General features: G+C 46.2%; 191 protein-coding genes, 5 pseudogenes, 1 CRISPR repeat array and 1 riboswitch (2 of these 198 only partly in view). Of the genes and pseudogenes, 147 read left to right on the forward strand and 49 right to left on the reverse strand.

The genetic code is table 11. The features are described 5' to 3' along the window. The 3 genes from KJS57_RS09380 to KJS57_RS09390 all read left to right on the forward strand — a co-directional run. On the forward strand, window positions 1-215 hold the end of the coding sequence (locus tag KJS57_RS09380; protein WP_213654564.1) for a zf-HC2 domain-containing protein. The gene continues 505 nt to the left of window position 1, outside the view; only the last 215 of its 720 coding nucleotides appear in the window; its start codon lies beyond the left edge, outside the window; the stop codon is at window positions 213-215. A 106-nt stretch (window positions 216-321) separates the two neighbouring features. Then, entirely contained in the window at window positions 322-993 is a 672-nt protein-coding gene (locus KJS57_RS09385) for a stalk domain-containing protein (RefSeq protein ID WP_213654565.1), read from the forward strand. Window positions 994-1250: 257 nt separating this feature from the next. After that, entirely contained in the window at window positions 1251-2399 is a 1149-nt protein-coding gene (locus KJS57_RS09390; protein ID WP_213654566.1) for an alpha/beta hydrolase, read from the forward strand. 133 nt (window positions 2400-2532) lie between these two features. Here the strand turns inward: KJS57_RS09390 and KJS57_RS09395 are convergent, their stop codons facing one another. From KJS57_RS09395 to KJS57_RS09405, 3 genes are read right to left on the reverse strand one after another with little or no spacing between them, the layout of a single operon-like run. Beyond that, window positions 2533-3546, reverse strand: a complete 1014-nt coding sequence (locus KJS57_RS09395) for a FecCD family ABC transporter permease (RefSeq protein ID WP_213654567.1) — start codon at window positions 3544-3546, stop codon at window positions 2533-2535. Further along, a complete protein-coding gene (locus tag KJS57_RS09400; RefSeq protein ID WP_213654568.1) occupies window positions 3543-4562 on the reverse strand; it encodes a FecCD family ABC transporter permease in 1020 nt (339 codons plus the stop codon). Before KJS57_RS09400 ends, KJS57_RS09395 begins: the two co-directional genes overlap by 4 nt. Window positions 4563-4570: 8 nt before the next feature. Continuing rightward, entirely contained in the window at window positions 4571-5521 is a 951-nt protein-coding gene (locus tag KJS57_RS09405; RefSeq protein ID WP_213654569.1) for an iron-hydroxamate ABC transporter substrate-binding protein, read from the reverse strand. A 186-nt stretch (window positions 5522-5707) separates the two neighbouring features. Here KJS57_RS09405 and KJS57_RS09410 point away from each other — a divergent pair, with 186 nt between their 5' ends. The 3 genes from KJS57_RS09410 to KJS57_RS26425 all read left to right on the forward strand — a co-directional run bounded on the left by KJS57_RS09410 (window position 5708) and on the right by KJS57_RS26425 (window position 8599). Continuing rightward, window positions 5708-6442 (forward strand): ABC transporter ATP-binding protein, encoded by a 735-nt coding sequence (locus KJS57_RS09410; RefSeq protein WP_213654570.1) that lies wholly within the window; start codon window positions 5708-5710, stop codon window positions 6440-6442. Further along, complete coding sequence (locus tag KJS57_RS09415) at window positions 6426-8051, forward strand: hypothetical protein (RefSeq protein WP_213654571.1); 1626 nt, start codon at window positions 6426-6428, stop codon at window positions 8049-8051. The genes KJS57_RS09410 and KJS57_RS09415 overlap by 17 nt, the downstream gene beginning before the upstream one ends. Window positions 8052-8365: 314 nt before the next feature. Beyond that, a complete protein-coding gene (locus KJS57_RS26425; RefSeq protein ID WP_280520372.1) occupies window positions 8366-8599 on the forward strand; it encodes a tyrosine-type recombinase/integrase in 234 nt (77 codons plus the stop codon). Window positions 8600-8709: 110 nt separating this feature from the next. Here KJS57_RS26425 and KJS57_RS09425 read toward each other — a convergent pair whose 3' ends face one another. The 3 genes from KJS57_RS09425 to KJS57_RS09435 form a co-directional block, all read right to left on the reverse strand. Next, on the reverse strand, window positions 8710-9291 hold the full coding sequence (locus KJS57_RS09425) for a DUF5677 domain-containing protein (RefSeq protein ID WP_213654573.1): 582 nt from the start codon (window positions 9289-9291) through the stop codon (window positions 8710-8712). 3 nt (window positions 9292-9294) lie between these two features. Further along, entirely contained in the window at window positions 9295-9534 is a 240-nt protein-coding gene (locus tag KJS57_RS09430) for a hypothetical protein (protein ID WP_213654574.1), read from the reverse strand. Between the two features lie 422 nt (window positions 9535-9956). Continuing rightward, window positions 9957-10808 (reverse strand): sulfurtransferase, encoded by an 852-nt coding sequence (locus KJS57_RS09435; protein ID WP_373316814.1) that lies wholly within the window; start codon window positions 10806-10808, stop codon window positions 9957-9959. Between the two features lie 239 nt (window positions 10809-11047). Between KJS57_RS09435 and KJS57_RS09440 the strand changes: the two genes are divergently transcribed. Next, window positions 11048-11971: a DMT family transporter gene (locus tag KJS57_RS09440; protein ID WP_213654576.1), complete on the forward strand. Its 924-nt coding sequence runs from the start codon at window positions 11048-11050 to the stop codon at window positions 11969-11971. A gap of 326 nt (window positions 11972-12297) precedes the next feature. Here the strand turns inward: KJS57_RS09440 and KJS57_RS09445 are convergent, their stop codons facing one another. Next, window positions 12298-12510, reverse strand: a complete 213-nt coding sequence (locus tag KJS57_RS09445; protein WP_211022963.1) for a hypothetical protein — start codon at window positions 12508-12510, stop codon at window positions 12298-12300. 238 nt (window positions 12511-12748) lie between these two features. Here KJS57_RS09445 and KJS57_RS09450 point away from each other — a divergent pair, with 238 nt between their 5' ends. Beyond that, entirely contained in the window at window positions 12749-13342 is a 594-nt protein-coding gene (locus KJS57_RS09450) for a hypothetical protein (RefSeq protein WP_244861466.1), read from the forward strand. Here KJS57_RS09450 and KJS57_RS09455 read toward each other — a convergent pair. Beyond that, window positions 13335-14321: a ketoacyl-ACP synthase III gene (locus KJS57_RS09455; RefSeq protein ID WP_213654748.1), complete on the reverse strand. Its 987-nt coding sequence runs from the start codon at window positions 14319-14321 to the stop codon at window positions 13335-13337. The genes KJS57_RS09450 and KJS57_RS09455 overlap by 8 nt on opposite strands. Window positions 14322-14666: 345 nt before the next feature. Here KJS57_RS09455 and KJS57_RS09460 point away from each other — a divergent pair, with 345 nt between their 5' ends. From KJS57_RS09460 to KJS57_RS09575, 24 genes are all read left to right on the forward strand, one after another. After that, complete coding sequence (locus KJS57_RS09460; RefSeq protein WP_213654577.1) at window positions 14667-16817, forward strand: DNA topoisomerase III; 2151 nt, start codon at window positions 14667-14669, stop codon at window positions 16815-16817. 70 nt (window positions 16818-16887) lie between these two features. After that, window positions 16888-17025 (forward strand): hypothetical protein, encoded by a 138-nt coding sequence (locus tag KJS57_RS09465; protein WP_211022959.1) that lies wholly within the window; start codon window positions 16888-16890, stop codon window positions 17023-17025. Between the two features lie 109 nt (window positions 17026-17134). Next, window positions 17135-17398, forward strand: a complete 264-nt coding sequence (locus tag KJS57_RS09470) for a DUF1294 domain-containing protein (RefSeq protein ID WP_211022958.1) — start codon at window positions 17135-17137, stop codon at window positions 17396-17398. Between the two features lie 91 nt (window positions 17399-17489). Continuing rightward, on the forward strand, window positions 17490-17924 hold the full coding sequence (locus KJS57_RS09475; protein WP_211022957.1) for a universal stress protein: 435 nt from the start codon (window positions 17490-17492) through the stop codon (window positions 17922-17924). 937 nt (window positions 17925-18861) lie between these two features. Next, window positions 18862-18963: riboswitch (purine riboswitch) on the forward strand. 305 nt (window positions 18964-19268) lie between these two features. Continuing rightward, window positions 19269-19775: a 5-(carboxyamino)imidazole ribonucleotide mutase gene (purE, locus tag KJS57_RS09480; protein ID WP_211022956.1), complete on the forward strand. Its 507-nt coding sequence runs from the start codon at window positions 19269-19271 to the stop codon at window positions 19773-19775. Next, window positions 19772-21061, forward strand: a complete 1290-nt coding sequence (purK, locus tag KJS57_RS09485; RefSeq protein WP_213654578.1) for a 5-(carboxyamino)imidazole ribonucleotide synthase — start codon at window positions 19772-19774, stop codon at window positions 21059-21061. The genes purE and purK overlap by 4 nt, the downstream gene beginning before the upstream one ends. Continuing rightward, window positions 21058-22359, forward strand: a complete 1302-nt coding sequence (purB, locus tag KJS57_RS09490; RefSeq protein WP_213654579.1) for an adenylosuccinate lyase — start codon at window positions 21058-21060, stop codon at window positions 22357-22359. Before purK ends, purB begins: the two co-directional genes overlap by 4 nt. A 206-nt stretch (window positions 22360-22565) precedes the next feature. Next, a complete protein-coding gene (locus KJS57_RS09495; protein ID WP_211022953.1) occupies window positions 22566-23480 on the forward strand; it encodes a phosphoribosylaminoimidazolesuccinocarboxamide synthase in 915 nt (304 codons plus the stop codon). An 80-nt stretch (window positions 23481-23560) separates the two neighbouring features. Beyond that, the gene (gene purS, locus KJS57_RS09500) at window positions 23561-23806 is read left to right on the forward strand and encodes a phosphoribosylformylglycinamidine synthase subunit PurS (protein ID WP_211022952.1); all 246 of its coding nucleotides are present in this window, start codon (window positions 23561-23563) and stop codon (window positions 23804-23806) included. Window positions 23807-23809: 3 nt separating this feature from the next. Continuing rightward, a complete protein-coding gene (gene purQ, locus KJS57_RS09505) occupies window positions 23810-24499 on the forward strand; it encodes a phosphoribosylformylglycinamidine synthase subunit PurQ (protein WP_211022951.1) in 690 nt (229 codons plus the stop codon). Further along, window positions 24477-26720 (forward strand): phosphoribosylformylglycinamidine synthase subunit PurL, encoded by a 2244-nt coding sequence (gene purL, locus KJS57_RS09510; protein WP_211022950.1) that lies wholly within the window; start codon window positions 24477-24479, stop codon window positions 26718-26720. The genes purQ and purL overlap by 23 nt, the downstream gene beginning before the upstream one ends. Beyond that, entirely contained in the window at window positions 26705-28183 is a 1479-nt protein-coding gene (gene purF, locus KJS57_RS09515; RefSeq protein WP_213654580.1) for an amidophosphoribosyltransferase, read from the forward strand. Before purL ends, purF begins: the two co-directional genes overlap by 16 nt. 422 nt (window positions 28184-28605) lie before the next feature. Then, window positions 28606-29649, forward strand: a complete 1044-nt coding sequence (gene purM, locus KJS57_RS09520; protein WP_213654581.1) for a phosphoribosylformylglycinamidine cyclo-ligase — start codon at window positions 28606-28608, stop codon at window positions 29647-29649. Further along, window positions 29649-30272: a phosphoribosylglycinamide formyltransferase gene (gene purN / locus KJS57_RS09525; protein WP_213654582.1), complete on the forward strand. Its 624-nt coding sequence runs from the start codon at window positions 29649-29651 to the stop codon at window positions 30270-30272. The genes purM and purN overlap by 1 nt, the downstream gene beginning before the upstream one ends. A gap of 231 nt (window positions 30273-30503) precedes the next feature. Further along, on the forward strand, window positions 30504-32051 hold the full coding sequence (gene purH, locus KJS57_RS09530) for a bifunctional phosphoribosylaminoimidazolecarboxamide formyltransferase/IMP cyclohydrolase (RefSeq protein WP_213654583.1): 1548 nt from the start codon (window positions 30504-30506) through the stop codon (window positions 32049-32051). 364 nt (window positions 32052-32415) lie between these two features. Continuing rightward, on the forward strand, window positions 32416-33687 hold the full coding sequence (purD, locus tag KJS57_RS09535; RefSeq protein WP_213654584.1) for a phosphoribosylamine--glycine ligase: 1272 nt from the start codon (window positions 32416-32418) through the stop codon (window positions 33685-33687). 306 nt (window positions 33688-33993) lie between these two features. Then, window positions 33994-34899, forward strand: coding sequence for an AraC family transcriptional regulator (locus KJS57_RS09540; protein WP_213654585.1), 906 nt, complete (start codon window positions 33994-33996; stop codon window positions 34897-34899). Window positions 34900-35001: 102 nt separating this feature from the next. After that, on the forward strand, window positions 35002-35229 hold the full coding sequence (locus KJS57_RS09545) for a hypothetical protein (protein WP_213654586.1): 228 nt from the start codon (window positions 35002-35004) through the stop codon (window positions 35227-35229). 157 nt (window positions 35230-35386) lie between these two features. Beyond that, complete coding sequence (gene ilvA, locus KJS57_RS09550) at window positions 35387-36649, forward strand: threonine ammonia-lyase IlvA (RefSeq protein WP_213654587.1); 1263 nt, start codon at window positions 35387-35389, stop codon at window positions 36647-36649. Window positions 36650-36897: 248 nt separating this feature from the next. After that, the gene (locus KJS57_RS09555; RefSeq protein ID WP_213654588.1) at window positions 36898-37866 is read left to right on the forward strand and encodes an ABC transporter ATP-binding protein; all 969 of its coding nucleotides are present in this window, start codon (window positions 36898-36900) and stop codon (window positions 37864-37866) included. Beyond that, entirely contained in the window at window positions 37859-38623 is a 765-nt protein-coding gene (locus tag KJS57_RS09560) for an ABC transporter permease (protein ID WP_213654589.1), read from the forward strand. The genes KJS57_RS09555 and KJS57_RS09560 overlap by 8 nt, the downstream gene beginning before the upstream one ends. Before the next feature lie 293 nt (window positions 38624-38916). After that, window positions 38917-39291, forward strand: coding sequence for a GntR family transcriptional regulator (locus tag KJS57_RS09565; protein WP_211022940.1), 375 nt, complete (start codon window positions 38917-38919; stop codon window positions 39289-39291). Window positions 39292-39319: 28 nt separating this feature from the next. After that, complete coding sequence (locus tag KJS57_RS09570; protein WP_213654590.1) at window positions 39320-40021, forward strand: ABC transporter ATP-binding protein; 702 nt, start codon at window positions 39320-39322, stop codon at window positions 40019-40021. Continuing rightward, the gene (locus KJS57_RS09575) at window positions 40018-40776 is read left to right on the forward strand and encodes a hypothetical protein (RefSeq protein ID WP_213654591.1); all 759 of its coding nucleotides are present in this window, start codon (window positions 40018-40020) and stop codon (window positions 40774-40776) included. The genes KJS57_RS09570 and KJS57_RS09575 overlap by 4 nt, the downstream gene beginning before the upstream one ends. A gap of 72 nt (window positions 40777-40848) precedes the next feature. Here the strand turns inward: KJS57_RS09575 and KJS57_RS09580 are convergent, their stop codons facing one another. Then, on the reverse strand, window positions 40849-41547 hold the full coding sequence (locus KJS57_RS09580; protein ID WP_211022938.1) for a DUF1129 family protein: 699 nt from the start codon (window positions 41545-41547) through the stop codon (window positions 40849-40851). Between the two features lie 259 nt (window positions 41548-41806). Here KJS57_RS09580 and KJS57_RS09585 point away from each other — a divergent pair, with 259 nt between their 5' ends. The 3 genes from KJS57_RS09585 to KJS57_RS09595 all read left to right on the forward strand — a co-directional run bounded on the left by KJS57_RS09585 (window position 41807) and on the right by KJS57_RS09595 (window position 43886). Then, complete coding sequence (locus KJS57_RS09585; protein ID WP_211022937.1) at window positions 41807-42022, forward strand: hypothetical protein; 216 nt, start codon at window positions 41807-41809, stop codon at window positions 42020-42022. A gap of 124 nt (window positions 42023-42146) precedes the next feature. Continuing rightward, window positions 42147-42974, forward strand: coding sequence for an alpha/beta hydrolase (locus KJS57_RS09590; protein WP_213654592.1), 828 nt, complete (start codon window positions 42147-42149; stop codon window positions 42972-42974). 120 nt (window positions 42975-43094) lie between these two features. Beyond that, complete coding sequence (locus KJS57_RS09595) at window positions 43095-43886, forward strand: dioxygenase family protein (protein ID WP_211022935.1); 792 nt, start codon at window positions 43095-43097, stop codon at window positions 43884-43886. A gap of 30 nt (window positions 43887-43916) precedes the next feature. Here KJS57_RS09595 and KJS57_RS09600 read toward each other — a convergent pair whose 3' ends face one another. Further along, window positions 43917-44426: a DoxX family membrane protein gene (locus KJS57_RS09600; RefSeq protein ID WP_211022934.1), complete on the reverse strand. Its 510-nt coding sequence runs from the start codon at window positions 44424-44426 to the stop codon at window positions 43917-43919. Between the two features lie 150 nt (window positions 44427-44576). Between KJS57_RS09600 and KJS57_RS09605 the strand changes: the two genes are divergently transcribed. From KJS57_RS09605 to corA, 4 genes are all read left to right on the forward strand, one after another. Further along, on the forward strand, window positions 44577-45656 hold the full coding sequence (locus KJS57_RS09605) for a DUF3048 domain-containing protein (protein ID WP_213654593.1): 1080 nt from the start codon (window positions 44577-44579) through the stop codon (window positions 45654-45656). A 197-nt stretch (window positions 45657-45853) separates the two neighbouring features. Beyond that, window positions 45854-46468: a DUF47 domain-containing protein gene (locus tag KJS57_RS09610; RefSeq protein ID WP_114498688.1), complete on the forward strand. Its 615-nt coding sequence runs from the start codon at window positions 45854-45856 to the stop codon at window positions 46466-46468. A gap of 94 nt (window positions 46469-46562) precedes the next feature. Continuing rightward, complete coding sequence (locus KJS57_RS09615) at window positions 46563-47552, forward strand: inorganic phosphate transporter (RefSeq protein ID WP_211022932.1); 990 nt, start codon at window positions 46563-46565, stop codon at window positions 47550-47552. A 91-nt stretch (window positions 47553-47643) separates the two neighbouring features. Beyond that, window positions 47644-48603, forward strand: a complete 960-nt coding sequence (gene corA / locus KJS57_RS09620; RefSeq protein WP_213654594.1) for a magnesium/cobalt transporter CorA — start codon at window positions 47644-47646, stop codon at window positions 48601-48603. Between the two features lie 19 nt (window positions 48604-48622). Here the strand turns inward: corA and KJS57_RS09625 are convergent, their stop codons facing one another. Further along, window positions 48623-49123: a hypothetical protein gene (locus tag KJS57_RS09625; RefSeq protein ID WP_213654595.1), complete on the reverse strand. Its 501-nt coding sequence runs from the start codon at window positions 49121-49123 to the stop codon at window positions 48623-48625. Between the two features lie 249 nt (window positions 49124-49372). Here KJS57_RS09625 and KJS57_RS09630 point away from each other — a divergent pair, with 249 nt between their 5' ends. The 20 genes from KJS57_RS09630 (at window position 49373) to KJS57_RS09725 (ending at window position 77347) form a co-directional block, all read left to right on the forward strand. Then, complete coding sequence (locus KJS57_RS09630) at window positions 49373-49663, forward strand: YerC/YecD family TrpR-related protein (protein WP_091230469.1); 291 nt, start codon at window positions 49373-49375, stop codon at window positions 49661-49663. 2 nt (window positions 49664-49665) lie between these two features. Then, the gene (locus KJS57_RS09635) at window positions 49666-50469 is read left to right on the forward strand and encodes a sirohydrochlorin chelatase (RefSeq protein WP_244861467.1); all 804 of its coding nucleotides are present in this window, start codon (window positions 49666-49668) and stop codon (window positions 50467-50469) included. A 53-nt stretch (window positions 50470-50522) separates the two neighbouring features. Further along, on the forward strand, window positions 50523-51404 hold the full coding sequence (locus KJS57_RS09640) for a diacylglycerol kinase (protein WP_211022929.1): 882 nt from the start codon (window positions 50523-50525) through the stop codon (window positions 51402-51404). 566 nt (window positions 51405-51970) lie between these two features. Further along, window positions 51971-53551, forward strand: coding sequence for a 23S rRNA (uracil(1939)-C(5))-methyltransferase RlmD (gene rlmD, locus KJS57_RS09645; RefSeq protein WP_213654596.1), 1581 nt, complete (start codon window positions 51971-51973; stop codon window positions 53549-53551). A 766-nt stretch (window positions 53552-54317) separates the two neighbouring features. Then, window positions 54318-55367, forward strand: coding sequence for a nucleoid-associated protein (locus KJS57_RS09650; RefSeq protein ID WP_213654597.1), 1050 nt, complete (start codon window positions 54318-54320; stop codon window positions 55365-55367). A gap of 5 nt (window positions 55368-55372) precedes the next feature. Next, window positions 55373-56839 (forward strand): hypothetical protein, encoded by a 1467-nt coding sequence (locus tag KJS57_RS09655; RefSeq protein WP_213654598.1) that lies wholly within the window; start codon window positions 55373-55375, stop codon window positions 56837-56839. Window positions 56840-57295: 456 nt separating this feature from the next. Next, entirely contained in the window at window positions 57296-58165 is an 870-nt protein-coding gene (locus tag KJS57_RS09660) for an HNH endonuclease (protein ID WP_213654599.1), read from the forward strand. A gap of 64 nt (window positions 58166-58229) precedes the next feature. After that, entirely contained in the window at window positions 58230-59852 is a 1623-nt protein-coding gene (locus KJS57_RS09665) for an AAA family ATPase (protein WP_213654600.1), read from the forward strand. Further along, window positions 59839-60675 carry an HNH endonuclease gene (locus KJS57_RS09670; RefSeq protein WP_213654601.1) on the forward strand — a complete coding sequence of 279 codons (837 nt, stop codon included), beginning with the start codon at window positions 59839-59841 and terminating at the stop codon, window positions 60673-60675. Before KJS57_RS09665 ends, KJS57_RS09670 begins: the two co-directional genes overlap by 14 nt. A gap of 992 nt (window positions 60676-61667) precedes the next feature. Further along, on the forward strand, window positions 61668-61856 hold the full coding sequence (locus KJS57_RS09675; RefSeq protein ID WP_213654602.1) for a hypothetical protein: 189 nt from the start codon (window positions 61668-61670) through the stop codon (window positions 61854-61856). Next, a complete protein-coding gene (locus KJS57_RS09680) occupies window positions 61853-62452 on the forward strand; it encodes a GIY-YIG nuclease family protein (RefSeq protein ID WP_213654603.1) in 600 nt (199 codons plus the stop codon). Before KJS57_RS09675 ends, KJS57_RS09680 begins: the two co-directional genes overlap by 4 nt. Window positions 62453-63180: 728 nt before the next feature. Further along, window positions 63181-64017, forward strand: a complete 837-nt coding sequence (locus tag KJS57_RS09685) for a DNA/RNA non-specific endonuclease (protein ID WP_213654750.1) — start codon at window positions 63181-63183, stop codon at window positions 64015-64017. Between the two features lie 802 nt (window positions 64018-64819). Then, the gene (locus KJS57_RS09690; RefSeq protein WP_213654604.1) at window positions 64820-65605 is read left to right on the forward strand and encodes a hypothetical protein; all 786 of its coding nucleotides are present in this window, start codon (window positions 64820-64822) and stop codon (window positions 65603-65605) included. Between the two features lie 412 nt (window positions 65606-66017). After that, window positions 66018-66611 (forward strand): hypothetical protein, encoded by a 594-nt coding sequence (locus tag KJS57_RS09695; RefSeq protein WP_213654605.1) that lies wholly within the window; start codon window positions 66018-66020, stop codon window positions 66609-66611. Window positions 66612-66636: 25 nt separating this feature from the next. After that, window positions 66637-67872, forward strand: a complete 1236-nt coding sequence (locus KJS57_RS09700) for a hypothetical protein (RefSeq protein ID WP_213654606.1) — start codon at window positions 66637-66639, stop codon at window positions 67870-67872. Between the two features lie 167 nt (window positions 67873-68039). Beyond that, window positions 68040-68999, forward strand: a complete 960-nt coding sequence (locus tag KJS57_RS26430; protein WP_244861468.1) for an HNH endonuclease — start codon at window positions 68040-68042, stop codon at window positions 68997-68999. An 836-nt stretch (window positions 69000-69835) separates the two neighbouring features. Next, on the forward strand, window positions 69836-72835 hold the full coding sequence (locus KJS57_RS09710; protein ID WP_213654607.1) for a UvrD-helicase domain-containing protein: 3000 nt from the start codon (window positions 69836-69838) through the stop codon (window positions 72833-72835). A 184-nt stretch (window positions 72836-73019) separates the two neighbouring features. Then, entirely contained in the window at window positions 73020-74198 is a 1179-nt protein-coding gene (locus KJS57_RS09715; protein WP_213654608.1) for a DNA cytosine methyltransferase, read from the forward strand. Between the two features lie 64 nt (window positions 74199-74262). After that, entirely contained in the window at window positions 74263-76035 is a 1773-nt protein-coding gene (locus tag KJS57_RS09720; RefSeq protein WP_213654609.1) for an McrB family protein, read from the forward strand. Between the two features lie 13 nt (window positions 76036-76048). Next, window positions 76049-77347 (forward strand): McrC family protein, encoded by a 1299-nt coding sequence (locus KJS57_RS09725; protein WP_213654610.1) that lies wholly within the window; start codon window positions 76049-76051, stop codon window positions 77345-77347. Between the two features lie 144 nt (window positions 77348-77491). Here KJS57_RS09725 and KJS57_RS09730 read toward each other — a convergent pair whose 3' ends face one another. The 6 genes from KJS57_RS09730 to KJS57_RS09755 form a co-directional block, all read right to left on the reverse strand. Further along, window positions 77492-78280 (reverse strand): hypothetical protein, encoded by a 789-nt coding sequence (locus KJS57_RS09730; protein ID WP_213654611.1) that lies wholly within the window; start codon window positions 78278-78280, stop codon window positions 77492-77494. 145 nt (window positions 78281-78425) lie between these two features. Further along, window positions 78426-78770, reverse strand: coding sequence for a hypothetical protein (locus KJS57_RS09735; protein WP_213654612.1), 345 nt, complete (start codon window positions 78768-78770; stop codon window positions 78426-78428). Window positions 78771-79104: 334 nt separating this feature from the next. Then, window positions 79105-79764 (reverse strand): hypothetical protein, encoded by a 660-nt coding sequence (locus tag KJS57_RS09740; RefSeq protein WP_213654613.1) that lies wholly within the window; start codon window positions 79762-79764, stop codon window positions 79105-79107. After that, window positions 79761-80162, reverse strand: a complete 402-nt coding sequence (locus tag KJS57_RS09745) for a hypothetical protein (RefSeq protein WP_213654614.1) — start codon at window positions 80160-80162, stop codon at window positions 79761-79763. Before KJS57_RS09745 ends, KJS57_RS09740 begins: the two co-directional genes overlap by 4 nt. Window positions 80163-80238: 76 nt before the next feature. Beyond that, window positions 80239-80946: an NAD-dependent deacylase gene (locus tag KJS57_RS09750; protein WP_213654615.1), complete on the reverse strand. Its 708-nt coding sequence runs from the start codon at window positions 80944-80946 to the stop codon at window positions 80239-80241. A 106-nt stretch (window positions 80947-81052) separates the two neighbouring features. Further along, window positions 81053-82048: a helix-turn-helix transcriptional regulator gene (locus tag KJS57_RS09755; protein ID WP_213654616.1), complete on the reverse strand. Its 996-nt coding sequence runs from the start codon at window positions 82046-82048 to the stop codon at window positions 81053-81055. A gap of 455 nt (window positions 82049-82503) precedes the next feature. Here KJS57_RS09755 and KJS57_RS26610 point away from each other — a divergent pair, with 455 nt between their 5' ends. The 11 genes from KJS57_RS26610 (at window position 82504) to KJS57_RS09805 (ending at window position 89796) form a co-directional block, all read left to right on the forward strand. Then, window positions 82504-82635 carry a hypothetical protein gene (locus KJS57_RS26610; RefSeq protein WP_280520373.1) on the forward strand — a complete coding sequence of 44 codons (132 nt, stop codon included), beginning with the start codon at window positions 82504-82506 and terminating at the stop codon, window positions 82633-82635. A gap of 283 nt (window positions 82636-82918) precedes the next feature. Continuing rightward, window positions 82919-83158 carry a hypothetical protein gene (locus KJS57_RS09760; protein ID WP_213654617.1) on the forward strand — a complete coding sequence of 80 codons (240 nt, stop codon included), beginning with the start codon at window positions 82919-82921 and terminating at the stop codon, window positions 83156-83158. A 58-nt stretch (window positions 83159-83216) separates the two neighbouring features. Then, window positions 83217-83900, forward strand: a complete 684-nt coding sequence (locus tag KJS57_RS09765) for a helix-turn-helix domain-containing protein (RefSeq protein WP_213654618.1) — start codon at window positions 83217-83219, stop codon at window positions 83898-83900. Between the two features lie 92 nt (window positions 83901-83992). Beyond that, the gene (locus KJS57_RS09770) at window positions 83993-84142 is read left to right on the forward strand and encodes a hypothetical protein (protein ID WP_213654619.1); all 150 of its coding nucleotides are present in this window, start codon (window positions 83993-83995) and stop codon (window positions 84140-84142) included. A gap of 46 nt (window positions 84143-84188) precedes the next feature. Next, window positions 84189-84890 (forward strand): metallophosphoesterase family protein, encoded by a 702-nt coding sequence (locus tag KJS57_RS09775; RefSeq protein ID WP_213654620.1) that lies wholly within the window; start codon window positions 84189-84191, stop codon window positions 84888-84890. A gap of 68 nt (window positions 84891-84958) precedes the next feature. After that, window positions 84959-85153 carry a hypothetical protein gene (locus tag KJS57_RS09780; RefSeq protein WP_213654621.1) on the forward strand — a complete coding sequence of 65 codons (195 nt, stop codon included), beginning with the start codon at window positions 84959-84961 and terminating at the stop codon, window positions 85151-85153. Window positions 85154-85266: 113 nt separating this feature from the next. Continuing rightward, complete coding sequence (locus KJS57_RS09785; RefSeq protein WP_213654622.1) at window positions 85267-85734, forward strand: hypothetical protein; 468 nt, start codon at window positions 85267-85269, stop codon at window positions 85732-85734. Between the two features lie 855 nt (window positions 85735-86589). Further along, complete coding sequence (locus KJS57_RS09790; protein WP_213654623.1) at window positions 86590-87528, forward strand: PD-(D/E)XK nuclease family protein; 939 nt, start codon at window positions 86590-86592, stop codon at window positions 87526-87528. Window positions 87529-87725: 197 nt separating this feature from the next. Beyond that, the gene (locus KJS57_RS09795) at window positions 87726-88208 is read left to right on the forward strand and encodes a helix-turn-helix domain-containing protein (protein ID WP_213654624.1); all 483 of its coding nucleotides are present in this window, start codon (window positions 87726-87728) and stop codon (window positions 88206-88208) included. Window positions 88209-88286: 78 nt separating this feature from the next. Beyond that, window positions 88287-89417, forward strand: coding sequence for a hypothetical protein (locus KJS57_RS09800; RefSeq protein ID WP_213654625.1), 1131 nt, complete (start codon window positions 88287-88289; stop codon window positions 89415-89417). Between the two features lie 112 nt (window positions 89418-89529). Next, window positions 89530-89796, forward strand: coding sequence for a TIGR04540 family protein (locus tag KJS57_RS09805; protein ID WP_213654626.1), 267 nt, complete (start codon window positions 89530-89532; stop codon window positions 89794-89796). A gap of 270 nt (window positions 89797-90066) precedes the next feature. Here the strand turns inward: KJS57_RS09805 and KJS57_RS09810 are convergent, their stop codons facing one another. Next, window positions 90067-90357, reverse strand: coding sequence for a BrxA family protein (locus tag KJS57_RS09810; protein WP_244861469.1), 291 nt, complete (start codon window positions 90355-90357; stop codon window positions 90067-90069). A 53-nt stretch (window positions 90358-90410) separates the two neighbouring features. Between KJS57_RS09810 and KJS57_RS09815 the strand changes: the two are divergent. Together KJS57_RS09815 and KJS57_RS09820 are read left to right on the forward strand one after the other, a co-directional pair. Then, window positions 90411-91007, forward strand: a pseudogene (locus tag KJS57_RS09815) (S16 family serine protease); the annotation flags it as partial. A gap of 26 nt (window positions 91008-91033) precedes the next feature. Continuing rightward, entirely contained in the window at window positions 91034-91291 is a 258-nt protein-coding gene (locus KJS57_RS09820) for a hypothetical protein (RefSeq protein WP_213654628.1), read from the forward strand. 117 nt (window positions 91292-91408) lie between these two features. Here the strand turns inward: KJS57_RS09820 and KJS57_RS09825 are convergent, their stop codons facing one another. Together KJS57_RS09825 and KJS57_RS09830 are read right to left on the reverse strand one after the other, a co-directional pair. Beyond that, window positions 91409-91693 carry a hypothetical protein gene (locus KJS57_RS09825; RefSeq protein ID WP_213654629.1) on the reverse strand — a complete coding sequence of 95 codons (285 nt, stop codon included), beginning with the start codon at window positions 91691-91693 and terminating at the stop codon, window positions 91409-91411. Then, on the reverse strand, window positions 91680-92669 hold the full coding sequence (locus KJS57_RS09830) for a ParM/StbA family protein (protein WP_213654630.1): 990 nt from the start codon (window positions 92667-92669) through the stop codon (window positions 91680-91682). Before KJS57_RS09830 ends, KJS57_RS09825 begins: the two co-directional genes overlap by 14 nt. Window positions 92670-93220: 551 nt before the next feature. Here KJS57_RS09830 and KJS57_RS09835 point away from each other — a divergent pair. From KJS57_RS09835 to KJS57_RS09885, 11 genes are all read left to right on the forward strand, one after another. Further along, window positions 93221-94960: a hypothetical protein gene (locus KJS57_RS09835; RefSeq protein ID WP_213654631.1), complete on the forward strand. Its 1740-nt coding sequence runs from the start codon at window positions 93221-93223 to the stop codon at window positions 94958-94960. 865 nt (window positions 94961-95825) lie between these two features. Further along, window positions 95826-96374, forward strand: coding sequence for a helix-turn-helix domain-containing protein (locus tag KJS57_RS09840; RefSeq protein ID WP_213654632.1), 549 nt, complete (start codon window positions 95826-95828; stop codon window positions 96372-96374). A 357-nt stretch (window positions 96375-96731) separates the two neighbouring features. Continuing rightward, window positions 96732-97289, forward strand: coding sequence for a hypothetical protein (locus KJS57_RS09845; RefSeq protein WP_213654633.1), 558 nt, complete (start codon window positions 96732-96734; stop codon window positions 97287-97289). 180 nt (window positions 97290-97469) lie between these two features. After that, entirely contained in the window at window positions 97470-97874 is a 405-nt protein-coding gene (locus tag KJS57_RS09850) for a four helix bundle protein (RefSeq protein ID WP_213654634.1), read from the forward strand. Between the two features lie 33 nt (window positions 97875-97907). Continuing rightward, window positions 97908-98309: a four helix bundle protein gene (locus tag KJS57_RS09855; RefSeq protein ID WP_213654635.1), complete on the forward strand. Its 402-nt coding sequence runs from the start codon at window positions 97908-97910 to the stop codon at window positions 98307-98309. Window positions 98310-98705: 396 nt separating this feature from the next. Next, window positions 98706-99590: a tyrosine-type recombinase/integrase gene (locus KJS57_RS09860; protein ID WP_213654636.1), complete on the forward strand. Its 885-nt coding sequence runs from the start codon at window positions 98706-98708 to the stop codon at window positions 99588-99590. Window positions 99591-99644: 54 nt separating this feature from the next. Next, entirely contained in the window at window positions 99645-100436 is a 792-nt protein-coding gene (locus KJS57_RS09865) for a TnsA endonuclease C-terminal domain-containing protein (protein ID WP_213654637.1), read from the forward strand. A gap of 16 nt (window positions 100437-100452) precedes the next feature. Continuing rightward, entirely contained in the window at window positions 100453-102594 is a 2142-nt protein-coding gene (locus KJS57_RS09870; protein ID WP_213654638.1) for a TnsB C-terminal domain-containing protein, read from the forward strand. Further along, window positions 102584-104071: an ATP-binding protein gene (locus KJS57_RS09875; protein ID WP_213654639.1), complete on the forward strand. Its 1488-nt coding sequence runs from the start codon at window positions 102584-102586 to the stop codon at window positions 104069-104071. The genes KJS57_RS09870 and KJS57_RS09875 overlap by 11 nt, the downstream gene beginning before the upstream one ends. Continuing rightward, window positions 104068-105591 (forward strand): TnsD family Tn7-like transposition protein, encoded by a 1524-nt coding sequence (locus tag KJS57_RS09880; protein WP_213654640.1) that lies wholly within the window; start codon window positions 104068-104070, stop codon window positions 105589-105591. Before KJS57_RS09875 ends, KJS57_RS09880 begins: the two co-directional genes overlap by 4 nt. 137 nt (window positions 105592-105728) lie before the next feature. Then, window positions 105729-106427 carry a hypothetical protein gene (locus KJS57_RS09885; protein WP_213654641.1) on the forward strand — a complete coding sequence of 233 codons (699 nt, stop codon included), beginning with the start codon at window positions 105729-105731 and terminating at the stop codon, window positions 106425-106427. A 497-nt stretch (window positions 106428-106924) separates the two neighbouring features. Here KJS57_RS09885 and KJS57_RS09890 read toward each other — a convergent pair whose 3' ends face one another. Next, complete coding sequence (locus KJS57_RS09890) at window positions 106925-107860, reverse strand: ketopantoate reductase family protein (RefSeq protein ID WP_213654642.1); 936 nt, start codon at window positions 107858-107860, stop codon at window positions 106925-106927. A gap of 148 nt (window positions 107861-108008) precedes the next feature. Here KJS57_RS09890 and KJS57_RS09895 point away from each other — a divergent pair, with 148 nt between their 5' ends. The 3 genes and pseudogenes from KJS57_RS09895 (at window position 108009) to KJS57_RS09905 (ending at window position 112263) form a co-directional block, all read left to right on the forward strand. Then, window positions 108009-108599, forward strand: a complete 591-nt coding sequence (locus tag KJS57_RS09895; RefSeq protein WP_213654643.1) for a TetR/AcrR family transcriptional regulator — start codon at window positions 108009-108011, stop codon at window positions 108597-108599. Between the two features lie 284 nt (window positions 108600-108883). Beyond that, complete coding sequence (locus tag KJS57_RS09900) at window positions 108884-110581, forward strand: hypothetical protein (protein WP_213654644.1); 1698 nt, start codon at window positions 108884-108886, stop codon at window positions 110579-110581. Window positions 110582-110714: 133 nt separating this feature from the next. Next, window positions 110715-112263: pseudogene (locus tag KJS57_RS09905) on the forward strand (IS3 family transposase). Window positions 112264-112694: 431 nt separating this feature from the next. On the opposite strand, the gene KJS57_RS26775 reads toward KJS57_RS09905, so the two are convergent. Further along, window positions 112695-112826, reverse strand: coding sequence for an AraC family transcriptional regulator (locus tag KJS57_RS26775; protein WP_373316815.1), 132 nt, complete (start codon window positions 112824-112826; stop codon window positions 112695-112697). A gap of 71 nt (window positions 112827-112897) precedes the next feature. Next, a pseudogene (locus tag KJS57_RS09910) lies at window positions 112898-113554 on the reverse strand (helix-turn-helix domain-containing protein); the annotation flags it as partial. A 185-nt stretch (window positions 113555-113739) separates the two neighbouring features. On the opposite strand from KJS57_RS09910, the gene KJS57_RS09915 reads away from it, so the two are divergent. From KJS57_RS09915 to KJS57_RS09930, 4 genes are all read left to right on the forward strand, one after another. Continuing rightward, the gene (locus KJS57_RS09915) at window positions 113740-115518 is read left to right on the forward strand and encodes a glycoside hydrolase family 5 protein (RefSeq protein ID WP_213654646.1); all 1779 of its coding nucleotides are present in this window, start codon (window positions 113740-113742) and stop codon (window positions 115516-115518) included. Window positions 115519-115736: 218 nt separating this feature from the next. After that, window positions 115737-116570 carry a nucleotidyltransferase domain-containing protein gene (locus KJS57_RS09920; protein WP_213654647.1) on the forward strand — a complete coding sequence of 278 codons (834 nt, stop codon included), beginning with the start codon at window positions 115737-115739 and terminating at the stop codon, window positions 116568-116570. Between the two features lie 243 nt (window positions 116571-116813). Continuing rightward, window positions 116814-117803 carry a tRNA dihydrouridine synthase gene (locus KJS57_RS09925; RefSeq protein WP_213654648.1) on the forward strand — a complete coding sequence of 330 codons (990 nt, stop codon included), beginning with the start codon at window positions 116814-116816 and terminating at the stop codon, window positions 117801-117803. Window positions 117804-117821: 18 nt separating this feature from the next. Further along, window positions 117822-118391, forward strand: a complete 570-nt coding sequence (locus KJS57_RS09930; RefSeq protein WP_213654649.1) for an SF0329 family protein — start codon at window positions 117822-117824, stop codon at window positions 118389-118391. 25 nt (window positions 118392-118416) lie between these two features. On the opposite strand, the gene KJS57_RS09935 is transcribed toward KJS57_RS09930, so the two are convergent. Further along, complete coding sequence (locus KJS57_RS09935; RefSeq protein WP_211022906.1) at window positions 118417-118575, reverse strand: hypothetical protein; 159 nt, start codon at window positions 118573-118575, stop codon at window positions 118417-118419. A 783-nt stretch (window positions 118576-119358) separates the two neighbouring features. On the opposite strand from KJS57_RS09935, the gene KJS57_RS09945 reads away from it, so the two are divergent. The 13 genes and pseudogenes from KJS57_RS09945 to KJS57_RS26830 form a co-directional block, all read left to right on the forward strand. After that, entirely contained in the window at window positions 119359-121077 is a 1719-nt protein-coding gene (locus tag KJS57_RS09945) for a VirD4-like conjugal transfer protein, CD1115 family (RefSeq protein ID WP_213654651.1), read from the forward strand. Window positions 121078-121138: 61 nt separating this feature from the next. After that, window positions 121139-121357 carry a hypothetical protein gene (locus KJS57_RS09950; protein ID WP_213654652.1) on the forward strand — a complete coding sequence of 73 codons (219 nt, stop codon included), beginning with the start codon at window positions 121139-121141 and terminating at the stop codon, window positions 121355-121357. A 78-nt stretch (window positions 121358-121435) separates the two neighbouring features. Further along, the gene (locus KJS57_RS09955; protein WP_213654653.1) at window positions 121436-122278 is read left to right on the forward strand and encodes a VirB6/TrbL-like conjugal transfer protein, CD1112 family; all 843 of its coding nucleotides are present in this window, start codon (window positions 121436-121438) and stop codon (window positions 122276-122278) included. Window positions 122279-122294: 16 nt separating this feature from the next. Next, entirely contained in the window at window positions 122295-122906 is a 612-nt protein-coding gene (locus KJS57_RS09960; protein WP_213654654.1) for a PrgI family protein, read from the forward strand. Continuing rightward, the gene (locus KJS57_RS09965; protein ID WP_244861470.1) at window positions 122851-125199 is read left to right on the forward strand and encodes a VirB4-like conjugal transfer ATPase, CD1110 family; all 2349 of its coding nucleotides are present in this window, start codon (window positions 122851-122853) and stop codon (window positions 125197-125199) included. Before KJS57_RS09960 ends, KJS57_RS09965 begins: the two co-directional genes overlap by 56 nt. 38 nt (window positions 125200-125237) lie before the next feature. After that, on the forward strand, window positions 125238-127715 hold the full coding sequence (locus KJS57_RS26615) for a C40 family peptidase (RefSeq protein ID WP_213654655.1): 2478 nt from the start codon (window positions 125238-125240) through the stop codon (window positions 127713-127715). A gap of 18 nt (window positions 127716-127733) precedes the next feature. Further along, window positions 127734-128543, forward strand: a complete 810-nt coding sequence (locus tag KJS57_RS09975) for a hypothetical protein (protein ID WP_213654656.1) — start codon at window positions 127734-127736, stop codon at window positions 128541-128543. Between the two features lie 57 nt (window positions 128544-128600). Next, on the forward strand, window positions 128601-129254 hold the full coding sequence (locus KJS57_RS09980) for a hypothetical protein (RefSeq protein ID WP_213654657.1): 654 nt from the start codon (window positions 128601-128603) through the stop codon (window positions 129252-129254). Next, window positions 129255-131090, forward strand: a complete 1836-nt coding sequence (locus KJS57_RS09985; RefSeq protein ID WP_213654658.1) for an Mbeg1-like protein — start codon at window positions 129255-129257, stop codon at window positions 131088-131090. It begins immediately after the preceding gene. Between the two features lie 118 nt (window positions 131091-131208). Next, complete coding sequence (locus KJS57_RS09990) at window positions 131209-132237, forward strand: hypothetical protein (protein ID WP_505870796.1); 1029 nt, start codon at window positions 131209-131211, stop codon at window positions 132235-132237. A gap of 27 nt (window positions 132238-132264) precedes the next feature. After that, window positions 132265-132798, forward strand: a complete 534-nt coding sequence (locus KJS57_RS09995) for a hypothetical protein (RefSeq protein ID WP_213654660.1) — start codon at window positions 132265-132267, stop codon at window positions 132796-132798. 14 nt (window positions 132799-132812) lie between these two features. Further along, window positions 132813-134048 carry a hypothetical protein gene (locus KJS57_RS10000; protein WP_213654661.1) on the forward strand — a complete coding sequence of 412 codons (1236 nt, stop codon included), beginning with the start codon at window positions 132813-132815 and terminating at the stop codon, window positions 134046-134048. Window positions 134049-134586: 538 nt separating this feature from the next. Next, window positions 134587-134673, forward strand: a pseudogene (locus KJS57_RS26830) (SF0329 family protein); the annotation flags it as partial. Window positions 134674-134698: 25 nt separating this feature from the next. Here KJS57_RS26830 and KJS57_RS10005 read toward each other — a convergent pair. Continuing rightward, window positions 134699-134857 carry a hypothetical protein gene (locus tag KJS57_RS10005; protein WP_213654662.1) on the reverse strand — a complete coding sequence of 53 codons (159 nt, stop codon included), beginning with the start codon at window positions 134855-134857 and terminating at the stop codon, window positions 134699-134701. Window positions 134858-134909: 52 nt separating this feature from the next. Continuing rightward, window positions 134910-136292 carry a VWA domain-containing protein gene (locus KJS57_RS10010; protein WP_213654663.1) on the reverse strand — a complete coding sequence of 461 codons (1383 nt, stop codon included), beginning with the start codon at window positions 136290-136292 and terminating at the stop codon, window positions 134910-134912. A 163-nt stretch (window positions 136293-136455) separates the two neighbouring features. On the opposite strand from KJS57_RS10010, the gene KJS57_RS10015 reads away from it, so the two are divergent. The 5 genes from KJS57_RS10015 (at window position 136456) to levB (ending at window position 144001) form a co-directional block, all read left to right on the forward strand. Then, window positions 136456-138240 (forward strand): cache domain-containing sensor histidine kinase, encoded by a 1785-nt coding sequence (locus KJS57_RS10015; protein ID WP_213654664.1) that lies wholly within the window; start codon window positions 136456-136458, stop codon window positions 138238-138240. A gap of 4 nt (window positions 138241-138244) precedes the next feature. Beyond that, window positions 138245-139444, forward strand: a complete 1200-nt coding sequence (locus KJS57_RS10020; RefSeq protein ID WP_213654665.1) for a response regulator transcription factor — start codon at window positions 138245-138247, stop codon at window positions 139442-139444. Between the two features lie 23 nt (window positions 139445-139467). Beyond that, window positions 139468-140751 carry an ABC transporter substrate-binding protein gene (locus KJS57_RS10025; RefSeq protein WP_213654666.1) on the forward strand — a complete coding sequence of 428 codons (1284 nt, stop codon included), beginning with the start codon at window positions 139468-139470 and terminating at the stop codon, window positions 140749-140751. A 132-nt stretch (window positions 140752-140883) separates the two neighbouring features. Continuing rightward, window positions 140884-142353, forward strand: a complete 1470-nt coding sequence (gene sacB / locus KJS57_RS10030; protein ID WP_213654667.1) for a levansucrase — start codon at window positions 140884-140886, stop codon at window positions 142351-142353. Window positions 142354-142477: 124 nt separating this feature from the next. Next, window positions 142478-144001 (forward strand): 2,6-beta-fructan 6-levanbiohydrolase, encoded by a 1524-nt coding sequence (levB, locus tag KJS57_RS10035; RefSeq protein ID WP_373316818.1) that lies wholly within the window; start codon window positions 142478-142480, stop codon window positions 143999-144001. 12 nt (window positions 144002-144013) lie between these two features. Here levB and KJS57_RS10040 read toward each other — a convergent pair whose 3' ends face one another. Together KJS57_RS10040 and KJS57_RS10045 are read right to left on the reverse strand one after the other, a co-directional pair. After that, window positions 144014-144367: a putative zinc-binding protein gene (locus KJS57_RS10040; protein WP_213654668.1), complete on the reverse strand. Its 354-nt coding sequence runs from the start codon at window positions 144365-144367 to the stop codon at window positions 144014-144016. A gap of 107 nt (window positions 144368-144474) precedes the next feature. Then, window positions 144475-145395: a DsbA family protein gene (locus tag KJS57_RS10045; RefSeq protein WP_244861471.1), complete on the reverse strand. Its 921-nt coding sequence runs from the start codon at window positions 145393-145395 to the stop codon at window positions 144475-144477. Between the two features lie 167 nt (window positions 145396-145562). Between KJS57_RS10045 and KJS57_RS10050 the strand changes: the two genes are divergently transcribed. Together KJS57_RS10050 and KJS57_RS10055 are read left to right on the forward strand one after the other, a co-directional pair. Continuing rightward, on the forward strand, window positions 145563-146120 hold the full coding sequence (locus tag KJS57_RS10050) for a TetR/AcrR family transcriptional regulator (RefSeq protein ID WP_213654669.1): 558 nt from the start codon (window positions 145563-145565) through the stop codon (window positions 146118-146120). Window positions 146121-146244: 124 nt separating this feature from the next. Further along, entirely contained in the window at window positions 146245-147261 is a 1017-nt protein-coding gene (locus tag KJS57_RS10055) for a carbohydrate-binding protein (protein ID WP_213654670.1), read from the forward strand. 1813 nt (window positions 147262-149074) lie between these two features. Here the strand turns inward: KJS57_RS10055 and KJS57_RS10060 are convergent. Beyond that, window positions 149075-150219, reverse strand: a protein-coding gene (locus tag KJS57_RS10060) for an IS3 family transposase (RefSeq protein ID WP_213654671.1) whose coding sequence is annotated in 2 segments (ribosomal slippage) — window positions 149075-149946 and window positions 149946-150219 — 1146 coding nt in all. Because the reading frame shifts where the segments join, the coding sequence is not laid out codon by codon here. Between the two features lie 114 nt (window positions 150220-150333). On the opposite strand from KJS57_RS10060, the gene KJS57_RS10065 reads away from it, so the two are divergent. The 3 genes from KJS57_RS10065 (at window position 150334) to KJS57_RS10075 (ending at window position 153089) form a co-directional block, all read left to right on the forward strand. Beyond that, window positions 150334-151044, forward strand: a complete 711-nt coding sequence (locus KJS57_RS10065) for a transglutaminase domain-containing protein (protein WP_213654672.1) — start codon at window positions 150334-150336, stop codon at window positions 151042-151044. A 268-nt stretch (window positions 151045-151312) separates the two neighbouring features. After that, window positions 151313-152395 (forward strand): nucleotidyltransferase domain-containing protein, encoded by a 1083-nt coding sequence (locus tag KJS57_RS10070; protein ID WP_213654673.1) that lies wholly within the window; start codon window positions 151313-151315, stop codon window positions 152393-152395. A 127-nt stretch (window positions 152396-152522) separates the two neighbouring features. Continuing rightward, window positions 152523-153089, forward strand: coding sequence for a GNAT family N-acetyltransferase (locus tag KJS57_RS10075; RefSeq protein WP_213654674.1), 567 nt, complete (start codon window positions 152523-152525; stop codon window positions 153087-153089). Between the two features lie 155 nt (window positions 153090-153244). On the opposite strand, the gene KJS57_RS10080 is transcribed toward KJS57_RS10075, so the two are convergent. From KJS57_RS10080 to KJS57_RS10090, 3 genes are all read right to left on the reverse strand, one after another. Beyond that, complete coding sequence (locus KJS57_RS10080) at window positions 153245-153844, reverse strand: group-specific protein (protein ID WP_213654675.1); 600 nt, start codon at window positions 153842-153844, stop codon at window positions 153245-153247. Between the two features lie 158 nt (window positions 153845-154002). Further along, window positions 154003-156450 carry an MMPL family transporter gene (locus tag KJS57_RS10085; protein WP_213654676.1) on the reverse strand — a complete coding sequence of 816 codons (2448 nt, stop codon included), beginning with the start codon at window positions 156448-156450 and terminating at the stop codon, window positions 154003-154005. A 25-nt stretch (window positions 156451-156475) separates the two neighbouring features. Further along, window positions 156476-157096, reverse strand: a complete 621-nt coding sequence (locus KJS57_RS10090) for a TetR/AcrR family transcriptional regulator (protein ID WP_244861472.1) — start codon at window positions 157094-157096, stop codon at window positions 156476-156478. 347 nt (window positions 157097-157443) lie between these two features. On the opposite strand from KJS57_RS10090, the gene KJS57_RS10095 reads away from it, so the two are divergent. From KJS57_RS10095 to KJS57_RS10120, 6 genes are all read left to right on the forward strand, one after another. Further along, window positions 157444-158349 (forward strand): putative RNA methyltransferase, encoded by a 906-nt coding sequence (locus KJS57_RS10095; RefSeq protein WP_244861473.1) that lies wholly within the window; start codon window positions 157444-157446, stop codon window positions 158347-158349. A 50-nt stretch (window positions 158350-158399) separates the two neighbouring features. Then, entirely contained in the window at window positions 158400-158978 is a 579-nt protein-coding gene (locus KJS57_RS10100; RefSeq protein WP_213654678.1) for a DUF4256 domain-containing protein, read from the forward strand. Window positions 158979-159072: 94 nt separating this feature from the next. Further along, complete coding sequence (locus KJS57_RS10105; RefSeq protein WP_213654679.1) at window positions 159073-160236, forward strand: DUF4317 domain-containing protein; 1164 nt, start codon at window positions 159073-159075, stop codon at window positions 160234-160236. Window positions 160237-160362: 126 nt separating this feature from the next. Next, window positions 160363-161016, forward strand: coding sequence for a copper amine oxidase N-terminal domain-containing protein (locus KJS57_RS10110; protein WP_213654680.1), 654 nt, complete (start codon window positions 160363-160365; stop codon window positions 161014-161016). A 192-nt stretch (window positions 161017-161208) separates the two neighbouring features. Beyond that, window positions 161209-161892 (forward strand): restriction endonuclease, encoded by a 684-nt coding sequence (locus KJS57_RS10115; protein ID WP_244861483.1) that lies wholly within the window; start codon window positions 161209-161211, stop codon window positions 161890-161892. 74 nt (window positions 161893-161966) lie between these two features. Next, the gene (locus tag KJS57_RS10120) at window positions 161967-162857 is read left to right on the forward strand and encodes a spermine/spermidine synthase domain-containing protein (protein WP_213654682.1); all 891 of its coding nucleotides are present in this window, start codon (window positions 161967-161969) and stop codon (window positions 162855-162857) included. 61 nt (window positions 162858-162918) lie between these two features. Here the strand turns inward: KJS57_RS10120 and KJS57_RS10125 are convergent, their stop codons facing one another. From KJS57_RS10125 to KJS57_RS10140, 4 genes are read right to left on the reverse strand one after another with little or no spacing between them, the layout of a single operon-like run. Then, on the reverse strand, window positions 162919-164049 hold the full coding sequence (locus KJS57_RS10125) for an SMI1/KNR4 family protein (RefSeq protein ID WP_213654683.1): 1131 nt from the start codon (window positions 164047-164049) through the stop codon (window positions 162919-162921). Further along, window positions 164046-164543 carry a DUF6985 domain-containing protein gene (locus KJS57_RS10130; RefSeq protein WP_213654684.1) on the reverse strand — a complete coding sequence of 166 codons (498 nt, stop codon included), beginning with the start codon at window positions 164541-164543 and terminating at the stop codon, window positions 164046-164048. The genes KJS57_RS10125 and KJS57_RS10130 overlap by 4 nt, the downstream gene beginning before the upstream one ends. Further along, entirely contained in the window at window positions 164540-165367 is an 828-nt protein-coding gene (locus tag KJS57_RS10135) for a WYL domain-containing protein (protein WP_213654685.1), read from the reverse strand. Before KJS57_RS10135 ends, KJS57_RS10130 begins: the two co-directional genes overlap by 4 nt. After that, on the reverse strand, window positions 165354-166664 hold the full coding sequence (locus KJS57_RS10140) for a helix-turn-helix transcriptional regulator (protein WP_211022882.1): 1311 nt from the start codon (window positions 166662-166664) through the stop codon (window positions 165354-165356). The genes KJS57_RS10135 and KJS57_RS10140 overlap by 14 nt, the downstream gene beginning before the upstream one ends. 582 nt (window positions 166665-167246) lie before the next feature. Here KJS57_RS10140 and KJS57_RS10145 point away from each other — a divergent pair. Genes KJS57_RS10145 through KJS57_RS10155 form a run of 3 tightly spaced genes read left to right on the forward strand, consistent with a single transcriptional unit; the run spans window position 167247 to window position 170424 of the window. Continuing rightward, window positions 167247-168362, forward strand: coding sequence for a slipin family protein (locus tag KJS57_RS10145; RefSeq protein ID WP_213654686.1), 1116 nt, complete (start codon window positions 167247-167249; stop codon window positions 168360-168362). Window positions 168363-168397: 35 nt separating this feature from the next. Continuing rightward, on the forward strand, window positions 168398-169198 hold the full coding sequence (locus KJS57_RS10150) for a nucleotidyltransferase domain-containing protein (RefSeq protein ID WP_213654687.1): 801 nt from the start codon (window positions 168398-168400) through the stop codon (window positions 169196-169198). Further along, window positions 169198-170424, forward strand: coding sequence for an RtcB family protein (locus KJS57_RS10155; RefSeq protein WP_213654688.1), 1227 nt, complete (start codon window positions 169198-169200; stop codon window positions 170422-170424). The genes KJS57_RS10150 and KJS57_RS10155 overlap by 1 nt, the downstream gene beginning before the upstream one ends. A 628-nt stretch (window positions 170425-171052) precedes the next feature. Here KJS57_RS10155 and KJS57_RS10160 read toward each other — a convergent pair. Then, complete coding sequence (locus tag KJS57_RS10160; protein WP_213654689.1) at window positions 171053-171796, reverse strand: glycoside hydrolase family 16 protein; 744 nt, start codon at window positions 171794-171796, stop codon at window positions 171053-171055. A 147-nt stretch (window positions 171797-171943) separates the two neighbouring features. Here KJS57_RS10160 and KJS57_RS10165 point away from each other — a divergent pair, with 147 nt between their 5' ends. The 7 genes from KJS57_RS10165 to KJS57_RS10195 all read left to right on the forward strand — a co-directional run bounded on the left by KJS57_RS10165 (window position 171944) and on the right by KJS57_RS10195 (window position 181770). Continuing rightward, entirely contained in the window at window positions 171944-172864 is a 921-nt protein-coding gene (locus tag KJS57_RS10165; RefSeq protein WP_211022877.1) for an ABC transporter permease, read from the forward strand. A gap of 18 nt (window positions 172865-172882) precedes the next feature. Continuing rightward, complete coding sequence (locus tag KJS57_RS10170; protein WP_244861474.1) at window positions 172883-173767, forward strand: carbohydrate ABC transporter permease; 885 nt, start codon at window positions 172883-172885, stop codon at window positions 173765-173767. Window positions 173768-173855: 88 nt separating this feature from the next. After that, on the forward strand, window positions 173856-175529 hold the full coding sequence (locus tag KJS57_RS10175) for an extracellular solute-binding protein (RefSeq protein WP_211022876.1): 1674 nt from the start codon (window positions 173856-173858) through the stop codon (window positions 175527-175529). 139 nt (window positions 175530-175668) lie between these two features. Next, window positions 175669-177507: a sensor histidine kinase gene (locus tag KJS57_RS10180; protein ID WP_213654690.1), complete on the forward strand. Its 1839-nt coding sequence runs from the start codon at window positions 175669-175671 to the stop codon at window positions 177505-177507. 3 nt (window positions 177508-177510) lie between these two features. Then, window positions 177511-179082 (forward strand): response regulator transcription factor, encoded by a 1572-nt coding sequence (locus KJS57_RS10185; RefSeq protein WP_213654691.1) that lies wholly within the window; start codon window positions 177511-177513, stop codon window positions 179080-179082. 159 nt (window positions 179083-179241) lie between these two features. After that, window positions 179242-179955 (forward strand): beta-glucanase, encoded by a 714-nt coding sequence (bglS, locus tag KJS57_RS10190; RefSeq protein ID WP_244861484.1) that lies wholly within the window; start codon window positions 179242-179244, stop codon window positions 179953-179955. 90 nt (window positions 179956-180045) lie between these two features. Next, a complete protein-coding gene (locus KJS57_RS10195; protein WP_213654693.1) occupies window positions 180046-181770 on the forward strand; it encodes an extracellular solute-binding protein in 1725 nt (574 codons plus the stop codon). A 91-nt stretch (window positions 181771-181861) separates the two neighbouring features. On the opposite strand, the gene KJS57_RS10200 is transcribed toward KJS57_RS10195, so the two are convergent. Continuing rightward, window positions 181862-183499, reverse strand: a complete 1638-nt coding sequence (locus KJS57_RS10200) for a response regulator (protein ID WP_213654694.1) — start codon at window positions 183497-183499, stop codon at window positions 181862-181864. An 11-nt stretch (window positions 183500-183510) separates the two neighbouring features. Then, the gene (locus KJS57_RS10205) at window positions 183511-185220 is read right to left on the reverse strand and encodes a cache domain-containing sensor histidine kinase (protein ID WP_213654695.1); all 1710 of its coding nucleotides are present in this window, start codon (window positions 185218-185220) and stop codon (window positions 183511-183513) included. Between the two features lie 260 nt (window positions 185221-185480). Here KJS57_RS10205 and KJS57_RS10210 point away from each other — a divergent pair, with 260 nt between their 5' ends. The 3 genes from KJS57_RS10210 to KJS57_RS10220 all read left to right on the forward strand — a co-directional run bounded on the left by KJS57_RS10210 (window position 185481) and on the right by KJS57_RS10220 (window position 191905). Further along, on the forward strand, window positions 185481-189869 hold the full coding sequence (locus KJS57_RS10210) for a carbohydrate binding domain-containing protein (protein WP_213654696.1): 4389 nt from the start codon (window positions 185481-185483) through the stop codon (window positions 189867-189869). A gap of 183 nt (window positions 189870-190052) precedes the next feature. Next, window positions 190053-191045 carry a GNAT family N-acetyltransferase gene (locus KJS57_RS10215; protein ID WP_213654697.1) on the forward strand — a complete coding sequence of 331 codons (993 nt, stop codon included), beginning with the start codon at window positions 190053-190055 and terminating at the stop codon, window positions 191043-191045. Between the two features lie 68 nt (window positions 191046-191113). After that, window positions 191114-191905, forward strand: coding sequence for a HEAT repeat domain-containing protein (locus tag KJS57_RS10220; RefSeq protein ID WP_213654698.1), 792 nt, complete (start codon window positions 191114-191116; stop codon window positions 191903-191905). 109 nt (window positions 191906-192014) lie between these two features. On the opposite strand, the gene KJS57_RS10225 is transcribed toward KJS57_RS10220, so the two are convergent. From KJS57_RS10225 to KJS57_RS10250, 6 genes are all read right to left on the reverse strand, one after another. Beyond that, window positions 192015-192485, reverse strand: coding sequence for a hypothetical protein (locus KJS57_RS10225; protein WP_213654699.1), 471 nt, complete (start codon window positions 192483-192485; stop codon window positions 192015-192017). Between the two features lie 111 nt (window positions 192486-192596). Continuing rightward, complete coding sequence (locus tag KJS57_RS10230) at window positions 192597-194075, reverse strand: glycoside hydrolase family 5 protein (protein WP_213654700.1); 1479 nt, start codon at window positions 194073-194075, stop codon at window positions 192597-192599. Between the two features lie 17 nt (window positions 194076-194092). Continuing rightward, entirely contained in the window at window positions 194093-194923 is an 831-nt protein-coding gene (locus KJS57_RS10235; RefSeq protein ID WP_211022864.1) for a MerR family transcriptional regulator, read from the reverse strand. Window position 194924: 1 nt separating this feature from the next. Continuing rightward, complete coding sequence (locus KJS57_RS10240; protein ID WP_244861475.1) at window positions 194925-196343, reverse strand: MFS transporter; 1419 nt, start codon at window positions 196341-196343, stop codon at window positions 194925-194927. A gap of 166 nt (window positions 196344-196509) precedes the next feature. Next, complete coding sequence (locus KJS57_RS10245) at window positions 196510-197367, reverse strand: DMT family transporter (RefSeq protein WP_247681865.1); 858 nt, start codon at window positions 197365-197367, stop codon at window positions 196510-196512. Window positions 197368-197397: 30 nt separating this feature from the next. Further along, window positions 197398-198351 (reverse strand): metallophosphoesterase family protein, encoded by a 954-nt coding sequence (locus tag KJS57_RS10250; protein WP_211022862.1) that lies wholly within the window; start codon window positions 198349-198351, stop codon window positions 197398-197400. Window positions 198352-198588: 237 nt separating this feature from the next. On the opposite strand from KJS57_RS10250, the gene KJS57_RS10255 reads away from it, so the two are divergent. The 12 genes and pseudogenes from KJS57_RS10255 to KJS57_RS10310 all read left to right on the forward strand — a co-directional run bounded on the left by KJS57_RS10255 (window position 198589) and on the right by KJS57_RS10310 (window position 216005). After that, complete coding sequence (locus tag KJS57_RS10255) at window positions 198589-199383, forward strand: DeoR/GlpR family DNA-binding transcription regulator (RefSeq protein ID WP_211022861.1); 795 nt, start codon at window positions 198589-198591, stop codon at window positions 199381-199383. After that, window positions 199380-200198 (forward strand): MBL fold metallo-hydrolase, encoded by an 819-nt coding sequence (locus tag KJS57_RS10260; RefSeq protein ID WP_211022860.1) that lies wholly within the window; start codon window positions 199380-199382, stop codon window positions 200196-200198. Before KJS57_RS10255 ends, KJS57_RS10260 begins: the two co-directional genes overlap by 4 nt. A 47-nt stretch (window positions 200199-200245) precedes the next feature. Further along, complete coding sequence (locus tag KJS57_RS10265) at window positions 200246-200446, forward strand: metallophosphoesterase family protein (RefSeq protein WP_211022859.1); 201 nt, start codon at window positions 200246-200248, stop codon at window positions 200444-200446. Window positions 200447-200541: 95 nt separating this feature from the next. Then, entirely contained in the window at window positions 200542-201633 is a 1092-nt protein-coding gene (locus tag KJS57_RS10270) for a type 2 periplasmic-binding domain-containing protein (protein ID WP_373316813.1), read from the forward strand. Between the two features lie 87 nt (window positions 201634-201720). Then, the gene (locus tag KJS57_RS10275) at window positions 201721-202611 is read left to right on the forward strand and encodes an ABC transporter permease (RefSeq protein WP_213654701.1); all 891 of its coding nucleotides are present in this window, start codon (window positions 201721-201723) and stop codon (window positions 202609-202611) included. Between the two features lie 12 nt (window positions 202612-202623). Beyond that, entirely contained in the window at window positions 202624-203514 is an 891-nt protein-coding gene (locus tag KJS57_RS10280; RefSeq protein ID WP_213654702.1) for a carbohydrate ABC transporter permease, read from the forward strand. Window positions 203515-203565: 51 nt separating this feature from the next. Beyond that, window positions 203566-204839: pseudogene (locus tag KJS57_RS10285) on the forward strand (Gfo/Idh/MocA family protein). Between the two features lie 41 nt (window positions 204840-204880). Continuing rightward, entirely contained in the window at window positions 204881-206638 is a 1758-nt protein-coding gene (locus KJS57_RS10290) for a glycoside hydrolase family 35 protein (protein ID WP_213654703.1), read from the forward strand. An 84-nt stretch (window positions 206639-206722) separates the two neighbouring features. Beyond that, complete coding sequence (locus KJS57_RS10295; protein WP_213654704.1) at window positions 206723-208618, forward strand: DUF2264 domain-containing protein; 1896 nt, start codon at window positions 206723-206725, stop codon at window positions 208616-208618. Then, complete coding sequence (locus KJS57_RS10300; protein ID WP_213654757.1) at window positions 208618-209742, forward strand: glycoside hydrolase family 88 protein; 1125 nt, start codon at window positions 208618-208620, stop codon at window positions 209740-209742. The genes KJS57_RS10295 and KJS57_RS10300 overlap by 1 nt, the downstream gene beginning before the upstream one ends. A gap of 150 nt (window positions 209743-209892) precedes the next feature. After that, window positions 209893-212505 (forward strand): family 16 glycosylhydrolase, encoded by a 2613-nt coding sequence (locus KJS57_RS10305; RefSeq protein WP_213654705.1) that lies wholly within the window; start codon window positions 209893-209895, stop codon window positions 212503-212505. Between the two features lie 200 nt (window positions 212506-212705). Continuing rightward, window positions 212706-216005 carry an endonuclease gene (locus KJS57_RS10310; RefSeq protein ID WP_213654706.1) on the forward strand — a complete coding sequence of 1100 codons (3300 nt, stop codon included), beginning with the start codon at window positions 212706-212708 and terminating at the stop codon, window positions 216003-216005. Window positions 216006-216145: 140 nt separating this feature from the next. On the opposite strand, the gene KJS57_RS10315 is transcribed toward KJS57_RS10310, so the two are convergent. Together KJS57_RS10315 and guaD are read right to left on the reverse strand one after the other, a co-directional pair. Beyond that, entirely contained in the window at window positions 216146-217516 is a 1371-nt protein-coding gene (locus KJS57_RS10315; protein WP_244861477.1) for a uracil-xanthine permease family protein, read from the reverse strand. A gap of 40 nt (window positions 217517-217556) precedes the next feature. After that, window positions 217557-218921 (reverse strand): guanine deaminase, encoded by a 1365-nt coding sequence (gene guaD, locus KJS57_RS10320; RefSeq protein WP_213654708.1) that lies wholly within the window; start codon window positions 218919-218921, stop codon window positions 217557-217559. Window positions 218922-219144: 223 nt separating this feature from the next. Here guaD and KJS57_RS10325 point away from each other — a divergent pair, with 223 nt between their 5' ends. Next, complete coding sequence (locus KJS57_RS10325) at window positions 219145-219717, forward strand: YdhK family protein (protein WP_213654709.1); 573 nt, start codon at window positions 219145-219147, stop codon at window positions 219715-219717. Between the two features lie 105 nt (window positions 219718-219822). Here KJS57_RS10325 and KJS57_RS10330 read toward each other — a convergent pair whose 3' ends face one another. Both KJS57_RS10330 and KJS57_RS10335 read right to left on the reverse strand, forming a co-directional pair. After that, window positions 219823-221598, reverse strand: coding sequence for an ABC transporter ATP-binding protein (locus KJS57_RS10330; RefSeq protein ID WP_213654710.1), 1776 nt, complete (start codon window positions 221596-221598; stop codon window positions 219823-219825). After that, window positions 221585-223360 carry an ABC transporter ATP-binding protein gene (locus tag KJS57_RS10335; RefSeq protein ID WP_213654711.1) on the reverse strand — a complete coding sequence of 592 codons (1776 nt, stop codon included), beginning with the start codon at window positions 223358-223360 and terminating at the stop codon, window positions 221585-221587. Before KJS57_RS10335 ends, KJS57_RS10330 begins: the two co-directional genes overlap by 14 nt. 279 nt (window positions 223361-223639) lie before the next feature. On the opposite strand from KJS57_RS10335, the gene KJS57_RS10340 reads away from it, so the two are divergent. Continuing rightward, entirely contained in the window at window positions 223640-224884 is a 1245-nt protein-coding gene (locus KJS57_RS10340) for a GGDEF domain-containing protein (protein WP_213654712.1), read from the forward strand. 578 nt (window positions 224885-225462) lie between these two features. Beyond that, window positions 225463-228472: direct repeats of the CRISPR family, unit length 32 nt; unit sequence GTCGCATCCCTCGCGGATGCGTGGATTGAAAT. Between the two features lie 440 nt (window positions 228473-228912). Further along, window positions 228913-230686: the 5' portion of a CRISPR-associated helicase Cas3' gene (gene cas3 / locus KJS57_RS10345; RefSeq protein ID WP_213654713.1), read on the forward strand. 662 nt of this gene lie beyond the right edge of the window; 1774 of the gene's 2436 nt are visible here — the first part of the coding sequence; it begins with the start codon at window positions 228913-228915; its stop codon lies beyond the right edge, outside the window.

The following is a 230686-nucleotide window of genomic DNA, read 5'->3' on the forward strand; positions in this document are numbered from 1 at the left end:
CCATCATCAAAACCAAGGCAAAGGTAAAAATTGCAGTAAGTTATTACAGTGCCATGAATGAAATGGACTATTTTTACAAGGAGAAATACGGTGAAGATAGAGAGATGGAGGCATTGTACTACGGCAAACCGGAGGACAGCATATTGGTTTGGAAAAAGGGGATGGAGGTTCCGGCTGCCAGCGATAAGGTGGAGGCTTGGTTTAACCCCCAGTAACCAAATTTAGGTATTTACTCATATTGCCCGGATAGAAAAAAATAGGTATAATCTCCCTGGATTATCTTGGATTTTAATTACTTAAATTTTGGGAGGTTATATTCAATTGAAAAATAAGGTTACTGCCGCACTGATTGCTTCAGCCATGCTGGGTTGTCTGGGGACGGGCGTTTATGCCGGTTCTAATTTGCAAGAGATTAAAGCTTACTTGAATCCCGGAATCAAGTTCAAGGTTGACGGACAGCCCGTGCAACTGACGAACAGCAGCGGGGCGGTAATTACTCCGATCGTTTATGACAATAATACATATTTACCTGTCCGCTCCATCTCCAATCTATTGGGTGTTACCGTGAATTTCGACGGAAAGAGCAACACGGTCGAGCTGGGTGAGCAAACTGAAGGAGTCTCCATCGCCAAAGGTTTCGATTCTTCCTATCATACCAAGGATCCGAAGGTGACGATTTATAACGGTAAAGATTACAAGGACGTCTTCTTCGATAATGGCAGCGGCACCCGCGGCAGTTCGTTCATGCTCTATCCGGAAGGGAAATACCAAAAGCTGTACATTCAAATCGCTGCCATTGGAGAAGATCTCAAGGAGTTTACAATTCAGGATAGCGATACCGATACTGTGTTGAAAAAACAGGACGTAAGAGTGGAAGACGGCCTGGTAACGATCGAGGCGGACATTTCGGGAGTTAAGGCATTGTATGTTCATGGCGATGCTAAAAGCGGAGGTTCCGTATTCATCCCGTTGACGACTTCTTACTATAAATAAAGCCGAGTTGAGGCCAAGGAGAAATAAGGGTTTAAAATATTTAAGAACCGTCAGGGGAATATCCCTGGCGGTTTTTTTAATCAAAGGCATAGGCACCGCACTTTAAAAATACTGGAATACTTTTCCTCCGCGCATACTTCCATTATAATTGTGTTATCAGTTACGGGGCGGGAAGCAGGTACATAGTGCGGAGACTATGAATTGTGAAGACTTGTAATTGGTGAAAACGTTTGCACAACTGAACGGAGGAAAAACAGATGGTCAAAAACTGGATTTATAAGTTAAGTTGCTTGGGACTTGCCGCATTATTCATGTTAGCGCTCACAGGTTGTAATGAAAAACAGGAGCCAACCGCGGTCCAGCCTTCGCCAACCCTGAAGGAAAATGCTGCTCCTGATGAGACCAAAGGTACAGTGAGCATAGAAAAGCTTGGGGAACGGAGAATCTTTGTTTACCTGCCGCCTGGTTATGAAACCAGTGAAGACCGTTATCCGGTAGTGTATATGAACGACGGGCGGAATGTGTTCAATACCGGCACCAGCTCTTTCAACAAAGAGTGGCTGGTTGACAAGAAGGTTGACGAGCTTGTTAGCGACGGCAATTTGGAGAAGGTGATTGTAATTGCAGTCGATGCAGGTGAAGGCTCAGACCGGGGGAATGAATATGTCCCCTTCCCTAATGATTCTATCCCTTCGGATGGAAAAGGGGCGGAGGAATTTACCCGCTTTTTTCTTGAAACCGTTATTCCTTTTGCGGATTCAACATACAGAACGATCCCGGACAGGGACCACCGTATGATTATGGGATCGTCATTTGGCGGAGTACAGGCGTTCTGGATGGGGTATCACCATCCCGAGACTTTTTCGATGATCGGTGCGATGTCTGTCTCCACATGGGTAGCTAACGGACAAGCGTATGAAGAATGGAGACAAGAAACCGGGAAGCCGGATGTGAAGATTTGGCTGGACATGGGCGCGGAGGAAGAAATGGCAATTGACCCTCTGGTGGATATACTTTTGTCGAAGGGATTTAAATATGGACAGGATATATTTTTTCTGATGGATCCTGCGGGTACGCATGACGAGATTTCCTGGTCCAAACGAGTACATAATCCGCTTATCATGTTCGCCGGAAAGACACCCGGTCAAGCCGTCAAGCTGGAGGTTAGCGACTATATGTCCATTTCATGGATGGGGGAATCGTTTCCCCGCCTCAATCCGGTAGCTACTATGGACAACGGGATGGAATATTCCGTATCCTCCCAAGCCTCATATAAGGTGCTGAATCCCGAGGCAGGCCAGGTGGATCCATCAGGAATGGTGACCTTTTTGAAAAAGGAAGACTTGTCTGTGGAAGTGACCTATCAAGGTATAACCCAGTTGTATGAGATAGAAAATGATCGCTAAATCTATTTTTTATTGTAACGGGAAAAAGTGAGGTAACCTGTCGACTAAGAAAAAGGCATCCTCCGGTTAATCGGAGAATGCCCTTCGCTAGCACCAGTTGCCCTTCTTTGGGCGGGAATCGGCGATTTCCGCCTTAACGCTCTTTCTTTAATAGCAGGTAAAGAAAATAAGGGGCACCGATAAAAGCAACCATGATCCCTGCTGCGATGCCGTTCGGCTCCGACAGATTGCGGCCAATCGTATCGGCAAGCAGGAGCAGCCAACCGCCGATCAGAATGGATACCGGCACAAACTGCTGATGTCTTGGACCTACCAGGGCTCTGGCGATATGCGGCGCCATTAGCCCGATAAACGAGATGCCTCCGGTAACCGAAACGGCCGAAGCCGCCAGAGCCACCGCAGACAACATCAGCAGAATCCGGTCCTTCTGAACCTTTACGCCAGCTCCGATCGCCGTGGGCTCATTCAAAGCGAGCAAATTCATGGCTCTGGACTTGAACAGTACATAAGGGACAAGAATAACCAACCAGGGAAGCAAGGCCAGAACAAACGGCCAATCCGTCCCCCAAACGTTACCGGCCAGCCATTTGGAGATAAAGTCTACCTTTGTCCGGTCTACCGAGGAGATGAGGAAGATCATAAGACCGGATAGAGCCAAAGAAAATCCTACGCCGGTAATGACCAGCAGGATCGGCTGAACGCCTTCCCCGCGTTTATAGGAGAACATATAGATCAGGATGGCGGTTACCAAGGCCCCGACAAACGCCACAAGTGGAATTACGTAAATAAAAGATTCAACATGGATCGGCGCAAACAGGAAAAAGACAGTGACGCCAACTCCGGCTCCCGCATTAATGCCAATGATCCCCGGATCGGCCAGATCATTGCGGGTAATGCCCTGCAGAATGGCCCCGGATAAAGCAAGCGCCATCCCCGACAGCAACGTAATCAGCATTCGCGGCAGACGGATCGAAAACAAGACGAAATGGTCTTCGAATGACCCGTGGCCGAATAGGGTAGGAAGTAACCTGTCATACGACACAGGAGACGAACCGATGCCAAGCCCGATCACGATCGTGGCGAGGCTAAGCAGAACGAGAAGGATGACGACAACGGGTTGTTTGCGAAGCAACTGAGCGGTTTTCATGACAATGATCGCACCCCTTTACGAACAATGAACAGGAAAAAGGGTAGACCCAGTATGCTTACAATCGCGGCGACCGACACTTCAAACGGCGCATTGATCATCCTGCTCAGCGTATCGGCAAACAGCATAAAGGTGCCGCCAACGACCGCGGAAAGCGGCAGAATCGTTCGATAATCAGTTCCGGCGAACACTCGTACAAGATGGGGGATCATCAGGCCGATAAATGCCAGATTGCCGACGAGGGCGACCGCGGCTCCCGCGAGTAGAGTAATCAGCACGTAAAGCACAATTTTGACTCGCGTAGTTTTTAGACCAAGCCCGACGGCCGTTCCTTCATTCAGGCTAAGGATCGTAAGCTGACGGGACAGCAGGATCGCGGCGATGAGGGAAAGCGCGATCACCGGGGCAATCGCTTCAATTTGTCCCCAGGTTGTGCCGATCAGTCCGCCGGACGTCCACATCGAAACGTTCTTGGAAATTTTGTATTTAAGACTGATGCCATCCGCTACTGCGGCTAGCAGGGCCGAAACCGCAGAACCGGCCAAAACCATACGCAGCGGGGACATATTCTGCCGCCGTAGGGCGGCGATTCCGAATACCAGCATGACGCCCACGGCTGCGCCGATAAAACAGGCCACCATCGTACCGAAATAACCGACAGCCGGCATAAACGCAAAGGTAGCGGCCAGCGCAGCATTTGCGCCGGACGTTAGGCCGAGCAGCCCGGGATCGGCGAGCGGGTTGCGGGTCAAACCTTGCATGATCGCACCGGCAACGGCCAGAGCGGAGCCGACCAGGATGCCGCCAACTTCCCGGGGAAGCCTCAGTTCCCGGATGACGGATATATCGTCACCTGTTGCGTTCGGGTTGCTAATGGCGCTCCAGATATCTGCGAGCGAGACACTTTTTGCGCCCAGCATGACCGCCAGGGCAAACATGACCATAAACATAATCAAGCTGATGAACAGCTTAAACGCAAAAGATTTTGCCGACTTTTGCGAAGGTTGATTCTGCATCACTATCATTATTTGGAGCCAAGCAGTGATTTCGTGATGAAATCGAGCTGATAATCAAGAGAATCTGCATCGTTGAAATAGAAGCCGGTGGCATCTACTTCGAAGACACGGCCATTCTTAACGGCCGGAATATTCTTATAGGTGTCTGTTTGCTGGAAGGAGGCATCGCTAGCCGGATCTTTACTGTAAATGACGTAATCGCCCATATAATCCGGGAGAACTTCCAGTGACAAATCGTAATAGCCCTCTTTCGCCGTCATTTCTTTTACTTTATCCGGCATTTTCAGACCCATCGCCTGATAGATGATTTCAGTACCGCGACCCCAAGCGTCGCCGAAGGTGTACAATGCCTTGGAATCCCCTTCGATAATGGAAATGGTGCTGTCGGCTCCGATTTTGGCTTTAATTTCTTCGCCTGCCTTCTGTGCGCGTTCTTTGAAGTCGGCAATCCAGTCAGCAGCTTTCTGTTCCTGATTCACCGCTTTGCCGATCTCCAGAACTTGGGTCAGATAATCCACATTGTTATATGTATAAGTGACCAATGGAGCAATCTGCTTCAATTTATCGGCATTTTTGATATCCGATCCAGCGATAATCAAATCAGGCTTCGCGTTTAAGATGCTTTCCACATTTTCTTCGGATACTTCGGGAACATCCTTGAGTCGATCCTGGAAATTAGGGTTATTCTTGGTCCAGGAATCTGCGCCGGCAAGAGGAACGCCAAGTGCCAGCAGGTTGCCTGCATAACCGGACAGGACGACAACACGCTGTGGATGGGCGGGAACCTCGATCGGACCGTTTTCGGATTGGTAAGTAATCGTATCGGAGCTACTGTTCGCAGAGTTCGTGCTTACATCTGAAGTAGAACTGTTTGCGCCGCTATTGGTGCTTGTATTGTTGCCGCAAGCGCTTAATGCAAAGACTGTAAGGACAAGCAAAGGTAACAATAATTTTTTCATTTCCGGTAATCTCCCTCTCAAATTTATATCTTTGATATTGATATTGATAATCATTATCATTGTTAAACTTTAAATTCTCCTGAATAATTTGTCAATCCCCAAAATCGGGCGGCGCACAGCGAGACCTTTCAAGGCCAAACTCGTATTAAACAATACCTGAAGCGAAAGAAGGGGGAGTTTTTACGCGTGGAATTAATTCTGGAGAACATCGTCAAAAATTATGGGGACAAAAAGGTGCTGCAAAACGCAGGCTTCACTTTTGAAAAGGGAAAAATCTATGGTCTGCTGGGCCGGAATGGGGCAGGGAAGACCACCCTTTTTAACAGCTTGAGCGGGGAAACCAAGCTGGACGGCGGTAAGGCATACATAAAGGAACATGATACGCTTCGAGAACTGCAAGAGGATGATATCGGATACGTATATTCGCTTCCTATATTGCCAGAGTTTCTCACAGGCTATGAATTCGTTAAGTTTTTCATGGACATCAACCGGAGTAAAATCCAGCCCGATCAACAGATCGATGACTACTTCGAAATCATGAAAATAACAACGGAAGACCGGCATCGCCTGATCAAAAACTACTCCCACGGGATGAAAAATAAAATTCAAATGCTGCTCTTTCTGATTACGAAGCCGCCAGTCATTTTGCTGGACGAACCGCTGACCTCGTTTGACGTCATTGTGGCTTTGGAAATGAAAATTTTGCTGCGTACGATGAAAAAGGACCATATTCTCATTTTCTCAACCCATATCCTGCAGCTGGCCTCGGATCTTTGCGACGAGCTGGTCATTTTAAACAAGGGCCAATTGTCTTCCGTTCCGAGAGAGCTGCTGGGCAGTCCCGAGTTTGAGCAGAGCGTGATCGATCTGTTGAAGGATGAGCCTGAAGGGGAGGGAAGAGCGGATGCTTCGAACGCTTAGTACGATCCTGAATCTGGAGGCATCCTCTTTTGCGAACCGGTTGATCTATTATGTTCAGAGGCTCCCGCTGATTGGCAAGCGGATTGGGGATAGGGCATACTCCAGTCGTAGCTTGAAAAGGGTGACGGCCGCTGCAGCTCTCCTGCTGGCAGTCTTGTGGGGATTCCTGACCAGTATGCTCTATATTGGTCTTGTCATTTATTTACCGGTTGTCACCTTGGGCAAAGATTTGCCTCAGGAGCAGCAGCTGAATATCTTTTGGCATATTTTTTCGATCATTTCTTTTATTGTGGCTGGAGTAACCAGTGCAAAGGTGCTTGAACCGAAGCGCGGCAAGTATATCGCGGTCAAGCTGATGAGGCTTCCGGCCAACCGGTATATGCGGTCGATATTAGGCTATAAGTACGTTACTTTTTTTGTCTATTTGCTCTCTGCAGCGCTGCTCTTTTCTTCGCTGCTCGGTGCGCCGCCATCCCAAGGCATATTGCTGACGGCTGCGGCCGTGATGTGGCGAATCTGCTGCGAATTCCTACATTTAAGGCTTTTTCAGCAAACAGGTCATGTCCTTGTTAAAAATAACGCGGTCGTCTGGATCGTCATCCTCGCCGGATACATCACCGCTTTTGCGCCACTGTTGCTGGATGGGTCTTCGTCTTGGGCGACATCGTTGATCGAGGCATTGCCGTTTTCGATAATTTGCATTGTCCTGGGGATGCTGGCGGGCGGGTATCTCTTGTTCCGGGCAGACTACAGAGATGCGGTTTACGCGGCGACGAAAAGGGATGATCCTTTGCTGGATCTGGGCCGGTTGATGTCAGAAGCCCAGAAGACGTCCGTCAAGGCGAAAGACAGTGATTACTCGGCAGAGATGCTTAACGATCATAGGAAGAAATTTGAGAATAAAGAAGGGTACGATTATATCAACGCCATCTTTTTCTCCAGGCACAAAAGCTTGATCCGGCAGCCGTTCTACAAACGTCTGGCTATTCTGGGTGCCGCCGGAGCAGCTATGATCCTGGTCGCATTTCTGAAGCCGGAGCAAGCTGCCGCCATATCAACCAGAATCGGGTCGCTGCTGCCGACTCTTATCCTCGTCATGGCTTTTCTGACCGTCGGGGAGCAGCTCTGTAAAGCCATGTTCTTTCACTGTGATCTGAAGCTGCTGAGGCAGAGCTTCTATCGCCAGGATGCCCCGAAGCATTTTCGGATCCGCTTTGTCAGAATACTGGGCATGAACCTGCTTCTCGCGGCGTTGCTCGCCTTGGTTTTGACGCTGGCCGCCATGGCTGCAGGAATCTCGGGGGAAGCTGGTCTGCATCCCGATTTTATACTGCTATGGGTGAGCTCATTAGCGCTGGCGGTGTTCTTCTCGGTTCACCATCTGTTCTTATACTATATCTTTCAGCCGTACACGACGGAGCTGAATGCCAAAAATCCGTTCTTCCATTTGTTCAGCGGCATTGTGTCGGGCATCTTTATTATTTTGATTAATGTCAAACCCGATCCGGTTGTTTTCTCCGTCAGTGCCGCGGCTGTATCACTGCTTTATGTTGCCGTTGTACTGGTCCTTATCCGCAAATATGCTCCGCAGACTTTCCGGGTGAAGTGATCAGGAAGACTGGACCTGAAGAGGCGAGATGAGGAGTCCGGTACATGTGAACCGTTCCAAAATGTCAAGAACCCGTGTCTGGCGCGGGTTCTTCTTTTTTATGCAAATACGATCCGTCCTTCACCGGCCAGCCTTGCGCACTTCCTCTACAATGATCTTTATCCCTTCATCGATCTGTTCAGGTTCTGTCTGGGAAATGCTGATCCGCAGGAACTTTTCCCGTTCCAAGTAATTTGATAAGCAGAACTCTTTACTGGGTAGGACTTGCGCAGGACAAACTTGCTGCTGGAGCCAAGTACAACGATTATGGGTTGGTGACGCAAACCAAGTTTGGTTGTCCAGTAAGTCCCTACTACTTTGAAACGCGTTGGCTAGACATGCTTCGCAAGTCCGAGCTTCCTAAGATCCGGTTTCATGACCTCGGTCATACACACGCCAGCCTGTTGCTACAGCAAAACGTGCATCCCAAGGTTGTATCCGAGCGTTTAGGACACTCAAGTGTTGGTATAACTTTAGATCGGTACAGTCATACGTACGGTGTAGATTAATAAGCCGCCAATGAAATGGATGGAATATTAATGTAAAGGACTTATATATTTTGCCAAATGAGGTGGGATATATTTTGGTCTCCACTTCATGGTTGTAGATTACATACCAGCTACTTCCTAAGAGCCTCCCCAAGTAGCACTTCCTTCTCAAGTCCTAAATAACGCGCTACGAAAAATGATGCGTCACCTAACAAGATAAAAAGACTTGCGAATGTTTCGATCTTCGACACACTTGTGACGTCTGCATTAGTCTCTAGAATCTCATCTAAGTTATTTATAATATTATTTGAATGCACATAGCCTGATAAATATGAATATACTGTGTAATTACTGATAGGATAATCAAAATTCCCCAATCCACCAATGTACTCTACTAATTCTCTAAAATTATTTGTTTTTTCAGAATATATAGAGTACCACTTATTCCTTTTAAGTCTACGAATAATGTCCTTATTATCCTCATTTTCATTAAAAAACTCGTAGTGATCTAGTATTTTTTCACAAAAGTGGTCAATCGCTTCCTGAGAATATAACATCTGAATATCCTCATCGCCATTATAATAACATGATACAATGCCCTGCATAGTAACATACTCATCATAAATATTCTTCAGGTAGTAAGCCTTTGATCTCTTTGCTAATAACTTTGAATCTTTTAGTATATAACTCAAATAATATTTATTTTCATACAATACTCAATAGACCACATTTAATGTAGAATTTGAAACATATTCAAAACTATTATACATCTCAAGTACTAATTTTCTCATATTCATATACATAGCCAGTATTACTATATCAGAGATCATATTATCATGTGATCCATCGAATCTTTTTTCTCTGAAGAGATCAATTAGCTCTTCTGAAGTATAAAGGACTTCAATATATCTTTGTAAATCTATGCTCACATCATCCGTATATAATATCTCGCTCATACATTTCCACTCCATTTCATATAATCTGATGCTACAATTATTACATAAAATCCCTAGCAAGATGTAGGGTAGAAGTATTACAACAGATTGATTGTTTGTTGAGTCGGTTTAAGGTTAACAAAATGCGTTGACCTCGACTTAGAACAGGCCGGAACCAGCAACCTCTCAAGAGGAGGGCTGACCGGCCTTCTTTGTGTGCGTACAGCGTCAAGGATGCTCATGCTCCGTGGTCAGGACGATGTATCGCACGCAAATGTCAGACGACCGACCAATCTGCGTCAGGTCCGGAGGCAGCATGAAAATGTTTTCAGAGGCCAAGTGTTGACTCTGTGTTGACTTCGACACCCACGAGCACAACGCAAAGAAGTACATCACCATACGGGCGATGTACTCCGATTCGCATACTATTATGTCTTACTTGGCTACTCTTCTTCTCCGCTTGCAATATGGTTGTCAGAGTAAGAAATCCAGTCGCTCCAGCTGCCCGCATAGAGCTTCGCCTGCGGGTAGCCCAGCCGGTGCAGCGCCAGCACGTTCGGGCAGGCGCTGACGCCGGAGCCGCAGTAGACGATGGCTTCACGGCCATCGTCGAGCGCCCGGATGACCGGGGCTAGCTGCTCGCGGAGCTGCGGCTCCGCCAGCCAGGCCCCCTGGTCATCCAGCACGCCCTTCCAGAACCGATTGATCGCGCCGGGAATATGCCCGGCCTTGGCGTCAATCGGTTCTTGTTCTCCCGCGTACCGCGAAGCGTCGCGGGAGTCCACCAGCAGGACGCCGGGATCGCCGAGCGCCCGGCGGATCTCGCCGACGTCCGCGAGCATGTCGCCGCGGACGTCCGGGACGAACGACGCCGGCACCACGGTGCGCGTCACGTCGGTCACGGGGAAGCCGCCGGCCTGCCAGGCGGCGAATCCTTCGTCCATGACGTATACGTCGTCATGGCCCAGCCAGCGCAGCAGCCACCATAGCCGCGCTGCATACAAGCCACCCTGGTCGTCGTAGGCCACGACCCGGGAGGCGCTGCTGATGCCCGCGCGTCCCAGGCGAGCGGCGAGCTCCAGCGGCTCCGGCAAAGGATGCCGCCCGCCGTGCGTTCCGACGGGTGCTGAGAGATCCTCTTCGATATCGAGGAATACGGCACCTGGAATATGAGAGACGGCATAAGCGGCCTTGCCCGATTCCGGGCTTCCGAGCACGAAGCGGCAGTCCACAATAACAAGGTCCGGCTCGTACATCCGGGCGAGCAGCCATTTTGGCGATACAATAGGATTGATGTTCATATATGAGTTCTCCTTTATTTTAAAGTCCCTGAGCAAGCGGGAAATTCCCGCGGATATCTTCAATGTAGCACACCGTAAGAGACGGTTCAAAGCAAAGGTTGATCGAGTTACTCCAGCAGATCATCGGCTTTCATATTTCCATTGAAGGAACCCGCAGCTATCGTCTATAATTAGGGACGGCTTAGCGGAATCTATCGACACTACTATTATTGAAGCAGGGGAGCAGCAGCATCATGAACATGAAATCCAAGTCATCCGTCTCATACGAGCTTCTATATATCATAGGCATTATTGCGATCTCGTTCTCTTCAATCTTCGTTCGCTGGTCAAACGCGGAAGTATCCATCGTCGCTATGTATCGTCTGTACCTGACGAACTTGCTGATGCTTCCATTAGCGTGGAAATACCGGGAGGAGATGTTAAGCTTGACCTCCAGACAATGGAGGGGATTGTTGTTATCCGGGGCGATGCTCGGGCTTCACTTCCTGCTGTGGATGAGTTCACTTCGTTTGACTACCGTGGCGAGCTCGACAGTCATTCTTACGCTGGAGCCCATTCTCGTAATGCTCGGTTCTTTCCTATTATTCGGCGTAAAAATCAACCGCCCCATGCTGGTCGGCATGGGGGTGGCTCTGGCCGGCTCAGTAGCGATTGGATCTGGCGACTTTAAATTGTCAGGCACGGCGCTGCAAGGCGACCTGCTGTCCCTGCTGGGAACGATTGCGGTTGCGGTGCATATGCTTGCCGGCAAGCAGCTCCTTAAAAATATGAGCGCCTTTGTCTACAATTTCTGGGTGTTCTTCATCGCCGCAACGATGCTTGCGGGTTATAACGCGGTTCGCGGATTCGCTTTTACCGGGTACGCTCCGAGGGAGTGGGGGATTTACCTGCTGCTTGCCATCGTCCCGACCTTGTTCGGGCATTATTTGTTCAATTGGCTGATGAAGTTCATCAGCGCTTCCGCCGTTTCGATGGCGGTTCTGGGCGAACCGGTATTTGCTTCGTTGCTGGCCTGGTTGCTACTTAAAGAAAGCTTGACCGGTGTGCAACTGATTGCGGGAGTCGCTATTTTGGGCGGGGTATGGATTTTTATCCGCTACGGAAAAGAAACCTCTGAGGCCGAGCCGGAACTAAGTTCGCTTAAAGAATCAGCATAGTACTATGCTCCCGCTACAAAATAGAGGACCTTTTGGGCGCTATTTTTGCAAATTTAGGCTTTGAGTGAGAAATAAGAGATTTCTTGGTCCTTATTTCTTCAAGTCTTGCTAAACTTCCGGCTTTTCGCATTGTTTTGGCAAAATAAGAGCCCGAAAGTCCCTTATTTTCAATGGACGGCTATTTTTTGTGAAAATAAGACCTCAAATGTCCGTTATTATTCGCATGGCGCGGGCAGGGGGAGGAAAGCAAGAGGCAAGTAAATTCCATACACAGAAAAAAGACGCCGCAAGGCGTCTTTTTATATGGAGCCGTTCAGGCTCCAATTCTATTTTCTCAGCTCAAAAAACTGGCTGTCCCGGCGGGGATGATACGTTAATTCGCTGACCCCGGTTTGCGTGATGATGGTATCGTCGGTAAACCGGATGATATGGGTGTTGTTGTCCACCATATGGTCATTACGGAAAACGCGGATGCGAAGCTGCCGGTCCATCGCTTCCTGGAAATCCTGTTCGGTCAAAAGTCGTCTTATCGTTGGCACGGCGTTCGAAATCTCCTCTTTTTCAGTAATTGCTCTATCACTTCTAGCGTTAAGCATATCAACGAATAAATCGGTTTGTCCAGTAACGGCGATCGGAGCGCACCGACCTTCTCAATAAAAACGAACGGACAAAAGCCCACCCGCTAATACGGGCGATTGCATACGATGCATTAGATTCATTATTAATGAAATGCGATTTGAATGGAAGTTCATGTCTTCCACGAGGAGAGGATCGTATATGTCGGAACGTAAAGGGAACAAAAGGAGAACCCTTCGCCGGGGGCGTGTGGGACAGCTTCCGACAGCGGGGCTTTTGCGGCGAATAGCGGCCGAGATGCTGCCTTTCTATAAGGTGGTGGGGAGGAGTCGCGGTTTTGCCTCGGCCTGGAGCCGGGCTGTCGTCAGGGCTGATTTGGATGGAATGCAGAAGCTGCTGGGCGCGGTAGCGCCAAGTCTCTCCCGCCGCGGTATGGGTACGAACGGGATCGGCTATTTTATTTCTTTTCCGGCGCCGGGATCCTATTATTCCTGCGGGATTACGATTCCGCCGGGGAAGGAGCAGTTTCATTTCAATGCGGGTATACACCGGCTGATGGCCCGGGCACTGATTCCCTTTTTTGGGACAATAGCTTGCGGGCCGCCATATGCCAGGGCGCTTGCCCGGGCGATCTCCAAAAATGACGGGCGGGCCGCCGCCCGCCTGGTGCGATGCAGAGTGAAGACGAACGCGTTGAAGTCGGTAAGGATCGAAGATGCGGGATTGGTACTGAGTTTCAAGTATCCTTCTAGCAAATATGTGTATTCGCTCTTGTTGTTCCGGGAATTTAATTGATTAGTCCCCAGCGGATTATCATTCCGCAATGAGTCAATCCGCTGCCGAATCCATAGAGCAGGACCCGGTCGCCGGGACTTAATTGATTGGCCCGAATTCCGGACTGCAGGGCGAGCGGGATCGAGGCGGACGATGTGTTGCCCATGTCTTGTACGCTCTGCAGCGTTTTGCCCAAAGGAATGCCTGATTTCTCGCAGATCGATTCAATCATCCTTAAATTTGCGCTGTGCGGCGCGAACCAGTCGATATCGTCCAAGGTGAGTCCGGCCTGCCCAAGCAGACGTTCGATACCCGAAGAAACGGTACGGACGGCCCATTTGAACACTTCGGGTCCGTTCTGAACGATCCGGCCATCGCCCGCAAGGGCATTGCCATCCATTTGGGTCGAGAGACCTGAACGGTATACATGAATGCCGCCGCTCCCTTGGGTTCCCATCAAGACCGACTCGAAACTCGGCTGGTCAGGGTCATATTCCACCAGGACGGCTCCGGCACCGTCCCCGAACAGGATACAGGTGCTGCGGTCGGTGTAGTCGGTAATTTTGGACATCGTTTCTCCGCCGAAGACCAGCACTTTTTTATGAAGGCCCGAGCTGATCATTCCGTTTGCCATATGAAGCCCATAGGTGAAGCCGGCACAGGTGGCGTTCAGGTCGACGGCTCCGGCATGTTCCATTCCGAAATGCTTTTGGATCCGGCAGGAAACTGTGGGGAAGGAGTAATCGGGAGTCGTCGTTGATACGATAATCAAATCGACATCATCCAGGCTAACCTTAAAAGTGTCGCGCAAATTTTCTGCGGCCCGGATACATAAATCCGAGGTGAACTCATCCTCAGCGGAAATATGCCGTTCTTTGATGCCGGTTCGCTGCACAATCCATGCGTCGCTCGTTTCGACGAGCTTTTCCAGATCCTCGTTGGTAAGAATTCGTTCGGGTACATACGTGCCGATTGCGGTAATCCGAGCTTTAGAAGACAAGGTCACGGCGAGTCACTCCTTTATTCTTAAATTTAGCATCAGGTACTAATACCAGGTATTGGTTTAGATTGTAACAGCAATTTGTTTAATTTCCAAGCGGCAAATGTGGAAACTTGCTCCATAAATTCTATTACACGTTACTGTAGTATTTGAAAGGAAATTCAGAGGATTAGGTTATTATTGCACCTCATTCCTGTTCTCTATGTGAAAATGGTGAAAAACATGCGAGGTCGGATCCTTACATAAGCGGGTTTCTGGACAAAGTCGACTGGACTGTCGGGAGCGGAGAGGCCGGGAGGATGATATAATGAGGGGAGGCAAGGAAAGGAGTGCAGGACTACATTTATGAAAACGTTGGTGTTGGCGGAAAAACCGTCCGTGGCAAGGGAAATTGCCCGGGTGATGGGAAGCCGCGATAAGCATAAGGGACATTTTGAGGGGCCGAAATATGTCGTGACCTGGGCGCTTGGACATTTGGTCGGTCTGGCCGAACCTGAGGATTACGACGGCAAGTTCGGAACCTGGTCGCTGGAGGATCTTCCGATTCTTCCGGGGAAAATGAAGCTGAAAGTACTGCGCGAGAGCAGTCATCAGTATAAAGCGGTGCAGCAGTTGATGCGCCGCCAGGACATCGGCGAGCTGATCGTGGCGACGGATGCCGCGCGGGAAGGCGAATTGCTTGCGAGATGGATCATGGATATGGCGAAATGGAACAAGCCGTTCAAGCGGCTGTGGATCTCTTCGCAGACCGACAAAGCTATCAAGGAAGGCTTTGCTTCCTTGAAGCCGGGCGGTCAATTTGACCGGCTGTATCATTCGGCGCGCTGCCGGGCCGAGGCCGACTGGATGATCGGCCTGAACGTGACGCGGGCGCTGACTTGCAAGTTCGGCGCTCCGCTGTCGGCCGGACGCGTTCAGACGCCTACGCTGGGCATGATCATGCAGCGCGAACGCGAGATTTTGTTGTTCCAGTCGGAGGAGTATCAGGTGCTTCGCGCCGATTTGGGCTCTTTCGAAGCCGTATGGCGCGGTAACGGCGGGGATTCGCGTATTTTTGACGCGGATAAAGCGGCTGGACTGCAGCGTAAGCTGGAGGGACGAAGCGGCAAGATCATCAAGCTGAACAAGAGCGAGAAGCAGGTGCCGCATCCGCAGGCTTACGACCTGACTGAGCTGCAGCGGGACGCAAACCGAATGCTGGGCTTTTCCGCGAAGCAGACATCGAATGTGCTCCAGCGCTTGTATGAGCAGCACAAGCTGGTCACCTATCCGCGTACGGACTCGCGTTATCTGACTTCCGATATGGTCGACACGCTGAAGGAGCGCTTGACCAGCGTTGCCATCGGGCCCTATGCATCGTTAGCGAGACCGTTGCTGCGGAAGCCGCTGCCGGTTAGCAAACGGGTGGTGGATGACAGCAAGGTTAGCGATCATCATGCCATTATTCCGACGGAGCAAACAGTAATATTGAATGCCTTAAATACAGAGGAACGCAAGCTGTATGATTTGATCGTACGGCGTTTTATCAGCCTGTTCTATCCGGCGGCCCGGTTCGACAGCGTTGCCGTCGTCCTGGAGGTCGATGGAGAGAAGCTGCACGCCAAAGGCGTTACCGTGAAGGACAGCGGCTGGAGAGCCGTTTATGACGGGCAGGCGTTCGATGAGTCGGACGACGATGAGAACGAGAACGGGGAAGACCGGGAAGATCGGGGCGTAGGCACGGGGGCTACGTTGCCAGAGCTGAAGGAAGGCGAGACCGTGACGGTCAAGCGCTGCCGGATCCAGAGCGGACGGACGCAACCGCCGAAGCGCTATACGGAGGCGGCATTGTTGACGCAGATGGAGAAGCACGGCCTTGGCACGCCGGCGACTCGGGCGGACATTATCGAGAAGCTGGTCAGCTCCGATACGATCGACCGCCAGGGTTCCAGCCTGCATCCTACGGGTAAGGGCAAGCAATTGATCGAGCTGGCCCCAGCCGATCTCCGGTCGCCGGAATTAACTGCGAAGTGGGAGTCCGAGCTGGAGCGCATCGCCCGCGGGCAAGGCAAGCCGGAGCCTTTTCTAGGCGGAATTCGGGAAATGGCGGAAGTCTTGGTACGCGGGGTCAAGAACAGCGAGGCTTCGTACAAACCCCATAACGTTTCGAACAGCCATTGTCCGGATTGCGGAACCCGGCTGCTGGAGAAGAAATCGAAACGCGGTCTGATGCTGATCTGTCCGAGTGAGGATTGCGGATACCGGCGTTCCGGAGAGAAAAGGCTCTCTAACCGCCGCTGCCCGCAGTGCCACAAGAAGATGGAGATGAAAGAAGGCAAGGCCGGGCTGTATGTTCAGTGCCTGCCTTGCGGCATCACGGAAACGGTGAATAAAGATTCCAAGCACGTGAACAAGCGGGAGCAGCAAAAGCTTGTGAAGCAGTACGCCAAGCAGGAAACACTCGGTTCCAATTTAGGCGAGCTGCTTAAAGCGGCTTTGGAGAAAAAAGGCGATTAACCCTCCGAGATATCTTTTTTTCGAATAAAAGGTAAATACGCTCGGGATGCTAAAGCCGGGAGGTGATCTTATGCCGCACAACAAAGCTGAGAAGACCCAGAACCGGCAGAACAAATCCAGTATCTTGGAGGAAAGCATTTCGCTAAAGCCCAAGAAGCAGGCGGAATACCCGCCAAGCCTGAACGAAATTCCGAAGCAGGAGTCCTGAGGGCATGCAGTGCTCCCCGCGAGGGGAGCTTTTTAATTGAAAGAGATAGGAGTATAATGGAGTCAGGAAGGCGAATGCCTGTAAGGCCGGGCGCGAGGAGGCGGAAGATATGCGGTTAGGGCTTTTGATCTGGTTTATTTTTATCAATTTCGTGGCCTATATCGTGATGTCCGACGACAAGCGGCGGGCCAGGCAGAGGAAAGAACGGATTCCCGAGAAGACACTGTTCTTGCTTGCCGCCATCGGCGGAGCGCTGGGTATACTGCTGGCGATGAACATGAAACGTCATAAGACGAAGCATGCCAGTTTCCGTATCGGGGTGCCGCTGCTCCTGCTGCTCAATGCCGTGCTTTACGGTTATTTTTTGACCTGACGGCCTTCCGTCATTGCAGCTTTATTCGTTTCATACTGAGTTTCGAACGTTTAATGGTGTACATACTTTTAGAGAAGAGGGGTGCGTTCCTATGTTATTTTCTAAAATTGTAGCCGCCTATGACGGTTCCAAAGCTTCCAACAAAGCGCTTGATAAGGCCATCGATCTGGTTAAGGTCACGCCTGGAGCGACGCTTGAGGTGCTGCATGTGTTCGATTTTCCGCGATTTTATGTGGCGGAGGGCTTTGCTCCTATTCCTGCTTCGGTAAACCAGGATTTTTACGAGTTGGCCGAGAAAACGGTTGAGGAAGCGAAGAACCGGCTCGAAGCGGCCGGCGTAACCGCCAAGGTCGAAATGCTCCAGGGAGCTCCTGCTGAAGGGATCCTCGATTATGTGAAAAAGCACGACAGCGACATCATCATCATCGGCAGCCGCGGTCTTGGCGGCATCCGTGAATTCGTGCTTGGCAGCGTCAGCCATAATGTCGTTCAGCATGCCCGGATTCCGGTGCTTGTTGTGAAATAAATAAGTGAGTTGAAAGGAACGCCGGTGATCGGTGTTCCTTTTTTTGTAGTATCCTCCGCCCGCCGCTAACGGACATGAGAGCCCTTAAACCTCATAAATTCGCTTGTTTTGGAAACTAACAGACACCAGAGCCCTTAAGTTGGTGGGATCATTCACTTTTTGAGCGAAAGGAGGCCAATAAGGTCATCTGTGTCCGTTATCGCGGCGAATATGGCATTTTTGGCGATTTAGCGGCTCGTATGTCCGTTAGAAATGTGAAGAGACTTGGCGTCGGAAATTTGGGCAGGGTACGTGAGCGGAGCAGAATAGGGGCTAATTCAACTTCAACCTTGGCAGCCAGTCCCGCTAACGGACAGGAGAGCCCTTAAACCCCGCAAATTCGCTGGTTCTGGAATTTAACGGACACCAGAGCCCTTAAGTTGGTGGAATCTGTAACTTTTTGAGCGAAAGGAGGCCAATAAGGTCATCTGTGTCCGTTAGCGTTGCGAATAGGTGGTTTTTTGTGATTTAGCGGCTCGTATGTCCGTTAGAAATGTGAAGAGACTTGGCGTCGGAAATTTGGGCAGGGTGCAGGAGTAAAAGTAGAGTAAGAGTGAAGTAAGCGTAGAATAAAAGCGGAATGAGAGTAAGTGTAGGAGTAGATACAGACGCAGGTGCAGGGGAGGTACGTACATAAGTAAGTGCAAGTAACGTTACCCCTGTGCACCAAGGTAAATCCAACCTCGACTATAGTAGGGGCTCCTCGTTCCCAAGCAGCCGCTCCCCTTAATCAAATACGTCGGCAAAAAAGACAAGCTACCAGGCACCAATAGTAGGCTATCGGTTATAACATTACGGAAAAGACGAACATTCGGTTTTGGCATTATTTTAATGTTCGTGTTTTAGTTGACATCCTTTGTTCGGGATTGGTACACTAGAGGTGAAGCGGGAAACCGCAAAATCAGTTGAATAATTATCTCGTATAAAGCCGGGGATAAGGCCCGGAAGTTTCTACCTGAAAACCGTAAATTTTCGGACTACGAGTGAATGCGTCAATGTTAAGTGCGTGTTCAGTGGGCGGAGCAGCTCGATTTGGAGCGGCAGCTTGTTGAACAACCTCTTTCGAATAGGCTGCTCCTTGGGACAATGTATTCAGCGATGGCCCAGACCGCGCATGGTCAGGCAATTGCAGATCAGGCGGCACATTCACACGGGTCCGGAGCTTTGAAAATACATGTTATTTTCATGGTATCCCGGACTTTTTTGTTGGGCCGGGGGCCTTCTGTAAGTTAATTAAAGGTTGTGTATATTCGGGCCGGGGAATCGTTTTGGTCCGCGATAAAACATAGAAAGTGGGTTATAGCGATGTCAGCACAGGTAGCAGTAATTATGGGCAGTAAATCGGATTGGGAAACGATGTCCCATGCATGCGTCGTTTTGGAGGAGTTGGGAATTCCTTACGAGAAGCAAGTGGTATCTGCTCACCGTACACCGGATCTCATGTTTGAATTCGCGGAGAATGCGGCCCGGCGCGGTTTGAAAGTTATTATTGCCGGCGCTGGGGGCGCGGCGCATTTACCAGGAATGGTTGCGGCAAAGACTCTACTGCCGGTCATCGGCGTTCCCGTTAAGTCGAAGGCGCTGAAGGGACTTGATTCGCTGCTCTCGATCGTACAGATGCCTGGCGGCATCCCGGTAGCGACCGTCGCGATCGGCAAAGCGGGAGCGACGAACGCCGGGCTGCTCGCGGCACAGATGCTTGGCGCGTTCGATCCGGAGCTGGCCGGGCGGCTGCAGGAACGCCGCGACCGGCAGCGCGACGCGGTGCTGGCAAGCAGCAGCGAGCTGGTGCTTGAAACGGAGAAGCAATGAGCGCGGCGGAACAGCGGGGGCAGGCGCTTGGCAGCAACGGCGGAGAGCCTAGCGCGCTGAAGGCGAAGCAAGCGGCGGTAATCGCGCCGGGCTCGACGATCGGCGTACTTGGCGGCGGCCAGCTTGGCCGGATGATGGCGCTGGCCGGAAGCAACCTCGGCTACCGCTTCGTCACGCTGGATCCGACGCCGGAGTCGCCGTGCGGACAGGTCGCCGGGCAAATCGTAGCCGGTTACGGCGACATAGAAGCGGCCCGGGAGCTCGCGGCGCGTGCCGACGTCATCACGTATGAGTTTGAGAACGTGGATGCGGGCGTAGCCGCGCTGCTGGAAGAGCAGTCATACGTGCCGCAAGGCAGCCGATTGCTCTACACGACGCAGCATCGGCTGCGCGAGAAGCGCGCGATTGAAGCGGCGGGCGCCAAAGTGGCGCCGTACGCGGAGATCGGCAGCGAGGAAGATTTGCGGGCGGCCGCAGCCCGGCTGGGGATACCGGCCGTTCTTAAAACGGCCACCGGCGGTTACGACGGCAAAGGACAATGGGTCATCCGCTCCGAAGGAGAGATTGGCCCGGCCTACGCCGAGTTGAGTCGTGCGGGGACGGAATTGGTGCTGGAGCAGTTCATTACTTTCGAGAAGGAACTGTCGGTCATTGCGGCGCGCAGCCCGCGCGGCGAAATTCGGACTTTCCCGGTGGCGGAGAACATTCATGTGGACAACATTCTGCATGCGTCCATCGTTCCGGCCCGGGCCGAGGAACGGATTCTGCGGGAAGCGGAACGGCTGGCCGCCCGGATCGCGGAGTCGATGGAAGCGGTCGGGCTGCTCGCGGTTGAGCTGTTCCTGACGGGGGACGGAGAACTTTACGTCAATGAATTGGCGCCGCGCCCACATAATTCGGGCCACTACACGATGGAAGCCTGCAATACTTCGCAGTTCGAGCAGCATGTGCGGGCGATATGCAACCTGCCGCTGGGCGATCCGTCGCTGCGGACACCGGTCGTTATGGTCAATGTCCTGGGCGAGCATCTGGATGCGGTGACGGAAGCCGTAACCACCGATTGCTGGTTGCCGGAATTGGGCGACTCGAACTCAGCTTTAACGCCCGGAGCGAGCGCCGCAAGTAATGCGACTGGATTTCACGTGGTTCCGAAAGTACACTTATATGGAAAGAACGGCTCGGCCCCCAAACGTAAAATGGGACATATCAACCTGCTTTGCGGGGATGTTCGGGACGGACTGGATTTTATACAGCAAACCAATATTTGGAGGAATCAAAACTCATGATCGAACGTTACAGCAGACCGGAAATGAGAGCGATCTGGACCGAGGAAAACAAGTTCAAAGCTTGGCTCGAAGTTGAAATTTGCGCATGCGAAGCTTGGGCGGAGCTCGGCGTTATTCCCAAAGAAGACGTAGCGTTGCTGCGTCAGAACGCGTCCTTCGATATCGACCGGATTTATGAAATCGAGCAGGAAACCCGCCATGACGTTATCGCGTTTACGCGGTCCGTTTCGGAAAGCCTGGGCGCGGAACGCAAATGGGTGCACTACGGGCTGACCTCGACCGATGTGGTCGATACGGCGCTCGGTTACTTGTTGAAGCAGGCGAATGAAATTCTGGAAAAAGACATCGTCAACTTTATCGAAATTTTACGTGAAAAAGCGCTGGCCTACAAAGATACGCCGATGATGGGGCGTACGCACGGGGTTCATGCGGAGCCGACAACGTTCGGGCTCAAAATGGCGCTGTGGCACGAAGAAATGAAGCGGAATCTGGAGCGTTTCCGCCGTGCGGCCGACAACGTGCAATTCGGCAAAATTTCGGGGGCCGTAGGTACTTATGCGAACATCGACCCGTTTGTGGAAGAATTCGTTTGCCGCAAGCTCGGCACAAGTCCGGCTCCGATCTCGACGCAAACGCTGCAGCGTGATCGTCATGCCGAATACATGGCAACTCTGGCGCTGATCGCCACGTCGCTCGACAAGTTCGCGACCGAGATCCGTGCGCTGCAAAAGAGTGAATTCCGTGAAGTGGAAGAAGCCTTCGCAAAAGGACAAAAGGGCTCGTCTGCGATGCCGCACAAGCGCAATCCGATCGGCTGCGAGAACATCTCCGGTCTCTCCCGGGTTATCCGCGGCCATATGATTTCGGCTTACGAGGATGTGCCGTTGTGGCATGAGCGCGACATCTCGCATTCATCCGTGGAACGGATCATTTTGCCGGATGCGACGATGCTGTTGAATTACATGCTGAACCGTTTCGGTAATATCGTGAAGAACCTGACCGTTTTCCCGGAAAATATGAAGCGCAATATGGGCCGTACATTCGGCGTTCCGTTCTCCGGACGCGTGTTGACGAAGCTGATCGACAAAGGCTTCAGCCGCGAACAGGCTTACGATACCGTCCAGCCTCGCGCCATGCAGGCATGGGAGACTCAGCGTCAATTCCGCGACATCGTGGAAGAAACGCCGGAAATCACATCTGTCTTGAGCAAAGAAGAAATCGACGACGCATTTAATCCGGCTTGGCATCTGAAGCATGTGGATACGATTTTCCGCAAGCTGGGCCTGATCGAACAATAAGTCATTTGAATTTGAATAGGGGGGCAGCCCTGCTGCTCCTCCATCAAATAACGGTAAAAAATACCGTTATTCAACAGAATATAGATATTTTTTACCGCTATTGCATAACCGGGAACCGAAAGAAGAGAAAGAGGATCCTGGACAAAAGAAGCGAGAATAGAGGCGGCTTTGTAACAAAGCAGCCCCAAAGAAGGAGGACGGCAATCATGTCAACGCCTACTACACCGGCACCGGCCATTTCCACGGCGGCGGAGCTTGTAAAGGCCCCGCTGCTGTACAAAGGCAAGGTCCGGGAGCTTTATGATTTGGGAGAGCATTACCTGATCGTGGTAACCGACCGAATTTCCGCTTTTGATTATGTACTGGATCCGGCCGTGCCCGATAAGGGCAATGTGCTGAACCGCTTGAGCGCTTACTGGTTTGAGCTGACACAAGATTTGATCGAGAATCATGTAATTCATACGGACGTGAACCTGCTTGGCGAAGTCATACCGGAGGAGAACCGTGAAGCGCTGCGGAACCGGGTTATGGTCACGCGCAAGGCGGAGCGGATCGATATCGAATGCGTCGTGCGGGGATACGTTACCGGCGGCGGCTGGCGGCAATATGAAGCCGGCGGCGAAATCAACGGCATCAAGCTGCCGGAAGGACTACGCAAGAACAGCAAGCTGGAGCAGCCAATTTTCACTCCAGCGGCCAAAAATGATGTCGGACACGACGAAGACATTTCATTCGAAGCAATGTCGGACCTGGTAGGCGCGGATCTGGCGGAACTGCTGCGCAGCCGGAGTCTGGAGCTGTATGGCTTCGCTCGCGATTATTGCGAGGAGCGCGGCATTATTTTGGCGGACTGCAAGCTGGAATTCGGTTTGATCGATGGGAAATTGATTCTGATCGACGAAATTTTCACGCCGGATGCTTCCCGTTTTTGGGACAAAGAAAACTATGGTCTGGATATCGAGATCGACAGCATGGACAAAGAACCGGTCCGGACCTATCTGGCCGGCTCGGATTGGGACAAGAACAGTCAACCGGATCCGCTGCCGCTTCAAGTGGTAGAGGAAACAACCCGACGCTATCGCCTTATTTACAGCAGATTGACTGGCCAAGAGCTGCAGTAATTAGTGATTTTTATGCAATTATAGATCATCCGCGGCAGCGCCGCTCAAATCAAACCAACAATAGGAGGAACACGAGGAATATGATGAAAGCTCGCGTTTATGTCACCATTAAGCAAAGCGTACTTGATCCGCAGGGGGTAGCCGTGCAAGGAGCCATGCATTCCATGGGCTTCAAGGAAGTGGAAAGCGTACGGATCGGCAAATATATGGAAATTGAGCTGGATTCCAGCGACCGTTTTGAGGCGGAAGCCCGTGTTAAGGCCATGTGCGAAAAGCTGCTCGCGAATACGGTGGTAGAAGATTACCGCTTTGAACTGGAGGACTAATTCATGAAATTCGCAGTACTCGTATTTCCCGGTTCCAACTGTGACATCGACTGCTACAAAGCGGTGGAAGATACGATCGGCGAGCCTGTAGATTACGTATGGCATACCGCTACGGATCTTTCCGCTTATGACTGTATTCTCGTGCCCGGCGGTTTCTCTTATGGGGATTATCTCCGCTGCGGAGCCATTTCCCGGTTTGCTCCGGTAATGGCGGAAGTAGCGAAGGCCGCAGAGCAAGGCAAATATATTCTCGGCATCTGCAACGGGTTCCAAATTTTGACCGAAGCGGGTTTACTGCCGGGGACACTGCTGCGCAACATGTCGCTGAAATTCCTCTGTCATGATACGGTGCTGCGCGTTGAGAACAACAGCAACCCGTTTACGACGCAATATGAGGTGGGCGAAGAGATCAAGATTCCGATCGCTCACGGGGAAGGCAACTATTATTGCGATGAAGCTACGCTGGCTGATTTGAAGGCGAATAACCAGATTATTTTCAGATATGTGAACAATCCGAACGGGTCGGTGGAGGATATCGCCGGCATCTCCAACAAAAACGGCAACGTGGTCGGGATGATGCCCCATCCGGAGCGTGCGGTAGACTCGCTGCTGGGGTCCGAAGACGGCAAAAAAATGTTTACTTCGATATTAAAGGCATGGAGGGATCGGCATGAGTCAGCAAGTGTCCGCTAAGGAACCGAACGCGGAGCAAATCGCGGAGCAGCAAATTTACAAACAGATGGGTGTATCGGACAGCGAGTATGAACTGATCTGCGGATTCCTCGGCCGCAAACCGAATTACACGGAAATCGGCGTGTTCAGCGTGATGTGGTCCGAGCATTGTGCTTACAAAAACTCCAAGCCGCTATTGCGCCGCTTCCCTACGGAGGGACCGCGCGTTCTGATGGGACCCGGCGAAGGCGCGGGGATCGTTGACATCGGCGACAATCAGGCGGTTGTATTTAAAATCGAAAGCCATAACCACCCTTCGGCCGTTGAGCCTTATCAAGGCGCGGCTACGGGCGTGGGCGGGATTATCCGTGATATTTTTTCTATGGGCGCAAGACCTGTGGCTCTGCTTAATTCTTTACGGTTCGGAAAATTGGAAAGCGACCGCGTCAAATATTTGTTCGAGCATGTGGTTTCCGGGATTGCCGGTTACGGCAACTGCATCGGCATTCCGACGGTAGGCGGCGAAGTGGTGTTCGATGACAGCTACGACGGCAATCCGCTGGTCAATGCGATGTGCGTCGGGCTGATCGATCACGACAAAATCCAACGCGGTGTAGCCAAAGGCGTCGGCAACCCGGTTTTCTACGTGGGGCCGCCTACGGGCCGCGATGGCATTCACGGCGCGACGTTCGCTTCGGAAGAGCTGACGGAAGAGTCGGAAGCAAAACGGACAGCAGTTCAGGTCGGCGATCCGTTCATGGAGAAGCTGGTCATGGAAGCTTGCCTGGAGCTGATCGATACGGGCATCGTGCTCGGCATTCAGGATATGGGCGCAGCGGGACTTACCTGCTCTAGCGCAGAGATGGCGAGCAAGGCGGGCAATGGCCTGGAGTTGTACCTCGACCAAGTGCCGCAGCGTGAGGAAGGCATGACGGCTTACGAAATGATGCTGTCGGAGTCACAAGAACGGATGTTGTTCGTCGTTGAGCCTAAGGATGAGGCGCAAGCGATGGAGATTTTTGAACGTTGGGGCGTAATTTGCTCCAAAGTCGGTAAAGTCACGGACGATGGCCGCTTGAAGCTGTTCCATCATGGCGAGGTTGTCGGCGATATGCCGGTAACGGCGCTGGTCGACGAATGTCCGATTTATGAAAAACCGTCCGCAGTTCCTGCTTACTATGAGCAAAATGCGGCAGTAGATACTTTGCGTTATGCAGAAGTCAGCGATTTGGGCGCTGCGCTGGATCAAGTGCTGGCGTCGCCATCCGTGTCGAGCAAGGCATGGGTATACAACCAGTATGACTACATGGTTCGCACCAGCACGGCCGTTCGTCCGGGATCGGATGCTGCGGTTGTAACGATTCGCGGAACCCGCAAAGGATTGGCGATGACGACGGATTGCAACGGACGTTTTGTTTATCTGGATCCTGAAGTCGGCGGCAAGATCGCGGTTAGCGAAGCTGCGCGCAACATTGTTTGCTCGGGTGCGGAGCCGCTTGCGATCACGGACAATCTGAACTTCGGAAGTCCTGAGAAGCCGGAAATTTTCTGGCAGATGGAGCGTGCGGTCGACGGGATGGCGGAAGCCTGCCGCGTGCTGGACGCGCCGGTTATCGGCGGTAATGTCAGCTTGTACAATGAAAATGCGAAAGGCGCGATCTATCCGACCCCGGTGGTGGGCATGGTCGGGCTGGTGCATGATACGGATCATATTACGACCCAGGGCTTCAAGGCTGAGGGTGATGTAGTATTCCTGCTGGGCGATACGAAGGGCGAGCTCGGAGGCAGTGAATTCCAAGCTGTTGTGCATGGCGTAACCGAAGGACGTCCTCCGCAGCTTGATCTGGAAGTTGAGAAAAAGCTGCTCGATGCGGTTCTCGGCGCGATCCAATCAGGCTTGGTTCGCTCTGCGCATGATTTGGCCGAAGGCGGCCTGGCTGTAGCGCTGGCGGAATCCTGCATCAGCGGCGGCCTGGGTGCTACCGTGGAACTTAATTCCTCGCTGCGTCCCGATGTGGCCTTGTTCAGTGAATCACAGTCCCGGATTCTGCTCTCGGCATCGAAGGAACAAGCGGAGAAGCTGCAGGACTTCATCGCTTCGCGCGGTGTGCCTGTACAAAGAATCGGAGAGGTGGCCGGCAGCGATCTGGTCATCACTGTAGGCGGAGCTTCCGCCCTGAACAGACCTGTGGAGGGACTCAAGCGGGTCTGGGAGGACACCATTCCATGTCTGATGAAATAATGACGCAACGGTTGTGGACAGGCGATTATTATAACGAAGGCACGGGCCGGAGCGATATTTTCGATACATTAAAAGAAGAGTGCGGCGTATTCGGGGTTTTCGGCCATCCCGAGGCCGCTTCTCTTTCCTACTACGGACTGCATGCCTTGCAGCACCGAGGGGAAGAGAGCGCCGGACTGTGCGTGACGAACGGGGAATCGTTCAACTACCACCGCGGAATGGGACTGGTCAAAGAGGTGTTTGACCGTGATAAGCTGGAATCGCTGGTTGGGGATCGTTCTATCGGGCATGTGCGTTACTCGACAAGCGGCGACAGCCGGCTGACGAATGCGCAGCCGCTGATCTTTAAATACCGCGACGGCGACCTGGCGGTGGCGACGAACGGCAACATCGTGAACGCGCCGAAGATCCGCCGCGAGTTGGAGCAAAGCGGCTCGATCTTTCAGACGACGAGCGATACGGAGGTCATCGCGCATCTGATCGCGCGCTCGCCGAAGGAGTTCGTCGAAGCGGCGAAGGACGCGCTCCGGCAGCTTGTCGGAGGCTTCGCCTTCCTGCTGTTGACGAACGACAAGCTGCTCGTCGCCAGCGATCCGAACGGCTTGCGCCCTCTGACGATGGGACGGCTCGGAGATGCGTACCTGTTCTCGTCGGAGACATGCGCATTCGAGGTGGTCGGCGCAGAATCGATCCGCGATATCCGGCCCGGCGAGCTGCTCGTTCTTGACAAGAACGGCTTGCGAGAGGAGCGGTACGCCGCCCCTGAACGGAAAGCGTTGTGCGCGATGGAGTACATTTACTTTTCCCGTCCGGACAGTGATCTGAACGGCTCTAACCTGCACGCTTCGCGCAAGCGGATGGGGCAGGTGATGGCGCAGGAATCTTTCGTGGACGCCGACGTCGTAACCGGCGTGCCCGATTCCAGCATCTCCGCCGCCATCGGCTATGCGGAGCAGACCGGCATTCCTTACGAGCTCGGTCTGATCAAGAACAAATATACCGGCCGGACGTTCATCCAGCCGAGCCAGGAGCTGCGCGAGCAGGGCGTGAAGATGAAGCTGAGCGCCGTCCGCCGCGTGGTGGAAGGCAAGCGCGTCGTCATGATCGACGACTCGATCGTTCGCGGCACGACGTCGCGGCGCATCGTAAATCTGCTGCGTGATGCCGGAGCGACCGAGGTGCATGTGCGCATCACTTCACCGCCGTTCAAGAACCCGTGCTTCTACGGGATCGACACGCCGGATCGCGGCGAGCTGATCGCCTCCGCCAAGTCGGTTGAGGAAATTTGCAAGGAGATCAACGCGGATTCGCTGCAATTTTTGACGCCGGAAGGGCTGATTCGTGCCGTCGGCGGCGACAATCAGGACGACTATAAAGGCGGTCTGTGCATGGCCTGCTTCGACAACGATTATCCGACTAGGACCGATTTCGACGGCGAAGAGAAATTTGGCTGTACCTGCTGATTTTTCACGGGCTATGTATTTTATGGGATGAAATAATATGAATTTTGGAGAGGCAGTGAGCAGGAATCTCAGTCGGCTAATGGCTATGTTATGTAGCTGAGAACTAACTGTATTTCCTGCAGCTAATCTCCTTGTTTTTGATAGTAAATGTAGAATAACTGTATTTTCTCCAGTTAATTTAGGGCTTTTTGCCTCGGATAGAGTTTTTCTAGCAAATTAACTGCAGGTTTTCCAGTTAATTAAGGGGACGAAGCGTTTACTAGCGAATTAACTGCAGGTTTTCCTGTTAATTAAGCCGTTAGAAGCGAACCTGGCACAATGCGTTCCAGGTTTCCCTGTTCCTCAGCGTTACAACGTGTACGGTTGCAAGGGTTGAAGGTTGAACGAGTCCAATAAATCCATTACAAGGAGTGTGTCCCTACGTGTCTGAAGCTTACAAAAACGCCGGTGTGGATATCGCGGCAGGCAATGAAGCGGTAGAGCGGATGAAAAAGCACGTCAAACGGACGTTCCGTCCGGAGGTTATGACCGATTTGGGCGGTTTCGGGGCTTTGTTCGGGCTGAACAAAGACAAATATGAGGAGCCTGTGCTGGTGTCGGGAACCGACGGCGTAGGTACGAAGCTGAAAATCGCGTTCGCGATGGATAAGCACGATACGATCGGGATCGACGCGGTCGCGATGTGCGTAAACGACATCGTTGTGCAAGGGGCGGAGCCGTTGTTCTTCCTCGATTATCTGGCTTGCGATAAAGTTGTGCCCGAGAAGATTGAGTCGATCGTGGCCGGGATTGCCGAAGGATGCCATGAATCGGGCTGTGCCCTGATCGGTGGCGAAACGGCGGAAATGCCGGGCATGTACAGCGAAGGCGAATACGATATTGCCGGATTTACAGTCGGCGTTGTCGACAAGAGCAAAATCGTCAATGGCAGCACGATTGCAGCCGGCGATACGGTGATCGGCTTAGCGTCGAGCGGCGTGCATAGCAACGGTTTCTCGCTGGTGCGGAAGCTGCTGCTGGAGCAAGCCGGCTACGGGCTGCAGGATAGCTTACCGGAGCTCGGCGGCGAAGTGCTCGGCGACGTGCTGCTGACACCGACCAAGCTATATGTAAAGCCGGTGCTTGGCTTGCTGGAGCAGGTTAAGGTCAAAGGGATGGCCCACATTACCGGCGGCGGGTTCATCGAGAACATTCCGCGCGTTCTGCCGGAAGGGGTAAATGCTGAAATCGACTACGGCTCATGGCCGATTTTGCCGATCTTCTCGCTGCTTCAGCAAAAGGGCAATGTCAGCAACCGAGATATGTTTACGACTTTTAATATGGGCATCGGACTTGTTATCGTGGTATCGGAGCAGGATGCCGAGGCATCGCTTTCCGCACTTCGCACCGCAGGAGAAACTCCTTATGTGATCGGGCGTGTAACCTCCGGCGAAGGCATCGTTACGTTTAAGGGAGCGGAAGTGTAATGGCGTCCTCTTCCTCCTGCCGGATCGCGGTGTTTGCTTCCGGCCAGGGAACCAATTTTCAAGCGCTGGCGGATGCTTCGCGTGCAGGAGAACTTGGCTCTGCGGAAATCGTCCTGCTCGTTTGTGACAAGCCGCAGGCTCCCGTTGTGGAGCGTGCGCGGCAGGCGGGCGTGGATACTTATCTGTTTACGCCTAAGGAATATGCCCGCCGTGAAGATTACGAAGCAGAGATCGTAGCCGAACTAGAGAAGCATCAGGTCGATCTTATTGTGCTAGCCGGATATATGCGGCTCCTTACGTCGGTTCTCCTAGAACCTTATGCCGGGAAAATGATTAACATCCATCCTTCGCTGCTGCCGGCTTTCCCAGGCAAAGATGCGATCGGGCAGGCATGGGACTACGGCGTGAAGGTAACCGGGGTTACCGTGCATTTGGTCGATGGGGGCATGGATACGGGCGCGGTTGTGGCGCAAGAGGCGGTACCGGTACTGCCGGATGACAATATTCAGACCTTGGAAGACAGAATTCACCAAGCGGAAAAAGAGCTGTATCCGCAGGTTGTGTCATGGTTTGCGAGTGGACGAGTGATTGTGGATGGCAGGAAAGTCACTATACGACAGTAGAATACAGCGTTTTGTTGTATGAGCGAAAAACCTTATGGTTCAGCATAGAGCAATGGAACGGCAGAGCGGCAAAGCTGCGTCGAGAAGTGTTTGCGCACTTTTGACAAGCTGCCGCAGTTGATCTGCCGGAATGCGAAAGAAGTCTTTTTCAGCCGGATTAGTTGGAGAGGTTTCGATATTTCCCGAGAAATATCGGGGTCAATATTCGTCATTATTAAGGGGGAGCCAATCGTGGGAATCAAAAGAGCGCTCGTTAGCGTATCGGACAAAACAGGCATCGTGGAATTCTGCCGCGAGCTGTCACAGCTTGGTGTGGAGATCATTTCGACAGGAGGCACGAAGAATCTCTTGTCGAAGGAGGGAGTTCCGGTGATCGGGATTTCCGATGTTACGGGCTTTCCGGAAATTTTGGATGGTCGCGTCAAAACATTGCATCCGGCCGTTCACAGCGGCCTGCTTGCCGTTCGCGACAGCGCGGAGCATCAGGCTCAAATGAAGGAGCTGGGACTGGATTACATTGACCTGGTCGTCGTAAACCTGTATCCATTCCAAGAGACGATCGCCAAGCCCGATGTGACATACGAGGACGCAATCGAGAACATCGACATCGGCGGACCGACCATGCTGCGTTCGGCTGCCAAAAACCATGCTTTTGTCAGCGTGGTTGTCGATTCGGCCGATTACGGCACTGTATTGGAAGAAGTTCGTTCAGGCGGAGATACGACGCTGGAAACTCGTAAACGGTTGGCGGCGAAAGTGTTCCGTCATACATCGGCTTACGACGCGCTCATCTCCGATTATTTGTCGAACGTGACCGGAGATCCGCTGCCTGAGCGTTACACGGTAACCTATGAGAAAATCCAGGACCTCCGCTACGGCGAAAACCCGCATCAAAAAGCGGCGTTCTACCGCAAGCCGCTGGCTGCGGCGGATACGTTGACGACAGCCGAGCAGCTCCATGGCAAAGAATTGTCGTACAACAATATCAATGACGCAAATGCAGCGTTGCAAATCGTGAAGGAATTTGAAGAACCGGCCGTCGTAGCCGTAAAACATATGAACCCTTCCGGCGTAGGTGTCGGCGAGAGCATCTATGAAGCTTATCGCAAGGCGTATGATGCCGATCCGGTATCGATCTTTGGCGGAATTGTCGCGGCCAACCGGATTATTGACGAAGCAACTGCGATGCTGATGAAAGAGATTTTCCTTGAAATCATTCTGGCGCCAGGATTTACGGCGGAAGCGCTGGAACTGTTGACGAAAAAGAAAAACATTCGCTTGCTTAAGCTCGGCAGTTTAGAGTCGGCGGGCAGCCGGAACAGCCAGCTCGTCGTTACTTCGATTGAAGGCGGCATGGTTGTTCAAGAGAGCGATGTTCACTCCTTGACCGAAAGTGATCTGCAGGTCGTAACGGATCGTAAACCGACAGAAGCGGAATTGAAACAGCTGTTGTTCGGCTGGAAAGTAGTTAAGCATGTGAAATCCAACGCCATCGTGCTGGCGAAGGATGACATGACGGTCGGCGTCGGGGCCGGTCAAATGAACCGGGTCGGATCGGCGAAGATCGCCATCGAGCAAGCGGGAGACAAATCCAAAGGCAGCGTGCTTGCTTCCGACGCGTTCTTCCCGATGGGCGATACGCTGGAGATCGCCGCAAAGGCCGGAATCACGGCGGTTATTCAGCCAGGCGGCTCCGTTAAGGACGAGGAATCGATCAAAGTGGCTAATGAATATGGTATTGCCATGGTATTCACCGGCGTAAGACATTTCAAACATTAAGCTAAGGCCTGGACGGCAGGACCGCTGCGGCGGCCCTGTCGTTTTTCGTGTCGTTTCGTTGGACGAAGAGGAGATTGCACTTTGCGTAACGGACACCACGGCCGTTATGGAGACGGAAATCACAGTTTTCCTAACCTAACGGACATGGGAGCTCTTATTTTCCTGATTCGGCAGTAAAGTAGGCGCTAATTAAGGGAATAAGTGCTGTGGTGTCCGTTAAAATCAGAAATGAGCCATTTTAGGCGATTTAACGTCTCCTGTGTCCGTTAGACGAGGCAAGCACGCTTAGAGCGGCTAAGCACAACCAAGAACACCAAGAGCACCTGTAGCACCGGAAATGTATACATTAAGGAGGAAATGTTGGATGGATATTTTAGTTATCGGCGGCGGCGGACGCGAGCATGCGATCTGTTGGTCTTTGGCCAAGAGTCCTAAAGCTGGCGTTATCTATTGTGCACCAGGAAATGCGGGGATCGGGCAAATTGCGGAGCTGGCTCCGATTCAGGTTCATGAATTCGACCGGCTGACGGAGTTTGCGATGGAGAAGAAGGTTGGATTGGTCGTCGTAGGACCGGATGATCCACTAGTGGACGGAATTGTCGACGCTTTCGAAGCAAAAGGCATACCGGTGTTCGGACCGCGGAAAAATGCAGCGCTGATCGAGGGCAGTAAAACCTTTATGAAGGATTTGTTGAAAAAATATCAAATTCCGACCGCAGCCTATGAGAAGTTTGACGATTACGAAGCGGCGCTGTCTTATTTGCAAGCCCAGCCTGTGCCGATCGTCATTAAGGCGGACGGCTTGGCCGCAGGGAAAGGCGTAACTGTCGCTTTTACCCGGGAAGAAGCGGAGCTCGCTTTGAAGCAGATCATGGTAGACAAAGTGTTCGGCGAGTCGGGAAGCCAGGTCGTGATCGAGGAGTTCCTGGCGGGACAGGAAATGTCGATCCTGTCGTTCGTGGACGGGGAGACGGTACGCCCGATGGCGGCTGCTCAAGATCATAAGCAGGTTTATGACGGCGATAAGGGGCCGAATACGGGCGGCATGGGCACCTATTCGCCGCTTCCTCACATCGCGGACAGCATTATCGAAGAAGCGCTCGAAACGATCATCAAACCGACCGCGAAGGCGATGGTTCAGGAAGGACGTCCATTCCGGGGCGTTCTGTTTGCAGGATTGATGATCGCGCCGGACGGCAAGCCGAAGACGATCGAATTTAACGCACGCTTCGGCGACCCGGAGACTCAGGTAGTTCTGCCGCGGCTGAAGAGCGATTTGCTGGAGATTTTTTTGGCGGCGGTTAATGGAACGTTGGCTGATGTGGAGATCGAATGGAGCGAGGAAGCGGCCGTTTGCGTCATTTTGGCCTCCGGCGGATACCCGGCGTCTTATCCGAAAGGCTTGCCGATTCACGGGCTCGACCAGGTTTCGGAGAAGGACGCGCTCGTCTTCCATGCGGGCACCGCCAAGGGCGAGGCTGGCGAGTTGGTGACGAGCGGCGGACGCGTCCTTGGCGTCGTTGGGCTCGGAAAGGATATTGCCGAGGCACGCGATAAAGCTTACACCGCAGCGGACAGAATTTCGTTCGAAGGGAAGCAAAACCGCACGGACATCGCTGCGAAGGCCTTGGTATAATCAATTATAGAGGTTGTTCAAACAAGTCATCTTTCCACGACGAAGGGGATCATGAAGCGGATTCGACGTCGAATCTTGAATTCAGCCGGGCCTTCCGTTGCTCACGTACCTCAAGTACGCTCCGCTACTCGGTCCCTAGCTTCATCCAACCTTCTCGGTCCTGAAAACCTGACTTTTTGAACTCGTAATTATAGCGAAACGTCCATTCTGGCCGTCCCTCAGCGGGCGGTCTTTATTTTTGCACTTCAGATCAAAAGCCTCGAAAATGATCGTGATACATTGTTCATGAAAGGAGAGCTGCGGGAGATGTACGAATGGAACGAGATGGTGCAACGAATGATTGACTGGGTTGACGAACATCTGGAGGAGACGCCTTCGCTGCTTACAATGTCGCAGCAATTGGGTTACTCGCCGCATTATTGCACAAAACAGTTTCATGCACTGACGGGGATGACGCTTCGGGATTATGTCCGGATGCGCCGGATCAGCCGTGTCGCCTTGGAGCTCCGCGATACGGACAAACGGGTGCTCGACATTGCCATCGGATGCGGCTTTTCGTCGCAGGAAGCGATGACTCGTGCGTTCGTCAAAGCGTTCGGCATTACGCCGGGCGCCTACCGGAAATCAAAGCGTCCCATCAAGCTGGCCGTCCGGCAGGAAGTCTTCTCTCCTTATCATTTCGCGATGAAGGAGCAATGGAACATGAATTTAAAATCCGCTATCCAGCATATCGAGGTTAAGGTAGAGCATATTCCGGCCCACCAATTTATCGGAATTCGGGACAAGGAAGTATCAAACTACGGCTCGTTCTGGGCAAACGGGCATGACTGCGACGAGATTTGCGGGACTCTGGAAAGCATGTCCGGCCGTACGTTGATCGGTCAGTTGGGCCAGACGGCGGGATGGTTTTATGAAAACGGGAAGAAAGGCTATTTATATGGAATTCCCGTCCCCGTAGAAGATACGGGCGTGATTCCGGACGGGATGGAGTGCAGGCTGATTCCGGCCTCCGAATACCTGGTGTTTTTTCATCCTCCTTATGATTATTTGAAGGACAATTGGCCCGTGATGCAGGCGGTGGAAGCGCTGGCGTGGAATTTCGACCCCGCATCCCTCGGATATGCATGGGACAAAGACGATAAGCAGGATTATCAGCGGCATTTTCCGGAAGGGTATGGCTATGCGGTTCTGAGACCGGTGAAAAGAATCTGAGATTGAAACGCAAGAGACTGTCCGGGTGCGCCCGGGCGGTCTTTTCCGTTTTGGATAAACGATCCGGCCCGGGAGATACTATGCAGGAGGAGGCGATCTATAGTGAGTAATGAGAAAAAGGACATGCTTCCGGTTTCCCGTGAAATCGTGGAGGTCGAAGGCGTATATACTGATGAACTCGGTCGAGAGAACTATCTGCAAAAGGGAGAAGAGTTTCCCGCCGATCTTGTGCTGGGCGAAACGGAGTGGAAGTTGACCGAGATCGCCCATGTCAATAAGACGGAAGTACAACCTAAACCAAGTATGGTTGCTAAAAAGAGCTCAAAGTAAGTGCAGTGCCCTTTGGTCCACGCTGATCCGCAGCCGGCCAAGGGGCGTTTGTATGTTTTTTACAATACCAAGGATATTATGAAGATACCTCTTGAACCTCGGGCGATTCAGGTGTACCTTTAAAAGAATGAGAGAATCGAGTTGGAAGGAGATAGAGATGAGTCAAACGAAAAGCCATACGGTAGGAATGGAAGATATCATTCGTGCGCACCATGTTCTAAAGGAAGTGGTTAGACGCACGCCGCTGCAACTGGACCCGACTCTGTCGGCTAAATATGATTGTAAAGTTTATTTGAAACGGGAGGATTTGCAGGTTGTCCGCTCGTTTAAAATACGCGGCGCGTACAATATGATTCGCAGCCTCGGTAAAGAGGAGCTTGAGAAAGGCATCGTCTGCGCGAGTGCGGGAAACCATGCTCAAGGAGTAGCCTTTTCGTGCAACGCGCTCGGTATCCAAGGTAAAATCTTCATGCCGAGCACTACGCCGAACCAGAAGATCAAGCAGGTAAAAAGATTCGGCGGCTCGTCGGTAGAAGTTATTCTTACCGGAGATACGTATGACGATGCTTTTGCGGAAGCGATGAAGGCATGCAATGAAGGCGGGATGACGTTCATTCATCCGTTTGACGACCCGAAGATTGTTGCTGGTAACGGAACGATTGCCATGGAAATCATGGAGAGCCTGGATACCCCGGCGGATTATGTATTCGTAACGATCGGCGGCGGCGGACTTGTTTCCGGGGTGGGTACTTACCTGAAAGCGATGAGCCCGGAAACCAAGCTGATCGGCGTGGAGCCGTCCGGAGCGGCCTCCATGTCGGAAGCCATCCAACGCAAGCAAGTGGTTACGCTGGACACCATCGACAAGTTCGTCGATGGGGCGGCGGTGAAGCGCGTCGGCGATCTGAATTATGAAATTTCCTCCCGACTGCTGGATGATATCGTCAAAGTCCCGGAGGGGAAGGCGTGTACAACGATTCTTGAACTTTACAACGACAGCGCGATTGTGGTAGAGCCAGCGGGTGTGCTACCGGTGTCGGCGCTCGACATGTACCGCGATGAGATTCGCGGTAAAACTGTAGTCTGCATCATCAGCGGGGGCAACAACGATATCGACCGGATGCAGGAAATGAAGGAGCGTTCCCTGATCTACGAAGGATTGAAGCATTATTTCTTGATCAATTTCCCGCAGCGGGCGGGCGCGCTTCGCGAGTTCTTGGAGCAGGTGCTTGGACCGAATGACGATATCGCTCGTTTTGAATACACCAAGAAGCACAATAAAGAGAACGGTCCGGCTCTCGTCGGGATCGAGCTCAGTGATAAGGAAGATTACCAGGGGCTTATCGAACGGATGGAGGCCAAAGGCATACCTTATACGGAGTTAAACCGTGATCTGAACTTGTTTAATTTACTGATTTGAGTTTGGGAACCTGCATAGTCCCGGCAGTCCGCTTTGGCGGATTAGCCGGGGTTTTTTTTATATGATGCTAACTCGGCCCCAAGGTAGACAAAAAAAGTGTCCACTCATGATTCCCAATAAAAGGCGTCGATTCTCCCGGGCGGAAGCCTCTTTTCACAAGATCTGAGATAGAGGCTTTACAATACCAATAAACTAGTGTACTATTCAACTATGACACTAGTACGTAATAAAAATAAGGAGTGATCTTAATGAAAGAACCTTTAGAGAAAGGCAAAGCGGACAGCACGGCTGTGCTTTCTGTCAAAGGAGTGACCAAACGAATCAAGAACAGAAATATCGTCGATAAGCTTTCTTTTGACATACACAAAGGAGAAATCGTTGGATTGCTCGGGCCAAACGGAGCGGGGAAAACGACCACCATCCGGATGATCGTCGGTTTAATCGGAATGACGGAAGGCGATGTGCTCGTCAAAGGGATCAGCGTCCGGAAGGATTTTACGGGAGCCATTGCCCATATGGGCGGGATCATTGAAAACCCGGAGTTCTATCCCTATATGACCGGTTACGATAATCTCAAGCAGTATCAGCGGATGATGGAAGGAATTACGGAGGAACGGATCCGTACGGTAGTAAAGCTGGTCGGACTTGAGAACGCGATGAAGAAAAAAGTGAAGGCTTATTCTCTCGGGATGCGGCAGCGTTTAGGAATAGCTCAAGCCTTGCTGCATGATCCTTCGATTCTCATTCTGGATGAGCCGACCAACGGCCTTGATCCGGCAGGGATACGCGAAATGCGCGATTATCTCAAACGGATTGCGAACGAAGAGGGAATCGCGGTGCTCGTCTCCAGCCACTTGCTGTCGGAGATGGAGCTGATGTGCAGTCGGGTCGTAGTCATTCAGGAAGGCAAGCTGGTCACGGTTCGAAATCTCGGAGGCTCGGGCGGAGAAACTGCGAAGGCGGAACGAGTGAACGTAACCTTCCGGGTGGATGACGCCGGTAAGACGAAGGCGCGGCTGGAACGGATGGAGGAAATTACGGTATTAAACGTGTCGGAGGAGAAGAACGAAGTGACAGTTTCAGTCCGGGACGCTTACATTCCGCGGGTGGTTGGAGCGCTTGGTGCCGATGGAATCGCATTGTACCGGATTGAGGAGATTAAGGAATCACTGGAAGACGAGTTTTTGAAATGGACGGGAGGGAACCGCATTGCTTAGTTTTGGAAAATTAGTGACGAATGAATGGTTGAAAATGTACAAGAAACGCAGCTTCTTTATTCCTTACGCAGCTATCGCCGTTGTTGTCGTGATGATCGCTTATTTGATGAAGAACTTCGGCTCGCAGGACGGGATGCCTACAGGCCTCGAATTTATGGTCGGCGTGTTCTCCGAAAATGGCATGGGACAGCTGCTTACGTTTCTGGCAATCATCGGGACGGCCGGTTCCGTAGCGAAGGAACACAGCTTGGGGACGATCAAGCTCCTCCTGATCCGGGCGCAGAGCCGCAGCAAAATACTTGCTTCCAAATATGTGTCCGTGCTGGTTTATATTTTGTCCCTATCTCTATTCGCGGGTATCTTTTCGCTTCTCGTTGGAGGAATGCTGTTCGGCCTTCAGGCCGGGGAGTACGGATGGGTGGATGTTCTTCTCACTGCGGCGGTTCAACTGGCGTATAGTCTGATTTATGTTACGGTAACGTTTATGATCGGCGTCTTAACCCGTTCTACCGGAGCAACGATTGGAGTCGGCATGCTTCTGGTTCTGATCGAAAGCCTGGTCGTCGGTTTATTATCAAGATATGACATCATCAAGTACGTCCTTTTCACAAACGTGAACTTGTCGGTATATATGGAAGGCGGCACTCCGCCGGTTCAAGGCATGACGCTGACGTTCTCGCTGATCGTGCTTGCCGTATATCTGGTCTTGTTTCTTGGAGCAAGCTTTGTTACGTTTAAAAAACGGGATGTTGCTTAAAACGCGTGTTCAAAAAGTCAGGTTTTCAGGATCGAGGCGTATGCTTCCGAAGTGCGTTTTTATAAAACGCTTTAGGTTGGATGAAGTTAGGGACTGAGTAGCGGAGCTAAACGTTTTCGTAGAAAACGACTTCGTAAGCATTTGCTCGTGGGGTACGTGAGCAACGGAAGGCCCGGCTGAATTCAAGATTCGACGTCGAATCCGCTTCATGATCTGCTTCGTCATGGGAAGATGACTTTTTGAATGACCTCTTAAAATACGGCCTGATCAGCGGCGGAAAGGAAGGGCCAGATGTGACTATGGAATTCGACAATAATCTGCCGATTTACATTCAAATTATGAATTATATCAAACGGGAGATCGTGACCGGAAAAATGAAGGCCGGGGACAAGATTCTCTCCGTGCGTGAACTTGCAGCCGAGCTGCAAATCAATCCGAATACGGTGCAACGCACTTTTCAGGAATTGGAGCGTGAAGGCGTAGTGGAGACGAGACGCGGTCTTGGAAGATACGTGACAAGTGAGGAAGAGAAAATTATGTCGATCAAAAAAGAAATGGCCGGCGATTTGCTGGAAAGATTCATTAACGGAATGCAGGAGCTGGGGTTTACGGACCAGGATATCACGGCGATCGTCGCGGAAGCCGTTAAGCCGGAGGAACGGCGATAACCAGAACGTCAAAGGAGAGACGCGAGTGATGGTAGATAAATTAATGAAGTTTGAAGGAGTATCGAAATCATACCGTTCGAAACCGGCGTTAAACAACGTTTCGTTCGGCGTGGACTCCGGTAAAATTATCGGTCTGCTTGGCACGAACGGCAGCGGGAAAAGCACGCTGATGAAAATTGCCGCCGGATTGATACCGGCCTCGAGTGGAAGCGTCAGCGTGCTGGGGGCTCCGGTCGGACTCGGCACCAAATCGGCCGTATCCTTCATGCCGGACCGTCCCTTGACGGAGTCTTGGATGAAGGTGCGGGACGCGGTTGGGTTCTACCGCGATTTCTATTCCGATTTTGATGAGGAAAAGGCAAAGAAAATGCTGGATTTTATGAATTTGAAGGATACGGACCGGGTAAGCTCCCTGTCCAAAGGGATGAACGAACGCCTGCAGCTGACGCTAGCGCTGTCCCGCCAGGCCAAGCTATACCTGCTGGATGAACCGATCGGCGGAGTCGATCCGGTGGCCCGGGCGAAAATTCTTGACGCTATCGTTGAATTTTATAGCGAGGACAGCAGTTTGGTCATTTCAACCCACCTTGTCCGGGATATTGAACGGATTTTTGATGAAGTAATTTTCATCCGAAACGGCGAGATCGTTCTGCAGGAGGAAGTGGAGGATATACGGCTTAAGCACGGAAAAAGCGTGGACGACATGTTCAAAGAGGTGTTTGCGGAATGATGAAATTGCTAAAATACGATTGGAAGCGGAATGCCAATACCTTTCTGGGAATGGTCGCCATTTTGGCAATTGCCGAATTATTAATCACATGGTTCGGGATTACGCGAAATTGGGCAACGGAGATAACCGTCGTTTTAATTGTTATTCTCTATGCTTCTGCGGGGATTTTCGTCATTGTCCTCGGCAGCAAAACGTTCGATCACAATATTAAGGCTTACCACCGCAGGTTATTGCCGGTGCATCCGGTCTGGTCGGTCATTTCTTCGTTCTTGCTCTGCTGGATATTTATCCTTACCGTGTTGGCGATCATGGCCGTCCATGGACTTGTGTATCTGAATATTGCGACATTGCCAGGGTTCAACGGATTGAACGGAGAAATTATAAAAGATATTGTCGTCATTTTTCTGCTCGGGGTATGGCAGTACAGCTTGTTTATTATAATGATTTTTCTGGCGATTGCGATCGGCGCAGCTATAAGTATTCGCGGCAAGGGTGGAACTTGGGTCGGAATTTTGACTTTCTTCGTCATTCAATATGTGATCGGCGTGATAGAGAAAGCTCTGTTCGGCGCCGAGTTCGGAGTTTTTTCGGTAGGCATATTCTCAGCTGAAACCGGTTCGGGGGAAATGAGCGCGGAATTTTCCTCCGAGAATATGTTCGGACTGCATTGGGGTGCTTTTGCGGTCGAAGCCGTATTCATGGGGCTGATGGTTTGGTTGATTTCTTATTTGATTAATCGAAAAATGGAAATCTAAAAATCGCAAAATTCAATAAAGGCCGGCCGAAGCATGCGTATGGAGCATGTCCCGGTCCGGCCTTTATTTTGCTTATGATTTGGTCCGTCGTCCGAAAATGAATTTTTGCCCGAGAATCCCGATGACGAAGATGATTAAGCTATCCCAAGGCGACACGGTAAAGGATGGCATGATCCGGCCCAAAAGCAATCCGATGGCGACCAGGCCGACGGCAACGGCAAGGTACACGCCTAACGCTTTCGGATCAAATTTGCGCGATCGGGCGGCGGTTTGCTCCTGCTCGCTCTTTCTGGAGCCGGGGCCGAGAAAACGGGTGACCAATTCCATTAATACGATGGAAAGTGCGGCAATAAGAAGGAGCGAAGCGCTGCTGATCAGGGTATATTCCAGCTCTCCGCCAAACCATTTGCTGAAGAAGCCGGTGATCATGTAAATAAAGAAGACCCAGGTTAAAGCAACCCATGGGATCATCGTATAGTATTTGATTTTATCTTTGGTGCTCCGCGGTTTACGCATATTGACATCATCCACAAGCTGTTCGCAGTAGGCGGCTGCGTCGGTTCCGAATAGCTCTGCGGCGGTAATGCCTTTGTCCTGATTCTTGATGATTTGTCTGGCCAAGCCCAACAGTACTTCTTCTCCCTTTGCTTCCGTCAAAGAACTCGAACCGGATCGGATGTACATGACCATTTCCCCAAAATAGGCTTCGTTAGCCGGGGTCATTCGTTGTCTTAATGTTTTAGTTTCATGAATCATCTCATGAATGTACAATGATTTCCTCTCCTCCCAACCTGTGCAAATCCTGATTGATTCTCCCATTTTGCTTTTAATTTACCGATTTTCTCCAGTAGTATACTGCAAATTTTGTCACTTCCGCAAGGGCCTACGGAAATGGCTATACCTTACCGTTCGGATAATTCCATGTATGACCGGAGAATCAGTAACCAAGGTTGTCTATTTTTTGAACAAGGAATAAAAAGACTCCGGCTCCGCCGAAACTACAGCAAAAGATAAAGGAGGTAATGGACGAATGGGCAAATACGAATCTGAACTGACCCGAAGATTTTTGTTGAACAGTCATTCCCGGGGAAGCCTGGAGGAAGTGGTGAGTGAAGAGGAGGCCGTGGACTCCGTCAATGATCAAGGGATGTCGATGGACGCGGGTCGTCCTGAGGACAGCCTCTTTACAAATCAATGGGAGGGAACCGAACAAACCCGGATGTACTTTATCCAGTCCTATGAGTGAGGAAAGGATTGACACTCCAGAGCAGCGGTGCTAAGATGAGTTTAATATCAATTCATATTAAACTCATCGGATTAATATAACATTAATTAATTCTCAATTAGCATTGCGGACGGAGGGACTGGACATGGAACGGCAGATTACGATCCATCACGGGGAAGAACAGATTGCGGCAAGCATTCATTATGCGGCTCAGGACAAGAAAACAGGACGGTGCAAGGACCGGGTTCCGCTCGTTGTCATCTGCCACGGCTTCGTCGGTAGCCGGATCGGAGTGGACCGGCTCTTCGTCAAGACTGCGCGGGACCTGGCGAATGAGGGCTACCTCGTCGTCCGATTCGACTACATTGGATGCGGGGAGAGCAGCGGCGAATACGGACGGGAAGGGATCGATTCGATGATCGCGCAGACAAGGGCGGTGCTTGATTACGCCCTTTCCATCGGCGATATCGATCCGACCCGGGTAACCTTGATCGGCCATAGTCTTGGCGGAGCGGTCGCATTGCTTACGGCAGCGCGGGACCGGCGGGTCAAGAACCTGATCCTTTGGTCCGCAGTCGGGTATCCGTTCAGCGATATTGTTAAAATTACCGGACGCAAGGTGTATGATGAGGCAATTAAGCATGGCACTGCCGATTATTTGGGATATGGCTTAAGCCCTGTGTTTTTCGAATCACTCGGCACCTATCAGCCGTTTCAGGAAGCGGTCAAATTTACGGGAGACGTGCTGGTCATCCATGGTACATCCGATGATACCATCCCGGCCGATTATGCGTTCCTCTATCAGAAAGTGTTCTGGATGCGTCAGGAAGGCCGCTGCGACAAAGAGATTATTTTTCAGGCGGATCACACGTATTCTTCCGGAGAAACCCGGGAACAACTGCTTCGGAAAACGAGAGAATGGCTTGGCGGTTTGGAAGCCGCGAACAGCAATTGGCAGCATTGGATGATCTGAGCGTTCGCGTATGACGTGAGAAATGAAAAAGTTAGACGGTTTTTTCCGTGAAAGTGGTAAATGGCTTCCTTTAGGGATAAAATGGAAGTATACCATTCGCTTTGACGGGAGGCCGGATAAATGGCTCAGCCTGCATTGTTTATAGCCCATGGGTCCCCGACCCTGGCTATCGGAAACGATGATTACATTGATTTTCTTCGGCAGTTGGGACAGAAGACGCTGAAACGCCCGCGGGCGGTCGTTATTTTCTCGGCGCATTGGGATTCCTCCGTCCAGCTTCTCACTGAAGACGAAACTCATGCTACGATTCACGATTATTACGGCTTTCCGGAAGAAATGTACAGCATTCGCTATCCGGCTCCCGGCCAACCGGAACTGAGCAAGGAAATCGGTGCATTGTTTGGCTCTTGCAATCTGCCATTCCGGCCCGTCTCGGGCAGAGGTCTAGACCATGGGGCATGGGTCGTACTGCGCGCCATGTTTCCGGATGCAGACATACCCGTAGTGGAACTCTCCGTAGATTCGAAACGTTCGCCTTCCGAACAATATGCCATCGGTAAAATGCTCGCTGGTCTGCGCGATGAAGATGTACTAGTCATCGGCAGCGGCGGGCTTGTTCACAATTTGCGTCTCCTGGATCGCGAGGGAGCGGCCCCGGCGTCCTGGGCCGTTCTTTTTGACGACTGGATTGGGGAACAGCTGGGGAAATGGAATCTTCGTTCCTTGTTTGAATACGAGAAAAAGGCTCCCCATGTAAGGGAAGCCGTTCCGTCTTATGCCACGGAGCATTTCGCCCCGCTCTTCTATGCCATGGGAGCCGCGGATCATGACCGCAAGGCCCTTAAATTGTATCAAGGCTATGAGTATGGCAGCCTCAGCCTGAACTGTTGGAGGTTCGGCAGCCTGGAGTAAAGGGCCGATCCAATTGGCCCTTTACTTACCTTACCGGTTGCCGGGGAAAGTGCCGGTAACGCGTTTGCGGCCAAACACCCGCCGCAAATAAGGGAGTACATAATAGTCGAGCCCGATCCGACCGGCGTTCGCACCCGCAACGGCAATGAAAATTTGCAGCAGAAGCAGCTGCGGATTCGTACTTACCGTTCCCGAGAACAAGAACGCGAAGTTCATGATCATGCCAAACAAGGCCGCCGCCCAAGTGAATAGGCCCAGTATCAAGCCAAGTCCGACCAGTACTTCGCCTACGGGGACCAGCACATTAAACAGTCCTACGCCAGGCAGGGCGAAATGCTCGAGAAACGAAGCCCACCACCCTTGGACGGCGGGATGTTCACCGCCGCTCTTATCGATCGCTGCGGTCAGAAAGCCTTTGGCGTCGAAACCGCCGGTCAGTTTACCCCAGCCTGAAGTCAACCACTCGAATCCCACATAGATCCGGATCACGGCGAGCAGCCATGAAGCGATCACATTATTCCTCAACCAATGAACAAACATTTGGACATCTCCTCCTTTTCTTATAACTACACTATAATTAAAATTTGTAATAAATGCCCGACATTTCTTGCCAATCTCGTACAATTGTTCTTTTCGCCATGACTTTATTCGACGTATAATGGAGGTAATACATAGTTATACGGAGGAATCATGAAATTATCCATCACGAGAACCAGGTTTATTTTCCTGGTGTTGTTGGCAGGCTTGTTGTTTCTTGCAGGCTGCGGTCAGAAGCAAGGGGGCTCGCTTCCCGAGGACGAGTCTACAGTACCGGTTGTCAGTGAAAATAATGAGCCATCCGGCGAGCCTGCGGAAACCGAAGGCTCCGCGTTTACGGCTCCGCTAACGGGCATGCCGCTGGTTGAACCCTTGACCCGGCGTCCATTGGCGGTCATGGTGAATAATGCCCCGGCCGCAAGGCCCCAATCCGGCCTGTCAGGCGTCGATATCGTCTATGAAGTTCTGGCCGAGGGCGGGGTGACACGGCTGGTGTCGATCTTTCACAGCAATGCGGATGAGGCTAAAATCGGACCCATTCGCAGTATTCGCCCGTACATGATCGAGCTTGGCGAGAGTTATCACGGAGTTTTGGTACATGCAGGGGCGAGCAACGACGCTTATGCCGTGCTTCAGCGCCAGCATAAGGAGGATCTGGACGAGATCACGAATGCGGGAGCCTATTTCTGGCGGGATAAATCGCGGAAAGCGCCGCACAATTTATACTCCAATGTGGAGAAGCTGCTGGAGGGCGCGGCCAAACGGGGATACGCCACCGAAGATACGGAGGTTCCCGGCTATACGTTCCGGGGCAAGGACGACCCGATTGAAGGGGAACCGGTGGGATCGATAGAGATCAAGTTCCAATTGGACAACTACAAGGTGACTTATGAGTACGATACGGAGACTAAATTATATAAAAGGTACATTAACGGAAGCCCGCATACCGATCTCGACACGGGAGAGACTTTAACGGCTGCCAATGTTGTTGTGCTGGGCGCGGACCATAAAGTACTCGACGACGTGGGCCGTTTGGCCGTGGACCTCAATCTTGGAGGTGAAGCCATATTGTTCCAGCAAGGAAAGGCTATCCGCGGGCAATGGATACATCGCACGGACGATGTCATCCGCTTCGTGAAGGATAATGTCGAGGTTCCCTTTGTTCCCGGGACTACTTATTTCAATGTGGTGCCGAATCAACCGGATTTCGACAGTCATGTGAAGACGGAATAAGCAGGCAAAGTCTGATAGCCGTGTTGAATTATGGGGAACTAAGGATAAGAATGGGAAAGTTAGGGTAAATATAAGCAAATGAAGATGAAATGTTTGCGACATTATTTCCTATAAACTCACGAGTTGTGATAGAATATTCAGGTGTGTTACAGGTGTTAGGAGTGTAAAAATTACACGTAGAGAAAAGAGGAACTCAGATGCGAGTGAAGAAAAAGGATATCTTTTTCCAAACTTTGGAGAACATGGCCGATACGATCGTCCATTCGGCGGACTATTTCGCCCAGCAGGTAACGGAATTTAAGGATGTGGCTCAATTTGCTAAGCAAATGAAGGAATTTGAGTCCAAATGCGACGAATACACACACACCATTATCGTCGAATTGAACAAAACGTTTATTACACCCATTGAACGTGATGACATCATGAACCTGACGACAACGCTGGACGATGTCATGGATGGTTTGGAAGCGACGACATCCCGTTTTTATATGTATCATCTGAATGAGCCGGACGAGCATATCATCCACTTTGCGGAAATTTTGCGCAATTCGGCTTACGAAATTCAAAAAGCGATTCATTTGCTGTCCCAGAAGAAGCTTCTTGCCATTCGCGAATATACGATTCGTCTGAATGACCTGGAGAATCAAGGCGATGAGCTGCTGAGAATTTGCATTAACGAGCTGTTTGCGAAAGTGACGGATCCGATCGTTCTGATCAAGAAGAAAGAGATCTACGAGCGTCTTGAAACGACGACAGATGCGTGCGAACACGTGGCGAATATGCTGGAATCCATTATCATGCGCAATTCATAAGTTAAGCCAGACTTTTAGGTTTACAATCGATTTTCGGGAGGTTGGGATTGCGCGGATTCAGATATAGAGAGACCAGGGTCTGTGCAAAAAAGATATGGATACGAGTCTACTAATTATTGTCATCGTTATCATACTGGCGCTCGCTTTTGACTTCATCAACGGATTTCATGATACGGCGAATGCGATCGCGACTTCAGTTTCTACCCGGGCACTGAAGCCGCGGACCGCAATCATGATGGCGGCTGTCATGAACTTTCTCGGGGCTATTATGTTTACCGGCGTGGCCAAAACGATCGGCGGCAGTGTGGCGGACCCCGCCAAGCTGGATAACGGGCTGGAGATACTGATTGCAACGCTGCTCGCGGCGATCATCTGGAACCTGATTACCTGGTGGTTCGGGATTCCTTCTTCTTCGTCACATGCTTTGATCGGGGCTCTGGCCGGTGCCGTATTTGTCGGAGCCGGCTCGGAGAAATTGAACTGGAGCGGTTTTACTACGATTCTCGAGGGATTGATATTCTCCCCGTTGATCGCCTTTGTCATTGGTTACATCGTCATGATGATACTCAAATGGGTCTTTGCCAAACGTAGTCCGCATACGGTCAATAAAGGCTTCCGGACGATGCAGATCATCACGGCGGCGATTCAGAGCTTTACCCACGGGACGAACGATGCTCAGAAGGCGATGGGGATCATCACTTTTGCGCTGGTTACGGCCAAATACCAGGACCATATGGAAGTTCCATTGTGGGTCAAGCTTTCCGCAGCGACGGCTATGGCACTCGGAACTTCGATCGGCGGCTGGAAGATCATCAAAACGATGGGTACGAAAATTTTCAAAATCGAACCGATTAACGGCTTTGCCGCCGATATTACCGGTGCTTCCGTTATTTTCGGAGCAACATTGCTGCACTTGCCTGTTAGTACAACGCATGCCATTACCTCGGCTATCCTCGGCGTAGGTTCGGCCAAGCGGTTCTCGGCCGTAAAATGGTCGCTGGCTGGACGGATCGTTATTGCCTGGGTAATCACGATTCCAATCGTGGCTGTGCTGGCAGGACTAATTTACACGGTGTTGTTCTAATTTAATGAATCAAGCTTAAGACACGAAAGCCAATCTGACCGGGTTGGCTTTTCTTTATATATTGAAGAGGAGACAGGGAGGAGGAGACGGCATGATCCGAGCCATGGGTATTACGCATGATCATAAAGTGGAGACGGGCATTCCGCTCGAGTCGATCGGAGATTCGAAATACGGCTGGAGCTGGGTGGATTTTAACGAGGCGAGTGCGGAGGAAGCGGAGCAGCTGGATCATTTTTTTCATTTTCATCCACTGGCGATTGAGGATTGCCTCCATGTATTGCAGCGACCGAAGGTCGATTATTACGAGGGTTATGAATTTCTTGTCCTTCATGCCCTGGATCCCGAAACCTTGAATACGGAAGAAGTGAACTTATTCATCGGGGACAAGGTTTTGGTTTCGTTCCATCACCGGAGACTTAAGGAAATCGATGATGTATGGAACAGCTTGGCGGGCCGGGCGCAGAACCGGAAGGCTTGGGCACGGGGACCTTTTGTGGCGGCTTATATGGTTATCGATGCACTCGTAGATCAATATTTCCCTTGTGTTTATGCGGTTGAGGACGAGCTGGACGAGCTGGAAAAGCAGGGGAGCCGCGAATCCGTAGAAGTGCTGATGAATCAGGTGTTTGATCTTCGCAGCCGGCTGCTTAAGCTGCGCCGGACCATTGTTCCGATGCGGGATCTGATGTACCGAATTTTGAATTCGCAGCATATACAAGGGGAGAAAGAACCGCGCGCTTATTTTGCGGACATTCATGATCATTTGTTGAAGCTGGCGGAAATGATCGAGACCGATCGCGAAATGACTGCGGATCTGCGCGACTCTTATATTTCGTTGAATTCCAATCGGATGAACGGGATTATGAAGACACTTACCGTAATTACTACGGTATTTATGCCGCTCACCTTGATCGCAGGCATTTATGGGATGAACTTCGCGTATATGCCTGAGCTGGAGTGGCGATACGGATATTTTGCCGTCCTGGGTCTGATGGGTCTGCTCAGCATCTGGATGATTTTTGCCTTCCTGAAGCGGGGCTGGTTCAAATAAAGCAAGACGCCGCCGGAAATTAGCGGCGGCGTCTGCCTGTTTTTTTGCGGCTGCGGGAGCCTGAAGTGCTCTTGCGGCCTTTTTTGCCCCGGGTTTTGCGGCGGGGCTTATACTCATCGAGTTTTCCTCCGGACCCGCCCAGCAGCTTCGCGCCTTTGCCCCCGGGAAGAAGTCCTGCGAACATTTTGGCCATAGGCGCAAACTGCTGGACGGTCTGCATGACCTTTTGCACTTTGCCCATCGTGGCCAGAATACCTTCGATTCCTCCCAATCGCTCGATCATGCCGCCGATATTGGCGAGGGAGAATCCGGATGCAGCTTTGGTGGCTGTATCCGCAGCCGCTGCAGCGGGAAGCGTGGTCAATGAGCTTCCCGCGGCCGGCGAGAATGGAGCAAATGCGGAAGCTTCGGCAGTTAGCGGTAAGTCCGTGGCGTCATAAGGGGTAATCCCCGGGTAAATGTCATTGTATGGATAAGAAGACGGCGCTGCGCTCCGGTGAGGAGATTGGTAATGTGGCATTGGATCACTTTCCTTTATTAATATTTTGGTTAAAATTGAACCGTTGAACCCGCCCTTGATAGGCGTTTGTTTACTACACTGTATGTGCCCGGAGGCGAATGCGTATAGACGAATGTCCCGATTCGATAGGCGATTGCCGGATTTGGGCGTTCTTTCTGTGATGCGTGAAACCGTTAATGCTTGAAAATGGGGACTCGGCTCGGGTACAATGGGATTGTGGATACAGTAACATTAGGGGATGATTATCTAGTGCAGCTTAAGAAGTTGAATGATAAAACGATTGATCAATTATTCGAAGCCATTCTTACTCTGAAAGACATCGAGGAATGCTATACCTTTTTTGATGATTTATGTACAGTCAACGAAATTCAATCGCTCTCTCAGCGTCTTGAGGTTGCGAGAATGCTCGGCAAAGGGAACACGTACAACCAAATTGAGGCTGAGACCGGCGCCAGTACGGCAACGATTTCCCGGGTCAAGCGTTGCCTCAATTACGGCAATGACGGTTACAAAATGACGCTGGACCGTTTGGGACGTTAATGATGGATTCTTTTAACCAGGCGGACATGCCCTTTAAACCCGGCGTATTAGTCATTAGTCATGGCTCGCCTGACCCGGAGTGGGTCATTCTGGTGGATGAGGCCGTCGCAGCAGCGACGGCCGGACTGCCGCAGGATGTTCCGGTAGAGGCATCATTTCTGGAAAAGGTGGAAGGCAGACTGATTCAGGATGGCATTGATCGCCTGGAAGCTCTAGGCGTAAGCGATCTGATCGTAATCCCTCTGTTCGTTTCCTCCGGGAGTACGCATATTGATGAAATTGCATTTGCCCTTGGCGTTAAGAACACGCCGGAGAAAGAGACCGACATGGAGCGGCTCCGTTGCTCCGCTCGCGTGTTTTTTGGTGATCCGATCGATGACGACCCTGTGATCGCCGAAATGATCTGGGATAAGGTGAAGAATTTGTCGCGGGAGCCCGAGCGGGAAGTATTGCTGCTTGTAGGACACGGCAGCATTCACGACGGTTTCCGTCAGCGCTGGGAGCGGGGCATTTCCTCGTTGGCAGCCCGAACGGGAGAGCTCAGCGGGCTCGCGGATGCCGATTATGCGCTGCTCAATCCTGACAGCGTAAGGCGCAAGGTAAGCTATTGGAATGAGGAACGGGGTTTCGAGGTCATTGTGGCGCCGCTCTTCCTCAGCGCGGGCTATTTTACGAAGACCGCGATTCCATCCAGGCTTACCGGCCTTGATTTCCGGTATTCCGGGGACGCCTTGCTGCCGCATCCTTTTCTCGCTCGCTGGATGTTAGGGCAAATATTGAATATAATGAAGACATTGAGTCAATAAGAGGTTAAATACACATATATAAATAAATGCGGATAATAGGTGGCGTTAATGGAATGAAGAGAGCTAGGTTGATCTATAATCCGACATCCGGACGGGAAGAGATGCGGCGGCTATTGCCCGACGTACTCGACCGGCTGGATAAGGCCGGAATTGAAACCTCCTGCCATGCTACGGCAGGGGAAGGGGATGCCACGCGCGAAGCGGCGGATGCCGTGGATCGCGGGTATGATATCATTATCGCGGCCGGCGGAGACGGCACGCTGAATGAGGTCGTGAACGGGATGGCCGGCAAGGATAACTTGCCTCCGCTGGGGATTTTTCCACTGGGAACGACCAACGATTTCGCCCGCGCGATGAAGATCCCCAAGCGCTGGGAGGATTATTGCGATCTGGTAATTGAGAATAAAACCCGTCCGATCGATATCGGCAAGGTAAATGGACGCCATTTCATAAATATTGCCGGCGGCGGCTCTTTGACGGAACTGACCTATGAAGTGCCGAGCCGGCTCAAAACTCTGATCGGCCAGCTGGCTTATTACATGAAGGGCATTGAGAAAATGGCCAGCCTGTCGCCGACCCATCTTATCATTGATGCCGAAGGCCATGATCGTATGGAAGGCGAGTTCATGCTGTTCCTGATCGCGAACAGCAACTCCGTCGGCGGCTTCGAGAAGCTTGCCCCGGGCGCGCAAATCGACGACGGCCTGCTTGACGTCATCGCCGTCAAGAAATGCAACCTGGCGGAGTTCATCCGCCTGGTGACGATGGCGCTGCGCGGTGATCACTTCAATGACACGCACGTCGTCTACTTCAAGACGCAGCGGATGGAAGTGACTTCGCCGGACAACGTGCTGCTCAATCTCGACGGCGAGCTTGGCGGCGAGCTGCCTGGCGTGTTCGAGATTCTGCCGCAGCATTTGCGGATCTTTGCTTAGGGAATGTTTGTTGGAGTTATAAGGCGTTCGTTCATCGAAAGTGGCTAATATCCGGCGGGTGTGGCTCGTTGTTAGTTAAACTAGCTAGATGGGCGGGATGAGAGAAGGCTCTCATCCCGGGGTTATCCGCTGTAGCCGATGATGTAAATTGGCCGGCTGGTTTGCCCTATTGCCTCATGTGCCGACCGATAATTAACTGGATTATATACAGGTAATTTCGAGAATCGGCTAAATGTGAAGCATTAATTGTAGAACCTACAGCTAAATTGAGGGGTCCGAGCGCAAACGTCCTTTTTTCACAAAAATAGATGTAGGTTTTCCAGTTAATCAGCTCATGTACGCGTAAGTTGCGAAATTAGATGTATAAAATCCAGTTAGTTGATCTACAGTCCAGTTAGTTGAAGTGAATAGGTTCGAGTGTTGCTGATCCCCTGCCTGTCGGCGGGGGTTTTGTGCGGATGGAAGTTTGTGCGGTTAGAGGCGGCTGGATAGAAACGGGCAAGTTCCGGTTAAGATGAGAGTAAAGCAGGCGCGGAATTAAAGCGGAAAGAAATGAGGCAAAGAGAATGGCGAAACAGCAGGGGCAAAACAGGCAGAAGCAGGCGTGGCGGGATTCGAAAGGGAAGCGTACGGAGAGCGGGCGGATAGGGAAGCGCGGGGAGAATAGGAATGAGCCGCAAATCGCGGGATTGCCGGTCGCGAAAAATGACGAGGTCGTCATCGACATCATCGGCATGAACCACGACGGGGAAGGCGTGGGACGGGCCGAGGGCTATACACTGTTTGTGCAAGGAGCGCTTCCCGGCGAAAAGGTCCGGGTCAAGGTGCTCAAGACGAAAAAGCAGTACGGCTATGCCAAGCTGCTTGACGTGCTTGAAGCGAGCCCGGATCGCGTGGCCGCGCCTTGCCCGATCTACGACAGATGCGGCGGCTGCCAGCTGCAGCACTGGAGCTACGCCGGGCAGCTCGCCTGGAAGCGGCAGCATGTAGTCGATGCGCTGGAGCGCATCGGCAAGCTGCACGTGGCGGGCGAGCCGGGGCCGGCGGCGGGTGCGGACGAAGATGCCGATGCCGCTGAGCGCGGCCCTGGCATCACCGTGCTGCCGACGCTGGGCATGGCCGAGCCTTGGCGCTACCGCAACAAGGCTCAAGTGCCCGTCGGCGTCACGGACGGCGCACTGGTCGGCGGGTTCTACGCCCGCGGCAGCCACCGTATCGTCGATATGGAAATGTGCTTGATTCAGCACGAGCATAACGACGAAGTGGTGGGCCGCGTTAAGGCCATCGCCCGTCAGCTCGGCGTCACCGCCTACGACGAGGAGACCGGGCGCGGATTGTTGCGCCATGTCGTCGTGAAGAAGGCGTTCCGCACGGGTGAAATGATGCTGGTGCTCGTGACAAATGGCCGGGATATCCCGCACTCCGATGCATGGATCGGCCTGATCCGGGAGCAAATCCCGCACGTGGTCAGCATCTGCCAGAACGTGAACACCAAGCAAACGAACGTCATCTTCGGGGACGAGACCCGTGTCCTGTGGGGACGTGACGTGATTTATGACTATATAGGCGATGTGCAGTTTGCGATTTCGGCGCGTTCTTTTTACCAGGTCAATCCGGTCCAGACAGAAGTGCTGTACGGAAAAACGGTGGAGTACGCCGGACTGACCGGCCACGAAACCGTCATTGACGCTTACTGTGGGATCGGCACCATTTCGCTGTTTCTTGCCCAGCATGCCGATCGTGTCTACGGTGTGGAAATCGTCAAAGAGGCGATCGAAGACGCCCGCGCCAACGCTGAATTGAACGGCATGAAACATGTGACCTTCGAGGTCGGCGCATCGGAAGACGTCATTCCGCGCTGGAAAGAGCAGGGCATCGAAGCCGATGTCATCGTCGTTGATCCGCCCCGCAAAGGCTGTGACCCGCGCCTGCTGGAGACGATCCTGGAGATGAAGCCGGAGCGGGTAGTGTATGTGTCGTGCAATCCTTCCACATTGGCGAGGGATTTGCGAATCCTTGAGGATGGCGGGTATCGGACGGTGGAGGTTCAGCCGGTGGATATGTTCCCGCATACCGTGCACGTAGAATCGGTGGCTTTGATGGTGAGGAATGGTTGTAACCCCACAATAAACCCATGCTATTCATAATAAACCCGTGCTAAAAATCGAATAAAGACCTGATAAAACGGGGGAGAGGAAAACGAGAGAGAGGGGAAAACCCTTATCCCTCAAGCCTTTCCCCTGTTTTTCTATCAAGACAATATTCAGGTTATAATAAAGTCGTGATAAAAAAAGTTGAATCAAAAATGGAGGAAATGATTGTTTTGTAGCAGGAGTTTATTTATTGAGGCAACGGTGGAATGCGGGTTTGAGGGCTATTTTTTGGCAGGGATATATTAAGTTTGAACATAGTAGGGTTAAAAATATAGGTTTTGCAATTTTAATTAAGTGGTTTGCATTGGGTAAAGGGGCAGGGAAGATATGTGATAATACTATGTTGGTTTGTTGGCAGAGGAAAATCTGACTGAAATTAAGCAATCAAAAGGGATCGTCTCAATTACGAGAGATCCCTTTTTTATTGATAAAATATGGTGAAAACATGCCTTTACAGAAAAAATTATATCGAAGCAATCTCAAATACCGATGAATTAAATAAATTTTATGCCACATCCAATTCTACTAATTCGAGTAGTTACGTAGCCATACTTGTGGTAGATTTATTATTTTTATTTTCGACATTTATTTGCAGGAGATTAAATGATTCTTATCGAATGTTACTTGACAACATTCACTGTTAAATTACCCCTGAAATGTATGGCCCTTAGGACAAAGATATAGGGTGTTTAACAGTATTCTATAAATTTTATCTTTAATGAATTTACTTTTGTATAAATTAAGGAAAGAGGTTTATTAAATGGAATTCAGAAGTAGAGTGTTCGAATCTCTGCATCATATTGACCTTGATAATAATGCAATAGTATCAAAACGTATCGATGAGGGAGATTTAGATGAGTATTTGGTTGATTTGATTGAGGCAATTATGGAAACACCTAATAGTCGTTATTTCAAAGTTCAAAGTAATACAACTGAAATTATAGCCTTAATTAATGGCTTTATGGAGGAGAAGTCTCAAGATGAATTTATTGAGATCTCTGAAAAAATTGCAAATCGGTTGTTACGTCATGAGGTACAAGCGAAAGAAAAATATAAGAATATTACTGAAATACAGAGGGGGAGCTTAATACAGTCTTTAATTGAATTTACAGACAATCGTGAGTTCTTCTTTCTTATAGCGAAAGTGGAACATGAAAGCTTTTTAAATACAATTGATCTTGTCAAACAAATAGGACTTCCGTTTGAAAAAAGGGTACTTAAAACATGCCTCCTCAAATACAATGAAGAAAATGAAATTCTGGAAATTATTATAACAGACACAAACAATCGTATTTCTACATATTGGTGGAGTGATTTTCTCGAATTGGAGGAAATGAACTCTGATGAGAAAAATACTAAAACAGCTTTTAATGCTATTGACTTAGTGTTAACGCAAAAATTGAAGAAGCAAGCACCATCAGACTATACAATCCTTAGGAACAATTTAATTGGTTATTTCAGAACGCAAGAAGATTTCCAATTTGATAGTATGGTCAGTTCAGTTTTTGGAAACTATCAGTCAGATAATATTTCGAATGAAGAACTCAATGAGATAAGGAGACATGTTACTTCTTTACCTGAAAAGAAAGGCTTTGATAAGCATTTTTCAATTATCGACAAAGAAATTAAGGCAAGAATAAGAAAAACTATTCAGCTAAGCGATAAAATTGAGCTGAATCTAAAGGATCATATTAGTGAATTAAGACACAACATACGGTCTGAAGTAAGTCATAATGGTGAAAGACAGATTGTTATTAAAACAGAAAATGAAGAAGCGTTTAACCTTTTTTATTTTAAAGAAGAGGGATGATGCTGATGAAACAAATTAATGATCTACTAATAATCTTTGGTATTTCAGAAAAATCGGCAACCATTGAGAATTTTCATGAAATCAAAATAAGTTCCTATAGTAAAAGTATTATACAACCAAGTTTACACGACTTGGAGCAAGTCCTGAATAGTTTTCCTGTTAGAGACCGAGTAACAATTGATGTCTGTATTGATGAGTTAGACCCTGTTACCTATAATCCTTCAAAACAGACCAGGGATTTCATTGAGGAATTAAATGACATTGTGTCCATTAAAGATGAGAACAGTAACATAAAATTTATTTTTTCTGTGAGGAAAGTAATCAATAACAATATATTATCAGTTTATGATTTGAGTTTATTTACAGAGTATTTAGAGTCGCAATCATTATCTGGACTTTTTTTTAGTTTTAATGAAATTGTTACTGTTCATAATCATGTCCATTTCGAGTTATTGAATGATACATCTACATTCCATACTCATACATTTCAGTTTGCTCCATCTGGAAGTGGGATCAGGAACCAAGTCCTTCCGAATGAGAGAAATACTATTACAGAAAAGCATACGGAAATTTGCAACTTTTTAAATGCTTCAGAATATTGCCTTATACCAGATGACTTTTATTTAAAGGGGCAAGCCCCTGATAAAATTATGGCAGTATTCAATAAGCTCTGTACTGTTCTGGCCATTATTTTTATATCTGATATTTCTAAAATTGTTGGGGAGAATGAACTATACTTTCGTATTAATGGGTATAAAATGATCCAAAATAATTTACATTATAACTCTTTAAGTAAACCGAATGTTTCTGAACTATATGCGATTTATAATTGGATTTATAATGAAGGGAATTTAAGCGATAAAGTTGGTTTGTCAAGGAATATCCTGACTCTAAATTATCAAGAAGATAAAGTTATTAAAGATACAACTTATGCTTCAATTCGTTCAGGTTACGAAATCTATTTAAAAAAAAACATTGAACAATATATTGAGGTGAAAAATAAAGTTTCAGAATTTCTAATGAATATGTCGTATAAATCAAGTGAGATTGTTTCTTCGTTTTCGAATTCTATTAAGAGCAACAATACTGTATTCCTGACTTTTTTTATGTCTGTAATCGTATTTAATGCGTTATCAACGGGGAAAATAAATTTGATTTTCACTGGTGAGATCCAAGCGTTGTCGTATGCAATCCTTTGTATATCATTTTTGTTTTTGATAGCGTCCTTAATTTATATTTATGAGGCAACAAATCGTTTTAAAAAACAATATATGAATTTAAAATCAATGTATGCGGATATTATTGAAGAAAATGATTTAAGAAATATTTTTAATAACGACCAGGTACATAAGGATGATCTAAAGTATATTTTTCATAAGACATTACTTTATGCAGTTTATTGGTTTTTCGAAATAGTTATTCTTTTTATAGCAATTCTGGTCGCCTCGAACATGAACCAGGCAACTCTATAACTTAACTATTTGTTAGTCATTAATTAGTCTTAATACTTTAAAAAAGATGATGTTTGATCTCTTTTTTTGTGATGAAGGAAAAACAAATGTTGTAACATAACCAAGCAGAATTCTTAATTTTTAATTGTCTTGAGAAAAAATAATCTTAAATAAAAGCAAAGAGTCTTTTATGGTGAAAACGTGTCTTTTCGGAAATTTTAGATGTATTATGAAAGTATTTTTGTTGGCTCTTGTTATAATACGGAAGTCTATAGAATAGTCGTTTGATTTCTATGTAAGATTTGAGGGGAACTGAGTTGTGGATAAATGGATTGGTGATGTAAGGTTATTCGGACAGATAAATTCCAAGGTATTTCATAATCTTGCTATTTAGAGGTATTCCTTACTGGATAATTCACAATCTTGTAAATGATTGTGATTCCTGTTTTTGGATGTGATCGTTTAGGGGGAACAAGTATGTCTGTATCAAAAGAAGTAACTAGAGATGTGGCATTTCGGAGTGGGAATATTTGTGCCTTTACTAATTGTTGCGAACCCATCTACGACACGGAAGAAGGCGTGTACGTTGGGGAATTGGCTCACATCGAGGCAGAGAGTGAGGGGGGGCTACGTTATAACCCCGATCAGACGGATAAAGAACGTAATGGTGTACAGAACCTTATGTTTATGTGTAGGAATCATCATGGGAGAATAGATAAGAAAGCAAACGTAAAGAAGTACACGGTGGAAGTATTACGAGAGATGAAGAAAAATCATGAAGCTTCCGTCCAGGAATTGGATAAAAAGATCGTCAAAAAAATCGTTAAAGGGGCGCAAGAGTATCTTCTGGAAAATTCAAACGAAATTGATCTAACCCAGGCCGCAGGACTAAAAAAATGGTTGAAAAAAGATCAGGATTACGATAAGGAGAGTATCGAGAGCATTTTTGACGATCTCTCATTTAGTTTAGAACAAATAGGGGAACTAAAGGGGGACACTCAGAGCTTTATTTACAGTTTTCTTGTGCACGGCAAGGAAGATGGAAGTCCCTTAGAGATTATTATGGAGAGATCTGAAATAGAGGAAAATCGAATTCGCTCGATTGTAAAGCTCCTACTGGAGGAAAAGATCATTAACGATAGAAACCCATATAGTTTGGAAGAGCGAGTGATGTCATTAAATGATAACCTCTCGCATCAAATTCAATATGGTATATGGAAACTCGATGGGCGTTTTTCTTCTTTATATACACTGATTGACTATTTAAAAAGTCGACCAAAGGAGAATAAATTGCGGGATAGTCTGAAACTCCTATTATTCGAAAGAGACATCTCACCATTAAAGTGAAGAATGATACTTTAAGTCAATAAGAAAATAACGATAATTCTAATGTAACAGTGAGTGATGAGTTGTGAAAATTAAAAGGGTGGAGTCTTTACCTACTTTGGTAGATGAAAATGTTGTGTATTTAAAGTACAGCTATTGGGACGACTATGGGTATTGCACTACTTTTACAGCTTATTTGAAAAACGAGGAGATCGGTGTAGTTAAAATAGGTTGTAAATCATTAAGTAGCAGGGTTCCTCAGGGGCTTTCTGTTAATGGTTTTTCATCTTATTCGATTAGTAGTTTAATTCCTTTGGATATGGAATTGGACCGATTAGAGGATGACCTTTTTTCATTAGGGCAAGACATAAATTATTACCAAAAAATAAATGAGCTATTCCCTGATGATAATGATGAGTATCTTAGTAAGATGAACGATTTGGCTAGTAGTTATGAATCGTTCAAAAGTCTGTATGACAAAAGAGAACCATGTTTAATAAGCTCGTTAATGAGAAATTTGCATTATTCTAATGTCGAACAATTTCATCGTATAACCAAAGGAGAGGCAGAACTAACTGATTACAGATTTTCGTTTAATTATTTAAATGAAAAAATCGATATAGATGTAACCCCTAATTCTCGTCCTCCCAGTAATATTCATGTATTGATTGGGAGAAATGGAGTGGGGAAAACGTGGTTGTTGCATAATATGGTGATTAGCCTACTTGAAAATAGTAACATTAACGTGGAGCTAGATAGATCGGAAAAGTATTCTATAAGCAATGATTTTACTATTTCTTGTCCAAAAGATAGTTTTGCGGGTATTATAGGTCTTTCATTTAGTGTATTTGATGATGCGTTAGCTATTGATATAAAAAGTGAAAAAGATGTTGATATAAAGCAAGTTGATGATTTTAGAAAAAAGTACAAATACATTGGGTTGGTGGATAAGACTCAAAGAAACGGGAAAATTAAGACAAAGTCGGTTGATGACCTTTCATTTGAATTTCATAAGACTCTAAAAAAAATCAAAAAAAGTAAACATAAAATAGCTATCTACTTGGAGACATGTACATACTTAAACTCAGATCCAATGTTTAGCGATAACCAGTTCATTGATGTGCTAAAGAGTTTTTTGTTGAAAAAGGATTCATCTGTGGACGCTCACGAGGAGCTTCTTAAACAAGATATTATGATTCCTGAAATTGAGAAATATTTCAAGAAATTAAGTTCTGGTCACATGATAATAATACTGTCGTTGACATTACTATCGGAGTCTATTTATGAAAAGACGATTGTATTGATTGATGAACCAGAAACTCATTTGCATCCGCCCTTGCTTTCTACTTATATCAGAGCTTTGTCATACCTACTGATAAAGAAAAATGCGGTTGCAATCATTGCAACACATTCACCGATTGTTTTGCAAGAAGTGCCCCAAATGTGTGTGAATAAAATTGATCGTCAAGGGAAATATATGCAGTTTAAAAATGTAGAAACGCAAACGTTTGCTACCAGTATTGATACATTGACTAGAGAAGTTTTTGGACTCGAAGTTGTTAAAACGGGTTTTTATCAATTAATTGAAAAAGAATTAGGTAGAAACTTCGATGATAGTTATGAAAAATTTGAAGGTAATTTAGGTTTTTTGGGTCAAATATTGATGCAAAGTCTACTGAAGAAGAGAGAATCCGATGAGAAAAATTGACAAACCAGTAATTAATCAGATAGATGTTTGTAACTGTTTCAGAGGTTTTAAATATACAAACAGAGTTTTAGAGAAGTCCCAGGCATATGATGAGAATTATTTACAGATCGATGTATTTCAAGAGGACGAATTAATTTTCATTAGTAGTGATTCCGAGTATAAAGAGTACATGATAAGTGTTTATGAAAATCGGTTATCTCAAAAAGGCTCCCCTTCTTACCAATATTACGAGAAGTTAAGAATTAGCCAAAGTAGATGTCCATATTGCAACTTTCCAACTAGAGCCGTTAAGGAATTAGATCATTATTTACCCAAAGCGCATTTCCCTGGATTTGCTGTGACACCTAACAATCTTGTTCCCATTTGTAAGGATTGTAATGGCATTAAAGATGATTATTATAATACAAACAAGTCCAAGACATTTATTCATCCTTATTATGATCAGGAGATTGCTAATGTATTTATGTTTTTAAAATGTCGAGTTATTGAAGACATCAATATTGGTTTCGAGTTTTTTATTGAGAAACTCCCTACCTGGGATGAAGTTTTTTTTGAACGAGTTAATTTTCACTTTAGCAAACTAAAAATTGACGACTTATATCGGACTGATTTTGAGGCGGAATTTGCTGTTAAGTTTGAAGAGTTGAAGTTTCTTTACAAAGAAAATAATGATATTGATGAAATAAAAAGTACAATAAAACGAAGGGCAAATGCGTTAATTAACACCATGTCCAGACCATGGGAATACGCAGGGCTTAATGGCATTCTAAATAGTGTATGGTTTTTTAATTCTTACTTTCCAGAAAAGTGTGCGCAACAATGAGATCTTACTAAATCCACCGCAAATAAACACGTAAAGACGGAAATAAACTCATCTCACTCATTCTCTATTTCCTTTTAACTAACATTAATTCCTGTCCAAACCCATAAATAACTGTCTTTCACTAAAATTGCTGTCCTCAACTAACCAAAGACTGGAAACTGGTCGGAGCTATCCTCAACCTTTTCTCCAGTCTTTTCTCTGTTCATTTAAACCCGTCTCAAGCCATTCCTCGATCCTTCACTCAAGCATAAATCCAGTCCCATCAAGGCTTCTCTCGATTCTTTACTCAAGTTTTGACTCGATCATCCGCTCAATCTTTTCCCTTTCCCCAATGCATTTCCCATCTATTCCCCTGCCTGTTTGGACAATAATTTTTATTCGTTTTCGTTCACAATTGAACCAGTTTTCTTCCAGTTTTCACTCGGTTAAACCTCACATGGGCGGACACTAATTATTATCTCAGAAATAGGGGAGAGGCGGCGTGGGAGTAGGGATTTAGGGGGTTGGGGGAGAGGACAGGAATTATTATGTTTCTACAAAGTAGCAGGTTTTGAGGGATTAGAGTAGAGAGGGATATAGTTTTTCCAAGGAGTATAGAGTCAAGAGTCAGCCCAAAGTATAAAGCTGTAAAGTCATATCAGAAAGCTGGAACTAATGTATCCAATCCTGATTTTCTAGTTTTTTTTTGCTCCAGAAGCAGAACAAGAAAAATACTGATCCAACAATTCAAAGAGAGAATAGAAAGGTCATAGCAAATCAATTGTTTATATCTGTAAAAAACCACATATGATATACTTATTTCAGGATAAGATGATCGTCCATCGTGCGACAAATATCTCAAAAAACTCAGAGATAATGATTAAAAGTGAACGTGATTGAACCAGATAGATCGTTGATTAATCGACATTACGATTGAATTACAAGAAAATAGTCTCTTCCTTGATCCTCTGATTCCCTATTTCTATATGTCAATTATAGGGGGCGAACTATTTGTGGCAAAGGTGAAAAAAGCAGTTCCACGAGAGAATTGTAAGTTTGAGACGAAGATCCCACTAATGGGTGTTCGTGAATTGAAACTGTCGAAAGAGGCGCTACTATATTTGAAGTTAAATCTTCCTGTTTCGATGGAACCAACTAAAGTAAATGAAATGCAATCGTATTGTAGTGATGTGATTCAATGAAGCTTACAGTAAATAATATGGAACTGACATTTCGAGAAGTGAAACTTACATTTAATAGTAACGAATTTGTTGATGTATTCGCAAATAAGAATAATAAAAGTTTGGTGGAGACTATCAGTCATAATAGATACACAAAACACAAGGATACAATAATGAGTAGTTATTCAGATTACTTAAATCTCGGATTAGGTAGATTCCTCTTAGAACTGAAGAGTAGCGGGGATTTGTATTACAAAGAATTTTTGAATAAAAATGGAGACAAGACATATTCAGAATTTTATATTGATGATAACCAAGTTAAAAAAGCCAAAGGTCTTTACTTGTATTGTGTTGATAAGCAAGTTAAATACATAGGAAGATGTAAAGATGCTTTTGGTAAGAGGATAAATCAAGGATATGGAAAGATACATCCAAAGAATTGTTACATTGATGGACAATCAACAAATTGTCATTTGAATAATCTCGTAACTATTAACAAGGAAAATACCAGTTTTTATGTGTGCCAATTAATTGATGATAGTGAAATAGTCGAGCTTGAGGAAGAATTAATAAAGAAGTACAAGCCTGAATGGAATATAAGTCTCAAATCTTCTTGAATATAAATCGAACGATTCAATTTGAGATAAAGCTTATAAACCAGTAGAGAGATTATTGCTTGATCAGATTCTACCTAGATTCAATGGTTATGGAGTTTTCTATGAGGTTTAGAGAAAAGGAAAGTAATAAGTCGAGGAGGAACGAAGTGAAAAAAATAATCAGCCTTTTTATTGCGTGTTTTATTATTACATTAGTGGGATGTTCAGTAGATTCGAATGGACATGAAGATGAAGCAAAAACACCGTCAGGTACAAGCATAAGCACAAAAGCAGAAAATAATGCATCCGCTTCTGAAGTCATGGAAGCAAGCGGAGTCTCTAGTGGTAGAAATGTAAGTGGATTCGACACAGAATCCAACAAAACGATTACTTGGGGTGGAATTGATTTTTCCTTTCCATCTTATTTCGATGTATTAGACAAAGGCTCTACGGAAAATTTGATGCACTATTATCCTGAAGAAAAAGATTATTATGCGTCTTTATTATTTCAGACTCATGATTTTTCAGGGACACAAGAAGATTTTAATAGTAGTATACCTTCTATTGTTAAGAGTACCTTAGAAGCTGGGAAAATTGCCAACTCAGATATACAAAAATCAGAGGAAACAACAATTGCAGGTTTACCTGGTTGGACAATCACCTATACCACACCTGACACAGAAGGTGTTGGGGTGACTTCTACTGCGAGTTATTCATTTGCCTACAACATAGAAACTGGAAAAGTAGTCATGATTTCCTGCACTTACGATAGCAAAGACAAGTCGAAATATGATTATTTAGGCGATTGCCAAAAAGTATTTGAAACGGCAAAGTTGATTGAAAGTACAAAACCAAGTAATGAGCTGTTTTCAGGATATAAGCTTATCGAGGTTGATGGTGGTGATTTGTCTGGGCATCGTGAACCTAATGTTGTTGTTGACATTGGTTATGGAGACCGTGAATATTGGGCATTTACTAATGAATATGGGCAATTAGTGCGTATCATTGCTGATAAAATTATTCTACAAGACGACCGTAACGAACCTGTATTATCGTCTGGCAGATACTACCCTGATGAGGCAAAGGTTCCTGGTGTCGAAAGTGACGATTTGGATGAAGGACATATCATTGCTGATTCTCTCGGAGGGGTGTCAAATGCCTATAATATTACCCCACAAGATAGTACGCTCAACCGACATGGTGATCAAGCGTACATGGAAGATACGATACGCAAAGCAGGCGGAGCAACGAATTTCGAAGCGATTATCACCTATCCGAACACAAAAACGCAAATTCCTTCAAGTTATCAGTACACCTATACGATAAAAGGTAACGTGATTGTCGATAAATTTGATAATGTGAACCCTGACGAGGTAAACGCATCGCTTGGTTTGACAGGCGATGAAACTTCTAAACCTAATAGTACAAACACAAAGGGCGATCTTGCAAAGGTTGATACAAATGGAAATGGAAAAGTAACGATTAAAGAAGCAAAAGCGGCAGGTTATAGTATGCCAATAACGAGTGATCATTGGCTGTATAAATATATGGATGATCGTGATGGTGACGGTATGGTAGGCGAGTAAGACTCAAATAAATGAACGAAAGAACAGACATTTTCCTCGTTGGATGATTTATTTCAATTTGTAGATGGGTCTCTGCACAGGAAATATCTGAAATCCGCACTTAAAGTTTGCGACTGATGACTTAAAGTTTGCTCACGAGCCGATGGATTTCAGGGTTTTCCTCCTGATTTTCGATCGGCTCTTTTTAAGTTCAGGGAATAGGAGCCAGGGGGGAAGGGAAGTTCCTAACCCCTCCAACCCTCCGATCTTTTTTCAGATCTTCAATCCCGCTTTAAGACCGATCTCCAGCATCTCCTCATCCAACAATCCCGCTCTACGCTTGCACTCTCAGGCTTTGACTCCGCTTTCCGCTCCCGCCTCAGCAGTGTCACTTCAGGCCTTCACTCCGCCATTGTATCCCGCTTCAAAAGCTCTTCTCGACACTCTTTCCTCGACGATTTCATCTTTCCCTTTAACCCGATCCCCTGTCTTTTCCCCTGATTTAACGTCAAACTTTAACTCGAATTTTCAGCCCAATTGGCCTCGATTTTTAATGATTTCTCCTGTCATTTTCCTACATATAGCTCAAACTTTTAGTGGCTTACTGTGGTGGAGAGGATAGGGGGAGAAGGGCTGGTAATCCTTGTGAGGCGTGGAGTTTCGGCGATTGAGATGGGGGTACACTTAAATTTATGTCCAGGGAGGGGCAACGATGGGTTCGAGTTGTATCGGCTTTGATGATCATCGCTTCCTTAGTGTCTATAACTCTGAAACGTTATTGGTAGTATTTCGTATTAATGAGCTAGTAGAGGAGTGATGCTGTTTGAGTATCAACACATATCAGAATGAGTCTGATCTTGAGTTTCATTTAAGAGCGGCATATTATGAATGCTGGAATCGATTGATTACGACAAGTGAACAATTAGCTCTCCAGGACTTAGAGCAGTTGTCTAATCCGTTTTTGGTCAAAGCATTGCCAGTGTACAAGAAGGCTAAAAGAAAGGTGCTGTTCGTAGGTCAAGAGACGAATGGTTGGGATCCGTTTAAATTAACCTTAGATACCTTCAAGCATCGAGATGAAGAAGTGCGGCGGGAGAATGCCGTTGATTTTTTGCAATGGATGTACGAAGATTTGCGACATCACCGTAAATATGATCATACCCCGTTTTGGAAAGGAATGCGGAGGTTGTATCAAGCTATTTCGCCTGGAGAGGGTGACGACGGCTTTTTACATACGGAATTAGTTCGGTTTGATTATGCGAATAAGAGACCGCCGCACGAAATTGAAAACTTGCTTCAGCAAGAATATAATGTCTTGCCGATGGAAATATACGCTTTAAAACCTGAAGTTGTCGTATTCTTTACTGGTCCTGATTATGATGATCGATTGAGAGAAACCTTCCATCGTGTCGGTGGGTTGGGCAAACCTTTAAGCTTTGAACCTGTAAAGGATTTCAAAGTAAATGTGCTTTCACGAGTTGTTCATTCAAACTTGCCATATCATACATATCGTACGTATCATCCAAATTATTCGTTGCACTACAATGAATACACTGTGTTTAAGCCGATTGAAGACACTTTGAGTGAGTTGATTAATAGAACGAGATAGCATTTAGGCGATTGCTACGATGAGAAACGAAATGCTCGAAGGGGTCTTTACTGTTTATGAAAGTGATCTGGTATTGGTGGATTTTGAAGAGTAAACAAATAGGGTTAAGCAAGGGAATTTGGATTTTTAAAAATGCTAAACACGAATAAGAATGAGAATAGAAGCAGTAACGATGAGAAACTAACTACGTTACTGCTTCTTTTCTCACGAAAACGGAGGAAACAAAATCTTCTATTCGTGCATGGGTTGCAGGTAGCAATGAGTTTTATCAATTTTTGTTCGATTAATTGTCACAAACATTCAAAAAAAGCGTGTGAAAAATTGTCTCTGTTGTATGCCTATACAAATGAAAAGGTTGGAAATATAATCGTTCATAACACTTGGGGACTACATATCATAAGGGGGAAACAGAGTGGGAGATCTGGTTCATTTTAGAACGAAAGAGATAGGCTCACTTGTCAAATATATCGAATCAGTCATTGATGCATCTGAACTAGTCAAAGACGTTGATTTCGAGATTATCTCTTTAATTGTTTTGGACAAAGAGTTCAAGGCTCACTCGTTAGGCGGATTTCTCGGAACTAAAAGTAATGAGGTATTTCAGGGGAAGAGCGGTTTTTTAAAGCAGGCCAATCATCTGATTAATGAAAATGTGAGGAATAACGAAGTTGAAGCTGTATTCGCCACTGAATATCAGCACAGTAGCGATATTGTTTTTTATAAGATTAACGGCGGAATCGATATTGATCTGGCGACAGAAGTTGGTTTAGGAGTTGTTTTGTACAATGGAGTGCTTATGCTCTATTCACCTAAAGAAAAGGGCAACTCGATGGATACAGTATACGAAGTGGTTAAACTGAAAGTGTATTTTCAACTTATTCATCCTGAAAGTATTGACGAAAATCTAAAAGGATCTTTTAAGAAGAATGCTGATTTGATTCAGTCTTTGATGCTCATCGATAGTTGGAAGCACATAGGGATATTAGAGGAGATATTCGGATATTGATTTTACATCGAGAGGAGATATAAAGATGTACTTTACAGAAGAAGAGCGGAAAGCAATTATCGGATCATTATCGAAGAGCCAAAGAAATGCTTTACACGTTTTCTCAAGATTATCAAAACAATCATATTTCGCCAATGTATTAGCTTCTTATAAAGGAACTGAACGTTTTTTCTTTGATGGCTATGTCGATCACGGGGGAGTTAAAAAGGGGGTTACTTGCCTCTGTGGAAAGTCGTTACGATACGAATTTATACTTAGAGATATAAAGAGCGGGCAAAAAATAAGTTTAGGGAGAACACACTTTCAAAAAGAGTTGGATATTCCTGATCATATTGCAAGACAGGTACATAAGGGGATTCATCAGATTAACATTGAATTGGATGAGATTTTAGATAAGATTTGGCGGAATGATACCAAGTTGCCACAGTCTATAGTCAAGCATATTAATGAGATCGAGTTATCTGAAGAAATTGAGTGTTTGTTAAATGCCAGTCTCCCGCTGTTAAGAAGGCATATCGATTATTTGTTTGACGTTTCTAAGAAATATAGACAACAAACTTCGAAAACAGATAAGCAAGAGATTTTAGGCAAAGAATTTCAAGATGTGCACGATGGCACAATATCTTATGAACAATATATTGATGAACTATATGGTGAGGCTATTGAAGAATATCTATTGAAAGCATACGGTTATAATCGTATCTCAAGTATTATTGAATTCTTAGTAAAAACAAAAGGTCTTAAAAACCAAACATTAAATGAACAACATGCACTTTATAGTCACTTTTTTCACTATCTACGTAAAAATCCGAAATTTTTTGCGCATAAGGATGATAAAACTGCGTTTAAACATATTGTCCATATGGATCAGAAAGAAAGAGTAGAAAGAGAAAGTGCAGAAAAAAGAAAAAGATCAGAAGAAAATTTTGAAAGAATAAGAGAAGAAAAAAGAAAGCAAGAAAGTGAAAGATTAGAAGCAAGAAAGCAAGCAAGGGAACAAGCAAGGGAACAAGCAAGAAAACAGGCGTGGGAAAAGATTAAAGCAGATCGGATGCTTAGGGATATGCCGAAAATGATCCTGAAGAATCCTATAAAAAGTGCAGATCAATTGAAGATAGGAACAATAATCAATCATCGGGATATGGGACGAGGCGAGATTCTATATATCGATGGTGATGTCATCGAAATGCGATTTAGCACTGAAGTGAAAAGTTTCTCAATTAAGTTATGTTTGGATAGGGGGCTATTAGAGCTGGCGTGAGGGACTTATGGATTGAATGTGGAATGGGAGATTAATGATTTGTAGTAATATCTATTTAGCGTGGCTAAACATCATACACAGCCAGTGAAATTAAATTGCTAAAACCGTACTGTAAAAATTTATGCTATCATATTCTCAAATAGGGGATTGTAGAAAGGAAATGAGGTATGCCAATTCCAAAGAATATTCGTAGAGAACATATACTTGAGGCTATCATGTACATTGACGAGCATGGAGTACCACATAAGAGGGAATCAACGAAATACGATCTTCTTTATAATAATAAGCGGTATCCTCCGAAGTATGTGATAGCAAGGGCGAACGTTTGTGCAAATGGGGAGGAGCTTTATGAATTCAGTGGTGGAGATCAGACTAATGATGTACTGAAAAATCTAGGATTTGATGTACGATTCACTTTAGACACGATTCCTGCTTTAGAGCCAAAGGCTAGAGCAAGGGAATATGAAAGCTATTCGGATATTATTCGTGACCGTATTATTTTTGAGTACCTGTTTCATTCACGTACACATCGATGGCTAGATGAGCAAATAATCGGGTTGAATGCCGATGAGAGTCGTGGTTATCAGTCTATGGGGATATTGCACTACATCGGGCTTCGGGATAAGCATAAAGGAATTTTTCAAGATATGTCTGTAATAATAGCAATTGAGCATTTACGAAATGCAAATAATAAGTTTCCTCTGGTAATTGCTTCACTGGAACGAACATTAGGTGCAAATAATAATTCATTGAATAATAATGATGACGTTAAGTCGGCAAAAGTCGAGTACGAAGAAGGGAAGGAACTGCTTCGTTTACATAAAGTTAGAGAGCGTGATCCTCAGCTAATTAAAGATGCGAAGAAGCGATTTAAGAAGTTACATGGGGAATTATTCTGCGAAGCATGCGGAATCAATTTCGAGAAGGTTTACGGTGAGCGAGGTAAGGACTTCATTGAAGGACACCATAAGAAACCAGTATCCGAAATGAAGGACGGGGAAACAACCAAAGTCGAGGATATTAGCATGCTTTGCTCCAACTGTCACCGTATGATTCATCGGATCCCGATGATCAGTATTGAGGAACTGAAGAAGAGTATTAAATTGATCTGGGTGGGGAGCCATTGATAGGAATCATACTCACGGAGGAACACTAATGAAAGAGAAGCTCCGTGTTTCACGACTTGAGCAGGAAAAGATAACTCAAGCAAGGCATTTTTAACTCGAATATAATGGTCGATCCATAGAAATAGCATTGGGATATGTATTTACAAAAGATGAAGTGAGGGCATCGTATCTAATTGGTCCAAATGGTAAGGAAAGCAAATAGGGAAAATCCCTCCTTTCTTGAATCGATTGAGAAATACATGAGATAAAAAGTTCCAGGCAACCGTAAGGATTTCATTTGTAGAATATACTTTTCTGTATAAAAAAATTCTTGTCAAAACATGCCTATTGCAGTATGTTATGAGTAATTATATTTTGATTGGATTTGCGGAAGCACCGCAGACTAACCCATCGGGTAGAGTCTGCGGTTTTTTGCATTCTAAAACTAATTGGAGGATTGAGAAGATGAAATGTTGTACTTTTTGTTCCAAAAATGCTGAGATGCTATTTATTCATCCCGTTCATGAAATCGGTAGGCTTTGTGCCAGATGCTACTTGCAATTACAAGGATCGTGTGGTACTTGTGGCGGAAGCTTTTTACTGACAGAGATCAAAGAAAATGTGAGTTATCAAGTCAGAGCAAAGTTTATTGGGATGGGGGAAAAGAATTACGTTGTCTGCTTCGATTGCTTTGATGCGATCCAACATGAATTTTCACAAAAGTTTGAATAACCGTAAGGAAAAAGCAGAATGGTGTTTTGCTTGGAGTAATTTGGACGAGGTTGGTTGGTAAATGATAAAATGGAGTGGGGTTTTGATTTATTCCTTGACTACTCTATAGCATAGGAGATTTCAGAGTGCAAAATTGGATTTCAAACATTAGTATGTACTTTAAAAAAAGGAAGGCTAGAACCGTAGTGAAAAAGGTTGACTCCTTTTTGATACAAATGCAAGTTAAATACAAGAATTCAGCACTTGAATCAAATAAAGCAATGAATCAACCTCACTACACTCCAAATTCATATTTTCAAAAAAGAATTGAAAGACTTGATGTGGATCGAATTTACTTAGAAGATGGCAATCCAATTCGAATATCTTCTGATTTCGAGCTACGCTATGTGCGTCTTATGCCCGTTATTTTTTCTTTGTCAGAATACGATGAGTTACTTGGAAGGTATATATCGATTCAAACTGAGTTCAATGCTCAATACGCAACGACTCAGGCTTATGCTTCGGAAATGAGGACTCTGGTACAACGAAACAATGAATTATTGCAACGGTTCTTTTCAGAGTTAGCAGAGTTACAACAGGATTACATATCGGACTCCTCTAAAAAAACATTTATGACTCGCTACAGAGAGCCTTTTTTGTTTTATCAAAATGCAGTTCAAGGTGAAATAGAGGACCCGTTGGCTATTGAGTATCTCTCTGTCGTTAGAGACATCGATAAAAACGTTGTGAATTGGAATCAAGAGTATATTCAGCGGGAACTTGTAAGGAACAAAGAATTCTTCGATAACATTGATGGCAAATCACTTGATGAGCAACAACGGATTGCTGTACTAATAGATGAAGACAATAATTTAGTTCTTGCTGGTGCAGGAAGTGGAAAGACACTGACTATATCAGGGAAAGTGAAGTTTTTAACAGAAAAGAAAGGTGTTTCGCCTGATGATATATTGTTGATCTCCTTTACCAATAAAGCGGCGGAAGAAATGCATGATAGGATAGCCAAAAGACTTCATGTGAATGTTGACGTGAAAACTTTTCACATGCTTGGAATGGGGATCATAGCTCGGAATTCAGAAAAGAAGCCCGATATATTAAGCGATATGAAGCCAATCATACAGGAATATTTCAGATCGGTGATTTACTCAAGTTCGAAAGAACTTGAAAAGATCGTAACTTTTTTTGGGGTATATTTGAATATTCCAAAAGATCTTGAACAGTTTGATAGCCTAGGTGAATATCATGAAAACCAAAAAAGTCTCGATTTTGAAACGTTGAAGGGAAAGCTTCAAAAAGTTACAAAAAATTTGCAAACTTTAAAAGGCGAGACAATGAAAAGCCTGGAAGAAACACTTATTGCCAACTTTCTCTTTCTCAATGGGATAGAGTACATCTATGAAAAAGACTACGAGTATCCCACAGCTTCTAAATTGTATCGACAATATAAACCAGATTTCTTCTTACCTGATTACGAAATATATATTGAACATTTTGGAATCACAGAAGACTATCGCACCCCTTGGCTAAGCAGTATTGAAGAAGAAAAGTATATACAAGGAATTCATTGGAAACGGGCATTACATAAAGAGAAGAATACGGTACTGGTGGAATCATTCTCATATTTCAATAAGAATGGTGTTCTATTTTCGAAGTTAGAGGAGAACTTACGTAATAAAGGAGTTCAATTCAAAAAAATCGATGTGAGAGCTGTTTATGAAGCCATATGCATCAGAGAAAAAGATTACTACTTTGAGGAGTTCATAAAGCTTGTAGGTAGCTTTATAAATCTTTTTAAATCGAATGGGTATAGACAAGAGCACTTTACTCAGCTTATTGAAGAGAATCGACAAATGAATAGCCAAAATACTTTTATGAGGAACCGTAACGAAATTTTCTTGTCACTGGTGCAACCGATATATGAGTATTATCAAAACCGTCTAAAGGATCAAAATCAAATTGATTTTAATGATATGATAAACGTAGCAACTGATAATGTAAAAAGCAATTTTACAACATTCCAGTACAAATACATCATAATTGACGAGTACCAAGATATTTCACAAAGTAGATTTCAGCTTATCAAAGCAATCAAAGATAAGACAAATGCGAAGGTAGTCTGTGTTGGAGACGATTGGCAATCGATCTATCGTTTCGCAGGCAGTGATGTACAGCTCTTCACAAAGTTTGGTGAATATTTTGGAATTTACGAATTGCTAAGGATCGAGAAAACGTACCGAAATTCTCAACAGTTAATTAATGTTGCTGGAAAGTTTGTTATGAAGAACACGAATCAATTGAAGAAAAATCTAGTGTCTAACAAAAACAATCTTCAACCAATTCGTATAATTGGATACAGCCAAAATATGTACGAAGTATTAGCGGCAACAATTGATGAAATTGTCGAGAAGTATGGGGCTAAACAGAGCATTATGCTATTAGGAAGGAATAACTTTGACATCAACTTTTTGAAGGAACAGAAAGAGTTCAAAGTAGTTGAAGGTAAGAAACTGATTAAAGTGGAGTATATGAAACATAAGTCATTAGACATTAGCTTTATGTCCACGCATAAATCGAAGGGGCTGGAAGCTGATCACGTCATTTTGATTAATGCTAAAAATAGCCTGCTAGGTTTTCCGAATCGAATTGCTGATGACCCTGTGCTATCTTGGGTTCTAACTGATCAAGACTCATTCGATTTTGCGGAAGAACGACGGCTATTCTACGTTGCATTAACACGTACACAAAACAACCTTTATATTCTTGCTCCAGAAAGAGATGCATCAGTGTTTGTAAGAGAATTGATAAACGAGCATCATATAGCTTTTGAAACAACTTTCTTACAGAATTCCGTCTTACATAATCCCAAATGCCTCAAATGTAAAACTGGCTTATTGGTCGAACGCAAGGGTCAGCAACAGAAAAGTTTCTTGGGATGTAGTAACTATCCGCAATGTGATAAGACATACAGCGATGTTCGCCTGCTTGATAACCAAATTATCTGTAGCCGATGTAATGGGTATATGGTAATGCGAGTGAACAATGGTGAAGAGTTTTACGGATGCTCAAACTACCCAAATTGTAATAACACGATTAACATTGGAAACAAACCCTCAAGGATAAGACGATGAACGTGGGATTCCAAATAAGTATACTCTGATTTTTGTCTTAATTGACTAGAGTATGTTAAGTGGAAAATTTATTTATTGGTGTGAGGAGCATTTTATAAGTAACACATTTTGCTCTGTAAAAATGGCTTACTAAAAGTTATAATAAAGATACAGTAGAGCGTTTGGCTTGCTAGGAGGGTAATTAATGAAAGATAAATTTAATAAGCCAACAGTCCTAAGTATGTTCTGTGGATGTGGAGGACTAGATTTAGGGTTTCATCAGAGTGGATACGATGTCCTTTGGGCTAACGACATAAACGAAGATGCATGTTTAACATATGAACATAATCTTGGGAACGTAGTAAGAGGAAATATTGAGGATTTGGAAATTCCTAAAATAGAAGATTTGGATGTGCTTTTGTCGGGCTTCCCTTGTCAATCGTTCAGCAATGCTGGTAATAGAAAGGGAATTCAAGAGAAGAGGGGTAATCTTTACAAGTTTACGTTAAAGTTTATCGAAGAACTTCAGCCCAAAGTAGTAATGATGGAAAATGTAAGAGGACTACTTTCTACTAAAACAGAAAATGGATTTCTTTTACCTGAGATACTAGAGAGTCTATCTAATATGAACTACGAAGTGCATTTCAAACTAGTAAATGCATCACATTATGGTGTACCTCAAAATAGGTTAAGGGTTATTGTGATTGCATTGAAAAAGGACATTGGCTTAGGGAAATTCCACTTCCCTAGCCCTATCACGGACGTAGATTTATCATTAAAGAATACTATTTTTGATATTCCAGAAGATACTCCTAATCAGGATGAGATGATAAAACTCAACCCTCAAGCGATTTACCTTGGTTCTTTTGTTCCAGAGGGAGGTTCTTGGAAGGATATTCCTACAGATGTTTTACCTGAGAGGCTAAAGAAGATTAGAGACAATATGGAGAAATATAGATGGCCAAACTTCTACCGAAGGTTCCATAGAGATGAAATAGCTGGGACGATTACAGCGGCTTTTAAACCTGAAAATGCAGGCGTTTGGCATCCTACTGAAGATAGAGTGTTTACAACACGTGAAATTGCTAGAATCCAAGCTTTTCCTGACAGTTTTGTCTTCAAGGGCCGAACTGTGAAGGCCAACTATGAAATGATAGGTAATGCTGTACCTCCTAAGCTTTCTTATGCATTTGCAAATTGCTTGAAAGAAGTTATTGAGGGGAAGGATATTCCAAAAAGAGAGAACATTAGGTATTTCTCGAAAATAAATTTTGGGTCAGTGCCAGTACGAGTTGGAGATGCAGAAGTAGTTTTTGATTTTTTGGAAAAAGAAGAACAAGTTGAACAAGTTGAACAAGTCGAGTTATTAATCAGTAATAGGTAAGTAATACATTAGGGAACCATTAAGGTTCCCTTTTTTAAAAATAATTCCTAGGGGAAATGAAACGGTGTACTTTTCATTTGATGTGTTTAGGTATAATTTTGAGAAACTAAGGACTGTGAACGGAGATGGCAAAAAAGGTGGAGAGCAAACATCGGGCTTAGCTGTTTTTTTCGCTGTAGATATGGTTCAAAGACAATTTGCGACCCCTAGGTTGGACCTTAATCCAGATAACAGGCCCCATAGAGAAGGTGTTACTTCGAAGTTTATTGAGTTACTGTGCGTAGGTACTACTGTTGATAATATGGAGCTTCAAGTTAACAACCTTGGTCAAGTGAATATTGGGGTGAAAAAGCTTGCCAACAGATTGAGTTCAAACTTTTTAACTACAAGACTTAAAGCAGGTTCAACCGCAACAGGTACGATTGGTTATCCAGGTAGACCTGCCCCATTATTAACAGTTGGACACGAGGTCGCACCTGGTAATGAGTGGGGTACGGAAAAAAGTGAAGACTGGCAATCAAATTTTATGCTTTTTTTGAGTGGAAGGAATTGTGAAGAGGATACTTTTCCACTAGTTGTATATTTATTGCGAAATTTTAACTTCGAGAATGTTGTAGGGACTGGGGCGGTAGAACCCAACGAAAAATTGGTTTCGGCTTTGCGAACACGTTTTACAGATGAGGTAGCAGAATATTTAATTGAAAACTCCACAATACCTGACGAGTGGGATTCAGCAGGCTTTTTTAGTGATATTCCAATCAATGTATCTCAGTATGAGGAGCTTGTGAATGTCCATGATGAAGACGAGAAAGTGATGACTATTCCGTTTGAAGAAACAGAAGTAGATGAAACGGTCACTAAAAACTTAATTTTATATGGTCCTCCAGGCACGGGAAAAACATATCGAACTGCCGAAATAACTCTAAGAGCATGTGGATTTTGGCGAGATGAATTAGTGGAAGATAGAAGAGAAGTTATGGACATCTTTCGGTACTTGCAAGAAAATGGACGAGTAGAGTTTGTCACATTTCATCAATCTTTTTCGTATGAAGAGTTTGTCGAGGGTATGAGTGCGAGAGTAATGGATGGAAATATAGAATATTATATAAAGAATGGAATTTTCAAGAAAGTATGTAACAAAGCTTTTGATGACGAACAGGGAAAAAATTACGTTTTGATTATTGATGAGATCAATCGTGCAAATATTTCCAAGGTCTTCGGTGAATTAATAACACTTATAGAGTATGATAAACGAGCAGGGGAGGAGAATGAAGTTGAAGTGACGTTGCCCTACTCACAAGAGCTTTTTTCGGTTCCTAACAATGTTTATATCATCGGTACAATGAATACCGCAGACCGTTCTATAGCCTTAATGGATATGGCATTAAGAAGAAGGTTTGAGTTTGAAGAGTTGATGCCACAGCCAGAACTATTAAGACGCATTACATTCGGTGAAGATGAAATTGATTTAAGAATATTACTTGAAACAATTAATAAAAGGATCACTCTTTTATTAGATAGAAATCATACTATCGGTCATGCTCTTTTTATGCATGTCTCAACACTTGGGGATTTGATTTCCGTCATAAAAGGTAAGATTATATCAACACTACAAGAGTACTTTTATGGCCAATGGGATAAAGTAGGGATTGTTTTAGGCGATCATAGAAAAAGCCCTGAATTAAGGTTGATTGTTGAAGACGAATCGTTTGATATTGAGGAGCTACTTGGAAAAAATGATTATAATGATCAACTTGAACAGGTTTACATAGTAAATCCTCTGTTTGGAACTGATGATCAACAGGATTTTGCAATTATCAAGAGTATATACAGTTAGTGGGGTGTCATCTATGATACCTGTAATTAGTGTTAGAGAACATGAAGCGATTTATATTGGTGAAACATTTTCTAGCGAAAGCAAAGTCATCACTCGGTATCAAGCAACGTTACTAGAAAAGTTTGAAAGGGAACAAGGTAAACAGATTTTCAAATGGGGTAATAAAAAAATTACCCCATTACAATGGGTAGGAGTAGCATCCATTGGCAACCTACAAATTGAGATCCTACCCAAACTGGCTAACTCGGAGCATTCTCAGATAAGGAAAAACCTTTTGTATATGCTTACGATTGCAAAAGAAGTCCCTTTTAGAGTGCAAGATGTAAGCAGATTTGATACACAAAGGAACACTTTCCTGGAAATTTTTATAAAAGTATTTATTGATAAATTAAATAATGCATTAAAAACAGGGGTTATTCAGCAGTATTGTCACGAAGAAGAGAATGTTCCTTTCCTCAAAGGAAAGTTACACTTATCAGAACAATTAAGGAGAAATCTAATAAATAAAAGCAGATTTTATGTAAGCTATGATGAATACTCTATTAAGAATTTACCGAATAGGATTATTAAAGCAACGGTTGCAAAACTCTATGGAATATCAAAGGTTCAGCATAATAAAAAGGTTTTGATGAATTTAAAAGATGCTTTTAATGAAGTTGATGAGAAGGGATTTTCATACAGCGAAATGAAAAGTTTGGTACTCCCTAGGACTATACACCATTTGTATCAAGAAATTATTGAAATGTGTAAAATTTTCTGGAAAAATGAATCGCCCGCTTTAAGTAGTGGAACATCAGAAAGTTTCAGCCTGCTGTTTGACATGAACATGATTTATGAAAAATTCATACAAGGTGTATTGTTGGCTCATCAAGAAGAGATCATGGGTCACAACCTGAAACTAGTGACTAATTTGGGGATTACCCCAAAGTATCTTCTAAAAGATCAATATGGGCGAAGCACGTATAGGTTATTACCAGACAACGGTATTGTTAATATAATTACCAGTAAAATTGAAAAGATAATTGATACAAAGTGGAAGCTATTGGACAGTAAAAAGAAGAATTTTGGTATTAGTCAGGATGATATTTACCAAATGTATGCATATGCAAGGGAATATGATTGTAATAAAGTTATTCTTTTGTACCCTGTTAACGAGGGAACAACTGGTCTAAGTTTTCTTCCAAGATACCGTAATAACACATTTCCAGAAAAGCAGATAGAAATTATTGTTCTTACAGTCAACTTGGGGCACAAGTTTCCAGATCAAATAGATGATTTTATTGATGATTTAAGAGTGATTTGCTCTATATAAATTACGATTGTTGTTCTCATACTTATTTTTCATTTCACAAACGAATTTGAAATGACCTCCGATTACACAATTGATGTGTAAATGGAGGTCGTGTCTAATGGTTAAATATTACAAGCCAAATTGTAGTTCCAATAGTGATTCACTCTATACCTCACATGCTTCCCATTGGTTGCAAACATGAACGTTTCTCTCGCTATCAAATTTAAAATCGGCTTCAGCTTCCCAATGACCACAAACAAAGCATTTTCTAATCGAAGGCGTATAAATAAAAGTGAACTCATCCTCATGAAAGACCTTAGTTGCAACGTGTTCTGATTGGTACTTTTCAAATATTTGTTTCAGAATGCTCACAAAGCGTTGTTGATCTTCAATAGTAAGGAAACATAATACGTCCTTAAAGTTGCGAGGGGATATTTCATTTTCACTCTTAGCTTCCCACGAAAGATTACGATAAAAGAAATACGTCTCGCTTAGATGATCAAGTAAATCCAAGTATATTTTGCTGAGGAGATCATCGCCAACTGTATTCCAGATCTCATGCCAGTAAATACTTACACCATAATAAGTTTCATATTCCCGATGATGCAGAACATCATTTACTTCGTCATTCAATAAAAGTAGCTTTTCATATAACTGAAGGATATGAGCTTTATAAAAACTGCCTTCCGAGTCTCCGAAGTATAGGGACTTGTAATCTTCAATTACTAAATCAATCTCGTTTTCAAGGTCAATACGTTCTTCAAAGGACTGGATCGTCAGTTTTTTCTCTTGGAAATGATGGAAAGAAGACATCAAATTCATGTATTCAAAAAAGTAAGGGTGTTCAAGCGAGTCTTCAGGTGAGCATTCTTCCGAACAGTAATTACCTTCACTTGAAATTGACTGATATGGTTCTTCTGAAAATGGAATATTACATTTTGAGAATAAATTCATGATTGGTTTCCCTCTACTTTCTTAGAATTTTCGAAATGTCATTCTATCTATACACAGGCTTTTACTAGAATTCTAAGTGTTTTGGCAGGAAATCCAACAGGTTAGCTCATTTTGGAGAAGGGGAGCCGCCAGCGCTTTCACTAATTCATAGGAAACAATGTCTCTCCCAACGCTCCAGAAGGTGATAATTTTCATTTGTTGAAGCAACTATTTTCCAAAATGGTTTCCTGAATTCAGGATGGACATATCGGGGATACAAATTCATCCAAGATCGACCTAATAGGTTAATCGCCTGTTCCCAATCCGATACGACTTTTGATTTTTGATGTACAAGAGCAGACAAATCCTCATCAACTAAGAAGTCAGCCAAAGCCGATTCGTTGGTTTCCTTCATAAATACCCAAGAGTCGTCACTAGTCTTTGATCCAAGCAATGTGATGCTCCCGCCTTCTCCTGCCAGTACGATAATCTCTTCCCACTTCTGATTCATTAAGATTTCCCCTCCCGTTAAAAAGCAATAGGTCCCAAATCGTCAAAACCTTTTTCTCCAAAATCTTGCCAACTTGAGACAGATGGATCATTTGCTAAATCAGCAAAAACCAAAATAAATCTTCACATCGGCCAGGGGTAAATAAACTTTGCGTCGCCCTCCAATTATTCTTGATGATAAAAATGGAATCAGAACCATACTCTCCATTCCATTTGAGTAAGGTGTACCGTTTTTGAGTATTTTTATTAATATTGATTTCAAAGTGAGGATATTGGTTCTGGACATGATTAAGAATCGAAAAGAGATCAACTGTACAAGTAATTTGCTGGTTTAGTTACACTGGATTGGAAGAGATACTTTCTAACATTTGTTTATATGCCGCAAGTAAGTCGGCTACGATTTCTGGGCGGCGAGTTGGAATAAGAGGGCACGGATGATAGTAGTTATTGGAGTTCTTGTGCTTTTTGCCGAAGGTAGGAACTTTTGATTCATCGATTAGACTCATCCACATCCCCTTAATTTGTTCAAGGTTTTTCCAGTTAGGATTCTGCTCGACTCCCCAACCTGTAAGAATCCAGGGGTGACTCTGTAGCTCTTCTAAAGGGATTAAAGACTCTCTGATTTCATACTCATCCGACCGAACCAGAGTCTCAAACTGGTCTACAGCATTTTTAGACTTCGCATTCTGGAGGCTAAACAAGTTATAGATATGGAATCGTCCAACTAAGGAAGCCCCTTCCCCGTAAATTCCCTTCAAGAATAGTATTAATTGCTCCATCGTTGGGTCGGTCTTTATTTCCCCTTCTGCTTTGCCTACTGTATTTAGCTCCACTTTCAGATTGGGATTGATTTTATTGAAGTCAGCTGATCCTGGGTTAAGCAGCAAACAAGCCCCAAGAGACTGCTCTGAGTCGCCCCATTGAATATAAGCCGATTTTCGAAACGTATGATCGCCCCGTTTTGTGAATGTTCCGTATGCCTTTGGTTGATTCATTTTAATCCCCCGTTCATGTCTTTATTATGGTTTATACCAACCAGATCTGTGACTGTCACAATGCCTAAGACGCTATAGTAAGCATTATAAAGGGAAACAGCAATTTCAGCTTCTCGTTTGCCTTCGCAATCTACATATTCAATTCCAGATTGATGGAGCTGTTCATCAACGACGATGATATATCCTTCATCTACGTCGTTATTCAGGACGCTTACGTACAACAATATCCGATTATGTTCTGGTTCCCACCATTCCCATTTCTCGTTATACTCTGTCCCTTTGTTCACCCAATGTCCGCCTGGATTCGGCGTATAAGATGAGGGCTCATCTTTTTGCTTTTGACTCAATGTTAGAAAGAAGGATAGGATGACGATAAGTATTATCAGAACCATCAACATCTTCTCCCTTTCCTGTCTACAATATATAACCATGACCGCTCAATTATTTGAGTGCTCGGGATGTATCCTATTTCAGCTAAAGCTCGTTTGCAACTTCTTGTAGTACATCCCCGATTTTCCGATCATTGATGACTAAATCGGCAATACGATCTAATGGGGTCGGATCTTGATTAATGATGACCAACTTAGCCCCGTTTTCTTTTGCAGTAATCGGAAATGAATTGGCAGGAGAAACGACCAAGGATGACCCCAGAACAATAAAGAGGTCAGCTTGCTGGGCTTCATAAACTGCCGCCGTCAATGCTTTTGAATTCAGCGATTCACCGAATAATATGACGGATGGGCGAATGAGGCCTCCACAGGTGCAATAAAGGTTATTGTTAAAGTAGCAATCTGTTGGATAGACAGTTCCACAAGCATTGCAATGTAATCGTCGAATGGTTCCGTGAAGAGTGATAACATTGCGATTGCCTGCGTCTTCATGTAAACCATCGGTATTCTGGGTTATGATGGACTTGAGTAGAAATTGTTCTGCGAGTGTTGTTAATACATCGTAGCCCCCATGAGGACGAATAGATTGTAGCCCTTCAATTCGTTTACGATAAAACTCAACAAATGCATCTTTGTTGTATTTTATGGCATCGGTGCTGGCTAACCATTGTGGATCTTTTCCTTTCCATAAACCGTTTTTAGAGCGGAAATCGGGAACACCGCTTTCGGTACTCATACCAGCACCAGTAAATACAACCGTATATTTAGATTCTTTCAGCCATCCTGTGAGCATTTGATGCACCTCCAATTGAGCTTTATAAACTGATTTAACTATAGAGAACGATCAAATATTTGAGTGTTCTTAATTGTTCCTACAATTTAAAAAAGACATCTTGGGATTAGATGCCTTCTGAATAATGTTGGAACATTTTCTTGGCTTCTTCCTTCATCTTATCGACGAGTGATTGCGGTGTGATTACCTTTGCATCACTCCCCCATGTAAGCAACCAACGGACTAAGCCCTCACTAACAGCGGCATTTATTTTGATTGAGAACGTTTGATCATCTACTTTGCGAATGAGGGTATCCTTACCAAAACGGTCAATGATCACATTAATGAGATGACTATTGAATTGCACTTCAATGAGCTGGGTATCGCCAGGATACATGTTAAAAGTCTGTTTCATGTGATCAGCGATATTAAAATCAGATGGAGTGAAAAGAACCTCTGAAACATCAACCTGTATCATTCTGTCTACTCGGTAATGCTTTATGCTAGCCGAATCATCATCCTTGGCTACAAGATAATAGTAGTCGTTGTTCCATACCAGCCCTAGTGGAATTACGGAGTATATCTTGCCACGATGCCGAAGGACAAATTCTTTATTGACATTATAGCTCCCGTATTGGAAGGTAAGCATGGTTCGTTCATTAATGGATGTATGTATCTTGTCAATATGATAACGAACTTCTTGATTTTGAGCCTTCACTTCAGGAGTAACGGATATTTGATGCTGAAGCTTCTTAGCCAGATGATTACTTGTTAAGGTCTTGATCTTTCCGATAAGTTGTTTGGTTTCCGCTGATGTAATGAATTTGGCTGAGGAGACCGCATCAATAAGCATCCGAAGTTCATAAACATTAAATTTTCGGTACATATGATAGTAATTTATCGTGTTCCGTTTCCCAATAGTTTCTTCAATAGGGAAGCCACTATATTTTAATTGTTCAATCGTACTTTTGATCGTATTCTTCTGGGCGGTATACTCGTCTCCGAATTGCTGTTGTAATTTTTGATTTATTTCCGACAAAGTTAATGAATGGTCTTCGTCGGTTAGAGAAAGTAGAATTTCTCTAATCTTCAAAAGCCGCATGGCATTACTTGCTTCAGACATATGCTCACTCCGTTTCTTGTTGTCTTTTCGACAACCCCTAATTCCATTATAATGAGAAATCATTTAGTCGCACTACTTCAAACGCAAAACTATGTATGGTCGAAAAATCAAATGGCGTAAGGTCAGGAAAAAACCGTTTGTGATTGGAGAGCAGGTTTTAGAGAGAGAGGGAGAATTGGTTCGGAAATACTTCCCTTTACCATTGGTCCCCACTAAATAGTTCAATACTGTTTCCAAGACAACCTGATTGGGAATATGCGGTAAAACAGTTCAAGTTATGTTATGATAGTTTTCCAAGACCAAAACATATAAATAGGGTGACGACATGATAAGGAATTTGATAGGCTCAAGTCACAGTTACATAGATTTTCAGTAAACGCACAATCACGTATTGTGCGTTTTTTCTATACTGTTTAGGTTGTAACACTATGCTTTTTGAGAGGAGGTGAATGACGATGAAAGCGTTGGTTGCAAAGCTGAATACAAAGCAAAAAGTTCAGAACGTTCTTCTAGAAGTTGGTGCAGATTCACTCATGATCGTAATTGGAATTTCAGTTGCTCATATTATCAAGACGATGATGTTTTAAATCGCTGGGAGCAGAGAGGAAAGGTGGGTGAACACGCCTGTTTTGGATGGCATAGTTTCGCTATCTTTCCTTCGCTACATTGTGTGATTTGAAATGGAGCAGATACAGAAAATATGATCATTATCATCGATTTATTAGCATTTCAGATGATCAAGTCGTATTTGTGATCCCTAGGAAACTTCTCCTTCAATCCGCAATGGAGGTTGGAGACGAATATACTGCTGAGCCAAAAGGTAACATGCTTCTTCTCAAAAAAGGTAAAGCAGATAAGGGGGAAATAATTTTGTGTGAACCGATGAAAGAATGGAACGCAAAATTGGAGCAAGATGTTGATTGTTATGAGAAGGTCATTCGATCAATCGATGATGACGAATCTGATGAGGTAGTCATCATTTTGTCGAAAGAAATGTTATTGAAGGCGGGGATCGAGATTGGGGGACAACCTGATGATTACAACCAGACCAAACGAGCTGGTGATCAGAAAAGGGCAGGGTGGAGGGGAGAGGTGATGGAAGGTATATAGTACAAGGGTGAAACTACAAATGCTATTGTGATAGTTCGTATCGAAAGTGAGGATCCAAATGGAGCGACAGGAAGAAAGTATTAACAGAGAGTTACTTTCAATTGCAGATGCGGCTAAAGAGCTAGGCATTAATATTGAAATGATTCACAAGTACATTGAACGTGGTTTAGAAACTGTAAAGGACGAGAATGGAGAGATAAGGATTCCAAAGGTTGTTGTAGAATCGTGGAAAAACCCTGCCGATGCATTCCAGTTACAGTGGCTTTATCAAGTCGAAAAGTTAATGAATCAGACCGAGGCAGAAAGGTTGGAATCAATCAATAAACAAATTGCGGAGTTTGAAGATAAGTATCATGGAACCTTTCAGCAGTTGTTTGGAAATCTGATCAATGATGGCGAGATTGATGGAATGTCCGAAGCGGTGGAGATATTCGACTGGAAGAAGCTTGAAATCCAAAAAACATGGTTGATCTCAAAGTTGAAAGGATTAATGCAAATGGAAAAGTTAATACCGAGAACCGAACCTCAAGAAATTCCATACGAAGTGCTGGTCGATAGTATTCCGAATGGGGGGAAGTGGGAGTGGAGTCATGGCTACTTATTCTTTTCGGATGAGGATTTGCGAAAGGTTGTGCTGATGCTCATTGCTCAAATCGGGTTAAGAGAAATGGTCGAAATTCTTCCTAATAGATCTAGGTACGAACTGGAGAGTATTTTGATGCTTAGACCTGAAAGGGATTAAAGGCAGGGTATATGGATGGATCAAGGGTTTGATTTAGTCATTGAATAACCGAGTCGATAAAGAATCCCCTTTTAGGAAGAGGAGGATGGGTTTTGCCTAAGAAAATAAATCGTGATAGAAAAATGCTAAATCCAAACCGACCAGACATGAAGATTCTAGGGTTAAATGATATGTTTAAGAAACTTCATGAAGAAAATCAGAGGGCTTTGAAAATCCTTCGAGATCGAACAAAACATCAATAAGCAATTGCTAGGATTTTAAATAATTATATTGAGAAGGAATGAGTATATGAAAAGATACTTCATGACAGATATTCACGGGGACGCTAGAGGAATGAAGGCATTACTAGACCATGTAGGTATTGATTTTTCAGTAGACCAAATTGTATTTGGGGGCGATATGATAAATCGGGGTAAGGATTCGGCAGAGGTGGTTAAATTTGTTAAAAATTTAGTGGATACATTTCCGAATAACGTTCATGCAGTCGTCGGCAATCATGAAGAAATGTTGTCTGATTACTACCGAAGTGGAGATAAAACATGGTTGCATCATGGTGGTAGTGAGGCCCTTAAAAACTTCAATAAAACGTTCACAGATGATGCTGATCGGCAATCACATTTAGAATGGGCAACTTCCTTACCCCTGCTATTCGAAGATGAGGCATTTGTTTATACTCACGCTGGGTTGAATCCACATGAGCCGCTGAATAAGCAAAGTCGAGAAATTCTTTGGATGTCTGAATCGGTTTTATACAGTATTCCAGGTACTTCACTGTTGGCTTTAACTCAGAACAAGCCCATCATTCACGGTCATACACCTGTGGAATATATATATTTCGATGGGGTGCGACTCAATTGCGACCTTGGATCAAATACCTATTCTATCGAGGAAGAGAGAGGTCTTGGATTGGTGAACTTGACTGAGATGACCTATTTCATTTATAAGCAAGCTCAAAAAAAGATCGAAAAGCGAAAGGTTGTTCAAATATAAAAGAGCGGGAAAACCAGAGATGATGGAGAAGGTTATTTCAAATAAATACAGAGAATAAGGAGGCAAATGTGGACGATCAAACTTATAACATGGAAAGAATCAAAGAAATAGTGAATATGATATGTTTTTTCGAAGATCGATATGGGGGCAATTTTGAGGAGGTGGTTAAGATCAAGGGCGATCCATATCTCTCGGAAGACTGGAAGTGGAGTAGGGAAGGTAAAGAATGGAGGGGACATCTCAAGGAAATTGGCGATCTGTAAGAACAGGGTGTTTTATATAAAGACAGGAATTATAGGGAGTTAGAAGAATCAGGGTTGTTTAAGACCTGAAGTTGACACTGGATTACAATTGAACATTGGAGAGATGAGAACGAATGGGGCAATATCTGCAAATGGGAATTGTCTATAGGGCATCTGTTTCCAGGGAAACAATGAATGCTCTTAGTCTAAGAGAAGAGAAGCTGCTGGACGAGCTGAATAAAAAAAATGATATGTCGCTGTTTGATTGCCATGAGCATGATGATGTAATCGACTTTATGTTAAAAGAAGCAATCGTATTGGAACAATTACATAGCTTTATGCAATCACAGTTCTCGTTGTACAGCCGAAATGACAGGGAAGTGGTAGAGGTCTTTAAGGAGGCAGTAAGCGCCGTTTCAGAATTATCTTCCTTGCGTGAACTTATTGAGCTTGCAGAAAAGAATAGTTTCCATTGTTTGCAAAATAGTCGAATAGACGAAAGTATCAAGATTACGCCTTGGAATTCACTGCGGTTAAACAGTTCTATGATCGTGCTTTTCGTTAAGGCAAGCTATACATGGAGCAATACAATTCCTTCTTAAATTATCTGGAGTCGCTCGTTCGGTCTACCACCGAGTTGACGATTCGTGGAGCATTCCGAGCAATTATAGAATGATTAAGGAATGCTCATCTGTCCGACCGCTCCTCATAACTATAAGTTTCATTCTTTCGTTCACATATAGTTGTGAATATCCTCCATAAATCTTATGAAGGACTTACCGAACTGTTATGCATATTGTATGACGTTTGCAAATGGATGGTTGGCAGAAGCTGCGGCATTGGCAGTGAATGTTATGCAGAAGTTCATAACTCTTTCATAAGAATAGATCGATGAATAAGATGCATAATTAGCTGTTCAAATTTTTTTCGCCCTCATCTCTTCCCTTTGCCCTCTAATCAACAATAATGGAAAATTTCATTTAGACAGTTGCCCCAACGCCTGTATTTCTGTACTATAATCAAAAATACAAACATACGTTCTGAAATGAAAAGAGGCGACTTTCAAATGAGAAAAAAACGAATACTTACAATTGAATATAAACCTAAATTAAGGGCATCGGATCCATGTAAAAAATGGTGAAAATGTCCTTTCTGTTTACCCCTAATGTTGCCAAGTAAACGGTATTGAAATAGAGGGTGGGATGATGAAGGTTTATTTTACATGTCATGCTGTAAAACGAATCTATTAGGAGGTCATGGCTTCTTGAGAAATTAGAGTATATACCTCCATTCGAAACGGATATTCGGTGGCGTACTAGTGAAGGACATATTCTTGTATTGAAACGTGACGGTTCGAATATTGTCGTGATTACCGTAATTGCATTGAACAAACAATCGAACACAGTCTATCCGTGGTCAAAAAAGCTGAAAAGATCGCTGAAGGGAGAAGAAGATAGATGAGTATTTCAAATGGCAACATACCTTTTTCATGGTCGCTAAGCCGCCATAAGTGCCTCTCTGAATGCCAATTAAAATATGCGTGCAGCTATTATATCTCGCAAAATGGATGGAATAAACGATCCCCAATCATTGCTCAAAAGAGCTATCGTTTGAAACGACTCCAGTCACTTCCGATGGTTTTTGGTAGTTCAGTTCACGAAGTAATAAACAGAGCTATTGAGGAGAATTTATCGGATTTTATAGTGGATGCGAATGAAATGACCGAGCGAATAAGAGGGAATCTAAATAAGGCATATCAGGATTCTAAATACAAATTGGGTACATGGATGGATGCACCAAACCAATGCACCATGCTTCAAGAATTTTATTACGATGGTGATTTGCCGCTGGATAAGATTAGCGATTACAAAAACAGAATTGAGCCGACTGTAAAACATATCATTGGATCTCAAACGTATCGGGATTTAAGCGATCATGGAAAGGTAGAACTGGTAACTGCTGAGAAGTTTCGAGCTATGGAAGTAGACGGTATTAATGTTTGGATCGTGATTGACCTATGCTACCGTGATCTGGAAACAGGCAAATTCACCATCGTCGGTCTCAAAACTAGCAGATCGACAGCGAATGACTATTATCAGTATTATCAGATGTGCTTGTATGCATGGTTCATTCAGCAAGCATACGTCCTGGATTCACTGGAGGATATTGAACTTCGCCTGGAGTTTTTGAGTGATGGGACAAGCAAGACATTTACACCGAAAGAAATTGATCTGGACAACGTGTATCATCTATTTCGGACTAGCGTTGAATCGATGTATACATTGCTTGATGATGTTGAAAATAACAAACCGAAAGAGATTAAGGAATTTACGAAGACGGACAATGGTAATTGCTGTGCGGTCTGTAACTTTCGACAAATTTGCCAGACTGAGTAGGAGAGAGATTGATAGCAAGGAAGGGATGAGGGGATGGCGAGATCTGTTATATCGAGAAATATGTGGAACAGCGTGAAATTTCCCCTGCGTAAATGGTAGGGAGAGAGTTATAAGGGGATAGCCAATAGCTTACTATATAAAGTTAAAATGAACACTGGATTCTCGTGATGAGGAACATTAAAAAGGAGAAATGGACTATGGCAGATGTAGCAAAGCAGAACGATGCAGGAGCGGATGAGGAAAGAGGAGCCGTATTTTCGGTTAGCGAGAATTTTGGTGTTTTACTTCGCCATTATCGAGTTAAAGTAAAAGACTGGACACTCAAAAAATTAGCTGAGGAATCGCAAATGTCGGAGTCATATATCAACAGGCTCGAAAAAAATTCGAGGAGTTGCCCAAGCGTGCCAACAGTGATTCGTTTGGCAGATGCTTTGGGGATACCCTACGATGTTCTAATGGCAACAACGTTTCAACCAGTGGAAAGTAACAAAGAGGTAGCGTTGGCGGATTTGTTAATCCAGAGTAATTTCGTGATAAACGGTCAGAAGCTCGGCAAAGATGCAAAAGCAACTTTGGTGAGAATAAACGAATTCCTGTGCGATTGCGAGTGGAACTCAAGCAAAAATCGGGATTTGTTCAGACTTTCTGAGATGATCGACGAGTTCAAAGAAACGATTTGATAAGGCAGGGAACTGGATGGAAGGTATGGTAGGGGCGAGATAACTCGCCTCTTATTCGTATAAAGGGTGGGATTTAAGATGAGTGTTGGCGGATCGGAAAAAGAGTTCATAGTATCACTATTTCTTTTGCGGAACCCAGGAGTTATGGAGGAGGTTACTGGTTTAAAGTTGGGCAATATAGCGGCGGAAGAGCCGTTTGGTCGTCGGAAAATCGACTTGTTATCTGTAGATGTGAATCGACGTATACCTGTTTTTATTGAAACACAGATTAATCCGTCAGATGTGAGACATTTGAATACGGTTTTAGGCATTGTGGAATCCGCAAGTGAAGGCGTGATCATCTGGCTGGCACGATGCTTTCAAAAAGAACATTTGGATCAAGTCGTTTCGCACTTGAAACGAAATAAGCAAAAGTATATCGCATTCCATGCAATTAAAATTCACGATGATACGATTGCTCAAGTTGAGCTGTTGAATCAAATGTACAAGTTGGACATTTGGCATAACCTTGATCGGATTACGCAAATAAAGCATGCGATCAAGAAAGTTTTCACCTATGACCAAATCCCACCAACACATACAGGCAGAACAGTGGACGTGCTTCAATACGATCTGACGAGGATCGAAGATGTGAACCGCTATTTACTAGAATGCTTGAGGAGCGAGGTTCCGTGTTGCTTAAACGTGTGGAAGTCCAAGAAATTCAATTCGTCGGACTCTCAACTTTCACTGGGGGGAGGCAAGAGCGGCATCACCTTCAAGCTCAGTGTGAAAAATCAACAAGGATTTGCGGCGATCTTTTTGCACTTTGATGCGAATCAAATTGGTTTTTACCAAATGATGAAAAGGGACATTCAACAGTTTCGTGAGAATATCCACACAGATATATCGGCGAGCAATCGGAAAATAGGGGTTACGTTCGAGCCTGATGTCGATTTGGATGTTACGATCTCGAAGCTTGCCTCCATTTTTAAACGAATGCTTAAAAATTTTGGAACATATCTCTATGGTGACAGTAAAAATTCAGGCGCAGTCGAGATTGCAGAATGTGACTTGTTAGATGAAATTGACAAGATGAGAAAATGGGTAGGGGCTGGCTTACCTGGTGTTCGCCTAATGTTAGAGAACCTATTGTTAGAAGAAGTCGATAATGAACAAGCATTTCAAGCAAATAGGGAGAGGCTATCCGAGTGTTTAATGCGCATATGATTGATAAACCGCTGAAATGGCGGTTTTTTCTTTCGCATGTATATTGCACTTGTGAAAAAGTAAGAATAGAATAAGAGTAAAGTAATAATTTGATTTGTTTGAGGTGTTCCCGATGGAGATTAAACGGTTTTATAAAACACAAAGAGAACTTGCCAGTACACTAAACAACATTGTTGATGCGTATTGGGAAAACACGCTGAGTGAAGAAGAACTGTTAGCAAATATTTCAGAAGTTTACTGCAATAATATGAAGAAAATTTTAAAGCAGAATGATTTTACGACAATTCTAAAACAACAATGCGGAAAACGTCGTCTTGAGGTCATTGAAAGGGTACTACATATAAATAATTTGTTGAATAACGAGAAATCCATTGGATAAAAGAGGGGGATACGATCAAAAATGCGTTTCTCTTTAGCAACTTCGATTAGCATTTTGTACAAGTCGAATTCAATGAGCCTACGACCTGAACCCTCATGATTGAATTCCTTAAAGATATGTGGGATATAATTCCGAACAACGAGTTCCTTTTCAGGCTCATAATCAAACACATAAAAACTGACCTCGTTACCAAGACCCCTACCCTCAATGAATTTATCTTCCCTGATCTTTGGTATGATTTTATCTAGTCTACTATTCAAATTCGCCATACTATACCTCACCCATCGCTCTTACATAAGCAATGTCTCCGATTTGAATCAAATGCCGTTTCAACTGCTCGTCCATCAGAAGTCTGCTTAATTCGCCAGTCTTCTTGTTTTTCAATATGCCTGATTCAAGTAAAAGTCGCTGAATGACATTTTTTAATTTCGTAACGGTTTGTTCCGTCCACCCTGCTACCCCTGCGTCTTGCTCCGCTTTTGAGGTAAAGTAGAGATTAATGTTTTTCTTCTCCAACAGATAGTTACTTGATTCAAGCTTCTCACGAATGACCTCATTCATAAATTCTAAAAAGAGCCTATCCGTTTTCATAATGGCATAGAGGTCAATTATTTTCCCTGACAGAGCAGGGCAGCGGCAAACTCATTCCTGAAGGGCTTGGAAAGCCTGGTCACGTATATACAGTTGGTCATGGAGATTCTGGCATGATTGGCGTGTATAAGCTGGAGAATCAGGTTGTTTCGGGTACAGGTAAGTTTGAAAAATCGGGCGTTGGCACTCATCGAGGAGCTAAGGAGAGCTTAGATACAGCATTCCGTTACTTTACTTCCAATAGCAAAAGTATCAGTGGTTCGATTAGCACAAAGACGAAGGATTATCTCATGCATATAAGTGATTTGCAGGGTATTGGATTAACGGATGAACTGGCGATAGCAGAGCTGATCGGTTTATGTTCGGGAGCATTAGAAAGACCTGTACAAGAGAGCATGGTTGTTCTTGGAAACATGACGGTTGGTGGTACGATTGCTAAGGTCGAGGAGTTTGCCAATACGCTTCAGGTTTGTGTAGATGCAGGAGCAAAGAAAGTTTTGATACCTGCATCTTCAGTTGTCGATTTTCAGACCGTACCTCCTGATCTGCTTATAAAGGTTCAGCCAGTATTTTATTCGGATCCGACTGATGCAGTGTTTAAGGCGTTGGGGGTAGGATGAAGTAAGTTGGAGGGCGTGAGGATTTGATGGATATTCAGAAGATCATTACTAATCTTGATTATGACTCAGCATACACCATCACTTTTGGTTCAATTGATAATCAAAAGTGTTATGATCTGTGGCTGGACAAAGAGGATACTTCATACTGCCTACAAGAAATTTACATGCTTGATGGCATTCCAGATGAGGTAGGGGACACGATCACATACAGCAGGTCTGAGATAGCGAGAAAATTGACCGAATTCTCTTCGCAAGAGCAGTTTCACATTCGGGAAGTGGATTAAGCTCAGGGGGAATTCAATAGCATCTTAGCAAAGGAAAATGATTGCAAACATAAAAACTCCGTACTTTTGACTCAAAAGGAGCTGAAAGAACGGGGTTTTTATGTTTTATTTGTCAAACTAGAAGAGATCTGCAATCAGAGCAACATCTTCCTCACTAATCATCATGGCATCGGCAGGAGTAAGAGGCTGAATCAAAGCAGTAGATAGGGTTCCCTGAGCTTGTAGGATTTCCATAACGACTTTTCTGATCTCGTCGTGAGTAATTTCCGAATGCTTGTCACCGCTGATATAGGCATCTAACGCTTTTGAGATAAATTCACTTTTATTCGTAACCGATTTTAGGTGCTCATACAAATGTCTATGCTCCTTCTTGAAAGAGATTGATAACCTATGCCGCTCCATGTTGCTTCGCCTCCAAGATCGTCAAGAACGATAGAGCATTCGACATTTGTGGGTCATTGGAGATTATTGCGCCGCTAATCTGCTCCAAAATGTAATCTTTCAATAGTAGAGCCCCACCTCCGACAAAGATAACCTCAGTATTAGCAAAGCTCAGTTTGCGGCTTCGGGCAAAATTGAGAATCTCCTTTATATGATTCCTCATGTGTTGCTCGATAATTGCTGTGCTTTCCTCCATATTTTCTCCATTTATAATCAGACATTTATCTCGGTAAATAGCCTCAATGTCCGCCTCGGAGATCGATATGCCAAAACGAGTCGATAGTGCGTCCGCTAACTTACTTCGAAGAATATTCACGCCTAAGTCCGCCGTAGACATACTGCCATATGACGGAATCAATTGATTGTATTCCTGAATGTTTACATTTAGCGAGCCGACATCGAAGATCAAAACACGCATTTTCCTATAATGGTTGATGTCGCTGTAAATCGGACCGATTCCCTCTGGGAGTAAAAGGATGTTGTTTATGCGGAATAGATACGGCTTATTGTTGACGATGATGTTAATCGCTTCACCGTTGTTTCGGATAAATTCGGCAAATTCATTCTTCTGCTGTTCATTCTTGTAGAGAGAAATCGGAATATTTACCGCTAAATTGACTTTGCTCAAAACGATATTTTGCTTTGATTTCTGAAGCAGTTGAGCAATGGCGATATAAATGCTGATTCGATGACTATCATTTTTCTTGCTAAGATTGAAGTCCATTTTGGATTCATCAAGCATGTTCCCTACGAGATAACTTTTCCCTTCGAACTGGACGCTGAACGAACCTGGCGTTGTAATATCAGCTCCGAAGTCTGTGACTTGCTCGACTTTCGTTTGAAATTTTACTCGCTGGATTATATCTGCTGTTCGCATGACTCCTTTGGTGTAGCTTTTGCCGCTGTCGATAGCTATTTGGTAGATATTTGTATGCATGATGGTTCCCCCTTTTGATAGTTTTATAGATTATATGCATGAGGAGGGCGACTTAATCGGACACTGTCGTATGTATTTGTCTGGTGATGTCGGACGATTGGCGGAAGAGTCGCATCATCTCAGGGAAATAGGGATTGGATAGTTATCTATCAGACTGGCGGGTATTAGAGGGGGGAGGAGGAGAAGGGGTATTGCAAGGAAAGTCTTGACGATCGAAGCGGGATGTTGTACTATGATTCTACATTTCATTTAGGCAAGATTTCATTTTGAACATCATTTAGTCAACATATATAAGCCCAATAAGGCTGATTTATTTATTTCAACGTTTTTTATTTACGGTTTTCTCTGAATCCAGGGGAGTAGTCTGCCCTCGGATAGAAAGCCTGTAATGAACATGTTGAAGTAGTAAATCAGTCTTTTTTGCTTTTTGAAAACAAAATAACGAATATAGCGGCTTAGACGTTATCGAACCGAAAAGCTGTACTTGTGTAGTTGCAATCATAATATGATGATCGCATCACATTAAAATTACGAGAAAAGGGGATGAAGTTATGAAAAGACTGTATTTCGCAGATTTAGCAGAGCAGATCACCAATCCTGAAAAATGGAGCAAAAATAAATTCATTGTAAATAACCATGAGGCAGGAACGGGCAAAAGCACAGAAACATTCAAAATCCTTGGACAAATGAGGCTCGATCCATCAAACAAGGTTCTATATGTTCAGCGATTTACAAAGGATGGTTTGTTGGAAAAAACCGTTGAAGAGATTAATCTGCATGCGGGATCAAAGGGGGAAATAGCATATGAGTTTTCATCGGAATCGAAAGAAAATAAAAAAGCGCACTTAATGAAAAGGCTACCTGAATATCAGGTGCTATGTATTTCCCACAACATGTACATTCAAATTTGCAAAGGTGAGCACCAGGAGTTAATAAAAGGTAGACATACGTTAATTATCGATGAGTATCCAGATCTTCTTGAGAAAATAACTATTTCTAAGGAAGATGCGGCAAGTTTATTGTGGTATAGTTCGGAGCCAGATCTCCAAGGAATCAAAAAAATAGCGAAGGTACTTCAAAGCCTCAAAGACCGATACTTAAATATATCTTGGCCTAATGAGATGATTCATTTGGATTTGAACAACGGCAACTATCAGGAGTATCGAATTTCAATTGCAACAGCTTTGGCAAATATCACTGGTGGTAAGGATAAAAAATATAAAGAGGTTCGGCAGATCCTTCGCAAATGCCAGCACCTCTTCAATAATGGTGGTTTTTTGCATGAAGGTGGGTTTCATACCTTTGACGAAAGTCATCGGTTTGTTATGTTGGACAATAACATCATCCTGGATGCGAACGGGGGACTTGATTACCGATACACATTAAGCGATCAATTTGTAGTCAAGCACCAGGAAAAGATGTACGACTATGCAAATCAAACGTTTCACCATGTAAATGTGAAGACAACCAAAACCGCTTTAAAGAAAGATGTCAATTTCGAACGAGATGCGTTAGCGAAAATATCATTTGGAGGAAAAAGAGGTATCCTATTTGTAACGCAATTAGACAGCAAGGAGAAAGTGGAGAATGCAATTGTTCAGCATCTCTCTAAATGTGGGAATAGTTTAGCTGAGATTGAAAAAAATCTGAACTGTCAGATCAAGATCGCTCATTTTGGGGGTATCATTGGTGTTAATGATTATCGAGACTTTGATAGTGTAGTCTTACTCAAGACCCCGAATTATGATTATTTAACCTACGCCCTAACCTACTTGTACTACAGATCGATGGACAATAAATCTATTGAGAATGTTCAGATGTACAAACATGTAGAAGTGGAAAAAATTCGAAAAACTGCTATAGCAGGGGAGATATATCAAGCAATAAAGCGAATTAACCGAGACAATAGCCAGTGTGCTAATATTTACGTATTCAGTGACGGTGGAGAGGTGATTAACCTTGTTTTGAAGCAACTGCCGAATATCAAGTTCCTTGATGATATTATGAACACGGTTAAGCAAAAAGAATCGAATGAGAGTACCAAAGTACAAGATGAATCCAATAGTTCTAAATTAAAAAAAATACTTATCGATGCCAAAGAAACGGGTAAAGAATTCATTAAAAAGAAGGAGTTAAGGGATCAGCTTGGTACTACGGATAAAAGTAATTTTTCCAAGTTATTGCGAGAAGTAGACTCTTTTCTCAAAAGAAATAATATGGTAAGCAATGGTCAAAAAATCATTTTTCTCGGTAACGGAAATGATCCTGATGAACAGTCCAATTCTGCATAATCGAATAAAAAGGATGCGTATGAATAGCATCCTTTTTTGCCTGTTCTATTGTAAGTTGAAAAGGTTGTTCGAATCAATACAATGAAATGAATGATTCAGTCTGGTCTTCTCTTTATTTCTAGGAGATGAGAAATTGCCATCACACTGTTCTGAACGAATCAGTATCAATACGCTTTATCGTTACTGTAGTATAGTGAAATGTTTTTCTTAGTTTCAGACGTTTAAATGCTTTTTGCAAACTTCTGCACATGCGGAAAGAAGCAGTACAACCTAGAGGAATTTCCACTCCGTTAAATAGTGAACTGCCTTTTGCAGAGTTCTGACCGTGCCAACAGAAACAGTACAGCTATGAGGAATTGCAAACTCAGAACGGATGTGAACTGCCTTTCGCCGAGTTCTGACCATAGCGACAGAATCAGTACAACAATAAGGAATTATCCCCTCAGAACGGAAGTGAGTTGCCTTTTGCCGAGTTCTGACCATATCGACAAAGCACAGTACAATAATGAGGTTTGCCATCTCAGAACGATAATGTATTACCTTGTACAAGGCTACTTCCCAAACTGCTAATGTGAATACTTCGAATAGTGATTAAATGTAAAATCAATTAAAAGTTGTACTGTTTTTTGAGGAATACTATATATAAGAGAAGCAGTACAACTTTCTTGAAGGTCTCTAAAGACGAACAACCGTTACAACTTTTGTCCTTCACCTAGAGCTTATGATCTATCCGTGATACTTCGATTTTTCATATCGCATATAGACAATAAATGAAACCATGTATCTTATAAGCAATAATGATATATAATAGAGTAGTAGAGGTAATTAATTGAAAGATAATCTAGGATAGGGAGAAGGGGTTTCATTGAGCGAAAACGAAAACAGGGCTGATAATAAATTTGGAACCATAATTAAAAGAGAACGCATGAAACAAGAACTATCATTGGCAAAGTTAGCGGATAATCTTGGGGGACTTGGTAAGAGGATAAATCCTTCATACATTAACAGGTTGGAAGCTGGAGATACGGAAAATCCAAGCTTTGTTGTTGTGTGTTATTTGGCTACAGCTCTGAACATAGATATAAGAGAAGTATTCAATGTTTTTGGATTTGATCATTTGCTCAAAATCGATATTAGTAGCTCTCCCGATACATTAGAAGATCTTATACGTACAAACAAGATTTTAGCTCCTACTCGTCAATTAGAGGGGGACGATCCAGTCGAAGTATATTTGACTCCAGGGGAAAAAGAACGATTAATCGAATTGCTATTCAGGATTTATGAATTTTCGATAGCCGACTCGAATAATGTAGTCTATCTACTTCCAAGAATAATGGAGGATCTCGTTAGTTTTCGAGAAACTCGGATAGATAGATTAAGAAAAATGGAACATAAAGGTGAGAAGTTGAATTGATTGTTTATATGGCGGAAAGGTTGTTATGGAGATTCTGCGCTGAATCGGTACGAAGGATTGAGAACAAAACAAGTCCATGTAGAATCATCCCCAGTTTCGTTGAACGAGTTAGACTAATATTCTGTATTAGAGACGCATCTAAAACCACTAGGTTAGTGGGGCTGGGTGCGTTTTTTGCGTTTCAAGTTTAGTATACCTCATTATTTATGTCACTTGAGTTATCTTCTAAACAGTATCCATTGATTAAATGAAATAAATATAAGTATATTTCATACATGCATTGACTCGTGAGTTGAATTGAAGTATTATTGCCTCAAGGCAATAAATTATAAAATATACACTACAGGAGTGGTGATGATGACAATCGAAGCAAAAGAACTCGTACAAAAAATTCAACAAGCAAATGAGGAGGTTGTTTTCTTGAAGAGGCAAATTTCAGAAGTAGAGCATGAGAAATTGTACCAAATCGTTCAATATGCATTGAAGGGTTTGGAGTTTGAAGAAATTCATAAATCGCTTGCTTATTATGATGAACATTCGCAAACCGATTCAGAACTATTCGAGGATGAACATGGCAATGTCCTGAAGGGTGTTAAGGTGTTGGACTTTATCGAAGATGGCGATGTAGTGGATGAGATTGACTGGGAACTATGCAAGGAAGTGTTCCTAATAAGCGATGGAAGTTTGAAGACTTTCGATACAATTTATTTAAAGAAGGAATGCTTCGAATGCGATGTTATTCATTTGCACTTAGAGCGACAAGAAGCAAGTGTGGATTATGAAAGTGAATACAAATTCGAAAAGATTATCAACAATATTGTAGATAAGCTTAAATCGGCATACGAATCGTCTATCCGAAGAAAGTCTCGTTTGAGCGAGCGTTTGGATAAACTTCAAGAAATAAGAGTTTCTTGAAGCCAATACATTCATTAAAAAAGGTTTGCACTGCAAGGCGTAGATCTCTGCAAAGAATGAGGTTATTATCACAAAAGTGGGAATTGGAGAAACCTGGTTCGAGCAAAATCAGCTTTTATCTATAGTTGAATCGAATAAAATAAGAGTATACAGCTGAAACAACGAAGGGAGGAACAAGCCATGAAGAAGATTAGGAATATCGTAGACAGAGACGTACGGACGTTGAGCGTATATCAGAAGAGCTTGGGGTTGGTTGACCAAGTGAAGATAATCCATGATGCACTGCCGTGGAGGGAGAAGGAGGTGTTGGGTGATCAAATCTGGAGAGCGGCGACATCCATTGCTGGAAACATAAGCGAAGCAAATGCTCAGGTGTATATTTCAGTTAGCTTCCGCCAACTTAATTCGGCATTAGGCTCTGGAGGAGAGACTTGCACTTGGCTCGAAATCCTCTTTCGCTGTGGATACATCGATCAGAACACATTTGATTCACTGTTTGAAAAAGTAATGGAAATTCGTCGGATGCTGATTGGCATGATGAAAAAGCTGTTGGTCGAGATGGAGGATGAAATCGAAGTAGCTTAACGAATAGGGGGAGGTTAAAGGGGGGAGGAACAGATGGTAAAGATAAGGGATTTGAACAATAGGGATTATAGGACGTTATTGGTATTTCAGAAATCACTTGAATGGGCAGAACGGATTCGAATAGTTGCAGAGGCATTGCCTGAGAGTGAGTGGACGCTGAAGAAGAAAATGTTGAAAGCAAGTTGCAAGATTCCTGCCTTGATCGCAAACGGTAATTCGCAATTCTATCTCACCATAGAACGTGAAGCATATAGAAAAGCATTGAATAATGCAAAGGAAACACAAGGCATGCTTAAATTGATGAGTGATAGTGGATTTATAGACGAACAAGAGCATAAGAATATAATCGATAAGACCGATGAAGTAGGCAAGATGCTAAATGCAATGAGGAAAAGGGATTCGGCGAAGATCGAAGGAAAGCAGGAAGTATCATAATTAAGGAGTCACGCTTTTCATGATTATGTGATTGTGCTATACTGTGAACAAATTCATATTCAAGAGCAGAGGTATTTCTGCTGTAGGTGATTTGTCTGGTGAAAAAAAACCGACAATATTGCCTATGGCAAGGGATACCTCTCTTTGTCGTCTGTGGGGAAATTTGATAGAGAAAGAAGGTGAGGCACTCATTGAGAGACACTATGAGGAGCAAAGTTGATTGAAAAATGCCCTTAAAAAGTTATGTACCAAGTTTCGAGCAGCTTAATTGATTTTTCGAAACGAAGGAATGCGGCTTCGCAGAATTTGAAATTGGTAGACTCTCTACAGAACTAAGAGTTATGACACAAGATTATTTTGCCAGTCCAAAATCGGATGCAAAGGTGGGAATATTAAATGATTGAGCAGTTTGAAAATGAATTACGGCGTGAGGGAAAGAGTCCGCTTACGATTGAGGCATATCGAACCGACATCAGCCAATTCCAAGAATGGCTCAGTGGAACCCTCGGCTACGAAAGTGAGAAGATTACTGAAACGGATGTTCGGGAGTTTCGCCAATATTTGAATTTGCAGAAAAAGCTAAAGCCGACCAGCATTAATCGAAAATTGAAAAGCGTGGTTTTGTATCAGAGGTATCTATTTAAACTTGGTATTTGCAAGGAAGAAGTTCAACTACAGAAAGTGTTGTTGAAACATACGATTCATTTGGATCATGAAGTTAAGGTTATAGAGAAGCAAGAGTTGTATCGGTTTAAGCGAACAATCGAGGCAGAAAACAATAAGCGGGACATCGCTATTTATTATCTGTTGTTTGGTACTGGGATTAGATGCTCAGAACTGGTCGCTATTGAGCTGGATGACTTTTATCTGACAGAACGAAATGGAAAGAACAACTACAGCCATGTGCTTATTAGGAATGGTAAAGGAAGCAAATCTCGAAAAGTGAACTTGAATGCTCAAACCGTTAGTGCGATCAAGGACTATTTGGATGTCCGCCCGACTTCAGAATCAAACCGATTACTACTCGGTCAACGTGGACCGCTTACCAGGCTGGCAATAAATAAAATACTAGATAAATATAGCAAAATAGCGCAATTGGAGGAAAAAGTAAATCCTCATGCCGCTCGGCATACATTTTGTTCGACTCTCATTAAATCTGGAGTTGATCCTAAGACGGTTTGCCTACTGTCGGGACATAGTTCGGTAGATGTTGTGTACCGTTTTTATGTCAGCAGTAATGCAGAAGATAAACAGCGGGCTGTGGATGGTATGCAAATTTAAATAGTAGGAATGGGTCACTAATGGAGTGTTTTTATAAGTTATTGGAGGTCAGGAATGAGCGAATGGAATAAGGAGAAACTTCGCAGATATATCAGTGAAGGAAGAGGACAAGGCGAAAAAGCTTCCTACATCCCATGGACGAAAACCCACGAGTTCTCCTCAAAAGGCAGAGCAACGAGAATATTTGGAATTAAAACAAAACGAATACATCACTTCCACTCGGACAATCAGTTAAGGGCGTTCCATATGTATGAATGGAATGACAGTGTAGTTGATATTAGAGAATGCTTTCCTTTGCTGGATGTTATGGAGGTTATTGATGACAAAGCTAATCTTCGGTTTGATAAATTTTGTGATAAAGAGTCTGGGGAACAATTAGTGCTGACGACAAGTTTTCTTCTAACGGTAAGGGATCCAGATAATAAAGAAAGACATCTTGCGAGAGCTATAAAAAACTCATCCGAGCTGACAAGAAAGATTTCTTTCGAAAAACTGGAGATTGAAAATCGGTACTGGAGAGCCAAGGGCATTGACTGGAAAATAACAACAGATAAACAGCTTTCAAGGCAGTTTGTTAAGAACATTGAATGGGTCAGAGAGACGTTATTATCGAATGAACAAAGCAATCTTGATAAAGATCAGCTTTCCGACGTTTTACTAAATCATTTTCTAGGTAATTCTGATTCGGCAATACAGGATAGTTTAAGGGCGTTCGACAAAAAAATAGGAGCTTCTAATGGTACAGGTCTTTATCTATTTCGTTATTTAATTGCCACGAAAAAGATAAGGGTTGATATGAGTAAAAAGATCGATATAACGGCAAGAATGATAGACCTATTGCTGTGATTGGAGGGGGTCAACCGTGAAATACAATGAGAATATGTTGTTTAAGTATGGGGATGGAAAAGTCATTAGAGTCCTCTATATTAATCGAGTTTCTTCTATTATATATGTGATCGATATGGCGAGTAATAGATGGGCGAATCCCCTGAGAATAAATGAACTACAGCTACTTCAAGAGCAAACAGAAATAATTCTTCTGGAAGAAGACACTTATTGCAGAGTTGTCTTTGAAGAGGAGCTAAGCGAAGCAGAAAAGAGGAAAAGAGAACAGGCCTGGGAGATCGTGAAATACTTATTAAATAATGTCGAGACAGTGGAGCACCTATACATCAGTAAGTATAGAGAAAAAGCGATAAAAGAAGCAATGGCGATATTTAAGTTGAGCTATAACGGAGTTAAAAATTTGCTTATTCGCTATTGGCATGGAGCGCAAACTAAAGACAGTTTATTGCCAAATTACCATAGATGCGGAGCAAAGCATAAGGATAGAAAGTGCGGTAATAAAAAGCGTGGAAAACCACGAAATGATGAAAAAGGCACTGGTGTAAATGTTGATGACAATATGAAAAAAATCTTTAAAGTGGCACTCAATCGTTATTACTACTCCGAGCGGAATAATTCATTAAAGATTACGTATGAGTTGATGCTCAGGGATTCCTTTGTTAAAGAGCAAGTTGAACAGAATGGAATTAAGTTCCCCCTACTCTTAGAGAAATCCCAATTACCATCGTATCAACAATTTTTGTATTGGTTTAAGAAGTTGAACAACGCCAAAGTGGAGATTTCGCAAAGGAGTGGAACTAGAGCATATCAGCAAAACTTTAGAACAATTATTGGGGATTCAACGCAGGATGCTGGTGGTGCGTGCGGTTCATTGTGGCAAATTGATTCGACTGTTTTCGATATATATTTAGTTGGTTCTGTGAATAGAGACTTAATAGTGGGAAGACCAATATTGCACATGGTAATAGACGTATACTCCAGACTAATTATGGGGTTTAATGTAAGCTTTGAATCACTGAACTCTTATAGTGGAGCAATGGTTGCACTTGCAAATAGTATGTCATCCAAAAAAGAGTATGCTTCGAAGTATGGAGTAAACATAGAAGATGAGGAGTGGCCATATTGTGTGCCACTCCGAGTTATGGCAGATCGGGGAGAACTGGTCGGCAAACAGATCGAGAATGCAATTCAAGGTTTGGGGATTACGATACAAAATAGCCCACCATATCACGCAGATTATAAAGGAATAATTGAGTCAGCGTTTTCGGTAATGAATTCGAGAGTCAAGCCATTTGCCGATGGAGTTGTAATTAAAGGGAAAGGGAATAAAGAACGGGGAGAAGCAGATTATCGCTTAAAAGCAAATTTATCAATTGACGATTTCATTACTATTATCATAAAGTGCGTGCTTTTCCACAATAAAAATCATGTTCTTACTGATTATGTGTTAGATGAACTAATGATTGAAGAGAAAATTGAAAAGATACCCATCCAGATATGGAATCATGGATTAAAACATAGGAAAGGGCAATTGAGAATTTTGCCAGAAGAGATGATCAAAACACATCTTCTTCCGATGGACAAGGCTTTGGTCTCTGCCAGAGGGGTCTCTTATAAAAAGATGTTGTACGCTTCGGAATATACATTGAAAAATGAATGGTTTCAAAAAGCACGAATTCATGGTAGCTGGAAAGTAAATATCTGTTATGATCCACGAGATTTAACAAACATATATGTGATGGATGAGGGGGAGCAGGGATTACTCAAACTGACTCTATTGGAGCACTTAATGAAGTATGCAAATAAGGGAATTGAAGAAATTGAGCAAATGACAAAACACGAACAACAAAACGATGAGAAGAGCAAGGAGAAAGAGTTGCAGGAGAAGATACAGCTTTTCACTGAGATCGAGCATATTGTTGAGAGTGCAAAAAGGAAAACGGATTCCGAAAGAGATTATGGTAAAAGCAAGACACAGCGATTAGCGGGTATAAAAGAAAATCAACGGAACGAGCGTTTATTGCATCGAGCAACCGAATTCAAAGAAACATTCATCGTTGAAACGCCGACTGTTCATACTGAAAAACCAGATGATGAAACAGATGACTTACACATGTTTTTTAATAATGATAATAATGGTGAATATGATGAAGAATAAAATCTATCTACCTAATGGGGTGGAAGCTCAGGAAGCTTGCTATAATGAATTTCCAATTGAGGAGTATAACACAAATCCTTTCATTCAGGCGTTACCTCTTCTTGCTGATAAGAAGACAATCATTAAGAAATTAATGACGATTCCACCATTTAAAGAAGAAGAACGTGAGCTGGATAGCTCTTATAGAGTGCATATTGTTCAACGACTATATAAGCTGTTTCAGCCTTTACCGCAACATGTACGAATTTGGAATATGGTATTCTCGCTTGTATTTCAGGGATACATGGCGAGAAATCCATTTGATAAGGAGTACATTAGATATGTGAATGCGACAGGCAAACAAATAATAAATAGAACGTATGATATAAATACTAGAACTGATTTTAGAACAACGGCAAATTGTGGACTTTTAATCGGCTATTCTGGTATGGGCAAAACCACTACAGTCAATAAGGTCCTCAATAATATGCCTTCGGTTATTGTGCACGATACATATAAAGGGCAGCATTTTAACCAAACGCAATTGGTGCATATTACTTTACAAACCCCTCATAATGCCAGTTTAAAGGCACTATCACTACAATTTTTTATGAAAGTAGATGAAATACTCGGAACGAACAATTTTAAAAAATATGTCTCACGAAATCTAAGTGTTGATGCAATGCTTCCGCTTATGGGGATTGTATCCCAAAATATAGGACTTGGTTTGATGGTTTTGGACGAAGTGCAACATCTTCAAAATCGTGGGGTCCAGCAGATGATGAATTACTTTGTTACACTAATGAACTCATTTGGTGTTCCAGTTATTTTTATAGGTACTCCAGCTTCATATCCGATTTTTCAAACCGAGCTAAGGATAGCAAGAAGAGTATCAGGAAGCGGTGAAGTCATCTGGAACAACATGGCGAATGATAATGAGTTTCGTCTATTTTTGGAGTCGATATGGAGATACCAGTGGAATCAAAAATTCACTCATTTGAGTGAGGAACTGATCCAGATATTTTATGAAGAGACTCAGGGTATTTCAGACCTCATTATCAAGTTGTTCGTAAACGTTCAGCAAATGGCAATATACAGTGGAAAAGAAGAAATTACGGTTGAGACTGTAAAAAGAACAGTCAAAGAAAACTTTAAAATGATGAAACCAATGTTGGATTCATTGAGGTCAGGTAACCCCTATAAGATCGCCAAATATGAGGATTTGAGAAGAATAGAAGAGACACATAATAAGAGAATTGAGAGGCTTGATCAGCCAGAAAAGAAAATGAAGCAGAACATAATTAAGGTGAATCAGGTGGCTGATACAATTTCCTCTTCAATCAAACCAAAGCATAAAATACTAAGGGATTATACGAATGATGATATTAGGAAAGTTTTTATTCAAGCCAATAAATCAGATGTTTCACCGTGCCTGCTTCTATTAGAAAAAGGTTATATCGATGAGATGAGTATTGGGCAAGGAGATCACTTCTTATGATGAATTTTATGCCCATCTTACATCAGGATGAATTGCTCTATAGTGTTATAGCTCGATATAAAAGAATGTGTGGAATGATAAGCAAAATAGCTTTAGTTAGAGACTTATTTGATGGTAAGACGGTGTTTAAGTCAACGTTATTTCCACAACATCTGAATAAGCTGACAGCTAACTTACCCCACAATTCAAAAATTGGAGTAGACGAACTTATATCGAACCATACGCCATTTAATTTCTACACTGCTTTTTTATCCAATCAGCATACTGATTCTATATCAGATGCAATGATAAATGGAAAAGGAACGGGAATCGAAGCTTTGGTAGGTGTCGCAGGTAGCAGAGTGAAATTAAACGATTACCTAAAAGTTTGTCCCGTCTGTCTTGTAGAGGATTGCGAAAACTTAGGAGAAGGCTTCTGGAAAAGATCCCATCAAATTGTTGGAGCATTGTTTTGCATAAAACATGAAGTTCCATTAGTAAATAGTAGAGTAGGAAGCTCGGATAACATTGTTGATTTTATTTGTGCGGATCAAGATGTCTGCGACATAGTACACCGTGTATCTGATAACTACAACTACTCAGAAGAAGTTAAACGGCTAAATTTGACCTATCTTCGCAATGTTGCTTATTTGCTAAATGTTAATCAGAAGAGAAAGAATCTCTCTTTCATTATTAACTATTACATAGATCGTTTACGTGAGAAAGGTCTTGCCTCCAAAAGCGGAAACTTGCACATCAGTGAATTGGTAAAAGCCTTTGTTAATTTTTATCCAGTTGAATATTTAGAGCTTATGCAAAGCACGATAGATATTAATAGCGAGACAAATTGGTTGAGGCTTTTTATCAGAAATAACAATAAGAATAGAAGTCCGCTGAGACATCTCTTATTATTACAGTTTTTGGGCATAGAGGTTGAAGACTTATTTGAATGTAGTTCAACAATAGGAAAAATCAAAGTTAAGGCTAAGCGGAAGCCAATATATGAGTTGGATGAACGGAGAAGCAAATGGTTAAGGCTGATACATGATAATCAGGGGGCTACAAGAACTCAACTTAAAGATATGGGAAAAGGTCTTCATACATGGATTTTTGCTAATGATAGAGAGTGGTACGAAGAAGTGACACCAAGGATTAAGAAAAGGAAAGACAGACGAGAGGTAATTGATTGGAATCTAAGGGACGAAGAATGCTTGAAGCTTGCAATGAAGGCTGTCGAAACAATCTTGAGCATTGATGGAAAACCGATCAGGATTATTCCAGCAAACATAAGGAGAGCGGTGGGAGTTAAAAGGTGGTTTCTCCATAAAAAACTTAGTAAGACATGGCAGTATCTTGAGGAAATCACTGAGGATATACACAGCTACCGTGTCAGAAAAATTAATTGGGCGATAGCCGACTTAATGAAAAAGCGGGGCAAAGCATCTGCTTATCAGGTTCAACTGTATGCTGGCTTTGGAGGGAAGAATGATGAAGTAAGGAAAACAATTAATGAAGTTCTCGCAACTATCACAGATATGTAATTTCTATAAAGTGAGGTCATTGTATTATCAAACAGCGATTAGTGTTGCTCTTTTCAAAACTCTGGTGATAACTCAGTATATAATCATTCCAAACTGGAGATAGTTGTTATTGGTACTCTAATTCGGGAGTGATCTTTTTGGAATTTATATTGCGCAATACGGATATTTTTGATGACAATATCGATGGGGAATTTAGAAATATAATATTGGCATATAAAGATGATTTTATTGAGGGGAAAATGTACAGAGTAAGTATGAGCTTTCATGTGAACCTCTTGAACAACCCAAGATGTGAGGGAATAAATGTACCTATTCAAAGTAAGGCAAGCAAGAATACAAAAAAAGATAAGATAAATGATTTATTGAGTTTTCGATTAAATGAATTAGAACAAGTGCTTGCTGAGTATGGCATTGTTTCATATAAAACAACAATTCAAGGCGAGTATTTAGATGCAGAGAATATCATAAAGCTTGAGATAAAGGAAGATAACAATATCGAACAAAATGATATAGGTAAGCGGAAAAATAAAGGGCGGTTAAAAGTTCGTTCTATTGTACCGAGTCTACCTTTCACGCAAGAAACTGCATCGAAACTTGCTTCGGAAAGGCTCAGCCAAATATATCATGATTTTATGAACGTTATTAGAAATAAAGCAATAATGTCTGAAATACTGGAAATAGAAGCAACAGAAAATGATAATCAACTGTTTAAAGCATTTGCGGAACAATATAGGGATTTATGGCTTGCCACTGATGAAAGGAGAAAAGAATTACTGAATAAGTTCCAGGAAAGAAGTATGCTAGTTCTTGAAAAGTATTTGGATAAAACACAATGAAGTTGAATCCCCTAAATCCTAAAACCTGTTCCCTACTATGTAACCCCACAATAAACCCATGCTATTCATAATAAACCCGTGCTAAAAATCGAATAAAGACCTGATAAAACGGGGGAGAGGAAAACGAGAGAGAGGGGAAAACCCTTATCCCTCAAGCCTTTCCCCTGTTTTTCTATCAAGACAATATTCAGGTTATAATAAAGTCGTGATAAAAAAAGTTGAATCAAAAATGGAGGAAATGATTGTTTTGTAGCAGGAGTTTATTTATTGAGGCAACGGTGGAATGCGGGTTTGAGGGCTATTTTTTGGCAGGGATATATTAAGTTTGAACAGGTGTAGTGTTTTGAAGCTACATTTATCTGTTTTAATAAACAGCTACTTTGCCCGAAGCTTCTAAAGCTCGGGCTATAGTTGTTATAACCAAAGTAATTTATTAGTTTTATATAATCATTAGTAGAGTTGATGTTGGTCTGAACAATATCAAGTTTTCCAGTTTATCAGGTTTCAATAGCTTTGTGTTGTTCAGTGTTTTCTAATGCCACAGTAAGACTTGGCAAAGATATACCTAACTTTTTTGCTTCTCTCACAACTTCAAGTACCGCAAAACCAGCTTTACTATTGTTGTATTCAATGAAGCGTCGTGCTAAGCTGCCCTTTGCAAAAATAACCTTGTTAAACAGCGTGCCGAGAAGTGCCGATGGAATCTTGGTCAACAGTAGAGTAATCGCGTCCGTCTTTGCGCCTCTTGCTTTAAGTACAGGGGTCATTTCCCGCATACTCTTACCGACATTTGCGAATGAGTCACTGTGATTCATGAGAGCTGGGAAACTTCCCCGTTTTAACACCTCGGTCTCCATCGCTGCATTCATGGCAAAGTGATTCCATAGCCAGCTTTGCATATCCTTTATCCAATTGATTTTAAAATGGGCGCTTTCAAATAGTTCTTTGACCTTGTTGTTTATCTGTTCCGTGCCTACCCGTGGCTTTTCCAGAAATATCATTTTTAAAAAGCCGCCCCTAAGCTTATTGTCCTCAATGCCGCCTCCTGCTCCTGGGAACCCAAAGACCACATTGTTCATAGACAAGGGCGAGATCGATGATTTTAAATCTTGCCAAATATTATTGAATATTAGGATCGGGGTGTTACCAGCGGTGGTCGATAGTAATTGTGCTGCTTCGGGAAGTTGCTCCGTGTTGACACTCGCAATAATGAGATCGTAATTTGGGCTTATCTCCTCATGCAGCTTGATTTTCCAGCTTTCTTGGATTAACTGTTTCCCTCTTCGTGCGTCCCACATTTCAAGCGCTATATGACTTCCGAAGGATTCTTTTCTCCCTTTTCTAACGTAAAACTCAACGGTATGCCCTGCCTTTTCTAAAGCCCACGCGTATTGGGTCGATATTACCCCTCTACCGAAAAATAAAATTCTCATCTTAGCCTCCTAAATATCCATATTCAAACTTGTTGATGATCAAACAACGTGTTGTATAATGTATTGTATAGATTCACTATCCGGTCATCAACCATCAGATTTTTAATATCTGTCGTATAATCAATTGAACAGAAAATGGAGGTAAATCATGAAAAAGCAACCTGAAATTACGGACAAAACAAGGCAGACATTCATAAATGTATTCTGCGATTTATATAGCCGAAAGCCAATTGAGAAAATATCCATTCAAGAGATTGCTAACCAATCAGGATATAATCGGAGTACATTTTATCAATACTTTACAGATATCTATGAGTTGTTGGACTGCGTTGAAGAGCGTGTTTTGAAATCCATTAACGAGGAAATGGCAGGCAGAGAGTTTTCTACACATACTTTCCAAGATGCACTTCAATGCTTGGAAAATGCAGAGGAAATTTCAGTTCTTAAAGCTATCTTGGGCGACTATGGTTCTGTTCATTTTGTGGAACGCTTGAAAAAAGAAATTCCCTTTGAGCGATTGATTGTGGATTTTCCAACAGATGATGTCTTGGCCCCATACATCATCGAGTTTTACATATCAACATTAATATCTATGTTTCGTCTATGGATAAGCAGAGGCAAGGATCTATCGTCGGAAGAATTGATTAGGCTGATAGATAGTCTATTTGCCAAGGGGATAACACCGTATCATATTTTTGGCACGGACAATCCGCAGCGATCTGATTCGAATAAAAAGTAAAGGGACGAGGAGAAAGTGAATGAGGGACTTACTGTAACAGATGTTGGCTGTGGGAAGTGTGTCGATTCTGGTAGCCTCTGTGTCTTTGGTAAGCCGATCAAATAGCCGACTATAGCAACGATGCCCCGTCTTTGTATGAACCTGACGATGCATGGCGTTTCATTTAACACCATGTCGCTGGTTGTTGCGAATCCTCCTTAACCAGTGACACACCATTGCCGATAAGTAATAAAAGACGCAATTTAGTCTGCTATACATATCGTACTCAATGGAGGGAAACGAGAATGAAAAGGATTTTTGGTTTGTTACTTGTTTTATTGCTGGTAACACCGGCATTTGGCATCAAAACTTTTGCAAGTAATACAGTGAAGGCTACGGTGACTGGAAGCAGCACCTATTTTGACGGGGAAGAAAAGAGCTCTAATGGCTTCAACATCGAGAACAGCAATTACTTCAATCTTCGTGATCTGGCCCGGAATTTCTCGGGAACTCCAAGTCAATTCAATATTACCTGGAATCCGGGGAATCAAGCCATTGAAATCGAAACAGGGAAAGCTTATTCACCTGAGGGAACGGAAGACAGCCTCTATTTTAGCCGAAGTAGAACATATACTGCTACGTTGTCCACCTCTAAAGTCATGGTAGACGGGGTAATGCAGTCCATTAAGGCTTACAATATTGAGGGGAACACTTACTTTCAATTAAGAGATTTGGCCGATAAAATCCCTTTCGAGCTATCGTATGACAGTCAGCAGAATCGGCTGGTTATGTTCTCAAGAACACCGGATCATGCCTACCGGGCCGCGGTATCCGGTGAAGTGAAGGCGAATGCCGAATCTTCTTATTTTCCAAGATGGAAAAGTACGGTGTCATCCTATCTTGTACATAACTCCGATGGCACAATAAGTGTCGTGGAGGCTGGCAAACAGATTACGATAGATACCTACAATGCCAAGTATGAGCTGGCGGCGACGCAAAAGATTGATTATGAGCTGCCGTTGTTTGGCGGTTTTTATAGCGGGGCGCAATATAATTATATCGCTTTTGGACAAGAGAACCGCGAAGAGAACGACAGCAAGGAAGTAATCCGGATTGTCCGGTATGATAAAAGCTTCAATAGAAAGGACAGCGTCTCTATAACGGGGGGACAGAGCTATACCGTAGAGCCTTTTGATGCCGGGTCCGGAAGAATGGCCGAGTCAGGCGATACTCTGGTGTTCCATACCTCGCGTACAAGATACACCACGGAGGACAAGCTGAATCATCAATCCCAGCTCACCATTATCGTCAATACCTCAAATATGAAGGTAACCAACGATCTGGGGCGATTCCAGAAAAATCATGTCAGCCACTCGTTTGATCAATATGTATTGTTTGATGGTGGTTCGCAAGTGCTTGTGGATCATGGGGATGCCTATCCCCGTTCAGTAGTTCTTCATAAGGGCAACGGAAAGACTTACAACGAGGCGGATTTGCTTAGAATTCCAGGCAGAATCGGAGCGAATGCGACTGGGGTTTCTATTGGCGGGGTTGAGATGTCCTCCAGCAGCTATATTGCCGCGATGAATACGGTGGACCATTCCTTGGTTAGGGACTACACCTCGTATGAGATGGTAGGGCTGGAAAGGGACCAGCGGGATATCATTCTGAGTGTGTTGCCTAAGAACAGTATTAATAATTCCTCCGTTCATACAGTTACACTGGCCAAATATGTCGGTACTGACCAGATCGCGTCGATTCCCAAGCTTGTGCGTATTTCGGATGATCAAATGATGGTGTTGTGGCAGGAGTTCGATACAGAAAACCATCCCGGTGATGTGAAATATGTGCTTATCGACGGAAATGGCAAAGCGACTAGTAATGTTCAGACTATCAAAAATTTTATGTTGTCTGAATGTAAACCGGTGGTCAGCGGAGGAAATGTGGTCTGGTACACCAACGGTAATGGAAGCCGGCTGTTTTATACGATCCCGGTGAAGTGAAATCTGAAATCTGAAATCTGAAATCAACTTGAATGAAACAAAGACGCCGAGTAACACCTGATATGCTCCCCTTTAAGTAGACAGGTTTAATAAATAAACCGCTACTTGAAGGGGAGTTTTCCATTTGGCGAAAATGAATGAGTATAATGCGACGGAAAAATTGGCGATTTTAAGGGAACTACAAGCCGGTGAAGGTACCCGGGAGGAGATCGCCCGTAAGTTTAACATCAACGTAAGTACACTGGTGAAATGGCGACAACGTCATGAGATATACGGGATCGAAGGATTAGAAATACGAGTTCGGAATCGCAAGTATTCTCCAGAATTAAAGCTTCAGGCGGTTCAGGACTATCTGTCGGGAGCGTATTCGCAGAATGAAATTATCAATAAATATAAAATAGCGAGCCGGACTCAACTCCAGAAGTGGATCGGCAAGTATAATAGTCATAGCAGCTTCAAATCGGTTAACAAAGGAGCAAGGGCTATGACAAAGGGTCGGTCTACCACGTGGCAGGAACGAATGGACATTGTGCTCCACTGCATTGCACATGAGCGCGACTACGGGAAGACAGCAGCGCAGTATAAGGTTTCATACAATCAGGTGTATCAGTGGGTTAAGAAGTATGAAGATGGCGGAGAAGGTGCGCTTCAGGACAAACGCGGACGGAAGAAAGCGCCTGAGGAACTGACGGAGACCGAACGCCACAAGCTCGAGCTCAAGAAGCTGGAGTACGAAAATGAGCGGCTTAGAGCAGAGGTCGCGTTTCTAAAAAAGCTGAAGGAACTCAGAGGGAGGCGAGGCTAAGCCGTCACCGGCAAACTCACGTGTATGAGGCCATAAAGTCCGTACATGGTGAACAGCAGTTTAGCGTAAAGCTGCTGTGCAAGGTTGCCGGGATCGAGCGGTCCAGCTACTACAAATGGGTAAACCACAAGCCCAGCCCGCAGGAGCGTGAAAACGAGCAACTGACTCAGGAGATACTCGCCCTCCATGTACAATTGCGAGGTATTTACGGCTACCGTAGGCACACGATCCAGCTCAGTCGAGACACGGGCAAGCCCATTAACCACAAACGGATCCTACGGCTTATGAGACTCTCAGGGATCCAGTCTGTCATTCGCAGGAAGAAGAAGCCCTACAAGCGCTCCACTCCACAACATATCGCCGAAAACCTGCTAAATCGTAAGTTCCAGGCTGACGCACCCAATGAGAAGTGGCTGACGGACGTAACGGAATTCAAGTACGGTAACGGCCAGAAGGCCTATCTCAGCGCCATCCTGGATCTCCATGGCAATACAATTGTTTCCTACGTGTTAGGCCATTCCAATAATAACCAACTTGTATTTATGACCCTAGACAAAGCACGAGAGGCAGCACCGGACGCTAAACCCATGCTCCACAGCGACCGGGGATTCCAATACACCTCAAGAGCCTTTAAGCGCAAATTGGACAAAGCAAACATGACCCAAAGTATGTCGCGTGTCGGGCGGTGTATCGATAACGGACCGATGGAAGCCTTTTGGGGAACCTTGAAATGTGAGATGTATTATCTGAATACATACCGCACGTTGAAGAACTCAAGAAGGACATTGACGCCTATATCCACTTTTACAATAACCGGCGTTTACAGGCAAAATTAAACGGCCTAAGTCCCATGGAATTCAGGACGAAGGCCGCCTAATATCTTTACTTATTTGTGCTGTCTACTTGACGGGGTGCAGTTCACACCCTAGGCGTCTTTGTTATTCTCGTTTTTTCAGAACATTATAAGTTAGAACAACGGCACAAAAGTTACTGGCAATGATAATTTACAAAACATCTTTCCAAGGGGTTTAGTGAGTTGCAATTAATATAGCGGATATGTGTACACGCTGTTTAGCAAAAAAATAAGTCAACACTCTCTACGATCCCAAGATTGAAAAGTTAAGAGGGTAATTGAAAGTTGCACCGGACTTTATAGCGTTTGCAATTTAGCCATTGTTCTCAGACTTTTATCCTGCAAAAGATCCATGTAGAACCCTCTACATGGATCTTTTTGTGTACTTCTAGGTAAAGAATTGAGGGGCCGGAAGTGTTTACCTTTTCTCTATATAACAGACTTGGCAAAGACACCTACAATACTTTGAAAAGGACTCCTCCTACTATCCGGTTCTGCTCCCGATATACCTTCGGGGTCAAACCAGTGGTCTGTTTAAAGGAGGCACTGAAATGGCTGTAAGAAGAGAAGCATAGAGTATGAGCAATATCCGTAAGAGAATAATCCGAGAGCGGAGCATATTTTTTGCTGTCTCCATTCGCTTATCTTTAATATATTCATGGATACTGCGGCCGACTTCCTTTTTGAATAACACGGAAAGATAACTACGATTGAGATTAACATGTTTGGCGAGCTCATCCGTAGTTATTTTTTTATGTAGATGATCGATAATGAAATTTATCGTTGTTCTTATCACAGGTGATAGAGAATCCAGATAACAGAGTTTTTTCATATGGGATGCAAAATCGAGAACCATCCGATCGTTCAGCTCCACTACATCTTTCACACTCTGAGCGACATCCGCCTGACGGATATACATGTCACTTAGGGTAAATGCGGTTTCGTGGGGCAGACCAGCATTTGTGCAAACTCGAGTCACTAGAGCTGTATGAATGACCGTATGATAGATCTGATTGCGCAGAGCGTCTTTCGAAAGGATCCCCTTCCCATCGTTACCTTTGTGACCATAGAGCCTCTTATTTTCAAGGATACCTTCGACATCCCCATTTATTATAAGTTCATATAGGTTGTGTTCATGCTGTGTTGGTTCATGGTAAAAATCGCTTTCTCTCTGCAAAAACACTTGATAATCAAGGTTTTTAATCACTCTCATACACCTCCATAATATACATTGTAATATACATGATTTGTACACTGATAGGTAAAGAAAATAATCAGAAAAACGATTTTTGAAGACTGCGAACCAATTTGTCATTTATATAACAAGCCTGTTGTAAATCTAACAAACATTATATTTTTGCATAATTAGAAATGTTAGCGTATTCATGTGAATATTAGCAAGGGGGATGGGAATAGAGGAATAACGATCAAGATTTCAGAGCTGGAGGTCATAAATACACTTGTGCGTATTAACACTACAAGAAAAAGGAGAATACAACTATGAAACAGCGAAAAATAAAATTTGAGTTATTTATTCTAATGTTTGTCTTTATGGCAATAATGGGATGTTCGAAGTCAACATCCAGTGATAATGTAGTGAGTCCGCCAGCAGAGAAAGAGATTACGGCACTTGAAGTAGCTAATCTGATGGGGAACGGAATTAACCTGGGAAATACGATGGAAGCGTACGGTCATGTATCGCTGGGAGTGGATGCAGAGACATCTGCCTATGAAACTTTGTGGGGGCAGCCGGTAACTACGAAAGAAATGTTGACCGCCATGAAGGAAGCAGGCTTTGATTCTGTCAGAATTCCGGTAGCTTGGACAAATGCGATTGATTATGAAAGCGGAAACTATACCATCAAAAAAGCATACATGGATCGTGTAGAAGAAATCGTGAATTATGCCCTCGATGCAGATATGTATGTTGTCATCAACGAACACTGGGATGGCGGCTGGTGGGGAATGTTCGGTTCAGCTACTAGCGAGACGCGTGAGAAAGCAATGGAATTATATGTATCCATGTGGACCCAAATTGCAGAAAGGTTCCAAGACTATTCTGATAAGCTTATTTTTGAATCAGGGAATGAGGAACTTGGCAGCCGGTTGAATGATGTTGATGTGAGTAAGGACTCAGGAGCTCTTACTGAAGACGAAAGTTATGAGACAACTAATAAGATAAATCAGACCTTCGTAGATACAATTCGAGGCAGCGGAGGTAACAACTCAGAACGCTTCTTATTGATTGCCGGTTATAATACAAACATCATGGCAACCCTGGATGATCGCTTTCAGATGCCGAAAGACAGTATCGCTAATAGGTTGTTAATATCCGTACATTATTATGATCCCTGGTCTTATGCCGGTTCGGAAGATTTAGCAAGCTGGGGAAGTGAATCGGAATATAAGGCGCAGAATGATGTCCTTGCTAAGATGACTAAGTTCACGGATCAGGGATTCGGTGTCATCATTGGTGAATATGGTGCTCTTCCTGCCAAGGATGGTACCATTAAAGAGAATACAGTAGATTACACTAAGAATATTCTTGATAACTCCGATCTCTACGGATATGTTCCTATGCTTTGGGACACCAGCAGCTTCTTTGTAAGACAGGATCTTAAAATCAACGACGAGGGTCTTGCAAAGCTCTTTAAGGATAGAAGTTTGTCAGCCCAGTCTTCTCTGTCCGATGAAGAGATCAAAGAGAATGCCCGGAAATCATTAGAATTAGGTATTGCAAAAGGCAAGGAGTATGATACAAGTTATGTTGGGCCTACATTAAATGGAGATGAGAAAGCTGTTGCCTGGATTATGTACAACAGTAATGATAGTAACGTTTCCTATAGTGCGGGAGATACTTATGATCCATCATCCAAAACAGATGGTGTTGTGGCCTCCGATGTCGAGATCAATGGAGCCGGAACTTATACCATCAGCCTTGATTTTACGGGAACGACTGAAGGATTTGCTAACAGTGTGCTATTCTCAGCGATTGGTATCACTAACGGCGAACTTTTATTCCCGGGATATATTGTCACAATTAAGGATGTTACGATCAATGGCGATCCATATAAAATGACAGGAGTTCCATATACAACAACAGATGATAAAAAAACTACCCGCGTAAACCTCCATAATCCTTGGGTGGGCTCCATCCCTGTGGAAGCTCGTCTGCCAGAAGGAGATTTATCCAGTGCATCAGCTACTGTTTTGGATAACCAAACCCTTGGAGAGGTTGAGACAATCTCAGTCACCTTTGAGTACGGTCCTGCAAAATAAACGGATGGCCACGCGAATATAATCTGAGGGATCTCTGTTCAACAATCCTATACGGATTCTAAACTCGTATCTGGCATAAGAGCCTTGTAGACCTTTCTACATGGCTCTTACTCTGTGTACCTGTTGAACTTAGTTGAATTCTTCTCGGTAGCGGAGAAAAGCCTTGTTATATTTTTCTGTATCTTCTTTTAAAATCGCTTATTTGTGGAGGGATTCTCTTGGAAAACATACTGCAGAACATGAACCAAAGGTTTATTTCAATCATGAGAGAACAAGAAGGTGTGCTCGGGGCATGGAATTTTGGATCGGCCTTGCATGGCACGACAGACAAATTTTCAGATATTGATATTGTATTCCTGATTGATCAACAGCACTTTGATCGAATTGATGATAGTGTAACCGAATGGCTCGAATCGGTCAGTGATCGGGTTATTGTGTGTTGGCCGGAAGGCTTTAATAGTAAAGCGATTAAAAACTACGGATATATTGTTGAGCTGGAGGGGCGGCTGTTTCAATACGATCTGTTTCTGATCAATCAAGGTCATGCTGATGATTTCATTTGCAAGATTCACTATACGGATCTGAAAACGACAAATATTATCTTTGAGATCGGAGATGCCGTAAAGCAGATAATTCAACATGCGCCAAAAGGAGAATGTTGGAACGCGGATATCGAACATCTCATTCATACCTATTGGTTCCATATACATATGTCGGCAAAGTACCTTTTGCGTGAAGACTTTTTCAAGCTGAATGGGGTGTTGCGGACGTTAATGGATACACACACCTCATTATTGCTGGCTGCTTACGACAAAATTCCATGGGGAGGCTCGGCAAACAAGCTTCACTTTTTGGATGAGGAAAAGAAGAATCACCTGAAAAAGTACGGTTGTGTAGATGATTTCAGCTTGGTCAGAGTTAACATGCTGCAATCGATAGGGTGGTTTGAAGCAGATGTTGAGGATATCGGTAAACCAAATGAAATAAACTTAAACAAGGGCTTGGCACAAACGGTAAAAAGAAACTGGGTTTTACAAACGGAGAAGGTATAAGCAAAGAAGGTATAGCAATGAGACTCCGTATTAAATTCAACATTTACCTAGTCATATCAATCAAAATTAAGCCGACTTTTGCTCTGTGAAAGTTGAGATATTTACTGAGAGCGGACGCGCTTCAAGAAGAACAGTAAAGAGGGGGCATCCCCACTTTTTGATTATATTGCTTGAGTATGCTTCTCTCGGGTTATGATATACTTATTTAATGTCTATCCTGATTTAAATAGAGAGGTTTATAATATGACAAATAATTTCTGGCGTGATTTGCCACGACCATTTTTTATATTGGCGCCTATGGAAGATGTGACGGATGTTGTTTTTCGCCATGTTGTAAGTGAGGCGGCCAGACCGGATGTGTTTTTTACGGAGTTTGCAAATACGGAGAGCTATTGCCACCCGGAGGGCAATCATAGTGTGCGCGGGCGGTTGACTTTTACAGAAGATGAACAGCCCATGGTAGCGCATATCTGGGGAGACAAGCCGGAATACTTCCGCCAAATGAGCATCGGTATGGCGAAAGAAGGCTTCCAAGGTATCGATATTAATATGGGGTGCCCTGTAGCGAATGTAGCGGAGAACGGGAAGGGGAGCGGCCTGATCTGCCGTCCCGAAACCGCAGCAGAGATTATCCAGGCTGCCAAAGCCGGAGGATTACCCGTTAGTGTAAAAACAAGGCTCGGTTTTAGTGACATTGATGAATGGCGCGGCTGGCTGACCCATATTTTGAAGCAAGACATTGTTAATTTGTCCATTCACCTGCGGACCAGAGATGAAATGAGCAAAGTGCCTGCTCACTGGGACCTGATTCCGGAGATTAAAAAGCTGCGCGATGAGGTAGCGCCGGATACTCTTTTGACGATTAACGGGGATATCCCTGACCGTCAGACCGGTCTTAAACTCGCCGAGCAATACGGTGTGGATGGGATCATGATCGGGCGCGGTATTTTTCATAATCCGTTTGCTTTTGAGAAGGAGCCGAAGGAGCATAGCAGTGAGGAACTGCTTGATTTGCTGCGTCTGCATCTGGATCTCCATGATCAATATTCAGAACTGCAACCACGTTCGTTCAGACCTCTGCAACGCTTCTTCAAAATATACGTCCGCGGATTTCGAGGGGCAAGTGAGTTAAGAAATACGTTAATGAACACCAAGTCTACAAGTGAAGTGCGTGCGTTGCTGGATGAGTTTGCAAGTAAGGAGCAGGATGGACCGGAGGAACACGGGGAATAAGCAACTGAGGGGGATATCATGTCCTGGAGTAAATTGAAGCAGCAGTTGGAGGGCTTTCTCAGTCCTGCGTTAAATGGAAGGGTAGAATACCGCGCGCCAGGGTACCGTTATCTGCCTGATAAATCGGGGATTTGCTATATTTTGGTGGATAAAAAGAATGTACTCCAGATGAGTGATAAAACGAATTCTATCCGCTGGTATCAAACCGAGCTGGAAATTAAGAATGATCCGGATATCCAAGTTCCGGTCAGCAGTGACGAAATTGAAGCCGTCAGACAAGGCACCAAGGGGCCAGTGCCGGAGGATCGTTTAATAGTGATGGCCAGAAGCAGAAAAAGCACGGAGCATGCAAAAGAGCTTTTGTCCGCACAGGCTTCATTAAGTAAATCCAATTTTATCGTGGTGGCTAATAAGTTTTTGACGACCCCTATCGAGGAAAGTCTGGAAAGCAACGATATTCTAATGAATGTTCTAGCCTTGGTGGACAAAAGAGTTGGTAAGAAGCGGATCATAAACATGTCCGAGAAGATAAAGTTGAAGCATCCGATTGTGCAGTATTTTTATGAATTGCGGCGGAATACGTTGTGAGGGTGGATCCCCATGGTTGGGGAGCTTAAAGATGCCGAATCCAACTAATAATTCTCACAAAAAACATAAGAATCCCTTCGAGAATCCGAAACCAAAAGGGGCGGCGAGTTTCTTCGTCCGCTCCTTTTTGTTGATTCAATTTCCCTTCAATAACTGTCAACTTAGGTCTGTTATTTGCCCCCATGAATTTGCCCCCCATTGTAAACGTTAATTGACAATTTGCAGGCTTTATTTCCCGCTGTTTCGAAGATTCTGGCGTTCTTCAAGGCCTTGATCCCGGCTGTGGATTGTTTCAACGGAGAGATCGTGGGGATCTTTAAGAACGACAACATGCGCAAAGAGCTCTACATCCAAGCTTTGGGAACGTCTGTAAAGCAAGAAATGCTCGCGGAATGATTTTTTACAGCGGCACAGGGCGTTGCTATGACAACGCAAGGATGGAAAGCTTTTTTGCCACGCTAAAGAAAGAAAAACTGTACCAAATCAACACGGAGTGCTATCCGATGGTCTATACGAAATCGATCATCTTCAGATACATCATGGTTTACTACAACAGACAGCGGGTCTACACCTTACTGGACGCCTCATCCAGACAATTATACTCCTTCGTCCTCCGATAACAATTATATCAAGTTTTTCGGGGTAGAGATTATCCAGCATCGTCATAGTAATCGATTATCATCCTTACCTCTTATAACGGATAGGAGCGGCGAGTTCGAGTTTTTAAGGGTTGAAGAATGCAGGGTCTTTAGTCATGCGTCTAAATGCCCTGTAAGCAACGCGGAAAGAAAAAATATAAATAGTTATCTCATTTTCCTTTATTATCCATTACAGGGAGGGCTTAGGACCTATTTTACTCCTAATAAAGTCCTTTTTTAGTATTAATCTAGAAGTTTAGGGATTGCAATACAAATAGCCGAATGATAGAGTGTGGGAAAATACTCCAATTATCGGTTGGGGAGGGGACATGAAAACTTCCAATAAAGCGGCTGTGATTTTCTACTCGATGTTTTCGTTGTTAGCCTTTTATATATTCAATAAAGCGGCACAGGGGATTGAAGGCGTGCAAGGAAGCGGGTTGGCGATGCTCAATTCGGCTTTGGACGAGGTCATGATATCGATCAAGGATCATCCTCTCAAACTGGGATTCAGCAAGGCAAGTCTGTTGGCGGGTTTATGCGGAGCGATCCTGATTTGGCTGGCTTTTTTGTATAACGTTATCGGTTCAAAGAAATATATGCGCGGTATGGAGCACGGTTCCGCGGCGTGGGGGACGTCCAGAGACATCAGGCCGTTTATACATAAGGATGAAGACCAGAATATTATTTTGTCGGCCACGGAAAAACTCAGCATGCACAAAGGCGACAAGTTCGAATATGACCGAAACAAGAACGTGATGGTGATTGGCGGTAGCGGATCGGGTAAAACGTTCTCCCATATTAAGCCCAATTTAATGCAGCTTCACAGCTCTTACGTCATTACGGACCCGAAGGGAACGCTGTTGCCCGAAACGGGCCATTTATTTGCGGAGAATGGTTACGAAGTTAGGGTCTTCAACACGATTAACTTTAATAAGTCAATGCGTTACAATCCTCTGGCCTACATTCGCGATGAAAAAGATATTTTAAAACTGGTCAATGTCTTGATGGAAAATACCAAGGGCGAAGGAAAGCAGAGCGGAGAGGATTTTTGGGTCAAAGCCGAAAAATTGTGGTACAGCGCGGCGATCGGCTACCTGTTCTATGAAGCGCCTCCCCAGGAAAGAAATATTCCGGCCTTGGTGGATCTGCTGGAAATGAGCGGGGCCAGTGAGTTTGACGAGAATTATCGAAGCCCGATGGATCTGATGTTCGAACAATTGGAGCAGACAAAGCCGAATAGCTTCCCGGTGCGGCAGTATAAGAAATTCAAGCAGGCGGCCGGAAAGACGATGAAGTCCATTCTGATCTCCTGCGGCGCGCGGCTCGCCCCGTTCGATATTGAACAATTAAGGGAAATTATGAGCAGCGACGAACTGAAGCTGGATGAAATCGGAGACCGCAAAACCGCCTTTTTTGTCATCATGAGCGATACGGACAATACCTACAGCTTTGTCGTAGCCATGATGTTCTACCAGTTGTTCAACATTTTGTGCGATAAAGCGGACGATCAGTACGGCGGACGCCTGCCGATCCATGTCCGGTGCATGCTGGATGAGTTTGCGAATATCGGCAAAATCCCCAATTTCGAGAGACTCATTTCCACGATCCGTAGCAGGGAAATATCAGCTACGCTTATTTTGCAGTCCCAGTCCCAATTGAATTCCATTTATAAAGAGGACGCCGACACGATCATGGATTGCTGCGATACGCTGGTATTCCTGGGTGGAAAGTCCGCCAAAACAACGAAGAACATCTCCGAAATGATCGGAAAGACGACGATAGACAATCAAAATGTGAATGTTACGAAGGGTCAGAACGGCAGCTATAGCCTGAACAATCAGGTGCTGGGCAGGGATTTGATCGATGCCTCGGAAATCGCACGGCTGCGGAGGGATGAATGCATCGTATTAATCTCCGGGTTGCCGCCGTTTCGAAGCTTGAAATACGATACCCGTAAACATAAGCGATTCCATTATCTCACGGACAGCGGGAAGAGGAAGAGTTATGAAGTGATTGGACGCGAGTCTTTGACGGCAAGGGTTTGAGCGCTGAAACCAGCGTTTGATATAACATTCCAAACAAAACTATGGAAAAGGAGCAGTCGGAATGGATCTTTTAAATCAGGTTTTATCTTTGGTTACCAAATTCGCAATTATTGGCGGAGGCTTATGGCTGGTATGGGGCGTCGTCGTCCTGGCCGGCGGGTTGAAGGATAAGAATGGTCCCGCCCTGCAATCCGGAATTTGGCAAATCGTGGGCGGAGGGCTCATTATCGCAGCAGCAGCCTTATTTGCTTCGGTAACCAGCGGCGGAGGGACTCCGTAACTAACGTAACTTGTCCGAGGCGGCTGCAGGTTGCATGCCGCCTTTTTTTCATGACAGAAGAGAAGGAGGACCCCCCTATTGAAAGACGCCATCTTGGAGGTGCTGAAGTGGATCAACGATTTACTGCTGGGCATGGCCTCCGATAATAGCAAGCTGACAGGTACAATGCATGACTTTATGCCCACGCTTTATAAATACTGCGTTGATGTTATGGATAATGTGGTCAAGCCGGTTGCTTATACGGTACTCGCTCTATTCTTTGTTCTTGAGTTATACAAGGCAAGTACCCGGACAGATGGCATTGGAGGAGGCGCTAATCAACTCGGCGCCGAGATTGTCTTCCGCGTTTTGTTTAGAATGGTGCTCTGTAAACTGGCGGTGGACAGTGTTTCGCTGATTATGAATGCCATCTATGATGTAACAACCCATCTTACTAATGGAATAGCCGGCCAGGTGGGGGACGGTAAGGTTTCCGGCGGGTTGGACACCACGGCCCTTGAACCGCTGATAGCAGATCTGGGGTTTTGGAAACAACTGGTTACGCTGATCATCTGCATGATTATTTTCTTAGTTGTGCTCGCGGCAGTCACGATCGCTTACATTATTATTTTTGCCCGGTTTATTGAGTTATTCGTTTATTTTGCCATTTCACCGATCCCAATTGCTACTTTGCCAAATGAAGAAATGTCCCAGATCGGCAAGAACTTTTTAAAATCATTTGCAGCCGTCTGCCTGCAGGGCACATTGATTTTTCTTGTGTTATCGTTCCTGCCTAGCGTCTTCACCAGCTTAACGGAAAAGTCCTCAGACGCAATGAATTTATGGGGCAGCTTGATGGGAGTATTGGGCTACTCGCTCGTGTTAATCATGGCCGTCATGTCTACCGGAAGATGGGCCAAGGCGATCTCGAACGCCATGTAAGATAGGAGGGTCAAGGTTGGCGATTGAAGTCAGAATACCCAAGGAAATTACGGAGTATAAAGAAAAAATACTGTTCGGTCTATCCATCAGGCAGTTAATTTGCTTTAGTTTGGCTATCGTCTTGTCCATCGGTTCTTATCTTCTGTTAACAAAAGTATTCTATCTATCCATGGACGCGGCAAGCTATGTCATCATCATCGAATCCATTCCCCTGATGGCGATCGGCTTCGTAAGGAAGAACGGATTTCCATTCGAGAAATATTTCGCTCTGTTTTTAAGACACAAGACGGGAAGAAACAAGCTGCTTTATCGACCCGAACTTCTGATTGACCAAATCCCGGATCCCAATAAGGCATCGGAAAGGACATCGAAATATGCTTGGATTTTTGAAAAAGAAGAAGGCGCCGGAAGCGGCGGACCAAAACCAAACCGAAAAGAACAAAAACGAAGCCGCGTCGTCAGAGAGTCCGAAGTCTTTACGGTTACAAAGGCAGGCCGCAAAGCAAAGAGCAAAGCAGCAATCCGAAAAATTAAGAAAGCTAGACAGGACTACCGAGCAGCAAAACGCCGAATTGCGAAAGAGACTAAAAAAGGAAGCGGCCCCGAAATCGGCACAACAGCAAGTTAAATATAAGCGGATGTTTGAGGACGGCATTTGCGAAATTATCGAAGGCTTTTACAGCAAGACGTTTAAATTTTCGGATATCAATTACCAGACTGCAAAACGCGAAGAACAGGTCGACATTTTCAGCCGTTATTGCGAAGCGCTGAATTATTGTGATCCTTCCGTCATGCTGCAGATTACAATTCTTAATCGGCGCATCGATCGGGAGTCGTTCCAGCAGAACATGTTTTCCCCTCTCGTTCATGACGCGCTCGATCCCTATCGCAGGGAAATGAACGGGATGCTGGCCGAAAAAGCGTTGGAGGGGCAGAACAGCATTTTGCGCGAAAAGTATTTGACCTTTTCCACCTATGCGACGACGTATCATGCCGCCATTCCGATTTTGGCAAGACTGGAAACCGACTTGGTCGGACATTTCAAAGCGCTGGGATGCGACACGCACACCTTATCGGGCCTGGAAAGATTGGAACTTCTGCATAATCAGTTCAGACCGGATGAGCGTTTCTCCTTTACTTATGATCATCTTGTGGAGAGCAGTCTGACCACAAAGGATGCCATTGCTCCGGACAGCTTCAATTTTTCAGAAAAGGATACATTCGAATTCGGCCATCATACAGGTCAGGTTCTTTATTTGAAGGATTTGCCCCCGGATCTGTCGGATAAATTAATTTCCGAATTATCGGATCTTCCGATCGATATGACAATTACTCTGCACATCAAGAGTGTAGAGCAGGATAAGGCGTTTGCTCTGGTCAAACAAAAAATCAGCTTCATGGAACAACAGAAAATCGATGAGCAAAAAAAGGCACTCAAAGCAGGCTACGATGTGGATATGATTCCCTATGAGTTAAGGTACAGCTTGAATGAAGCCGAGGAATTGCTTGACGATTTGCAGAACAAGAACCAGCGGATGTTCAAGGTGACATTAACCGTGTATACCTTTTCCGACGATATCGAAGCGTTGAATGATAATATTTACCAAATAATGGCTACGGCCCGGAAAAATAACTGTAAAATGGCGAGATTGGAGTACCTGCAGCGGGAGGCCATGAACAGCGTCATGCCGGTCGGCAGAAATCATGTGGAAATCGAGCGGACGCTGACCACCGCAAGCACCGCGATCTTCGTTCCGTTTACGACGCAAGAGCTGTTCCAAAACGGGGGAATGTACTATGGCCTCAATGCGATGTCCCGGAACCTGATCTTTTTCGATCGCAAAACGCTTAAAGCTCCAAACGGCGTAATTCTCGGTACACCGGGAAGCGGTAAATCATTTGCGGCCAAACGGGAAATGGTGAACGTCCTGCTCAATGATCCGAACTCCGAAGTGCTCATCATCGATCCCGAGCGAGAATATACTTCACTTGCGCAAGGTTTTGACGGAGAAATCATCCATATTTCCGCGGGCAGCAAAGCGCATATTAATCCCCTCGATATAACCATGGATTATGCCGATGAAGACGATCCGATCTTGCTTAAGGCCGAGTTCGTCTTATCCTTATGCGAATTGCTGGTTGGCGGCAAACAGGGACTGTCAGCCGCGCAGAAAACCGTGATCGACCGGGCCTGCAAACTTACCTATCAACCTCACTTCTTGAATCCTGCCAAAAACCCGGTGCCTACGTTGAAAGATTTCTACCATGTCTTATTGATGCAGCCCGAACAGGAAGCACAAAGCCTTGCGCTTTCGTTGGAACTGTATATTAACGGGACATTGTCCGTGTTCTCGCATCCAACTAATGTCGACACCCAGAAGCGTCTGGTCGTTTACGATATTCGGGACCTCGGCAAACAGCTCAGAACGATGGGAATGCTGATCGTTTTGGACCAGATCTGGAACCGGATTACCCAAAACCGTGCGATCGGGAAAAGAACCTGGATTTACATCGACGAATTTCAACTGCTCCTGGTCAATGAATATTGCGCGAACTATTTCTTTGAGCTCTGGTCCAGAGCCAGAAAATGGGGGGCGATTCCGACCGGCATTACCCAGAACGTGGAGACGCTGCTCCTTTCCGATCTGGCGCGCCGGATGCTGTCCAACAGCGACTTTATCATGATGCTGAACCAGGCAACCTCCGACCGGATGGAGCTCGCCGGGTTGCTGAATATCAGCAATAAGCAGTTGTCCTATGTGACTAACAGCGAAGCGGGACATGGGTTGCTGTTTGCGGGCAAGAGCATTATTCCGTTTATCGATAAGTTCCCGCGGGATACCCAGTTGTATCGGATGATGACCACGAAGATCGAGGAAGTAACGGAAGTGATCGAGCCCAAGGAACAAGTGGAAGTTTGATTTAATCGCAAGACGAATGCCCGGAGGGGGGGACGTTTATGAATAAGGCCTATAAGTCTGTGGACACCAGTCAGACCATTCATGAGGATAAAACCGGAATTCATAAGAAATCCGTTCGCACCTCTTTGGATCATTCCGTGAAGGGCAGTTTAATCAAAAAACCCGACTACTCGGACGGTCGCAAAAGCTTTAAAAACTATTCCTCATCACTCGAGCAAAATTTGCATAAGCCCTTCCATCAAAAGGCAACGCGTTACCGTACTGCCAAGAGCGAGGGGCCTTCAAGCAGCGAACAGAGCGGTGAACACAAAACTTCGGGGAAGACGCCGTCTCGATCTCGCGGAGAAATCGGCGGGGCGTCGGGAGCCGCCATGGTTGCCGGGGTGGCACACACTTTAGTAAATCCCGATAAAAGCGGGATTCACAGCACGTTTGTGAACGATACTTTCGGCAACACTGTAGCTCAAAAAATGGTGAATACGCTGACTTCCGAAATTCATAGCCGTCAAATTGCCGGGACGGCTGAGTCGAGAGGCCTGATCCAGTCGGCCGGGAGAACATTGGCCAAGGAAATAGGTTCTGCGGTGGAAGGCGAAGACAGCGGGAGCGTAGGCGGTAAAACCCGGAGGCTCGCCTCAAGATACGGATACAGAGCCGGTAAATACTCGGTTAAATCCGTAAAAACTGCTGCCCAAGGTACTTACCGGTTTGCCCGGTATTCCGGGAAATTGGCCAAGGAGGTACGAGGCGGAAACCTGTCCGGCAAAGAAGCTGCACTTTTAGGTTTGAAGCGCGGAAACAGCGCCGTTTCTTCCGGTATCGTGTCGAGCGCTAAAGTCATCAAGCAGCAGACCATTCGGGCAGTGGTGGAATTTGAAGGCTCGGACGACCTGGGTCTTCAAGCGGTAACTAGGACTAGAGATGCCATCTTAACGACAAAACGTTCCATCACTACAGTCGGAAGAACGGTAAAGGCAACAAAAAGGGGGATTCAGGGCTCGGTCAAAATGGCGCAAAAGGCTGCGATCAAAGTCCAGCAAGCCGCAAGGTATATCGGAGCCGTCGCCAAGAAGGCGATAGCGAGTCCTGTCTTTGTAAAGGCTGTTGGAATCATCGTCGTCGTCATCCTGGTGGCGGCCTTGGTGATGAGCGTGTCTTCGGCCATTACCTCCATCATTCCGACGATTTCGCTAAAGAGCGAAGATAAAGAACTGACCAAGACATACAAGTATGTTACCGAACTGGATGCCGAGTTGACGAAAAAAATACAGGATATTCCTAAGGAAAATAATCATATCGATCAGTTCCATTACTATGCGAACGGCTATGAAGTCGATCCGGCAAGTCTTACGATTGAAACCGATGCCGATTTGATCTTGGTATATTTTGATACGAAATATGATGACTATGCCTTCGATAAACTGATTTACGGTATTTTTGGCGGCACGAATGTGAAATCCGAGGTGGAGGAACTTCACAAAAAGCTTTATCAGTTTTCCACAAAAGAATGGAAGGAAGAAATTACGCATACGACCACGACGACGGATGAAGACGGCAATACCCATACGGAAACTTGGACGGAAACGATCCGACATATGGATGTTAATGTTCAAATGAAGAGCTTTCAGACCTATTTGACCGAAAATAAGGATACCCTCCTTACGAAAGACGAGCAAGAACGGATGGAGGCTTTACAAACCGTTGGCATTTATACCGTAATGAAAGAGCTGGGCAACCCATTCATTGATCAGCCTTGGGGAATTTCGTCCCGTTTTGGCTGGAGGGTCCACCCGATCTCCGGGAAGCTCGCCGAGCATAACGGAATCGACATTCCGATGCCTGGCGGAACGCCAATCAATAGTGTAATGTACGGCGAGGTGACCAAGGTCGCTTTTGATGCGGGCGGATTCGGAAATCATGCGGTTGTTACATGGGGAGAACGGGAAGTATTATATGCCCATATGAGCAGCGTCGCCGTGAAACAGGGGGACACCGTTGCGAAAGGCGCGGTGATCGGGTACGTAGGAAGCACGGGTAGCAGTACGGGAAATCATCTCCATATGGAATACAAGAAAAAGGACTATCTGCTGAATCCTCAATTCTATTTGGACGGGGCATCCGCCGGAGCCGCCATGAATGGGGAAGGTTATTCCGATCTTATCGCTTATGCGGAACAATATTTAGGATTGCCTTATCTGTTCGGTGGATCTGCACCGCCCCGATTCGATTGCTCGGGGTTCATATGCTGGGTTTACACCCATTCCGGTACCCGGAATTTGCCGAGGACGACCGCGCAAGGGATATATAACCAGACGGTCAAGATCAGTGAAAGCGAGGCGCAGCCGGGAGATTTGGTGTTTTTTCATCACACTTATGATAGTCCGAATCCAATCACTCACGTAGGAATTTATGTCGGTAATGGACAAATGCTGCATGCAGGCGATCCCATTCAATATACCTCCTTCCATACAGCTTACTGGCAGAAATTTAATCCGGTGTTCGGCAGATTGAAGTAAAATTTAGGAGGTCCAAAGATGTTCCAAAACAAGAAAATGGTTTTGTTCGTCTCGATCGCAGTGGTGCTGGCGATTATTCTGATCGCTGTTTTGGTTCCTAAAGGGAACAGTGAGACGAATGCAGTGCAAAACACAAGCGCCAATCCCGCTACTTCAAAAGCTGCGAAAGGAAATAATCTTGTGGGTACTTGGTATAGCGACAAAAAGGATAATGATGTTCTGACGATACTCGAAGACGGGAGATATGCCTCTTCCGGCTGGCTTGCCCCGGGTAGATATACCATTGAGGGAGACAAGATTTCCTTGACGGATACATTCGGGACAACGATAGAACTTCAAATAAAAGAGGGCGGCCAGGGAAAAGAGCTGTTTTTCGAAAATGAGCCGTTATCCCACACCTATTTCACAACCGAAGAACTGGCCAAACAAAGCCAGGAGGCCAAGAAGCCGAAAGAGTTAACTCCGGAAGAACTGAATCAGTTGATCGCGGTAGACGTTTTACCGGGCCATTGGATTAGTAATGATGGGAGTACGGATTTAATCATAACTGAGGACAAGATTACTCTGAATCATCACGGGATAAAGGATAATAAAAGCGGAGAATTAGAAGGTGCTATAACGGTCGAGTATACTTATACCATTGAAGAAATAACTCAGAAAAGCAACGACTTCCGCTCTAATTATTTTGTGGAGATGGTCATGATTAAACCTGATAATGATTTCCCTTATAAGATAAACAACATGAGGATTTATGAGGACTCGAAAACAGGAAAGTATAAATTTACTACCCTTGAATTTCCTATCAGCACGAGTTTTGAAAAGAAATAAAAAACGGTTTATCTTATGGCATGATGAATTATGAACTCTTAAGGAGTGAACGGATGTATGTGGTGGAGAAAGAAGAACCCGGAAACGATAAAGGATCAAATGATAACCTATTTGCAAGAGAAGTACGGGGAAGAGTTCTTGCCGATCGCATTTGAATCAAGCGGGTTCGCATACAGCTATAGTACGTTGTGGGCGTACCCGAAAAAGGGCACTCGAGCGGATCGATTCGAAGTACGCGGCTCTAAGACAAAAAGAGGATATGAATTTAGTGACGGATATTTTGGAATATTTATCAAGCCAAAGTATGAGGAGTTGCTGTCCAGTTTTGTTCGGGAAATATATAAGGATTTTAAGCTGTATGTAAAACTTGATGAGGGTGTTTGGTCAGACGAACTGAACAAGACATCGAAGATAGAAGAGATCCACTCGAAAGACAAACTGTTCGGTACCGATAATGTGATATTTGTAAACGAGTCTTCTACTCAGGGAGTAGATGATGAGCAAGGAATTAGAGAAATCGCGGAAAGAATGATGGAACATAAAATGGTGGGAGAAGTGAGCCTATATATTGTTTTTAATGATAAATTCGACACTATTGATCTTCGTGCGCTAAATGCAACTCCGAGCGAGGAAAAGAAATTATACCCTCGTTATCATAAGTTTATTATGGTTACCCCCGATTTAAAAATAGAAGGTGATGAGGAGGATTAAATGACAGATTTACAAGATAATCAGTTAATCCTCCTGGATAATCTGATTTACTTAAAAAACGTTGCTAATATGAATGGTAAAACAGTAGGCCGAATTATTAAGGTGTTATTAAAAAAGAAGTTAGACCTAAGCAAAGACCCGAAAACAGGAGATTATCCTGCGTCGATGTCCAGGCCCGAATGGATCGATCTTTTAAACATCATTAAAAATGACCCTCAGCTCTCGAAGCTGGTCGTTAAACACGGTGACCCCGGCTATGTATATGATAAAAATGGTCAGATCGTCCTCGTAACGAACGAGCAGACGGGCGAAACATACCCCTTGGAAGCGGGTGCCCGCATGGCGACCTTTGTTGACCCCGTATCGGAAACAGCTACCGTCGTCTTCCGGGGCACTTCCGGGGATTACGAATGGCATGACAACGGAACCGGCGGCTATTTATCCGACACCGAGATGCAAAAGCAGGCATTAGCGTATGTGGAAAGCCTGCCCTATGATCGTCTAACGGTTACCGGCCATTCAAAAGGCGGCAATAAGGCGCAGTACGTCGGTATTTTATCAGATAAAGTAAAGAAGGTCGTTTCTCTTGACGGCCAAGGATTTTCCAGGGAATTCATGAATAAATATAGGGAACGCATCGAAGCCAACCGTTACAAAATCACCTCCATCTCTGCCGGGAATGATCTCGTAAACAGCCTGCTGATCCCCGTTGCCGGCACAATAAAATTTATTCAGACCAGTCATCCCCTCCTTCGCCTCAATCCTCTCTACTATCACAAGCCCAATATCGTTTTAAATGAGCGGGGAGAGTTGAACGATTCTGCTCCACAAGGATTGCTATCCAAATTTATAAATGAGTTTTCAATTTATGCAAGCACCACGATGAAGGACCCTGTTCGGCGTTACACGTTTGACGGTTTACTGGGCCTCATTGAGAAGGGAAATCAGGGTTCCGATAAAGAGAGCTGGACTCAATCTCTCACAGGAGTGGCGATTGCATTAAGTCACTTGGACGATTTTGCTCTTTCCAAGATTGCCGACAGACATGGAAAGTTTGCCGAACTGACTGCGGCTGCAACGGGGGCGGCGATTTTCCCTTATATTTTTATGGATGATCTCATGCGTTCTTCCTGGAGAAATGGGAATGAGGTAAAGGATCATGTAACGGAAAAGATCGGACAATTCGGCGAGTGGCTCGAAAATACATGGACGGCGGCAGCCGACAAACTCAAGGAGCTTGGTGTGCAAATCGGATCGGAATTGTACGATCTTATCGATAAATTAAAAGCAGCCAGTATAGCGCTGATTGAGGAAATCGGCAAGTTTACGGAACATTTCCACAAGCAGGAGGTTCCACGGGATAAGGCTGTCGCTCTGCTCGAAGAAAAGGCGGTACGAGAGACAAAGGTGTTCTGCAACCAGGTTGTGGACGAAATCAGTAAAGCGATGACAGAAGAGAAGGACCCGATCCGGCAATGCCGGGGCCAGCTGGCCTCCCTGGCTCAAGAGATGACAGACGCCTCTACCAAAGATTTTTGCATGAAGCAAATCGAAGCTCTGGATTGCCTTATGAATCACAGTGCTAATAATCAGCTCGCATCGCAGGATCCTATGGCGGAGAAGTTAGATCACCTTAATCAGTTTTGTCAGGTTAGTAAAGAGATCGGCAGCCTTCAGGGTGTCCGCGGTCAAGCGGTATCCCTGGCAGACAAGATGGAACGGATGAAGAAACTGTCCCCTCTGGTCAACAAACAAAAGGAAATGATGCGAACCATTGAAGGATTCGGCAAAGAAAATTATTTAGCTTTGGACAAAAACTCATTACACGATAGATGAACATGTAAAAAAGGAGGTGCCTCCCATTGAGCTATCGGTTGGTAGATGGAGTATATAAATATAGGGGAGCCCAAGCCGGGAAGCGGTTGCCTGGCAAGGATACGACAGCTTTCCGGGCATCGACCGTTACGAAGATAAAGTGATCAAGGCCGGTACGGTACTGGTCAAATTAGAGCCTTCCCGATCAGGTTATTTTACTACCTTGGAAGCTTATGAGAAACTTCGAAGGGACGGACAAGTATCCTCCATCGAACTGAGCGAGGGACTCCAAGTGGCACCATGGCGAAATCGCGCTACCGGAAATTATGAATACCGCGGCAAAGTCTCTTTTACAACTCTGCAGCATGATATAGAGGCAGCCTATGGGGAGAAAACTTTAGCCAATCAGGAATATGGACAAGGGAGTTTTGTCCAGATCTATATAGCAGGGTATGATGGGAACAACAGAGAAAACAATAGAAGCTTTGGATTGGAAGAGACCGGGAGTGAAGAATTAAGCGATACGGTCATCAGCGAGGATAGATGGAAGAACATCCAGGGTTCCAATCATCAACATCTATTAAAACGGGACCTATTTTGTTATCAAAAATGCAGGGATGATTTTAACTCGTTGATGCGCGAAGGGAATGACGATGACCGAATCAAGGATTATTGCGAGAAACAATTGAACGAACTGGAGCTGTTAATCCAAGATACGGTTCAAAATCTTCAACAGAGTATCGCCGTATACGGTCGCCTAGATACCCCGACTTACGATGCAGGGATCAGATATCTGGCCGGGAAACATAGGCATAACCAGCCCGAGCTAAATGCTCCGATCGAACAGGAAATCACCCGATTGAACGAGACGTTGATGACGAAGGTTGAGGGGGAATTAACCAAGCCTGCCGAACAAAGAAGCATGAATATGAGTGACTTGCAAAAGACGGCTCAATGGAACCAGTTTATCCAGCTTAGCGGGCAGATCCGCCAAATAAAGCAAGAACTGGCAGGGGTACAGCCCGGCTCTTCCTTGGCCAAAAGGTCGGAATTGTTCAAGAAGTTGACGCCGCTGCTCAACAGACAGATTAAAATAGCGGAGACCAGCTTAGGGACAGGGAAATCCATCGCAAAATCGCTTGGAAGAGCTCAGCAAGTTGAGAGATGACCGCAGAACTAGAGGAGGTTCTTTTCAATGTTTGATTTAGATACAGGTAAGTTTGTTATAAGAGACGGGGTAGAGTTGTATCCGGGCATGACCCGGGAAACATTTTTCAAATCTTCCTTGTACCAAACGGAGCTTCTCAGAGATTCAGATAGGCAAGACCTTGGGAAATACAACTACTCGATCAAGCCGCAGACGATTGACGGGTTCGAAATGAGTGTCGACATTTATGTCTCGGATTACGGATATGTGGACAAGATCGAGCTTACAAGACCGGATTTTTATGACTGGCCCCATTGGCCGAGTAACATCAAAGAGGCCGACTATGCCTACGACATCAAAAGGTATAATGATCGATTCCTGGAACATCAACTTCAAGAGAGCGTAAGAGAAGCTAACGAATTAAGTTATAGTTACGAGTGGGGCTCTTTGACGTCCTCCATCAATTTAAGACATACGCCTCATGTCATGATTACGATCCGTTATAAGGAAACCCCTTTCCTGAAAGCAAGGGGAATCACGTTTGACCACATTGATATTTTTGAAAATGGGCCAGCGAACTGAAAAGGAGGAACAAGATGCCGCAACGCACCAAATCCATTCTTATCGCAGCTTCGGCCGCAGTGATTGTGGTTGTTTTGATCGTCATCGCGCTAATCCAAAACGGTAAAGACCGTGGAACGACGGATGCAGAGAGCGCTGAAACGTCAACCTTAGCAACCATGGCGCAAGTGGATAAAGATGAGGCTTCTTCGACCGGAAACCAGGATGGGGCGAACGCCCGGAAGGTTCCAGGCGGAGAAGAGGTCAAAATTCCGGGTACGTGGTACAGCGACCGGTCGGACGAGGATGCCATCACATTTTCGGAGGATGGGACCTATGAATCGACGGCTTGGCTTGCGCCGGGGACCTATCAGGTGGAGAATGAAACCGTCACCTTAACGGACAAATTCGGCCTGGTGAAGGAATTGACTGTAAAATGGCAGGACGGGGGAGCCGTACTCTTTTCCGACAATCAAAATTACTCGCATACCTATTACGCCTCGCCGGAATTGGCGAAGCAAGGCTCGGGCAAAGGTTTATCCGGGGATGCCGATATCCAAGCGGATTATAAAATGATCATCGATCAGCTTCTTCCGGGCAGTTGGATTAGCAAGGACCAACGGAAGGAGGTCGTTTTCAAAGATCAAGGCTTTAAACTTCAAAATACAGGAGAAACCGATGCGGCGAAGGCGGATAATTATGCGTTCACCATCACTGACATCTCCCTTCACGAATCCTATTATCTCGTGGCTATGGAGATAAAGGATCTGGCGAGCGGCCAAACGACCACAATGGACGAAATGAAAATCGCCGAAAATGAATACGGCTCGTTTTCGTTGTCTGCCGAATCTTTTCCGTACCAGGATACCTTCAACAAAACCGGACCGGTGGCTATTAGCGGCTCTTTGAGTGACCCCAATAGGTTCACGGGAAAAGTGACGGAAGTTCCGTTATTCAGCGAGGAAGAAAAGAAAGCGATCGCAGCAGGCATCGTTGGCACCTGGAAAGGCTCGGTTGATCCGATGCGCGACGGTAACGTCCTGCATGAAACGTTCATCTTTGGAGCGGACGGCAAGTACTCGATTTCCTATGAAGGATATTCCGAAAAGGGCAGTTATAGCCTGGTTCTTGCCGAGAATAACAGCCTCTATCCGCATCTTCTGCTCCTAAAGAGCGGAGAGGAGACGAAAGAACTTCTATTTGGAATGAATATGACCGATCAGACGCTGGATTTTGAAAGCATGGATCTTCCAGAGTTGCAAAAACAATAAGTTCGATAATTTAAAAAGGCCCTTATCTCCGTTAATGAAATGCCCCCCTTAGAATAGACATTGGAAAACCCCACCCAGGTTTATCCGATGAAATTCTAGAGGGGGCATTTTTTATGGCGATTAAGGGACAAACATTTCGCCGATAAGCGAGGAAATCCTTATCGGGTAGAGACCGCAGAGGGACGCGAACTACGAAGACTTCGATTAAGCTGCCGTATCTGAAGGCAGAATCGCAGGGAATCTATTGCAAAGAAACTTCAAAGCGGACAGACCTAATCATTTGAAAGTCTAAGCACTCTACCCATATAATATACGATCCATCGCTGAGGCGTAAAGACGAATTGGGGTATTCATTCGTTTTTGTAACGAAGATCGAGCACAACGGAAACTAAACAAGCTGACTCCGGTTGAGTACCGAAACCAGCTTGTTGCCTAGGGCTTTTTCTGATGTCCACTATAGAGGGGCTTGACCATTAATGGGAGAAAGGGCCTTTTGCCGCCGCTCCATGTAGATGATTCTTCATTTACATGGAGCGGCGAGCGGATCATAAACATGTCCCAGAAAATAAAGTTAAAGCATCCGATTGTGCAGTATTTTTATGAATTGCGGCGGAATACGTTGTGATGGTGGATCCCCGTGGTTGGGGAGCTTACAGATGCCGAATCCAACTAATAATTCTCACAAAAAACATAAGAATCCCTTCGAGAATCCGAAACCAAAAGGGGCGGCGAGTTTCTTCATCCGCTCCTTTTTGCTGATTCAATTTCCCTTTAATAACTGTCAACTTAGGTCTATTATTTGCCCCCATGAATTTGCCCCCCCATTGTAAACGTTAAACGTTAATAGACAATTTATAGGCTTTATTTCCCGCTGTTTCGAAGATCCTGGCGTTCTTCAAGGCCTTGATCCCGAACCTCATTCCGATGCTCGAGCCCTTTGTCGCGCAGTTCTTCTCTGAGTCCGAAGGCGGTTTTCCGGGCATATTCTCTTAATGCAAATCCCAATTTGCGGGTATAATCTCTTATCTCTCTGCCATTGACATCAAATTTCTCATCAACATAATTGGAGAGCGTGTCCAGATGCTCCTGTTCGCTGTAAACCAGCTCGATCATTTCTTTTTCTTTCTCAAACATTTCATCGACACGAGTTTGTTCGGATTGAAAATATTGACCCACATTTTCGGACTCCCAGGCAAACCATTCCTCAATCAGGCGATGCTTCTCTTTTTTGAAAAAGTCTTCGATATCCTGTTTTGTCCGCACCGTGGTGTATTTGCCCATTCCGGCTTCGGCGACCTGCTTCAACTGCTGCTGTCCTTCATCGTCCACGTCAAAACCGATAATGTTGACAATCGCTTTTGCTGCCGACTGGTTTAATTTTTTGGCTGCACCGACCGGGTCGCCGCCGCAGGTTTCAATTCCGTCGCTTACGATGTAAATGATGTTCTCGATGTTCTCTCCCGTGTAGGATTGCAGATCATCATGCGCGGCTTCGATGGAAGCGCCGAGAGGGGTCCAGCCAGCCGGAGCAAACTGATTCAGCGCTTTTCCGAAGCTTTCCTCTTGATAAGGAGCCAGGGCGTAGATTTCTTCGGTACTGCTGCAGGACAGCTCACGGTCGCTGTTTTTCCCGCTTCCTTTATGGCCATATACGCGCAGAGACACATTCGTGTTCTCGGGAAGCTCGGCAACAAAGCTATTTACGGCGTCCTTGGCCAGATCAATCCTTGTCTCCCCGCCGATTTTCCCTGCCATGCTCCCGCTCGCATCGAATAAAATTTGAACGTTCAATTGTTTGCTTCCCGGGGAACCAGACTGTTCCCTTTCTTCAGGTATGGCGCTTGCGTCCTGATAGGAGGTATCGTACTGGCTGAAAAGCGTATGATACGGCCGATAATCCTCAGCGACCAAGGCGAGCAGGCGGGCGTAGTATTCCTCCGCCGTTTTTCCTTCCGGGAATTGATCAATCCATCGCTTTACTTCCGCTTCATCATATTGTTCTCCGCTGAATTTGCCCGGGGCAAGCAGTAGCCGCTCCATGACATCCTCGGTTTGGTAGGGACGGAAGTCCTCTCCATCCTCTGAATCCTTCGGGCCGGTTTGCTCCGCCGTCTCAATGGAGTTATTCTGCGATGGGGCCGGCTGCGGATCGGCGTCACTGGCTTTTTCCTTAGAGGAACAAGCGCTTGCAGCAAGCAACAAGAATGACAACAGAACTAAGGTGTACATTTTTCTTACAACCAATGGAATACTTCCTCCTTGATCAAAAAGTATCAAATTTCATAATACCACACTAAAAAGGAAGAGAAAGGGTCCTTAGACCTTTCCTAGTTGGAAGTATTATCATGTTTCACGTTGTTTCCCATTAGGGTAAACTAATTTGGATTTTGAATTAAGGAGTCATGTTGTGAAAAGTATTCAAAACCGCTTAATCCTCCTGCTGCTTGTTTTCATCATTATTCCATATTTTCTATCTGTATGGTTGATCTATCAGCAGACCAAAGAGAATGTGGAGCGGCACGAACTTCAGAACAGTCAGGAGCAAGTGGAGCAGGTATCGACTGAGCTGGAGCAATATTTTGAGGAAATCGTAAATCTTTCCTATATTCTATATCGGAACCCGGATCTGTTCAGCGTATTTGAACAAGGGTTCGAGGGAGATGTTTATCGAAATCAGCTTGAAATCAATAAAGGCATGAGAAGCTTCTATTTAATGAGGAATGAAATTCGACAATTGCGGTTTTTTATCAATGAAGGTAAAAGTTCTTTTACGGTGTATAACGCCATGTTAAGTACCCGCAAGATCAATCCGAATCTCCTTCAGCAAGCTCCCATTCAGAAGTTGATGGGCTCTAAAGCGAACTATCGAATTGAGCCTCCTCATCAAATTGAGAATTATAACCAAACTTCCATCATGCCGCCTTCGGACAAAACCATGGTTGTGACGATTCATCATAAAGTTACGAATGTTCTAACACAAGAATTTATCGGGATCATTACGTTCGACATCGATTTAGACAAGATCGCTAATCTATCCAGAAAAATTGTTCGGAATAATAAAGAGGTCGTATTGCTTACCGATTCTGATGGTTATGTCATTTATGCAAGTGAGGAAACGCTGATCGGAAAGATCATGCCGGAGGATGTACGAAGTAAAATCAGTTCGTCGACAGCCGGTGTTGTTAAATCCCCGGAAGGGGAAATTGTTATGTCCAGAACGTTGCAGGGACCGATAAAGAATTGGCATTTCGTCCAAATCACCCCTAGCGAGTTCTTGTTTGAAGACGTAAGGCAAACCGCCTACAGAAACATCATGGTTGGTGTCATTGTGGGGGGGCTCGGTTTAATCATGATCGCAATCATCTCCTATAAATTCACACGACCCATAAAATTGCTTAGTCAGAAAGTTCAGCGGATTGAAGGGGGCAATATGCATGTCCGGTTCGATGATCAGCGGGAGGATGAAATCGGCAGTCTGGAAAGACATATTCAAGAAATGATGAATCGGATTAATCGCCACATCGACCGGGAGTACAAGCTCGAGATCGAGAATAGGAAGAATCAGCATCGGGCGCTGAAGTCTCAGATCAATCCGCATTTTCTGTTCAATGCTTTACAATCCATTGCAGCAGTTGCCCTGATGTCCGGATCTCCCAAAGTATATCAACTCATCACCTCATTATCCAAAATGATGCGGTACTCGATTCGTGTGGATCAAAAGGCGACGGTTCGGAGTGAGGTCGAATATGTGCAAGCGTATTTGAAACTTCAACAGGAACGCTTTCAGACCGATTTCAGCTATTCCATCGATATACCTGAGGACATTCTGGATAATCCGGTTCCGAGTATGATTCTGCAGCCGCTCGTTGAGAACTTCTTCAAACACTGCTATGACGAAGGGGTTGAACACGCTTATCTTCGGGTTTATGGAGAAATACAGGGCGTATATTTGCATTTGGTTGTAGAGAATCACGGAAGCAGCCTGACTCCAGAGGCGCTGAAAGCTTTAGAAGACAAAATCTACACACCCGTTCACGAAGGGAACCCATCGTTTGAACATATCGGTTTAAAAAATATTCATGATCGCTTAGTTCTTCATTTCGACCAAACAGCGGGAATGATACTGGATTCGATGCAAGGTCAAGGGTTCAGTGTGCGGCTGGTGATTCCACTCTACCAAAAGGAGATGTAAAAGGATGAAAGCTCTTATTGTAGATGATGAGTCCCATGTTAGAACCACCATTCGTTTTTTAGCGCGTTGGGATCAATATGGAATTACTGAAGTTCTGGAAGCCAAAAATGGGTTGGAGGCTAAAACGCTGATTACTCAGGAATCTCCGGAGATCATTATGACAGACGTTAAAATGCCTAAGAAAAACGGGATTGAGCTGATCGAGTGGTTGGAGGCTAACCAGTTTCCGGGCAAGGTAATTATGATCTCAGGATATGATGATTATGATTTCATGCGTACCGCTTTTAAACTTGGATGTTACGATTATTTGATGAAACCTATTGAAGAGGAAATGCTCAATGAAACTTTAGAAGGGGCGGTCACAGCCTGGAAGCAGGAAGAGGAAGAACGACATAATATGGAGTCGGGTTTCTATGAAGAGGTAAGAATGTTTCGCTTAAACAGAGAGATGACCTCTGCTTGTAATGGTGAATCTTTTGATGAAGGCGAAATTTCACTGGCTCTCCCTGAGGCGGCGGACGGGTATGACTTTACTGTGATTTTCTTTTACCATACTCACTATCCAGAACCTTATATTCAGCTTTTAGCGCAGGAAATGGTTGAACAGGAATGGGGAAATGTATTCACTCTTCAAAATGATCCTAATGTCTGTCTACTGCTAACGACTAAAGGACAAATCACTACCGTGGAGGAGTGGATTACCCGATACTGTGAACTTCCTGTTCGTCTGGTTAGCGGTCCTCCCATCCAATCGTTTGAGGAGATCTCAGAATCCTTTCAAGCTGCCTACAGGTCTATGGCCGAGCAAAACTTTAGAACAATTCATCGTTTGGAGGAAGTGGATGATGCCGGACGCATGAACGATATCGTTGCTTTTGTGGATAAGTATTATATGGAAGAACTCAGTTTGGACAAGTTATCCGCCCGTTTTTTCCTGAGCCGAGAACATATCTCACGGAGATTCAAACAAGAAGTCGGCAAGACCCTGACCAGTTACGTCATGGATTTACGAATCAATCAAGCCAAACAGTGGTTGATTGAGACGGAGGAGACGATGTTCTCGATCGCATCCAAGCTCGGGTATCAAGATGAGATCTACTTCTCCAAGCTATTCAAAAAGAATGTAGGCCTGTCGCCGGCGGAATACCGGAATAAGATGAGAACAAGTGGAGTAAACGACAAAGGAAGATTAGCCAATTCATAAGCTAAATGTCGTCAGGAGGGATTATGAGAATCAAGAGTATTCAATGGATGGTGGCAGGGCTCCTAGCCCTGGCACTTTCTTCGTGTGGGCAGGATAAACAGCCTTCAGTAGAAGCTGATCCTCATCCGGCGAACGAAGCAACGACTTTAGAAATAATGAATCCGAAAGTGGAGATTTCTGTGGAATTCGAGCAGATGGTTAAGGAATATGAACATTTAAACCCGAATATCGACCTGAATGTTGTAACCTTTGGCGGAGGGGCTGATTACCTTGATGAATTGAAGGCGAGATTTGCGGCAAATGAGGGGCCTGATATTTTTCCTAATGGCGGTTATGAGGAAGCAAGGGCCTGGAAAAGATATCTCGAGGATCTTTCGGACCAGCCATGGGTGGAACAAGTGTATGACGAAGCGCTTGAGCCGATGACAATAGACGGGAAGATCTATGGGATGCCTATAAACTATGAAGGTTATGGCTTTATTTATAATAAGAACTTGTTTGCCAAGGCCGGGATCAACACTCTGCCGACAACATTTACCGAATTAAAGACAGCGGCGGAAAAGCTGCAAGCTATAGGTGTTACTCCTTTTGCTATTGGGTATTCAGATAGTTGGTTTTTCGTACTCATGCTGAATATTGCTATAGCTCAAATGGATAACCCGGATGCTTTTATTCAAGGGTTAAACGACGGAACTCAAACGTTCCAAGGGACGAAGGAATTTGAACAGTTCCTTCAAATGCTGGATTTGACCCTGCAATACGGGAACAAGGATTATATGACAACAGACTATAATTCGGAGGTAGAGTTGTTTGCAACGGGAAGAGCGGCCATCCTGAAACAAGGGAATTGGGTTCAATCTCAAATCGATCAACGATCGCCGAAGATGAACATCGGTTTCTTACCTATGTCGATTAACGATGATGCCAGAAATGATGCGCTGCCTATCGGCGTTTCTAATAATTGGGCTGTAAATAAAGAATCTACGCCAGAGAAAAAGAGAGAAGCCAAGAAGTTTCTAAACTGGATGGTGTCGTCGGATCAGGGAAAGAAGTTTATGAAGGACCGATTCCATTATATTTCCGCATTTAAAAATATCGGAACCGATACTTCGCGTCCGCTGGTGAATGATCTTATGCGCTATGCCGATGAACAAAAGACATTATCCTGGAATTGGTTTAAATTTCCGCCCAGGGCGAGAGAAGAGTTTGGCTATATTATTCAAGCTTATGTAGGAAAGCAACTGAACCGGGATCAATTGCTGGAGGAACTCCAAAAGTCGTGGCAGAGGAATAAACATAAATATTAATGAATCAATATAAGCCTGTAAATGGATCAATATACGACATACAAGTCCTAACTCCATTCCGTTAGAATTTTAAAGGAAGGTCAGCGACATGAGACCTAAAGAGAAAAAAAGAGCAAAGGAAGGAGTTAGGATATGAATTTCAAAAAGATGATGAAACAAGCCACAGTTTTCACTTTTACGGCAGCTTTATTAGCAGGGGGCGGCTCGCAAACTTTTGCAAAAGGCAATAGTATGGGGGAGTACAAGGAAAGTTATGGTTTCACACATATTACTCGTACTGATATGTTGAAATTACCTCAGCAACAGCAGAGTGCACAATTTAAAGCACCTCAATTTGATGCTTCAACCATTAAGAACATTCCTGCAGCGGTGAAGTACGATGAGAATGGCAATAAAATTGATATGGATGTTTGGGACTCTTGGCCGCTTCAGAATGCGGACGGAACGGTAGCCAATTATAAAGGATACGAAATTGTTTTTGGGTTAGCGGGGGATCCTGCAAGGGGATCGGATACGTTTATCTACTTGTTCTATAAGAAAGCAGGAGACAATTCACTTAACAGCTGGAAGAATGCCGGTCGGGTGTTCAAGGATAGTGACAAGCTCGTTCCCGGCGACACGATTCTTAACAATCAAGCCGAAGAATGGTCCGGTTCTGCAACGATGACTTCTGACGGTGAAATTCGTTTGTTCTATACGAACCGTCATGGTTGGGATCCGGAGCGCAATTTCTACGGCAAGCAAACCTTAACTACAGCACAAATCAATGTATCCCAGCCGAATACAGATACGCTCAAGATTGATGGCGTAGAAGATTTCAAATCGATCTATGACGGTAATGAAGGAAAGATGTATCAAACCTTGGATATGACAGGTTTCAGTAAAGGAGATTATAACGATAATCATACCTTGAGAGATCCGCATTATGTCGAAGAGAACGGCCATAAATATCTTGTCTTTGAAGCCAATACGGGTTCCGAAACAGGTTACCAAGGCGCAGAGTCGCTCTTTAATAAAGCTTATTATGACGGAAGCACTACATTCTACAGAAATGAAAGAAACAAATTGATGCAAGGCGCGGATAAAACCAATGCAGAAATTGCGAATGGTGCGCTCGGGATCATTGAGTTGAATGACGATTACACGTTTAAAAAAGAATTGAAGCCGCTGATTGCTTCCAATACGATAACGGATGAGATTGAACGTCCGAACATCTTTAAACTGAACGGAAAATGGTATCTGTTCACAAGCACGAGAGGTTCCAAAATGTTTGTTGATGGCATCGATGACGAAGATATCTATATGCTCGGGTATGTATCCAGTTCTTTAACCGGACCTTACAAACCTTTGAATGGTACAGGACTTGTCCTTCACCAAGATCTTGATCCGAACGATCTGACCTGGACTTATGCTCACTTTGCGATTCCGCAGGTAAAGGGCAATAATGTGGTTATCTCGAGCTACATGACAAATAGAGGATTCTTTAAAGATCATCATTCTACTTTTGCACCTAGCTTCTTGATGAATATTTCCGGTTCGACGACTTCCGTTGTGAAAGACAGCATTCTGGAGCAAGGGCAAGTAACAATTTCAAGCAAATAATGAATAACAAAGTAAATGCCGATGTCTATATTGGCATTTACTTTGTTTATATCACATGAAGAATTCCAACATAAAAGCGGGTGTTTTCTTGTACATAAATAAGAAAATGAAGAACAGAGCGGTTATGATCTTCGTTGGCATAAGTTGTTTGGTATTGCTAGGCTTCTTGACTAATGAAGCAGGTAAGAACGCAAAGGAAGGGGCAGCGATTCCTCATCCTGAGCCAAGTTATCGGGCCGCCTACCATTTCACTACCCCGGATCACTGGAAGAATGACCCTCAGAAGCCGGTTTATTTGGATGGCAAGTATCATTACTATTATCTCTACAATCGTGATTATCCAGATGGAAACGGAACGGAGTGGCGTCATGCCACATCAACAGATTTGGTGAATTGGAATGATGAAGGGATTGCCATTCCTAAATACACCAACCCCAATGGCGATCCTTGGTCGGGGTCCATAGTTGTTGACGAGGCTAACACGGCTGGCTTTGGTAAAGGAACGGTTATAGCGATTATGACACAGCCCTCGGGTAATGGCGGGAAGCAAGAACAATATCTATGGTACAGTACGAATCGGGGGAAGACGTTTAAACCTTATGGTAACGGTCCTGTTCTGGCGAATCCGGGCGTGAAAGATTATCGGGATCCGAAGATTGTCTGGGATCAGGCGGCTCATAAATGGGTGATGGCCCTTGCGGAAGGAACGAAGGTAGGCTTTTACGAGTCCGGCAATTTAAAAGAATGGCATTATACAAGCAGCTTTGTTACCGAAAATATAGGAATTGTGGAGTGCCCCGACCTCTACATGATGCGGGCGGATGATGGTTCCATGAAATGGATTCTTGGAGCCAGCGCCAATGGGAAATCATCCGGACAACCAAACACCTATGCCTACTGGATTGGAGACTTCGATGGGAAGAAATTCAGCACGGATCAACAAGAGCCGCAATGGCTGGATTATGGGTTTGATTGGTATGGCGCTGTAACGTTTGAAGAGGGGGGGAGCCGTGATAAATACGACCATCGTTATGCTATGGCCTGGATGAATAATTGGGACTACCCTCATAATACACCCACGCTTAAAGAAGGGTTTAACGGGACGGATTCCATGGTAAGACAGATTAAATTAACACGTAGTGCGGATCACAAATATCGCCTGGTGTCTCAGCCTGTTGATGCATTACAGCAACGAGTCGGTTCAATAGACTCTATCGAACAAATACAAGTCAATGGTCACAAGACACTTGATTTTACCGGGGAAACCTATCAGCTCGATGCAGATATATCATGGTCAGAGATCAAAAATGTTGGATTCAGACTTCGCGAATCGGCAGATCGAACCCGCCATGTAGATGTGGGGCTTTTTGTTCAAGGACAATATTCTTATGTGAACAGAGCGTCTACAGGTCAGCCCGATCAAAGCGGGAAATACCTTGAAAGCAAGGCGCCATTTAATGCGAGTAACAAGAAGGTCCACCACCTTAAGATTCTTGTGGATCGAACAAGCATTGAAGTATTTGTAGATGAGGGGGAAATCGCATTTTCGAATCTGATTTTCCCTGATAGTCATGACAAAGGAATTACCTTGTACACGGAAGGCGGTACCGCCGCTTTTAACAATGTTGTGATTAAGCATTTTAAGTGAAAATGGACATTACTAGATGTGTTCAAGAATCTGTTCATAGGCGTTCTGGACATGCTGAGGGTTAGGGTCTTCTCCAAGACGTTTGGGCACATCGAATTTCGATAAATCAAAATGATGCTTAGGTTCCACGTTATGTCTGGCTAAACAGCTCTTGCAGCAGGCCAGCGGGCAACCGTCAATGGCAATAATGTCACGTCCCGACTTGGCTGTTCTGACAAGCGGTGTTACGTCACCGCCGACACCGGCGATGCAGGACATTTCGGCGATCATTTCCCGATCCATCTTAATCGCAATCCGGTTCGCGGTCTGTGCAGCCGAGGAACATCCGGAACATGAATAAACAAGCGGCAGATCATTTTTTCTCATTAGCTATCCCTCTCCAATTCAATAAAGTAATTGTCAGTATAGCCCGAGTTTACGGATTGAATTGTGAGGGGGGTCACTTGTATTTATCTATAGGCCTACCGTTACTTTTATTTAAATGTAAAATAAGACTCCCCTAAAATTTCATTCGCTTGATAATGATCTGGCGAAAGCTCTTTTTCAATAAAATGGTGGACTTCTGATTGTTCAACATCATACATGACTTCAATTTCTTTGGAAAATAGAAGTTTTTCCTTTTCAAGCAAACTGGAAAGGGAAGGGAGTGGGTTAGGCTGCAGTTCTTCCTCATTAAGAACTTGTTTTAAACCGTTAATATAGTAGTCCAACGGACGACCGCCAACGATTTTCACGCCTTTATTCTCCTCATTGGTCATGATAATGGTCGGAAAGCCTCTGACCCCTAAGCTCCTGGCTAGCGCAAAATCTTCCTCCAATAATTGTTGACTGACTGATTGCTCGGCTTCATTCACAATAGCTTCTCCATCAAGACCAAGTTTGTTTACGATTTCAATCATCACGGGATTATCTGAAATATTCTGATTGAATACGAAAAGTGCTTCTCTTGAGCGGCGCAAATATTCAGACGCTGTTGCATCGGAATGATACTTTTGGATTACCTTGAATACACGTGAGGGCGGATAGGAGGACTGAACCGGATTATCGATCATCAAAGTCCCGTCAATGGGCATTCTGTAATGTTCTCCAACTTCTCTCCAGTGAACAGCAACGTCGGCTGGTTTATAAATTCCGTTGGCAGGATCGATGGGGCCATCGTGCCATTTTTCGAGCAACCCACCCATAACGGTATGAAGCTTGAAATAATGTCCATATTGATGTTCAAAGCGACGAAGTACCGGTTCCAGAGCCCAGCAATGAGAGCAAATCGGATCGGTAACATAATAAAGATGAATCGCTTTTTGAGGTTGATTAAAATCGATAATCTCCATGACTTCCTCGCCAACTTCTCCACATACTCCTGTATTGATATCGCAAATCATATTATTGTTCATATCATTTCCCTCATCTCTCATTAATTCCTGTAAAAGGTGCGTGCATCGTATTTGCCAGTAATTGAAGCTTAGATCATAATTAAAATAATCAACACCAATAGTTCTGTGGATTTGTCGGATATGCAACACATTTTGAAAATTGTTTAAAAAGTAGGTGTATTGACATAATGACGCAATCAAAGACGGACCCCCGAGTGCAGCGCACCCGCAAATTAATTATGGATTCTTTCATTGAGCTTTCAGGGAAAAAGGAATTCAAGGATATTACCATTAAGGATATAACTACAGAAGCCAATATTAATCGTGCAACTTTTTATTATCATTTTGAAGATATCTACGACTTATTAGAAAAAGCTTTATCGGAAGTTTTGCTCGTCCAATTGAATTATGACTTCTATCAACATGAAGAGCTAAATGAGGAAGTCCTTGTTAGTATTTTTAAAGCTATTACCAGTTTTCAAAAGTCGCTATCCAATCGTTGCCATAGAGCTTATGAGGATTCGATTACCCGTATTATTAGAGAACAGCTTGAAATTATTTTCTATAAAATGTTGCTCAAACAAAATAGAAATGATGAGGATGAAGCGCTAAAAGTTACAGCTGTCCTATTAAGCTGGGGAATTTACGGGGCTTCTGTAGAATGGAGAAGAGATAGTAAGGAGAAGTCTCCCGAGGATTTTATTAAATTAGTAATTCCTTATATTCAGAAGGGGATCGGAGAATAGCTCCAAAACAATAATTATGGAATTAATTTAAAATGTGGAAATAAAATGGAATCGTAGTACAGTTAAAACCTGTGGCATGTCTAAATGACGGGCTGCAGACAAACCAAAACAAGGAGGTTTGAAAATGACTAGTAACAGGCATTCATTTAAACCCTTATCACTTTTGGTCGTTTTAGCAGTATTTCTATCCACATTTTTTGCAGCCTTACCGTCAGTGAACGCAGCCGCTAGAGGAGCATGGGCTCCAAATACCGCATATGCAGTAAATGACACAGTAACCTATAGTGGAAGCACTTATACCTGTCTTCAGGCACATACTTCCCTCGTAGGTTGGGAGCCGTCCAATGTCCCTGCCTTATGGCAGAAGGGCGGAAGCGGCGGAACTACACCGCCCGTCACACCACCGGCAACGAACGGAGCAATATTTTATGCGGATATAAATTATGGAGGAAAAGCAGTGACGCTCGGGGTAGGCAACTATACACTATCTCAGTTGAACGCAAACGGAATTCCGAATGACTGGATGTCGTCTCTCAAGGTTCCAAGCGGCTGGACGGTTGAAGTCTATGAGAATGATAATTTTGGAGGAACAAAGTGGACCTATACCTCGGATTCCTCCTGGGTTGGCAATACGGTCAATGATAAAATGTCATCAGTTAAGATTTATACGGGCTCACCATCTCCCGGAGTAACAAAGCCTGCCGAGGTTCCAACTCATATCTGGACTTATGTTATGAATGCGGACAATGCCTACGGTAAAGGCGGAGATTTTGCTTTATTGCTAAGTGCGGTTATCAAAAAAGAGAGCAGCTTTGGAGCAGGTTTACCGGGTAGTCCATCCGCCGGCGACGGATTAATGCAGGTAGAACCGAACACACGCAATGCGTATTTATCTCAATTCAGCTCCAAATTTGGCCGTACGTATAATCATAGCAGTGAACAAGATCAGGTTTATCTAGGCGCGTTGATTTTAAATGAGAAGATAACGAGATTTGGAAATATCTATAACGGATTTTTACACTATAACGGCGGAGACAATTGGTATCCGGGAGCAACGGATTCATATGGCCGTCCGATCCTGGCGGATCAATATGCTAATGCAGTTTATGCTACCTACAAGGGCTACGGAGGTAAGAATTAAGGTGCAGCGGCTTTGTTAATATAGAAGAGCATGGGTTACCAAGCAGATCATTGCTTGCATAACCCATGCTCTTTGTTTTTTTTATCAGAAAATATAGAAGATGAGACCTTTGTCCGAAGTAATCGGAACGACATAGCCAAGAGGAGGCTCACCATCTTTCTAGTCTGTATTTCCAATATCTGATATAATAGGGCATTATTGATTGAGGAGTGTGGGGAATTGAAAAGGTTATTTGGCCTAATCTTAGTTATTGTTTTTATTTTATCGGGCTGCGAAGGAAACAATTTTGAAAACCCGGATAAAGAGCAAAAGCTATCAGAATCACGAGAAACTCAAGAACCGCAAAAGTCACAGGAAACACCGGTAAATTCATCGCTTACAACGGTGTCGGATTTAAAAAAGAAGTATAAGGAAGAAGAACCACAGTACTTAACACCGATGTATAACGTGAAATTCAATCAGGTTTTTACATTTAAATTCAACTCAAATATTTATAATACAGATGCTTTTCCTCATAGTGAGGAGGAGATTGCTGAACTGTTTACACAAGATGATGTCGATCGATTTAAAAAAAATATTGTGACTGTACATACCGATGCAAAGTGTTTGTATGAAAGTGAAGTATCTACATATGAAGAAGTGAAGGATCCCAGCGCTAGTCAGAGTGTGTTAACTGTAAGTTCTTTTGACCCCGTACTAACCTCTTTAGATTCTACCAGGAATAAAGAAAACTCATGGGGGAATGCCCCTATTTATTATATTTGTATCCGTTATGATCTAGATGCAAAGACACCGACTAAGTTGGAAAATCCGATGATTATTCCGTTTACGATCAAGTCCCCATTACAATCACCGAACGCTAACTATCAAATTGATGCCGAAGGAAGGTTTAAGTTAGTTTGGAACGAAGTGAAGGGAGCTAAGAAATATAATGTTTATAATGTGATGTCCATGCATAATTCTGAACAGATCAATGGGGCGGAGCAAGGATATAAACATGCGGATCCCTATTTAGTTGGAACGGTGACGGATACGGAATTCCAAGATTTTGGATCAGATGGTGATCAAGGGTTGCTATTTGTAGGTGATGAACCGGATGATTACAGAAGAAAAGCAACGATTGCTCAGAACATGATGGTTCAAGGCGAGTATTATGTGACGGCTGTTGATGAAAATGGAAATGAATCCAACTTCAGTCCTGCAGTCAGCACCTTTAATATATCAAAGACTCTTGTAACCGGAATGAAAGAATTACATGAATTATATTACTCGGGTTTTCAAACCATAGATGATTTACCTAAGAAAATTAAGTTGATTGCAATTGATGAAGTGACCACTTTGGAGCGGGACCTCATTTATGAAGATAATATCGAATATGACAAAGATGGATTTGCACTGATCCCCTATAGGGTGAAAGGAACCGCGATTAGCGGTACAACCTTAGTATTTTCATGGGATAAACAAAAATGGAACGGTTTTTTACAAAACCAGGATACGAGGGATCATAGCAATGGGGGGCTAGTTGAGCCGGAAAACGGGATGGAGTACGCTCCCGATTCTTCGATCGTCGATAATTCAACAAACAGCGATGATTTGATTGAACGACTGAAAGAAAATACACAAAAACAAATCAATGAAGGCAATAAAGAATATGTACCCCAAACAGTAACGGTGAGCGGCTATAAGATTAATGCGGATTCTGCATTAGAGGAATATTTGGTGTTAAATTTAATTGCCGCTAACAAAAAAGCTTCATTAAAGGCATTGGGACTGACCCCCGTTTGTGAGACAGGGATCAAAACACCTTACAAGTTTAGGCAGCCAGTCGTCGGTAATCTACCGGTGACTGGTTGTTTAGTTTTGTTTGAATGCGAATTGAGTTATAGTAAAAGATGTAGTCTCGAACGGTCTGCTCGACGATTGCCGTCGTCGTACAGGTTAAACCTTCGAGATAGAACGTTTCAGACTTTAGCGTGGAATGAAACGATTCGATGGGGGCATTATCAGCGGGCGTACCCTTGCGGGACATGCTCATGGTAATGCCTTTTCCCTTTACAGCTTCTTGATACGCCTGGGATGTGTAGACGCTGCCTTGATCGCTATGGAGTATTGCGCCTCGTAGAGATGGCAACTGACGGAGTGTGTCTAGCACAAATGTAGTGTCCTGCTTGTCAGCTATACTGTATGCCACAATCTCTCCGTTAAACAAGTCTAAAATACTCGACAGATACAACATTTTCCCACCAAACGGCAAATAGGTAATGTCCGTTACGAGTTTTTGCATAGGTGCCTCGGCTTCAAACAGTCGCTTTAACAGATGGTCTGCGATATGTGCTGGTTGCCCAGTAGGTTTCCGTTTCTTGGCTTTGACACGACATTGCAGCCCTTCACGCTGCATGATCCGCTGCACGCGTTTGCGGTTTACCTTATCCTCTCTCTGAAGCAAGGCGGTTATTTTTCGGTATCCATAACGATATTTATGCTGTATACATAGTTCGCGAATTTTCTCTACCATGTGGTTCTCAGGTTGGTTCTCATATTCGGCCCTCCAACGATAATAAGTGGCGCGAGGAACTCCTATCCATTCACACGCTTGCTTCACACTAACTTCGCTCCGAACAGACTCGACCCACTCTACTACGATCCTTGACGAAACCTCCTCTCCAGTTCTCTGTACTTTTTTAGCAGATCTAATTGTTGTTTCAGAAACCGGTTTTCGGCTTTTACCCTCTCTAACTCCGAAGTATATTCGGGTCCTTTGCCATAGCTGTATTGTTTACCTACGGGCTGCTCTAACCGGTTCCACTCCCCACTCCGATACCATCTCATCCAAGTTTTCAATTGTGTCTTGTTTCGTATGTTTAACTGCTCCATGACTTCCTTCACCGGTATACCAGCCAGTCTCATTTCAATAGCTTTCATTTTAACTTCTAATGGATAACTTACTCTTGTTGCCAACGCAAAAACACCTCCAAGGTTGTCTCCATATCTTACGACATGGTTGCATTCTCTTGAAGGTGTTTTAATTTGTCTCACGTTATGGGGTCAGTTCCATTCCCAGAGGCTCTAAATATGGATTTTTTATCGGATACACTACTAAAAGTAAAATATCAAAATCCACTAATATTAGATATTGAGAGTTATGGATTCGATTATAAGACATCGACTCTTTATATCGATTATAGCGATGACAAGGACAATATTGCCGAAAAGCAAAAGGAAATTATGAAAGAAGCGAACAGCATCATCTCGCAAATCATAACCAATGGGATGAGTGATGATGAGAAGCGGCAAGCCATTTATGATTATTTAAATGATCATGCCAAATATGATGACGCTGCCTTGGCAAATGCAGAGGCGAACAACTTTAAAACGGTTGATAAAAAATACAATGATTCTTTTACAGCCTATGGAATTATAGTGAATAAGGTAGGGGTATGTGCCAGTTACGCGGCAGTCTACAAGCTGCTTAGTGATATAGCAGGATTAGACAGCATTGTCGTTACAGGTTACCTTGGAGGCGTCCCTCATGCGTGGAACAAGGTGGAAATCAACGGAAAGTGGTACAATGTGGATCCAACAAATAATGGAACCAACACGGGGATCCGTTACTTACTATACAATTCTGACGATGAAACCGCAGAGGATTTAGAATTTACTTTTAATAATAAATATTGGACAGATCAAGGGTTAAAGAAATTTGCAAGTGAAGATAACTCCTTTTTCAAAAGGATATTTTTATATTCTGTTGAAGAATTAACTTCCAGCCCTTTCTGTTTGTAATAATCTACCTAAAAGGCAATGATAAGAACTTCATTGTTCGATTAAACGATGATGTAAGTGAAGATGACATTTATCAAGTCATAGAAGACGTTTATTATGAATCATCTAATCTTAAATTAGAGAATGCAACAATAAGCGGGTTACTAGGTTATCTGATAATTGATAATTAAAGGGATTTCTTTTTTATAAGGGAACATGGAATATAACTCAAGCTGGTACGCTTATATAATGGAATCAGACTGGGATCGACGAGGGGAGGCTGAACTTGATGGATGATACTATCAGACAAATGCTTATCGAGAAAAACGAAAATTTGATTCGTATGGTGATTGACCGCGCCAAGCGGGATTTTCCCGAGGACATTGCGATCATTGGGTTGACGGGGTCGTTTAATACAGGGGATTTTCATGAAAAAAGCGACCTTGATCTCATTATCATCAATAATACGGACCGCGGCTGGGGAATATCGTCGTGTTTTATATTAGGTGATGTTGGATACGATTTATATTGTACTCCGTGGGAAACCAGAATAGAGGCCGCAGCCAATCTCGAGAGTGCGATGGTTTCGCATCTGATTGATTTGCAGATTTTATATTGCGCAAAGCCGGAGTATATGGAGAAATTCAATTCCTTTAAACAAAGAGCACTGGACACTTTAGCCAAGCCGATTGGCAGGGAGTGTATTGAGAGAGCGAAACAACACATTGATTTGGCGAAACAGGAGTATGCCAATACCTTGCTTTCGGAGGATCCCGGAACGGTGCGGTATGCTTCTTGCGAAGTTGTGTATAACCTGGTAAACGCATTGACCCATCTGAACAATACTTATTTGAAACGTGGCATAAAGAGATACCTGGAGGAAACCAAGGAATACCGTTTTATCCCTGAAAATTACGAACATAACTATATGGCCGTGATTGAGGCGAAAACGGTGGATGAAATCAGAAGTGCTTCTTTTCGATTACTGAAAAGCATGAATGACCTCCATCACAGGATGGATAAGGAATTTAGCGTGCAACCCCTCCCGACATTCGATAACCTCCGTGGTACATACGAAGAATTGTGGTGCAATTATCGCAACAAAGTTATCGAAAGTGCCGAATTAAATGACAAGTCATACGCCTTTCATGCAGCGATGGGTGCTCAGAACTTCGTTGATGAAATGACCAAATCGATCGGAACGAAGAAAATGGACCTTATGCAATATTTTGATGCCGATGATCTTTATTTGTTTAAAGATAAATTCCTGCAGGCGATGGATGATTATCTGGATGAATACAATAAAGCCGGAAGAAAAGTGGAACGATACGACTTATTTGAGCAGCTTTATGACCAGTATATGAAATTATAGCAATTTTTCATTATAATTTAGCAATATGCAGGAAGAGGCAAACTGCGATGCAAGGTAGAATTATACATATCGATCTATCGATCAAGAAGAGGGTATAAATAATTCTACGGAAGGAAGCCGTGACGGAGTGAACATTGAAGCAGTCTTTGAGCAGTTTCCCAACCTAAAATCAGATAATTTCCTGTTGAAGAAGATTGAAGATCATCATCTTGACGAAATTTTTGAAATTTACAACAATGACAAAGTATTTGAATTCTGCGGCATCATCCCCAAACACAACAAAGCTACTGTTAAAAATACGATCGGCCACTTCGAGAGAGATTATAATAAAAGGTCCAGGGTGAAATGGGGGATATTCGCCAATTCTGAACCTGAGAGATTGCTTGGAATTATTGAAGCTGCCGACTTTAATCAAAAGGTAAACGCAGTGACGGTGGGTTACTTTTTGTCGGAATCAAATTGGGGAAAAGGGATCGCTACCGAAGCGCTGAAAATATTAATAGACTTTTTGCTTACGGAGGTTCATGTCAATAGAATTCAGGCTGAAGTAATGCCTCAAAATGAGACTTCAAAGAAGGTTTTGTTGAAGAATGGCTTCGTCAAAGAGGGAACATTAAGACAAGCAACGCTATGGGCAGGTAAAGGAATTATCGATATAGAGCTTTACAGTATTCTGAAAGAAGACCTGGGATAGTTCCCCCTGAATAATAAAAGAAGCAGCTCTTTTGTGGAAACTGCTTCTGAATTAATAGGATAACTTCTTCATTTCCATATGTAAGGAGTTGCTCGATTTCGAAACCTTGTTAATTTTAGTGAATTGCATTTAATCTCTTTTGGTTGTTAAGTCTACTAAGATATTTCTTGATTACAGCAACTTAATAGCATTGGAATGATATCCTTGTTTTTCTTATACTGAAAGATGTCTTCTATTGGAAGAACAGCGCACCACGGAAGGATTTGTAATCTTCCTAAGGGGAATTTGTCGTATACCAAACTAATCTTCAAATGCTTATCTTTTTTAATGGTCTGGGACATCTCTTGATAAATTCCAAATATCTGGTTATCTAAAAAATGTTCAACGGCGATCCGGCCTGCAAGTCCATTCCACCAAGCTGAAAAGGATTTTATACTTTCAGAATAACCCGTTTCCCCATTTAGGTTAGTTTGAAATAAGGGCCTAAAGAGGGCTTTATTATCTGTTAAGACTGCATTATGGTCAAAGTGCCCATTAGTCGCAATGTTGCGTAATACTTGTTCCCAGATCTCATTAAATCTAATTAAAAATAGTTCATCGTCAATAAGCGCCCATTTTGATACATCGATATATGGAAATTTAGGGTTTATACTTTCATCACTTTTACTGTTCAAATACGCGTTTTGAATATAGACTAAATAATTCAAGGAATAGGGAGCGTCACTTTCAATAACGAATGGGTTTTGTATTTGCAAGCCTGCTACCTCCGAATTTTGGTGTAATTCATTACTACTTACCATATTTTATCACCAACTACTGCTGGGTTTATAGTTTGAAAAAATAAGAAGGGTTCGAGAACCGAATACGGTTCTTGAACCCTTCTGCTGTATTCTAGTAACGATCAATGGTGGTATTATTTCTTGCCGTTGCTTTGGGAGTCCACGGCATGCAGCTTGGCAATCAGCTTGTCGCCTTCGACATCCAGATTCGGAAGCAACCGGTCCAGCCATTTCGGAAGCCACCAGGCTTTGTCGCCAAAGACCGACATTACGGCTGGAACGAGTGTCATGCGTATGATGAAAGCATCAATCAGGATACCGAATGCCAGGGCGAACCCGATCTGCTTGATCATAGCGTCAGGTGCGAAAATAAAGCCGGCAAACACGGAAACCATGATAATGCCTGCGGCCAGCACGACACGGCTGGCAAGCTCGTAGCCGTGAACAACGCTTTCGTTGCCATGACGTCCGTGCACGTAGGCTTCGCGCATGGAGCTGACCAGGAATACTTGATAATCCATGGCCAGTCCGTACAGAATACCGGTGACCAGAATCGGCATAAAGCTGAGCAGCTGTCCCCCCGTGTCAAAGCCGAAGAGGGAGTGCAGCCATCCCCACTGGTAGACGGCCGTAGTCAGGCCGAAAGTGGCGAGGACGCTGAGGATAAAGCCGACCGTCGCTTTGATCGGAACGATGATCGAACGGAAAACGAGCAGCAGGATGATCAGCGACAGAATTACGATAATGCCGATATATACAGGAAATGCTTCGGAAAGCTTGGATGACATATCGATGTTAATGGCGGTAAAGCCGGTCACACCGAGCTTGACATCGCTTGCCGAGGCGAAGCTGGAATCGGGATCGCGCAGATCATGAACCAGATCTCTCGTTTCCGTATCGGTTGGGCCGGTTTTCGGGATCAGGCTGATAATGGCGATATCCCCGGTCTCGTTGACTCCCATTGGGGTCACAAGCGTGACATTATCATGCATTTGCAGTTCTTGAATCAGCTTGCCCAGACTTTCCATCGAAATTTTATCGGACTCATTTTTCGGCTCGGCTACCAGCAGCAAAGGTCCGTTAAAGCCTTCTCCGAATCCTTTGGAGATGACGTCGTAGCTTTGGCGTGCCGGGGTATCCAAGTTGGCCGAGGCCCCGGACGGAATACCAAGCTCCATTTTCGTTACTGGAATCGCTGCTGTTCCAAGCACCAAGACCACCAGAACAATAATGATCCAGCGGTATTTCACCGTAGCGTTTGCCCAGCGGTGCGAGAACCCGTGACGGGCTTTGTTTCCGGCGGCCGCGCTCTTGTTGCGGGCTTTGGTTGTGCAGATCCGTTCGCCGACCAGTCCCAGTAGGGCAGGCAGCAAGGTTAGCGCCAACAGGACGGTAATCAGAACGCTGACAGCGGCAACCAGAGCCATGGTCGACAAGAAGCCGATGCCGATAACCAGCATGCCGCAAAGGGCGATAATGACGGTCAGTCCGGCGAAAAATACAGCGCTGCCGGCAGTACCAACCGCCCGGCTTGCCGCTTCGCGGGCGCTTAATTTCTCATCGAGAATTAAACGGCGCTGCCGATTCACGATAAACAGCGAGTAGTCGATGCCGACCGCCAGGCCGATCATCACGGCAAGAATCGGAGTTATATCATTCATCTGGATGACGCTGGAGAGGGCAAACGCGCCTCCCACGCTGATCGCAACGCCGAGGAGCGCGGTGATCAGCGGCAGCCCGGCGGCAACAATCGAACCGAGCGTAATAAACAGCACAACTGCGGCTACCGCCACGCCGATCGCTTCCGTGGATCCGATGGATGGCGTACTCTTCAGCGAATCGCTTGGAATGGCCGTGATGCCGGAGCCTGCTTGCTCAACTTCAGTAACGGCCTTGATGACGTTATCCGGTACTGAAGCAGGCAGCGACGTTTGCTGAACGGTAAACTGGAACTGGAACAGGGCGATGCTGCCATCTGCGGACAGCATGACGCCTGGAACAGGAACGCCATCCGCCATGAGCGGGCCGTAAGGAGCCGCTTGGCCTGCGGCCGCGGTTTGTCCGGCTGCAGCTGCTTGAGCCGCCGCGTCTGCTTGCCCTGCTGCGGCGGCTTGATCGGCAGCTGCGGCTGATGGGTCTGCCGCGTTTGATGGATCTGCCGCAGCCGTTGGGTCTAAAGCCGCGCCTTGAGCCGCCGCGTCTGCTTGGCCTGATGCGCCAGCTTGACCTGCGGCTGCGGCTTGAGCGGCAAGTTCCATAGGGTTAATGATGTAGTCCATGTTGTAGACATCATTGATAGCCTTCATGATCAAGGCTACCCGTTCCGGCGTATCCAGACGTTCTCCGTCCGGAGCGGTGAAAGCAACGCTCGCCTGTCCGCCGGCAGCGGCAGGAAGCTCCTCAGCCAACATATCCAGCACTTTTTGCGATTCCGTGCCTTCGATTTTCATTTCGGAGCTGGATTGGATGCCATTGATGCCGAGCAGAGTGCCCACAACACCGAGAATGACGATCCAGGCCATGAGGAAATACCAAGGTTTGGAATAAGCCGATTTTCCTAATCGGTAAAGAAATGTTGACATATGATTTCTCCTTTATCTCTCTGGGTTAGAAGCCGTTGCGTAAATAAGCAAACATGGAATTCAAATACTGATCGAACGATATCGCATCCGGGCGAACATCTTGTGATTCGCCCGGCAGAAGGACGTTCAATCGCCCGTCCAGAATAGGCACGAACGCTCCGTAGACGGCACCGGCAAGAAGATGGGTATACCCGTCGGCATAACGACCTTGGGAGAACTGTTCAAGCACTTCCTGGGCAGCGGTCTGCAGGCGTCGCAATACGTTGAGGATATAAGGCTCCAACGTCGGATACTGATTCGCTAACGATACAAACTGTCTCAGTTTGAACAGAAACTCGGAAGTAAACTGCAGCTTCAGCAAGCTATACAGCGCATCGAGCGGGGTCGCATCCGGAGGCAAGCCCGCAAACTGTAACTTCGCATCTTCATTGGAGGAACTGCCTATAAAATAGGCCGCTACCGCTTCCTCTTTACACGAAAAGTAATTGGCAAAGGTTCTGCGGGAGTAGCCGGCCTGCCGGACGACGTCTTCGACGATGAATCCGTCCATGCCTCGTTCAAGCGCAAGCCTAAAGGAGGCCTCAGCCAAAGCATAGGCGGTGGCTTCCTTTTTTTTGTCGCGCAAATTGGTTGGCTTGGGGTCCAAGATCCATGCGCCCTCCTTTCTTGAATTCGATATATTAAACCTGAACTTTATTTAATATAATATATTATTGCCCAATGGGCAACATTGCACAATGGGAAACCAAACATTTTAAAATGGGAATTCTTAATCTTACACAAACCATATTATTCTAGATATAATGTTAGGAGGTGCGCTACCGCATCTCCCGGATTCTTCTATAGGAGTTGTTATCGATGATCATCAAATTCATTCGTTTACGTTAATGATAGGTACAGTATTGTAAGCTCGGCATTTTTTGAACAAGGATGCTTGGGTTTATTTAACTGTGCCTTTTTCATTAACTAATACGAATGAATGAGGTGTTCTTTGTGTTGTCCAAAAAAGGGAAGTTTACCACCGCACGTCTTCTTTCAGAATATGAACATATTTTTATTTGCCCTATCTGTTTACATTCCATGCAGGTTGTAGATTTAAAGAGTTTAATTTGTTCCAACCGTCATTGCTTTGATCTGTCAAAGAAGGGATATGTAAACTTAACAACCCACGCTTTAAAGACTAAATATGATAAAAAACTGTTCGAAGCCCGAAAGACAATTAGTGACAAAGGCTTTTTTGAGCCTCTGATGGCCCGAATCTGCGATAACATCCTAAGAGAGTTGAAACCATCACATCAAACGATAAAAATACTGGATGCCGGATGCGGCGAGGGCTCGCATTTATCCGATATTCAACACAAGATAATGGCTCAATCCGAATGTAATCTGTTAGGGATAGGCATGGATATTTCTAAAGAAGGCATCCATATGGCCTCGAATTTGCCTTCCAAAACCATCTGGTGCGTTGCCGATCTAGCAAAGCCGACGTTTGCGGATAAACAATTCAACTTTATTCTGAATATTTTATCGCCATCTAACTATTCCGGTTTCCAGAGAATCCTTCAGGATCAGGGAATGGTAATAAAGGTGATTCCCGAAGCCCGCTACCTCCAAGAGTTGAGAGGGATATTCTATAAAAGCACGGATAGGGATATCTACTCCAATCAAAAAACGATGGAGCTGTTCAAACATCATTTTGATCTGGTTGATATTCAGCGTGTTCAGTATGGTGTGAGTATGGACCGTGAAGATATTAAACAATTGGTTCATATGACTCCATTGTCTTGGGGGGCGACGGAAGAGTTAAAAGAGCAAGCATGGAGTCGGATTAAGGGAGAGATCACTTTTGATTTTTCTATCTTGCTTGGCTCTCGATCGCAAGAAGCAAACCGCCGATAAATCTGGTAGTATGGATTTTATGACAGACATGTTTGAAGGGGGAAATGAATATGGCGAAGAGTTCCAACGGCAGTGAAAAAGTGTTGTCTTCTGAACAACATGATGGACTGCTTCAAACATTGAAGACACGGTTTGATAAAAATATGGACCGCCATCAAGAACTTGAATGGGCTGGTGTACAAGCCAAGCTCGAAGCTCAACCGGAAAAGTTATGGTCCCTTCATGAAATGGAGCGAACCGGCGGCGAGCCGGATGTCGTTGATCATGACAAGCAGACGGGCGAGTACGTTTTTTGCGATTGTTCGGCGGAAAGCCCCAAGGGTCGCAGAAGTGTGTGTTACGATCGTGAAGCGCTGGAATCGCGGAAAGAGCATAAACCGCAAAATAACGCGATAGATATGGCGGCTGCGATGGGTATCGAGCTTTTATCCGAAGAACAATACCGGGAGCTGCAGAAGCTTGGAAACTTTGATTTGAAAAGCTCGAGCTGGGTGAAGACACCCGATAATATTAGAAAACTTGGCGGCGCCATCTTTTGTGATCGTCGCTATGATACGGTCTTTGTGTACCACAATGGAGCAGAATCTTATTATGCTGCCAGAGGGTTTCGCGGATTGATAAGGGTCTAGATCCTGGCGGAGGCCGATGGGAGCTTGCTTTTTTAATGACAAAATATGATCGATAGGAACCGCCAATTTACTCGTAGGAGATGTCTGACGAACCATGATGAAGAAAGAAGTCGCACATATACGGAAGCAATTTAAGCTGGATCACGATTTAATGAATATTTTCGACATTCTCAACGTGTATATTATGAAGGACAGCAACGAGATCTATCATTGGGAACGCCTGCCGTTTGGCCTGGTTGATAGGGAGAAGCAGGAATTGCATATGGGCAATTTCAAGAAGCTGCTGACCGGGGAATTGGATCAAAAGCTGTTTGAATTGAAGTTCCAAGAGGAGGCAGAGGATCCGACACGAGTGCTGCTTCATCAAGGCTTGGTTACGGGGGATCCGGACGAATGGCAGGATCTGATGCTGCATTTGGTGGATAAAATGCTGGCTGACACCCGCTATGAAAAGGATACGGTAATCACTTTCGTTCGCGGACAGTACTATCGTCCGACCAAGGCCCGAAATGAAGAAGCCGAGGAAACCGGTAAGGACGAGATGTTTGCGCATCCGTTTATTTTATGCAGCGTGAATTCCACGGAGCAGCAACGTAAAACTCTCCTGTTTGACTATGTGGAGAGGGAGTTTAAGTACAATGTCATGGTAGATCCGATCATCAAGTTAAGCTCGCCGGAGCAGGGGTTCTTTTACCCTAGCGTGACTGACAACAGTTCCGATGTGAATCGTATTCTGTATTGTACGGGGAGAGCGAATGATCCGGATCTGCATTTCATCGAGCAGGTTCTGAACGCCGAAAAGTCCATAACTGCGCAGGAAGAGAGAGTCTACTTCGAAGATATCGTGAAGGAAGTGGCAGGCGAGGAACTGGATGCGGCTACTCTCTCCAATGTGTATGAGGAAATCTACCAGGTGATCGAAACCCACGAGGAGGAAGAACCGCCGACGTTGGATTATAAAGATGTGGAACGCGTGCTGTCGGTAAGCGGAGTAGAGAACGTGACATCGGAAAAAGTGGAACGGGCGTTTCACAATATCATCGACGATAGATACTATGAAATGAAGGCTAGCAGCGTTATGCCGAAATTCACTTCGAAATCGATCAAGATCGATACGAAGGTGGCCACGATTTCGATCAGCCCGCAAGATTTAAAGTATGTAAAGCAAGTGAACTTTCAAGGCAGACGATGCCTTATGATTGAAGTCGACGAAGATGTAATGGTCGAAGGATTTACGCTCAGCACAGAGACTTTATAGTAAATAGCAATTAGGGAAGCGCCTGATTTCAGAATCGGGCGTTTCTTTTTTTGAGTTGCCCGTATACCATCTTAAGGTTATGCTACTTTATATAGGTATATTTTACTAAAAAGGAGTCGATGATCTATGAGAAAAATATGGGTTTCTGGTTCTCTAGCTCTATTATTAATATTCTCTAGTATGTCTGTTATCTCTGCGCATCCAGGCAGGACGGATTCCAAAGGTGGGCATACCTGCAAGACAAACTGCACCAAATGGGGATTGGAATATGGAGAATACCATTATCACAACGGCAAGGGCTCATCATCTAAGGATTCCTCATCCAAGAGTTCATCTTCCTCCAGTTCGAGCACTAAATCTTCTACTACACCTAAGAGCTCCACCTCTAAAAAAAGCTCCACCCCAAAACCATCAACGCCTGCTTATAAGGAGTCCGGGCTTGAGGTTTACGTAAATGGCGAGAAGCTCAGCTTCAGCAGCCAACCTGTAATTTATCAAAATACCAATCTTGTTCCTTTGCGCGAAATTGCTGAGGGTCTGGGTGCTACGACTACTTTTGATAAGGAAAGCGGCACGATTGAAGTAACAAAAGGGGACCGTAAAGTCACACTTACGATTGGAAGCAAAAAGGTGTTCTATAATGGTACTTCCGAGACAGCAAGCGCAGCTCCTAAGGCGATTAATGGGACTACATATGTTCCTGCCCAAGTTTTCGCCAGAGGATTAGGAGCAAGCATCGAATATAAATCCAGCAGTAACACGCTTGAAATTTCAATTTAATTAGATTGGGAGGATAGATTAACATCAATGGCCAGAACTTACTATGCGGAAGGCAGACAACTCGCTTATGTCCTAAGAGGCATATTTATTATTGGGGGACTGACGGTTTACTTTAGCATCCCAGGACTACACTGGGGGTTCTTCTTCGGAATTCTACTTGTTTCCGTTTTGGTAGCGGAAATCCTAGGGGGAATGTGGACTCGGAAGAGACGAAACAAGAAAAATCAGAGAAATAAATCGACGAAACTGCAATCTGGTAGTAAAGGTACAATAAGACGGTCAAGTAAGAGTTGTAGAAGTGATGAGACTATATTAACCAGCCGATTAGAAGATTTATCCGGGGCGGAATTCGAGAGGTTATTAGCTCTTTACTTCCGCGACCAGGGGTACACTGTGAAAGAAGTAGGTGTAGGGGGAAATGACGGTGGTGTAGATCTTGTTATTGTCGATAAACGTGGCGAAAAGACTGCGGTGCAGGCTAAGTGCTACGCTGATCATAATCATATTTCCGTGACGACTGTGCGCGAACTGGTTGCGGCTAAACGAAATCATGACTGCATTCTTTCACTGCTTATAACCACATCAGATCTCACCCTCCAAGCCAAAAAGGAAGCTGAACAGTTCAAAGTCGACTACTGGCATGGTTCGCTTGTTGAGCAAAAGCTAAGAACTTGGGGGAAATGGCAGCCAAGTAATAAACGTCAAAATAAAGGCCAGACAAAAACGAATCTCGCGAAAACTCAAAAGAACGTTGCTGCATCAAGTACTCTGACTTGTAAATGTGGTGCCCCAATGGTACGAAGAAAGAGCAAACAAGGCGTTGAATTTATGGGGTGTAGTAATTTTCCAAGTTGTCGAAATACTAAAACTTTATAGATTCGAGGAGAGCACTTCAGTCCATACTCGTAGTAGTATTAATATTGTAAAAAGACACAGAAACGGGTGAGGACATGGAGAATCATGAGATCGTATCGGATAAAATCAAACAGGACAATTACAAAGTATTTGCTTTGCTTAGCCACTATTTAAATAACGCACCAGACTATATAGATAAAGAAGAAATGGATGAGGTCATAAACAGCGGCGTATCTTCGGAATATGCGTTTAAGCTGATCTTGGCTGCCGCGTTTGGGCTGGATGTGGTTGACAATGCGGGCGATAAGGAATTGTTCAACAAGTATTTTGACCGGATGATTCATAAACTGGATGCTAACGAATATTACGAGAACGCCTATTATAAGAACATCAAGATCCCGAGTATCAAAATCGGCAAGAGCGAATTGAAATATGAACAATACAAGCCTTTTGAAGGCTTTGTGTGCAATGATATCCTCCGAACGGAAGAGGGGCGGCAAATCCCTCAAATCGGATTTTTTGATACGGAATTCAGATTCCCGGCAGTGCTTGAAAATGATCGAATCTGGATGACGATTACGCCGAATGAAATCGAAACGATGAGGGAGCCGATCGATCAAGCGTTCGGTCATGTACTTACTTTTGGACTCGGGCTCGGCTATTATGCCTATATGGTTTCCGAAAAAGAGAACGTGGAGAGCGTTACGATTGTGGATCTGAATAAAGATGTGATCGAGCTGTTTCAAACACATGTGCTCCCGCAATTCAAGCATGCACATAAGATTAATGTCATCCAGGCAGAAGCTTTTGAGTTCGCCCAGGAACATCTGTCTAAGGGGAAATACGATTTCGTGTTCACTGATTTATGGCATGACGTTTCCGACGGCATGGACATGTATTTGAAGATGAAAGAGATTGAGAAGAATAGCCATCCTGATACGGTATTTACGTATTGGATCGAAAAGTCGATCTTGTGTTATATGTAGTTTACTGCCTGATGCATCGTAAGATTTGTGGATTTTAAGACATAAAAGACACTCGGCGACATTAACCGAGTGTCTTTTTTCTTGAGTCGGGCGAAGTGATCTGATAAACCTCTCCGCACAACCTCCCTCGAATCTCTAGCATCTCACCTACCGACAAATCGGGAATGTCTAATCCCTGGATAAGAATCTCTTGTTCAAGCCCTTGAACATAGAGTGGGAATGCCAATTCGCCCGTATCATATTTAAATAATCTTCGGACTTGCCCGATCACGATATGCTCGGATCTTTCTCCAATAAGCTGCAAATGACGATCGGACGATTTATCGGGCTGGGAAGGGGGCGGGCTGACGCTTTTATCTAACTTCTTGTAATCTAAAGGGCTAAAGGATACGTTTTTCATATACAAGGAGACGACCAACCGGTCTTGAACTTTTGTCAGCTCGGTACGTTCCCCTTCACGGGCAAAGTCACTTGGGCAAAAGTATTCGAATTGAAATTCGTAGGGGAGCTTTGTTTTAGTTACCGTTAAATCCCGGACATTTCCGCCTAGTCTGACCTGGGTAATTACGCACTCAAATTTATCATTTCGATCCAGGTCCGCTCGTCTCTCCAGTATTTTACGTTCAAGCGTCTTCAAGTAATACTCCGCAAAGGAGTCGCTGATCTTACGTATTCCTTGTCCATGACAGGTATCTATATAATACACCTGGCCGGCGGATTCGCCGGAAACCACCATTACAATATAGTATCCGCACCCGTCATGATGCAGGGTTAGCGTGCCTTGCAATGCATCTCTATAGAGTTGATTAAAATACTCCTCAGCATCGTCATCATCCATATCGTCAACCAAATCATCTTCGTTTTGGAAGGCCTTGTTGCAGGTATCCGCGCTGAATGGACGGCCGATATATTCTAGTCCGATCTCCTCCTGTAAACAGGAGTCCATGCAATCCTTGGCGTGCGACAGGGATAGGGGAAACTGCTGCTTTGCTGCAGCTCCGTTTCCTATATGGATCAGAAAATCCCGATAGTCCTGTGGGAGTCTGACACCGGCTGCCGATTCAAACTTTTCAACCTCGCTAATCGATAATTTCTCGTTAAAAGTATAAGGAGCCTGCCCTTGATAGCTTCCATACTCCTCCAGCAACAGGATCACTTTATGGATGAATTCACTGGTTTGCTCAAACATCATTCACTATCCTTCCAAATTCCATACCCGCCATATCCCAAAAACTCTCGCACCTCCAGAACCTCATTGCCCCGAATAATAATCTCCATGCCGTTTTCAGTGTCCCATTCCGTGCCCCCTCCCAGAATGGCTCCGAATACAGGATCATTTCTATCCTGAGGATTCCGATAAAGCTCAACTTCACCGACACCGATGAATGTCAGGATATCTCTGCCCGCAGCTTCGGAAAGGCCATCTGGGTAATCGGCTGTGTCGCTGTTCATCTTATCGATCTTCCATTCGCAGGCTTTTTTGCAGATTTCGTTAATGGTTTCCGGGGGCAACTGATTCAGGACGTTGTGGATATAAAGCTCGGCTTCCTCCAAGCTCATATCCTCCGTACTAAAGCGATATTCAACTTCACAATCAAACAAAGCAAGTGGCCCATACCCGGATAACCTGCTTTCATCTAACGGATCCTCTATCCCTACGCGATCCAGATGGAATTTTTCGGTCAAGATACTTCCTCCTCATTCGAAATCCTGTCTGCCTCATACCGCTCCAATGCCTTCGTCGATGATTCCAGCATCCGCTTCTTTAAATAATCACCCTCCACCACCCGGACCCGTTTCCCGAGAAAACGAATCTTGGAGAGCAAATACTCCATTTCATCCCCGAGTAAAGAAACCTTGATTTGATAGGTATCTTTCTCTTCATCGTACTCCACGCTTTTTTCGAAGCTGGAGAAGGCGTAAAGAATGCGGGACAGCTCTTCGTTATATACACGGACAATTTCGATGATTGCTTCGCTTTTGCGCGAATCCAGCGTGTTTCCGATTATCTTCAGAATGTTCTCCGCTGCTGACGGCTCGATAGCTTCTGGCAGGGCAGAATGGATTTTGTTCAGCCTGGTGCTCATGAGGGCGCGATGCCGGGTATGATACCAGAGCAAGTACCACTCCCGTTTGACCATCGAGTACTCCAGTTTATAAGGAAACCCGGAATGGTCGGTCTTCACCCGGCCCCCCTTGATTTCATACGTGATGCGGATGCCTGTTTTATTCATGATGAGACGGCGTAAAGGCCTCAGGAGTGGATGGTAGACCTGTTTTTCCATGGTGCGGGCTTTTTCGATCAAATGGTGGGATATGTCCATAACCTGATCCGGCTCAAGAGCGGAGCGCAGCTTATCCAACGTGTCCGCCGTGAAAGCTTCCGCCGCCGCGGGATGCTCGAGCATCGTCTTCAGCCAGGCCCGTTCATGCGAGGTGACCATGAAGGTGCCGGAGTCCTCCAAGCGGGAAATGATCTGGTGATTGAATATTTTCTCAAACAGATTCATAGTATGCCTGAATCTCCTTCCATTCGTCTATCATTTGGCGGCGCAGCGAAACGGGTTCCAAAACCTCGCAGCTGGAGCCGAAACTGCGCAACCACGGCTTGATCTCGGTAGTCCCGTTTACGGTGATTTCATAAATAAAGCAATGCTCATCTTCATACACAATCTGTCCCCATTGTCCCTGCAGAATGACCCTCTCTTTGACGAAGTTCGGTTCAGAGCCTCCCGGATTATAGAAACGAACGCGTACCTTCACAGGCCGTCCGGTATCGATCAGCCAGCTATATCTGATTTTCTCGGCGAGTTCATGTTGCTTTTCCGCATACCAAGTCTCATCTACGGATTCATCCTCTTCGATTTGTGTGATTCCCTCCATACGGTATTTCCGGATCCCTTCCCGTCCGTAAGAAAGCAAATACCATCTTCCATATTGATGGTCGTACACCAGTTTAAGCGGAAGCGTCTTTTGGGTTTTGCCATTTGTGTCCCGCTCAAAGAGAGGATTGGTGTTCTTGGAGGCGTAGCTTTTTTCGGATTTGGGCGAAAAGTAAAGAAAACGGACTTTGCGGCGGTGACGGATGGCATGAAGGAGCGTGAACAGATGCGCCTCATCCAAGATTCGTGAGTAATAGTGGTACTTGTATAGAAATGGCTCTACGGCATGCTGTTCAAACTGATTGCGCGAAAGCTGCTTCTTGAGCCCGTCACGCAGCAGATACCCTTGCACGGAAGGAACCTGTGTGTTCGCCATCACATCCACAAAATCATACAAGTCGATAAGCTCTTCATCGGATAAAGTCCGTACCAAGTCGTCTTTAATACGGTAACGGTACGGACGGGGCCCCGGATCTCTTTTGATGACGCCGACCTCTTCCAAGTACTTGAGATCCGACCGAATGGTCTTCTCGTCAGGCATAGGAAGTCCTGAAGGTAAGCTGCTGCAGCAGGTATCCAAGAGTTCCATTGCAGTCAAGGCCTGATCATTCATCGCAGCTAACAGCAGCGAGATTCTTTGACTCTCGGACTCCTTAACGGATTTAGCGCGAAACAGGAACAAGAGCAAAGGGTCGGTGGAGTCATAATAACTGAAGCGAAGGGACTCGGAAAAATCCTTGTTCTGTTCCTGCGGCAAATGCGGATGCATGGAGTTTACGACTTCTTTGAGCCTTCGGATTGTTTTATCAAAAGTGTGGACGGAAATACCCAATCTCTCCGCGAACTGTTGTCTGCTAAAAGCACCGCTTGTCAGCACTAACATACGCAGAAATTGGATTTCTTTATCAAAGCTTTCCTTAGCCAAAAAGATATCCCCCGTTCGAATAAATCATCTTCTTCCATTGTAGCAGAGGGGAGAGATTTGGGTGAGATGGAAAATTATTATCCCGGTCGTAATACTTTCGCCATGTTCGGTCAGTTAGAAATGAGCGATTATATAAACAGTTCTTATGCGGGCGGTCGTAACGAGGCGAGGATATCGGTTTATCCCGCAGTGCCGTACATATTATGTCGCGGTATCCTGTACGAACCCAATCGGTAAGAACTCCATTTGGGGTTCGATTCCCCAATCGCCTAGGGAGCGATTCTGGTAGAGCACTCGACTTCCAATCGAGCGAAAATTGAACAAAGACCAAAGGAAGGAATCCCTAGCGGCTAGCAGGAGCGCACTGCAGGAAAGGCTTTGCAACCCGTGGATACCGGTGGCGCGCAGCTCCGGGGAACTTTAGTCGGATGGAGGAGTAAGCAGGACGATTGAAGTCGGATCATCCTTCTGAATCTCATATCCTTACAAATCACCCGCAGATCGCCCAGCTAAAACGAGGTTCCGCCTGTACCTCAGTGGGATTCCAAATCCATTGGTCAAAACATGAAGGGAGTAATTCATATGTTTATAAAAGTTATCATTCAAGCTGATGAGCGCGGTTTGCTTTTTCATAAAGGAAGTTATACAAAAGAGCTTAATCCGGGGACTTATCACTTTTCGGCCTGGTCGCAAACTACGGTTGTGATCATGAATATCACGGAACCGTTCGTTGTTGAAGGGAGAGACTTGCAGCTGTTTCTCCATGATGAAGCTCTTGTGCAAGAACTTGATATCGTACGGGTACAAGATCATGAGTATGTCCTGCATTATGAAGACGGTCAATTCGTGCAACTGTTGAAGCCTGGCGTCTATGCTTTTTGGAATATACTGAAAAAGAATGCCTTCTTGCACACGGATATTAGACAGCCCGAGCTGCCTGCCGAGATCGACCGTTCGGTTCTGACGAAGCTTACGGCTTATGTGCAATCCTGCGAAATTGCGAATTATGAAACCGGGTTTTTATTTTATGATCATGTTCTGCAACGAGAGCTCACACCTGGAAAATACTACTTCTGGAGAGGTCCCGTTTCGGTCGTGGTCAAAACGATGGATATGAGGCAGCAGCAAATGGATCTTATCGGCCAGGAGATCATGACGGAAGACAAAGTGTCGCTGCGTTTGAATTTCGTTTGCCAATACAGAATCATAAAGCCGCTGCGCGCCTTGGAGATCAAATCGTTCGAAGAGCAAATTCATATCCAGCTTCAACTGATGCTCCGGGAATATGTCGGAACTCTTAAATTGGATGATCTTTTGAAACGGAAAGAGGACGTCGCATCGTTCATCCTGTCCCGTTTACATGAGAAGAGTGAGGAGTATGGGGTGCAATTTCTGGGTGCGGGAGTTAAGGATGTTATTTTACCGGGAGAAATGAAAGATATCCTAAATACCGTCCTGCTTGCGGAGAAGAAGGCCCAAGCGAATTTGATCACTCGCCGGGAAGAAACGGCATCGACCCGAAGCTTGCTGAATACGGCGAAGTTGATGGATGAGAACCAGACGTTGTTCCGGTTGAAAGAGCTGGAGTTTTTAGAGAAGATATGCGAAAAGATCGGTTCGATCTCTTTAACGGGCGGCGGGGATCTGTTGGAACGTTTAAGCTCACTTATTGGTGAGAATAAGGCGGCAAGCAAATAATGAACATCACAGGGGTTTGGTGAGGAGGGTTTTATATGAGCAGTAGTTACCATCAACAAATATTGGCTTCACTGGAGCGGATTGAGCAAGAGGAGAACGTCCGGATCTTGTATGCTTGCGAATCGGGCAGCCGGGCGTGGGGCTTCCCCTCAAAGGATAGCGACTACGACGTCAGATTTATTTATGTCAGGCCTTTAGATTGGTACCTATCGATATTTGAAAAACGGGATGTTATCGAGCGCCCGATCAGCGATATGCTGGATATCAACGGGTGGGATTTGCGCAAAGCCTTGAACCTGTTCCGTAAATCGAATCCGCCGCTGCTCGAGTGGCTTCAATCCCCGATTGTATATAGGGAGAACCATGTGATTGCGGATCAAATCCGTCGCATTGTGCCGCTCACCTTTTCCCCGAAGTCATGTATTTACCACTATCTGCACATGGCAAAAGGAAATTATCGGGAGTACCTCCAGGGTGAACGGGTAAAAATCAAAAAATACTTCTATGTCCTTCGTCCGCTATTGGCTTGCGAATGGATCGAAAGACATGATACCATGCCCCCGGTAGAATTTGACCGGCTGGTCGATGACCTAGTTCCAAAGGACAGCCAGCTAAAAACGATGATCGACGGATTGCTTGTTCGTAAAAAGGCAGGCGACGAGATGGATTACGAACCGAGAATCGAGCCGATCAACGTATTTTTGGAGGATAGAATACAGTATTACGAAGAGATGGCGGCGAGCATGCCCCCGTCCGGCGGGGACCAAAGTCAGCGGCTGGACGATCTGTTCCGGACCGTGTTAGAGGAAGTATGGGGAAAGGATTGGAGAAACTAATGACTTATCAAAATATAGACGGAGTGCGGGTTTGGGGAAAGCCCGATGATGGAGCGCTGGCTCAAGCGAAAACGTGCGCGGAAACCGGCAATGTAGTTCAAACTTTGCTGATGGCGGATCATCATAAAGGATACAGTCAGCCGATCGGCGGAGTTGTCGTTTATGACGGGCAAATCTCTCCTTCCGGGGTCGGTTATGATATTGCATGCGGAAATAAAGCGGTGAGAACCAACTTATTCGCGTCGGATATGAAGCCTGACTTGGCGCGGGTGATGGATCAGATTGCCCGTAAAGTCTCCTTCGGGATCGGTCGGGTCAATCATGAACAGGTCGACCATGATCTTTTCGATGATCCGGATTGGGCAGTTTATAAGGCGGTAGGCAGCCAGGAACACGACAAGTTGAAGGCATTGGCGCAAAGTCAGCTGGGCACCGTCGGCAGCGGCAATCACTTTGTAGATTTGTTTGAAGAAGCGGGAACCGGACGTTTGTGGATCGCGAATCATTTTGGAAGCCGGGGATTTGGCCATAAAACGGCAAGCGGTTTTCTTAATCTGGCTGCCGGCAGAACATTCCTTGCGAGCGCTCCCGGTGAAAAGATGGATCAGCCGCCTGTGCTGCTTGATCTGAACAGCGAGCTGGGCGATATGTATTACCGGGCGATGAAGCTGGCGGGACGGTATGCGTATGCCGGAAGGGACTATGTGATTCAGCAGGTGCTGGCAATTTTGGGAGCGGAAGCGGACCTTGAAGTGCACAACCACCATAACTATGCTTGGAAGGAAACGCATGACGGCAAAGAAGTCGTCGTTGTCCGTAAAGGGGCGACTCCATCCGCGCCCGGCCAGGTTGGTTTCATCGGCGGCAGTATGGGGGATATTTCCGTGATCGTAAAAGGGAAAGACAGCACAGAGAACCGGGAGGCTTACTATAGCACGGTGCACGGAGCCGGGCGAACCATGAGCCGGACCCAGGCTGCCGGGAAAATGAACTGGAAAACCCGAACCCGCAGCGGCGGTCAAATCAGCACGGAGCAAATGATGGAGGCGGTTCGAAGCTTCGGGGTAGAATTGCGCGGAGCGGGAACGGACGAGAGTCCTTTTGTATATCGGAAGCTTCAAGAAGTGCTGGATGCGCATGCCGAAACGATCGAGGTTATGCATGTTTTGAAGCCGATCGGCGTTTGTATGGCCGGGGCGGATGAGTTTGATCCGTATAAGGACTGAAGCCTAGTTCATCAGTTCCAACTCCTGTGTAATGAAATCATTAGAAAACTCCATGATGGAGGTGTCTTTAATCGCGGTGACGTTTATTAATTTGCTCTTCCCAAATGTATGACGCGAGAAATCAGAGAACTGTCAGGTATGGCACCTACGGTTTGCAACGATAATACAAGCCCACCAGTTTTGGTTAAGCTGGTGGGCTTATTCTATTGTTGAGAATACGAAAATGAAGAATCGGTCTGGGTTCTTACCTTAAGCCAAGACATCCTCGGCCCTTTAGAGGATCACGTTCTCCTGATATTGTCTGGCTCTTTTTAACATAGCTGTTATCTCCAGCGCGATTCAAGGACGTGATAACTGTAAAACCTACAGTTAATTTTCTGCAGTATAAGCCTTTTCGGACATTAACTGTAAAACCTGCAGCTAATCCGTCGTTATCGGCTCTAATTGAGCAAATAAAGTGAAAATAGCTGTTGGTTTTACAGCTGTTTTTGAAAAACGGGGGCAGACGGTCCAATTAGCTGGAGAAAATACAGTTAATCTTTCTATCTTACCTGTTTAACTGACTTGCTTAGCCTAAGGACCCGGAGGCAGCACCGGACTTTAGGCCGTTCGCGAAAAGGATAGGAACCTACTCATACACCCAAATCCCCGCAACCGTCATTTTCGCCGGCAGCGCTTCTTCATCCACCGGCACATTGTCATACCAGCCGCCTACAGCCAGATTAAGTACCAAGTAGAAAGGGACGTCGAACGGCATCAGGCCTGGGAGTAGACTGCGCTCGGCGTAGCAGTGACCGTCCACCAGCCAGCGCATGGAGCTGGCATCCCACTCCAGCGCATAATCGTGAAACTCGTTAATGGATCCCGATTCAAACCGATGGGAGAATTCCTCGGTGACCTTATGATCCCAATCCTTTCCGTAATGAAGCGTGCCGAATACTTCCTGCGGCAGGCGGCCTTTGGCTTCAAGCATGTCGATCTCGCCGGAGGCGGGCCAGAAGCCATGAATCTTATCTTGAGGGAGCAGCCAGATCGCCGGCCAGAGGCCTTGACCAACAGGCAGTTTGGCCCGGACGACCAGCTTGCCGTAGCAAAAGGAGAAGCGGTCCCGGGTGTCTATACGGGCGGAAGTGTAGGCGAAGCTCCGTCCGTCCGTTTCGGTCGTCTCGCGGTGCGCACACAGGTTCAAACCATTTTCATCGATATACAAGTTGCCGGGATTTCCCGTATAAAACTGCTGTTCTCCGTTTCCCCAGCCGGGGGCTAGAATATGGCCTTCATCGTCCAGCAAATCGTTGCCAAGGCGGATGTTCCATGTGCTCAAATCAGCCCCGCTATGTAAGAAATCCTGTTGCCATATCAGCTTGTTCATCCTTTGAACACTCCTTTCATCTACCCTTAGCATATTGAAATTTAACGGCGGGTCAAACGAATCCAAAATAATGGGATAGGGTCAAAAATCCTGGCCTTTTTTTCCTATGTCCGTTCTCATACGATGAAAGGGAAGGAGGCAAGGCATATGTTCCAACATAAAACTGGACAGATAAAAACCTTTTTAAGACAGTGGCAACTGCAAAGCATGGTTATCCCCGGGATTGTCTGGATGTTTATTTTCTGCTACATCCCCATGTTTTGGCTGATTATTGCATTTATGGACTACAACATCGCAAAGCCCATGATGGACTCGCCCTTCGTAGGGTGGAAGCACTTCCAGGACTTTGTGACGGATGACCGTTTCTGGCGTTCGATCCGCAATACCCTGGGAATGAGCAGCATTAAGCTGATCCTGGGATTTCCGATCCCGATTTTGTTCGCTCTGCTGCTGAATGAAATCCGGAGTCTTCGCTTTAAGCGTACGGTGCAGACGATTTCGTATTTACCGCATTTCATCGCCTGGACGATCTTTGGCGGGATCATGCTCAACTGGCTGGGTGAGGGCGGCGTGATCAATCAATTGCTGATAGCGATAGGAGTTCAAGATCGGGAAATTTTGTTTAACAGCGAGCCTAAGTATTTCTGGTGGATTGCCTTTTTTTCCGATACGCTCAAGGAAATGGGCTGGAGCGCAATCATCTATATCGCCGCCATCTCCGGCATTGATCCCGGTTTGTACGAAGCGGCGGAACTGGATGGCGCGGGCCGTTGGCAGCGAATGTGGCATATCACCATTCAAAGCATCCGTCCTACCATTTCCATCTTGTTCATTCTCGCGGTCAGCGGGCTGCTCGGCAGCAACTTCGATCAGATCTTTATGTTGAAGAACAACATGAACATGAAGATGGCGGAAAGCCTGGATCTCTATATCTACAACATGGGCTTGGTATCCGGACGTCACTCCTTCTCCACAGCCGTTCTGTTTGCCCGCTCCATTGTGGCATTAGGACTGTTGTTCCTGGCCAACTTTTCCTCCAAAAAACTCAATGGCGAAGGCATTTTTTAAGAAGGGAGAGAATGATCCATGGAAATGCGGAGAAGATTCCGGCGCATCAGCGTGTTTACGATATGCAATACCTTGCTGATGCTGGCGGTTTGTTTTATAACGCTGTACCCGATGTATTTTGTGCTTATTAATTCGTTTAACGCTCCGGAGCAGGCCTTGTTGGGCACGGTCAACTGGTTTCCCAAAGCGGTGTCGCTGGACAGTTATCGCGTGGTATTCAATGACGAAAACATGATGAACGGATTTCTGGTCACCACTTTGCGTACCGTGATCGGGACCGTGGTACACGTGCTGTTTACCGCCATTGTGGCTTACGGCATGAGCAAATCCAACCTGATTGGCCGCAAGGTATATATGAAAATCGCCTTGATTACGATGCTGTTCTCGGGCGGGCTGATTCCTACATTTATCCTTATGACCAAGCTGGGCTTGTACGATAACTTTTTGGTCTTCATTATTCCTGCGATGTACACGTTTTTCGATATGGTCATTTTCATCAGCTTTTATCGCACAATCCCGGAAAGCCTGGAGGAGTCAGCCAAGGTAGACGGCGCGTCGGATTATGGGGTATTGTTCAAAATTGTACTTCCCAATAGCATGGCGGTAATTGCGACCATCTCGCTTTTTGCAGCTGTATATCACTGGAACGATTACTATCAGGGTGTGTTGTACATTCGCTCGCAGGAAATATTGCCGCTGCAAACGATGCTGTACAAAATCATTGCCGAGAATTCCATGTCGTTCATGCAGCAGCAGGCCATGGCTCAGTTCGGGGCCAAGCTGCCCGGCAACTCTATCAAGTTTGCCTCCATGATGGTGGCCACGCTGCCGATTCTGGCGTTCTATCCCTTTATCCAGCGCTATCTGGTCAAAGGCGTTATGATCGGCGCAATTAAAGGGTAAGCGTCATCGGTCTGACTAAGCCAAGGCTTGGAGGGGCGGATGATTCATATACAAAATCCATTGGAAATAAAGAAAGGATGATCATGCAATGAAACACAAACGTATGAAGAAAAGCATGGCGGTCATGTTGGCTGTAATCCTGATGCTGAGCTTGGCGGCTTGCTCGGGGTCCAAGAACAACGCAAGTACGTCTAACTCCGAGCCTGCGGACAACAATGCCAAACCCGAAAATACTGCGGTCGAAGCCAAACTTAATCCGGAGGAACCTGCATGGAAGCTGGATACCAGCCCTGTGGATTTATCCTGGTTCGTAGGCGCTTCTTGGTACGGTCGTACTTGGGGAGAGAGTCTGAACTCCAAGTATATCTCCGAAAAGACAGGCGTGAACGTCAAAATTGAAGTTCCATCCGGCGAAGCTAACGAGCACATTACCCTGATGATGACTTCCGGCAAGCTGCCGGACTTGATTACGATGGGCTCTTGGGAAACCGCTGTCAAAAAGCTGTGGGAAGGAGATCATGTGTATGCCTTGAATGAACTGGCGGACCAATATGATCCATACTTCTTCAAAGTGGCCGGCGACGGTACGCTGAAGTGGTATAAACAAGAGAACGGCAATACCTACGGCATTCCGAACGATTCCTATAGCCCGAACCTGATGCATGAAACCGGCATGACCGCCGCCAACCAAACCTTCCTGGTACGGAAGGACCTCTACGAGGAAATGGGCAGCCCGGATTTGACCACGCCGGAAGGTTTCCTGAACGCCCTGCAAACGGTAAAGGATAAGTATTCCAAGTACAAAGGACAACCGATCAGTCCCTTCTTTGCCCAAGGGAACGTGCCTTACGGGATGAGCGAGTACCTGCAGAACCTGCTGGCGATTCCGTTTGAAAAAGACGGCAAAGTGTACGACCGTACGACAGACCCGGATTATGTTACCTGGCTGAAAACATTCCGCACCGCCTACGAGCGCGGCCTGATTAACGTGGACTTCCTGGTGGATTCCGATACCCAGGTAGAGGAAAAAACGAACAATGCCCGCTACTTCATGATGGTCCGCGAATGGACCGGGATGACGGCCGTCAACCCGATGCTGGCCGCGAGCGAGAACCCGGATTCTTACTACATCGCCGTAGACGGCCCGCAAAACAGCAAAGGGGACACGGCGAAACTGTTCCCGGGCAACATGGACGGCTGGATGGTGACGATGATCAGCAAATCCTGCGAAAACCCTGAACGTGCGATCCGCTTCTTAACCTATTTGGCCAGCGAAGAAGGCCAACGGGATTTGTTCCTTGGCAAAGAAGGCGAAACGTGGGAGAACGTAGATGGCAAACCGCAGTTGAAAGCGGATATGGTGCAATTGCTCGAAACCGATATTGAGAAGCTTGAAAAAGAAGTGGGCATCATGGATACCTACTGGATGATGCGCAACCCGGTTATTGTCAATCAATGGAGACCGGAGAAAGCGCCTGTCATCAAGCAGATGGAGGACTTCGCCAACGCGCAGGCCGATATTGACGGCGGCATCTATAAGGGCCTTGATCCTCTCGGCGATTCCGAAGTAGCCGTAACCTGGTCGCGTATCTCCCAGAACTGGGAAGAGGTGCTGCCGGAGCTGATTACCGCCAAGGATGAAGCCGCTTTTGATAAAATTTTCGAGAACTTCCTTGCCCGTCGCGCGAGCTATGGTTTTGACCAGGTGATGGAATACCGTCAGGCCGAGCTGGACGCTAGAAAGTCCAAAATGGCGGAGTAAATGGCTGCCGGTCACCCAAAAGGGTGACCGGTATCCCTGCTTTTGCAGTTGTCGACTCTTATGCGAGCGATAAAGTGGGTTACCTGCCGGCCGGTTTGTAATATATAGTATATTACAGAGGTAGGGAGGGGCATTTGTTATGAAGATTCTACTGACGAAAATGAGAAAGATCTACCGCAATTCCCGTATCTCTCAAAAGTTATTTCTGGCATTTAGCCTGCTGATTGCCATCCCTGCTATTGTCGTATCCTTTTTATTTATCCGGATTCAGGAAACTCAGCTGTACAAGGATGCGATGGCGACCGGAAGCAGCCATGTCTCGCGGATTAATGAGAAGCTGCGCAGCAAAATGGATATTATTGAAAACGCTTCCTCCACGGCGCTGACGCAAAAGTCCTTCGTGGATTTCATTCATTCCAATATGCTCGGGGACGGCCTGCGCCTGGTGAAATTCAGGCAGAATCAATTTGAGCAGATGCACAACATTATCCAGAGCAACGAGATGATCAGCGAGCTCAGTTTTTATGTCGACAATCCGAACTTGTATGAGATCTGGCCCGAAATCTATCATTACGACAGGTTTTCCCCGCAGGATTACTGGAAGACGCTTCGGGAAGAGGGCGGTTCGGCATACCGCATATTCGCTTTTCGGGAGGGGGAAGATACGCTGTCCTACTACCGGCTGGTTCGCCTTCAAGGCCAACAGCAGCAACTCCCCAGCATTATGGAGATTCGCGCCTCACACAGCGTGTTTTTTGGCGATCTTCTGGAGGAGACAGGGGGCGATTTCTTTTCTGTCGTGATGGAGGGAAGCGCGCCTTACCGTTATATTTACAATCCCCGGCATACCTTTTCGCAAGCGGCGGGGGATAAGCTGGATGAAATCCTGATTCATATTCACGGGCAACTGAATGCGCTGGAGCAGGACCGTCCGGTGAAGGTCAAAATTGACGATAAAACCTATTATGCGGTGTACCGATATATTGCCCTGCTCGACGCCTATGTCGTGGATGTCGCCTCCCACCAGGCGTTAATGAAAGGCCCTCGCAGTTGGTATGCGTTGGTCGTTGTGATTACCTTGAGCGTAATGCTGTTGATGATGCTCCTGGTTTCGCATACGACAAGACGCTTGTTCCGCCGCTTGGACAGCGTACTGTCCTCCATGCGCAAGGTACGGAAAGGCCAGCTCGACGAGAAGATCGATACCGGACTGGACGAAGACGAAACCGGCGATGAAATCGATGAGGTAGCCGTTACTTACAATAAAATGCTGGATGAGATCAAGCAATTGATGACCCAAGTGGTGGATAAACAGCTGATCGCCAAAAATGCGCAGCTGCACTCGCTCCATTCGCAAATCAATTCGCATTTTTTGTATAACGCGCTGGAAGCGATCCGGATGCAGGCGGAGGTACAGCGGCAGCCCGTTATCGCCGATGCGCTGGTGTCGTTAGGTTCGCTGCTGCGGTATAGCATGAAATGGAACGGCGATACCGTGGCCCTCGGAGAAGAGCTTGCGAACATCCGCAGCTATGTCCAATTCATCAATTTTATGGAAGGCGGCAACGTCCGGTTGACGGCGGATCTCCCTCAGGAGGTGCATAGCTATGCCATTCCTAAGATGTGCATGCAGCCGATCGTGGAAAATGCCGTTCATCATGCAGCTCCTCCGGGCGGCAAGCTGCATATTCAAATTACCGTATGGGTGGACAATAACAGTACATTGATCATCGAAATCTTCGATGACGGCAAGGGAGTCGATCTGGAGACACTGGCCGACCTGCAAGCCGTGCTGCAAGGGGATTCGGACACGCCTATTATTGCCGGCAAAAACGGGCTAGGTCTGGAAAACGTACATAAACGGCTGCAGCTCCATTATGGCAAAGGCTTCGGTCTTTGGATCGACAGCGTGCAGGGATCCTATACCTGCGTAACCATACGCTTGCCTTGGGAAAACGTGAATCTTGGAGGGTGGTAAGGGATGATGAACATACTGATTGTGGACGACCAAAAGCACATCCGCGACGGCCTGCAGGCCATGCTGGGCCAGTTCCCACTGCAGCTCGACCAGATTTACTGCGCTGCGAACGGGATCGAGGCCTTGGAAATACTCCGTCAGCACAGTATCCAGCTGGTGATTACCGATATCCGTATGCCGGATATGGACGGATTGACGTTAATGGCCCATACCAAGGAGGAGCACATTAAAGTAGATTACCTGATCATCAGCGGCTACAGCGATTTCGCCTATGCCCAGAAAGCGATAAGCCTCGGGGCGAAGGGCTACCTGCTCAAGCCCGTGAAGCGGGAGGATCTGCAAGCTTCGGTCGAGCACGTATTGCAAGAGGTAAGAACCCGGCAGGCCCTCTCGCGCAATATGAAGCATGTTTCCCGCCGCGCCAAGGAGACGGACCGGAAAGAGCTGCGCATGTTCATGCAAGGAGCGGTAAGTGACGAGGAGTGGATTCACCGGACCCAGCAGCAAAATCCGGAGCTTTGGCAGAATTTCCGCCTGTGCCTGCTGAGGGAAGAGGTATGGATCAACCAGCCGGGAGCCAGCAGTTCCCATGGCATGGAATCCATGGCTTACCGCGTTTATGGCAAAAGGGGATGCATTTGCCTTCAACGTCGTCCGCATCTGATCCTTGCGGTTGACGCGTCGGTCGACCCCGGAGCTCTGCCTGCCGCACTCAAGGAGGAGCAGATGGGGGCCATCACGGCCATGACGAATCCGCAGCAAGGATTAAAGGGCTTGCCGGACAGCTACGCCCAAGTGATGGAGCTATACCGCCACAGCTACCTTTTTCCGGAGAAACGCTGTATTTTGCCAACGGATATTGCCGGTCTCGAACAGCAATGGCAGCTACCGTATGATGAGTTATATCACCTGTTCCAATTTATCGGCACCAAAAATAGCGGCAAAATTACCGAAGAAATTTCAAGACTATTCCATAAAAATGTGCTGCGGCGGTATCACATTCGCTACACGGAACAGCTATGCCGGGCCATGGTGCAGATGCTGGAGGAATATGAGCGGGTCATCCGTCCGTACATGGGGGAAGAAACGCTGGATATGGAGTGCCTGCGTAATATTTTTGATCATCCGGGTATTCGTGATTATATCCAGGCGTTGCAACAGCAGTTGCTCCGGCTGAACCAGTTCTATTATGAATTCAAATGTAGCTACCGCAACACGCAGGATTTGAACGAAGCGATCCGCTACATCCACGAAAATTATCATAAGCCGCTGGATCTGGCGATGGTATCAAACCACGTGTCCCTGAATTATGCCTATTTCTCCAACCTGTTCAAGAAAAATGTCGGGAAGGGCTTTGCGGAATATCTGCGCGATGTGCGGCTGGATAAAGCCCGGCGCCTGCTGGCGGAAACGGAATATAAGGTCATTGAGGTGGCGGCCATGGTGGGCTACGAAAGCTACAAAAGCTTTACGCGGACCTTTCGGGAAGTGATGGGCATGCAGCCTACAGAGTACCGGCAACGGATGCGGCGGAAGCTTGAAAGGGAGGGGAAAGGCCAGGAAAACGCGTTATGAAGAGTTAAGATCGAACTCATGAAGCCGAGGATCTTGAAATAGTGCTATCTCACTTTCAATCTTACTATAGAGAGCGACACCGCCCCGATATACAATGGAAACGCCGGAGATGGAAGCGCTTCGAAACCGGTAAATATCCGATGGAGGTGTCAGATGAAAGTGAAAAAGAAGTCTTGGATCACTGTAGCGGCTGCCGGAATAATCTCCCTGGTTCTTAGTATCAACGCATTTGCGGGGTATGTGTTCTGGGAGCCGCTCACCTACTTCAATTCGGAGACCTGGCATAAGGCCGACGGTTATTCCAACGGAGGGATGTTCAATTGTACATGGCGCGCCAATAATGTCGGCTTCACTAACGATGGCAAGCTGAAGCTGGGATTAACGAGTTCGGCATACAATCGATTTGACTGCGGGGAATATCAGTCCAAATACACGTATGGATACGGATTATACGAGGTTAGTATGAAGCCGGCCAAGAATACGGGCATCGTGTCCTCCTTCTTCACTTACACCGGCCCTTCTTACGGTACGCAATGGGATGAGATCGATATCGAGTTTTTGGGAAAAGACACGACAAAGGTGCAATTTAACTACTTTACTAACGGGGTAGGCGGCCATGAGAAGGTCGTTAATCTTGGTTTTGATGCGTCGACCGGCTTCCATACCTATGCCTTTGATTGGCAGCCCGGGTATATCAAGTGGTATGTTGACGGTGTGCTGAAGCATACGGCTACGACGAATATTCCAAGCACGCCCGGTAAAATCATGATGAACATTTGGAACGGAACAGGCGTTGACGCCTGGTTAGGTTCGTACAACGGCGCCAATCCGCTGTATGCGGAATACGATTGGTTAAAATATACGAGCAATTAGATCGCATGCAACGCAAAGCAGCCGCCGGAGCGGCTGTTTTGTGTTAGTCTGATAGTAATATAGAAATTGAGGATAAGCGGGGGGCTGTGGTTGAACAGAAACGGTAAGAAATCCAGGAGCAGCTTGCTCATGATAGGCATTTTGATCCTCGCCGTGCTTGCGGGAGGCTGTCGGGGAGGCTCCGATTCCGGGGATTCCAGGGATTCCGGCCACCGACCGGCCGGTGGGATGATGGACGAAGGCACTGCCGGCCAACTGCCGAAGGACGGGAAATACGACCCGGTGATAACGTTGACCTACCTTCGGCCATGGGGGCCGGACGTGAAGTTCCAGGAGGGGGAAGATCAGGATAACAATGGCCATACGAGGTGGGCCAAAGACAAGCTGGGGATCCAGTTGAAGAATCTATGGATCTCTCCCTCCACGAATAACGCCTTCGAGACCAAGCTTCGCCTGTCTCTGGCTTCCGATGCGGAAATGCCCGACATTATTTCATACCGCGGCGACTTCAACCTCGTCAGGGAGCTGATAGAATCCGGCAAGTTCCTCGATGCGGGCGAATTGTTCGACCAATATGCCAGCGATACCTGGAAGGATGCCGTGGAGGAGGACCCTACTGTCTGGTATCCGTACATGCAGGATGGCAAAAGAATCGGGATTCCGATTCTCGATTACGCTTATAACAGCGATCCGGTCATGTGGATTCGCGAGGACTGGATGATGAAATTCGGCTTCCAAGCGCCGAAGACGTTAAGCGACCTGGAGATCATCATGGAGGCTTTTACGAACCAGGATCCGGATGGAAACGGGGAAAAGGATACTTACGGCCTGACGTTCGGCTTCAAGAACTGGGTCAATACCTGGATGTCCGATGCCGGTTGGGTGTTCGGTGCTTACGGTACCATGCCGAATCAGTGGAATTTGACGGAGGAAGGCAAGCTGGAATACGGTTCGATATCGCCTGGAGCCAAGCAAGCGCTGGAGAAGCTGCAGAGCTGGATGGGCAAAGGTTACCTTGCGGAAATGGCGGGATGGTATGACGAGGCCAAAGCGGTAGAGGAATTCACCGCAGGCAGAGCGGGAATAGTGGTCGGTCCTCATTGGATGCCTGCATGGCCGCTGGCAGACGTGAAGCAGAAAGTTAAAGGGGCGAGGATTAGAGCCTACCCCATTCCTTCCGGGGAGGATGGACGAGCAGGCAGGCACGGTACGTCCATTGCCAACGGGGTGATCCTGATCAACAAGGACATGGAGCATCCGGAGGCATTTTTTACGTATCAGAATTATTTGTTCGATCACTTCGCCAATCCGGAAGTCGGCAGTGAGTTCGAGAACGGACTGGCGGGGGAAAACGAGGAGGCCATAGCCGACGAAGGAGATCAACTAACGAACAATGCCGTGCATACCGAGGGCTATGATTCCGAGAAGTATACGGTCACTTTTGACGGCGCCCGCATTCCAAGCCTGAATATGGCGACCTTGCTAAAGCTTGCGTACGGAGGGAAAGCCGTGACCCCATTTGAGAAAAAGGTGAAATCGGGCGCTTCCCGGGAAATGCTCGAAGCGGCGGAGATCGTAATGGTTCAGAGGAATATTGCCATGAATCAGATGTTTACCGGGCCTCCGACGGAGACGATGAACATGAACAATGATATTCTTTCCAGGATGGAAAAGGATACCTTCTCCCAGATCATCTATGGCAAGATATCGATTGATTACTTCGATACCTTTGTCGAGAAATGGAAGGCCGCCGGAGGCGATCAAATTACCCGGGAAGTGAACGAGTGGTACCGGACCGTCAATGAGGGGCAATGAGGTTCATAGGGTCATGGGCTCGCCGCATTGCAAAGAAAACAGGCGCTGCAGAAATCATCTGCAACGCCTGTTTTTTGTCCGGGTATATGGTCTAGACAGGCAAACGATCGCGGTACTCCTGAGGTGTGACATCGTAATATTTTTTGAACACCCTAATGAAGTAGGCAGTATTGTTATATCCGACAAGCTCGGCGATTTCGAACACCTTGGCCGTCGAGGTGCGCAAATAGAAAGCCGCCTTTTCCATTCTGATTCTGTAGGCGTAGGCTGTCAGCGCTTCCCCTGTCTCGGCTTTATAGACCTTGGACAGATATACCGGATGTAAGTGCACCTCATCTGCAATCGCCGGTAAAGATATATCCCCGGCCAGATTGCGGTCGATAAAGCTCTTCACGCTGCGGACGATCGTGCTGTGATTGTCTTTTAAATCCTGTTCGGAGTCTTCACGGATGCAATGAAGCACACGGATGGACCAATCCAGCAATTGCTGGACGGTAGAAAAGCCGGGAGACTCAAAATATCGATAAGAATCCTCCGGCAGCACTGCGGACAATTGCTTGCCGTTCTTATGAATAATATAAGCGAAGGCCCCGGCCAAAACGTGATAGGCTTCGATAAGGTGCTCGGCTACAGCCTGATCCCCCGCCGACTCCAGCAATTCCTCGAAGATTTGCCGGATCTTCCGCTCCACATCCTCGAATCGTCCCGCTTCCAGCAAACTGAGCAGGGTAGGAGGTTCATACAGTGACCGGATCGAATGAATCGGTTTCGTATCGGGCTCATCCGACGCACTGGCGAACAAGCCTTGCCCTTGTCCCATCCGCTTCCGCATGGACATGACCGAATGCTCGTAGATCTCACGGACTTGATAAGGAAATATCCCCCGGTTGCCAACCAGGATCGAAATGGCACCCTTCAGATAGATCTGCACATTGGACTGGATTTGAGCGGCATATTGCTCCAGCAGCGTTTTATTTTGATCGCCTCTGCCTGAGGATAGGGGGCTTTGCCTGCTGACGGCCAGAATAACAATGTAATCATGGGCATCTCTCGTATGCCAGATATGGAATTGCTTCTGCATCACTTCGTTTACGATATTGCAAATGGCATATTCCATGAGCGCGAGTTCCCGCTGGGCCATTTCGGACAGATGCTCCTCCATCCGGATCACCAGCATCCCGAGTTCATCGCCGGCTGTAAAGGGAAGCTCGAGGAGCTTCAGCTTATCCGCCAGTGCTTCCTCCGAATAGGTCCGGCCTGTCAACAGCTCATTGAGCATCGTGGAGCGAAGCAAGGGCTTATTCTCCCGAAATGTATAGAGCGCCTTCTGATAAGATGCGGCTTGTTCCCACTTGGTTTTGATGCGCTCTACGAGTCGTGTCACAGAGTGGATCAGATCTTCGTCGCTGACGGGTTTAAGCAAATAATCGAAGCTTCCTTGAACGAGGGCTTGCTGGGCATATTCAAAGTCGGCATGACCCGACAGCAAGATCGTGTTCACCAGCGGCCAACGGCTTCGGATGGCCGAAATCAGCTCCATGCCGGACATGCCGGGCATCCGGATGTCCGTAATGACGATGTCGATCGGATGGTTCTCCAATATGTCGAGCGCCATAGCGCCTGACAACGCCTCATGGACGGTTCCGATTCCGCACTTATCCCAAGGGATCGTCTCGGCCAATGCTTCAACAACGGAGCGCTCATCGTCCACTAATAATAGTTGCAACATGCTGTATTCACCTACTTGTCCATATTATCCCGCCAAGTGATGTCGACCCGGACGCCGCCTAGCGGAGAATGACGGAAGATTAGGCCGGATTCATCACCAAATTGAAAGGTCAGTCGCTGATGAACATTCCATGTCCCGCACCCCATATGCTCATCCAGCGGCTTTACTAAGTCATGCCTCATTTTCACAAATTGCTCTTCGGTCATCCCCATTCCGCTGTCTTCCACCGTAATGATGTTGATCCCGTTCTCGGACACGCCCCGTATCCGGATTTCGCCATGTTCGCCCTTAGGCTCAAGACCATGAATGATTGCGTTTTCAATAATGGGCTGAAGCGTCAGTCTCGGGACGGTTTTGTCTAAAATATCACAGGGAACATCGATTGTAAAACTCATTCGCTCCAAGCGCAGAGCTTGAATCTTCAAGTAATTGGTCGCCATTTTCAATTCTTCGGAAATCGTGGCAAGATCTTTCTCGGATCTGGTTATGTACCGGTAATATTCGCCAAGATTGAGCGCCATGGCCACAACCGCTTCCTCGTCTTTCATTCGCGCCATATTCTTGATGTAGAAAAGGCAGTTATAAAGGAAGTGCGGATTGATCTGGGACTGAAGCTGCTTCAGTGTCGCTTCCCTCCGCCGCAGTCTCTCCTCGTAGACGTTCTCTATGAGCGCCTGAATCCGCTGGGCCATAATATTGAACCGGATGAATAACTGACTGAATTCATTGTGCTTCGGGTTGTCCAGCCGAACGGAGAAATCTCCATCAGACAACCGTCTGGTGCCCTTGACGAGTTGGAGCAGCGGGAGTTGGACACTCCGGTACAGGGTGAATATCACTACAATACTCATGACCAGAAGAACGCTGATCGACATGTAGAACAGATTTCTGCTGCTAGTGACCGGGCTTAATATTTGCTGCATCGGCACGTAGTCCACGTAATACCAATCCAGACTCTTGGACCTGATATAAGACACGTAGTATTCCGTATCATCCAGCTTGGTTCGAAAGCCGCTCTCTTCCTGGAGCGGCAGTGACTTAAGCTGATCGGCTAGCGTTGTCATCAGGGTTGTATTCGCCGAACTGTTGCTGATTACACCCAGCCCCGCATGAAACAGGAACGGATCGCCGCGGTTGTTCTGCTTGTTCTGATCCAGCAAGGCGGCCAGTTGATTGGCCGGGAAGCTGATCTTGGTAATCAGCCGGGCCTTGCCCGGCTCGGACATTTCCGTTGTCGGCTCGGTCGTATGCCAGATGAAGCTGTTGTCTTTATACACCCAGGTTTGCGGGAAGGGCTCGCTGAACTCTTTTTCGTCATAGGCAGGGGAGTCATAATACTCCGTCGAGATTACCTGCCGGATGCGCGGGAAATAAAGTGTAATCGTAGAATGCCATTTGCTGGCGGCATTGTACAAGTTCATCTTCTCCAAAATGGCGCCGCTGAGCCGAACACGTTCGTAGGGGATCCGGTTGTCGGGCAGCTGAAACTCCTGAATGCTGGAGTCCTGTCCGATCGATATGCCGTACAGCGACAACTGATAGATGTTCGACTCTATCGAGGAGGCGAAGGTAGACAGCCTGTTCGTCGTCGCGCTCTGGATTTCGTTCTCAATGACGGCTACGCTCTCCCGGTTGGAATAAGTGTAGAGGATAAGAACCGGAATGAGAAAGAGCAGGATCAGCAAGGTCATTTTGGTAAACACATTCATGCGTGCGAGCAAAGTTAGTGGGCCCCCTATCCATACAAGCTGAACTAAGGAATGGTTTCGTTGACGTTCGTTAATGCTCCATCGATAGTTCGGCTTATCTAGTTAAAATATCAATATCGTTGTTGGAATATTAGGATATAGATCGCAAATCGACGTTGCTATAATCGTACTATACAAGGTCCGGACGGCCTGTGAAAGACCATTTTCCGATTTGGAAGAGTTCCGCTTAACGAGGCTGCTAAGGAGTTTAACACAATGGGGAGGATTACACGATGAAAAAATGGCTGGCTATATTCATGGCTTGCAGCCTGACGCTATCCGCAAGTCCTGCGGCATACGGCCAGGAAGGAAGCAACCATCAAGCCGCGCCCGTATTTAAGGATTTATCGGGACATTGGGCGCAGTCCGCAGCAGTACATATGCGTGAATTGGGATTGATGCAAGGGGACGAGAGCGGGAGCTTCAGACCGGGCGCAGGAATCAGCCGGGCGGAGTTCGTGACGGTGCTGCACCGGATGCTCGGTTTTACGGGTCAGAGTTCCGCTCAGTTTGAGGATGTCCGTCCAGGGGATTGGTATTATGAGGCAATGATGCGTGCTAACGGGTCGGGGATTATACTCGGTATCGATGCGAATCATCTGTCTCCGACCGCGATAATAACGAGAGAGGAAGCCGCCGTCATCATCGACCGGGCGCTTCAATTATCGACAGGTATGGAGCTCGGGAGTGCCCTGCAGCAGTTCCGGGATGCGCAGGATATTTCCGGTTATGCGATGAAAGCGCTGTCCTATATGACGGAAGCAGGCGTGATGAAGGGCTATCAAGGCAAGCTTGATCCAAAAGCGCGTATGACGAGGGCGGAATTCGCGTCACTGTTGTCCGGAATGGTAGCCGATGTAGTTCAGACTCCCGGCGTATATGATGCTTCAAAGGTGAACGGCAATCTGGTTATCCGTTCTGCCGGTGTAACCTTGAAGGACATCGTCATTGATGGAAACCTGATTCTGGCCGAAGGTATCGGTGAGGGGGATATCAATCTGGACGGGGTCAAGGTGACCGGAAGCGTCATCATGAAAGGCGGCGGCTCCATCCAAATTTCACGTTCAGAGCTTGGCCGGGTTATTGTCGACAAAGTAGGAGAGACGGCAGGAATAAAATTTCTGGCGGGTAGCAAGGTCCAGGAACTCCTTGTGTTGAAAAAGGCTGACATCGAGCAGAGCTTGGACAGTAAGTTCGGCACGTTGAAGGTTGACGCCTTGGCACGGGGAACCGCCCTTAAGTTGCAGGGAGCCGTCGATCAAATGACGGTAGCTGCTAGCGGAGTCACGCTGAATGGCGAGAAGGTGGAGCCCGGGTTCAGCGGGTCGAGACCAGCCGACAAGCCTTCGTCCGGTTCAGGAACAACGACACCGCCGGCTTCGGGCGGATCGTCGGGTGGCTCATCGGGCGGATCGACAACAACGCCTCCGGTGACACAGCCAAACCAAGAGAAACCGGTAGCGCCTACTACCATACCGGACAGCAAATGGGAGCTGGCCTGGCAAGACGATTTCAACGGGACAGAGATCAATACGTCCAATTGGAACGTAGAGAATACCGGCTTGGTATACAATAACGAGCTGCAATACTATAGCCCGAACAATGTAAGCATTGTTAAAGAAGGAGACCGCAGCGTCCTGCAAATTGAAGCGAAAAAAGGCGGTTACGGGACCAAAGAGTACAGCTCGGGCAAGCTGACCACCAAAAACAAGCAAGATTGGACCTACGGCAAGGTAGTTGTCCGTGCCAAGCTGCCTGAGCAGCAAGGCATGTGGCCGGCGATCTGGATGATGCCGACCGACGAAGCCCATTACGGCGGCTGGCCGGCTTCCGGAGAAATCGACATTATGGAGATGCTCGGAGGAAGCAAAGGCACAGGAAATACAAGCCTGTCCTACAGCACGATTCACTACGACAGTGTACAGCCGGACGGATCCCATGGACATGATCAGGGAACCTACACGCTTCCTGGCGGAGCGAAGTTTGCCGATGACTATCATGATTTTCAGTTAGAATGGCTGCCGGGCGTGCTCCGTTTCTATGTGGACGGACACCTGGTACAGGAAGTGGAGCGCTGGAGAACCAAGGCGCCGGGACAACCGGAATACTATACTTATCCCGCCCCGTTTGACCGCGACTTCTACCTGATCCTGAATACGGCGATCGGTGGAGATTGGCCTGGAGCGCCGGACAACGATTTTGTGTCCGATACGATGAAAGTCGACTTCGTACGCGTCTATAATTACAAGGATCTGGCCAGCTGGCCGGATGTGACGGGTAACCCGCCGGCGATTGAGCCGCAGCGCAATCCGCAGCAGGACGGGAACCTTCTGTATAACGAGAAATATGCGGGTGCCGTAAACGAGCAGGGTGTGCCGGAGATGTGGGAGTTCATTAAGAACGAAGGCGGCGCAGGCAGCATATCGGTGGTCGAAGATGCCGAAAAGGGCAAGGCGGCGGAAATTAAGATCGACAATGCCGGAACAAAGAATTATTCCCTGCAGCTTACGCAGATGCCGCTCTTTGTGGAAAAAGATAAGAAGTACAAGGTTACGTTCGATGCCAAGGCATCCGCAAACCGTACGATCATGTCCAAGGTTACCCAATTCGGAGGCAGTTGGAAGGCTTATTCGGGTGAAGTAAACTTTGACCTGACGACAGCGTGGAAGTCCTTTGAATATGAATTTGATATGCGTTCCGAAACCGACAATAATGCGAGATTTGAATTTAATGCAGGCTTGAATGATGCAACGGTTTACTTTGCCAATGTTCAGGTCAAAGAAATCGGAGATGCTGCTCCGCTGCCGGAAGTTGTGGAGCGGAAGCCGCTGCCGGACCTCAACCTGATTTATAACGGCACGTTTGATCAGGGCACGAACCGGTTAGCGTTCTGGGAAACTCATGTAGCGTCCGGAGCAAATGCTGACGTGTCCGTGAATAATTTCCGCAAGTCGCATATCATGGAACGCCAGCTTGTCGTGAATGTGGCGAGCGCCGGCGCAGCCGAAGAGGTGGTCGTTGCGCAGCCGGGGATGAAGCTGGAGGCGAATGCAACGTATGGCCTGTATTTTGAGGCCAAAGCGGATGTGCCTAGAGCCATGGAGATTGGCCTTACCAGCAAGGACGGACATGCGGTTCAGTTCCCGCTTGGCAAGATGGCACAGCTTACCGGCGAAATGAAGAACTATGCTTATGAGATCGTGATTGACGACGGCATTGCGGTAGCCGAGTCCGAACTGCAATTGCTGTTCGGAGGCGATACGGGAACGGCGTATGTGGACAATGTCCGTCTGGTGAAGCGCGGCAATCCGGTCACCGTAAACGGATATGCCCATATTCAGGCGAGCGATGCCTGGGTCATGAACGGATTACAGTTGGAGGATTCGGAAGAAGGCGGCAAGCATGTGGCCTACATGGGCGAAGGAGATCTGCTGCAATTTAAGGCGAACGTTGCCCATAGCGCGGAATATGTGCTGTCCGCCAGGGTAGCGAGCGGCGATCCGAACTCGCAGATCCGACTCAGCGTCAAGGACGAGGACGGAAGGACCGTCACTCAATCAACGTATAACCTTGGCGAAACCGGAGGATGGCAGACGTACAAGACGGTTTATTTTGAGCCGGTTCAGTTAAATTCATCGCAAAGCTATTATCTCGATTTTGAAGGCCGCGAGTACAATACGCTTTGGGTGGATATTTCGGAAAACAAGATCAAGAACAACAAGTTTACGCCGGACCTGAGCAGCTGGCAGACGGTGTCTGTGACGGATACTACGTACTCGAACGGGGAACTGACCCTACAAGTGGATGGCGGTACGCAGAATTGGTGGGATTCCCAACTGCAGCAGAACGGCATTTCACTGGAAAAGGGTAAGCATTACCGGCTGGAGTTTGATGCTTCCTCCACGGACCCTAAAACATTGCAAGCGGCAGTAGGACTCAATGTTAATCCCTATACAAAGTATATGGAACAGCCTGCCGAATTGACGACGGTCATGCAGCACTACTCCTATACGTTCGAAATGTCGGAGGAATCGGATTTCGATTCGCAATTGGCGTTCGGACTTGGTATTCCTGTAGAAGGGGATATGGCGCATGCCGTTACGATCGGAAATGTAAGACTTTATGAGGTGAATCCGGCGGCAGAGCAAGGCGGTCAGCCGCAGAATGTAAACCTGATTTCTAACGAGAGCAAGTGGTTCAGCTATGCTCCTGAGGCCGGTGAGCTTACGTTAGATATCAAGAACGGAGTGCTGGAAGCAACCATCGGTACGGCGGGGGATCAGGATTGGAGCCGCCAGCTCATTTACGAAGGATTCGCCATCCAGCAGGGCTATAAATATACATTGAGCTTCACAGCAAAGGCTGAAAAGGCACGAAATCTGGGGATTGGCGCAGGTTGGCTTGGCGGCGCTCCGGACTACGCTTTTACAGACTACTATGGAAATTCGGTAGCGCTGACTACCACGGATGCTGACTTCTCCTTTGATTTTGAGATTACGAAGCCCGGCTATTCGAACTCCCGCATCTCCTTTAATATGGGGAACTTTGGAGGCACGGACGACGGCTTCAACAAGATCACCATTTCCAATGTCAGTTTGAAAAATATGGGCCCTGCCAAGTAAGAAGATTGAAGCAAGAAATTCGAAGTAAGAATTTTTGGACCAGTCTGATCCGGATTTATCCGGTCAGGCTGGTTTTTTGTGAACCAGGAAGCAGATTTCAACTATAGTTAAGTTTTCTTAAGGAAGAAGAGATGATCGGAGTTATAATGTGATCAAGGCATGAAACAGAAGAGAGGTAGTTGTATGGGGAAAATAAGCGCTCCCTGGCTTAAACTCAAGGCAGGCATTGACCTGGAGGATTACACCCTGATTAACCGTCTGCAGGAGCAATGCGTCCGTGAGGATCGAATTACGCTAAAGCTCGAGCTCGATTATAAACTGGAGGCGTCTCAGGAAACCGGTGATGGTGCAGGCCTTCAGCATATCAATGAATTCATGTATTTCGACGAGCAACAATTGGTCGGATACTTGGGAATAAGCCATTTCGGAGGGACGGGCTCACCGCTCGAGGTTACGGGAATGGTGCATCCCGCATACCGGCGGCAGGGGATTTTTACCCGGCTGTATGAAATGGCAGTAGCTGAATGGAAGCGAAGAAATTCCGGAGGCATGCTTCTGTTATGTGACAGAGCCTCGGTGTCCGGGCAGAAATACATAGCGAAAATCGATGCGGTTTACAGACATTCGGAATATGAAATGTATTTGCGTCAGAATCATCAGAAGCCGCAAAATGAATTGCTGAGCGGCGGACTCTCCTTTCGCAAGGCGACCAATGCAGATGGACGCGAGATCGCGAGACAGAACGCCATTTATTTTGACGATGAGACTTATGATGCGGAGGATGCTTCAAAGGACTCGGACTCGGAGATAACTTCGGAGCATGAGAGTGTAGACAATGACAATGACGGCTTGTCCCTGCCGGAAACGGAAGAGCAGCGAGGGATGCGCATCTACCTTGCGGAACTAAACGGGCAAAGTATCGGAAAGTTTCATTTGCAAATGACTGCGGAGGCAGGGGGGATCTTCGGGTTGGGCGTACTGCCGGAGCATCGCGGACAAGGCTTTGGACGAGCTATTTTGCAGCAGGCCATCGAGAAGCTGCAGGAAGCTGATATGAAGGAAATATTTCTCCAGGTAGCCGCCGAAAATGCGAAGGCTCTCCAGCTTTACAAGTCCTGCGGCTTTCAGGAAACCTCGACCATGGATTATTATGAAGCGGCGGGTAACAGAATTTGACCGTCTAGCTATTTCCGCTGAGGAATAATTGAACTTGTTCTATATTAGCGAAAGAGGTGAATTCGCAAATGGAAACATGGCGATATTGGAGTGATGGTCATACGGGCTTTGAAGCTTTAGAGGCATTCCTGAAAAATAACTCCGGGCTTCCGGGCCCAAGGGCAAATCTGAAGCTGGCGGAACAATTTGCAGAGGAAGTCATGGGGCGGATGCCAGATGAATCGGCCTGGAAGCTCTTGCTGGAATGGAGCCGTCGGTCGGAGGTGGAAGCTCCGGCCAATGACCCTGGAGAATTTCTGCCCTTCTGTGCCATTCAAGCGATTGGGGCCTGCTATACTGCCCTCGCGGCAGAACGGAAGAAGGAAGCACTGCTCGTGCTGAAAGAAGCGATGAGCGATCCCCGCTGGAGAGTGCGCGAAGCGGTAGCCATTGCCTTACAACGGATCGGGGAGCAGGATTTTGGCCTATTGGAACAATGGTTCGAGGACTGGTTGGAACAAGCGAATGCCCTTGAGCGTCGTGCCTTTGTGGCAGCGCTGGCTCATCCCCCGCTGCTGGGAATCCAAGAACATGCACGGTTTGGGCTGCGTTTGGCTGAACGGATTTTACAGGATTGGGCCATGGGGTTGCCGATTTCCGAAAAAGAAGAAGCGAGGGTACTGAACAAGGGACTTGAATATACCCTAAGTGTGCTGGTTGAGAAGGAGCCTGAGGAAGGATTCGCTGTCATGCGAAGGGTAGCCGCCATGAATGACAAGCAAATGGATCGCATATTGAGTGCCAATCTTGGTAAAGCGCGCCTCAGCAAGAAATATTCTATAGAGGTGGCGGAGGTTCGCTTGCTTCTGCAAGAGAACTGAAAGACAGTTTTTGATGAAACACTGTACGCAATTTTGATGTCCAAGCGGATAAATAAACAGGCCGAAGCGCATGAATCAATCATGCCCTCGGCCTGTTTTGCTGTACTTATTATAGTTCGGACCAAGTCAGCGTCAGTTCGTTCGTGCCTTCCTGCGCAGACAAGGCGCCGCCGATGAGCGACCAGCTCTCGTCAGCGGTATCGCCCTGAATAATCAAATTTTTCTCGTCGATCGTTTCAGCCGCATCCTTGATCCCTTGTTCCCGGAAGTAATCTTTATACATGTCGGCCAGCTTATCGAGCTTTTCTTGAGACGTAAAAATCAGAAGAACCGACTTTTTGCCGTCGTTTTGCTCAGAATGGGAAGTGGTAATTACAGCATCCTCGGGCAGCGGAAAATCCTTCGGCAAATGCTCCGGTCTCTGACCTGAGCTGTCCGTTCCTTCAGCCCCGGCGGTTACGGCGTTTCGGTTATCCGGTGCCGAATTAGCGGAATCCTTGCTGGAGCAAGCTCCCAGCGCAAGGGTCAATACGGTTGCCAAAACGATCAGTTTAACGGCTCTCCATTTCTTATTACTCATGCACACACCTCGACTTATCCTGGAATTATTGTTATATACTTCATATTCATTATATAACCAATAATTTACAAGATGATCAACCAATTGCCGTAGATGGTTTTATAAGGCGGACTATCCCGCCGTAATCGTAATCGTCTTGCTGCTTTGCGGTACAACAACCGCTATAACGCCGGCCTCCGATCCGGGATACTCGCGAATCTCGACTTTATAATCGCTCGCGCCGTTAATCACGATATCATCTGCAGACAGGCGCGCAGCATGAGGGTGATAGATCAGCGTCTCGCCGCCGGATGGAATGTATTTGACGCTGATAACACCGCGCTCGTAATCGAAGCGGTATCCTTTCAGCACGCCACTCGTCGTTTGCGGATAGGCACGGTTCAATGCTTTAGCATATGGCGTCTCCTTAATATTGTCGACATAACACCAATACGTATTGCTCCATAAATAACGCTCGAAGATCGCAACAAGCGCCTTGGTAAGATCGAGTGTCGCAGGATGATGCGTAAACGCTCCCCATTCCCCGATCAGGACAGGGATTTGAAGTCTCTCCTGCACCTTGCGGTGGGTGGCAAAGATCAAATCTACACGTTCCTGGTTGTAAATCTCGTAATGCTCCGTATCCACCACCAAATCGTAGCCATGAGGTACGAATACCTGTGAGGAATCGGTCTCTCCGGTATCATTTCGGATAAGCTGTAACCCCGACTCCACAGCCATGTTTGAAAAATAAGAGGTTTCCAGCATCAGGAACCTTTCGGGGTCGATCGAACGGATCGCAGCCGCTGTTTTGTTAAAGAAAGGGGCCAGTACTTCCTTCTCAAAACTTTGCGAGGCTTCTTTGGCATGCTCGACCAGCACACGGTACGTCTCCATATTTGCCATGCCGGCAAGTACTTCCTGCTTCTTCTCATCGTCGAACCAAAGCGCGGAAAGCTCTTCCATGTTGAAGTCTGTCATCCCCAATACTTGATGGGCATAGGCGGCAATGATTGCGCCGAATACTTCCTGGCCGCTCGTTCCGGGATATGGCTCATTCATCATGTCGTATCCGATCAGATTCGGGCAATCGGCGAAGTAAGCCGCAACATGCTTCCACATGGCTGCGTAATGATCCTGCAATCCGATGCCGCCTGCAGCCGGTGTATTACGCCAAAAATGATCCAAGGCGCGGTTGACCGCGGGGCTTTCCAGATAAGCATCACTCCACATTTGGCCGGTAACGTGGGGGAGATCGTCGGCGAGCGTTGCCCAATCAGGCGCGCCGTCACCATAGAGAGAGCTGTATAAATCCTGGTGCATATCCAGAAAAACATAAAGACCGTGACTCTCCGCCCATTTGGCTTGCTGCTTGATCCGGCCAAGATAGACGTCATCATAGACACCCGGCTGCGGCTCCACGCCATCCCAGATGAGCCCCAGGCGAATAACGTTCATCCCCTGTTCCCGGAACCAGGCGAACAGGTCCTCTTCGCAAGGCTCGACGTACCCTTTCTTCTTCTCCTTGCAAACGAGATTGATGCCGCTTAGTATGACATGTGCCCCGTCTTCGTTAATCAAGCGCATGCCGTCCGTCGTAAGTTTTTTCATCGTCATCAGCTTCCTTTCTAATCTTGTTCTTCCACTGGAATGTTGATCTCGATATAGTGCTTGTCGTACTGGTTAAAAAGATTGATTTCAAGGGAATTCCCGGCGATTTTCAGCCCTCGCTTGGAAATGAACGCCTTCATTTTCTCGTAATGGTCATCCATCTCGTCGTATCCGTCGCGGTGGATGACCAAATATTTTCTGGCGCAATATTGAGGCTCTAACTTCCGGAATATGCCTGAATCACCTTCCATCGGGAAGGTTGACAGGATCCCGTTGTTCAAGTAAGTGTGATAATTACCAGCGATCAAGTTATCCGCCGACACGATGGAGATGATATGGCAGAACGGCAGCCATTCCTGATGGCAGTTGACGTTGCGCATTTGCTGCTGCACCTTGCTTCCGAGTTTGGGGTCGCCGCTTTCCATGATCGAATCGGTAAGCAGCACCCAGTAAGAGGGCGTTTGTACAAGCTCAATCGTTTCCTCGTTCTTAAACTGATCGAACTGTTGCCCCAGCACCCTCAGCTTGTTGGATAGATGCTTCAGATAGTCGATCTGCCGGTCGATCTCCTTTTGTTTGCCGGAAATGAGCTCGCGAATGTTGATCAGACTATCGGCCGCCAGGAGGGTCGTAATCTGCTCGATTGATATGTCCATCGCTCTCAGCATGCGGATCGTGATGAGCAGGTCGAACTGCTCAAGATCATAATAGCGATACTTGTTGGTATCCCGATTGCGTGGAAGCAGCAGTCCGATCTTGTCGTAATAGCGCAGAGTGTCGACCGGGATATCAAGAATCTTGGAGGCTTCGCCGATTGTAAATTTCAGTTTCAGTGGGGGTTCATTCACATTAAGTCAAGCCTCCTCTTCTGGCCTGGTTACTGAATGCCGATATTTCTTCTTCTTTTTTCTTGTCGAAAGGATAGAATGCCATGGGGATAAGACCGAGCAGTATAGAAGCTAGCGGGATCAGGCTTGTGGCGATGCGAATGCCGAGTACAGCTGTTTCGGACTGGGATGTTGCAAGCCCGTCGTAACCGAATGCTCCGATGACGCTCATGAAGATGACGGTTTGGAGGCTGGAGAAGGCGACAGTGAAGATCGCGAACAGACCGTTGAACAAACCGGTCTTGCGTACTCCGCTCGTGCGCTCGTTCTCGTCGATGATCAGCGCTCCCACCGGCGAGACCGCGGTGCGAATGTAATTAACGGTAATAACGACCAAAACGTAGGAAGCGGCGACCGCCCATATGTTGCTCGCGAAGAAAATCCCTCCGTAGCCGAGTATAGCGGGAACGGTTCCCCAGTAGACGCTTGTTTTTGTGCCGTATTTCTTTATGATGTATCCCATCACCGGCAAGAACATGAGTGCAATGACATGCGTGCCGACGTCGATCGTCGTCGTAACGGCTCCGCCCGCATTGACTACACCGTCCATATAGTACAGGTAGGGGGTGAAATAAAACCCGATCGGGCCGGCGGTGATGATGGAATACAGAACAAACGTAATGAACTGGCGGGATTTGATGATCTCCCAAGACTGGCTCCATAGCTCATTCATCGCGAATTGCTGACCTTCCAGCGACTCGTACATCTTCGCATCGTCCTTCAGTCCCCGGAGCGCCAGGGTGAAGAACACCGTCTCCACCAGAATGACTGCAGAGAAGACGGGGATAATCACCTCGCGCTTCCCGTCTCCGACGAGAAGCAAGGTCGGGATCAAGGTGATGAGAAAGGACATCGCTTGGGAGATGTAGTTCTGAACAATCCCGACATCGATGCGTTCTTCCTTGGTGGGGGCGGCGATCAACATATAAGATTGATAGGCGATACCGTAGGCGGTTGCGGCGGTATCATAAATAAACAACTCCGCCGTATAAAGAAGGAAAATCAGCCACTGGTCCCAAGAGGGACTGGACAGCATCATGAGGAAGGAGGATATAATCATGAAAGGCACGGTTACCCTCATGATATAGACGTATTTGCCGCGATTCGGACGATGCCTCAGCTTGTCGATCCAGACGCCGATCATCGGATCGTTGATCGCATTCCAGATGTTATAGATCACGTACACCCAGGCAACATATTTTGGGCTAAGGCCAATCATATCCGTGTAATACTTGATGAACACGTTATGAATGAGAACTCCCCCGACCGACAGGATCGGCCCCGGCAGCGCGAGACGCCATTTCTCTCCCAAGGTCAGACCGGAAGTGGTAAACCGAAAAGCATTTCGAACGGAGCGAGCTGCTTTTTTCACGAATCGCACTGGCCTTCCTCCTTCTGATTCAGCAGTATTGGAACCGCTTGCAAATGAACACAAGAGGGCTGTCGATCAGCCTCCGTATTCATTGTAAACCATGGAGTAACTCCAGTTTAAAGAGGGAATTTCAAAATAAAGAAAGAAAAATTAATGCAAAACGGAAGTCCGGGAATCAGCCCCACATTCCCACCAGTAATATTCCGGAGGCAATGACCACGGAGCCTAGAATTCGCTGCGTTCCCTGCTTTTCTTTAAGCAAGAGCACCCCTAACAATGTGGCGAAGATGGTCCCGGTTTCCCGTAAAGGGCCGATATGGGCCATGGGCGCTTGCTGCATGGCGAATAGAAATAGTAAATAAGAGCCGGGGTTGAGCACGGCACCGAGGAGCATCGTCCGCCAGTTGACCTTCCACTCCGCGCGAAGCTCGCCGGAGAGCAGGACCTGCGGAGTAAGACCCGCTACGAAGCCGATATTGGTGATCTCGAGGAGGGCCAAAGGCGAGATCTGCTGCAAATTCAACTTGTCGACGAATACATAGCAGGTGATGCAAGCGCCGATTCCGAGAGCCATCAGCAGCGGCTTCATCTCTTGCATCCGGACCGATACCTTCGATTTCCGGGTTCCCATCCCTGTCAGGACAAAGAATCCGGCAAGCATAAGACCGATTCCGAGCCAGCCGGCTCCGGACAGCGATTCTTTCAGGAAAATGACTCCGACCAGCGGCACCAGCAAAGTGCTGGTACCGCGCATGATCGGATAGATTTGCGAAAGGTCGCCAAGCTCATAAGTCTTGGACAGCATCCAAGAGTATAGAGCTTGCAGGACCGCGGATAGAGCCAATAGGGCGTAAGCTTCGGGTGACAAGGATTGAAGCCCCAGTTCCTGAATCAAAGAAGGCAGGAGCAATAGGGTGGGGAGCATCATGATTGACCAAAGGAAGACGCTTTTGTTCCGGCTTTTTTTGGTGAACAGATTCCAGACGGCATGGGCCATGCCGGAAGCGAGGACAAGCATTATGGGAATTAGCATTATGTTTTCATTCCATTCGTGAAGGATTGTTTATTGACCGTTCTCCGGGTGATGGGCAGGTTGTTCCATAATAGGCGTTCCGTCCTCGAGGCGAAGCCAGGTTTCGAAGCCGGGCCGGCCTTCCGTGAGCCTGATCAAGCGGGCGCCGCGGGGAAAGCCTTCCTTGCCGTAGGTATTATGGCCGCTAGCCCGTCCGTAACAGAGCGAGATACCGTACAGATTCCCCATATAGTCGTTGATATGGTCGTGTCCGCAAAACGTTCCGATGACATCACCCATTTCCAGCAATGCCGCAAACATGCCGGAATTGAGGACAGGACTGCACACCTGCTCCTGTTTATGTCCATAGCAGATTCGGGTATCCCAAACTTCCTTGTATTCGGGAAGCGGAATATGGAAAAAGGCAAGCGCAGGCAGCTTGCTCCCGTCTTTACCGTCATTGAGGCGGTCCGATTCGGCGGCGAGCCAGTGTATTTGTTCACGTCTTATCCAGTCATACCCTCCAACATTAGGGTTGGTCGAGTAGCTGCCGGAATCGAGAAAATAAAGATTGACGGCCGAATTTCCTTCCCGGTCGGCGACCTGAAGGGCATAGTTGCTTCCCTGCAGATGGTTGGGACCCGACTCGCTCACCGTATGCCGATGCTGCAGAACAACCTGCATCAATTCTTCGCGCGTAATCCGCTGTTCCGTGTCGTGATTGCCGAAGACGAAAGCCCAGGGGATTCCGCGTTCTTCTACACTCGCGACGGCTTCGCGGAAGGCTTGCTCCGGAGACTCACACTCCGGCTCTCCGGGGGCGACCTCTCCGGTATAAATGACATCTCCTGTAAACACGGCAAGATCCGGCCGCTCCGTATCCAGTACTTGTTCCATCAGTGCCCTGGTGCGCTGATCCTCTTCTTGCCCGTCTTTCCAGTGCAGGTCCGTAAACTGAACGATGGTAAAGGTCCCATCCTCCCGAAATGCCAAGCTTCGGCTCATCTTCGTATCCCCTTTCAAGATCATGTTGAGTTGTGTTTTCGTGTTGTTTTGTGTTGTTTTAAGTGATTGTATCTCTGGCTCTTCATTCCGTCAATAGAGGTGTTGAGGACAAGCAGCGCCGGTAAAATTAATTTGGTTGACAAGAGAACTTCCAAAATATACACTGGCCTTAAATATATAAAACCACATAAAAACACACGAATAACACATTTCTTTTTAGGGCTCGGAGGGTTTGAAATGTCTTTATCTCATGAAGAACGCAGGGAGACGATCCTTGCCCAACTGGGCACGGAAGGAAAGGTTCAAGTACACGCGTTGGCCGTGTCGTTCAATGTATCTACAGAGACGATTCGCAGGGACCTGGACAGGCTCGAAAAGGAAGGGAAGCTGCGCAAAGTATACGGAGGCGCCGTGCTGGCCCGTTCCGAACAAACCGAGCCCGCTTTTATAAAGCGTTCTCGTATGCACTCCGGGGAAAAACAGATGATCGGCAAGCTCGCGGCGTCGCTGATTCATGACGGGGAGACGATTCTTCTGGATAACGGGACAACCACGATTGAAATCATGAAACAGTTGAAGGATCGTTCCGATGTTACGGTGATCACGAATTCCGTCCCGATTCTCAATTTGGCGTTAAAAGAATTTAAGGGCAAGATTATCTTTACCGGTGGAGAAGTCAATGCAAAGTTTCAGGCAGCCACGGGGCCAATGGTATATGAGTTGCTGGATCAGTTCAAAGTGAACAAGGCCTTTATTTCGGCGGGAGGGATATCGATGTCCGACGGGATCACTGATTTTCATCCGGAGGAAGCCGGGGTATCCAGAAAAATGATGCAGCGAGCGGAAGAAGCTATTTTAGTCGCAGACCATTCCAAGTTTGGCGTTACCACATTTGCGAAAATATGTTCCATCGAGGACATTTCGATGATCATTACGGACGCGTCTTGTCCGCAGGAATGGCTGGATACGCTGCAGCGCCTGGACGTGGAAGTCTTAACGGGGAAAAGTCCCAAGAGGAGGAAGAACCAATGAAGATCCATTTTCTTGGAACGGCGGCCGCGGAAGGATTCCCCAACCCTTTCTGCCGTTGTGAAACCTGCCGCAAGGCGAGATCGGCCGGAGGGAAAAATATTCGAACGAGAAGCTCCATACTAATCGACGGCGTGACCAAGGTGGATTATTCCGCGGATTCCCACATGCAGGCGCTTCGCGACCAGATCGATATGGCGGCAATCGAGCATCTTTTGTTCACGCATACGCATTATGATCATTTTCAGCCTTGGGAACTTTACAACCGGACTGAGGGATATGCGCTCGGCATTGATCATCCTTTACATATTTACGGCAATGATGCGGCCATTAACCAGAGCTTGATTACGCTGGGGCCGGCCGCAGGAGACAGATTGGCTTTTCACCTTTTGCGCCCGTTCGAGAGCATCACATTGGGCGATATGCGGGTTACTCCTTTGCTTGCAAACCATGACCCTATGGAAACTTGTCTGCTGTTCTTTATTGAAAAAGGGGGCAAGACGCTGTTTTACGGTCATGATACCGGGTGGCTGCCTGACGATACCTGGAAATGGCTTGAAGGCAAGGACATCGATATGGCGATCCTGGATTGTACGCACAGCTACACGAAGAATGACCGGAATCCAAACCATATGGGGATCGAGACCGTCCTGGAGGTTCAGCGCGTATTGCGGGAACAAAGTATACTTCAGAGCAACTCCCTTGTTTATGTAACTCATATTACGCATAATTCCGGTTTTCTGCATGAGGATTTCGAAAGCGTTTTCGAGCCACACGGTATTAAGGTAGCTTATGACAGCCTGATCGTGGACCTGTGACCCGGCGGGGATTTGGAAGAAATCTGTGGTAAAGAGGCGAATGCATCATGGAGAAAAAGCTGAAATTTCGTGAGGATGGAACGTTTGTCATTGTGCAGTTTTCGGATATGGAATTTATCGATGAAGAGGATCAGGACCCGGAGACGCCGCTGCTCGATGCTGTGACTAAGGAGACGATGGAGCGGATTATTTCGCTGGAACAGCCGGACCTTGTCGTGTTTGACGGCGATTTGACGGCAAGCAGTTAGGCATTCCTGCCTTCGAAGATCCGTTCCTTTCCACTCAGATTTTGTGGGTTCGTCAGGATTGGCTGAAGAATCTGGGATTGGATGCACCGAAGACCATGGATGAGCTTGAGAAAGTCGCTCAAGCCTTTACGCACAACGACCCGGATCAAAACGGCAAGAATGATACTTACGGAATCGCCCTGCAAAAGAACCTGTTCTTCTGGGGTTTTGATCTTAGAGGCTTCTTCAACGGATTCGGCGCCTACCCTTCTGTAGGTGACAACCAATCCGCCTGGATTAAAGGCAGCGACGACAAACTGATCCCAGGGCTCATTCAGCCGGAAGTGAAGACGGCGCTCGGGAAGCTTCAGCAATGGTATAAAGACGGAATTCTCGACAAAGAGTTTGCGCTGAAAGACGAGAATAAAGCGGTCGAGGATCTGATCGCAGGCAAAGTAGGGATTTCTTATGGCGAATGGTGGTATCCGAACTGGCCGCTGAACTCCAGCGTCGACAAGGACCCGAAAGCCGATTGGATCGCGCTCCAGCTTCCAGGGGTGGATGGACCGGCGAAATCGCTCGTTCCGAAAATCCGCAGCAACAAAATCTTCGTCGTAAACAAGAAAGCGAAGAACCCGGAAGCGGCGATTAAGATGCTGAATTTCTACATCGAGGTCGGCAAGAAGGAATACAAGGATAAGAACAAAGCGGCAGATGGCTATGTATACAATTGGTTCAACCCGAGAATTGCCAATCCGGCCGATATTGATACGATTTACACGGAAGTGAACAAGGCGCTCGAAGCAAATCAGGAAGAGATCACGATCAACGATGCTAACTATAAGACCGTTGCCGATACTTTCAAAGCGACTAAAGACTACATGGCAGGCGACACAACGAATGCAACCAAAGGCATCAACTGGGGACTGTATTATAGCCGGGCTGCTAAAGACGGCGGCTGGGGCTTGACTAAACAAATCAAGGAAAGTGATCAATTCGTATATAACGAGTTCTACGGTCTGCCTACACCAACTATCGTTGAAAAAGGCGGCCAGTTGGATAAGTTGATGCAGGAGTCCTTCACCAAGATCATCATGGGTGGTTCTCTGGATGAATTCGATAAGTTCGTAGACAGCTGGAAGGCGCTCGGCGGTAATCAAATTATCGACGAGGTCAACGAACGGTATAACACCGAGGCTACAAAATAATTGATAGAGCCAAAAGTGGTGAGGTGAGTCGATACAGTCGGCGCACCTCCCATTTTTAAAGGAGCAAGTTGGTGAGGAGGATCATCCATGAAATCACTGAAGAAGGAATTACCGCTTCATATCATGCTAATACCGGGCGTTATCGTTACATTGATTTATGCATACGGCCCTATGGCCGGTCTCGTGATGGCTTTTCAACAATTCGAGCCGTTATCCGGTTTTTTCAAATCCGAATTTGTCGGATGGGATAACTTCAACTATGTGTTTCATCTGCCGGATTTCAAACAAGTTCTTTGGAATACGCTAGTTATCGCCATTACCAAAATGGTGTTATCTTTGCTCGTCCCTCTCATTCTGGCTTTATTGCTTAACGAGATTACCAGAAAGTGGTTTGCGGGCTTTATTCAATCGGCTATTTTTCTACCTTTCTTTCTTTCCTGGACCGTACTCGGAGGCGTTATCATCGAATTGTTCTCTTTGAGCGGCCCGATCAACGGCTTAATCGCTTCCTTGGGTATGGAGCCTATTATGTTCATGCTTGATAACAGCTGGTTCAGAGGCATTATTATCGGGTCGGATGTCTGGAAGGGCATGGGCTACAACATGATCATCATGCTGGCCGCGATTACGGGGATCAACTCCACGCTCTATGAAGCGGCTGAAGTGGATGGAGCTGGTAAATGGAAGCAAGTGCTGCATATCACGCTTCCGGGCATATCGCCGATCATTATTTTGCTGGCTGTATTGGGTCTGGGCGGCATTCTCAATGCGGGTTTTGAACAAATCCTTATGATGTACAATCCGACGGTGTATGAAGGTGCGGACATTATTGATACCTTTGTCTACCGGTTAGGGATGTTCAGCCAACAATTCGGACCTGCGGCGGCCGTGGGGCTCTTTAAATCGGTTATCTCTTTGTTCATGGTATCAATAACCTATTATGCCGCTTACAAATTCAACGATTACCGCATCTTTTAAGGAGGTGGAGAAGTGTTACGGAAACAAACCTTAAGCAGAAAGTTATTTGTCGTATTCAACGCAATCTTCTTAACTTGTATTAGTTTACTGGGTATCATCCCGTTTATTCACTTACTCTCCATCTCGCTTAGTTCGAATACGGCGGCCATGGCCGGGGAAGTCAAGCTGTGGCCCGTCGGATTCACCTGGGATGCGTATGCTTATTTGGGAGAGAAGGTAGAGTTCTTTCGCTCCTTGGGAGTTTCGGTAAAACGGGTAGTGCTCGGTTCACTTGTAAACATGTTCCTGGTTTTTATTACCGCGTTTCCACTCTCCAAATCGAATGATCAGTTTAAATTCAGAACGGTGTACGTATGGATCTTTGCGATTACTATGTTCTTTGGGGGAGGCTTAATTCCTACCTATATCATTGTAAAAAATACCGGTTTGATGGATTCGATCTGGGCGCTTATTCTGCCGGGCGCATTGAATGTATGGAATATGGTCCTGATGCTGAATTTCTTCAGAAACATTCCGAAAGAACTGGACGAAGCTGCCACTATCGATGGCGCCGGCCACTGGCGGGTGCTCTGGCAAATCTATTTGCCGGTTTCCCTTCCATCGATAGCAACGATCGGCTTGTTCACCATTGTCGGACATTGGAACGCCTGGTTTGACGGAATTCTATATTTGAATTCGCCGGAGAAATATCCGCTCCAGACCTATCTCTCCACCTTGATCATGTCCTTGAATGCCCAAATGTCATCGATGTCCGTGGAACAGCTCAAGGTGATGGAGAACCTGAGCGAGAAGACCATTCGTACGGCGCAGATCTTTATGGGTGCACTGCCGATCATGGTCGTGTATCCGTTCTTGCAGAAGTATTTTGTTAAAGGGATGACGGTTGGGAGTGTTAAAGAATAGAAACGCCGAGTTTTCCATCCAAAAAAGTCACATACAAAGGAGCAGAGTGGGATGAAGAAAGTCACTGTCGCGTTAATTGGAGCAGGTCTGCGGGGGATTAACTATGCCGAATATGCAATTCAGCACCCGATGAGCTTCATTTTGTAGCCGTTGCCGAGCCGAATGCGGACCGGAGAAATCAATTTAAGGCAAGACATAAACTGGCGGATGAGGCGTGCTTTGCCCATTGGGATGATTTCCTTGCCTCCCCTAAAGTAGCGGATGCGGTATTCATCTGCACCCAGGACAACCAGCATTTTGAGCCGACGATGAAGGCTCTTGCAGCGGGATACCATGTTCTGTTGGAGAAACCGATGTCTCCCGATGCCAAGGAATGCGTGCTGATGGGAGAATTGGCCGCGACCGCAAACCGGGTCTTTTCGATCTGCCATGTATTGAGATATACGAACTTCTTCTCCACGATCAAGGAGCTCCTTGAAAATGGCGCGATTGGACAGTTAATGTCCATTCAACATAATGAGAACGTCGGATACTGGCATCAAGCCCACAGCTTTGTAAGGGGCAACTGGCGAAGAAAGGATGAATCCAGTCCGATGATTCTTGCGAAGTCTTGTCATGATCTGGACATTCTTTCCTGGCTGACCGATTCGGACTGCGTCCGGGTGTCATCCTTCGGCTCATTGTCTCATTTCAAAGCCAGCGAGGCACCGGAAGGAGCGCCGCTGCGTTGTACGGACGGATGTCCGGTGGCCGATACCTGTCTCTATTATGCCCCTGCTCAATATTTGACGGAAAATACGGATTGGCCTACATCGGCAATTAGCGATGACCTGAGCTATGAGGCACGCCTGAAGGCTCTGCAGGAAGGGCCTTATGGAAGATGCGTTTACCACTGCGATAATGATGTCGTGGATCACCAAGTGGTAAATCTGGAATTCGCTAATTCCGTTACTATAGCATTTACGATGAGCGCATTTACGAAGGACGTTAGCCGTACCATCAAGCTGATGGGGACCCAAGGCGAAATTCGTGGAGCGATGGAGAAAAATGAGATCGAAGTGCTTCATTTTGGAAGCGGCAAGGTGGAGAGAATCTCGTTCGAGAATCCGGGAGGTCACGTCGGCCACGGTGGAGGCGATATGGGATTGATCAAGGACTTCGTCAAATTGGTTCGTGCCGACGGGAAGCTGCAGGGCCGCACATCGGCTAATCATTCCGTACAGAGTCACTTGATGGCATTTGCGGCGGAGCAGTCCAGAGTGGAAGGCAAAGTCATCGTTATGGATGATTTTGTGCAAAGCATCCTGATCAAGGAAAACGAATAATCTTTATAAGCGATCGTAAAAATTCACGAGGTGGAGGGCACATGGCAACTTTTCATTTCTCAGGACCCACATTTTATTACAATGATCAGCCTACGAGAATTATTTCTGGCGCGATCCATTATTTCCGAATCGTGCCGGAGTACTGGCGGGATCGTCTTTTAAAGTTGAAGGCATGCGGCTGCAACACAGTTGAAACCTATGTGGCATGGAATCTGCACGAGCCCCAAAAAGGGGAATTCTGTTTCGAGGGTATGGCGGATATTGTCCGGTTTATTGAGCTGGCAGGAGAATTGGGGTTGCATGTGATGGTTCGTCCTTCACCCTATATTTGCGCGGAATGGGAATTCGGAGGTATGCCGTCCTGGTTGCTGGCCGATCCGGGTATGCGTCTACGCTGCTATCATCCGCCTTTCCTGGAGCATGTGGATGCCTATTATGACGTATTACTTCCCAAATTAAAGCCGCTGCTATGCACGAATGGCGGACCGATCATTGCCATGCAAATTGAAAATGAGTATGGAAGCTACGGCAATGACAAGCGTTATTTGAATCATTTAAAAGAAAGCATGACCTCCCGCGGAATGGATGTCCTGTTATTTACCTCCGATGGTGCCGAAGATTCGATGCTGCAAGGGGGAATGGTTCCCGGCGCCTTGGCGACCGTAAACTTTGGGTCCCGGACGAAAGAAGCTTTCGATAAGCTGCGGGAGTACCAGCCCGATGCGCCGGTCATGTGCATGGAATATTGGGATGAATGGTTCGATCACTGGAGCGATGAGCATCATACGCGTTCCGCCGGGGACGCAGCCCATGTATTGGATGAAATCCTGAGCGAAAATGGATCGGTTAATTTTTACATGTTCCATGGGGGAACGAACTTTGGCTTCTATAACGGGGCCAACGCCCACACCGTTGACGGCTATGAGCCGACGATCACCAGCTACGACTATGATGCGCCGTTGAACGAAGCGGGGGAACCGACCGAGAAATATTTTGCCATTCGTGAAGTCATCTCAAAATATGTGGAACTTGGGCCTTGCGAGCTGCCGGCTCCGATCCCTAAAAGGGCTTACGGCAGACTGGAGCTGAAAGAGCTTGCTCCGCTATCGGCTCAATTGGATGCCATCTCTACGCCGATACATTCAGCATATCCTGAAACGATGGAGATGCTGGGACAAGATTACGGATTCATTCATTATAATACGTTCATTACGGGGCCTCGTCCTAAAGATGAATTTGTCATTCAGAATTTACGCGACCGGGCGCAGGTGTTCCTGAACGGAAAACTGGCCGCTACGCTGGATCGCAGGGATTCGGAAACGAAACTGGAGTTTGATGTGCCGAGCGAAGGCTTGCAAGTCAGCATTCTGGTTGAGAATATGGGCCGCATCAATTATGGCCCTTTTATGAGAGAGTATAAAGGGATTACCGAAGGAGTCCGTTTCGGGCGGCAGTTCCTGTCGGAATGGACGACATATATGCTTCCGTTAACCGATTTGACGGGGTTGAAGTTTGAAGACTTCGGCGCTCTCTCCGAACAATCGGAGCCCAGCTTCTACCGGGGGACTCTGACCGTGGTTGAGCCGTGCGATACGTTCCTGAGTTTTGATGGCTGGACCAAAGGCGTCGTGTTCATCAATGGATATAATCTTGGGCGCTATTGGAACCTCGGACCGCAGAAAACGATGTATGTCCCGGGTCCTTTGTTGAAGCAAGGCGCCAACGAAATCATCATCTTGGAATTGCACGGAACTTCCGATGCGGCGGTCACTTTCCTGGATCAGCCTGATTTAGGATAGTCCATAGCTGTTATCAAGAAGAAGCCGGATCCGGCACTGGATCCGGCTTTAATTTTAATTAGTTGCCTGGAGAGGATGAGAACGATGGAACGAAAAAATAAGGCCATTTCAGGACTGCGGTTTGACAGCAAAGCGGATTTGCAAGCGGTAGTACACGAGACGTTGAAGCCTTTGGAATCGCATTTCACGGCCGGACGCGCAGGTCTCAAGTTGGGAAATACGGCGGCGATTCATAATGAAGCGATTGCGTTAATGGAGGCCTTTGCCCGCCCGCTTTGGGGGTTGGTTCCCCATGCTTGCGGCGGAGGCGAATCGGATTTATGGCCTTTATTTCTGGAAGGCATCATCCATGGAACCGACCCGGCGCATGAGGAGTACTGGGGAGACTTTCATACGAAGGACCAAAGGATGGTGGAGCAGGCGATCCTTGGCCTCGGCCTGGCCTTGGCCCCTCATAAGCTCTGGGATCCGCTGAGCGAGCAGCAGAAGCAACATTTATATACATGGTTAAACCAGATTAATCTTGTGGATCACTCCAACCCGAATAACTGGCTGATGTTCACCGTGCTCGTCAACGTCGGATTCAAGAAGGCGGGTCTGCCTTTCGATCAGGCCATTATGGACGAATACCTGGAGCTTATCGATACGTACTATTTGGACGATGGCTGGTATTCGGACGGGATTACCGATCAACGGGATTATTACATTCCGTTTGCGATGCACTACTATACCTTGATTTATGCACAGCTAATGAAAGAAGACGACCCGGAGCGGGCCCGGATATACCGGGAAAGGGCCAGCAAGTTTGCCCAAAGCTTTATATACTGGTTTGCCGAGGACGGAAGCAGTCTTCCCTTTGGGCGCAGCCTGACTTACCGGTTTGCCCAGGCCTCCTTTTGGTCGGCGCTCGTGTATGCCGGAGTGGAACCCTTTTCGCTGGGCGTGATGAAGGGGATTATCTTGCGGCATCTTAGATGGTGGTTTGAACAGCCCATTTTTATGTCGGATGGCTTGCTCAGCATCGGATACGCATATCCAAATCTGCTGATGAGCGAAAGCTACAATGCTCCTGGTTCGCCATACTGGGCCTATAAAACGTTTCTGATCCTGGCCTTGCCGGAGGAGCATCCATTTTGGTCCGCGGAAGAAGAGCCGCTGCCATCTTTACAACCGGTGGTCGCCCAGCCTTGTGCCCGTATGGTGCTGTGCCGCCCCGAAGGAGACGGCCATGTCACCGCTTTAGCTTCCGGGCAAATGGCGAACTTCGAAATGGCCCACAGCGCGGCGAAATACTCCAAATTCGCGTATTCTTCGAGATTTGGATTCAGCGTGCCTAAGGGCTATTTCGGACTCGGCGAAGGGGCACATGATTCCACGCTGGCGTTATGCGAGCGGGATGGACATTATCGGGTGCGGCGCTTTTGCGAGGAGTTCCAAATTGAAGACACATTTGTCTACTCCCGCTGGCTTCCTTGGAAGGACGTGGAGGTGCGGACGTGGCTGGTACCGGCCGGTCTTTGGCATGTGCGTATCCACCGGATCGTGACTGCCCGCTTGTTGGATGCGGCGGAGGGCGGATTCGCCATCGGAAGACCTGCCGATTTCTCCATAGCGGAAGAAACGGCCGTCAACGTATCTACAGGGAATTCTTTCATCTCGCTGCCATGGGGCATCAGCGGGATCAGCGGTTTGGAAGGGTTCGCGGAAGCGGTAATTATTTTCCCGGAGGCAAATACAAATCTCCTTAAGCCGAGAACATTGATTCCGACTTTGACTGCCCAACTGGATCCGGGAGAGCATTGGCTCGTATCTGCTGTGTTCGGAGCGGCCCATACCGAGGCGAATACGAAGCTGTTAAGCTGTCCTCCGCAAGTCAAGCGGGACGCGGAAGGGCGATGGATCGTGACGAGCGCGGATGCCAAACAGGAATTTGCCCGTTTGGATGTTTTGAACTTTATCCGGCAGGGAGATGAGTGTTGATGTGGAAGCAGGCGATAGAAGATGCGCTTCAAAAATTACAACGGAATATCGCGAACCATCCGGGGCAGCTTCCTCATATTACGGAACGCACCGGGAGTCTGAGCTACGAATGGGACGGCAACTGGGACTGGATTGAAGGCTTCTACATCGGCATGATGTGGCTGGCTTACGAGTATAAAAGAGAGCCGGTGTACAGAGAAGCAGCGGAGTCTTATCTGGCCAACTTTCAGGACCGACTGGATCGGTATGTTGCCTTGGATCATCATGACATCGGCTTCTTGTATTCCTTATCCGCGGTAGCCCAGTGGCGGGTAACGGGAAGCGAGGAGGCTAAGGAGCTTGCCTTGCGGGCCGCCGATCTTCTGGTCGGACGCTTCCGGCCGCAGATTGGCATCATCCAGGCATGGGGCAAGGAAGGGGACCCGGAAAACGGAGGGCGGATGATCATCGATTGTCTGCTGAACCTTCCGCTTCTGTTTTGGGCGCACGAGCAGACAGGAAAATCCGAATATTATGACATCGCTATGAAGCATGCCTTGATGAGCCAGAAGTTTCTGGTCCGCGGGGACGGATCCTCCTATCATACCTTCTACTTCAATCCGGAGAACGGGCATGCGCTTCGCGGCGGAACCCATCAGGGCTATCAAGACGGGTCCACCTGGACGCGGGGGCAGGCCTGGGGAATCTACGGCTTCGCTCTGGCCTACCGCTATACGGGGTATCCGGCTTTTTTGGAAACCTCAAAAAAGATGGCAAGGTATTTTATTAAACATCTTCCCGAAGATGCTGTTGTGTACTGGGATTTCGATGTCCCGGTTGAAGAAGGTACGCCGCGGGACAGCTCGGCTTCGGCCATCGTTGCCTGCGGTCTCTTGGAACTGCTGAAACTGACGGAGGAAGATGACCCGGAACGGGAATGGTTCGCACACGTGCTGAATCGCAGTATGAAATCGCTGGCCGGTAAATATGCCGCGACGGACCTTCCGGATGCCGAAGGGCTGCTGAAGCATGGTTCTTACCATGTCCGCGGGGATCGCGCGCCGGATGACTTTATGATCTGGGGAGACTATTTCTATCTGGAAGCGCTGGTTCGGCTGGAAAAAGGGATACAAGGATATTGGTAGACGGAAAGGCACGGCCCCGACGCCGCAAGTTCCATTAAAAGCCAAAAAAATGGGTTATAACAAAAATTATTGTACCTTTTCATAGGATTCTTTTGTTCGATAGAATGGAAGTGTCTACCATATACTCTAATTTATTGAGGGAGGGTATTTATGAAAAGGTTTAGGCAAAGGGTGCTGTGTTTGGTTTTGGCGGCGGTCTTGACGGTTAGCTTAGGTCTATTGCCGACAGCGAAGGTGCAGGCGGACGGGGAAGCGACGCAAGCAGGAACCACAATTACATCCATGACCTACTTTTCGGCAGCAGACGGGCCTGTCATCTCTAAATCGGGGGTCGGACAAGCCAGCTACGGGTTTGTAATGCCTGTTTTTAACGGGGGCTCGGCTACCTGGCAAGATGTCTCCGGCGATTTGGGCGTAAAAGTTAAGGTCAATGGCAGTTGGATCGATATCGATAGTGCCGGCGGATATATTTATAACCAAAACTGGGGGCATTGGAGTGACGGCGGCGTGAACGGCTTCTGGTTCACTCTTTCCGCTACGACGGAGATTCAGCTGTACTCCAAGGCAAACGGCGGCGTTACACTGGACTATCATCTTGTTTTTCAAAACTTGAATAAAACGACCATCAGCGCGATGACGCCGACACAAGGGCCGCAGATTACCGCGGGCTTTACGGGCGGTGCAGGCTTTACTTATCCGATTTTCAACAATGATCCGGCAATCACTTATGCAGCCGTTGCGGATGATTTGAAGGTGTACGTAAAACCCGTAAACAGCAGCACGTGGATCGATATCGACAATAATGCGGCCAGCGGCTGGATCTATGACAGCAACTTCGGCCAATTCACCGACGGCGGCGGAGGCTACTGGTTTACGGTAACTGAGTCCATTAATGTAAAGTTGCAATCCAAAACTTCTTCGGCCAATGTAGTCTATACGATTACCTTTAATGAGCCGGTAAGAAATTCGTACACTTTAACCCCTTATGAAGGAACGACCTACACGGCAAATGAAAGCGGCTCCATCGGATTCCCCCTGCCTAAAATAGACGGAGGCGCGGCTATAGGCTCCGAGCTGGGCAAGTTCGTCTACCAGATTAATATCAACGGCCAATGGGTTGATTTGAGCAATTCCGGCCAGAGCGGATTCATCTATTCCGGGAACGGCTACAACAATATGTCGGCTGCCAACCAGTGGGGATATTGGGCCGATTATATCTATGGGCTTTGGTTCCAGCCGATCCAGGAGGACATGCAGATACGGATCGGCTATCCTTTGAACGGGCAGGCCGGCGGAAATGTCGGCAGCAATTTTGTCTACTATACCTTTATAGGCAATCCGAACGCCCCTCGCCCGGACGAGACGGATCATGAAGATATTCCAATCGGAACTCCAAGCAACCCGGCCATCGAAGGCATGACGCTTGCCTGGCAGGATGAGTTTAACGGATCCCAGCTAGATACTAGTAAATGGAACTATGAGACGGGTTATTATATCAACGATGACCCCAACAGCTGGGGTTGGGGCAATGCGGAACTCGAGCATTATACCAATAGCTCTCAAAACGTATTTTTGCAGGACGGTGTTCTGAATATCAGAGCCCTGAACGATCCCAAGACGTTCCCGCAGGATCCAACGCGGGTTGCACAGTATTCCTCAGGCAAAATTAATACCAAGGATCATTTTTCCTTCCAGTACGGAAGAGTGGATTTTAGAGCCAAGCTGCCTACAGGCAACGGTGTCTGGCCGGCGCTTTGGATGCTTCCCGAAGATGCGGTTTATGGCGCCTGGGCGGCTTCCGGCGAGATTGACGTGATGGAAGCGAAAGGGCGCTTGCCCGGCACGACCAGCGGGGCGGTGCATTTTGGCGGCCAATGGCCGGTGAACAGATATATTGCGGGCGAGTATCACTTCCCTCAAGGGCAGACGTTTGCAAATGACTTCCATGTCTATACCTTGATCTGGGAAGAGGATACCTTCAAATGGTATGTGGACGGTAAGTTCTTCTTCAAGGTTACGAGAGATCAATGGTATTCCGTTGCGGCACCGAACAATCCGAACGCTCCATTTGATCAGCCTTTCTACATTATTATGAACCTGGCGATCGGCGGACATTTTGACGGCGGCCTGGCTCCGGATCCATCGGATATCCCGGCAACCATGCAGGTGGACTATGTGCGCGTGTATAATCCGGGCTCAACGGGCGGCGAGAATCCGGGAAATGTTCCCGTTACCGGCGTGACCCTGGATCAAGCATCTGCACAGATTGAAGTTGACCAGCAGGTGCAGTTAAATGCCTCTGTTACGCCGGCCAATGCTACCAACAAGCAGGTCAACTGGACCGTTTCCAACGCCGGTATTGCTTCCGTGAATCAGCAGGGAAAGGTGACCGGGCTGGCTCCTGGCACGGCCACCGTAACGGCTACCACCGTTGACGGCAACAAAGCAGCCTCCGCTACCATCACCGTTGTGCCGAAGGCTCCCGCCGTGATCATCATCGGCGATGAGGTACGCGGACTGAAGAAAACGGGCGATAACCTGTTGTTTTACGTAAACGGCGCTACCTTTGCGGACTTGCACTACAAAATAAACAACGGCGTACAGATGAACGTAGCGATGACTCCGGCAGGGAATGGCAACTATACCTATCCCGTAAATAATCTGCAAGCCGGGGATACTGTCGAATATTTCTTTACCTATAATCCGGGACAAGGCGCATTGGATACCCCGCCGCTAACGTATATTCATGGAGTAACTCAATAAACGAAGGATCGGTGATTTTTGGATAAGGGGATTCGATCCGGATAAGATGGTTAGTTCAAACGGCGGTTTGACCTCAGGGCGTCATTGAGGGCAAGTCGCCGTTTTGGTTTACAAATGTTTACATAAACAGGGTCCTCCAATAATACTCCCGTGCCAGAATAAGGGTGTTGTACTACTCTTTAGCCTATGGGAGGGAAATCATGAAGAGAATCGCTGGAACCGGGGCCAAATGGCTGCGGTCGGGAATTGCGCTGTCTTTGGCGTTGTCGCTTCAATTGGGATTTGGCATGGAATCGTCGTCCGTATTTGCGGAAGGACCGAGTGATCCGGCACCGCACATTGCCGCAAAGGTAATCAATGAGAATGCAGGCAAAAAAGTGCTCTTCGACAATACGCACGGGCAGACGGCAGGGGCAGCCGATTGGGTTATTGACGGCGGGTTTTCCGATTTCGGACAAGCTCTGGCCGGGGATGGCTTTGATGTGAAGGAGCTTCGCAAGTCCACTCCGATTACTTACAGCGATTTAAGCAGTTACGAGGTGTTCGTGGTAGCCGAACCGAATATTCCTTTTAAGCAAAGTGAACAGGTAGCGATGAAGCAATATGTCGAAGAAGGCGGGAGCATTTTCTTTATCGGGGATCACTACAATGCCGACCGAAACAAGAACCGTTGGGACGGCTCCGAGTCCATCAATGGCTATCGCCGGGGAGCTTGGGAGAATCCCGTGAAAGGGATGAGTACGGAGGAGAAAAACTCCGCCGCCATGCAGGGAGTCGTCAGTTCCGACTGGCTTTCCGATCATTTCGGGGTCCGGTTCCGTTATAATGCTCTGGGCGATATTACGGCCAATCACATTGTAGCGCCGGACCAGGCCTTCGGCATTACGGAAGGGGTCGCGGGAGTGGCCATGCATGCCGGTTCTACGCTGGCGATTACGGACCCGAGCAAAGCCAAAGGCATCGTTTATCTTCCAAAGACTAACGAGGCTTGGGGCAATGCGGTCGATCAGGGTGTCTATCAAGGCGGAGGCGTGGCGGAAGGACCGTATGTGGCAGTCTCCAAAGTGGGACTCGGCAAGGCGGCCTTCATCGGCGATTCCTCACCTGTGGAGGACGCTACTCCTAAATATTTGCGGGAGGAAACCGGGGCCAAAAAGACGACCTATGACGGCTTCAAAGAACAAGACGATGCGACGCTGCTTGTGAATCTGGTGAACTGGTTAGCGGAGCAGGAAAATTATACGAGTCTGAATCAAGTGGAGAACTTGCAGCTCGACGAGGAGACGAAGCTGCTTCCTTTCGAAGCTCCCGAGGCGTCCACCGAACCCCAGTCCGAGCCTTGGTCTACGCCGGCGGCGGGATATAAGTGGTGGGATCCGACTACGTTCAAACCGGGCTCTTATGGGGGGCAAACGGCGAGCGCGAGCCCAACTTACAATTTTGTGCACCAGGCGACTCTGCCTAATGCGCAGGATTTTCAGATTCGCGTCGTTATCGATAACCTGCCCGCCAATTCGAGCGTATCGGGATTCAGCACCGGCATCTATTTGACCGGAGGAACCCAAGTGGCGAAGGTAAGAAAGGCGGACGGAACGTGGCCGGCCGACTATGGATATGGGGAAACGTTCACCGTGAATTCGAACAGCCAGGGACGGGCGACGAAGGATTTGGCGGTCCGGATCAAGCCAGGGACAAGCGGGGCGGCAAACCTCCGTTTGAGGCAAAACGGCAATAATCTGCTTACGAAGCCAGTGACTTTGGCAAATGTGCCCGCAGAGCCGCTGCCGGACGAAGGGAATGCCGTGCCAGCCCTGACTACGATTGCCGAAGGACGGAACAAGCCGGAGGGAAGCGTGGTTACTTTGCAGGGGACGGTCACAACCGAGCCGGGAATTTTCGGCGGACAGACCTTTTATATGCAGGATGACACGGGCGGTATCTATGTATATCAAAATACCGAAGGCTTCCATCAAGGGGATGTTGTGAAGATTACCGCAACAACGGCCCTGTATAATACGGAGCTTGAATTGACGAACCCGGTATCCATTGAGAAAACCGGGACATCGGCTACGCCTGAGCCGCAAACGGCGTCGTCCTTAAACGGCGATAATCAAGGCAGGCTGATCGAACTCCGCCAGGCTAAAATATCGAATATTGTGACGGCGGCCCCGGCGGGTTCATTTGAATTCGATGCGATTGGCGAAGACGGAACCCGTAATCATGTTCGCGTAGACGCCAGAACCGGTATCAAATTGGCCGATTTTCCTTATCAGGAAGGGCAGGTCGTAAATGTGCAAGGCGTTTCCTCCATTTTTAAGGGGATCTATCAATTGAAGGTCCGGGGGCTTGGCGATATTTCGGCTTCCCCGGTCACTGCTCCGCCGGTAACGACGGCTGTGCTATCCGAAACGCCTAACGGGAACGGTTGGTTTAACCGGAGCGTAACTGTTACTTTGACGACTTCGAATCCTCTGGGGACAGGTAAGGTTTCCACGAAATACGCAGTGAATGAGGGGCCTGAGATGGAGTATACGGGGCTGTTCACTGTTGAGACGGAAGGAACCAACGTCATTCGTTATTACTCCGTAAGCAGCAGCGGTGCCGCTGAAACAGCGAAGTCTATCGAAGCGAAGCTGGACATGACGGCCCCGACGGTAACCTTGACTCAATCAGGAAAAAGCGTGGGGGATGTTTGGGAATCGGATATGCTAAAGTTCGAGCTTCATAGCTTGGATAGCGGTTCCGGAATAACCGTACAGAAACTGTCGATAGACGGGCAAGAGGTTGAAATCGGTCAGCCGATCAGCGCGAAGGACCTTGGCTTGGGCGGACACACTGTACAGTATAGGGTGGAAGATGCGGCGGGTAATCAATCCCGCGATCAGTTCGCATTTCAGGTGAAGAAGTCCCTTGCCGCAGGAGCGCCGGGCACACCTGTTCTATCGGACAACAATGGACATGATACCGGACTCCGGGACGGAAATTATACGATCTCCATGAATATGTGGTGGGGAAATAACGGGTCGGAGTTTAAGCTGTATGAGAACGACATCCTGATTCAGACGATCTCACTCACAGACGCCAGTCCTTCGGCTCAATCCCTGACTGTCGATATCGCCGGAAAATCAAACGGAGTGTATACCTATGTCGGCGAACTGAGCAATTCCCAAGGAGTCACGAGGTCGCAACCGCATGTCGTTGTTGTCTCGGATGCGGGTCCCGGTAAACCGGTCTTGTCCCATGATAATTGGGATGGTGACGGAAACTACCTGATCTCCATGAATATGTGGTGGGGAACTAATGGCTTCGAATATCGGCTTTACGAAAATGGGGAGCAGATCGATACGCAATCTCTTTTGGAGGCTACCCCGAATGCCCAAGGAGCCGTAACGAAAATCGAAGGAAAAACGGCGGGTACTTATGTCTATTATGCGGAAATTATAAACGCATCAGGGGTGACCAGAGGGGAGTCGATTACGGTTCAGGTGACCCGGAATTAGCATCGATCCCAATCTTATTGGTCAATGCTAAGTATGGAATTTTGAGATCGTCCAAGAAACATAAGAACACTCGAATGCAAACTGGGGCCGAACTTTATCGGCCCCAGTTTTATTTATATTCGTAGTCTATCGATGTGAAATTATGAGAGACTTATTTCGCGCTTCTCGCCGGGTAATAATTTGTTTAATAGTATTGCTGCCATCGATGCAACCAGAATAGGCGAGCCTAGGATATATTGCACGAAAGTCGGCAAAGAGTTCAAGAAATCGGAAGGAATAAGCACTAACGCTAAGGTTAAAATCATAGGGATCGCGATGGTGTACATCTCTTTTTCGCCGATGGTCTCGTTTCTCATGACCTGCAAGCCGTTAATGGAGATAATGCCGCAGATGATGGCGAATACCCCGCCGATTACAGCCGAAGGAATTGCAGAGATCAGAGCAGCTAATTTACCGGAGCAGCCGAAGAGGACGAACCAACCTCCTACCGCGAGAAAGACCCGGCGGCTGGCAACACCGGTGATGGATATAATACCTGCATTCGTGGAATAGCCTGTAACCGGAGTGGAACCGAGTAAGGAAGAAATCAGGCAGCTGATGCCTTCTCCGATCACCCCTCGATTAATGTTCTTGTCCGTTAGCGGCTTTTCAATGACGTTACTGATCGCAAACCAAGTCCCTGTAGTTTCAGCCAGCAGCACGATATAGATGATAACCATGGTGATGATCGCAGAAATATTGAAGGAAAAGCCAAAATCAGCAAACGGAATCTGCGGCATGCTAAACCAATTGGCGTTCCCGACCGCCGAGAAATCCAAGATACCCATGAAGTCCGCGGAAATGCAGCCGACAATTAATGCGATCATTACGGAAGTGATGCGGAATAATGAACCCTTGGTGCGGAACAGAGAACCCAAGATAACGAATATAAGGAGCACGGCCCCTGAAATCAGGGCTAATAATACATTTTGACGGATTGTAGCGTCAGCGGCACCATAAATGTTATCTTGAATGGCCACCGGCAAAAGGGAAAGACCTACAACAAATATAATCGTTCCCCCTACGATCGGAGGGATAAACGATTTGACGATTTTATTGAAGATGCCGGTATAACCCAGAATAATAACTAGAACAGCACCAATGATGCTGGCACCCAACACGGAACTCCAGCCTGCTTCTCCGCCCCCGCTTGCGGCATAAATCGTGATGATGGCACCGAGCGGAACATAGGAAGGACCTTGGGCCATAGGCAGCTTCATACAGAAATAAGTCTGTACAATCGTTGCCAGACCGGCAGCAATAAACGTAGATTGAATTAAAGCACTCGACTGGTCGGCTTGTAAACCGATTAACATGGCAATCAGAAAAGGTACGACGTAGACGTCCATGGCTAATACATGCTGCAAACCCAGGATAACTGACTTGCTGAATGAAATTTTCTCATCGGGTAAGACCGTTAAATGCTGTGACTTCGCTTGTGTTTGATCTTGATTGTCTAGTTGTGGCTTCAATTCAGATGCGCCCCTCATATTTCATTATTTTTTTGTGCTCTTAGCGTGAATGGATTCTTTCGCCCTGTACCCAGACTTCAAGGATATTCTCAGGGCGAACAAGATACATCATTTTCTGAAAGACATCATGTAAATCTTCGTTCTCGTCAAAAATAGGCAATTTGGCGGTCGGTATTTTCGTATCGATAATTTGGACATCCCATGCATAGTTCTCCTCAATACGGCCGATAGGCAGGCTTAAACTTTCACCGCCGCCAGCCGTAGCAAGATAGAACGCTTCATGAATGGTAATCCGTGATCCCGGCACGCCGCGTTCCTTGGCAGGCAAGGAAGGATTGACTCCGTCTTCCAGCATTCTCGAAGAAATGACAGCTTGCCTTATATTATCGAACAGACTGGGGGAGAATCCTCCGGAGATATCAGACCCCAATCCAATCTCAACCCCCTCGGCATGGAAATGAGCAACCGGGATGACACTATTGGCAAAATACGCGTTGGATACCGGACAATGGGCAATCGCTGTTCCGGTCTCAGCAAATAATTGTACATCCTCATCATCGAGAAAATTACAATGGGCCATGACCGATTTGTCACGAAGCAGACCGAAATCATGCAGAGCAAAGGCATCATTCTTCTGGAACCGCTCTTGGACATACCCGTGAGCCCAGTCACTCTCGCTGCAATGCGATTGAACATAGGTATCGTATTTGGCTGCCAGCTCTCCTAATCCTCTTAAACCTTCGTCTGTACAGCTTGGTATGAATCTTGGAGTTACTACCGGGTACACGCCTTGTTTAGCCGATTTGGCCAAAGCTTGTACAGCCAGAATGAATTCTTCCGTATCCGCCAGTGCCGAAGAGGTATCCGCGTCGCGGTAGTATTCTGGATTCTGTGCGGGATCATCCATGACAACTTTGCCAACCAATCCGCGCTGGCCTTTACTCGCGCATATTTCAGCTAACAGAATACTGGCTTCTTTATGCACTGTTGCAAAATAAAGTGCAGTCGTTGTCCCGTTTGCGAGCAGGGTGCTAACCACATCCTCATAGACCTTCTTGGCAAATTCCAGATCCGAGAATTTGGATTCGAGCGGGAAGGTGTAAGTGTTCAGCCAATCATAGAGCGGAATGTCCAAGGCTGTTCCGGATTGAGCCCATTGCGGCGCGTGAACATGCAGATCGATGAAACCCGGCAATAAATACTGACCTTCAGCTAAGCGATGAAAGGTATCGGTCCCTTGATACGCATCCAGCAGGGGTTGAAAGTCGGGATCTTGCGGTGCAATGATTCTTTCGATCATGCCTTCCGTGTTGATACAAAAAAGATGGTCCTTCAATACTTGAATTTCCTTGGGCGATTTGCTAGAAAAGGCAGTCCCTTGGAATATTTGCATATATTTTCTCATAACTACCGCCTTAATGTTCGTATTTTCTAGATGTATTTGTTATTATAATCGGTCAAAAACGAGAAGTCTATAGAAAAAGGCGAATAATCAAAGGTGCTCAAAATGAAGTTTGAAAGGGTGTAGTAGTTGTTGGGGAGAATGATTTTGTTTTAAATATACCCAGGCGGGGTATAATAATGGTTGTGCATCATTTAATATCTAACAGCATTGAGGAGATGGGAAAATGAATAAGAATTTCCTGATAGGTATACTATCTGTAGCCATGGCGCTTGTTGTATCGGCTTGTTCTGACAATAATGCAGCTGTCACTAAGGACAATGCAGCAAATATGAATGAGGGTTCCAGCTCGCATGATCAAATGGATCATTCAGGTTCAGGTGAAGTTCCGACGGATTTGGAGGCTGCAAAGAATCCGGCTTATCCGATGGGGAGTGAGGCGGTGATTGAAGCGGATCATATGGAAGGAATGAAGGGGGCCAAGGCGACTATCACAGGCGCATATGATACAAATGTCTATATGGTTTCATATACCCCGACTACCGGTGGTGCCACAGTAAAAAATCACAAATGGGTCATCCATGAAGAAATTGAAAATGCCGGCGATCAGCCCTTCAAACCTGGAGATAAGGTTGTGTTAATGGCTAAACATATGAAAGGCATGGAAGGCGCTGACGCTGTTGTTGATTCCGTTGAACAAACAACGGTATATATGGTGGATTACACCGATACAGTCAGCGGTGAACAAGTCATAAATCATAAGTGGGTAACGGAAAAAGAACTATCTCCGGTCGAGTAAAAAAGGCGCCCGTTCCTTGCGACACATGTCCAAGGAACGGGCTTTTTGATTTTAAAATGCAGCTTGTTTTTAAATCAATCTTTAGGTTCGGGGATTGTTGATAGCTTAAGCTTCCATCTTCTGTGCCGTGTAAAGCCGGTAGTATAGGCCGCGACGGGCAATCAGTTCATCGTGCGAGCCGGATTCCGCGATGCCTTTGTCGGACACGTACATGATACGGTCGCAGTTCTTAACCGTGGACAACCGGTGCGCGATGATGAAGGAGGTCCGGCCTTTAAGCAGTTCGTTCAAGCCCTGCTGAAGCAGCCGCTCGGTCTTCGCGTCAATCGAAGAGGTGGCCTCATCCAGAATAAGAATGCGCGGGTCGGCAAGAAGCGTACGCGCGAACGAGATCAGCTGCCGCTGTCCCTGAGACAGCTTCGAGCCGCGCTCGTTGACTTCCGTTTGGTAACCATGCTCAAACTCGCGGATGAATTCGTCGGCGCATACCGTCTTCGCCGCCGCGATGATCTCTTCTTCGGTGGCATCCAATTTCCCGTAACGAATATTATCGAGAATGGTGCCTGAGAAAATGAAGCTGTCCTGCAGCATGATGCCCATTTGGCTGCGCAGGGAATTGAGTGTGACCTGCGAAATATCGTGACCGTCAATCAAGATCTTGCCGCCGGTAATATTATAGAAGCGAGAGATCAGGTTGACTACCGTCGTTTTGCCTGCGCCTGTCGGTCCTACCAAGGCAATGCTTTCCCCGGGTTTGATATCGAAGGAAAGGTTCTCAAGAATATTGTTGCCGGGATCGTAGGCGAAGGTGACGTCGTCAAACGTTACTCTCCCTTGAATCGATGGCAACTTCTTCGCGTTCGGCACATCGCTCACGGTGACCGGTTCGTCCAGCGTCTCGAAAATCCGTTCCAGATAGGCGACCGCATTGATGAAGTTATTGTACAGCTGCGACAGGTTCAGAATCGGCTGCCAGAACCGGAAAGCATAGGTACCCATGGCCAGGATGATCCCGAAGGTGATATCCTGAGGATTCAGCGCCAGCAGTCCGATAAGATAAATTAACGCGGTGACGATCGTCGCCAGATTATCAACGGTGAACGGGATCAGCGCATTATACCGCAGAGCGCGCATCCACTCCGTGCGGAAGCTGCCTGCAAGGCGCGTGAAGATTCCCTCGTTGCGCTGTTCGCGGGAGAAGATTTGCGTCACGCGGATACCGCTGATGCTCTCCTGCAAGTAGGCGTTCACATTGGAGCTCTTGTTGGATACCGCCTGCCATGCCCGCCGTTGCCGGGTCTTGATCAACAGCATGACGCCGAGGAAGACAGGAAGACCCGCCAGGATGACGAACGACAGCCGGACATCCACGGCAAACATAAAGGCCGCGATAAAGATCAAGTTCACGATTTCAAGAATAAAGTTGATAATACCGTTGGATAACACATCCGATACCGAGTTGACATAGTTGACGACCCGGATCAAAATTTTGCCCTGAGGGCGATCATCATAATATTTGAACGGCAGCTGCTGCAAGTGCTTGAACAGATCACTCCGGATGTCAAAGATAATGTCCTGCCCGACGCTCGTCATCATCCGTGAGCGGATCGTGGCCAGATAGACGCTGACCACAATAGTGACCAGCATGAGCGCCGACCAGCCGACCAGCGGGCCGACGGCTTTCGCAGGGATCGTGACGTCGATGACATGCTGCATGATCAGCGGAGCCGACAGCGAAACCGCCGCTGAAATGGCGCTAAGAATGAAGGCGATAATCATCGGTGTCTTCTGCTTCTTGATGTAGACTAACGCACGCCGGAAATGCTTGATATCAAAGGGCGATTCCAGGTTTTCGTCGATGTCGAATTTATTCCTTGCCATGCTCTGTCACCTGCCTTCCAATGCCCTCGTTCTGCAGCATAAACACTTCGTAGTAATAACCCCGTTTCGCCAACAACTCGGCATGGGTGCCTTCCTCGATCAAACGGCCTTCGTCCAGAATGAGAATCCGGTCGGCTTCCGCGGTGGTCGAGACGCGTTGGGCGATAATGATCTTGGTGCAGGGGTATTCGAGTTCACGTAAACTTTTTTGGATATGCTCCTCGGTTTCCAAATCGACGGCCGAGGTCGTGTCGTCCAGAATGAGGATCGGACGCTGAACCGCCATGGCGCGGGCGAGCGCGATACGCTGCTTCTGTCCGCCGGACAGGCCGACGCCCCGTTCCCCTACGATGGTGTCATAGCCTTCCGGCATCTTGGTAATGAAATCATGCGCTGCCGCAAGCTGGGCGTATTCGATGGTGTCCTTCTCCGGAAGGTCGGGATCGCCATAAGCGATATTCCCGTCGATCGTGTCGGAGAACAGGAGGACATCCTGAGTCGCCACGCCGATGTTACCCCGAAGCTCGTCAAGCTCCAGCTTGCGTACATCGGTGCCGTCGACCAGAACACGTCCCTGCGACACATCATAGAAGCGCGGAATCAGATTGACGAGCGTCGTCTTCCCTGATCCGGTCGAGCCCATGATGGCAACGGTTTCACCCGGATTAATTTTGAAGCTTACATCATGCAGAACCTCTACGCTGCCATATTTAAAGCTGACATGGTCAAACTCGATGCCTCCGCTGTAGCGGCGTTTGTCAACCATATTGTGCTCGTTGACGATGCCGGGACGAGCGTAATAGACTTCGATAATTTTGGTCAAGCTGGCAAAAAAACGTTGGATATCATTGATGATGATACCGATATTGCGCATCGGGTTGGAAATGGCCCAGATGAGCGAGGAGAAAGCGGCGAATTCACCGAAGGTGATCCGGCCGTTCATGACGAACAAACCGCCTGCCAGAAGCAGAATCACGTTAAACGCCTGCGCGAAGGTCTCCAGATAAGGAAAGTAATCGAGCCATACGAGCGCGGCGGTCTTGTTCGCTTTGGAGTAGTTGACGTTCTTGTCCGAGAACTTCTCCACCTCGTATTCTTCGCGTGCAAAAGCTTTGACGACACGGTTGCCCGAGATGTTCTCCTGGGTTGTGGTGTTGAGCTGGGACAGCCGTTCACGCAGATCCACGTACATAGGGCGTACGCGTTTCGCAAAGATGTAAGCTACCACAAAAATCGGCGGAGACAAAATCAACAGCCATAGCGTCAACTCGACGTCAATCGTAAAGAAGTAAATCACGGCGGCAAGGAAAATCGTGAGCGATTCGATGATCGTCTTGATAATCCACGCCATGGAGTGCCGCACCATGTCCAGATCGCCTGTCATCTTGGTCATAAGATCGCCGGTACGGTTATGATCGTAATAGTTCATGTCTTGCTCTTGAATCTTGTTGTACAGAAAAACGCGTACCCGATAGAGCATATTCTGCGAGGACCATTCGTACTGCATCGTCGTCAGGTAGGCAAGGCCCGTACGCAGCAAGGAAAAGCCGATCATGCCCAGGCAGAGCATAATGAGCAGCCCTCGCTCTTCCGTTAAATTCTGCAACGCGTTGTCATTCGCTATAAACGTATCGACAATGCGCTGGCCGATGTAAGGATTCACGATCATGAGCGAGGAGCCCACTACCGAGAGGCAAAGTGCCAGGATGTACCGCGTACGGTCTCCCTCCAGGTTCTTCCACAGCCATTTTAGTTCGAACATCTGATCACCTGTTTCTGATTGTTCTTTCATTCTTGTTGAAAAAGACTTTATGACCCAATCAACAAACTACCGTGATTATACCACTTGAGCAGGTAAGATCAACGTCTTTTTCAACATCCGGAAATGATTATATTTTTGGTATATATATTGAAAGAATTTGTGTGAAATATCGAAAATTCCAAGCGAAAATTCAGTTATAAACGGATGCCTGTCCTCAGCCGATAATAAAATAGACCCTGGCTAAAAAGTAAAATCCCACCCTTGGAGGGAAGTACATAATTGAAGACCCTAATTAGAACCTTTTTGAAGCTTATACTTCCATTTTTTCTAATAGTACTGGCTTATCTTTTCTACATAAAAACAGCCACTCTGTCGCAACCGCAACTGGATATCGTGAAGCTGGCACCCTATCCTATCTTATTGATCGGGGCTCTCGTCTCTTGGAAGTTCAACCGGAGCCGGGAGTTTTTTATACTTATCATTCTAGCGATCTGCTTGGCTGCCGTTACCTATTTGCCGGGAATACAAGGGGGATGGCCCCCTGTTCAAACCAGGGACGTTTATATCGTGATTGGTATGGTGATTCCCTTTAATATTGCCGTGTTTTCCTTCTTTAAAGAACGGGGCATCTTGAGCTTATGGGGCGGGCTGCGTATCGGAATCATCCTTCTCCAAGCATTATTGGCCGCCTGGTTGATCCGCCCGGAGCAGCAAAAATGGCTCGCGATGATCAATCAAAACTTTTTGCCGGTCAACCTGCATACCTTAACTCCTATATCGCAAGCTGCACTGCTCTTATTTCTGGCCGCAGGGATCATTCTTATTTTGAGGCAGATTCGATATAAAACCTCTCAGGATATTTCCTTCATAGGGGTGCTGTGCGCCGTATTTATCGCCGTTCACCACAATGATGCCCATTCCATGATGTATCCGGTCTTTTTCGCGGCTTCGGGCATCGTCCTAATCACATCCATCATCCAGGATTCCTACTCTATGGCTTTTTCGGATGAGCTGACCGGTTTGCCTTCCAGGCGGGCGCTTAAGCAGGATATGATGAAGCTGGGAATGAATTACGCCATGGCGATGCTCGACATCGACCACTTTAAGAAGTTTAACGATACTTATGGACATGATACCGGGGACGAGGTTTTGAAATTAGTAGCTTCTATTATTAAAGACGTGACTGGCGGCGGGAAGGCCTATCGGTATGGGGGAGAGGAATTCACTATTCTTTTCCCGGGAAAAAGCATCACGGAGGTCGTTCCGCATCTCGAGCAATTAAGAGAAAAGGTGTCCAAAAGAGCCTTTACGCTGCGAAGACCCGGCAGCCGGAAGGGGAAATCCTCCTCGAAACGCAAAAAACGCGGCTCCCGATCCGCGGGTCAAAAACAAATATACATAACGATCAGTATCGGCGTTTCCCAAAGAAGCGACAAACATAAAACACCGGATGCGGTCATGAAATCGGCGGACACGGCACTATACCGGGCCAAGAAAAAAGGTAGGAACTGCGTTAGTAAGTAGAATTGAGTCGGCTAAGAATGCGTAGCAGAGCACTCCCCTTTATAATAATCGGATGAGCAATAAGGGACTTTTTGGGCTCTATTTTTGTAAATTTCAACTTTTGAAGAGAAATAGAGGACTTTGAGGGCCTTATTTTCCGGATTAGGAGCCTAAAAGCGGATTATGCGTGAAAATAATATAAATAGAGCCCCAAAAAGACCTTATAAACGGTAGAAGGGGGGAAACTGCGGGATTAGGGTCTCAAAAGTCCGCTATTTTTCCGCGGGTAGATATATTTTGCAAGATTGATTACACGGCTAACTCATCTATATAAACATTAGTTCATCATAATAGAAACATTTGATTCGAGCAAAGGGATAGCAGATTCTAATGTCGAAAATAAGAGTGAATATGTATACGTGAATTTTATGGTGCGAATGTATAGCGCACATAAAATTACTGGGAGATTCGCACCACGCATTATCCTTTTATTGGCAACTTTTCTAGAAACGAGCCGCTATTTTAAAGGCAAAGGCTTATGTGAAGATGATTTTTGAGTTAAAGAGGCGGTATTTCACATCTTTTTCTCGGAAATCGGAGTCGCATCCCTCGCGGATGCGTGGATTGAAATTTCAACATCATTTTGTTGACGAATTAGAACTAAATGTCGCATCCCTCGCGGATGCGTGGATTGAAATGGGATCGTTGTTGTAATACTGCTCCAGCCGGAAAGTCGCATCCCTCGCGGATGCGTGGATTGAAATAAGGTGGCCGGTGCCGAGCAACTGAGAGACGCCGTCGCATCCCTCGCGGATGCGTGGATTGAAATTAGCAAGTCATCTTCTTCAAGCAGATAGGTTTTGTCGCATCCCTCGCGGATGCGTGGATTGAAATTGCCACTTGTCAGACCTCCCTACTCAAATGTAAGTCGCATCCCTCGCGGATGCGTGGATTGAAATGTAGTTTTAAGGGGGAAATACCCGTTTACACCGGAGTCGCATCCCTCGCGGATGCGTGGATTGAAATAAGTAGCAGAAGCAGCAAAAGCAGCGGAAGAAGCGTCGCATCCCTCGCGGATGCGTGGATTGAAATATCATATTGTTGAACTTTTATTGTACGTTTATACGTCGCATCCCTCGCGGATGCGTGGATTGAAATAATAAAGCGATTCGGGATATGACAACGTGGAGACGTCGCATCCCTCGCGGATGCGTGGATTGAAATATCATTCGTGGTCTTTTATATTGGCCGTTACCTGGTCGCATCCCTCGCGGATGCGTGGATTGAAATTGTTAATAGTAATAAGCCACTAAGATTAGGTATAGTCGCATCCCTCGCGGATGCGTGGATTGAAATCTGTGAGTATTGGTGTTCCTTCACTATCTTTAGGTCGCATCCCTCGCGGATGCGTGGATTGAAATATAGGGATCACAGTCAGACTAGTGACAGCCTTTAGGTCGCATCCCTCGCGGATGCGTGGATTGAAATAACGTCGTTGCCGTCAAATTTTGGAAGTTTACGCGTCGCATCCCTCGCGGATGCGTGGATTGAAATTCCAGTTTGAGAATGAAGGGGTTCGCATCCGAAGTCGCATCCCTCGCGGATGCGTGGATTGAAATTCCCCATCCTGACTCATGAGCTGCGACCGCCAGCGGTCGCATCCCTCGCGGATGCGTGGATTGAAATGATCCTGGCAAGAAGACCCGCAAGAAGAAACCCGTCGCATCCCTCGCGGATGCGTGGATTGAAATTATGAAAACAATTAACGAACTGGTAAACGTAGCACAGTCGCATCCCTCGCGGATGCGTGGATTGAAATGGTTCAGGTGCTGCTGGCATTGTTCCCGGAATGGCCGTCGCATCCCTCGCGGATGCGTGGATTGAAATCTGCCTGTGATTCAGAAAATTACGGAAGAAATTGGTCGCATCCCTCGCGGATGCGTGGATTGAAATAAGTAAGGCCATGCAGCAGCCGATCCCACTAGGCGTCGCATCCCTCGCGGATGCGTGGATTGAAATAACCAAGGAGTAACGGATAACCGTTGCTCTTGTTAGTCGCATCCCTCGCGGATGCGTGGATTGAAATCTGATCTAGCAGTGCTGACTGAATATAGCGCGGAGTCGCATCCCTCGCGGATGCGTGGATTGAAATATAAACGTGTCCGTCATGGTTGTTTTCTTTGAATGTCGCATCCCTCGCGGATGCGTGGATTGAAATTTGCCGATATACAACGCAGTTCTTCCGGCGCTGAGTCGCATCCCTCGCGGATGCGTGGATTGAAATACCTTTACTGTTGCCTCTCCGTGACACTTGTCGCCGTCGCATCCCTCGCGGATGCGTGGATTGAAATTCCCCTCTAAGATAAATGCCTTATACGGCCTCCGTCGCATCCCTCGCGGATGCGTGGATTGAAATAAATTCGTAATTGGTGGACGCATTCCAGAACCTCCGTCGCATCCCTCGCGGATGCGTGGATTGAAATATCTAAGCAAATGATACTGGATTTTTGCTGTGCTGTCGCATCCCTCGCGGATGCGTGGATTGAAATAGATCTGCACGATGCTCTCGCCAGGCGCTAAAGGTCGCATCCCTCGCGGATGCGTGGATTGAAATAAGAAGTGGACGAGCTTCGAAGGCACGGCCAATCCGTCGCATCCCTCGCGGATGCGTGGATTGAAATTTCTCAAAGTCCTTGGAAAGAAGCCGCGAACTGGTCGCATCCCTCGCGGATGCGTGGATTGAAATTTGAATGGGGATGGACAAATACAAGTTGTTCATTGTCGCATCCCTCGCGGATGCGTGGATTGAAATTGCTCCTGAATGGTTTATGGAAGAGTTTCCAAAAGGTCGCATCCCTCGCGGATGCGTGGATTGAAATCAAAATGAAAGAACTTCGGGAAATCAAAGGTAGAGTCGCATCCCTCGCGGATGCGTGGATTGAAATGTGACTGTGAATCCAGCGCCAACCGCTCTGGTAGCGTCGCATCCCTCGCGGATGCGTGGATTGAAATTTGTTCCAGATATTGAAAGTTTAAAATCAAAAGACAGTCGCATCCCTCGCGGATGCGTGGATTGAAATAAAATTGAAGGAACGTCATATAAGGGATGAAACGTCGCATCCCTCGCGGATGCGTGGATTGAAATCTACGTAAAATCATAAATGCTGTATTATCTTTAGTCGCATCCCTCGCGGATGCGTGGATTGAAATCATTGTCCTAGATCGTAACCTAAAGGTATTTCTGTCGCATCCCTCGCGGATGCGTGGATTGAAATAACGCCGAACATATGCTTAATGCCACCGTTTGGAGTCGCATCCCTCGCGGATGCGTGGATTGAAATGAACGAAGGAACTCGGTGGTTTTTTAACAAGACGTGTCGCATCCCTCGCGGATGCGTGGATTGAGATAAGGCTGCCGGTATTGGGCTCTCTAAACTGTTTAAGTCGCATCCCTCGCGGATGCGTGGATTGAAATCCGAGGGTAAGTGCCATAGAGTCCTTCCATATTAGGTCGCATCCCTCGCGGATGCGTGGATTGAAATCCGAGGGTAAGTGCCATAGAGTCCTCCCATATTAGGTCGCATCCCTCGCGGATGCGTGAATTGAAAATTTGCTATCGGAGTCTCAAGGGGCTTGCTACCTGTCCACCTCAACTATATTAATACTCTCCCTGTTCAGACGATTAATCTCTTTACTTTACGCATCAACTCATACCCGTCTTTACGAATAAAATTAAACCACTTCCAGAATAATGAACTGCCAATTATTCGTGAAGTGGTTTTTGAATTATATAAATATTCATAGGATAGGGGGAATGGGGCGCGCTTTAACTTGCTAATTCTAATGCAAAATGATGACATGGATTGTTCATGTTAATAAAAATCGTTGTTGGAAGGAGAAAATCTGGTTCTGTCGAATCATTTGTATAGTATGGGGAATATTGTCAGAGGTCAATAAGTCCTATACCAGTTTGTTAGGTGAATGGGAGATTAGTTTAGAATAAAGGCACGCTTTTTCATAAATAAGATCGACTTCTATGGAGGAGAGAGATGAACAACTACATTGCCCACATCCGTGAAAGCGATTATCAGGAACAGTCCGTGGAAGAACATTTGTTAGGAGTTAAAACGTTGGCGGAAGCTTTTGGAGCCAAAATGGGTGTGAGGCACATTGCTGGATTAGCGGGTATGCTGCATGATATGGGAAAGTATACTGAGAAATTCAGAAGTTACATTTTAGAGGCTGTAAATAATCCAGATGCTCCTCCAAAGCGAGGAAGCGTTGATCACTCGACTGCAGGTGGGAAACTCCTTTATAACTTATTTCACACTGGGAAAATAGACCGCTATAAAGGAATGTTGGCGGAAATTGTCGGAAACGCAATTATTTCTCACCATTCCTATCTCCATGATTATCTGAACCCTGATTTGGAATCAAAATATTTACAGCGCGTTCGAGATAAAGACGATTTGTCGGAATTTGAATGGACGGAGCAGCTATTCTTTGAACGTGTAATTAGTGAAGCTGACTTTCGGCTTTATGTAGACAAGGCTGCTGCTGAATTGGAGTCTTATTTATACCTGGAGACTACAGCGAGTTCAGAAACAAAGTTAATGTTCTTAACTAAGTTTGTCTTTAGCACTCTAATCGATGCGGATCGAACGAACACTCGAATGTTTGAAGAGAATAAAGTTGAAGAACCTTCACAAGATCATACAGCACTTTTTGCCTCCTATTATAAGAAGCTTATGGACAAGATTAATTCCTTTGCAAGCCACATCCAATCTCAAACTCCTATTAATATGCTCAGAAGTGAAATGTCTCTTCAGTGCGATAAATTTGCCGAGAGACCGTCTGGCATATATACATTATCTATTCCAACCGGCGGCGGCAAAACTCTAGCTAGTCTTAGATACGCTCTGAGACACGCCGAAATTCATGAGAAAAAGCACATCATATACATTGTTCCATACACCACGATTATTGAACAAAATGCTGCTGAAGTTCGGAAAATCCTTAGGGATGACGCCAATATTCTAGAGCACCATTCAAATGTTATTGAAGATGCTAGTGATGATGATGAACTTTCAGACGGTATGGTCAACGTTCAGCAGAAATTGAAACTTGCTAAAGATAACTGGGATTCCCCGATTATTTTTACAACGATGGTGCAGTTTTTGAATGTTTTCTATGCCAAGGGGAGCCGCAACATTCGACGTTTACATAATTTAGCTGAGTCAGTTCTGATCTTCGACGAAGTGCAAAAGGTACCCATTTCATGCGTTTCATTATTTAATGAAGCTTTGAATTTTTTGCGTACTCATGGTCATTCCAGTATCGTTCTATGCACAGCAACCCAGCCGGCACTCGACTTTGTTGAACACAAGTTAGAAATTAACACGGATGCAGAAATGATAGACAATCTGGATCATGTTGTTGATGCTTTTAAGCGTGTGGAAGTGATTGATCAAGCAACGGACGAGGGATTTAGCAATGATAAGCTCTATGACTTTATTATCGAAAAAGCCGAAGAAGTCCGAAGCATACTCGTTATTTTAAATACCAAGACGGTTGTGAAGAAGCTTTATCAGAAATTAAAAATGAACGAGCCCCATGTTCCAATTTATCATCTGAGTACGTCTATGTGCGCTTCGCATCGCAATGATCTTCTGCATGAAATACGAAGGTATTTGGAAAATAACGATCGAATCATTTGTATCAGCACGCAGTTAATTGAAGCAGGAGTAGATGTGAGTTTTGAATGTGTGATTCGATCCTTGGCCGGGCTGGATTCTATCGCACAAGCTGCAGGCAGATGCAATC

It is taken from the genome of Paenibacillus vini, from assembly GCF_018403325.1.
GTDB classification, from domain to species: Bacteria; Bacillota; Bacilli; order Paenibacillales; family Paenibacillaceae; genus Fontibacillus; species Fontibacillus vini.

Bases quoted from the DNA above. Each gene is read 5' to 3' on its own strand.
- KJS57_RS09590 (WP_213654592.1), top strand. From the start codon at position 42,147: ATGGAACGGCAGATTACGATCCATCACGGGGAAGAACAGATTGCGGCA.
- KJS57_RS10300 (WP_213654757.1), top strand. From the start codon at position 208,618: ATGTGGAAGCAGGCGATAGAAGATGCGCTTCAAAAATTACAACGGAAT.
- KJS57_RS09400 (WP_213654568.1), bottom strand. From the start codon at position 4,562: ATGCAGAATCAACCTTCGCAAAAGTCGGCAAAATCTTTTGCGTTTAAG.
- KJS57_RS10210 (WP_213654696.1), top strand. From the start codon at position 185,481: ATGAAAAAATGGCTGGCTATATTCATGGCTTGCAGCCTGACGCTATCC.
- KJS57_RS10250 (WP_211022862.1), bottom strand. From the start codon at position 198,351: ATGAGCCGAAGCTTGGCATTTCGGGAGGATGGGACCTTTACCATCGTT.
- KJS57_RS09785 (WP_213654622.1), top strand. From the start codon at position 85,267: ATGGGGCAATATCTGCAAATGGGAATTGTCTATAGGGCATCTGTTTCC.
- purE (WP_211022956.1), top strand. From the start codon at position 19,269: ATGTCAGCACAGGTAGCAGTAATTATGGGCAGTAAATCGGATTGGGAA.
- KJS57_RS10050 (WP_213654669.1), top strand. From the start codon at position 145,563: ATGACGCAATCAAAGACGGACCCCCGAGTGCAGCGCACCCGCAAATTA.
- KJS57_RS09585 (WP_211022937.1), top strand. From the start codon at position 41,807: ATGGGCAAATACGAATCTGAACTGACCCGAAGATTTTTGTTGAACAGT.
- purQ (WP_211022951.1), top strand. From the start codon at position 23,810: ATGAAATTCGCAGTACTCGTATTTCCCGGTTCCAACTGTGACATCGAC.
- KJS57_RS09810 (WP_244861469.1), bottom strand. From the start codon at position 90,357: ATGAATGAGGTCATTCGTGAGAAGCTTGAATCAAGTAACTATCTGTTG.
- KJS57_RS09660 (WP_213654599.1), top strand. From the start codon at position 57,296: ATGTCTGTATCAAAAGAAGTAACTAGAGATGTGGCATTTCGGAGTGGG.
- KJS57_RS09845 (WP_213654633.1), top strand. From the start codon at position 96,732: ATGACAATCGAAGCAAAAGAACTCGTACAAAAAATTCAACAAGCAAAT.
- KJS57_RS10225 (WP_213654699.1), bottom strand. From the start codon at position 192,485: ATGAGTAATAAGAAATGGAGAGCCGTTAAACTGATCGTTTTGGCAACC.
- KJS57_RS09860 (WP_213654636.1), top strand. From the start codon at position 98,706: ATGATTGAGCAGTTTGAAAATGAATTACGGCGTGAGGGAAAGAGTCCG.
- KJS57_RS10100 (WP_213654678.1), top strand. From the start codon at position 158,400: ATGGCGAAGAGTTCCAACGGCAGTGAAAAAGTGTTGTCTTCTGAACAA.
- purF (WP_213654580.1), top strand. From the start codon at position 26,705: ATGTCTGATGAAATAATGACGCAACGGTTGTGGACAGGCGATTATTAT.
- KJS57_RS09800 (WP_213654625.1), top strand. From the start codon at position 88,287: ATGAGTGTTGGCGGATCGGAAAAAGAGTTCATAGTATCACTATTTCTT.
- KJS57_RS09795 (WP_213654624.1), top strand. From the start codon at position 87,726: ATGGCAGATGTAGCAAAGCAGAACGATGCAGGAGCGGATGAGGAAAGA.
- KJS57_RS09555 (WP_213654588.1), top strand. From the start codon at position 36,898: ATGAAAGAACCTTTAGAGAAAGGCAAAGCGGACAGCACGGCTGTGCTT.
- KJS57_RS09715 (WP_213654608.1), top strand. From the start codon at position 73,020: ATGAAAGATAAATTTAATAAGCCAACAGTCCTAAGTATGTTCTGTGGA.
- KJS57_RS10135 (WP_213654685.1), bottom strand. From the start codon at position 165,367: ATGAATCTGTTTGAGAAAATATTCAATCACCAGATCATTTCCCGCTTG.
- KJS57_RS09700 (WP_213654606.1), top strand. From the start codon at position 66,637: ATGTACTTTACAGAAGAAGAGCGGAAAGCAATTATCGGATCATTATCG.
- KJS57_RS10255 (WP_211022861.1), top strand. From the start codon at position 198,589: ATGTCTTTATCTCATGAAGAACGCAGGGAGACGATCCTTGCCCAACTG.
- KJS57_RS10040 (WP_213654668.1), bottom strand. From the start codon at position 144,367: ATGAGAAAAAATGATCTGCCGCTTGTTTATTCATGTTCCGGATGTTCC.
- KJS57_RS09725 (WP_213654610.1), top strand. From the start codon at position 76,049: ATGATACCTGTAATTAGTGTTAGAGAACATGAAGCGATTTATATTGGT.
- KJS57_RS10170 (WP_244861474.1), top strand. From the start codon at position 172,883: ATGGAAATGCGGAGAAGATTCCGGCGCATCAGCGTGTTTACGATATGC.
- KJS57_RS09640 (WP_211022929.1), top strand. From the start codon at position 50,523: ATGAAGAGAGCTAGGTTGATCTATAATCCGACATCCGGACGGGAAGAG.
- KJS57_RS09650 (WP_213654597.1), top strand. From the start codon at position 54,318: ATGGAATTCAGAAGTAGAGTGTTCGAATCTCTGCATCATATTGACCTT.
- KJS57_RS10155 (WP_213654688.1), top strand. From the start codon at position 169,198: ATGACTTATCAAAATATAGACGGAGTGCGGGTTTGGGGAAAGCCCGAT.
- KJS57_RS26430 (WP_244861468.1), top strand. From the start codon at position 68,040: ATGCCAATTCCAAAGAATATTCGTAGAGAACATATACTTGAGGCTATC.
- KJS57_RS10265 (WP_211022859.1), top strand. From the start codon at position 200,246: ATGGAGAAAAAGCTGAAATTTCGTGAGGATGGAACGTTTGTCATTGTG.
- KJS57_RS10200 (WP_213654694.1), bottom strand. From the start codon at position 183,499: ATGTTGCAACTATTATTAGTGGACGATGAGCGCTCCGTTGTTGAAGCA.
- rlmD (WP_213654596.1), top strand. From the start codon at position 51,971: ATGGCGAAACAGCAGGGGCAAAACAGGCAGAAGCAGGCGTGGCGGGAT.
- KJS57_RS09900 (WP_213654644.1), top strand. From the start codon at position 108,884: ATGAAAAGGATTTTTGGTTTGTTACTTGTTTTATTGCTGGTAACACCG.
- KJS57_RS10070 (WP_213654673.1), top strand. From the start codon at position 151,313: ATGGATGATACTATCAGACAAATGCTTATCGAGAAAAACGAAAATTTG.
- KJS57_RS09890 (WP_213654642.1), bottom strand. From the start codon at position 107,860: ATGAGAATTTTATTTTTCGGTAGAGGGGTAATATCGACCCAATACGCG.
- KJS57_RS09595 (WP_211022935.1), top strand. From the start codon at position 43,095: ATGGCTCAGCCTGCATTGTTTATAGCCCATGGGTCCCCGACCCTGGCT.
- KJS57_RS10025 (WP_213654666.1), top strand. From the start codon at position 139,468: ATGAGAATCAAGAGTATTCAATGGATGGTGGCAGGGCTCCTAGCCCTG.
- KJS57_RS09475 (WP_211022957.1), top strand. From the start codon at position 17,490: ATGTTATTTTCTAAAATTGTAGCCGCCTATGACGGTTCCAAAGCTTCC.
- KJS57_RS09600 (WP_211022934.1), bottom strand. From the start codon at position 44,426: ATGTTTGTTCATTGGTTGAGGAATAATGTGATCGCTTCATGGCTGCTC.
- KJS57_RS10055 (WP_213654670.1), top strand. From the start codon at position 146,245: ATGACTAGTAACAGGCATTCATTTAAACCCTTATCACTTTTGGTCGTT.
- KJS57_RS10005 (WP_213654662.1), bottom strand. From the start codon at position 134,857: ATGGGGGCAAATAATAGACCTAAGTTGACAGTTATTAAAGGGAAATTG.
- KJS57_RS09850 (WP_213654634.1), top strand. From the start codon at position 97,470: ATGAAGAAGATTAGGAATATCGTAGACAGAGACGTACGGACGTTGAGC.
- KJS57_RS09985 (WP_213654658.1), top strand. From the start codon at position 129,255: ATGACAGATTTACAAGATAATCAGTTAATCCTCCTGGATAATCTGATT.
- ilvA (WP_213654587.1), top strand. From the start codon at position 35,387: ATGAGTCAAACGAAAAGCCATACGGTAGGAATGGAAGATATCATTCGT.
- KJS57_RS09745 (WP_213654614.1), bottom strand. From the start codon at position 80,162: ATGTTGATGGTTCTGATAATACTTATCGTCATCCTATCCTTCTTTCTA.
- KJS57_RS09820 (WP_213654628.1), top strand. From the start codon at position 91,034: ATGGATATTCAGAAGATCATTACTAATCTTGATTATGACTCAGCATAC.
- KJS57_RS09575 (WP_213654591.1), top strand. From the start codon at position 40,018: ATGATGAAATTGCTAAAATACGATTGGAAGCGGAATGCCAATACCTTT.
- KJS57_RS10165 (WP_211022877.1), top strand. From the start codon at position 171,944: ATGTTCCAACATAAAACTGGACAGATAAAAACCTTTTTAAGACAGTGG.
- KJS57_RS09790 (WP_213654623.1), top strand. From the start codon at position 86,590: ATGAGTATTTCAAATGGCAACATACCTTTTTCATGGTCGCTAAGCCGC.
- purS (WP_211022952.1), top strand. From the start codon at position 23,561: ATGATGAAAGCTCGCGTTTATGTCACCATTAAGCAAAGCGTACTTGAT.
- purK (WP_213654578.1), top strand. From the start codon at position 19,772: ATGAGCGCGGCGGAACAGCGGGGGCAGGCGCTTGGCAGCAACGGCGGA.
- KJS57_RS09390 (WP_213654566.1), top strand. From the start codon at position 1,251: ATGGTCAAAAACTGGATTTATAAGTTAAGTTGCTTGGGACTTGCCGCA.
- KJS57_RS10160 (WP_213654689.1), bottom strand. From the start codon at position 171,796: ATGAACAAGCTGATATGGCAACAGGATTTCTTACATAGCGGGGCTGAT.
- KJS57_RS10290 (WP_213654703.1), top strand. From the start codon at position 204,881: ATGGCAACTTTTCATTTCTCAGGACCCACATTTTATTACAATGATCAG.
- levB (WP_373316818.1), top strand. From the start codon at position 142,478: ATGATCTTCGTTGGCATAAGTTGTTTGGTATTGCTAGGCTTCTTGACT.
- KJS57_RS10065 (WP_213654672.1), top strand. From the start codon at position 150,334: ATGGATTTTTTATCGGATACACTACTAAAAGTAAAATATCAAAATCCA.
- KJS57_RS09855 (WP_213654635.1), top strand. From the start codon at position 97,908: ATGGTAAAGATAAGGGATTTGAACAATAGGGATTATAGGACGTTATTG.
- KJS57_RS09625 (WP_213654595.1), bottom strand. From the start codon at position 49,123: ATGCCACATTACCAATCTCCTCACCGGAGCGCAGCGCCGTCTTCTTAT.
- guaD (WP_213654708.1), bottom strand. From the start codon at position 218,921: ATGAGAAAATATATGCAAATATTCCAAGGGACTGCCTTTTCTAGCAAA.
- KJS57_RS10105 (WP_213654679.1), top strand. From the start codon at position 159,073: ATGATGAAGAAAGAAGTCGCACATATACGGAAGCAATTTAAGCTGGAT.
- KJS57_RS09610 (WP_114498688.1), top strand. From the start codon at position 45,854: ATGCGAGTGAAGAAAAAGGATATCTTTTTCCAAACTTTGGAGAACATG.
- KJS57_RS09935 (WP_211022906.1), bottom strand. From the start codon at position 118,575: ATGGGGGCAAATAACAGACCTAAGTTGACAGTTATTGAAGGGAAATTG.
- KJS57_RS09865 (WP_213654637.1), top strand. From the start codon at position 99,645: ATGAGCGAATGGAATAAGGAGAAACTTCGCAGATATATCAGTGAAGGA.
- KJS57_RS10215 (WP_213654697.1), top strand. From the start codon at position 190,053: ATGGGGAAAATAAGCGCTCCCTGGCTTAAACTCAAGGCAGGCATTGAC.
- KJS57_RS09415 (WP_213654571.1), top strand. From the start codon at position 6,426: ATGCTTCGAACGCTTAGTACGATCCTGAATCTGGAGGCATCCTCTTTT.
- KJS57_RS09730 (WP_213654611.1), bottom strand. From the start codon at position 78,280: ATGAATTTATTCTCAAAATGTAATATTCCATTTTCAGAAGAACCATAT.
- KJS57_RS09430 (WP_213654574.1), bottom strand. From the start codon at position 9,534: ATGAGCGAGATATTATATACGGATGATGTGAGCATAGATTTACAAAGA.
- KJS57_RS09880 (WP_213654640.1), top strand. From the start codon at position 104,068: ATGATGAATTTTATGCCCATCTTACATCAGGATGAATTGCTCTATAGT.
- KJS57_RS09930 (WP_213654649.1), top strand. From the start codon at position 117,822: ATGTCCTGGAGTAAATTGAAGCAGCAGTTGGAGGGCTTTCTCAGTCCT.
- KJS57_RS10245 (WP_247681865.1), bottom strand. From the start codon at position 197,367: ATGCTAATTCCCATAATGCTTGTCCTCGCTTCCGGCATGGCCCATGCC.
- KJS57_RS09465 (WP_211022959.1), top strand. From the start codon at position 16,888: ATGCCGCACAACAAAGCTGAGAAGACCCAGAACCGGCAGAACAAATCC.
- KJS57_RS10185 (WP_213654691.1), top strand. From the start codon at position 177,511: ATGATGAACATACTGATTGTGGACGACCAAAAGCACATCCGCGACGGC.
- KJS57_RS10150 (WP_213654687.1), top strand. From the start codon at position 168,398: ATGAGCAGTAGTTACCATCAACAAATATTGGCTTCACTGGAGCGGATT.
- KJS57_RS10110 (WP_213654680.1), top strand. From the start codon at position 160,363: ATGAGAAAAATATGGGTTTCTGGTTCTCTAGCTCTATTATTAATATTC.
- KJS57_RS09450 (WP_244861466.1), top strand. From the start codon at position 12,749: ATGTCGGAACGTAAAGGGAACAAAAGGAGAACCCTTCGCCGGGGGCGT.
- KJS57_RS09950 (WP_213654652.1), top strand. From the start codon at position 121,139: ATGGATCTTTTAAATCAGGTTTTATCTTTGGTTACCAAATTCGCAATT.
- KJS57_RS10045 (WP_244861471.1), bottom strand. From the start codon at position 145,395: ATGAACAATAATATGATTTGCGATATCAATACAGGAGTATGTGGAGAA.
- purD (WP_213654584.1), top strand. From the start codon at position 32,416: ATGGATATTTTAGTTATCGGCGGCGGCGGACGCGAGCATGCGATCTGT.
- KJS57_RS10270 (WP_373316813.1), top strand. From the start codon at position 200,542: ATGGATGAGCTTGAGAAAGTCGCTCAAGCCTTTACGCACAACGACCCG.
- KJS57_RS10125 (WP_213654683.1), bottom strand. From the start codon at position 164,049: ATGATGTTTGAGCAAACCAGTGAATTCATCCATAAAGTGATCCTGTTG.
- sacB (WP_213654667.1), top strand. From the start codon at position 140,884: ATGAATTTCAAAAAGATGATGAAACAAGCCACAGTTTTCACTTTTACG.
- KJS57_RS09405 (WP_213654569.1), bottom strand. From the start codon at position 5,521: ATGAAAAAATTATTGTTACCTTTGCTTGTCCTTACAGTCTTTGCATTA.
- KJS57_RS09680 (WP_213654603.1), top strand. From the start codon at position 61,853: ATGAAGCTTACAGTAAATAATATGGAACTGACATTTCGAGAAGTGAAA.
- KJS57_RS10275 (WP_213654701.1), top strand. From the start codon at position 201,721: ATGAAATCACTGAAGAAGGAATTACCGCTTCATATCATGCTAATACCG.
- KJS57_RS09765 (WP_213654618.1), top strand. From the start codon at position 83,217: ATGGAGCGACAGGAAGAAAGTATTAACAGAGAGTTACTTTCAATTGCA.
- KJS57_RS10120 (WP_213654682.1), top strand. From the start codon at position 161,967: ATGGAGAATCATGAGATCGTATCGGATAAAATCAAACAGGACAATTAC.
- KJS57_RS09735 (WP_213654612.1), bottom strand. From the start codon at position 78,770: ATGAATCAGAAGTGGGAAGAGATTATCGTACTGGCAGGAGAAGGCGGG.
- KJS57_RS09755 (WP_213654616.1), bottom strand. From the start codon at position 82,048: ATGTCTGAAGCAAGTAATGCCATGCGGCTTTTGAAGATTAGAGAAATT.
- KJS57_RS10175 (WP_211022876.1), top strand. From the start codon at position 173,856: ATGAAACACAAACGTATGAAGAAAAGCATGGCGGTCATGTTGGCTGTA.
- KJS57_RS09440 (WP_213654576.1), top strand. From the start codon at position 11,048: ATGAACATGAAATCCAAGTCATCCGTCTCATACGAGCTTCTATATATC.
- KJS57_RS09470 (WP_211022958.1), top strand. From the start codon at position 17,135: ATGCGGTTAGGGCTTTTGATCTGGTTTATTTTTATCAATTTCGTGGCC.
- KJS57_RS09540 (WP_213654585.1), top strand. From the start codon at position 33,994: ATGTACGAATGGAACGAGATGGTGCAACGAATGATTGACTGGGTTGAC.
- KJS57_RS10020 (WP_213654665.1), top strand. From the start codon at position 138,245: ATGAAAGCTCTTATTGTAGATGATGAGTCCCATGTTAGAACCACCATT.
- KJS57_RS10335 (WP_213654711.1), bottom strand. From the start codon at position 223,360: ATGTTCGAACTAAAATGGCTGTGGAAGAACCTGGAGGGAGACCGTACG.
- KJS57_RS09945 (WP_213654651.1), top strand. From the start codon at position 119,359: ATGAAAACTTCCAATAAAGCGGCTGTGATTTTCTACTCGATGTTTTCG.
- purL (WP_211022950.1), top strand. From the start codon at position 24,477: ATGAGTCAGCAAGTGTCCGCTAAGGAACCGAACGCGGAGCAAATCGCG.
- KJS57_RS09395 (WP_213654567.1), bottom strand. From the start codon at position 3,546: ATGAAAACCGCTCAGTTGCTTCGCAAACAACCCGTTGTCGTCATCCTT.
- KJS57_RS09495 (WP_211022953.1), top strand. From the start codon at position 22,566: ATGTCAACGCCTACTACACCGGCACCGGCCATTTCCACGGCGGCGGAG.
- KJS57_RS10230 (WP_213654700.1), bottom strand. From the start codon at position 194,075: ATGAAAAAACTTACGACGGACGGCATGCGCTTGATTAACGAAGACGGG.
- KJS57_RS26615 (WP_213654655.1), top strand. From the start codon at position 125,238: ATGAATAAGGCCTATAAGTCTGTGGACACCAGTCAGACCATTCATGAG.
- KJS57_RS09915 (WP_213654646.1), top strand. From the start codon at position 113,740: ATGAAACAGCGAAAAATAAAATTTGAGTTATTTATTCTAATGTTTGTC.
- KJS57_RS10330 (WP_213654710.1), bottom strand. From the start codon at position 221,598: ATGGCAAGGAATAAATTCGACATCGACGAAAACCTGGAATCGCCCTTT.
- purB (WP_213654579.1), top strand. From the start codon at position 21,058: ATGATCGAACGTTACAGCAGACCGGAAATGAGAGCGATCTGGACCGAG.
- KJS57_RS09570 (WP_213654590.1), top strand. From the start codon at position 39,320: ATGGTAGATAAATTAATGAAGTTTGAAGGAGTATCGAAATCATACCGT.
- KJS57_RS10180 (WP_213654690.1), top strand. From the start codon at position 175,669: ATGAAGATTCTACTGACGAAAATGAGAAAGATCTACCGCAATTCCCGT.
- KJS57_RS09980 (WP_213654657.1), top strand. From the start codon at position 128,601: ATGTGGTGGAGAAAGAAGAACCCGGAAACGATAAAGGATCAAATGATA.
- KJS57_RS09895 (WP_213654643.1), top strand. From the start codon at position 108,009: ATGAAAAAGCAACCTGAAATTACGGACAAAACAAGGCAGACATTCATA.
- KJS57_RS09635 (WP_244861467.1), top strand. From the start codon at position 49,666: ATGGATTCTTTTAACCAGGCGGACATGCCCTTTAAACCCGGCGTATTA.
- KJS57_RS10145 (WP_213654686.1), top strand. From the start codon at position 167,247: ATGTTTATAAAAGTTATCATTCAAGCTGATGAGCGCGGTTTGCTTTTT.
- KJS57_RS09925 (WP_213654648.1), top strand. From the start codon at position 116,814: ATGACAAATAATTTCTGGCGTGATTTGCCACGACCATTTTTTATATTG.
- KJS57_RS09825 (WP_213654629.1), bottom strand. From the start codon at position 91,693: ATGGAGCGGCATAGGTTATCAATCTCTTTCAAGAAGGAGCATAGACAT.
- KJS57_RS10220 (WP_213654698.1), top strand. From the start codon at position 191,114: ATGGAAACATGGCGATATTGGAGTGATGGTCATACGGGCTTTGAAGCT.
- KJS57_RS10310 (WP_213654706.1), top strand. From the start codon at position 212,706: ATGAAGAGAATCGCTGGAACCGGGGCCAAATGGCTGCGGTCGGGAATT.
- corA (WP_213654594.1), top strand. From the start codon at position 47,644: ATGATCCGAGCCATGGGTATTACGCATGATCATAAAGTGGAGACGGGC.
- KJS57_RS26610 (WP_280520373.1), top strand. From the start codon at position 82,504: ATGAAAGCGTTGGTTGCAAAGCTGAATACAAAGCAAAAAGTTCAGAAC.
- KJS57_RS09975 (WP_213654656.1), top strand. From the start codon at position 127,734: ATGTTCCAAAACAAGAAAATGGTTTTGTTCGTCTCGATCGCAGTGGTG.
- KJS57_RS09685 (WP_213654750.1), top strand. From the start codon at position 63,181: ATGATTTCCTGCACTTACGATAGCAAAGACAAGTCGAAATATGATTAT.
- KJS57_RS09775 (WP_213654620.1), top strand. From the start codon at position 84,189: ATGAAAAGATACTTCATGACAGATATTCACGGGGACGCTAGAGGAATG.
- purN (WP_213654582.1), top strand. From the start codon at position 29,649: ATGGCGTCCTCTTCCTCCTGCCGGATCGCGGTGTTTGCTTCCGGCCAG.
- KJS57_RS10325 (WP_213654709.1), top strand. From the start codon at position 219,145: ATGAATAAGAATTTCCTGATAGGTATACTATCTGTAGCCATGGCGCTT.
- KJS57_RS09830 (WP_213654630.1), bottom strand. From the start codon at position 92,669: ATGCATACAAATATCTACCAAATAGCTATCGACAGCGGCAAAAGCTAC.
- KJS57_RS09460 (WP_213654577.1), top strand. From the start codon at position 14,667: ATGAAAACGTTGGTGTTGGCGGAAAAACCGTCCGTGGCAAGGGAAATT.
- KJS57_RS09605 (WP_213654593.1), top strand. From the start codon at position 44,577: ATGAAATTATCCATCACGAGAACCAGGTTTATTTTCCTGGTGTTGTTG.
- KJS57_RS10305 (WP_213654705.1), top strand. From the start codon at position 209,893: ATGAAAAGGTTTAGGCAAAGGGTGCTGTGTTTGGTTTTGGCGGCGGTC.
- KJS57_RS09875 (WP_213654639.1), top strand. From the start codon at position 102,584: ATGAAGAATAAAATCTATCTACCTAATGGGGTGGAAGCTCAGGAAGCT.
- KJS57_RS09995 (WP_213654660.1), top strand. From the start codon at position 132,265: ATGTTTGATTTAGATACAGGTAAGTTTGTTATAAGAGACGGGGTAGAG.
- KJS57_RS09740 (WP_213654613.1), bottom strand. From the start codon at position 79,764: ATGAATCAACCAAAGGCATACGGAACATTCACAAAACGGGGCGATCAT.
- KJS57_RS10260 (WP_211022860.1), top strand. From the start codon at position 199,380: ATGAAGATCCATTTTCTTGGAACGGCGGCCGCGGAAGGATTCCCCAAC.
- KJS57_RS10000 (WP_213654661.1), top strand. From the start codon at position 132,813: ATGCCGCAACGCACCAAATCCATTCTTATCGCAGCTTCGGCCGCAGTG.
- KJS57_RS09655 (WP_213654598.1), top strand. From the start codon at position 55,373: ATGAAACAAATTAATGATCTACTAATAATCTTTGGTATTTCAGAAAAA.
- KJS57_RS09835 (WP_213654631.1), top strand. From the start codon at position 93,221: ATGAAAAGACTGTATTTCGCAGATTTAGCAGAGCAGATCACCAATCCT.
- KJS57_RS10295 (WP_213654704.1), top strand. From the start codon at position 206,723: ATGGAACGAAAAAATAAGGCCATTTCAGGACTGCGGTTTGACAGCAAA.
- KJS57_RS10085 (WP_213654676.1), bottom strand. From the start codon at position 156,450: ATGTCAACATTTCTTTACCGATTAGGAAAATCGGCTTATTCCAAACCT.
- KJS57_RS10115 (WP_244861483.1), top strand. From the start codon at position 161,209: ATGTGGACTCGGAAGAGACGAAACAAGAAAAATCAGAGAAATAAATCG.
- KJS57_RS09805 (WP_213654626.1), top strand. From the start codon at position 89,530: ATGGAGATTAAACGGTTTTATAAAACACAAAGAGAACTTGCCAGTACA.
- KJS57_RS09750 (WP_213654615.1), bottom strand. From the start codon at position 80,946: ATGCTCACAGGATGGCTGAAAGAATCTAAATATACGGTTGTATTTACT.
- KJS57_RS09615 (WP_211022932.1), top strand. From the start codon at position 46,563: ATGGATACGAGTCTACTAATTATTGTCATCGTTATCATACTGGCGCTC.
- KJS57_RS09670 (WP_213654601.1), top strand. From the start codon at position 59,839: ATGAGAAAAATTGACAAACCAGTAATTAATCAGATAGATGTTTGTAAC.